This window comes from Micromonospora sp. NBRC 101691 (assembly GCF_030269285.1).
In the GTDB taxonomy this organism is placed as follows: Bacteria; Actinomycetota; Actinomycetes; order Mycobacteriales; family Micromonosporaceae; genus Micromonospora; species Micromonospora echinospora.
This window is the reverse complement of sequence record NZ_BSTB01000001.1, coordinates 689,695-854,473: the sequence shown is the minus strand read 5'-3', so window position 1 is coordinate 854,473 and position 164,779 is coordinate 689,695. Positions and strand designations below refer to the sequence as shown.

Annotated in this window: 128 protein-coding genes, 2 tRNA genes, 1 pseudogene and 1 riboswitch (1 of these 132 cut by a window edge); of the genes and pseudogenes, 79 read left to right on the top strand and 52 right to left on the bottom strand. The window is 72.7% G+C overall.

The features are described from left to right. Positions 1-146: 146 nt before the first annotated feature. From QSK20_RS03625 to QSK20_RS03600, 6 genes are all read right to left on the bottom strand, one after another. A complete protein-coding gene (locus QSK20_RS03625) occupies positions 147-551 on the bottom strand; it encodes a Fur family transcriptional regulator (protein ID WP_088982586.1) in 405 nt (134 codons plus the stop codon). Positions 552-612: 61 nt separating this feature from the next. Next, entirely contained in the window at positions 613-912 is a 300-nt protein-coding gene (locus QSK20_RS03620; protein WP_088982587.1) for an ArsR/SmtB family transcription factor, read from the bottom strand. A 43-nt stretch (positions 913-955) separates the two neighbouring features. Then, on the bottom strand, positions 956-1,822 hold the full coding sequence (locus QSK20_RS03615; RefSeq protein ID WP_285787087.1) for a metal ABC transporter permease: 867 nt from the start codon (positions 1,820-1,822) through the stop codon (positions 956-958). Continuing rightward, a complete protein-coding gene (locus QSK20_RS03610; RefSeq protein WP_285787086.1) occupies positions 1,819-2,583 on the bottom strand; it encodes a metal ABC transporter ATP-binding protein in 765 nt (254 codons plus the stop codon). The genes QSK20_RS03615 and QSK20_RS03610 overlap by 4 nt, the downstream gene beginning before the upstream one ends. After that, positions 2,580-3,590 (bottom strand): metal ABC transporter substrate-binding protein, encoded by a 1,011-nt coding sequence (locus QSK20_RS03605; RefSeq protein WP_285787085.1) that lies wholly within the window; start codon positions 3,588-3,590, stop codon positions 2,580-2,582. Before QSK20_RS03605 ends, QSK20_RS03610 begins: the two co-directional genes overlap by 4 nt. Before the next feature lie 229 nt (positions 3,591-3,819). Then, positions 3,820-4,077 (bottom strand): DUF6703 family protein, encoded by a 258-nt coding sequence (locus QSK20_RS03600; RefSeq protein WP_285787084.1) that lies wholly within the window; start codon positions 4,075-4,077, stop codon positions 3,820-3,822. A 28-nt stretch (positions 4,078-4,105) separates the two neighbouring features. Here QSK20_RS03600 and QSK20_RS03595 point away from each other — a divergent pair, with 28 nt between their 5' ends. The 3 genes from QSK20_RS03595 to QSK20_RS03585 all read left to right on the top strand — a co-directional run bounded on the left by QSK20_RS03595 (position 4,106) and on the right by QSK20_RS03585 (position 6,743). Then, a complete protein-coding gene (locus QSK20_RS03595; protein ID WP_285787083.1) occupies positions 4,106-4,447 on the top strand; it encodes an antibiotic biosynthesis monooxygenase family protein in 342 nt (113 codons plus the stop codon). A 25-nt stretch (positions 4,448-4,472) separates the two neighbouring features. Continuing rightward, entirely contained in the window at positions 4,473-5,021 is a 549-nt protein-coding gene (locus QSK20_RS03590; RefSeq protein WP_285787082.1) for a hypothetical protein, read from the top strand. 342 nt (positions 5,022-5,363) lie between these two features. Continuing rightward, a complete protein-coding gene (locus QSK20_RS03585; RefSeq protein ID WP_285787081.1) occupies positions 5,364-6,743 on the top strand; it encodes a glycine--tRNA ligase in 1,380 nt (459 codons plus the stop codon). Between the two features lie 188 nt (positions 6,744-6,931). On the opposite strand, the gene QSK20_RS03580 is transcribed toward QSK20_RS03585, so the two are convergent. Next, on the bottom strand, positions 6,932-7,885 hold the full coding sequence (locus QSK20_RS03580; RefSeq protein WP_285787080.1) for a hypothetical protein: 954 nt from the start codon (positions 7,883-7,885) through the stop codon (positions 6,932-6,934). Between the two features lie 211 nt (positions 7,886-8,096). Between QSK20_RS03580 and dusB the strand changes: the two genes are divergently transcribed. Next, positions 8,097-9,263, top strand: coding sequence for a tRNA dihydrouridine synthase DusB (gene dusB / locus QSK20_RS03575; protein WP_285787079.1), 1,167 nt, complete (start codon positions 8,097-8,099; stop codon positions 9,261-9,263). Positions 9,264-9,326: 63 nt separating this feature from the next. On the opposite strand, the gene QSK20_RS03570 is transcribed toward dusB, so the two are convergent. Then, positions 9,327-12,137, bottom strand: a complete 2,811-nt coding sequence (locus QSK20_RS03570) for an AfsR/SARP family transcriptional regulator (protein WP_285787078.1) — start codon at positions 12,135-12,137, stop codon at positions 9,327-9,329. Positions 12,138-12,346: 209 nt separating this feature from the next. On the opposite strand from QSK20_RS03570, the gene QSK20_RS03565 reads away from it, so the two are divergent. Continuing rightward, positions 12,347-13,291 carry a LuxR C-terminal-related transcriptional regulator gene (locus QSK20_RS03565; RefSeq protein ID WP_285787077.1) on the top strand — a complete coding sequence of 315 codons (945 nt, stop codon included), beginning with the start codon at positions 12,347-12,349 and terminating at the stop codon, positions 13,289-13,291. On the opposite strand, the gene QSK20_RS03560 is transcribed toward QSK20_RS03565, so the two are convergent. Beyond that, complete coding sequence (locus QSK20_RS03560) at positions 13,222-14,958, bottom strand: beta-N-acetylhexosaminidase (protein ID WP_502888830.1); 1,737 nt, start codon at positions 14,956-14,958, stop codon at positions 13,222-13,224. The two genes, QSK20_RS03565 and QSK20_RS03560, sit on opposite strands and share 70 nt — an antisense overlap. Positions 14,959-15,272: 314 nt before the next feature. Between QSK20_RS03560 and ppdK the strand changes: the two genes are divergently transcribed. Continuing rightward, positions 15,273-18,008 carry a pyruvate, phosphate dikinase gene (gene ppdK, locus QSK20_RS03555; RefSeq protein ID WP_285787076.1) on the top strand — a complete coding sequence of 912 codons (2,736 nt, stop codon included), beginning with the start codon at positions 15,273-15,275 and terminating at the stop codon, positions 18,006-18,008. A 214-nt stretch (positions 18,009-18,222) separates the two neighbouring features. Here ppdK and QSK20_RS03550 read toward each other — a convergent pair whose 3' ends face one another. Further along, positions 18,223-18,723 carry a roadblock/LC7 domain-containing protein gene (locus tag QSK20_RS03550; RefSeq protein WP_285787075.1) on the bottom strand — a complete coding sequence of 167 codons (501 nt, stop codon included), beginning with the start codon at positions 18,721-18,723 and terminating at the stop codon, positions 18,223-18,225. A 291-nt stretch (positions 18,724-19,014) separates the two neighbouring features. Between QSK20_RS03550 and QSK20_RS03545 the strand changes: the two genes are divergently transcribed. The 4 genes from QSK20_RS03545 (at position 19,015) to QSK20_RS03530 (ending at position 22,631) form a co-directional block, all read left to right on the top strand. Next, the gene (locus tag QSK20_RS03545; protein ID WP_285787074.1) at positions 19,015-19,374 is read left to right on the top strand and encodes a VOC family protein; all 360 of its coding nucleotides are present in this window, start codon (positions 19,015-19,017) and stop codon (positions 19,372-19,374) included. A 5-nt stretch (positions 19,375-19,379) separates the two neighbouring features. Further along, positions 19,380-20,630 (top strand): deoxyguanosinetriphosphate triphosphohydrolase, encoded by a 1,251-nt coding sequence (locus QSK20_RS03540; protein ID WP_285787073.1) that lies wholly within the window; start codon positions 19,380-19,382, stop codon positions 20,628-20,630. Between the two features lie 189 nt (positions 20,631-20,819). Beyond that, positions 20,820-21,656 (top strand): siderophore-interacting protein, encoded by an 837-nt coding sequence (locus QSK20_RS03535; protein ID WP_285787072.1) that lies wholly within the window; start codon positions 20,820-20,822, stop codon positions 21,654-21,656. Positions 21,657-21,767: 111 nt separating this feature from the next. After that, positions 21,768-22,631 carry a peptidoglycan DD-metalloendopeptidase family protein gene (locus QSK20_RS03530; protein WP_285787071.1) on the top strand — a complete coding sequence of 288 codons (864 nt, stop codon included), beginning with the start codon at positions 21,768-21,770 and terminating at the stop codon, positions 22,629-22,631. Between the two features lie 67 nt (positions 22,632-22,698). Here QSK20_RS03530 and QSK20_RS03525 read toward each other — a convergent pair whose 3' ends face one another. Together QSK20_RS03525 and QSK20_RS03520 are read right to left on the bottom strand one after the other, a co-directional pair. Next, a complete protein-coding gene (locus tag QSK20_RS03525) occupies positions 22,699-24,576 on the bottom strand; it encodes a glycerophosphodiester phosphodiesterase (protein ID WP_285787070.1) in 1,878 nt (625 codons plus the stop codon). A 47-nt stretch (positions 24,577-24,623) separates the two neighbouring features. Further along, a complete protein-coding gene (locus QSK20_RS03520) occupies positions 24,624-25,304 on the bottom strand; it encodes a hypothetical protein (protein ID WP_285787069.1) in 681 nt (226 codons plus the stop codon). A gap of 127 nt (positions 25,305-25,431) precedes the next feature. Between QSK20_RS03520 and QSK20_RS03515 the strand changes: the two genes are divergently transcribed. The 4 genes from QSK20_RS03515 to QSK20_RS03500 all read left to right on the top strand — a co-directional run bounded on the left by QSK20_RS03515 (position 25,432) and on the right by QSK20_RS03500 (position 30,587). Further along, on the top strand, positions 25,432-27,063 hold the full coding sequence (locus QSK20_RS03515) for a BCCT family transporter (RefSeq protein WP_285787203.1): 1,632 nt from the start codon (positions 25,432-25,434) through the stop codon (positions 27,061-27,063). Between the two features lie 108 nt (positions 27,064-27,171). Beyond that, the gene (gene dnaG, locus QSK20_RS03510) at positions 27,172-29,034 is read left to right on the top strand and encodes a DNA primase (protein WP_285787068.1); all 1,863 of its coding nucleotides are present in this window, start codon (positions 27,172-27,174) and stop codon (positions 29,032-29,034) included. Further along, positions 29,034-29,567: a hypothetical protein gene (locus QSK20_RS03505; RefSeq protein WP_285787067.1), complete on the top strand. Its 534-nt coding sequence runs from the start codon at positions 29,034-29,036 to the stop codon at positions 29,565-29,567. The genes dnaG and QSK20_RS03505 overlap by 1 nt, the downstream gene beginning before the upstream one ends. A 90-nt stretch (positions 29,568-29,657) precedes the next feature. Continuing rightward, positions 29,658-30,587 (top strand): ABC transporter ATP-binding protein, encoded by a 930-nt coding sequence (locus QSK20_RS03500; protein ID WP_285787066.1) that lies wholly within the window; start codon positions 29,658-29,660, stop codon positions 30,585-30,587. A gap of 111 nt (positions 30,588-30,698) precedes the next feature. Here QSK20_RS03500 and QSK20_RS03495 read toward each other — a convergent pair whose 3' ends face one another. Continuing rightward, positions 30,699-31,517: a helix-turn-helix transcriptional regulator gene (locus tag QSK20_RS03495; RefSeq protein ID WP_285787065.1), complete on the bottom strand. Its 819-nt coding sequence runs from the start codon at positions 31,515-31,517 to the stop codon at positions 30,699-30,701. 135 nt (positions 31,518-31,652) lie between these two features. Here QSK20_RS03495 and QSK20_RS03490 point away from each other — a divergent pair, with 135 nt between their 5' ends. The 12 genes from QSK20_RS03490 (at position 31,653) to QSK20_RS03435 (ending at position 49,512) form a co-directional block, all read left to right on the top strand. Continuing rightward, positions 31,653-32,048 (top strand): hypothetical protein, encoded by a 396-nt coding sequence (locus QSK20_RS03490; RefSeq protein WP_285787064.1) that lies wholly within the window; start codon positions 31,653-31,655, stop codon positions 32,046-32,048. 511 nt (positions 32,049-32,559) lie between these two features. Continuing rightward, positions 32,560-33,363: an ABC transporter permease gene (locus tag QSK20_RS03485; protein WP_285787202.1), complete on the top strand. Its 804-nt coding sequence runs from the start codon at positions 32,560-32,562 to the stop codon at positions 33,361-33,363. A gap of 9 nt (positions 33,364-33,372) precedes the next feature. Next, positions 33,373-34,182: an ABC transporter permease gene (locus QSK20_RS03480; RefSeq protein ID WP_285787063.1), complete on the top strand. Its 810-nt coding sequence runs from the start codon at positions 33,373-33,375 to the stop codon at positions 34,180-34,182. A 78-nt stretch (positions 34,183-34,260) separates the two neighbouring features. Next, entirely contained in the window at positions 34,261-35,463 is a 1,203-nt protein-coding gene (locus QSK20_RS03475; RefSeq protein ID WP_285787062.1) for a YihY/virulence factor BrkB family protein, read from the top strand. Between the two features lie 257 nt (positions 35,464-35,720). After that, positions 35,721-36,899 carry an ROK family transcriptional regulator gene (locus tag QSK20_RS03470; protein ID WP_285787061.1) on the top strand — a complete coding sequence of 393 codons (1,179 nt, stop codon included), beginning with the start codon at positions 35,721-35,723 and terminating at the stop codon, positions 36,897-36,899. Positions 36,900-37,027: 128 nt separating this feature from the next. Beyond that, on the top strand, positions 37,028-38,536 hold the full coding sequence (locus tag QSK20_RS03465) for a sugar ABC transporter ATP-binding protein (RefSeq protein WP_285787201.1): 1,509 nt from the start codon (positions 37,028-37,030) through the stop codon (positions 38,534-38,536). Positions 38,537-38,593: 57 nt separating this feature from the next. Then, positions 38,594-39,703, top strand: a complete 1,110-nt coding sequence (locus QSK20_RS03460) for an ABC transporter permease (protein WP_285787060.1) — start codon at positions 38,594-38,596, stop codon at positions 39,701-39,703. Positions 39,704-39,822: 119 nt separating this feature from the next. Next, a complete protein-coding gene (locus tag QSK20_RS03455) occupies positions 39,823-40,875 on the top strand; it encodes a substrate-binding domain-containing protein (protein ID WP_285787059.1) in 1,053 nt (350 codons plus the stop codon). A 20-nt stretch (positions 40,876-40,895) separates the two neighbouring features. Then, entirely contained in the window at positions 40,896-42,122 is a 1,227-nt protein-coding gene (locus QSK20_RS03450) for a Gfo/Idh/MocA family protein (RefSeq protein ID WP_285787058.1), read from the top strand. Between the two features lie 1,081 nt (positions 42,123-43,203). Beyond that, positions 43,204-46,038 (top strand): PQQ-dependent sugar dehydrogenase, encoded by a 2,835-nt coding sequence (locus QSK20_RS03445; RefSeq protein WP_285787057.1) that lies wholly within the window; start codon positions 43,204-43,206, stop codon positions 46,036-46,038. A 29-nt stretch (positions 46,039-46,067) separates the two neighbouring features. Next, a complete protein-coding gene (locus QSK20_RS03440) occupies positions 46,068-48,176 on the top strand; it encodes a ThuA domain-containing protein (protein ID WP_285787056.1) in 2,109 nt (702 codons plus the stop codon). 325 nt (positions 48,177-48,501) lie between these two features. Next, the gene (locus QSK20_RS03435; protein ID WP_285787055.1) at positions 48,502-49,512 is read left to right on the top strand and encodes a sugar phosphate isomerase/epimerase family protein; all 1,011 of its coding nucleotides are present in this window, start codon (positions 48,502-48,504) and stop codon (positions 49,510-49,512) included. A gap of 90 nt (positions 49,513-49,602) precedes the next feature. Here the strand turns inward: QSK20_RS03435 and QSK20_RS03430 are convergent, their stop codons facing one another. Continuing rightward, positions 49,603-50,013 carry a hypothetical protein gene (locus QSK20_RS03430; protein WP_285787054.1) on the bottom strand — a complete coding sequence of 137 codons (411 nt, stop codon included), beginning with the start codon at positions 50,011-50,013 and terminating at the stop codon, positions 49,603-49,605. Between the two features lie 262 nt (positions 50,014-50,275). On the opposite strand from QSK20_RS03430, the gene QSK20_RS03425 reads away from it, so the two are divergent. From QSK20_RS03425 to QSK20_RS03415, 3 genes are all read left to right on the top strand, one after another. After that, positions 50,276-50,348, top strand: a tRNA-Asn gene (locus tag QSK20_RS03425). Between the two features lie 263 nt (positions 50,349-50,611). After that, the gene (locus tag QSK20_RS03420; RefSeq protein WP_285787053.1) at positions 50,612-51,847 is read left to right on the top strand and encodes an NAD(P)/FAD-dependent oxidoreductase; all 1,236 of its coding nucleotides are present in this window, start codon (positions 50,612-50,614) and stop codon (positions 51,845-51,847) included. 157 nt (positions 51,848-52,004) lie between these two features. Beyond that, positions 52,005-52,081: transfer RNA gene (locus QSK20_RS03415), tRNA-Ile, on the top strand. 231 nt (positions 52,082-52,312) lie between these two features. Here QSK20_RS03415 and QSK20_RS03410 read toward each other — a convergent pair. Next, positions 52,313-52,594 (bottom strand): hypothetical protein, encoded by a 282-nt coding sequence (locus QSK20_RS03410; protein WP_285787052.1) that lies wholly within the window; start codon positions 52,592-52,594, stop codon positions 52,313-52,315. A gap of 95 nt (positions 52,595-52,689) precedes the next feature. Beyond that, complete coding sequence (locus QSK20_RS03405) at positions 52,690-55,707, bottom strand: CHAT domain-containing protein (RefSeq protein ID WP_285787051.1); 3,018 nt, start codon at positions 55,705-55,707, stop codon at positions 52,690-52,692. Positions 55,708-56,040: 333 nt separating this feature from the next. On the opposite strand from QSK20_RS03405, the gene QSK20_RS03400 reads away from it, so the two are divergent. The 5 genes from QSK20_RS03400 to QSK20_RS03380 all read left to right on the top strand — a co-directional run bounded on the left by QSK20_RS03400 (position 56,041) and on the right by QSK20_RS03380 (position 60,863). After that, positions 56,041-57,096 (top strand): dipeptidase, encoded by a 1,056-nt coding sequence (locus tag QSK20_RS03400; protein ID WP_285787050.1) that lies wholly within the window; start codon positions 56,041-56,043, stop codon positions 57,094-57,096. A gap of 29 nt (positions 57,097-57,125) precedes the next feature. Then, positions 57,126-58,739: an ABC transporter substrate-binding protein gene (locus QSK20_RS03395; RefSeq protein WP_285787049.1), complete on the top strand. Its 1,614-nt coding sequence runs from the start codon at positions 57,126-57,128 to the stop codon at positions 58,737-58,739. Between the two features lie 68 nt (positions 58,740-58,807). Continuing rightward, positions 58,808-59,680: a tetratricopeptide repeat protein gene (locus QSK20_RS03390; protein ID WP_285787048.1), complete on the top strand. Its 873-nt coding sequence runs from the start codon at positions 58,808-58,810 to the stop codon at positions 59,678-59,680. 5 nt (positions 59,681-59,685) lie between these two features. Continuing rightward, positions 59,686-59,886, top strand: a complete 201-nt coding sequence (locus tag QSK20_RS03385) for a tautomerase family protein (protein ID WP_088982625.1) — start codon at positions 59,686-59,688, stop codon at positions 59,884-59,886. Continuing rightward, positions 59,883-60,863, top strand: a complete 981-nt coding sequence (locus QSK20_RS03380) for a D-2-hydroxyacid dehydrogenase (protein WP_285787047.1) — start codon at positions 59,883-59,885, stop codon at positions 60,861-60,863. Before QSK20_RS03385 ends, QSK20_RS03380 begins: the two co-directional genes overlap by 4 nt. Positions 60,864-61,111: 248 nt before the next feature. Here QSK20_RS03380 and QSK20_RS03375 read toward each other — a convergent pair whose 3' ends face one another. The 4 genes from QSK20_RS03375 to QSK20_RS03360 are packed head-to-tail and all read right to left on the bottom strand — an operon-like array spanning position 61,112 to position 65,711. Then, positions 61,112-63,295: a thiamine pyrophosphate-dependent enzyme gene (locus tag QSK20_RS03375; protein ID WP_502888834.1), complete on the bottom strand. Its 2,184-nt coding sequence runs from the start codon at positions 63,293-63,295 to the stop codon at positions 61,112-61,114. 25 nt (positions 63,296-63,320) lie between these two features. Then, positions 63,321-64,223, bottom strand: coding sequence for an ABC transporter permease (locus tag QSK20_RS03370; protein WP_285787046.1), 903 nt, complete (start codon positions 64,221-64,223; stop codon positions 63,321-63,323). Next, a complete protein-coding gene (nikB, locus tag QSK20_RS03365; protein WP_186542991.1) occupies positions 64,213-65,160 on the bottom strand; it encodes a nickel ABC transporter permease in 948 nt (315 codons plus the stop codon). Before nikB ends, QSK20_RS03370 begins: the two co-directional genes overlap by 11 nt. A gap of 20 nt (positions 65,161-65,180) precedes the next feature. Beyond that, a complete protein-coding gene (locus tag QSK20_RS03360; protein ID WP_170107770.1) occupies positions 65,181-65,711 on the bottom strand; it encodes an Lrp/AsnC family transcriptional regulator in 531 nt (176 codons plus the stop codon). A gap of 122 nt (positions 65,712-65,833) precedes the next feature. Between QSK20_RS03360 and QSK20_RS03355 the strand changes: the two genes are divergently transcribed. The 5 genes from QSK20_RS03355 to QSK20_RS03335 are packed head-to-tail and all read left to right on the top strand — an operon-like array spanning position 65,834 to position 71,490. Next, a complete protein-coding gene (locus QSK20_RS03355; RefSeq protein WP_285787045.1) occupies positions 65,834-66,877 on the top strand; it encodes an ABC transporter ATP-binding protein in 1,044 nt (347 codons plus the stop codon). Continuing rightward, the gene (locus QSK20_RS03350; RefSeq protein WP_285787044.1) at positions 66,877-67,911 is read left to right on the top strand and encodes an ABC transporter ATP-binding protein; all 1,035 of its coding nucleotides are present in this window, start codon (positions 66,877-66,879) and stop codon (positions 67,909-67,911) included. The genes QSK20_RS03355 and QSK20_RS03350 overlap by 1 nt, the downstream gene beginning before the upstream one ends. A gap of 2 nt (positions 67,912-67,913) precedes the next feature. Then, on the top strand, positions 67,914-69,350 hold the full coding sequence (locus tag QSK20_RS03345) for an aldehyde dehydrogenase family protein (protein WP_285787043.1): 1,437 nt from the start codon (positions 67,914-67,916) through the stop codon (positions 69,348-69,350). A gap of 8 nt (positions 69,351-69,358) precedes the next feature. Continuing rightward, positions 69,359-70,315 (top strand): NAD(P)-dependent oxidoreductase, encoded by a 957-nt coding sequence (locus QSK20_RS03340; protein WP_285787042.1) that lies wholly within the window; start codon positions 69,359-69,361, stop codon positions 70,313-70,315. Between the two features lie 23 nt (positions 70,316-70,338). Continuing rightward, entirely contained in the window at positions 70,339-71,490 is a 1,152-nt protein-coding gene (locus tag QSK20_RS03335; protein ID WP_502888833.1) for an acyl-CoA dehydrogenase family protein, read from the top strand. A 56-nt stretch (positions 71,491-71,546) separates the two neighbouring features. On the opposite strand, the gene QSK20_RS03330 is transcribed toward QSK20_RS03335, so the two are convergent. Then, a complete protein-coding gene (locus QSK20_RS03330; protein ID WP_285787040.1) occupies positions 71,547-73,007 on the bottom strand; it encodes a multicopper oxidase family protein in 1,461 nt (486 codons plus the stop codon). A 350-nt stretch (positions 73,008-73,357) separates the two neighbouring features. Between QSK20_RS03330 and QSK20_RS03325 the strand changes: the two genes are divergently transcribed. Next, positions 73,358-73,948: a hypothetical protein gene (locus QSK20_RS03325; protein ID WP_285787039.1), complete on the top strand. Its 591-nt coding sequence runs from the start codon at positions 73,358-73,360 to the stop codon at positions 73,946-73,948. Positions 73,949-74,033: 85 nt separating this feature from the next. Beyond that, complete coding sequence (locus QSK20_RS03320) at positions 74,034-74,765, top strand: DUF7873 family protein (protein WP_285787038.1); 732 nt, start codon at positions 74,034-74,036, stop codon at positions 74,763-74,765. A 409-nt stretch (positions 74,766-75,174) separates the two neighbouring features. Here the strand turns inward: QSK20_RS03320 and QSK20_RS03315 are convergent, their stop codons facing one another. The 4 genes from QSK20_RS03315 to QSK20_RS03300 form a co-directional block, all read right to left on the bottom strand. Further along, entirely contained in the window at positions 75,175-77,160 is a 1,986-nt protein-coding gene (locus QSK20_RS03315) for a hypothetical protein (RefSeq protein WP_285787037.1), read from the bottom strand. Beyond that, positions 77,157-78,299 carry a 5'-methylthioadenosine/S-adenosylhomocysteine nucleosidase family protein gene (locus QSK20_RS03310; RefSeq protein ID WP_285787036.1) on the bottom strand — a complete coding sequence of 381 codons (1,143 nt, stop codon included), beginning with the start codon at positions 78,297-78,299 and terminating at the stop codon, positions 77,157-77,159. Before QSK20_RS03310 ends, QSK20_RS03315 begins: the two co-directional genes overlap by 4 nt. A gap of 315 nt (positions 78,300-78,614) precedes the next feature. Further along, the gene (locus tag QSK20_RS03305) at positions 78,615-79,256 is read right to left on the bottom strand and encodes a response regulator (RefSeq protein ID WP_285787035.1); all 642 of its coding nucleotides are present in this window, start codon (positions 79,254-79,256) and stop codon (positions 78,615-78,617) included. After that, positions 79,253-80,479, bottom strand: a complete 1,227-nt coding sequence (locus QSK20_RS03300) for a sensor histidine kinase (RefSeq protein WP_285787034.1) — start codon at positions 80,477-80,479, stop codon at positions 79,253-79,255. The genes QSK20_RS03305 and QSK20_RS03300 overlap by 4 nt, the downstream gene beginning before the upstream one ends. Before the next feature lie 143 nt (positions 80,480-80,622). Between QSK20_RS03300 and QSK20_RS03295 the strand changes: the two genes are divergently transcribed. The 4 genes from QSK20_RS03295 (at position 80,623) to QSK20_RS03280 (ending at position 86,079) form a co-directional block, all read left to right on the top strand. Beyond that, positions 80,623-81,372, top strand: a complete 750-nt coding sequence (locus QSK20_RS03295) for an ABC transporter ATP-binding protein (protein ID WP_285787033.1) — start codon at positions 80,623-80,625, stop codon at positions 81,370-81,372. Beyond that, positions 81,369-83,918 carry an FtsX-like permease family protein gene (locus QSK20_RS03290; protein WP_285787032.1) on the top strand — a complete coding sequence of 850 codons (2,550 nt, stop codon included), beginning with the start codon at positions 81,369-81,371 and terminating at the stop codon, positions 83,916-83,918. Before QSK20_RS03295 ends, QSK20_RS03290 begins: the two co-directional genes overlap by 4 nt. 159 nt (positions 83,919-84,077) lie before the next feature. After that, positions 84,078-85,166: a family 43 glycosylhydrolase gene (locus QSK20_RS03285; protein ID WP_285787031.1), complete on the top strand. Its 1,089-nt coding sequence runs from the start codon at positions 84,078-84,080 to the stop codon at positions 85,164-85,166. 76 nt (positions 85,167-85,242) lie between these two features. Then, on the top strand, positions 85,243-86,079 hold the full coding sequence (locus tag QSK20_RS03280; protein ID WP_285787030.1) for a hypothetical protein: 837 nt from the start codon (positions 85,243-85,245) through the stop codon (positions 86,077-86,079). A 130-nt stretch (positions 86,080-86,209) separates the two neighbouring features. Here QSK20_RS03280 and QSK20_RS03275 read toward each other — a convergent pair whose 3' ends face one another. Continuing rightward, positions 86,210-88,423 (bottom strand): MMPL family transporter, encoded by a 2,214-nt coding sequence (locus tag QSK20_RS03275; protein ID WP_285787029.1) that lies wholly within the window; start codon positions 88,421-88,423, stop codon positions 86,210-86,212. A gap of 418 nt (positions 88,424-88,841) precedes the next feature. Here QSK20_RS03275 and QSK20_RS03270 point away from each other — a divergent pair, with 418 nt between their 5' ends. The 11 genes from QSK20_RS03270 to QSK20_RS03220 are packed head-to-tail and all read left to right on the top strand — an operon-like array spanning position 88,842 to position 99,672. Next, a complete protein-coding gene (locus QSK20_RS03270; RefSeq protein ID WP_285787028.1) occupies positions 88,842-89,123 on the top strand; it encodes an acyl carrier protein in 282 nt (93 codons plus the stop codon). Next, positions 89,120-90,292: an acyl-CoA dehydrogenase family protein gene (locus QSK20_RS03265; RefSeq protein ID WP_285787027.1), complete on the top strand. Its 1,173-nt coding sequence runs from the start codon at positions 89,120-89,122 to the stop codon at positions 90,290-90,292. Before QSK20_RS03270 ends, QSK20_RS03265 begins: the two co-directional genes overlap by 4 nt. A gap of 5 nt (positions 90,293-90,297) precedes the next feature. Next, on the top strand, positions 90,298-90,996 hold the full coding sequence (locus QSK20_RS03260; RefSeq protein WP_285787026.1) for a hypothetical protein: 699 nt from the start codon (positions 90,298-90,300) through the stop codon (positions 90,994-90,996). Continuing rightward, on the top strand, positions 90,996-91,787 hold the full coding sequence (gene ubiG, locus QSK20_RS03255) for a bifunctional 2-polyprenyl-6-hydroxyphenol methylase/3-demethylubiquinol 3-O-methyltransferase UbiG (protein ID WP_285787025.1): 792 nt from the start codon (positions 90,996-90,998) through the stop codon (positions 91,785-91,787). The genes QSK20_RS03260 and ubiG overlap by 1 nt, the downstream gene beginning before the upstream one ends. A gap of 3 nt (positions 91,788-91,790) precedes the next feature. Then, the gene (locus tag QSK20_RS03250; RefSeq protein WP_285787024.1) at positions 91,791-92,267 is read left to right on the top strand and encodes an SRPBCC family protein; all 477 of its coding nucleotides are present in this window, start codon (positions 91,791-91,793) and stop codon (positions 92,265-92,267) included. Further along, positions 92,264-93,340 carry a type III polyketide synthase gene (locus QSK20_RS03245; RefSeq protein WP_285787023.1) on the top strand — a complete coding sequence of 359 codons (1,077 nt, stop codon included), beginning with the start codon at positions 92,264-92,266 and terminating at the stop codon, positions 93,338-93,340. Before QSK20_RS03250 ends, QSK20_RS03245 begins: the two co-directional genes overlap by 4 nt. 44 nt (positions 93,341-93,384) lie before the next feature. After that, positions 93,385-94,854: an aminotransferase class III-fold pyridoxal phosphate-dependent enzyme gene (locus QSK20_RS03240; RefSeq protein WP_285787022.1), complete on the top strand. Its 1,470-nt coding sequence runs from the start codon at positions 93,385-93,387 to the stop codon at positions 94,852-94,854. Between the two features lie 37 nt (positions 94,855-94,891). Then, on the top strand, positions 94,892-96,370 hold the full coding sequence (locus QSK20_RS03235) for an aminotransferase class III-fold pyridoxal phosphate-dependent enzyme (protein WP_285787021.1): 1,479 nt from the start codon (positions 94,892-94,894) through the stop codon (positions 96,368-96,370). Positions 96,371-96,398: 28 nt separating this feature from the next. Continuing rightward, entirely contained in the window at positions 96,399-98,156 is a 1,758-nt protein-coding gene (locus QSK20_RS03230) for an AMP-binding protein (RefSeq protein ID WP_285787020.1), read from the top strand. Further along, positions 98,153-98,746, top strand: coding sequence for an NADPH-dependent FMN reductase (locus QSK20_RS03225; protein WP_285787019.1), 594 nt, complete (start codon positions 98,153-98,155; stop codon positions 98,744-98,746). Before QSK20_RS03230 ends, QSK20_RS03225 begins: the two co-directional genes overlap by 4 nt. A 32-nt stretch (positions 98,747-98,778) precedes the next feature. After that, the gene (locus tag QSK20_RS03220) at positions 98,779-99,672 is read left to right on the top strand and encodes a methyltransferase domain-containing protein (protein WP_285787018.1); all 894 of its coding nucleotides are present in this window, start codon (positions 98,779-98,781) and stop codon (positions 99,670-99,672) included. A gap of 74 nt (positions 99,673-99,746) precedes the next feature. Here the strand turns inward: QSK20_RS03220 and QSK20_RS03215 are convergent, their stop codons facing one another. From QSK20_RS03215 to QSK20_RS03185, 7 genes are all read right to left on the bottom strand, one after another. Further along, positions 99,747-101,804 (bottom strand): bifunctional copper resistance protein CopD/cytochrome c oxidase assembly protein, encoded by a 2,058-nt coding sequence (locus QSK20_RS03215; protein WP_285787017.1) that lies wholly within the window; start codon positions 101,802-101,804, stop codon positions 99,747-99,749. After that, complete coding sequence (locus QSK20_RS03210; protein WP_285787016.1) at positions 101,801-102,370, bottom strand: copper resistance CopC family protein; 570 nt, start codon at positions 102,368-102,370, stop codon at positions 101,801-101,803. The genes QSK20_RS03215 and QSK20_RS03210 overlap by 4 nt, the downstream gene beginning before the upstream one ends. 74 nt (positions 102,371-102,444) lie before the next feature. Further along, complete coding sequence (locus QSK20_RS03205; protein WP_285787015.1) at positions 102,445-103,491, bottom strand: HAD-IIA family hydrolase; 1,047 nt, start codon at positions 103,489-103,491, stop codon at positions 102,445-102,447. Then, positions 103,488-104,441: an L-tyrosine/L-tryptophan isonitrile synthase family protein gene (locus QSK20_RS03200; protein WP_285787014.1), complete on the bottom strand. Its 954-nt coding sequence runs from the start codon at positions 104,439-104,441 to the stop codon at positions 103,488-103,490. Before QSK20_RS03200 ends, QSK20_RS03205 begins: the two co-directional genes overlap by 4 nt. Before the next feature lie 146 nt (positions 104,442-104,587). Then, a complete protein-coding gene (locus QSK20_RS03195; protein ID WP_285787013.1) occupies positions 104,588-105,814 on the bottom strand; it encodes a cytochrome P450 family protein in 1,227 nt (408 codons plus the stop codon). A 1,600-nt stretch (positions 105,815-107,414) separates the two neighbouring features. Further along, on the bottom strand, positions 107,415-108,065 hold the full coding sequence (locus QSK20_RS03190) for a sulfotransferase family protein (protein ID WP_285787012.1): 651 nt from the start codon (positions 108,063-108,065) through the stop codon (positions 107,415-107,417). A 41-nt stretch (positions 108,066-108,106) separates the two neighbouring features. After that, positions 108,107-109,558, bottom strand: a complete 1,452-nt coding sequence (locus QSK20_RS03185; protein WP_285787011.1) for an MFS transporter — start codon at positions 109,556-109,558, stop codon at positions 108,107-108,109. A gap of 333 nt (positions 109,559-109,891) precedes the next feature. Between QSK20_RS03185 and QSK20_RS03180 the strand changes: the two genes are divergently transcribed. The 11 genes from QSK20_RS03180 to QSK20_RS03130 all read left to right on the top strand — a co-directional run bounded on the left by QSK20_RS03180 (position 109,892) and on the right by QSK20_RS03130 (position 124,094). After that, positions 109,892-110,860 (top strand): ABC transporter substrate-binding protein, encoded by a 969-nt coding sequence (locus QSK20_RS03180; protein WP_285787010.1) that lies wholly within the window; start codon positions 109,892-109,894, stop codon positions 110,858-110,860. Next, a complete protein-coding gene (locus QSK20_RS03175; RefSeq protein WP_285787009.1) occupies positions 110,857-111,948 on the top strand; it encodes a FecCD family ABC transporter permease in 1,092 nt (363 codons plus the stop codon). The genes QSK20_RS03180 and QSK20_RS03175 overlap by 4 nt, the downstream gene beginning before the upstream one ends. After that, positions 111,948-112,781, top strand: a complete 834-nt coding sequence (locus tag QSK20_RS03170) for an ABC transporter ATP-binding protein (RefSeq protein ID WP_285787008.1) — start codon at positions 111,948-111,950, stop codon at positions 112,779-112,781. Before QSK20_RS03175 ends, QSK20_RS03170 begins: the two co-directional genes overlap by 1 nt. Positions 112,782-113,137: 356 nt before the next feature. Beyond that, the gene (locus QSK20_RS03165; protein WP_285787007.1) at positions 113,138-114,343 is read left to right on the top strand and encodes a cytochrome P450; all 1,206 of its coding nucleotides are present in this window, start codon (positions 113,138-113,140) and stop codon (positions 114,341-114,343) included. An 11-nt stretch (positions 114,344-114,354) separates the two neighbouring features. Then, positions 114,355-114,585, top strand: coding sequence for a ferredoxin (locus QSK20_RS03160; RefSeq protein WP_285787006.1), 231 nt, complete (start codon positions 114,355-114,357; stop codon positions 114,583-114,585). Between the two features lie 265 nt (positions 114,586-114,850). Beyond that, positions 114,851-115,054, top strand: coding sequence for a hypothetical protein (locus QSK20_RS03155; RefSeq protein WP_285787005.1), 204 nt, complete (start codon positions 114,851-114,853; stop codon positions 115,052-115,054). Beyond that, positions 115,051-117,303: a heavy metal translocating P-type ATPase gene (locus tag QSK20_RS03150; protein ID WP_285787004.1), complete on the top strand. Its 2,253-nt coding sequence runs from the start codon at positions 115,051-115,053 to the stop codon at positions 117,301-117,303. Before QSK20_RS03155 ends, QSK20_RS03150 begins: the two co-directional genes overlap by 4 nt. Positions 117,304-117,395: 92 nt before the next feature. Beyond that, complete coding sequence (locus QSK20_RS03145) at positions 117,396-118,325, top strand: LLM class F420-dependent oxidoreductase (RefSeq protein WP_285787003.1); 930 nt, start codon at positions 117,396-117,398, stop codon at positions 118,323-118,325. A gap of 94 nt (positions 118,326-118,419) precedes the next feature. Continuing rightward, positions 118,420-119,685: an FAD-binding protein gene (locus tag QSK20_RS03140; protein WP_285787002.1), complete on the top strand. Its 1,266-nt coding sequence runs from the start codon at positions 118,420-118,422 to the stop codon at positions 119,683-119,685. A gap of 41 nt (positions 119,686-119,726) precedes the next feature. Further along, complete coding sequence (locus QSK20_RS03135) at positions 119,727-123,131, top strand: AfsR/SARP family transcriptional regulator (RefSeq protein ID WP_285787001.1); 3,405 nt, start codon at positions 119,727-119,729, stop codon at positions 123,129-123,131. A gap of 141 nt (positions 123,132-123,272) precedes the next feature. Continuing rightward, positions 123,273-124,094, top strand: a complete 822-nt coding sequence (locus tag QSK20_RS03130) for a DUF2306 domain-containing protein (protein WP_285787000.1) — start codon at positions 123,273-123,275, stop codon at positions 124,092-124,094. Between the two features lie 61 nt (positions 124,095-124,155). On the opposite strand, the gene QSK20_RS03125 is transcribed toward QSK20_RS03130, so the two are convergent. From QSK20_RS03125 to QSK20_RS03110, 4 genes are all read right to left on the bottom strand, one after another. Beyond that, on the bottom strand, positions 124,156-125,295 hold the full coding sequence (locus QSK20_RS03125; protein WP_285786999.1) for a site-2 protease family protein: 1,140 nt from the start codon (positions 125,293-125,295) through the stop codon (positions 124,156-124,158). Between the two features lie 70 nt (positions 125,296-125,365). Beyond that, positions 125,366-126,061, bottom strand: coding sequence for an Ntn hydrolase family protein (locus QSK20_RS03120; protein WP_285786998.1), 696 nt, complete (start codon positions 126,059-126,061; stop codon positions 125,366-125,368). 215 nt (positions 126,062-126,276) lie between these two features. Continuing rightward, the gene (locus QSK20_RS03115; protein ID WP_285786997.1) at positions 126,277-127,725 is read right to left on the bottom strand and encodes an alpha-amylase; all 1,449 of its coding nucleotides are present in this window, start codon (positions 127,723-127,725) and stop codon (positions 126,277-126,279) included. Positions 127,726-128,081: 356 nt separating this feature from the next. Continuing rightward, a complete protein-coding gene (locus tag QSK20_RS03110; RefSeq protein WP_285786996.1) occupies positions 128,082-128,819 on the bottom strand; it encodes a hypothetical protein in 738 nt (245 codons plus the stop codon). Positions 128,820-129,235: 416 nt separating this feature from the next. Here QSK20_RS03110 and QSK20_RS03105 point away from each other — a divergent pair, with 416 nt between their 5' ends. After that, positions 129,236-129,457, top strand: a complete 222-nt coding sequence (locus tag QSK20_RS03105; RefSeq protein WP_285786995.1) for a hypothetical protein — start codon at positions 129,236-129,238, stop codon at positions 129,455-129,457. 63 nt (positions 129,458-129,520) lie between these two features. Here QSK20_RS03105 and serS read toward each other — a convergent pair whose 3' ends face one another. The 5 genes and pseudogenes from serS to QSK20_RS03080 form a co-directional block, all read right to left on the bottom strand. After that, entirely contained in the window at positions 129,521-130,810 is a 1,290-nt protein-coding gene (gene serS / locus QSK20_RS03100) for a serine--tRNA ligase (protein ID WP_285786994.1), read from the bottom strand. 197 nt (positions 130,811-131,007) lie between these two features. Then, positions 131,008-132,081: a DNA polymerase III subunit beta family protein gene (locus tag QSK20_RS03095; RefSeq protein ID WP_502888829.1), complete on the bottom strand. Its 1,074-nt coding sequence runs from the start codon at positions 132,079-132,081 to the stop codon at positions 131,008-131,010. A 35-nt stretch (positions 132,082-132,116) separates the two neighbouring features. Then, positions 132,117-133,349, bottom strand: a complete 1,233-nt coding sequence (locus QSK20_RS03090) for a saccharopine dehydrogenase family protein (protein ID WP_285786993.1) — start codon at positions 133,347-133,349, stop codon at positions 132,117-132,119. A 110-nt stretch (positions 133,350-133,459) separates the two neighbouring features. Continuing rightward, positions 133,460-134,602, bottom strand: a complete 1,143-nt coding sequence (locus tag QSK20_RS03085; protein ID WP_285786992.1) for an alcohol dehydrogenase catalytic domain-containing protein — start codon at positions 134,600-134,602, stop codon at positions 133,460-133,462. A gap of 152 nt (positions 134,603-134,754) precedes the next feature. Then, positions 134,755-135,087 (bottom strand): annotated as a pseudogene (locus QSK20_RS03080) (SRPBCC family protein); the annotation flags it as partial. 159 nt (positions 135,088-135,246) lie between these two features. Here QSK20_RS03080 and QSK20_RS03075 point away from each other — a divergent pair. Next, the gene (locus QSK20_RS03075; RefSeq protein ID WP_285786991.1) at positions 135,247-137,991 is read left to right on the top strand and encodes a winged helix-turn-helix domain-containing protein; all 2,745 of its coding nucleotides are present in this window, start codon (positions 135,247-135,249) and stop codon (positions 137,989-137,991) included. A gap of 91 nt (positions 137,992-138,082) precedes the next feature. Here the strand turns inward: QSK20_RS03075 and QSK20_RS03070 are convergent, their stop codons facing one another. Then, positions 138,083-138,634: a DsbA family protein gene (locus QSK20_RS03070; RefSeq protein ID WP_285786990.1), complete on the bottom strand. Its 552-nt coding sequence runs from the start codon at positions 138,632-138,634 to the stop codon at positions 138,083-138,085. A 112-nt stretch (positions 138,635-138,746) separates the two neighbouring features. Then, complete coding sequence (locus tag QSK20_RS03065; protein ID WP_285786989.1) at positions 138,747-139,436, bottom strand: BON domain-containing protein; 690 nt, start codon at positions 139,434-139,436, stop codon at positions 138,747-138,749. 216 nt (positions 139,437-139,652) lie between these two features. Here QSK20_RS03065 and QSK20_RS03060 point away from each other — a divergent pair, with 216 nt between their 5' ends. The 3 genes from QSK20_RS03060 to QSK20_RS03050 all read left to right on the top strand — a co-directional run bounded on the left by QSK20_RS03060 (position 139,653) and on the right by QSK20_RS03050 (position 145,365). Further along, positions 139,653-141,551 (top strand): hypothetical protein, encoded by a 1,899-nt coding sequence (locus tag QSK20_RS03060; RefSeq protein ID WP_285786988.1) that lies wholly within the window; start codon positions 139,653-139,655, stop codon positions 141,549-141,551. Positions 141,552-141,773: 222 nt separating this feature from the next. Beyond that, positions 141,774-144,503: a cellulose binding domain-containing protein gene (locus QSK20_RS03055; RefSeq protein ID WP_285786987.1), complete on the top strand. Its 2,730-nt coding sequence runs from the start codon at positions 141,774-141,776 to the stop codon at positions 144,501-144,503. A gap of 223 nt (positions 144,504-144,726) precedes the next feature. Beyond that, on the top strand, positions 144,727-145,365 hold the full coding sequence (locus tag QSK20_RS03050; RefSeq protein ID WP_285786986.1) for a maleylpyruvate isomerase N-terminal domain-containing protein: 639 nt from the start codon (positions 144,727-144,729) through the stop codon (positions 145,363-145,365). 66 nt (positions 145,366-145,431) lie between these two features. Here QSK20_RS03050 and QSK20_RS03045 read toward each other — a convergent pair whose 3' ends face one another. Next, a complete protein-coding gene (locus QSK20_RS03045) occupies positions 145,432-145,839 on the bottom strand; it encodes a hypothetical protein (RefSeq protein WP_285786985.1) in 408 nt (135 codons plus the stop codon). 224 nt (positions 145,840-146,063) lie between these two features. After that, positions 146,064-146,207 (bottom strand): hypothetical protein, encoded by a 144-nt coding sequence (locus tag QSK20_RS03040; RefSeq protein WP_157748954.1) that lies wholly within the window; start codon positions 146,205-146,207, stop codon positions 146,064-146,066. A 334-nt stretch (positions 146,208-146,541) separates the two neighbouring features. Here QSK20_RS03040 and QSK20_RS03035 point away from each other — a divergent pair, with 334 nt between their 5' ends. Beyond that, positions 146,542-146,913: an STAS domain-containing protein gene (locus QSK20_RS03035; protein ID WP_285786984.1), complete on the top strand. Its 372-nt coding sequence runs from the start codon at positions 146,542-146,544 to the stop codon at positions 146,911-146,913. A gap of 179 nt (positions 146,914-147,092) precedes the next feature. Here the strand turns inward: QSK20_RS03035 and QSK20_RS03030 are convergent, their stop codons facing one another. The 5 genes from QSK20_RS03030 to QSK20_RS03010 form a co-directional block, all read right to left on the bottom strand. Continuing rightward, a complete protein-coding gene (locus tag QSK20_RS03030; protein WP_502888832.1) occupies positions 147,093-148,157 on the bottom strand; it encodes a coiled-coil domain-containing protein in 1,065 nt (354 codons plus the stop codon). A gap of 13 nt (positions 148,158-148,170) precedes the next feature. Continuing rightward, positions 148,171-148,302, bottom strand: a riboswitch (cyclic di-AMP (ydaO/yuaA leader). A gap of 153 nt (positions 148,303-148,455) precedes the next feature. Then, a complete protein-coding gene (locus tag QSK20_RS03025; RefSeq protein ID WP_285786982.1) occupies positions 148,456-149,370 on the bottom strand; it encodes a cation diffusion facilitator family transporter in 915 nt (304 codons plus the stop codon). A 220-nt stretch (positions 149,371-149,590) separates the two neighbouring features. Continuing rightward, positions 149,591-151,708 carry a HelD family protein gene (locus QSK20_RS03020; protein WP_285786981.1) on the bottom strand — a complete coding sequence of 706 codons (2,118 nt, stop codon included), beginning with the start codon at positions 151,706-151,708 and terminating at the stop codon, positions 149,591-149,593. A 111-nt stretch (positions 151,709-151,819) separates the two neighbouring features. Continuing rightward, positions 151,820-152,755 carry an alpha/beta fold hydrolase gene (locus tag QSK20_RS03015; RefSeq protein WP_285786980.1) on the bottom strand — a complete coding sequence of 312 codons (936 nt, stop codon included), beginning with the start codon at positions 152,753-152,755 and terminating at the stop codon, positions 151,820-151,822. Positions 152,756-152,962: 207 nt separating this feature from the next. Next, complete coding sequence (locus tag QSK20_RS03010; protein ID WP_285786979.1) at positions 152,963-153,292, bottom strand: hypothetical protein; 330 nt, start codon at positions 153,290-153,292, stop codon at positions 152,963-152,965. A gap of 452 nt (positions 153,293-153,744) precedes the next feature. On the opposite strand from QSK20_RS03010, the gene QSK20_RS03005 reads away from it, so the two are divergent. From QSK20_RS03005 to QSK20_RS02990, 4 genes are all read left to right on the top strand, one after another. After that, positions 153,745-154,236, top strand: a complete 492-nt coding sequence (locus tag QSK20_RS03005) for a DUF3145 domain-containing protein (RefSeq protein ID WP_088982696.1) — start codon at positions 153,745-153,747, stop codon at positions 154,234-154,236. A 164-nt stretch (positions 154,237-154,400) separates the two neighbouring features. After that, the gene (locus tag QSK20_RS03000) at positions 154,401-156,131 is read left to right on the top strand and encodes a glycoside hydrolase family 3 protein (protein WP_285786978.1); all 1,731 of its coding nucleotides are present in this window, start codon (positions 154,401-154,403) and stop codon (positions 156,129-156,131) included. Positions 156,132-156,244: 113 nt separating this feature from the next. Then, complete coding sequence (locus tag QSK20_RS02995) at positions 156,245-157,258, top strand: glycosyltransferase family 2 protein (RefSeq protein WP_285786977.1); 1,014 nt, start codon at positions 156,245-156,247, stop codon at positions 157,256-157,258. Then, positions 157,255-159,522 carry a hypothetical protein gene (locus tag QSK20_RS02990; RefSeq protein ID WP_285786976.1) on the top strand — a complete coding sequence of 756 codons (2,268 nt, stop codon included), beginning with the start codon at positions 157,255-157,257 and terminating at the stop codon, positions 159,520-159,522. Before QSK20_RS02995 ends, QSK20_RS02990 begins: the two co-directional genes overlap by 4 nt. A gap of 110 nt (positions 159,523-159,632) precedes the next feature. Here QSK20_RS02990 and QSK20_RS02985 read toward each other — a convergent pair whose 3' ends face one another. Next, positions 159,633-162,332, bottom strand: coding sequence for a sugar-binding protein (locus QSK20_RS02985; protein WP_285786975.1), 2,700 nt, complete (start codon positions 162,330-162,332; stop codon positions 159,633-159,635). A 418-nt stretch (positions 162,333-162,750) separates the two neighbouring features. On the opposite strand from QSK20_RS02985, the gene QSK20_RS02980 reads away from it, so the two are divergent. Together QSK20_RS02980 and QSK20_RS02975 are read left to right on the top strand one after the other, a co-directional pair. Then, complete coding sequence (locus tag QSK20_RS02980; protein WP_285786974.1) at positions 162,751-163,914, top strand: ROK family protein; 1,164 nt, start codon at positions 162,751-162,753, stop codon at positions 163,912-163,914. A gap of 37 nt (positions 163,915-163,951) precedes the next feature. Further along, on the top strand, positions 163,952-164,779 hold the 5' portion of the coding sequence (locus QSK20_RS02975; protein WP_285786973.1) for an extracellular solute-binding protein. Its footprint extends 225 nt past the window's final position; 828 of the gene's 1,053 nt are visible here — the first part of the coding sequence; the start codon lies at positions 163,952-163,954; its stop codon lies off the right edge, out of view.

Sequence of the window (164,779 nt, the reverse complement as noted above, 5' to 3'; positions counted from 1 at the left end):
GTGCGGTCAGCCGGCGGTCCGGTCAGGCGTGCGGTCAGCCGGCGGTCCGGTCAGGCGTGCGGTCAGCCGGCGGTCCGGTCAGGCGTGCGGTCAGCCGGCGGTCCGGTCAGGCGTGCGGTCAGCCGGCGGTCCGGTCAGGCGTGCGGTCAGCCGGCGGCGGCGCAGGACGGGCAGGTGCCGAAGATCTCCAGGGTGTGGCTGACGTCGGAGTAGCCGTGCTGGGCGGCCACCCGGTCGGCCCAGGTCTCCACCGCCGGGCCGGCGACCTCCACCGTCCGCCCGCACGACCGGCAGACGAGGTGGTGGTGGTGTCCCTCGCTGCACCGGCGGTAGAGGTGCTCACCGCCGGGCGGGCGCATCACGTCGATCTCGCCCGCGTCGGCCAGCCCCTGGAGGGTCCGGTAGACGGTGGTCAGGCCGACCCGCTCGCCCCGCTCGCGGAGCATGGCGTGCAGGTCCTGCGCGCTGTGGAAGCCCTCCACCTCGGCGAGCAGCGCACTGACCGCCGTGCGCTGCCGGGTGTTGCGCACGGCCGTACCGCTCTCGCTCACGCCGCCGTCTCCCTCGCCCCGACCCCGACCCGGGGCCCGCTGGTCCGCTCGCTCTGGTCGCTCATGTCCCCTCCCCGGCGTGGCTGACCGCGTCGGCCACGATGTGCGCGACGTGCTCGTCGACCAGGGCGTAGGCGATCTCCCGGCCCCGCCGGGAGCCGCGCACCACACCGGCTCCGCGCAGCACCCGCAGGTGCTGGGAGACCAGGGGTTGCGTCGCGCCGAGCTTCTCCACCAGTTCGTGGACGCAGCGTTCACCCTGGGCGAGCTCGCTGACGATGGCCAGCCGGATCGGCGCGGAGAGGGCGCGCAGCAGGTCTCCCGCGCCCTCGTACGCGTCGTAGCCGTTGGTGCTGGTCACCCTGCAACGGTAACCAATGCCGGCACGACCGGGGGGACCAGGATCAGCCCAGCACCACCTCGTGCGGCTCCGACGCCGTCGGCGCGGCCGGCGTACGCCGTCGACGCAGGGTCCGCCACACCCCCGCGCCGACCGCGACGACGAGGAAGGAGGCTATCGCGAGCACCACCACGGACGCGCCGGGGGCGGTGTCCGCGACCCCCGCCACCCAGACCCCACTGCCGGCGGCCAGCAGACCGACCGCCATCGCCATCGCCATCGTGCTGCGGAACCCCCGGGTCACCTGCTGCGCGGTGGCCACCGGGACGACCATCAACGCGCTGATCAGCAGGACGCCCACCGCCCGCATGGCGATCGTGACGGTCACCGCCGTGGTCACCGCCAGCAGCAGGTTGAGCGTACGGACCGGCAGACCGGAGACGCGGGCGTACTCCTCGTCGTGGCAGACCGCGAAGAGCGCCGGGCGCAACGCGACCATGACGACCAGCACCGCCACCCCCAGCACCGCGATGGTGACCAGGTCCGTGCGCGAGGTGGTGGTCAGCGCGCCGAACAGGTAAGCGTTCAGGTTGGCGTTGCTGGCGTCAGAGAGCCCGACCAGCATCACCCCACCGGCGATGCCGCCGTAGAAGAGCAGCGCCAACGCCAGGTCACCGGAGGTGCGACCACGCTCCCGGACCAGCTCGATGACGACCGCGCCGAGCGTGGCGGCGAGCACCGCCATGATCACCGGCGACTGGTTGAACAGCAGGCCGGCCCCGACCCCGGTCAGGGCCACGTGGCCGATCCCGTCGCCGATCAGCGCCAGCCGGCGCTGCACCAGGTAGATGCCGAGCGCCGGGGCGGCGAGACCGATGATCAGCGCGCCGACCAGGGCACGCAGCATGAAGTCGTACTGGAAGAGGCTCACGGCGTGCTCCACAGCCCGGCGGGCTCCTCGGGACCGTGCGGGTGCACGTGGTCGTGGTCGGGGTCCGCGTGGTGACCGGCGGGTTCCGGGACCGCGCCGTCGTGCGCGATGCCGCCCTGGTGGACGACCACCGCCCGACTGATCAGCGGACGCAGCGGACCCAGCTCGTGGGCGACCAGCAGCACCGTCCCGCCGCCGGAGACGAACCCCCGCAGCGCCTCGGCGAAGGCCTCCTGGCTCACCGCGTCCACCCCAGCGGTCGGCTCGTCGAGCACCAGCAGCTCCGGCTGGCCGGCCAGCGCCCGCGCGATCAGGGTGCGCTGCTGCTGCCCGCCGGAGAGGGTCGCCACCGGGTCACCGGCCCGGTCGGCGAGCCCGACCGCGCGCAGCGCCCCGGCGACCGCCGCGCGGTCGGCGCGACCGGCCGGGCGCAGGATGCCCCGCCGGGCCAGCCGCCCCGAGGCGACCACCTCGGCGACCGTCGCCGGTACGCCGCTGCCGGCTCCGAGGCGCTGCGGGACGTACCCGATGCGGTGCCACTGCCGGAACCGGCGCAGCGGCGTGCCGAAGAGGGTGACCCGCCCGGCGCCGAGCGGCACCAGGCCGAGCACCGCGCGGATCAGGGTGGACTTGCCGGAGCCGTTGGCCCCGAGCACGGCGACGACCTCACCGGCGGAGACCGCCAGTGAGACGTCACGGAGCACGGGGCGGCCGTCGTAGCCGACCACCCCGTGCTCCACGTTGACGACGGGTTCGCTCACGAGCAGCCCAACGCCGTCCGCAGGGTCTCCAGGTTGCTGCGCATCACCGAAAAATAGTCCCCGCCGGTGTTGTCGGCGGAGAGACCCTCGATCGGGTCCAGTACCGCCGTCTTCGCCCCGACCTCCTTGGCGATGGTCTCGGCGACCTTCGGGCTGACCAGGGTCTCGAAGAAGATGGTGGTGGCCTTGTGCTCGCGGGCCTCCTCGGTGACCTCGGCGAGGCGCTGCGGGGACGGCTCGTTCTCCGGGCTCAGGCCGGAGATGCCGATCTGCTCCAGCTGGTAGCGCTCGGTCAGGTAACCGAAGGCGGTGTGGCTCACCACGATCTCCCGCCGCTGGCAGGTCTTCAGCCCCTGGGTGAACTCGGCGTCCAGCTTCTCCAACTCGGTGCGGAGCGTCGTCGCCCGGGCGGTGTAGTCGGCGGCCCGGTCCGGGTCGGCCGTGCCGAGCCGCTCGGCGAGCTTGTCGGCGATGGTGGCCAGCCGGGTCGGGTCGAGCCAGACGTGCGGGTCCTTGGCGGCGTCCTTCTCCCCGGCGGGCTCCGCCTTCTCCTCCTCGTGGCCGTCCTCGCCCTCGTGGCTGTGCCCGTCCTCGCCCTCGTGCCCGTGGTCGTGGTCGTGCCCGCCGGCTGCGGCGTCCAGGAGCGGCTGCACGGTGGTCACGTCGAACGTTCGGTCCCCGCCGTTCTGCTCGACCGCCTCGTCCACGGCCGGCTGGAAGCCCTTGAGGTAGACGACCAGCTCGGCCTCGCTGACCTGGCCGACCTGCCCCGGGTTCAGCTCCAGGTCGTGCGGCTCCGCGCCGGGCTTCGCCAGGTTGACCACTGTCACCGCGTCCCCGCCGACGCGTTCGCTGACGAACTGCAGGGGGTAGAACGCGGCCACCACGTCGACCCGCTGCGGGTCTGCGCCGGCCACCTCGTCCGAGGAGCAGGCCGTGACGGCGCCGAGTGCGAGCAGGGCGGAGGAGGCGGCGGCCAGGACACGCGGAGTGGAACGGATGTTCATGTTCCCCACCTTCCGCTGCAACGACAATGATTGTCAAAAACGCATGCTTGCATGTGAGGTGGTAGCAGGGGACCCCTGTTACCGCTTTTTGATGAGGAAGGGTCCCCTGCAACCACCGCCGGAGCCCAACCACCGACCCCGGCGGGCAGCGGTACGGGGTACCCCCGGCGGGTTGGTCGGGAAGGCGTGGCGGGTGTGGCGGAACGTGGGAAGGGCGTGGCGGGACGACTCAGAGCAGCTTGGCGAGCGCGACGGCGACCAGCAGGGTGAGCATCAGCAGCCGGATCAGCCGGGTCGTCGGGGTCTGCACCGGCCAGGTCAGCCGCAGCAGCGCGACCAGCGCGGCGGCCAGCAGCAGGAGCAGCACCCCGCCGAAGAGGCCCGGCGTGAGCAGGCCCACCAGCACCAGGGCGAGCGCGGCCAGGAACACCCCGGTCGGATTCACCCGGGACAGGCGGGCCAGCAGGGGGCTCTGCGTACGCTGCATCCCACAGACTCTACGAGGAGGACGCCCGGTGCTCGTCACCAACCGGTTCGTGGTCGAGGAAGACGTCGCCCCCGCCTTCACGGAGCGGGCGCACGCCGCCCTCGCCGCGCTCGCCGCCCGCCCCGGCTACCTGCGCGGCGAACTGCTGCGCGCGCTCGACGACCCGCGCCACTGGTGCCTGGTCACCGAGTGGGAGTCGGTCGGAGCATACCGGCGGGCGCTGGGCGGGTTCGACGTCAAGGTCCAGGCCACCCCGCTGCTCGCCGAGTCCGTGGACGAGCCCTCGGCGTACGAGACGTTGGCCAGCGCCGAACCGGACGGCGCGGTGACGATCTCCACGAGTGATCGGGCCGCGGGGCCGTACCGCTGACCGGCCGGGCACTACCCTCTCCGGTATGACCGCACCCGGACCGGCAGCCCCGTCGCCGTACCCCGTGCTGCCCGGCCCCGACGGGCCGGAGGGGCAGGGCGTACCCGCACCACCAGCCGGCCCCGGGGTTGCCCCGCCGTTCGCCGCCCCGCCCACCGAGGGGCGCAGCGTCCGGATGTGGCTCGGCCTCGGCGCCGGGGGCCTCGCCCTGCTGCTCTGCTGCGGCGGCGGGACGGCGACCCTGGTCGGGCTCGCGGTGTCCGGCACCGAGGCGCTCGACGAGCAGGGCCGCGCGGTGACCGGCGACTACTACCGGGCGCTGGTCGACGACAGGTACGCCGAGGCGTACGACCTGCTCTGCCGCGACCTGAAGCAGCGGGAGTCCCGGCCGGAGTTCGAACGGCGGGTGACCGCAGAGCCGGCGATAACCTCCTACCGGGTGGGCAGTCTCGACCTCAACGATCTCACCGTGCCGGTCGACGTGACCCTCGACGGGGGCGGCCGGGAGACCCAGCAGGTGACCCTGGCGCAGAGCACCACCACCGGGCAGTTCGAGGTCTGCGGGGTGAGCTGACCGGTCCGGGCCGCCGGCCGCGTGGCGGACCGGTCGGTCCGTCGTGCCGTGACTCCGCCCGCGCGCTGCGCCATGTCGCGCCCGGCCGTGCGGTGTCGCCCTGCGCCAGCTCGCCCGTGCGCGCCTCGTGTTCGCCGTGCGGTGTCGCCCTGCGCCAGCTCGTCCGTGCGTGCCTCCCGTGCACGCCTTGCCTGCGGCGTCACGTCCGGCCCGCCACGCGGGTGGGCAGCTCACCGGGAGTATCCTGCTGGGCTCGGGGCGGTGGTGGTCGTACCGTAAGTCCCGAACCTGTCCGGAATCACTCCCTGTCCCCGCCGACCGCCAGCCGGCGTAGGAGGAAACATGCCCGCCGACCGTATCGACGCCGTCGTCAGCCTCGCCAAGCGCCGGGGCTTCGTCTTCCCCTCCAGCGAGATCTACGGGGGTACCCGGTCGGCGTGGGACTACGGTCCGCTCGGCGTGGAACTGAAGGAGAACGTCCGCCGGCAGTGGTGGAAGACCATGGTCCAGCAGCGCGACGACGTGGTCGGTCTCGACTCGGCGGTGATCCTGGCCCGGGACGTCTGGGCCGCCTCCGGCCACCTCGACGCCTTCGTCGACCCGCTGACCGAGTGCCAGTCCTGCCACAAGCGGTTCCGGGCGGACCACCTGGAGGAGGCGTACGAGGCCAAGCACGGCAAGCCGCCGGCCTCGCTCTCCGAGCTCAACTGCCCCAACTGCGGCAACAAGGGCACCTTCACCGAGCCGAAGATGTTCAACGGCCTGATGAAGACCTACCTCGGCCCGGTGGAGAGCGACGAGGGGATGCACTACCTGCGTCCGGAGACCGCGCAGGGCATCTTCGTCAACTACAACAACGTGGCGACCACGGCCCGTAAGAAGCCGCCGTTCGGCATCGCGCAGACCGGCAAGTCGTTCCGCAACGAGATCACCCCGGGCAACTTCATCTTCCGTACGCGCGAGTTCGAGCAGATGGAGATGGAGTTCTTCGTCGAGCCCGGCACCGACGAGCAGTGGCACGAGTACTGGCTCGCCGAGCGCTGGAACTGGTACGTCGACCTGGGGCTCTCCGAGGAGAACCTACGCTTCTACGAGCACCCGAAGGAGAAGCTCTCGCACTACTCGAAGCGGACCGTCGACATCGAGTACCGCTTCCGCTTCGGCGGCACCGAGTTCGCCGAGCTGGAGGGCGTGGCCAACCGGACCGACTTCGACCTCTCCACGCACAGCAAGCACTCCGGCGTCGACCTGTCGTACTTCGACCAGACCAAGGGCGAGCGCTGGGTCCCGTACGTGATCGAGCCGGCCGCCGGCCTCACCCGGGCGGTGCTCGCCTTCCTGCTCGAGGCGTACGACGAGGACGAGGCCCCGAACACCAAGGGCGGCGTGGACAAGCGCACGGTGATGCGCTTCGACCCCCGCCTGGCTCCGGTGAAGGTCGCCGTGCTGCCGCTGTCGCGTAACGAGGCGCTCTCGCCCAAGGCCAAGGGCCTCGCCGCCGACCTGCGCAAGCGCTGGGTGGTCGAGTTCGACGACTCGCAGGCGATCGGCCGTCGCTACCGTCGCCAGGACGAGATCGGCACCCCGTTCTGCGTCACCGTCGACTTCGACACGCTGGACGACGACGCGGTGACCATCCGGGACCGGGACACCATGACCCAGGAGCGGGTCGCCCTCGGCCAGGTCGAGCGTTACCTGATCGAGCGCCTCCCCGGCTGCTGAACGACAGCGGCGCCCTGGCTGGTTGGTAGCAGGGGACCCTTGTTACCGCATTTTGCAAAGCAGGGGTCCCCTGCAGGCATCTCAGACGGGGGACGGGGGACGGGGGAGCGGGCACCTCGGGCGGGGGCGCGCAGGCACCTCGCACGGGGTGGCGTCGCGTGCCGGGGCGCCCGGCTCGCCGGAGACCGTCAACGGGCTGGCGACACCACGACTCCGATGGTGGCGCCCAGTCCGCGCCGGGAGCGGTAGGCGTCCTCGACGGTCCGTCGCACCTGCTCCGCCAAGCCGCGGATGTGCGCCGGGGTGAAGTGCAGCACGAGGACGCCGTGCCGGCCCAGCTCGTTGTGCCGGCGCAGCGTCCGGGCCCAGTCCTCGGGCGCGAAGTGGAACTCCCGCGAGTCCACCTCCAGGGCCACCGCGGCGTCGTCGAGGTACCCGTCCGGCGTGGGTAACACGCTGCCGTCCGTGGTCCGCAGTCGCGGATTCCAGTGGATCTCGGGCAGCACCCGGCTGGCGGCGAGACACTGCCGCAACTCCGCCTCCGGCACCGACCGCGCACCGGCGACGACCTCCGCGAACGCCCGGCGTACCAGGGCGGTGCTGCTCCGTCGGGCCCGCGTGATCTCCTCGTCGAGCGCGACCAGATCGGTGAACTCACGCTGGATCGCCTCGGTCACGATGGCCCGTACCGGCCGGATCTGCCGCAGGCGGCGGGCCGCGTCCACCACCGACCGGGCCGGCGAGCAGACCGGGTAGAGCCGGGTGCGCCGGGCCTTCTCGTCGAGGGCGAGCGCCCGGGTGATCACCACGTGCCCGGTCGAGCGGCGGCGCGCGTGGTGCGGCACGACCAGATGGACGTCCGGCGTACGGGGAGCCTGGCGGAAGCCGTACCAGTTCAGTGCGGCCAGGCCGGTGAGCTGGGCGTCCGGTCCCGCGTAGAGCGCGGCGGCGATCCGCCGTTGCTCGTCGGTCAACGTACCGCTGACGAGCGCGTAGGTGGCCGGGAGGACGCGTTGCCAGATGCCCCGTTTGGCCTGGCGGCACATGTGGTTGTCGGCGAACCCGGCGGCGAGCAGTTGCGCCCGGCTGACGATCTGCTGCTGGAGTTGCCTGGTCTCTTCGAGGGTGCGGCGCTGGTCCATGCCGGCAGGGTGCCGGTGCGCCTGGCCCTCCGTCCGCCCCACCGGCCCCGGCTGTGGACAACCGGGCCTCCTGTGGACGACCCCCGCTCACCGGCCGCCGTGTGCTATGCGCGGGCCGGACGCCGGGGTGGTTGCCGGGGCGTCGGGTGGTTGCAGGGGTCCCCTGCTACGCAAAAAGCGGTAACAGGGGACCCCTCCTTACACTTGAGCGGTGAGTGGAGCAGGGGTGTCGGGTGGGTTGCGGCTGGGGCGGCACGAGGTGTGGCCGCCGGTGGTGCTCGCACCGATGGCCGGCATCACCAATGTCGGGTTCCGCCGGCTCTGCCGGGAGCAGGGCGGCGGCATCTACGTCTGCGAGATGATCACCACCACGGCTCTGGTGGAGCGGAACCCGAAGACGCTGCGCATGATCGCCTTCGGTCCCGAGGAACGGCCCCGCAGCCTCCAGCTCTACGGCACCGACCCGGAGACCACCGCCGCGGCGGTGCGCATCGTGGTGGAGAAGGATCTCGCCGACCATATCGACCTGAACTTCGGTTGTCCCGTGCCCAAGGTCACCCGCCGGGGCGGCGGCGCGGCGCTGCCGTGGCGGCGTCGGCTCTTCGCCCGGCTGGTGAAGGCCGCCGTGGACGCCGCGTCGCCCGCCGGGGTGCCGGTCACGGTCAAGATGCGCAAGGGCATCGACGACGACCACCTGACGTACGTCGAGGCGGGGCTGGCCGCCCAGGACGCCGGGGTGGCCTGGGTGGCCCTGCACGGGCGGACGGCCGCGCAGCGCTACTCCGGCACCGCCGACTGGGACGCCATCGCCACGCTCAAGCAGGCGCTCGACGTCCCGGTGCTGGGCAACGGCGACATCTGGGAGGCCGACGACGCGCTGCGGATGGTGGCGCACACCGGGGTCGACGGGGTGGTGATCGGACGCGGCTGCCTGGGGCGGCCGTGGCTCTTCGCCGACCTGCACGCCGCCTTCGACGGCCGCCCGGAGCGGCGGCTGCCCACCCTCGGCGAGGTGGCCACGACCATGCGCCGGCACGCCGCGCTGCTGGTGGAGCAGTTCACCGCCGGGTCGCGCACTCCCGCCCGGGGCGAGCGGGACGGCTGCACCGACTTCCGCAAGCACGTCGCCTGGTACCTGAAGGGCTTCCCGGTCGGCGGTGAGCTGCGTCGTTCCCTCGCCATGATCGAAAGCCTGGCGCAGCTCGACGACCTGCTCGGCAAGCTGGACCCGGCGGAGCCGTTCCCGCTCGGCGCGCTCGGTCAGCCCCGGGGGCGGACCAACTCGCCGGGCAAGGTCTTCCTGCCCGACGGGTGGCTGGCCAGCCGGGACGACGACAGCGTCCCCGAGGGCGCCGAGCTGGCCGACTCCGGCGGCTGACGCCCCCCGCCGGCTCGGGCCGCCACGACGCGCCGGGCCGGAGCGCTCGGGAGGCGCCCGTGACTACGCCGACGGGTCGCCGTCGGTCAGCCGGTGGAGGAACGCCCGGACGGCATCCCGGTCCATCGTCAGTCCGACCTCCCGGGCCTCGGCGTACGCGGCCGGGGAGAGCGGGGTGGTGACCGCGGCGATCTCGCGGGGGCTGTCGTACGGGTCCATCAGCTCGGGGGAGTAGCCGGCCCGGCCACCGATGCCCGCCACCGCGCCGAGCAGGACCGCGCCGTCGGTGGCGCGGCCGGTCATGCCGAGCGTCCCGGCGAGCAGGTGCAGGGCGGCCAGCCAGCCGGTCACGTCCTCCAGGTCGTCCAGCCCACGGGCCGCGGTCAGCGCCGCCCGGTACGCCTCGTCGGCCGCCCCGGCGTCGGCCGCCACCTTGGCCCGGAACCAGTGCGAGGAGCTGACCGACCAGCGGTAGCCGATGCCGGTGCCGACCCGGATGGCCTCGTCCAGGGTCGCCGCGGCGGTCTCCAGGTCGCCCCGGGCCCGGGCGAGGTAGCCGTTGGTGGAGAGCGCCTCGGAGAGCAACCAGTCCGCACCGGACCGGCGGGCGTGCCGCACCCCGTTCTCCCCGGCCGCCGCCGCCTCCTCGGCCCGGCCCCGCATCGCCAGGTAGTACGCCTCGTAGATGTAGGCGCGTGCGACGGGGGCGGGGTCGTCGGCGGTCAGGGCGAGGTCGAGTGCCGCCCGGTTCGCCGTCCCGCTCTCCTCCAACCGCCCGGCGAGGTAGAGCAGGGAGGCCAGCGCGGTCAGCGCGCGGGCCCGGTCGACCGGGGGCGCCCCGGGGGTGGCGTCGATGGTGTCCCGCAGCCAGCGGATCCCCTCGCGCAGGTGACCCCGGTGGTACCAGAACCAGGACAGGTCGGTGGCCAGCCGCATGCCGGCCAGCGGCTGGTCGGCGGCGAGGGCGAACGCCAGGGCGGCCCGGGTGTTGGCCTGCTCGGCCCCGAGGGTGCGGTACCAGCGCAGCGCGTCCGGACCGCGTAGTCCCCGGTCGGCGGCGCGCGCCAGGCCCAGCGCCCAGTCCAGGTGCCGGTGCCGCAGCCGTTCCCGGTCGACCGGGCCGAGCAGCCGGTCGGCGTAGGCGCGCAGGATCTCCAGCATCCGGTAGCGGCGTGGCGCGGCACCGGCCCCGGTGGTGGCCACCAACGAGCCGGTGATCAGACCGGTGAGCGGGGTCAGGACGTCCGCGTCGGCGCCGGCCACCGTCTCGGCGGCATCCAGGTCGAAGGTGTCGGCGAACACGCTGAGCCGGGCGAACAGGTCCCGTTGGGTGCCGTCCAGCAGGCGGTAGCTGTTGTCGATGGTCCGCTCCAGGCTGCGGTGCCGTTCCGGCAGGTCCGGGCGGGTGCCGGTGATGGCCAGGGAGCGGCCGAGCCGGTCCAGGATCTGCGCCGGGGAGAGGACCGCCATCTGGGCGGCGGCCAGCTCGACGGCGAGCGGCAGGCCGTCGAGGCGGGCGCAGATCCGGGTGACGACCTGGTGTTCCTCCGGACCGCACGTCCAGTCCGGGGCGACCGCGCCGGCCCGGTCCAGGAAGAGTTCCACCGCCATCGTGTCGACCGGCAGCGGCGGCACCGGGAAACGGCGCTCGCCGCCCACCCCGAGCGGGCGCTGGCTGGTCGCGAGGACCCGCAGGCCGGGCAGGTCGGTGAGCAGCCGCAGTACGACGTCGGCGAGCGCCCCGGTCAGGTGCTCGCAGTTGTCGAGCAGCAGCAGGACCTCGGCGTCGCCGACCGTCGCCGCCACGGCGTCCAGGTCGGAGAGGACGGCCAGCCCGAACGCCTGCGCGACGGTCGCCTCCAGCAGGCCGGCGTCGTGCAGGCCGGCCAGTTCGACCACGTACACCGGCTGGGGCAGCCGGCGGCAGACCTCCCGGGCGAGGCGGGTCTTCCCGCTTCCGCCCGGCCCGGTGAGCGTGACCAGCCGGTACGTCGTCAACTGCCGTCGGATCTCGTCCAGTTCGCGGTCCCGCCCGACGAACCGGTCCAGGGGCAGCACCAGCCGCGACCGTACCGACCCGGCGGTCGGCGGCGTGGCGGGTCCGACCGGCGCCACCGTGACCGGCGGCGGGGCGGTGAGCAGCTCCGGGTCCTGTCGCAGGATCGCCTGGGCGAGCGCGGCGAGCTCGTCGCCGGGGTCGAGGCCGAAACCGTCGACGAGCAGCCGCCGGGCCTCGTGGTACGTGGCCAGCGCCTCGCTCTGTCGGCCGTCCCGGTACAGCGCGAGCATCAGGTGCGCGACGCCCCGTTCCCGGAGGGGATGGTCGGCGACGAGCGCGCGGGCCGCGGCGACGCCGCCGGTGACGTCCCCGAGGGCGAGCATCGCCTCGACCCGGGTCTCGGCGGCGACCAGGCGCAGCTCGCCGAGGCGGGCGATCTCGGCCTGGGCGAAGGGCGCGTCGGTCACGTCGAGCAGGGCCGGACCGCGCCACAGGGCGAGCGCCTGCTCGGCGGCCCGGTGGCCGGACGAGGGGTCCCCGGCCGCCAGGGCCGCGCGTCCCTCGGCGAGGAGCCGCTCGAACCGGCGTGCGTCGATCAGGTCCGGCTCGGCGACGAGCCGGTAGCCGGCGGGGTGCCGGCACAGGGTCTCGGCCCCGAGCACCCGGCGCAGCCGGGACACGTACGTCTGGAGCGCGTTCACCGCGCTCGGCGGCGGCTGCTCGCCCCAGACCGCGTCGACCAGTCCCTCCACCGAGATGATCCGGTTCGCCTCCAGCAGCAGCGCGGCCAGTGCCGCCCGCGGCTTGGGGCCACCGATGGCGAGACTCCGCCCGCCGTCGGTGACCTCGGTCGGCCCCAGGACCCGAAACTCCACAGTTCCCCCTCACGGCCACCGGCCGTCCCCGCCGACGGTCCATGTCGCACAGTCGCCGGCTCTAGTCCCGGACGCCTCGACTGCTCCGGATGGTTGCCAACTCTCTGCACGCGGATTGCGAGTGGTTCCTGACAGTCTCGGCCCGCACGTCCGGCCTTCCCCCGCCCCCGCCGGACCCGTACCGCCGATCGGGAGCACGAGGTGGAGACATGGCCGCAGTGGTGTCGCAGGTGAGCGCGGAGGCGCAGGCATCGCCCGCGCGGAACCCGGTGCCGGAGGAACCGGTGGACCCGGGACGGACGCGGCCACCGGTGCGTCGTCGCGCCCGGCGCGTCGGGTCGGTGTCCCGACACCTGGCCGTGGTGCCGTGCGGGACGACGGTGGTCGGTTGCGGGACCGGCCGGGTCGAGTCGACCGGCGGCCCGGAGGGGGTCGGTGACGCGGGTGACGAGACGATCCGGGTGGTGGTGGTCGACGGTCATCCGGTGTTCCGGCTCGGACTGGCGGCCCTGCTCGACTCCCTGTCCGGCCTGGGGGTGGTCGGCGTCACCGGCGACGTCGCCGACCTGCCCGTCCTGGTCGACCGGCACCGGCCGGACGTGGTCGTCATCGACCCGCACGCCGACGGTGGCGCCGGTGTGGCGGCCGTCCGGGACGTCGCGTCCCGGCACCCGGGCACCGGCGTGCTGGTGGTGACCATGCTCGACGACGACGAGTCGGTGGTCGCCCTGCTCCGGGCCGGGGCCCGGGGTTACCTGCTCAAGCGTGCCGCCCCGGCCGAGCTGGAGCGGGCGGTCCGGGCGGTGGCCAACGGCGAGGTGCTGCTCGGCCCCGGGGTCGCCGGTCGGGCGGTGGGACGGCTCACCGGCGTACGCACGTCCGGCTCGCCGCCCCTGCCCGAGCTGACCGACCGCGAGCGGGAGGTGCTGGACCTGGTCGCCCAGGGGCTGACCAACATCCCGGTCGCCCGACGGCTGGGCCTGAGCCCGAAGACCGTCCGCAACCACCTCTCCACCGTGTTGCACAAGCTCCAGGTCACCGACCGCGGCGAGGCCGTCCGGCGGGCCCGGCAGGCCGGGCTCGGTCAGCTCTCCGGCGCGCGGGGCGCGGGCACGGCGGCCACCGGCCAGGGCACCTCCGGACTGCGGTGGTAACCGGTGCCGGCGGTCTCCCAGCGGGGCCCCTGGGCGGCCAGCCGGCGACGGAACGCGGCCCAGTCGTGGGTGTCGCGTGGTGACCAGCCCAGTTCGGCGAGGGCGGGCAGCCGGGGCAGGAGCATGTACTCGATCTCCGCGTGGGAGGCGACGTACTCCGTCCACAGCGGCGCGGCGAGGCCGAGCACCGCCTCGGCCGGCACGTCGTCCAGGTAGCCGGCCGGATCCCAGTCGTACGCCCGGCGTACGTCGATCGCGCCGGCCCAGTCGTGTCCGATCCGGCTCTCCGGGGTGTACCGCATGTCGAGGTAGGTCCGGTCGGCGGGGGACATCAGCACCCGCGCGCCGCGCCGGACCGCGTCGGCCACCACCGGGTCGGTGGCGGTGGTCCCCCAGTACTGGAGGACCCGGCCGGGCGAGTGCGCGGCCGGGGCGATCTGGTGCCAGCCCAGCACGGTCTTGCCGGTGCCGGCGACGATCGGCTGCACCCGGTCGACGAACCGGGCGTACGCGTCGGCCGGCACCTTGAACGCCTCGTCCCCGCCGATGTGCAGGTACGGCCCGGGGGTGAGCGCGGCGACCTCGCCGAGCACGTCGGCGACGAAGGAGTAGGTCAGCTCGCGGTCCGGGTCGAGGTAGCTGAAGCCGACCTCGGTGCCGGTGTACGGCGACGGCGTGACCCCGTCCGGCGCGAGCCGCCCGTACGCGGTCAGCGCCGCGTTGGTGTGCCCGGGCAAGTCGATCTCCGGTACCACGGTGACGTGCCGCTCGGCGGCGTACCGGACGATCCGCCGGTAGTCGTCCCGGGTGTACCAGCCGCCGGGGCCGCCGCCGACCTGGGTGGCTCCGCCGATCTCGGTGAGCCGGGGCCAGGACTCGACCGCGATCCGCCAGCCCTGGTCGTCGGTGAGGTGCAGGTGCAGGTGGTTGAGCTTGTACCGGGCCAGGTGGTCGACGACCCGCAGCACCTCGTCCACGCCGAAGAAGTGCCGGGCCACGTCGAGCATCGCGCCCCGGTAGCCGAACCGGGGGTGGTCGGCGATCGTGCCGCCGGGCAGCACCCAGGGGCCGTCCACCGGGATCGGGCTCTCCACACCGGCGGGGAGGAGTTGGCGCAGCGTCTGCACCCCGTGGCCGAGTCCGGCCGGGGTGGCGGCGGTGAGCCGTACCCCGGTGGCTGTGACGTCGAGCCGGTAGCCCTCGGGGCCGAACCCGGGGTCGACCAGGGCGAGGGTGATCGCGCCGGCCGCCGGGGCGGCCGGGTCGACGGCGACCGGCAGCGGGAGGCCGGTGGCGGGCCGGAGCAGCGCGGCGAGCCGGTCGGCCTCCGCGCGGGCCGCCGGCTCGGCGTGGATCACCGTGTCGACGGTCAGCGGGAAGTCCGCCCCGGGCTCCGGTCGGACGCTGGCCGGCACGGGCAGCACGTCGCCGAGGGCGACGGTGGCCCTCCGGCCGGGGGCGGCGGTGACCACGGCCCGCTCCGGACCGGGGACGGCTGCCGTCCGCTCCGGACCGGGGACGGCCGTGCCGTCGGCGGCGGGGAGTTGGCCGGCGGCGAGTGCGGCGGCGCTTCCGGCCAGGTCGGCGGCGGTCGGCTCCCGGGTTCCGTCGAGCGGGACCGGGCCGGTGGGGTCGGCGGAGGGAGCGGGGGAGGGGGCGGTGGACACGAAACCTCCAGAGCCAGGGGTGTAACTACGGCACTTCTGGCAAAAGGTACATCGGTCGAGATGGCTCGCCAAGCCTACGAGCGGTTGGCTGAACTGCGTGAACGTGCGCGTGGAACCGTTCCCACCAACCCGTACGAACGCGGACAGTCGTGACGGCTGTGCCGATTGTCACCGAGTGGTCCCGCTCGCCCGCCCGGTCGCTTAACCTTCGCCCACCGGCGCCCGTCCAACCCGGATTACCGGCCGGTGACCTCGGGGTACATGGGCGACTGAACCTTCGTTAAGTGTCCGACGGCGTGCGCGTGGAGGGTCTGGTGGCAGTGCAGGAAACCGTGGAACGCAAGTACGTCTACGACTTCGCCGAGGGGAACAAGGACCTCAAGGACCTGCTCGGCGGCAAGGGCGCGAACCTGGCGGAGATGACCAACCTCGGTCTGCCCGTCCCGCCGGGCTTCACCATCACCACCGAGGCGTGCCAGGAGTACCTCGCCACCGGACGGGAACCGGACGGCCTGGCCGACCAGGTCGCCGCCCACCTGGCGGCCCTGGAACAGACGATGGGCCGGTGCCTCGGTGACCCGGACGACCCGCTGCTGGTGTCGGTCCGCTCCGGGGCGAAGTTCTCCATGCCCGGCATGATGGAGACCGTCCTCAACGTCGGCCTCAACGACCGCAGCGTGGTGGGGCTCGCCCGGCAGGCCGCCGGCTCCGGCGGGCAGGCGGACTCCGCCGGCGCGGAGCGGTTCGCCTGGGACTCGTACCGCCGGTTGATCCAGATGTTCGGCAAGACCGTCTGCGAGGTGCCGGGGGAGGAGTTCGAGCACGCCCTCGACGACGTCAAGCGGGCCCGGGGCATCCGCGACGACGTCGAACTGGACGCCGACGACCTGCGCGGGCTGGTCGACGCGTACAAGAAGATCTTCCGGAAGCACACCGGCCGGGACTTCCCGCAGGAGCCGCGCGAGCAGCTCGACCTGGCGGTCCGCGCGGTCTTCGACTCGTGGAACGCCGAGCGGGCGGTGCTCTACCGGCGGCAGGAACGCATCCCCGCCAGCCTCGGCACGGCCGTCAACGTGGTCGCCATGGTCTTCGGCAACCTCGGCCCGGACTCCGGCACCGGGGTCGCCTTCACCCGGGACCCGGCCAGCGGCGCGCAGGGCATCTACGGCGACTACCTGGCCAACGCCCAGGGCGAGGACGTGGTCGCCGGCATCCGCAACACGATCCCGTTGCAGGAGCTGGAGCGGCTCGACAAGCGCTCCTACGACGAGCTGCTGGACATCATGGCCCGGCTGGAACGGCACTACCGGGACCTGTGCGACATCGAGTTCACCATCGAGCGCGGCAAGCTCTGGATGCTCCAGACCCGGGTCGGCAAGCGCACCGCGGCGGCGGCCTTCGTCATCGCCGGCCAACTCGTCGACGAGGGGCTCATCGACCTGGACGAGGCGGTGCACCGGGTCAACGGGGCCCAGCTCGCCCAGCTCATGTTCCCCCGGTTCCAGCTCGACCACGAGTTCCAGGCGGTGGCCCGGGGCATCGGGGCGTCGCCGGGCGCGGCCGTCGGGCAGGTCGTCTTCACCTCGGCCCGGGCCGTCGAGCTGGCCGCCGAGGGGAAGCGGGTGATCCTGGTCCGCCGGGAGACCAACCCGGACGACCTCCAGGGCATGATCGCCGCTCAGGGCATCCTCACCTCCCGGGGCGGCAAGACCAGCCACGCGGCGGTGGTCGCCCGGGGCATGGGCAAGACCTGCGTCTCCGGCGCGGACGCGCTGGAGGTCGACGTCCCGGCGCGGCGGTTCACCGTCGCCGGGCAGACCGTCGCCGAGGGTGACGTCGTGTCGATCGACGGCACCACCGGCAACATCTACCTGGGCGAGGTGCCGGTGATGCCGTCGGAGGTGGTGCAGTACTTCGAGGGGAACCTCGACCCGGAGCGCACCGACGACGCGCTGGTCCGCGCCGTACACCGGATCATGACCCACGCCGACCAGCGGCGGCGGCTGGCCGTCCGGGCGAACGCCGACACCGGCGCGGACGCCGCCCGGGCGCGGCGCTTCGGCGCGCAGGGCATCGGCCTGTGCCGCACCGAGCACATGTTCCTCGGCGACCGGCGGGAGCTGGTCGAGCGGCTGATCCTGGCCCGCACCGACGACGAACGGGAGAAGGCGCTCGCCGCGCTGCTGCCGTTGCAGCGGGCCGACTTCGTGGAGATCTTCCGCGAGATGGACGGGCTGCCGGTCACCGTGCGGCTGATCGACCCGCCGCTGCACGAGTTCCTGCCGCCGCTGGAGCAGCTCGCGGTGAACGTCGCGGTCGCCCAGGAACGCGGCGAGGACGTGGCGCAGGAGGAGGCGCTGCTGGCCGCCGTCCGGCGGATGCACGAGGAGAACCCGATGCTCGGCCTCCGGGGCGTCCGCCTCGGCCTGGTCATCCCCGGCCTGTTCGCGATGCAGGTCCGGGCCATCACCGAGGCCGCCGTGCAGTGCGCCCGGGACGGCGTCACCGCCCGGCCGGAGATCATGGTGCCGCTGGTCGGCGCGGTGCAGGAGTTGGAGACGGTACGCGCCGAGGCGGAGCGGATCATCGCCGAGGTGGTCGGGGGCAGTGGCGTCGAGGTGCTGATCGGCACCATGATCGAGGTGCCCCGGGCGGCGCTGACCGCCGGCCAGATCGCCGAGGCCGCCCAGTTCTTCTCCTTCGGCACCAACGACCTCACCCAGATGGGCTGGGGTTTCTCCCGGGACGACGTCGAGGGCGCGTTCTTCTGGCGCTACCTGGAGCTGGGCATCTTCGGCATCTCCCCGTTCGAGTCGCTCGACCGGGACGGGGTCGGCCGCCTGGTGCGGATCGCCGCCGAGGAGGGACGGGCCGCCCGGCCGGACCTGAAGCTCGGCGTCTGCGGCGAGCACGGCGGTGACCCCGACTCGGTGCACTTCTTCCACGAGGTCGGGCTGGACTACGTCTCGTGCTCGCCGTTCCGGGTGCCGGTCGCCCGACTGGAGGCCGGCCGCGCCGCCGTGGAGACCACCGGCTCGGACAGCCGCTGACCTGCCGCCCGCGCCCCACCCGTCGCTGTCCCTTGCGGCGGGTGGGGCGCGGCCGGCATCGCCGGCGGGCGGGGCGCGGGCCCGCGCAGCGCCGGCGGCCCCGTCGCTTCCGTGCCGGCGTGTCGGCTGCCCGCCCGTCGGCGCCGGCGTGCGGGCAGCGAGGTGCCGGGGCTGCCGGTGCGGGCTCGTCCTTCCCCCACCGGCCCCCGGACGGTCAGATCAGTGGCCGCTGCCAGCCACCGGGGGCGGCGGAGCGACGCAGGTGGGTCGGAATCGTCGCCAGCGGGGTGCGGACGGCCAGCGGGCCGGGCGTGATCGGCGGCTGGGGCTCGTCGTATCCCCGGCGGTGGGCGTCGAAGAACCCGCCGGTGCGCCGGGCCACCGCGCGCGCCGCCTCGTGCAGCGCCTCCGGGTCGGCGTCCGGGCCCGCGACCAGGGTGAGCAGCGCGTGCCGCCCGGCCGGGTAGATGACCACCTTGCCGTCCGTCGTGTGGACCACGTGCTCACGGAACTCGCCCCGGGTCGCCGCCTGGGCGACCCGCTGACCGAGACCGAAACTGGCGGCGGCGAGCGCGGCGAGGTGGGCCGCCTCGGTCGGCGGCAGGTCGCTCGCGATCAGCAGGCCGTCCGTGCCGGCCAGGACCGCGCCGCAGACCTCGGGCCGGTTCGACCGCAACCGGCGCAGCTCCGCGTCCATCAGGGTGCCAGCGTTCACGATCGCCCTCCCCAGGGTCGCTCCGCACCGGCGGGGGTGACGCCGGTGACGTTCCGCTCCTGGAAAGCTACCGCCGGCCACGGAAAGCTGCGATCCCATAACGGGCCGCGATCGGTCCGCAACCGAGGTCCGATCGGCCGATGCGCGGTCCGCCGAACGGTAGCTTCCACCCGTGAGCCCGTCGAGCCGCCGGCGGGACCGGGGCGGGTCTCGTCGCCGAGCCCCGACGACGCGGCGGGCGTAACCTGGGCTGGCCGGTGACACCGCTGTCCGGCAGCGAAGGAGGGCCGCATGACCAGCCTCTGGGAGAGCCTGACGATCGACGCCGAGGACCCGGCCCGGCTGGCCCGTTGGTGGGCCGAGGCACTCGGTTACCAGGTCGTCCACGAGCGGCCCGACGCGGTGGAGATCCGCGCGGCGGCGCCCCGGACGCCCGCGATCGTGTTCGTCCCGGTCGCCGACGGCAAGACCACGAGAAACCGGCTCCACCTCGACCTGCGTCCCGAGGACCAGGAGGCCGAGGTGGAACGGTTGGTCGACATGGGCGCGCGCCACGTCGACGCCGGACGGGACTGCCCCGGGTGGACGATGCTCGCCGACCCCGAGGGGAACGAGTTCCGCGTCCTACGGCAGCGCGAGCGGGCCGGCTGAGCGGCTTGGGCGTCGACGTCGGCGGGGCACCGGACCCGGCGGACAGCCGGCGGTGGGTGCCCGAACCGCCCAAGGACACCGCCTACGGGCGCGGACCGTACGAACGGGACCGGGCGCGGGTGCTGCACTCCGCGGCGTTCCGGCGGCTCGCCGCCAAGACCCAGGTGCACACCGCCGGCACCGACGACTTCCTGCGGACCCGGCTCACGCACTCGCTCGAGGTGGCCCAGATCGCCCGCGAGATGGGCGCGCGGCTCGGCTGCGACCCGGACGTGGTGGACACCGCGGGGCTCGCCCACGACCTCGGGCACCCTCCGTTCGGGCACAACGGCGAGGGGGCGCTCGACGACCTGGCCGCCGGTTGCGGTGGCTTCGAGGGGAACGCGCAGACCCTGCGGGTGCTCACCCGGCTGGAGGCCAAGGTGCTCGCCCCGGACGGTCGTTCGGCCGGGCTCAACCTGACCCGCGCCTCGCTCGACGCGGTCGCCAAGTACCCGTGGCCGCGTCGCGCCGGGGAACGCAAGTTCGGGGTGTACCCGGACGACCGGGCGGTCTTCGACTGGCTGCGCGCAGGCGCGCCCGCCGACCGGCGGCGCTGCCTGGAGGCGCAGGTGATGGACTGGGCCGACGACGTGGCGTACTCGGTGCACGACGTGGAGGACGGCATCCACGGCGGCTACCTGACGCTCCGGCCGCTGGTGCGGGACGCCGACGAGCGGCTCGCGCTCTGCGCCGACGTCGCCGCCGTCTACTCCACCGAGAACGCCGCCGACCTCGGCGCGGTCCTGGTCGACCTGCTCGCCGACCCGGTGCTCGGTCCGGTCGTCGACCACGACGGCAGCCACCCGGCCCAGGTCGCGCTGAAGGCGACGACCAGCGCGCTCACCGGACGGTTCGTGGCGGAGGCGGTCCGCGCCACCCGGGACCGGCACGGCCCCGGTCCGCACCGCCGCTACGCCGCCGACCTGGTCGTGCCCCGGCGGATCCGCGCCCAGTGCGCGCTGCTCAAGGGCATCGCCCTGCGGTACGTGATGCGCCGCCCGGGTGCCGAGGCCCGCTACGCCCGGCAGCGGGAGGTGCTGGCCGACCTGGTCCGGGTGCTCGCCGACCGGGGCGCGGACGCCCTGGACCCGGTCTTCGCCCCGCTCTGGCGGGCGGCTCCGGACGATCCCGCCCGGCTGCGGGTGGTGGTGGACCAGGTCGCCTCGCTCACCGACCCGGCCGCGGTCGCCTGGCACGCCCGCCTGGTCGCCTGAGCCGGCAGCGACCCGCTCGGGCGGTTGCCGGGGTGGGGTGGTTGCCGGCTCGGAGGGTTGCCGGCTCGGGAGGTTGCCGGCTTGGGTGGTTGCAGGGGACCCTTGCTACGCAAAAAGCGGTAACAGGGGTCCCCTGCTACCACCAAAGCCGACTGGGTCCGGCCGCTGACTTAGGTTAGCCTAACCAGCATGACGGATCGCCCGAAGAAGGTCACCACCACCGCGCACGTCGTGCGCACCGCGCGTCCCACCCCGCACGTCATCCGCCTGGTGCTGGGCGGGGACGGGCTGGTCGGGCTGCCGGTGGGCGAGCACACCGACCATTACGTCAAGCTGCTCTTCCCCCAGCCGGGCGTGGTGTATCCGACGCCGTTCGACCTGGACACGATCCGCCGGGACCTGCCCCGCGAGCAGTGGCCCCGGCTGCGGGCCTACACCGTGCGCGCCTGGGATCCGGTGGTAACCGAGCTGACGATCGACATCGTGCACCACGGCGACGAGGGGGTGGCCGGGCCGTGGGCCGCCGCGCTGCGTCCCGGTGACCCGGTCCACTTCCTCGGTCCCGGCGGGGCGTACGCGCCGAGCCCGGAGGCGGACTGGCACCTGCTGGTCGGCGACGAGAGCGCCCTGCCGGCCATCGCGGCGTCGCTGGAGCGTCTGCCGCTCGACGCGCCGGCCCGGGTGTTCGTGGAGATCGACGGTCCGGCGGAGGAGCAGCCGCTGCCCAGCCCCGGCGCGGTCGAGTTGGTCTGGCTGCACCGTGGCGACCGTCCGGTCGGAGAGGCGCTGGTCGCGGCGGTGCGGGCGTTGGAGTTCCCGCCCGGCGCGGTGCACGCCTTCGTGCACGGCGAGGCGACCTTCGTCAAGGAGTTGCGCCGGCTGCTGCGCGTCGAGCGGGGCGTGCCCCGGGAGATGCTCTCCATCTCCGGCTACTGGCGGCGCGGCTTCACCGACGAGGGCTGGCGGGCCAGCAAGCCGGACTGGAACCGTCAGGTCGAGGTGGAGGAGACCGCAGCGATCGGGTGAGCGCCGTCCGCGCCCTTGATCGACGTTAACGAGCGTCGATATATTGGCCCCTCCGTCCGGCACCCGGGCGGTACGTGACGGTCACCGTGGCCGGGACCGGAGGAGGGCGCCATGTGCGAGACGGACGGCGGGATCGACCGGCGGACACTGCTGCGGGGGGTCGCGGCCGGTGCGGTGGTGCTCGGCGGGGCGGCGGTGGGTCTCGGTGGCGCGCTCGCGGTGGGGGCCCCGGCGTACGCCTCCGGCTTCTACAACCCGTTCACCGGCTACCCGATCTCCGACGGCTGGCAGGCGCACCTCGACCGGGGTTCGCTCGGCGGCATCGACTACGTCATGTCCGTGGGCACCCGCCTGCCGGCCTGTGGCGGCGGCACGATCCAGAACATCCCGTACAACGGCACCGGCGGGCACACCGTCACGATCCACCACCCCAACGGCTACCGCACCCAGTACATGCACCTCTCCGCGTTCAGCCTCGGCAACGGCGCGGTGGTCGGCGCCGGGGCGACGGTGGGGCTCTCCGGCGGCGCGGCGGGCGCGCCCGGCTCCGGCTCCTCGACCGGACCGCACGTGCACTGGCACATGATCAATCCGTCCGGGGTGCGGATCAACCCGCTGACCTACCTCGCCGGGATCGGCGGCACGCTGCCCAAGACGTCCACCGAGTCCGACGGGATCCCCGGCCCGATCATGTGGCAGCGGGCGCAGAACTGGCTGCGGATGGAGCACGGCTACACCGGCCCGATCGACGGGGCGCCCGGGCCGAACACCTACGCCGCCCTCCAGCGGGCGATGCGCGGGTACGGCTACACCGGCCCGATCGACGGCGTGCCCGGCGTCAACACCTGGGCAGCGGTCCAGCGGCTGGCCGCCCGCTGGGGTTACACCGGGCCGATCGACGGCGTGATGGGTCCCAACTCGTGGCGCGGCTTCGCCCGCTTCCTCAACCAGGACCGTTACGACCGGACCTCCTGACCGCGACCGGTGCCGGGCGGCGACCCGGTGACCGGGCCGGACGGGCCGGCCCGGTCACCGACGCGGGTCAGCCGGCCGCGAGGGCGCGGGCGTCCGCCGCGATCAGGGTCGCCACGTCCTTCGGGACCTGCTTGCCGGCGTGCTGCTCGGCGTACCGGGCGAGCTGGGCGTACCGGCCGCCGCCGAGGAAGGTGAGCATCGCGTTCCGGGCCCCGGGCGCGACCTCCGGGGAGAGCACCAGGTGCGCCAGGCCGGTCGGGTCGGCGACCACGGTGAAGGTGGTGGTCACCGTGGTCCGGCCGCCCGGACCGGTGGCCTCGACCCGGACCGTGTGCGTGCCGGCGGTGAGCCGGGAGGCGTCGAGCACCTGACCCGGGGTGGCCGGCTCGCCGTCCAGGGTCACCGTGACGGCGTCCGCGTTGCCGGTGACCACGCCGAGCACCGGGCGCTGGGCGCGGTCCAGCCGGGCCCCGTCGGCCGGCGAGGAGACGGTGACCGTCGGCCGTCCCACCCCGCCCTGGAGCTGCGCGGCGTTCCAGCCGGCCAGCTCGGCGGGACGGTTGGTGATGATGCCGTCCACGCCGTACCCCTCCAGGCGCTGCCAGGCGGTGGCCGAGTCGACCGTCCAGACCATCACCGCCACCCCGGCGGCGTGCAGGTCCGCGACCACCGACGGGCGCGCGGTCAGCGCGGCGTCGCTCGGGTTGTACGCGGCCAGCCCCAGCTCCTTCGCCAGCGCCACCGGGTCGGCGTCGAGGGTGCTCCGGAGCAGCCCCAGCGGCAGCTCGGGGGCCAGTTCCCGGACGTACCGCAGGTGCGCCGCGTCGAAGCTCTGCACGAAGACCCGGGTGGTCATCCGCTCGGCGCGGACCACCTCGACGATCCGGGCCACCTCGTCGCGGGTGTGCGCGCCCTTGATCTCCAACAGCAGGTTGCCGCCCCGGTTCCGCAGGTCGGCGAGCTGCTCGGCGAGGGTGGGCAGCCGCGCGCCGGTGAAGTGCGGGGCGAACCAGGACCCGGCGTCGAGCGCCTTGAGCTGCGCCGAGGTGAGGTTGCGGATCGCCCCGACGCCGTCGGTGGTGCGGTCGACGGTGCCGTCGTGCAGCACGAACGGCACGCCGTCCCGACTGGGCTGGACGTCGTTCTCCACCCAGTCCGACCCGGCCCGGCGGGCCACCTCCTGAGCGGCCAGGGTGTTCTCCGGGGCCGCCGCCGAGGCGCCCCGGTGGGCGATCACGGTCAGCGGGGCGCCCTCGGGGCGGAGCAGCCCGTTCGGGGCCAGTTCGGTGACCGTGACGTCGTCGAACGAGACGGTCGCGCCGTTGACCACCAGGGCCTGCCCACCGTCGGTGGAGCGCTGGAGGCTGCTGGTGCGCATGAGCTGACGCCCGTCGAGGAACCAGCGGGCCTGGTTGCCGTGCACCTCGATGGCGACCTTGACGTCCCGTCCCGTCCCGGCCGCGTACGGCGCGGCGGTGGTGTTCGTGACGTTCCAGCTTCCGGCCGGGGTGAGCTGCGCGAACTCCAGCCCGTTCGCGGCCGTGCTGCCGCTGCGCATGGTGGCGATCCACCACGGGTTGGCCCCGCTCGCCGGCACGTCCAGGCCGAGGGCGGTCCACCGGGTCGCCTCGTTGACCTTCTCGAAGCGGACGGTGGCGGAGAACCGGAAGTGTTCGAGGTGCCGGCCGAAAGTGATCTTCCGGGTGCCGCTGGTGGCGGTGCCGACCAGCCGGCCGTCCACCACCTTCCAGTCCCCGTCGATCGCCCGCCAGCCGGCGGGGAGCGTACCGCTGTCGAAGTTCTCGGCGACCACGACGTCACCCGGCTCGGCGCCGGCGGGCGTGGCACCGCCCAGCGTGGTCAGCAGGCCGCCGGCGACCACCAGCGTGGCCAGTCCGGCGACCGCGCGCCGCCGGGCCGACGGCCCGGTACTAGTAATGATCATGACGGCAGACCCTAGGAGAGGCCCGCTAACACGACCGTGACCTGCGGTTACTCCCGCACGAACGGCTCGTGTACCGCATCGTCCGCCGGGCGCAGGGTGGTGCGCCGCGCCAGCACCTCGCCGACCAGCCGGGCGGACTGGGCCACCCGGCGGCGGACCACGAGCAGGTGCGTCGCGACGGCGCCGGCGAGGGCCGCGACCGCGCCGGCCGCCGCGAGCCAGCCCGGCGCGACCGCCGCCAGGCCGGCCCCGGCCGCCACCGCCACCACCACGCTGTTGATCAGCCCGATGGTGCCGGCCTGTCCGACCAGGTCACGCGCCCAGTGCCGGCGGAACGGCTCCGGCGCGAACGGTCCCGGGTCGTCCAGCGTCGGCATCATCAGGTACGGCGCCAGGTCCGGCGCGCGCCGGGCCAGGTACGTGCGCAGCACCGTCGCGGCGACCGCGTACCGGCGGCCCCGGGCGTTCAGTTCGACCTGCCGGGCGAAGACCGCGCTGCCGAGCATCAGCACCAGCGCGCCCAGCCCGGCCAGCAGGGTCGGCCGGACCGCGCCGGCCGGCGTGCCGGTGGTGACCATGCCGGCGGAGACGGCGGTGGCGGCGGTCGCCACGGTCAGGAAGAAGGTGAACCGGGCCGTCGTCTGGTCGTCGATGGCGCGACTGGCCTCCCGCAGGTGTTCGTACTCGGCCAGCGCGATGGTCAGCGGGGTGTCCGGTTCCTCGGCCATGGTCCTCCGTCCGTTTCCGGCCACGAGAGTAGTCATGATCCACAACCGGGACCAAGCCGTCTGGGATGCTGCAGATGTTATGTATGGGTGCATAACCGGCGGTTCCGACAGGATGGGCAGGGTGACCATGGCCGAGGAGAGAACACCGCCCGCGGGCGCGCCGGTCGACCCGCTGGTGCTGGTCCTGGGCGTCGGCGGAGTGCTCGCCGTGGTGGCCTGGGGGGTGTTCGGCCGGGCCTCGCTGGCCTCCTTCGGCACCTCCGGCCTGTCCTGGGTGATCGGCACGTTCGGCTGGTTCTTCGTGGTCGCCGCCGACGCCTTCCTGGTCCTCGCCGTGGTGCTCGCCGCCTCCCGGTTCGGTCGGATCCGGCTCGGCGCGGACGACGACGAGCCCGAGTTCAGCACGCTGGCGTGGACCGCCATGATGTTCAGCGCCGGCATGGGTATCGGCCTGGTCTTCTTCGCCGTGGCCGAACCGATCCAGCACTACGCCGTTCCGCCCCCGGCCAGCGGCGTCGCTCCGGAGACCGGCCCGGCCGCCGCCGCGGCCATGCAGTACACCCTCTTCCACTGGACGCTGCACCCCTGGGCGATCTACGCGGTGGTGGCGCTGGCCCTGGCCTACTCCACCTTCCGCCGGGGGCGGAGCAACCGGATCTCGGCGGCCTTCACCCCGCTGCTCGGCCGGCACGTCGACGGCCCGGTGGGGCGGACGATCGACCTGCTGGCCGTCTTCGCCACCGTCTTCGGCTCGGCGACCAGCCTCGGCCTCGGCGCGCTCCAGGTCGCCGCCGGGCTGGACATCGTCACCGGGGTCCCGGACAGCACCGCCGTGGAACTGGTGGTGATCGGCGCCCTCACCCTGGCCTTCGTCGTGTCGGCCTTCTCCGGGCTGCACCGGGGCATCAAGTGGCTCTCCACCACCAACGTGGTGCTCGCGGTGGCGCTGCTGGCCTTCGTCTTCGTGCTCGGCCCGACCGTCTACACCCTGGAGGTGCTGCCCGCCGCCGTTGGCGACTACCTGGCCAACCTGCTCACCATGTCCACCCGGACCGGAGCCTTCTCCGACCCGTCCTGGCTCGGCGACTGGACGGTCTTCTACTGGGCGTGGTGGATCTCCTGGGCGCCGTTCGTCGGCATCTTCATCGCCCGCATCTCCCGGGGCCGGACGGTCCGGCAGTTCGTCGTCGGGGTGCTGCTCGTGCCGAGCGGGGCCAGCGCGGTCTGGTTCGCGGTACTCGGCGGCAGCGCGCTGCGCGCCCAGGCCACCGGGTCCCGGGACCTGGTCGCCGACGTGGCGGCCGGTAGCGAGGAGGCGCTGTTCGGCCTGCTCGCCGGGCTGCCGCTGGCCACCCTCAGCAGCGTCCTGGCGGTGGTGCTGATCGCGATCTACTTCGTCACCGGCGCGGACTCCGCCGCGCTGGTGCTCGGTTCGCTCAGCACCCGGGGGTCGCTGCGTCCGCACCGGCCGCTGGTGGTGCTCTGGGGTGCGCTGATCGGCGCGGTCGCGGCGGCGCTGCTGCTCGCCGGCGGGCTCGACGCGCTGCAACAGGCGACGATCATGGTGGCGCTGCCGTTTGTGCTGGTGATGCTCGGCCTCGCCGTGGCGCTGCTGCGGGACCTCGCCCGGGACCCACTGGTCCAACCCACCCGCACCCGCCGTCCGTCCGGCCTGGCCGCGGCGGTGCGGGCGGCCCGGTCGTACGACGAGGAGGACCCGCCGCCGGTCACCCGGCACCTCTGGCGGCGTCGCTCCTGACCGAAGCCGCCGACCCGCCCCCGACCGGCCGGTCCCGTCACACGCCGCGCCCCCGCCGGGCCGATTCCCGGTGCGGCAGGGCAGGATGTACGCCGGAGGAGGTGGCGGATGGCTGGGCGGATCCGGGACGAGGACATCGCGCTGGTACGCGAACGCACCTCGATCGCGGACGTCATCTCGGAGACGGTGACGCTGAAGTCGGCCGGCGGCGGCAACCTCAAGGGGCTCTGCCCGTTCCACGACGAGAAGAGCCCGTCGTTCAACGTCTCGCCGGCCCGGAACGTCTTCTACTGCTTCGGCTGCGGGGCGGGTGGCGACGCGATCAAGTTCCTGATGGACGCCGACCATCTCAGCTTCGTCGAGTCGGTCGAACGGCTCGCCGGCCGGGCCGGCATCCAGCTGCGCTACGTCGAGGACGGCAAGCCGGCCCCCCGCGTCCGGCAGCAGCAAGGCCAGCGGCAGCGCCTCGTCGCCGCGCACGCCGCCGCCGTCGAGTTCTACACCGCGCAGCTCGGCACCGCCGGGGCCCGGCCGGCGCGGGAGTTCCTCGCCGAGCGCGGCTTCGACCGGGCCGCCGCCCAGCGGTACGGCTGCGGCTTCGCCCCGGACGCCTGGGACCTGCTCACCAAGCACCTGCGTCAGCAGGGCTTCAGCCACGACGAGCTGGTCACCGCCGGGCTGTCCCGGCCGGCCCGGTCCGGTTCGCTGATCGACCGGTTCCGCCGCCGGCTGCTCTGGCCGATCCGGGACCTCAGCGGCGACGTGATCGGCTTCGGCGCGCGGAAGCTCTTCGACGACGACGACGGCCCGAAGTACCTGAACACCCCCGAGACGCCGATCTACAAGAAGTCGCACGTGCTCTACGGCATCGACCAGGCCAAGCGGGAGATCGCCAAGCAGGGCCGGGTGGTCGTGGTCGAGGGGTACACCGACGTGATGGCCTGCCACCTGGCCGGCGAGACGACCGCCGTGGCGACCTGCGGCACCGCCTTCGGCGCGGACCACATCGGGGTGCTGCGTCGCCTGCTGCTGGACAGCGACGACGTGGCCGGCGAGATCATCTTCACCTTCGACGGGGACGCCGCCGGGCAGAAGGCCGCACTGCGTGCCTTCGAGGACGACCAGCGTTTCGTCGGGCGGACCTTCATCGCGGTCAGCCCGGACAACATGGACCCGTGCGAGCTGCGGCTGGCAAAGGGCGACCTGGCCGTTAGGGACCTGGTCGCCCGGCGCGAGCCGTTGGTCGACTTCGCGCTGCGGCACGTGATCGGCCGGTACGACCTGGACACCGTCGACGGCCGGGTGGAGGCGATGCGCCGCGCCGCCCCGCTGGTCGCCAAGCTCAAGGACGCCGAGAAACGCCCGGAGTACGTCCGCAAGCTCGCCGGTGACCTCGGTATGGAGATCGAACCGGTGCAGCGCGCGGTGCTCGCCGCCGGGGGATCCCCGGTCGGCCGGGAGAAGCCCCGCTCCGCCCCGAGCCGCGAGCCGGCGGTGGACAGCCCGCAGTCGATGGTCGAGCGGGAGGCGCTGAAACTGGCCCTCCAGGAGCCGGTGCTCGCCGGCCCGATGTTCGACGCGGTCGGCGCGGACGAGTACCGCCACCCGGTCCACCAGGTGGTCCGCGCCGCCGTCGCGGAGGCCGGCGGGGTGTCCTCGGCGACCGGCGGCGCGGTCTGGGTCGGCCGGGTCCAGGACGCCTGCGCCGACCTGGCCGCGCAGGCGCTCGTCGCGGAGCTGGCCGTGGAGCCGCTGCGGATCGACGGCGAACCCGACCCGAGGTACGTCTCGATCACCCTCGCCCAGTTGCAGTGGGGGTCGGTCACCGGCCGGATCAGGGACCTGAAGTCGAAGATCCAGCGGGTGAACCCGGTGGCGAACAAGGACGAGTACTTCGCGCTCTTCGGCGAGTTGCTCTCGCTGGAGCAGCACGCCCGGGCGCTGCGCGAACAGGCTGCGGGAGGACTGTGATGGGGCTGTTCAACCGTCGACCGAAGCTGCCCGCCCGGCACCGGCCGGAGCTGGCCGCCGACGAGCGGGTGCTCGCCTGGGCCCGGGTGGGCGACGGTGACGACGCCGCCTCGGTCGCCACCAACCTCGGGCTCTGGCTGCCCGGCCGGGACGGGCGGCTGGGCTGGCACGACATCCTCAAGGCGGTCTGGTCCGGGCGGGAGCTGCGGGTCACCCCGGCGGAACGCCTCGCCGAGCGGGACGGCTACCTGGTGGTCGCCGACGCGCCCACCGACACCTACCTCCTCCTCGACCCGGGGGAGCTGCCGCACCAGGTGCGCGCCCGGGTGACCAAGTCGGTGGCGTACACCGAACACCACCCGGTGCCGGGCGGCGCGGGCCGGATCGCCGCCCGCCGGGTGCCCGGCGTGGACGGCCTCACCTGGACGGTCCGCTACGACCCCGGCACCGGAGTCGACGACCCGGAGGTGGTCGCCGAGACCGACCGCCTGGTGGCCGCCGCCCGGGTCGCCACCAGCCCCGGCTCGCTGTAGGGGCGTCCCCGGCCGGGCGGGCTGTCGCCGCCGTCGGCCCGCCGGGAAAAGCGGTGGGGCTGGTCGGGGGTGCCGGCTAGGGTCGGGGGCGTGACGGCAGAGGTGCTGATCCGGGCCCGGGGCCTGGTGAAACGGTTCGGCGACTTCACCGCCGTGGACGGGATCGACGTCGACGTCCACGCCGGGGAGGCCTTCGGGTTCCTCGGGCCGAACGGCGCGGGCAAGTCCTCGACCATGCGGATGGTCGGCTGCATCTCCCCGCCCAGCGGCGGCGAGTTGCGCATCCTCGGCATGGACCCGGTCCGGGACGGGCCGGCGATCCGGGCCCGCCTCGGCGTCTGCCCCCAGCTGGACAACCTCGATCCCGAGCTGACCGTCCGGGAGAACCTCACCACCTACGCGCGCTACTTCGGCATCCACCGCCGGGTGGCCCGGGACCGCGCCGCCGAACTGCTCGACTTCGTGCAGCTCGCCGAACGCGCCGACAGTAAGGTCGAGCCGCTCTCCGGCGGCATGAAGCGCCGGCTCACCATCGCCCGCGCGCTGGTCAACGAGCCGGAGATCGTCCTGCTCGACGAGCCGACCACCGGGCTGGACCCGCAGGCCCGGCACCTGGTCTGGGAGCGGTTGTTCCGGCTCAAGCAGCAGGGCGTCACCCTGGTGCTGACCACGCACTACATGGACGAGGCGGAACAGCTCTGCGACCGCCTGGTGGTGATGGACGGCGGCCGGATCGCCGCCGAGGGGGCGCCCCGGGCGCTGATCGAGCGGTACTCCACCCGGGAGGTGGTGGAGCTGCGCTTCGCCGCCGAGTCGCAGGAGACGTTCGCCGGCAAGCTCGACGACATCGGCGAGCGGGTCGAGGTGCTGCCCGACCGGGTCCTGCTCTACGTCGCCCACGGGGACGACGCGGTCGCCGAGGTCCACGCGCGCGGGTTCACCCCGGCGAGCGTGCTGGTCCGGCGCAGCAGCCTGGAGGACGTCTTCCTCCACCTGACCGGCCGCACCCTGGTGGATTGAGCCGCGAGACTCTCTGGCGGGGGAGTCGGAAACTGTCCTCGCCCGTGACCGGGGCGACGGCTCCCGACCACAGCACTGCCCGCCCCCGGCCGCCGCGACCTGGCGAACAGGCTAGTCAAGATCGCCGGGAGCGTCGTTGGTGAGACTCACCCTGACGGAGCAGCCGGGCGTGATGGGGGTCTGGCGGAGCCACCAGGCGACGGCGGCGGCGCGGCTGGAGACGTTGGCTTTGGCGAAGACGCCCTCGAGGTGCTTGCGGACGGTTCGTGGGCTGATGCCGAGCTTGCGGGCGGCCTGGTCGTTGGTGTGTCCGGTGGCGATGAGCGCGAGAACCTGGGTCTCGCGTTCGGTGAACGTGCGCCGGCGTGGCGGTGCGGCGGGCTCGCTCGCCCTGACCCTGGCCTGAATCGCGGTTGTCTGGGCTTGATAGTCCAGCGCTGTCGCGATGAGGTCGCGGACGGGGTGGAGCGCGTGAGCCTCACGATCGGAGAAGTCGTGGAGCCTGCGGGTGAGGCCGATGAGAACCAGGTCCTCGTCGGTGATGCGGGGTGCCATCACCAGCAGGTGGCGCATGCCGTATCGGGCGAAGACTTCCCGGTAGATGGAAGTCTGCCGGAAGCGGTTGAAGGACATGAAGTCACTCGTACGGTACGGCCGTGGATCGCCGGTGGCGAGGAGGTTCCCGAGGTACGGGTCGTCAGCGGACAGCGTCATCCATTGATCGATCTCACCTGCGGACAAGGCGCTGGGTTCACCGGCCATGGTGACCGATGGCGTCTGGGTCCGCCAGGAACGGCAAATGTCGATACAAACACAGTCTGCGCCAACGGACTGGAGTAACCCGGCGGCAAGCTCGTCCACGAACGGCGCGTTGTTGACGATGGCGTGGGCGGCTTTCAGCGCGTGCCGCAACAGGCCCGCCTCGTTCATGGCGGTTCCCCTCGTTCGAGGCGGTAGTCAAGGTGGCGGAACAGGCACTGTCCCCGCCGATGCCAATCTATGACTATCGATGCATGCTACTCGTCGGGCAACACAGGGAGCCACCGGTGCGGAAGGGATGTCGTCGTGCGTAAGAATCTTCAGTCCTCCCTGCGGGGCGGGAGCGGTGCGGTGACCGCGCTGGCCCTTTCGCTCGTGATGTTCGGCGCGGACCCGGCGCGAGCCGAGGGCGGCGCCGGTGAGGGCCCGCGGGCTCCGGCAGCGAGCGCGTGCACGGTCTCGAACACCTCTCCCGACATCCTCTGGATCCACACCAGCCCGAGCACGAGCAGCTTCGCGTTGGGTTACCTCTGGCCCGGCCCTCCGGGCACGGGCTCGTCCGCACCCTGCGGTGGCGGCTCCTTCTGGGGTGCCGACGGCACCCCGTACAGCCACTGCGGTGGTGGTGACTACTACGCCGCGGTCGACTACTTCGGGGTGGTGGGCTGGGTCCCGTACAGCTGCGTCGTCGTCACCTACTGATCCCTCACCCCGCCGATCATGGAGTTGTGGCGCACGGTTGGTGGCCTTTGCGGAGGTCTGGTTGGTGCCCGGACTCCATGATCGACGGAGCGGAGCAAGCGGACGGTGCGGGGCGGTCGGGTCGGTTCTGCGGGGAGCTACGGCAGGCCGACGGCGGCGCCGGGCAGAGGCTTCTCGACACCCTCGCCGGCGTCTCACCCGAGCTCAGCTACCGCTCCGTCGCCTGGTCCTACGGAGACCTCTGTGCCGCGCGCGGTCAACGCCACCCTCGTCGCCAGGAAGGTCTTCGCCGAGCGCAACCTGCTCCCCGTCCGCCCCACCGCAGCCGGCTGACCTGGCCACCTTAATCCGCTACCGGACACGTCACGGCCTCCGATAACGTCGTCCGGGTCCAGGTGCCGACCGTCGACGGGCCCAGACTGCCGTCGACCGCACCGAGCGGAGAGTGGTGACGTGGGGAGGCTCAGCCGGCCGACCCCGGTCGACCGAGCGGGGTGGGGCGGAGATGAGCGTGACCCAGCAGGCCCGGCGGGAGGCGGCCCGACCGGGGCTGCCCCGGGTGCCGGCGCTGGCGGTCCTGGCGTACCACCTGGTCGGGTACCGCCGCACCTGGCGGTCGAGCGTCTTCTCGTCGTTCCTGCTGCCGGTGCTCACCGTGCTCGGCTTCGGCGTGGGCGTCGGCGCGTACGTCGACCAGGGCGTCGACGGGGTGCCCTACCTCGAATGGATCCTGCCCGGGCTGGTCGCCTCCACCGCCTTCCAGGTCGCGGTCAGCGAGTCGACCTGGCCGGTCTACGGCAACTTCCAGTGGACCAAGCTGTACTACGCGCAGAGCGCCGCCCCGCTGCGGGCCGGCGACATCCTCGGCGGGCACCTGGCCTTCGTCCTGCTCCGGGTGCTCACCTCCGCCGCCGCGTTCCTGCTGGTCGCGGCGGCGTTCGGGGCGGTGCGGTCCGGGTGGGCGCTGCTCGCCCTGCCGGTGGTGGTGCTGCTCGGCCTGTCGGTGGCCGCGCCGGTCTTCGCGTTCGCCGGCAGCGTGCCCGGCGACAGCTACCTGGCGCTGCTGTTCCGGTTCGCGGTGATCCCGGCGACGCTCTTCGCCGGGGTGTTCTTCCCGGTCGAGTCGCTGCCGGTGGGGCTGCGCTGGGTGGCGTACGTGACCCCGCTCTGGCACGGCGTCGACCTGTGCCGGGCCGCCGCGCTCGGGGTGGCCCCGCAGTGGTCCGCCACCGGACACCTGCTCTACCTGGCGGCCTGGGCCCTGGCCGGCTGGGTGCTGGCCCGGCGCGTGTTCCACCGCACCCTCGTCGTCTAGGGAGGACCCGTGGTCGCTCTGGTGCTGCCCCGGCTGCTCGACGCCCGTGCCGCCGCCCGCCGCTCCTCCGCGGTCGCCTGGCGGAACATCGACACCCTCGGCACGGCGTACTGGCTGGTGCTCGTCTCCGGCTTCCTGGAGCCGGTGTTCTACCTCTTCTCCATCGGCGTCGGGGTGGGGGCGCTGGTCGGCGACTTCACGCTCCCCGACGGCCGGGTGGTGTCCTACGCGACGTTCGTCGCCCCGGCGCTGCTCGCCTCGTCGGCGATGACCGGCGCGCTGGCCGAGACCACCTTCAACTTCTTCGGCAAGATGAAGTACCAGAAGCTGTACGACGGGGTGATCGCCACTCCGGTGCAGCCGTTCGAGATCGCCCTCGGTGAGCTGGCCTGGGCGATGCTGCGCGGGTCGCTCTACTCGGCGGCGTTCCTCGTGGTGATGGTGGTGATGGACCTGACCACCCTGCCCCGGGCGGCGACGGCGCTGCCGGCGGCCCTGCTGGTCGGCTTCGCGTTCGGTGCGCTGGGCATGACCATCGCCACCTTCATGCGGAGCTGGCAGGACTTCGACCTCCTCGGGTCGGCGCAGTTCACGCTCTTCCTCTTCTCCGGCACCTTCGTCCCGGCGCAGGCGTACCCGGACCTGCTGCGCTGGGTGGTGGAGGTGACTCCGCTCTACCGCTCGGTGCACCTGCTCCGGGACGTCGCGCTCGGCACCGGGGGCGGGGGATGGCTGGTCGACGTGCTCTACCTGGTCGGGTTGACGGCGCTGTGCCTGGTGGTGGCGTCCCGCCGGACGTCCCGGCTGCTCTACCGGTAGGGCTTCGGACGACCGGTGGTTACCCGGGGCCGGGTCGGGGCATGAGCAGGGGGAGACAGCCGACCTGAGGGAGGGGCGATGGCCTCCGACGAGTCCCCCGTCCGGGGCGGGCACCGTGACCGCTCCACCACCACCGCCCGGCGTACGCCGGACGATCTGGGCGCGCCCGGAGTGGACGCGGAGCCGGCGAGGGGTGGGCCCCGGGCGGAAGGGGATCCGGCGACGGGCGCGCCCCGCAGGGACGCGGAGCCGACGACGCGGGACGCGTCGACCCGGAACCGTCCGGTCGGGCCGGACGACGGACCGGACAGCCCCACCGAGCTCTCCGGTACGGGGTGGAAGGCGACGCTGCGCCGCACCGGCCGGGAGTTCTCCGAGGACGGCCTGACCGACTGGGCGGCCGCGCTGACCTACTACGGCGTGCTGTCGATCTTCCCCGGCCTGCTTGTGCTGATCTCGTTGCTCGGACTGCTCGGCGAGAGCGCCACGAACGAGGTCCGGGACACGGTCACCGAGGCGGTGCCGGAGGAGAACATCCGTCGGATCATCGAGGGGGCCATCGACCAGGCCAACGCCTCCGGTGGCCTGGCCAGCGTGGCGGCGGTGATCGGTCTGCTCGCTGCCTTCTGGTCGGCCTCCGGGTACGTCGCGGCGTTCATGCGCGCCTCCAACTCGATCTACGACGTGCCGGAGGGACGGCCGATCTGGAAGACCCTGCCGATCCGGGTCGGGGTGACCGCCGTGATCGGGGTGATGCTGCTCGCCAGCGCGGTGATCGTGGTCTTCACCGGACGGTTGGCCGAGGCGGCGGGGGACGCGATCGGGCTCGGCTCGACGGCGGTCACGGTGTGGAACATCGCCAAGTGGCCGGTGCTGCTGGTGCTGGTCAGCCTGATGTTCGCGCTCCTCTACTGGGCCTCGCCGAACGCCCGGCACGGCGGCTTCCGCTGGGTCAGCCCGGGTGGTGTGCTCGCGGTGGTGCTCTGGCTGGTCATCTCGGGCCTCTTCGCGCTCTACGTGAGCAACTTCGGCTCGTACAACAAGACGTACGGGGCGCTGGCCGGTGTGATCATCTTCCTGGTCTGGCTCTGGCTGAGCAACATCGCCATCCTGCTCGGGGCTGAGTTCGACGCCGAACTCGAACGCAGTCGGGCGATCGCGGCCGGGCACTCCCCGGAGAAGGAGCCCTACGTCGAGCTGCGGGACGACCGGAAGCTCCGCAAGAACGCCCGCAAGCGGGAGCAGGAGCGGGAACGGGAGCGCCACCAGGATCCCCACTGACACTCCCGGTACCGCCGCACCGCCCTCACCGCGCCGTGGTGAGGGCGGTGTCGCGTCGGTGCCGGCGGGACAGGTCGGGACGGGTCGCACGTTACCGACAAGTTTCGACGAGTCGACCAAATCTTTTGCTTGGAAAAACAAAAGTTGAATCCAGATCGTCTGAAGCTCTGGACAGGCTCGGCGGAAGCCTCCTACTGTGACGGGCACGACACGACGACGTCACGTCGACGTGAACGGCTTGAAGCGAGGTGAGTCCGGTGCGGAAGGCCCATCCCCTGCACCTGCGACTGCTGTGGTTGCTCCGCGACGAGGGCGCGCTCTCCCGGGCGGAGCTCGCCGACCGCCTCCAGATCCCGCGCCCGCGTCTGATCGCCGAGCTGGAACGGCTGGTCGCCCTCGGCTACGTCGCCGAGGCCGGACTGGCCAAGTCCCGGGGCGGTCGCCGGTCCACCCTGGTCGAGCTGGACCCCCGCCTACGGTTCGCCGCGGTGGACATGGGCGCCAGCTCGATCGACGTCGAGGTGGTCAACGGCCGGCTCGAACCGGTCGCCGCCTACGCCGAACAGGCCGACATCCGCTCCGGGCCGAAGGCGACCCTGCACCGGGTCAACGAGCTGCTGCACAAGGCGAAGGCCGACGGGGCGTACGAGCGGCTCGACGCGATCGGCGTCGGGTTGCCCGGCCCGGTGAGCTTCCGCGACGGGGTGCCGGTCTCCCCACCGATCATGCCGGGCTGGGACCGGTTCCCGGTCCGGGAACTGCTCACCCGCGAGCACGGCTGCCCGGCGGTGGTCGACAACGACGTCAACATCATGGCGATCGGCGAGCGGCACGGCGGGGTCGCCCACTCGGTGGACGACTTCCTCTTCGTCAAGATCGGCACCGGGATAGGGTGCGGCATCTTCCTCGGCGGTGAGGTCTACCGGGGCAGCGACGGTTGCGCCGGCGACATCGGGCACATCCAGGTGGACTCGCACGGCCCGGTCTGTTCCTGCGGCAACGCCGGCTGCCTGGAGGCCCTGTTCAGCGGCGCGGCGCTGGCCAAGGACGCGACCGCCGCCGCGCGCAGCGGCGCCTCCCCGGCACTGGCGGAGCGGCTCGCCACCCGGGGCCGGGTCACCGCCCTCGACGTCGCCGCCGGTGCCGTCGAGGGGGACGTCACCTGCATCCAGCTCATCCGCGAGGGCGGACGGCGGGTCGGCGGCGTGCTGGCCGGGCTGGTCAGCTTCGCCAACCCGTCGATGATCGTCATCGGCGGGGGACTGGCGCAGCTCGGCCACGTCCTGCTCGCCGAGATCCGCAGCGTCGTCTACCGCCGGTCGCTGCCGCTGGCCACCGGCAACCTGCCGGTGGTCCTCTCCGAACTGGGGCCCCGCGCCGGGGTGGCCGGCGCGGCGGTGCTCGCCAGCGACGTCGCCTTCCTGGAGGCGTCGTGAGCACCGGGTCCGGGCCGGAGTCCCGGCGCGTGAGCAGAGGTGCCGGGTCGGAAACCGGGCTGGGCGCCGGCACCGGGCCGGAAGCCCGGCCGCTGGTCGACGCGCCCGCCGACACCGTTCCCGGTGACGTGGTGCTGCGGCTGACCGACGTGGTCAAGACCTTCCCCGGTGTCCGCGCCCTGGACGGGGTGCAGCTGGAGGTGCGGGCGGGCGAGGTGCACTGCCTGCTCGGGCAGAACGGGGCCGGCAAGTCCACCCTGATCAAGGTGCTCGCCGGGGTGCACCGGCCGGACTCGGGGCAGGTGTGGTGGCGCGGCGAGCCGACCACCTTCGCCAACCCGCAGGCCGCCATGCGCGCCGGCATCGCCACCATCTACCAGGAACTCGACCTGGTCGAGGACCTCTCCGTCGCGGAGAACGCGTTCCTGGGCCACGAGCCGCGCCGGTTCGGCTTCGTCCGGCGCGGCCTGACGGCCCGGCGTACCCGGGAGATCCTGGGCCGGCTCGGCCACCCGGAGATCCCGCCGGGCCGGATGGTCCGCGCGCTGCCGGCGGCGGGCAAGCAGATCGTCAGCATGGCGCGGGCCCTCTCCCACCAGGCCCGCCTGATCGTCATGGACGAACCGAGCGCGGTGCTCGCCCACGACGAGGTCGGCAACCTTTTCCGGATCATCCGGGAGCTGACCGCGCAGGGCATCGCGGTCATCTACATCTCGCACCGGATGGAGGAGATCCGCGAGATCGGTGACCGGGTCACCGTCCTCAAGGACGGCCGGACGACCGCGGCGAACCTGCCCGCCCGGGAGACCCCCACCAGGGACCTGGTCAACCGGATGACCGGCCGGACCATCGAGTACGTCTTCCCCGAGCGCCCGGACACCGCCCCCGGCGCGGAGCTGCTCCGGGTGGACGGGCTGGCCCGCTCCGGCGAGTTCGCCGACGTGTCGCTGACCGTCCGGGCCGGGGAGATCGTCGGCATCGCCGGGCTGGTCGGCTCCGGCCGGTCGGAGCTGATGGAGACCATCTTCGGCGCCCGCCGTCCGGACGCGGGCACGGTCCGGATGGCCGGCCGGCCGGTGCGACCGGGCAGCGTCGGCGCGGCGGTCCGCGCCGGGATGGGGATGGCCCCGGAGGAGCGCAAGAGCCAGGCGCTCCTGCTCGGCGAACCGGTCTTCCGGAACGTCACCCTGGCCACCTTCGGCCGGTACGCCCGGCTCGGCTTCACCGACGCCGAGCGGGAACGGGCCGAGGCGGACCGGATCGCCGACGTCCTCGACCTGCGGCCGAAGGACGTGCGCCGGCCGGTGCGCACCCTCTCCGGCGGCAACCAGCAGAAGGTGGTGGTCGGGCGCTGGCTGCTCGGCGACACCCGGCTGCTGCTGCTCGACGAGCCGACCCGGGGCGTGGACGTGGGCGCGCGGGCCGAGCTGTACCAGGTGATCCGGCAGTTGGCGGCCCGGGGCGTCGGGGTGCTGCTGGTCTCCAGCGAGGTTCCCGAGGTGCTCGGTCTGGCCGACCGGGTGCTGGTGATGCGGGAAGGGCGGGTCGTGCGCGAGGCGCCGGCCGGCGAACTGGACGAGAACACCGTGCTCGACCTCGTGATGGCGGGGTCTCTCCTGGAAGGCGCGCCGGCATGACCCCCGCGCGGCGGCCCACAAGCACAAGCGAGGCGACGGCATGAGCGAGGCGACGGCATGAGCGACGCGACAGGCACGACCACCCCGGACCGTTCCACCGACCTGCCGGCGCAGTCGCCCCCGGTGCACAAGGCGGGCACCGACGCCGCCACCGGCCGGGGCGTCCTCTCCCTCTGGCGGGGCGAGGACGGCGAGGGCGCGCGCCGCAACCTGGGCCTGATCGCCGTGCTGGTGGTGCTGGTGGCCATCGGAATCGCCACCCGCCCCGACCTCTACGGCGACTCCTCCTGGGTCTGGAACAACATCCTCACCATCCTCAAGCTGGCCTCGGTGGTCGGTGTGGTGACCGTGGGCATGACCTTCGTGATCATCGGCGGCGGCATCGACCTGTCGGTCGGCGCGATCGTCGCGCTCGCCGGGGTCTGGTGCACCACGGTCGCCACCCAGAGCTTCGGCGCGGGCGGCATGATCTTCAGCGCGCTCACCGTCGGACTGGCGGTCGGCCTGGTCAACGGCCTGCTCATCTCGTACGGGAAACTGGTGCCGTTCATCGCCACGCTGGCCATGATGGTCGCGGCCCGGGGCCTCGCGGCGGAGATCTCCGACAAGCAGACCCAGGTCTCCGACAACGCCACCATCAACGGCATCGCCAGCACCAACCTGCTCGGCATCCCGCTGCTGGTCTACATCCTCGCCGCGGTGGTGCTCGCCGGGTGGGTGCTGCTCAACCGCACCACCTTCGGCCGGCGCACCGTCGCCGTCGGTGGCAACCCGGAGGCGGCCCGGCTGGCCGGCATCGACGTCCGGCGGCACACCCTGCTGCTCTACGGGCTCTCCGGGCTCTGCTGCGGCATCGCCGCCATCATGCTCACCTCCCAGGCCACCTCGGCCCAGGCGGCCATGGCCAACCTCTACGAACTCGACGCGATCGCCGCCGCGATCATCGGCGGGACGCTGCTCAGCGGCGGGCGGGGCACCATCGTCGGCTCCCTGCTCGGCGTGATCATCTTCTCCACCATCACCAACCTGTTCGCCATCAACGGGCTCTCCACCGAGGCCCAGAACATGGTCAAGGGCGGCATCATCGTCGCCGCGGTCCTGGTCCAGCAGGTCCAGTTCCGCAGTCTCTCCCAGTTTCTCAAGCGCAACCGGATGACCACCGCCTGACCCGGCGGCGGCACCCGGACACCGCACCACGCCCCACCGGCGGCCACCTCGTACCCGACGGTGGCCGGGACGAACGCACCCTTTCCCTCCTCCACCACCCCCGCACCCAGGAGGTCACGATGACCCAGCACCGCCGCGAACTGCCGCGCCGCCGGCTGCTGTTCGGTACGGCCGCGCTCGGCGCCGGCGCGTTGCTCGCCGGCTGCACCAGCAACGAGACCGCGCCGACCGCCGCGCAGACCAAGGCCGCCGAGGCGGGCGGCAACGCCGAACCCGGCAAGCGCGTCACCATCGGCTTCTCCGCCCCGGCCGCCGACCACGGCTGGATCGCCGCCATCACCAGCAACGCCAAGGCGCAGGCGGCGGCGTACTCCGACGTGGAGTTCAAGACCGTCGAGGCCGGCGCGGACGCGGCAGCCCAGCGGGCCGCGCTCTCCACCCTGCTGTCGCAGAAGCCCGACGTGATCGTGCTGCTGCCGCACGACGGCAAGGAACTCAACGCCTTCGGCCTGGAGGCGATGAAGGGCGGCATCCCGGTGGTCAACCTGGACCGGGCCTTCCCGGACGCCCGGGCGTACCGGACCCAGATCAAGGGCGACAACTACGGCATGGGCGTGGCCGCCGCGACGTACATCGTGGACCAGCTGCGGGCCAAGGGCGTCACCAACCCGATCATCGGGGAGATCCCCGGCATCGACTCGCTGGAGCTGACCCAGGAACGGTCGAAGGGCTTCAGCGACACCCTCGCCTCGTTCGGCTTCAAGGTGGCCAACCGGCGGCCGGCGGAGTTCACCGCCGACTCCGGCCAGCAGGCGGCCACCGGCCTGCTCCAGGCGCTGCCGAAGATGGACGCGCTCTGGAACCACGACGACGACCAGGGCATCGGGGTGCTCGCCGCGATCAACCAGTCCGGCCGCAAGGAGTTCTTCATGGTCGGCGGCGCGGGTTCCAAGAAGGCCATGGAGGACATCCAGGCCGACAACACCGTGCTGAAGGCGACCGTCACCTACAGCCCGTCGATGGCCTCCTCGGCCATCTCCCTGGCCCGGCTGATCGGTCAGGGCAAGGGCATGTCCGACCTGGTGGAGCTCCAGGTACCGAAGGAGATCGTCCTCGCCTCGGAGACGATCACCAAGGAGAACGCGGGCAGCTACCTCAAGCTCGGGTTCTGACACACGGGGGGAGACCCACCTTGTCCACATCACCACGGGAACTGCGGGTCGGCCTGGTCGGCTACGCGTTCATGGGCGCCGCGCACTCGCAGGCGTGGCGCACCGTGAACCGGGTGTACGACCTGCCGGCACGGGCCCGGATGACACTGATCTGTGGCCGGGACGCCGGAAAGGTGGCCGACGCGGCCGACCGGCTCGGCTGGGAGGGGCACACCACCGACTGGCGTGACCTGGTCACCCGGGACGACATCGACGTGGTCGACGTCTGCACCCCGGGGGACAGCCACGCCGAGATCGCCCTGGCCGCGCTGGCCGCCGGCAAGCACGTCCTGTGTGAGAAGCCGCTGGCCAACACGGTCGAGGAGGCCCGGGCGATGGCTGCCGCTGCGGCCACGGCCCGGACCGCCGGTGTCCGGTCGATGTGCGGTTTCAACTACCGCCGGGTGCCCGCGGTCACCATGATGCGGGACCTGGTCGCCGCCGGGCGGCTGGGCGTCATCCGGCACGTCCGGGCGACGTACCTCCAGGACTGGATCGTGGACCCGCAGTTCCCGCTGGTCTGGCGACTGCTCAAGGACCGGGCGGGATCCGGCGCGCTGGGCGACATCGGCGCGCACATCATCGACCTGACGCAGTTCGTCACCGGGCAGCGGATCACCGGGGTCAGCGCGGTCACCGAGACCTTCGTCAAGGAACGACCACTGCCGGTCGACGCGCAGGGCCTGACCGGCAGCGTGGACGGCTCCGCGGGGGTCGACGGCTCCGGCCCGGCCACCGGGACGGTCACCGTGGACGACGCGGCGGTCTTCGTCGCCCGGCTCGACGGCGGGGCGCTGGCGACGTACGAGGCGAGCCGGTTCGCCACCGGCCGGAAGAACGCCCTGCGGGTCGAGATCAACGGCTCGCTCGGCACCGTGGTGTTCGACCTGGAGCGCCTCAACGAGTTGGAGTTCTACGACGCCGCGCTGCCCCCGGCGGAGCAGGGCTTCAGCCGGATCCTGGTCACCGAGGGCGACCACCCGTACATGTCGGCCTGGTGGCCGCCGGGACACATCATCGGCTACGAGCACTCCTTCACCCACCAGATGCGCGACTTCGTCGAGGCGGTGGCCACCGGCACCGACCCGACCCCCTCGTTCGCCGACGCGTTGCAGGTCCAGCTCGTGCTGGACGCGGTGACCCGCTCGGCAGAACTCGGCTCGTCCTGGACCGAGGTGGAACCGGCCCTGGTGACGGTGGCCGCCTGACCCACCCGAGCGACTTTTCCGGACCGACCGGCGAGGGCCGGCCGCGGTTGCGCCCCGCGGCCGGAGACGAGGTCCGATCCGGAGAGGCGTGCCGCGGCGGACCGGGTCCGGCCCGCCGGGGCACGACAGCACGACGGTCGTCCGGCGCGACCGGACCGGGATTCCCCGGTCGCGCCGGAGGACCGGACCCTCCGTTCCTCCACGGCTCTTCCACGGCCACCCGCCGTGATCCGCCGATCCGGCGTCCTGTCTGGTCCCGACGTCGGTAGACCGGCCGGCGCGGGGCCCCAGGCGTCCGGCCGGAACGCACCTGTCCCGACCGGGCGACACGGGTGGGCAGGGTCGAGACGCCGACCGACCCTGTCCACCTGCCCCGTCCGTCACACCGAACCGGGCCCGCGTACCGGCGTCCTCACCGCCGATGTCGCCGCCGGCCGGCGGGTGCTCTCCCGGCCCGGTGGGACGGGCGGGGCGTCCTTGCGCGTCCGGAACCGCACCCCCACCCGCCTGCGTACCGGATCACGCCGCTGCCGCTGCCGCTGTCGAGGTCGGAGCGGCCCGCGTCCCGGCGGGGAGCGGGCCGAGGTGTGCCCGGAACGACGCTGTCGAGCTGCCCCGTCCGTGCGCCCACGCGCCGACGGCGGTCCGGCCGTTCCGAAGACCACGTCCCACGCCCCTGGCGCCCCGTCTGTGCGGGCAGCTCCACAGGACGCAGAGCGCGGGTCCGTCTCCGTCGCCGGTCCCCGTGGTTGGTCCCGGCAGCGCCTGAGCCAGGCCCCGAGGGCCACTTTTCGTGAACTGAGCAGAAGTTCGGCGAGAACCGTCAGAAGCTCTGGACAGGGACATCGAAACACCTTAATGTCGTCGCCATCGCGAACCTGTTACGTCGAGGTGAACCGGCGGCGCGGTGATCCATCGACCGTCCCCGAGCGTCGGCGCGCACCTGCGTCACGCCCCCGGGACGACACGGCCCCGACCGGGACGGCACCCGGCACGAGCCGCACACCCCCCGCTACGGCATCCGGCGCGACGGCGCGCGCCCGCCCTGGCAGTCGAACGTCAGGAAGGGACGGACCCAGGCATGTCCACACACGACGGCACCCCCGGCCGGCGAAGGTCGTCGGCCGGCTCCGCGCTGCTGCTGGTGGCCGCGGCCGGGCTGGTCGCCCTCGGCGGCCCGGCAGCCCCCGCATCGGCCCACCCCGTCAACGCCACCGACTTCCAGCAGGTCACCCTCGCCAAGGGGGTCGCCGAGGTCGGCGAGCCGATGAGCATCGCGGTGCTGCCCGACCGCTCCGTGCTGCACACCGCCCGCAACGGCACCCTGCGCCGCACCGACGCGGCCGGCACCACCAGCGTGCTCGGCACCATCCCGGTCTACCTGCACGACGAGGAGGGTCTCCAGGGCGTCGGGGCGGACCCGAACTTCGCCAGCAACCGGCACGTCTACCTCTACTACGCGCCGCCGCTGGCCACCCCCGGCGGGGACGCCCCGGCCACCGGCACCGACTTCTCCGTCTGGCAGGGCGTCAACCGGCTCTCCCGGTTCACCCTCAACGCCGACTGGACGCTCAACATGTCCAGCCAGGTCACCGTGCTCGACGTGCCGGCCGACCGGGGGATGTGCTGTCACGTCGGTGGGGACATCGACTTCGACGCGGCCGGCAACCTGTACCTGTCGACCGGGGACGACACCAACCCGTTCGACTCCGCCGGCTACGCCCCGATCGACGAGCGCACCAACCGCAACCCCGCGTACGACGCCCAGCGCACCTCGGCCAACACCAACGACCTGCGCGGCAAGATCCTCCGGATCAAGGTGAACACCAACGGGACGTACTCGATCCCGGCGGGGAACATGTTCGTCGACTCCGACCCGAGGACGCGTCCGGAGATCTACGCGATGGGCTTCCGCAACCCGTTCCGGATGAGCGTCGACCGGGCCACCGGCATCGTCTACGTCGGCGACTACGGTCCGGACGCCGGCACCACCAGCGCCCGGGGACCGAGCGGCCAGGTCGAGTTCAACCGGATCACCGGCCCCGGCAACTACGGCTGGCCGTACTGCACCGGCACGAACACCGCCACCGAGACGTACGCGGAGTGGGACTTCGCCGCCGGCACCGCCGGGGCGAAGTACAACTGCACCGGCGGCCCGACCAACAACTCGTTCCGCAACACCGGCCTGCCGACGCTCCCCGGGGCGAAGCCGGCCTGGATCCGGTACGCCGGCGACGCCGGCAGCCCGCCCGAGTTCGGCGGCGGCTCCGAGTCGCCGATGGCCGGCCCGGTCTACCGGTACGACCCCACCAACCCCTCCACCACGAAGTTCCCGCAGTCCTTCCACGGGCAGTTCTTCGCCGGTGAGCTGGGCCGAGGCTGGGTCAAGCCGATCCACCTGAACACCGACGGGTCCCCGGGCGGCATCGACACCTTCCCGTGGAACGGCAAGCAGGTCATGGACATGGCGTTCGGCCCGGACGGCGCGCTCTACGTGCTCGACTACGGCACCGGCTACTTCAACGGCGACGCCAACTCGGCGCTCTACCGCTACGACCACATCGGCGGCGGCAACCGCGCGCCGACCGCCGTGGCCGCCGCCGACCGGACCTCCGGGGCCGCCCCGTTGACCGTGAACTTCTCCTCGGCCGGGTCGTCGGACCCGGACGGCGGCGCGCTGACCCACGCCTGGAACTTCGGTGACGGCACCACGTCGACGTCGGCGAACCCGAGCAAGACGTACACCACCGACGGCTCGTACACCGCCACGTTGACCGTCCGGGACCCGCAGGGCGCGACCGGCACCGCCAGCGTGTCGATCCGGGTCGGCAACACGGCCCCCACGGTGCGGATCAACTCCCCCCTGATGGGCCGGCTCTTCTCCTACGGCGACACCGTGCCGTTCAGCATCACCGTCACCGACCCGGAGGACGGGACGATCGACTGCACCAAGGTCAAGATGACCTACGTGCTCGGCCACGACCAGCACGGCCACGCCATCACCTCGCAGAACGGCTGCTCCGGGTCGATCACCATCCCGGTCGACGGTGAACACGACGAGGCGGCCAACATCTTCGCCGTCTTCGACGCCGAGTACACCGACTCCGGCGGACTGACCACCCACGAGCAGCACATCCTCCAGCCGCGCAAGCGCCAGGCGGAGCACCACAAGGACTCCTCCGGGGTGTCCCCGCACGACAAGACCCAGGCCGAGGGCGGCCGGACCATCGGCAGCATCGACAACGGGGACTGGATCGCGTTCGAGCCGTACCGGCTCGACACCGTCACCTCGTTCCACGCGCGGGTCTCCTCCGGCGGCGTCGGCGGCACCATCCAGGTCCGGGTCGGCTCGCCCACCGGCACCGTGCTCGGCTCGGCCACCGTGCCGGTCACCGGCGGCTGGGAAACCTTCACCACCGTCACCGGCACCATCTCCGGCGCGCCGGCCAGCACCGGCCGGCTCTACCTGACCTTCGCCGGTGGCACCGGCGCGCTCTTCGACGTCGACGCGTTCGGCTTCGTCACCGGCGCCGCCAACAGCGGCCCGGTCGTCGGCATGGGTGGCAAGTGCCTCGACGTGCGGAACGCGGCGACCGCCGACGGCACGCAGATCCAGATCTACACCTGCAACGGTACGGCGGCCCAGACCTGGTCGGTGACGCCGGGCGGTCCGGTGCGGGCGTTGGGTAAGTGTCTGGACGTGTCGGGTGGTGGTGCGGCGGACGGTACGAAGATCCAGTTGTGGACGTGCAACGGTTCGGGTGCGCAGGTGTGGTCGGCGCAGGCGGACGGGTCGGTGCGTAATCCGCAGTCGGGTAAGTGTCTGGACGTGTCGGGGAACACCGCGGTGGATGGTCAGGCGGTGCACCTGTGGACGTGTCACGCGGGCGCGAACCAGAAGTGGACCCTGCCGTGAGGAACCCGACCCGCAACCGGGAGAACGACATGCGCAGACGCCTCCGATCCGCCCTCGGCGCGGCCACCGCCGTCCTCGCCGTTCTCGCCTGCACCACCCCCGCCACCCCGGCCAGCGCCGCCGACACCCCGTACGACGTGCTGGTCTTCTCCAAGACCGCCGGCTTCCGCCACGACTCGATCGCGGTGGGCACCCAGGCCGTGCGGGAACTCGGCGCGGCGAACAACTTCACCGTCACCGCGACCGAGGACGCCACCCGCTTCACCACCGCCAACCTCGCCCAGTACGAGGCGGTGATCTTCCTGAACACCACCGGCGACGTGCTCGACGGCACCCAGCAGAGCGCCTTCGAGGCGTACGTCAACGGCGGCGGCGGGTTCGTCGGCGTCCACTCGGCGGCCGACACCGAGTACGGCTGGCCGTTCTACGGCAACCTGGTGGGCGCCTACTTCGCCGCCCACCCGGCCATCCAGCAGGCCCACGTGCACGTGACGGACCGGGCGCACGCGGCCACCGCCCACCTGCCGCGCACCTGGACCCGCACCGACGAGTGGTACGACTACCGGGCCAACCCCCGGCCGTCGGTCCGCGTGCTCGCCACCCTCGACGAGTCGTCGTACTCGGGCGGGCAGATGGGGGCCGACCACCCGATCGCCTGGTGCCGGACGGTCAGCGCCGGACGGTCCTTCTACACCGGCGGCGGGCACACCCAGGCGTCGTACGCCGACCCGGCCTTCCGGGCGCACCTGCTCGGCGGCATCCGGTACGCGGCCGGCCGGACCCGGGCCGACTGCCGCGCCGAGACCGGCTACACCACCCTCTACGACGGCTCCACCACCGGCTGGTCGCAGGCCGGACCGGGCAGCTTCAGCAACACCGACGCGACCCTCACCTCGGTCGGCGGGATGGGCCTGTACTGGTACAGCGCGAAGCAGTTCACCAACTACTCGCTCAAGCTCGACTGGCGGATGGCCGGCGACGACAACTCCGGCGTCTTCGTCGGCTTCCCGCCGTCCGGCGACCCCTGGTCGGCCGTGAACAACGGCTACGAGATCCAGATCGACGCCACCGACGCGGCCGACCGCACCACCGGCGCGGTCTACACGTTCAAGTCCGCCGACCTCGCCGCCCGGGACGCCGCGTTAAACCCGCCAGGGGAGTGGAACACCTACGAACTGCTCGTCGAGGGGGAACGGCTCCAGGTCTTCCTCAACGGGCGGAAGATCAACGACTTCACCAACACCGACCCGGCCCGCTCCCTCGCCGGCCACATCGGTCTCCAGAACCACGGTACGGGCGACGACGTCTCGTTCCGCAACATCCGGATCAGGGAACTGGGCGGCAACCCGCCGGGCGGGAACACCACCGTGCAGGCCGAGGCGTTCAGCACCGCCAGCGGGGTCTCCGCGTTCCCTAAGGCCGGGGCCAACGGCGGGCAGACCCTCGGGTACGTCGACCCGGGCGACTGGGCCGGGTACCACGGCCTCGACCTGACCGGGGTGACCGCGCTGCGGGCACGGGTCGTCTCCGGCGGACCGGGCGGCACCATCCAGGTGCGCACCGGCTCCGCCACCGGCCCCGTGCTCGGCCAGGTGGCGGTTCCCAACACCGGAGGCTGGACCTCCTTCGCCGACGTCGGCGCCACCCTCGCCGGGGTGCCGTCCGGTACGCAGAACCTGTACCTGACCTTCACCGGCAGCGGCTCCGGTCTCTTCGACGTCGACGACGTCACCCTCGTCCGGTCCACCGGCGGCACCGGCGCAGGTCCGGTCGTCGGGCTGGGTGGCAAGTGCCTGGACGTGCGGAACGGGGCGACCGCCGACGGCACGCAGGTGCAGATCCACACGTGCAACGGCAGCGCCGCGCAGGCGTGGTCGGTGACGCCGGGCGGTCCGGTGCGGGCGTTGGGTAAGTGTCTGGACGTCTCGGGTGGTGGTGCGGCGGACGGTACGAAGATCCAGTTGTGGACGTGCAACGGTTCGGGTGCGCAGGTGTGGTCGGCGCAGGCGGACGGGTCGGTGCGTAATCCGCAGTCGGGTAAGTGTCTGGATGTCTCGGGGAACACCGCGGTGGATGGTCAGGCGGTGCACCTGTGGACGTGTCACGCGGGCGCGAACCAGAAGTGGACCCTGCCGTAGCTCGCGCCTCGTCCGGTGGGCGCTGAGGTGTGAGCAGGGGTCCCCTGTTACCTCCTGGTGAGGAGCAGGGGACCCCTGCAACCGCCCCGCGCGGCCCTTCCGAACCGGCGGCGGCGGTCCTAGAGTGGGTGACGGCAGCCGTGACAGGCGGCCGGTGGCCCGGCGGGAGGCGCAACCCGCTGGGTGCCAGGCGCACATCCGTCGGTGACCCGGCGGGGCAGCGCCCACCGGTCCCTCCCTCCGGCGCGGCCCCTCGTCCCGGGGCCGGTCACCCTCGCCCCGGTCCCGCCCGCGGAATCCCTGACCACCACAGGGGAGAAGGACAATGGCGCGACCCATCACACTCTTCACCGGCCAGTGGGCCGATCTTCCGTTCGACGAGGTCTGCCGGCTCGCCTCCGAGTGGGGCTACGACGGACTGGAGATCGCCTGCTGGGGCGACCACTTCGAGGTCGACCGGGCACTGGCCGACGACTCGTACGTCGATCGCAAGCGTGAGACGCTGGCGAAGCACAACCTCGGGGTCTTCGCCATCTCCAACCATCTCGTCGGCCAGGCGGTCTGCGACCACCCGATCGACGAGCGGCACCAGGACATCCTGCCGGCCCGGATCTGGGGGGACGGCGAGCCGGAGGGGGTCCGCCAGCGGGCCGCCGAGGAGATCAAGGACACCGCCCGCGCGGCGGCGAAGCTCGGCGTCCACACCGTCGTCGGCTTCACCGGATCGTCGATCTGGCACACCCTGGCGATGTTCCCGCCGGTGCCGCCGTCCATGATCGAGCGCGGGTACCACGACTTCGCCGACCGGTGGAACCCGATCCTCGACGTCTTCGACGAGGTGGGCGTGCGGTTCGCCCACGAGGTCCACCCCAGCGAGATCGCCTACGACTACTGGACCACCCGGCGGACCCTGGAGGCGATCGGGCACCGCCCCGCCTTCGGCCTGAACTGGGATCCGTCCCACTTCGTCTGGCAGGACCTGGACCCGGTGAACTTCATCCTCGACTTCGCCGACCGGATCTACCACGTCGACTGCAAGGACGCGAAGGTGCGTACCGGCGACGGGCGACGGGGGCGGCTCTCCTCCCACCTGCCCTGGGCCGACCTGCGCCGCGGCTGGGACTTCGTCTCCACCGGGCACGGCGACGTACCCTGGGAGGACTGCTTCCGGGCGTTGAACGCCATCGGGTACGACGGCCCGCTCTCGATCGAGTGGGAGGACGCCGGGATGGACCGGCTGGTCGGCGCGCCCGAGGCGCTCCAGTTCGTCCGCCGGCTCGCCTTCGACGCCCCGACGGCGGCCTTCGACGCCGCCTTCAGCAGCGGCCGCGACTGACCGGACCCGCGTAACGTCCGGTCGACCGGACCGTACGACGCCCGACGGGCCGGCCGCGCGAGGCGGCCGGCCCGTCGAAAGCGGGGTCGTTCAGAACGTGCTGCCGTTGGCCCCGCCACCGGACGACTTGCTCCGGCTGGCGCTGCTGGCCGAGCCGGTGTTCGACGATCCGGCGCTGGTGGAGTTGGCGCTGCCGGTCTTCGCCCCGACCGTGGCCGGCGTGCCGGCGAAGGCGTCGTCGGCAGCGGTCAGCCCCTGCCTGCCGTCCCCACTGCTGCTGCCGAGCTTCTCGCCCAGCTTGGAGTGGCTGAGCTTGTCCTTGCCCTCGCTGTAGAGCCGGTTCGCCTGGGCCTGTGCGACGCCGGCCGCCTCCTGCACGGTCGGGTGGTCCAGCACCTTGCGGCCCCGGACGACCAGCTCCTCGTACTTCTCCCGACCGGCGCGGGCGCCCAGGACGAATCCCGCAGCCAGCCCGCCAAGGAACATGATCTTTCCGCGCATGGCGGCTCCCTTCGTACCTGACGCGCCACCGATTCCGTACCGGGGAACCCGGTCGGGAGCGGTCGTGTCGCGCCTGCGTCCTCTGTCCGCAGCTAACTACCCATCCTCCTCTCTGCTCATGCCTCCCTGTGTCCGGATAGCGATTTGTCCCGGCTTCTTGCGGTTCGAAGGTGGGCGGTAACCCCCTGGACCAACACCCCGGGGAATCCTGTACGCTTGTCCCCGTCGCACGGTGCCGGAGAGATCCGGTTCCGGAACGCGATCCCCTGTAGCTCAATTGGCAGAGCAGCCGGCTGTTAACCGGCAGGTTATTGGTTCGAGTCCAATCGGGGGAGCTCACTCCACTGCGCCCGCCGGCACCGCCAGGCGGGCGTCACTGTTTCCCGGGCCGAGTCACCCCGCTGCCCGGGTCTGCCGGCCACGGAACTCGGTGGTGTCCACGCCCGCCGACGTCGCCCGTCGTGTCAGGACGGGCGTTTCCGCTCCGTGTCCGCCGGACGCCCGGCAGGATGAACGGGGCCGGCATAGACTCCGGATTGCGTCGATTTCTGCGTCGTTTCACGGACCCGCACCGTCGGCACCGAGGGGAGGACGGTCGATGTCGGCCGAACCGGACGTCGTCATCGTCGGCGGGGGCCTGGCCGGGCTCGCCGCCGCCCGTCGCCTGCACCGCGCCGGAGTTCCCTGGCGGCTGGTCGAGGCCGGCGACCGGCTCGGCGGTCGGGTCGCCACCGACCGGGTCGACGGATATCTGGTCGACCGGGGGTTCCAGGTGCTCAACACCGCCTACCCCCGGCTCGGCACCCTGCTCGACCTGGAGACCCTGAAGCTCGGGTACTTCACGTCCGGCGTCCTGGTGCGCCGGGGTGACGACCTGGTCCGCCTGGTCCACCCGCTGCGCGAGCCGGCCGGCGCGCCCGGCACCGCCCTGGCCGGCGTCGGCTCCCTCGCCGACCGGCTCCGCTTCGCCCTGCTCGCCGCCGGCTGCGCCACCCTGCCCCCGCGCCGGTTGCTCGACGCGACCGAGACGACCAGCGAGAGCGCGCTGCGCCGGGCCGGCCTCTCCGACGCGATCATCGAGGAACTGCTGCGTCCGTTCCTCTCCGGGGTCCTGATCGACCGGGAACTGGAGACCAGCAGCCGGGTGCTGGCCATGGTGTTGCGCTCCTTCGCCCGGGGACGGATCGGGCTGCCCGCCGAGGGGATGGACGCGCTGCCCCGGGCCGTCGCCGCGCCACTGCCGACCAACCTGATCGACCTGCGCACCCGGGTGACGGCGGTGTCCCCCGGCCTGGTGCGTACCGATACCGGCGAGATCCGCTGTCGCGCCGTCGTGGTCGCCGTCGACCCACCGGCGGCCACCGCGCTCCTGCCGGGTCTTCCCCCGGTACGGATGCACAGCTACACGACCTACTACCACAGCACCGCCGAGCCGCCGGTGGCCGAGCCGATCCTGCTGCTGGACGGGGACCGTCGCGAGACCATCGCCAACACGGTGGTGGTCAGCCGGGCCGTTCCCGGCTACGCCCCACCGGGACGGCACCTCGTCGCCACCTCCGTGGTCGGCCCCACCGCCCCACCCGAGCCCGTCGTACGCCGGGAGTTGACCCGCCTCTACGGTCGCCCCACCGACGACTGGGAGCACCTGACCACCGTCCCGGTCCCGCACGCCCTGCCTGCCGCGCCCCCGCCGCAGGGGCGCCTGCGCAAGCCGGTCGCCCTCGGCGACGGCCTCTACGTCGCCGGCGACCACCGGGACAGCCCCTCCATCCAGGGCGCCCTCACCAGCGGCTGGCGCGCCGCCGGCGCACTCCTCCACGACCTGCGCCCCTGACCCTGCTCCGCCCCGCGCGGAAGGTATGCCGGAGGGGTCAGCCGTGGTCGATGCAGGCTGTTATCCTCGCGTTGCCCATCGTGCCGGAAGATCGGTGCCGTCGCTGCGCATGGTGGCCGGTGTTCGCGCGGCCGGGTTAATATCCCGGCGCCGGCAGGGGGCGGTAGCTCAGCAGGTTAGAGCAGGGGACTCATAATCCCTCGGTCGCGGGTTCGAGCCCCGCCCGCCCCACCAGCCAGAACGTCTCCACGGAGATCATGTTGCGAAGGGGTTGGGTGCACGGCAGGGGCACCACGACCCGCACCACACGCCGAAGCGGCGGCAGCGAGGAGCACCGGACCGCCGAGCAAGGGGTAAGACCGTTACCGACGAGTGGTTGCTCGTGCCTCGTCCACCTTCCGCTCCGGGTCGTCCGGGTGCCGCTCGGCGCGCAGGCACGTACTTCGTGAGCCTACTGCGGTCGGCTCATCTCTTCGCTGGTCGACCCCGGCCTGGCTGGACGGGCCTACCCCGCCTGCCCACAAGCTTGTCCTCGTCCAGGTAACCCGAGCGGAGCATCCACAGAAAGAGAACGGCAGCCAGCAGGAACACCAGCGCCAACATCATGAGCCCCAGGTTCGCGGCGACATAGCGGCCGGCGACTGCGAGGAGGTAGAGGATGGCCGCCGCTATGAGGTTGGCCAGGACGTTGACCGCGACGTCGCGGCCGAACTGTCGGCGTGCCGCGCTGGGTGGCTGTTGCGTCACGTCCCCATCGTGACAGCGGGGCGCCCGTACGGACGTTCCACCTCGCTGGACAGAACGGGCTCCGAGGTGCCGAGCCGCTTCAGCGATCGTAGGGATCAGCCCTCGGGATCCACGACGGTCGGTGGCAGTCCTGGCAGCGGCCCGTCGTCGCCCTGACAGACGAACGCGCCCCAGTGCCGAGGGGCGGGCCAGGATTCCCTGGTCAGCAGCTGTGCCTCGCGGAGTGCCTCCACGCGTGACCGCCCGTCCCGCAGCAGACGGTAGAAGTGCTCCATGAGGTACCGGGTCTGTTCGTCCGGCACCTTCCACAGACTGAGCACGAGGGTACGGGCTCCGGCGATGAGGAACGAGCGACGCAGTCCGAGGACGCCCTCGCCCGGCTCCACGTCACCCAGTCCGGTGTCACATGCGGAGAGCACGACGAGTTCGGTGCCGGCCAGCGCCAGATCGGTCACCTCCAGCGCGGTCAGGATGCCGTTGCCGGCGACGGGCGGCGCCTCGTCCCCCTCCAACCAGGTGTTGGCGCCGGCCAGGGCGAGCCCGGCGCGCAGCAGCGGGTTCGCCGGCCCTCTGCCGGTGAGCCGGGCGAAGCTGTCCTCGGCGGGAACGAAGGCGGTCGGCGTGGCCAGGGTGCCGTTGAGCACCAGCATCTCCCGGTCCGGGTCCGCAGGACGGATCGTCATGCCCGGAGCGAACTTCTCCGGCGACAGCGGGGGTTGCTGAGGGAGCACGAAACCGTGGGTGGCGAAGTGGAGGACGAGGGGCGAGGAGGCGCGTTCGACCAGGGTCTTCGTCGCCTCGCCGGCGAGACTGGGCGGGACGCCGAGCAGCCGACCGACGACTTCGCCCTCCAGCCGCGCGCCCTCCAGCGGCAGCAGTGGCCGTCGTACCGACGGCACCCCGCCGAGGTCGAAGTCAGGGGCGGCCACGACCAGGGGCGGCCCGGTGGTGGGGCGGGCGGTGGCACGCAACCGGAGCAGGTCGCGTGCGGCGGTGAGGTACGAGATGGTGTACCCGTCGATCAGCCGTCCACCGTTCCGGTCTGGCAGCACCTCGAAGGGCAGGCGCAGCAGCTCGCCGTCGGGTGCCAGGAGGAGGCGTCGACTGTCTCCGATGGCGGCGCGCAACGGCTCGAACACCGCGTCGTGGAGCTGTTCGGCCGCGTCGGCACGTTCGTCGGCCGCGTGTCCACGGTATCCGGTCAACTGGGTGCGTACGCCCGCGACAAGCTCGTCGATGGTGCGCGCGGCACCGAGATCGACCAGGACCGGCTGGTCGGGACGTGCCGGCGTGAGTACCACGGCGAGGTACCGGTGCGGCTGCCAGGGACGGTCGCCCCGGCTGCGTACGGCGTGGAAGTCGAACGGCGCGTACCGGAGGAACTCGACGGTCGCCGCGCCGCTCGGGGTGGCCCGCGCGACGGCCATGGCGTCGACTGTGGACGGCCGGTCGGTGCGGGCCACGGACAGCGCGCGGGCAAGCGCCTTCTCCAACTCCCGGAGCTGCCAGGTGGCCCGCCGGAGTTCCTCCGCGGAACCGTGCGGGTCGCGCGCGTCCGGACCGTCCAGCCGACGCTGCGCGATCCAGGCCCGCAGCCGACCGAGTTCATCGAGCATCGGGCGCAACTGCGGGTGACGGCCGCTCACGAGAGCATCCCGGTCCCGGGCCAACGCGTCGATCCCGAGGCCCTTCCAGTCGAGGATCAGGTCAGCCAGTTGCCGGACGTGTTCGGGCTGGTCGGAGAGGGACGTCAGGACCAGTGAGACGTACTGTGCCAACCTGCTCCGGGAGACGCGCAGCAGGGCGAGCCGCTGTTCCTCCGAGGCGAACGAGCCGAACTGGTCCACGGTCTCCCGATGCCGTGCGATCACCTCGGTCAGCAGGCGCAGCGCGTCGGCGGTCTGTCCACGCGCGGCGCGCACCTCCGCCAGGTTCGCCAGCAGGGTGAGCTGTTGGGTCCCCCGGCTCTCGGGTGCCAGGCGGGCCAGGGCGCTGCCCAGGTCGCGCTCCGCGGCCTCGAACTGCCCGGTCGCCTGGTGCAGCCGGGCGAGGTTGTTGAGCAGTACGGGACTCTCGGGCTGGCCGGCTGCACGGGCGATGTCCCGCGCCTCGGCGAGCCACCGCCGTGCCTCCGGGAAGCGGTTCTGCCCCTCGCAGAGCGCGCCGAGCGAGACGAGCGTCGGGATGACGGTGACGTCACGCTCGCCCGCGACCCGGCGCCGGATCCCGAGCGAGTGCAGGTGGTGCCGCTCGGCTGCGGCGTCGTCGCCGGTGGACTGGTAGAGGTGCCCCAGGCTGCTCAGCACCTCGGCGACGGGCAGTCGATCCTCGTCGAGGCGTCGGTACAGGTGGAACGCCTCGTGCAGGTCGTTCTCGGCCGCCCGGTGGTCCGCCATCCGGAGGTGCAGGTCGGACTGGGTGACCAGGAGCGCGGCGAGTGTCTCGGGAGAACGGTCCGCGAACGGCCGCGCGGCCTCGATCGCCGCGCGTACCTGAGCCTCCGCGTCGGCGTACGCGCCCGCGTCGAGCAGGGTGTGCGTCAGGTGCCGGACGGCGTGGACGAGGGGTGGACCGTTCCCGTCCGAGCGGTATCCCCCGGGCCGGTAGAGCGGGAAGTAGCGGCCCTCGTCGTCGACGCCCACCGGGTAGGTGAGCCGATCACGCCACCGGTCGGTGTCGAGCTCCGGAACGGGCGGCGCGTTCCGCAGTTCCTCGAAGAGGTCACGACCGTGCCCGATGTACGCCCGCTCGACGGTGTTGGGCTCGGCGGTGAGGAAGACCTCGACCAGGTGCTCCGGGATCTCCAGGAGCGTGACCTGGGCGTACCGCCCGTCGCTGACCTGGTCGAGGATCTTGAAGATCCGACCGCGCGGCCACAGGCACAGGCCCCAGCCCTCGGCGTCGGGCAGCACGCGGGCACTGGCGGAGAAGACAAGATACCGGTGCGGGGCGACGAATCCGCCCGCCCGGTGCGAGACGTCGCAGAACGTCGGCTCCCGCAGGAGCAGACCCGGGCGGTACCGGGCGAGCACGGCCTCCGGCAGGGTGGTGTCCCGGAAGAACACGGCGCAGGAGGCGAAGTTCGCGCGTACTTCGTCGGCCAGGTCCGCCACGGTATCTACCTTCGCAAGCCTCCCGGGCGGTGCGCTACGGACGTGGAGCGTCGGATAGGCGTCCGTCGGGGTTCCGCCGCGCGGGTCCGGGGCTGACGTCGCGCATCCTTCTTCGGTCGATCCGTCCTCATCACGAGTTATCTGCGGTTCGTGACTGGAAGCAACTCGTCGCGGCATTCGTGCCCGGCTGGTTGGCGAGGGCTGGTATCGACCGGCGTTAGCGACGAAATTCGTCGGCATAGAGCCGTCAGACGACGAGTTTCCGAGGATCTATGGACAGCAACGGGCAGTTCTCGTAGAGTCCCAGCATCTTCCGATGATCCTGGAGATGACGTGAACGCTGCCGCCACGGAAAGTCCCGTCCACTCGTCGACCGAGCTGCACGCCGCTGCCACCGTGGTGGACGGAAGCACGGTCATCGAACTCAGCGACGCCCACCTCGACCGGATCCGCCGGGGTGGCGTCACCGCCGTCAACCACACGGTCACCCGGCCGTACGCCGACACGGTCACCGCCCTGCGGGAGGTGAACCGGTGCCGTCGGTGGATCGACGAGCACTCCGACCGGGTGCTGCTGGCGCTGACGGTCGCCGACATCGAGCGGGCCAAGGCCGAGGGCAAGGAAGCCGTCATCCTCGGTCCGCAGGACACCGAGATGATCGGTGTCGACCTCGACCTGCTGGGCACCTTCTACGACCTCGGCATCCGCATCCTGCAACTGACCTACCAGCGGCAGAACCTGCTCGGTGCCGGCTGCGGCGAGGAGACCGACTCCGGTCTGACCCACCGGGGTCGCCGCTTCGTCCAGGCCATGGACGAGTTGGGCATCCTGGTCGACGTCTCGCACTGCGGTCAGCGCACCGGCCTGGACGCGATGGACGCCTCCGCGAAGCCGGTGGTCGTCACCCACTCGTTCTGCGACGCGATGTCACCGCACATCCGGGCCAAGTCCGACACCTTCCTGCGCCGGCTGGCCGAGCAGGGCGGCGTCATGGGCATCACCACCCTGTCGGGGTTCCTGTACTACCCGGAGGACCCGTCCCGTCGTCCGGATCTCGCCCGCTTCGTGGAGCACGTCAGCCGTGTGGTGGAGGTGGCCGGCGTCGACCACGTCGCCATCGCCACCGACTACGACGAGACGTGGACCGAGCCGATGCGGGCCGCGCAGTTGAAGGCCATCGCACAGTCCAACTCCAAGGAGCACAAGAACCTTCTCGGTGACTTCGGCTGGAACGAGCGACGGGCGGTCGGCATGGACGACGCCTCGCAGTTCGGCAACTTCACCGAAGCACTTCTCGCCGGCGGTTTCTCGCCGGAGGACGTGATCAAGATCCTCGGTGGCAACTGGCTTCGGGTTTTTGGGGAGGCATGGAAGCCGGCTGACCTTTAGCGCGATCGTGACACCAGCCAAGGAGAACCATGCGAACCCGAATTTTCACCAGAGTGCTGGCGGTGGGCGTCGTCGCGACGCTCGCGGCCGGTTGCTCCGGAGGCGGTGAGCCTCCGAACAGCAACGGCGGCGGCAGCTCCAACGACGGCCTGAGCAGCAACGTCCGTCTGGAGGACGACACGCAGGCCGGCACCCCGAAGCCCGGCGGGCGGCTCCGGGTCATGATCCGGCTGGACGCCAACGAACTCGACCCGCACCGGATGTCGGAGACCTCGGCCTTCGTCATCAACGAGCAGATCTACGAGTCGCTGGTGCAGTCGTACCGGGGCGAGATCAAGCCGGCGATCGCCGAGTCGTGGGAGCAGAGCGCGGACGGGACGTCCCTGACGTTCAAGCTCCGCGACAACGCCTTCTTCCACAGCGGGCGCAAGGTGACCGCGGCCGACGTGAAGTACTCCATCGAGCGGATCAAGGACCCGGCGACCCGGGCCCCGCGGGCGCGCAGCTACGAGGGCATCACCTCGGTCGAGGCGCGCGACGAGCGCACCGTCGAGATGAAGCTGGCCAAGCCGAACGCGGCCATCCTGACCCTGCTCTCCACCGCCGCCTCGTCGGTCGTGGACCGGACGGTGGCCGAGGCGCCGGGTGGGCTCAACGGCAGCGTCGACGGCGGCAGCGGCCCGTTCAAGATCGCTTCACGGGTCACCGGTCAGGCGATCAAGCTCGACAAGCACGACAAGTACTGGGAGCAGGGCGTCCCCTACCTCGACGGGATGGACTTCACCTTCAACCCGGACGACAACGCCCGCGCCGCGGCGATCCGCAGCGGCACGGTCGACTTCCTCTGGCGTCCGGCGCCCGAGTTCATCGACGCGCTCAAGCGCGACGAGAAGCTCAAGTGGTACGGCGGTTCCGGCTCGCTCTCCCTGCACGTACGGCTCAACACCTCCAAGGCCCCGTACGACGACGTGAAGGTCCGCCAGGCCATCTACCTGGCGCTGGACCGTCAGGAGATCCTCAACGTGGCCAACTCCGGCTTCGGGACCCCGCTCAACGCGGGTTACCTGCCGCCGGACCGGTTCGGTGCGGTGACCGAGCCGATCTACAACAAGCCCGACATCGAGAAGGCCAAGTCCCTGCTGGCCGAGGCGGGCTTCCCGAACGGCTTCGAGGCCAAGCTCATGGTGATCGCCACGTCGGCGTTCCAGGTTCGCTCGGCCGAGGTGGAGCAGCAGCAGCTCGCCAAGATCGGCATCAAGGTGACCATCGAGTCGGTGGAGTCCACCATCGCCGACTCGCGGACGAAGTCCGGTGACTTCGACATGTACCAGTCCGGCTTCGGCCTCACCTACGACCCGGACGAGCGGTTCAGCGCGAGCTTCCTCAAGGGCGGCGGCCTGAACTACGGCAACTGGAGCGACCCCGAGTACGAGAACCTGATCGTGCAGGCCCGCTCCGAGCTGGACAAGGACAAGCGCGCCGCGCTCTACCAGCAGGCCGAGAAGATCCTCGCCGAGCGTGGTCCGGTGGCCATGACCTTCCTGAACGCGGACTTCGACGTCGTGCAGAAGGACGTCATGGGCTACCAGGGCGACCCGACCCCGACCTACCGCTTCTACCGGAACATCTGGCTCGACCGATGAGGAGCCGTGGTGGGGGCGCCATTCCCGCGGGCGCCCCCACCACCACCCGCGCACGAAAGGCAGCCCCCGTGACCTCCGTACCGCTGACCCACCGTTACATCATCGCCGCCCGCCTGAAGGGCTACCTGAACAAGCACGAGGAGTCGGTGGCCCTGCTCACCGAGGCGCTCGAACTGGAGCCGGACAGCCCCCGGCTGCTGCGGTTCCGGGGCCACCGGAGGATCTCCATCAGCGACTACGCCGGCGCGATCGAGGACCTGCGCGCCGCCGCCGACGGACTGGCCGGTGTCGAGGAAGAGTACGAGATGTACCAGCCCGAGGTGGAGAAGGACGTCGTCAGCCTGATCCTCGGCCGCCCCGAGCAGGTCCGGCCGCAGCACCTCACCGAGACCGAGGCCGCCGCCGACCCGCAGGCCCTGGAGCGGTACCACACCACCCTGCACACCTCCGTCTGGTACCACCTCGGGGTCGCGCAGTACCTCGACGGCGACCTGGAGGGCTGCCTGACCAGCTTCCGGGAGGCCGAGCGGTCGGCCCGCCACCAGGAGGGCCTGGTGGCCTCGCAGGACTGGCAGTACATGGCGCTGCGCCGGCTCGGTCGGAAGGACGAGGCCGAGCAGGTGCTCGACCGGTTCCGGAAGATCGCCCTCGTCGACGAGGACCACCTGGTCGGCTACGAGGGGCGGATGCGCCTCTACACCGGCGAGATCACCCCCGAGCAGCTCTGGGCGATGTGCGACGGCAACAGCCTGAAGACCGTCACCCAGGGCTACGGCCTGGGCAACTGGCACTACTACAACGGCGACGTCGACGCCGCCCGTGAGGTCTTCGACGGGGTGCTGGCCACCGGTGTCACGCACGCGTTCGCCTACCTGGCCGTCAAGGCCGAGTACTCCCGTAACCCCGACTTCGTCGGGGCCACCGCATCGAAGGGGAACTGACGACCATGGCAATCATCCGGGCCGAGATCGGCAAGCGCGACCAGGAGACCAAGGAAGCGATCATCGCCGAGCTGACCGACGTGCTGGTCAAGTACGGCTCGCCGCGCGAGAACACCCACGTCATCCTCTACGAGGTCTCGTACGACAACTGGGCCAAGGGTGGCGTGACGTACAACAACCGGAAGCGTGCGCAGGAGACATCATGACCGTCGACGGCCGGGGTCCGCACGTCCTGCTCACCCCGAACCTGGCCGACCTGCTGCCCCAACTGCGCGAGCGTTACCCGCACTGCCGGTTCACGCCGGTCCCGGACGGTGAGCCGGTACGCGAGGAGTGGCTCGACGCCGAGGTGATCCTGCGCAGCGCGATGAACGAGGACACGTTCGACGAACTGCTGGGCAAGTGCGACGGACTGCGCTGGGTGCAGATCACCGCCGCCGGCTTCGACTGGGTGACGGGCGAGACCATGCAGCGCCGCCTCGCCGAGGGGCTCGTCTACACCCGGTCGCCCAACTCCTACAACGTGCCGATCGCCGAGTACGTCATCGGCGCGGTGCTGATGCACTTCCGGGCGTTCCCCGCGCACCGCGAGGCGCAGGAACGCCGGGAGTGGGTCCGGATCGTCGCCCGGGACGTCATCGGCAGCACCATGGTGGTCTTCGGCACCGGCGGCATCGGGCGTGAGGTGGCCTGGCGGGCCCAGGCCCTGGGCGCCACCGTGATCGGGGTCAACCGCACCGGCGCTCCCGCCGAGGGGTTCGAGCGGGTGGTGGCGTACGCCGACCATCTCGCGCTGCTCCCCGAAGCCGACTCCGTGGTGCTGGCGATGCCGCTGACCACGGAGAACCGGTACTTCTTCGACGCCGAGCGGTTCGCGGCCATGAAGGAGACGGCGGTGCTGGTCAACGTCGGGCGGGGCGCGCTGGTCGTGGAGGACGCGCTCGTCGACGCCATGCACGCCGGCCGGATCGCCGGTGCCGTGCTCGACGTGTTCGAGGAGGAGCCGCTGCCGGCGGACCACCGGCTGTGGGGCCTGCCGAACACGACGATCACCCCGCACACGTCGTTCCGGGGCTCCGGCAACCTGCAACGGCTCTACGCCGACTTCTGCGCCAACCTCGACCGCTACCTCGCGGGCGAGGAACTGGCCGGCACGAAGCGGCAGCCGGACCTGGGGTACTGACTCCGCACTGTGCGACCTTGGTTTGGTGGTTGCAGGGGACCCCTGCTCATCGAAAAGCGGTAGCAGGGGGCCCCTGCAACCACATCAGGCGGCCCACCCGATCATCGGGTGGGCCGCCGTCGTCGTGTCGACCCCGGGCGCGGTGCTGCCGGCGGTGCCGGTTGCCGATGAGCAGGGGACCCCTGCTCATCAAAAAGCGGTAGGAAGGGTCCCCTGCAACCACCAAACCTGGTGCGGCGGGCGGAATGTCAGGTGAGCAGGGCGCGGGCCGCCGTCCGTACGTCGTCCTCGCTCAGCAGGACCGCGTCGGCGGCGGGACCGAGCGGCACGTAGCTGTCGACGCTGTTCACCCGGGCGATCCGGCCGGTGAAGCCGCCGTCGACCAGGGCGGCCACCACCGCCTCGGAGACGCCACCGCTGACGCGGCTCTCGTCGACGACGAGGATCCGGGAGACGCCGTGCAGCGCGGCGCGCATGCTCACCGTCGGCAGCGGAGCCAGCCACTGGAGGTCGACGACGCGGGTCTCCACACCCTCGCGGGCCAGCTCGCCGGCCACCCGCAGGCCCATCGGGACACCGTTGCCGAAGGTGACGAGCGCCAGGTCGTCGCCCTCGCGGAGCGTCCGGACCTCGCCCAGCGGGTTCTCGGTCGCGGCCCACCGCGCCGGCTCCGGATAGGGGGCGAGCCAGCCGCCGTCGCCGTCGGTGTGCAGGTCCCGCCGGTGGTAGAGGGCGATCGGTTCGAGGAACACGCAGACCCGGCCCTCCTGTTCGGCCAGGGCGAGACACTGGCGGAGCAGGGCCGGGGCGGTGGCCGGGTGCGAGGCGACGGCCAGCGCCAGGCCGGGGATGTCGCGCAGCACCGCCACCGAGTTGTCGTTGTGGAAGTGCCCGCCGAAGCCCTTCTGGTAGGCTAGGCCGGCGATCCGTACGACCATGCCGTTGGCGTACTGCCCGTCGGAGAAGAAGCGCAGCGACGCGGCCTCGCCGCGCAACTGGTCCTCGGCGTTGTGCAGGTAGGCGAGGTACTGGATCTCCGGGATCGGCAGGGTGCCGGCCAGCGCGCCGCCGAGCGCCACCCCGAGGATGGTCTGCTCGTCGAGGAGCGTGTCGAAGACCCGGTTCGCGCCGAACGCCTTCCGCAGCCCCCGGGTGGCGCCGTAGACGCCGCCCTTGCGGGCCACGTCCTCGCCGAAGACCTGTGCCTGCGGCCAGGTGAGCAGCGCGTCGTGCAGGGCGGTGTTGATCGACTGGGCCAGGGTGAGCGGGCCGCGGGTCTCGGGGAGCCGGCCACCGAACACCCGCTCCCGGCCGCTGCCCGCGCGCCGCGCGGCCTCGCTGACCTGCCGCACCCGGCGGGTGGTCAGCGGGGCGGTCACCGCCGCCGGGTCGGACAACCGCTCGACCCGGCCCAGCATCGCCTCGGCCTGGTCCGTCACCAGCTTGCGGGTGTCCTCGTAGCGGGCGAGGCTCTCGGCGGGACTCAGGATCCCGCGCCGGGCGAGCAGTGCCGCCGTGGCCAGGATCGGATCCCGCGCGTAGTCGGCGAGGATCTCCGCCTGGGTACGGTAGGCCAGCTCCGCGTCCGAACCCGCGTGGCCCATGAACCGTACGGTGCCCAGGTGCAGCACGGCGGGGCGTCGTCGGGTGCGCACCTGGTGCGCCACCTCGGCCGCGACGGTCAGCAGGCGGGCCGGATCGGTGCCGTCGGCGTGCACGTAGTCGATGCCGGGCAGGGCCGACAGCATCCGCCGGACCCAGCCGCGCGGGGAGCGGGTGCTGATCCCGATGCCGTTGTCCTCGCAGACGAAGAGGACCGGCATCGGGAGGCCCTGGTGGGCGCTGTAGCCCACCGCGTTCAGCGCGCCGGCGGCGGTGGAGTGGTTGGCCGACGCGTCGCCGAAGCTGCACACCACCACGGCGTCGGCCGGGTATCCGGTGCCGGCGGTGCCCCGGTCGAGCGCGAACGCCAGGCCCATCGCGCGGGGCAGGTGGGAGGCGATCGTCGAGGTCTGCGGGATGATGTTCAGCGCCCGGTGACCGAAGACCTTGTGCCGTCCGCCGGAGATCGGGTCGTGCCGGGACGCGGCGGCCGAGTGCAGGACGTCCGTGACCGGGGTGGAGCCGGGCACCTGGCCGGCGCGCGCGGCGTAGAAGCCGCCGGACCGGTAGTGCAGCAGCGCCGGGTCGGTCGGACGCAGCGCCAGCGCGACGGCGGCGTTGCTCTCGTGGCCGCTGGAGCCGATCGTGTAGAAGCCCTCCTGCCGGGACTGCAACCACCGCAGCGCGAGGTCCAGGTGACGGCTCTGGATCTGGGCGTCGAGGTGGTCCAGCAGCAGCCCGGGGTCGACGTCGACGTCCGGGGAGGGGTCCTCGGGCAGGGGCTGGCCGGCCGACCACCCGGTGAGGCGGCGTACCAGGTGGTCGTCGATGGATTCCACACGTGCTCCTTGCGGGTCAGCGACCGGACCGGCCGCGCAGTCGCGGGTCCAGGACGTCGCGGAGGGTGTCGCCCAGCAGGTTGAAGCCGAGGACGGCGATCATGATGCAGACGCCGGGCACGACCGACGGCCAGATCGACATCTCCATGAAGGCCTTGCCGCTGGAGAGCATCGACCCCCAGGACGGCTGGGGCGGCTGCACCCCGAGGCCGAGGTAGCCCAGGGACGCCTCGATGAGGATCGCGTAGGCGAGGCTGGTGGTGAACTGCACCGCGATCGGGGCGATCGAGTTGGGCAGGATGTACTTCAGGATCAGCCGGGTGTTGCTCAGCCCGACCGCCTGACCCGACTCCACGTACGGCTCCCGGCGGATCGACATCGCGGTGCCGCGCACGATCCGGGCGAAGCTGGGGATGAAGACGATGACCAGGGCGAGGATGAGGTTCTCCGTGCCGGGCCCCCGGGCGGCCACCACCGCCAGGGCCAGCAGCAGGGTGGGGAAGGAGAACATGATGTCGGTCGCCGGGGTGATGAGCGCGTCGAGGATGCCCCGGTAGAAGCCGGCGAGCAGGCCCAGCAGGACGCCGATGGCCCCGGCCAGGGTGACCACGATCAGGCTGACCGTCAGCGAGGTGCGTGCCCCGTAGAGGGCCCGGCTGAGCAGGTCCCGTCCGGCCTCGTCGGCGCCGAGCAGGAAGTCCCCGCCGGGCGGGGCGAGCCGCTGGTTGGACATGGCGGTCGGGTCGTAGGGGGCGATCAGCGGGGCGAGGGCCGCGGCGGCGGTCATCAGCACCACGATGACCAGCCCGATCGCGCCCACCTTGTCCCGCATCACGAGCCGCAGCAGCTGGCCGCCGCGGCGTCCGGTCTTGATCGGTGTTGTCTGCGGCCGGGGGCCGGGGACGACTTCAGTGACCACTGCGCAACCTCGGATCCAGGTAGGTGTAGATGAGGTCCACGAGGAGATTGACGACGACGTAGAAGAAGGCCAGGAAGAGCAGGGTGCCCTGGACGACCGGATAGTCGCGCTGGCTGATGCCCCGGATGACCATCGTGCCCAGCCCCGGCCACGCGAAGACCTGCTCCACGATGACGGTGCCGCCGAGCAGCGCGCCCGCCTGGATGCCCAGCACGGTCACCACCGGGATCAGCGAGTTGCGCAGCGCGTGCCGGACCATGACCGCGCGTTCGCCCAGCCCCTTGGCGCGGGCGGTACGGACGTAGTCCTGGTTGAGGACCTCGAGCATGCTGGAGCGGGTCATCCGCATGCTGATCGCCGCCAGGCTGGCGCCGAGGGTCACCGCGGGGAGGATGAGGTACTTCAGGCTTCCCCAGAAGCCCTCACCCTCGCCCGCGCCCTGCGACGGCAGCCAGCCCAGCGAGACCGAGAAGACGTACACCAGCAGGATGCCCAGCCAGAAGTTCGGCACGGACAGCCCGATCAGCGAGGCGACCCGGGTGCTCGCGTCGAGCAGCCCGTTGCGCTTGGTGGCGCTGAGCACGCCGAACGGGATGGAGATGAGGATCGAGACCAGCAGCGCCGACACCGCCAGCAGCAGCGTGGAGGGGAAGCGCTGCATGATCTCTTCCAGCACCGGCTGGCCGGTGCGCATCGAGGTGCCGAGGTCGCCCTGGACGAGGGCTCCCAGCCACCTCACGAACTGCTCGTACACGGGCATGTCGAGCCCGAAGTAGCGGCGCATCTCCGCCTCGATCGCGGGGTCGCCGAAGTCCTGTCCCATGATCGAGCTGATCACGTCGCCGGGGATCATGCGGATCACCAGGAACGAGATCACCGAGATCCCGAGTAGGACCGGAATAACCGATAACAGGCGGATCAGCGTGATGCGCAGCATGGCTTGTTTCTCCGGTCTGGTCAGGTTTCCGAACCGGGCACGCCAGGATCCGAGTCCGCGTCCCAGGCGGACTCCTCGTCGCCGGTGACAGCGATGTCGCGTGCCCACTCGTGGGCGCGCTTCGCGACCCGCAGCACCATCACCGACCGGCTCTCCATCACCCCGTCGAGGTGGCCCAGCCGCTCGGTCCAGAACCGGCGCATGGCGTTGCTGGAGGCGAAGTAGCCGACCGCGATGATGTCGAACTGGCCGGTCACGTGGTAGACGTACGCGATCTCCGGCATGCCCGCGAGCTTGTCGATGAGGCGCTCTGTGGCACCGGGAGCGCTCTGGATCTCGAAGAGTGTGTGCACCGGCCGGCCCATGAAGGCGGCGCTGGGGATCGCCGCGAACTGCAGCTGCCCCTCGGTGACGAGCCGCTCCACCCGCCGTCGCACGGATCCCTCGGAGAGGCCGACCTTCGCCGCCAGCGCGACGTTTGTCTGCCTCGGGTCCTGGACGAGTTCCCGGATGATGCTGCGATCCTTCTCGATCGAGCTCTTCGATGCCATCTCGCTCCAACTCATAGTGACGTAATTCGTCGCTGCCGGGAGCCTAGACGACGAACATCGTCTGTGCAACACTCCCGGTTGACGAATGGCGGCGTTCAGGAGTCTAAACATCAGGGGGTTCGATGGCCTTGTTGGAGGTGCGGGACCTACGTACCGAATTCCGCGCGGCGCGGGGGTCGGTGACGGCGGTCGACGGTGTTTCCTTCACTGTGGACGCCGGTGAGATGGTCGCGTTGGTGGGCGAGTCCGGCTGCGGCAAGTCCGCCACGGCGCAGTCCATCATGGGCCTGATCGTGCCGCCGGCCGGGCAGGTGACCGGCGGTCAGGTGATCTTCGAGGGGCAGGACCTGCTGCGCCTGCGTCCCCGCGAGCTGCGGGCCGTGCGCGGCAAGGGCATCTCGATGATCTTCCAGGACCCGATGACCTCGCTGAACCCGGTGCTCACCGTGGGGCGGCAGCTCACCGAGTCGCTGCGCCTGCACCTGGGCATGAACCGCCGGGCGGCCCGGGCGCGGGCGATCGAGCTGCTGGAGATGGTGCGCATCCCGGCCCCGGAGAGCCGGCTGGGGTCCTATCCGCACCAGCTCTCCGGTGGCATGCGGCAACGCGTCATGATCGCGATGGCGCTCTCCTGCAACCCCCGGCTGATCCTCGCCGACGAGATCACCACCGCGCTCGACGTCACCATCCAGGCCCAGATCCTGGAGCTGCTGCGGGACCTGGCCCTGGAGACCCGGACCGCCGTCCTGTTCATCACCCACGACCTCGGTGTGGTCGCGGGCATGGCGGAACGGGTGAACGTGATGTACGCGGGCCAGATCGTCGAACGCGCCGAGACGGTGGACCTGTTCCACCGCCCGCAGATGCCCTACACCTGGGGCCTGCTCGGGTCGGTGCCCCGGCTGGACCTGGTGCGCGGCGGCAAGCTGCGTCCGATCGCCGGCCGTCCGCCGGAGCTGTCGGAGATGCCGGCCGGCTGCCGGTTCGCCCCCCGCTGCGTGCACGCCCGGGAGACCTGCCAGGACGACGCGCCCCAGCTCAGCGTGACCTGGGAGACCCCGGACCGGGGCCAGCTGACCCGGTGCTGGGGCATGCGACCGGCGACCGAGGGCGGCTGGCTGTCCACGAAGGACCGGTTCGCGAACCAATCGACGGAGGGAAGCTGATGTCCGAAGCCCCCGACACCGGAGCGGACCGCACCCTGCTGCGCGTACGCGACCTGGCGGTCGACTTCAAGGTGCCGAAGCGCGGTTCGCTGCTCCCGGCCCGGCTGCGCGCCGTGTCCGGGGTGGACCTGGACATCCGGCGCGGTGAGATCATCGGCGTGGTGGGGGAGTCCGGCTGCGGCAAGTCCACCACGGGCCGGGCCATCCTCCAGCTTCTCAAGCCCAGCCAGGGGACGGTGACCTTCGACGGCACCGAGCTGACCACCCTGGGGCGGGGCCGGATGCGGGCGATGCGCCGCCGGATGCAGATGATCTTCCAGGATCCGTTCGCCTCGCTGAACCCGCGTATGACCATCGGTGAGCTCATCGAGGAGCCGCTGCTGGTGCACTCCGACCTTCCCGCCGCCGGCCGCCGGGCCAAGGCGCTGGAGACCATGCAGTTGGTCGGGCTCAGCGAACAGTGGCACGACCGCTACCCGCACGAGTTCTCCGGCGGGCAGCGCCAGCGGGTCGGCATCGCCCGGGCACTGGTCAGCAACCCGGAGTTCGTCGTCGCCGACGAGCCGGTGTCCGCCCTGGACGTCTCGGTGCAGGCGCAGATCGTCAACCTGCTCGAACAGCTCCAGGAGGAGCTGGGGCTGACCATGATGTTCATCGCGCACGACCTGGCCGTCGTCCGGCACCTCTGCGACCGCATCGCCGTGATGTACCTCGGCACCGTCGTCGAGGTGGGGGAGTGCGAGGACATGTACCGCCGGCCGCAGCACCCGTACACCCGGGCCCTGCTCTCGGCCGTGCCGATCCCCGACCCGCTGGTGGAGACCGAACGCAAGCGGGTCATCCTCACCGGGGACGTGCCGAGTCCGCTCGATCCGCCCAGCGGGTGCCGTTTCCGTACCCGCTGCTGGAAGGCGCAGGAGATCTGCGCGACGCAGACCCCGACGCTGGCCGCCACCGGCGCCGGCCACCAGGTCGCCTGCCACTTCCCGGAGAACGTCGACCAGCCGGTCGCCTCCGCCGTCGGCGGACGGTGACCATGTCCGTGCCGTACCACCCCAACCTCGTCGGCGGCGAGTGGGTCGACGGGGAACGCCGACCCAACCACAACCCCGCCCGGCCCGGCGAGGTCGTCAGCGAGTACGCCCGCGCCGACCGGGACACCGCCCGCGCAGCCGTCGCCGCCGCCCGCGCCGCGCAGCCCGGCTGGGCCCGCCGCCCTGTCGCGGACCGGATGGCGATCCTCGACCGGATCGGGAGCACCATCCTGAGCCGGGTGGACGAGCTCGCCGTCCTGCTCGCCCGGGAGGAGGGCAAGCTGCTCGCCGAGGCCCGGGGCGAGGTGACCCGGGCCGGGCAGACCTTCCGCTACTACGCCCACCAGCTGCTCCAACCCCAGGGCGAGGTGTACGCGTCCACCCGGGAGAACGTGCACGCCGAGGTCCGCCGCCGGCCGCTCGGCGTGGTCGGGGTCATCACGCCGTGGAACTACCCGCTCGCGATCCCGGCCTGGAAGGTCGCGCCCGCGCTCGCGTACGGCAACACGGTGGTGCTCAAACCCGCCGAGCTGGTGCCCGCCTCGGCCGGGGAACTCGCCCGGATCGTGGCCGGGGCCGGCGTGCCACCCGGCGTCTTCAACCTCGTCACCGGGTCGGGCCGGGAGGTCGGCGAGGAGCTGCTGACCTCGCGTGACGTCGACGGCATCTCCTTCACCGGCGGCACCGGCACCGGCGCCCACGTCGCCCGGCAGTGCCTCGCCCACGGCAACAAGCGGTTCCAGCTGGAGATGGGGGGCAAGAACCCGCTCGTCGTCCTGGACGACGCCGACCTGGAGGTCGCGGTGCGCTGCGCCCTGGACGGCAGCTTCTTCAGCAGCGGCCAGCGGTGCACGGCGTCGAGCCGGCTGATCGTGCAGGCCGGCATCCACGACCGGTTCGTCGAGGCGCTGGCGGCGGCGGCCGACGCGCTGCGGGTCGGCGACCCGCTCGACCCGCACAGCGACCTCGGGCCGGTGGTCAGCCCCGACCAGCTGGCCCAGAACCTGGACTACGTCCGGATCGGCCGGGACGAGGGGGCGACCGTGGTGGCCGGCGGAGCCCACCGCCCCGACGAGGGGCAGTTCATGCGACCCACCCTCTTCGCCGACGCGCGCAACGACATGCGGCTCGCCCGGGAGGAGATCTTCGGTCCGGTGTCCTGCGTGATCCGGGTCGACGACCTCGACGAGGCGATCGACGTGGCCGGCGACACCCCGTACGGACTCTCCGCCGGGATCGTGACGACGTCCCTCTCCGCGTCCGAGCGGTTCAAGCGGGACGCCCGCGCCGGCATCGTGACGGTCAACCTGCCCACCGCCGGCACCGAACTGCACCTGCCCTTCGGCGGCACCGGCGCCTCCAACCACGGCCCCCGGGAGCAGGGCGGCTACGCCCGGGACTTCTACAGCGTGCCGGTGACCTGCTACACCGGCTGGTGAGGACGCACATGACCCCCAGGATCCTGCTCACCGAACCGATCGCGGCGGCCGGCATGGAGCTGCTGCACGCGGCGGGCGACGTGCACGTCGCCCAGATCACCGACCCGGCGGCGCTCGCCGCCGGACCCCTCGCCACCGCCGACGCGCTCGTGGTGCGCTCCTCCCCGGTGACGGCCGGCATGCTCGAATCCGCCCGGCGGCTCCGGGTCGTCGGCCGGCACGGCGCCGGGCTGGACGGCATCGACCTGGCCGCCGCCGACCGCCTGGGCATCCCGGTGGTCTCCACCCCCGGGGCCAACGCCGAGTCCGTGGCCGAGTTCGTGATCCTGGCCGCCCTGACCCTCGCCCGGCAGCTGCCGCAGGCCGTGGCGTCGCTGGCCGGCGGAGACTTCCCGGCCGGCCGGTCGCTGCCCGCCTCGGTCGTCGCCTCCGGGCTGACCGGCACCATGCTCGCCGGCCGCACCCTCGGGCTGGTCGGCCTCGGCGCGATCGGCCGGGGCGTCGCGGCCCGCGCGCGCGGCCTCGGCATGACCGTGCTCGGGTACGACGTCGCCGTCACCGCGCCACCGGAGGGCGTCCGCCTCGTCGCCCTCGACGACCTGCTGCGCGAGGCCGACGTGGTGAGCCTGCACGTGCCGCAGACCGCGCAGACCACCGGGCTGATCGGTGCCGACGCGCTCGCCCGGATGCGGCCGGACGCCCTCCTGGTGAACACGGCGCGGGCCGGGGTGGTGGACCGCGCGGCCGTGCTCGCCGCGCTCGACGCCGGGCGGCTGCGGGGCTACGCGGTCGACGTCTTCGCCCCCGAGCCGCCGGACCCCGACGACCCGCTGCTGCACCACCCCCGGGTCCTCGCCACCCCGCACATGGCGGCGATGACCCACGACGCGTTGGACGCGATGGCCGTCGCCGTGGCGCGCGGCGTGATCGCCCACCTGCAAGCCCCGGAAGGAACCGAACCGTGACCCTGCCCGTCCCCGCGTCCACGCTGGAGTACTTCGGTGTCGACGCGCTCGTCGACGATGACACCCGGGAACTCCAGGCCGCCGTGCGCGGCTTCGTCGACCGGCGGATCCGCCCGCACGTCGCCACCTGGTACGAGGAAGGCCACCTGCCGGCCCGGGACCTGGCCCGCGAACTCGGCCAGCTCGGCGTGCTCGGCATGCACCTCGACGGCTACGGCTGCGCGGGCACCTCCGCCGTCGCGTACGGGCTGGCCTGCTTCGAGCTGGAGGCGGGCGACTCCGGCCTGCGCTCCCTGGTCTCGGTGCAGGGGTCGCTGGCCATGTACGCGATCTGGCGGTTCGGCTCCGAGGAGCAGAAACAGCGGTGGCTGCCCCGGATGGCGGCCGGCGAGGCGATCGGCTGTTTCGGCCTGACCGAACCGGACTTCGGCTCCGATCCGGCCGGGATGCGGACCCGCGCCCGCCGCGACGGGAGCGACTGGGTGCTCAACGGCACCAAGATGTGGATCACCAACGGGTCGATCGCCGACGTCGCGGTGGTCTGGGCCCGCACCGACGAGGGCATCCGGGGCTTCGTCGTCCCCGCCGGCACTCCCGGGTTCACCGCCCCGGAGATCACCCGCAAGCTCTCCCTACGTGCCTCGGTGACCTCCGAACTCGTCCTCGACGACGTCCGGCTGCCCGCCGACGCGATGCTGCCGGAGGCCGCCGGCCTCTCCGGGCCGCTGTCCTGCCTCAACGAGGCCCGCTTCGGCATCGTCTTCGGGGCGCTCGGCGCGGCCCACGACTGCCTGCAGACCACGATCGAGTACGCCCGCAGCCGGCAGATCTTCGACCGGCCGCTCGCCGCGTACCAGGCGACCCAGCTCAAGCTCGCCGACATGGGCCTGGAACTGGGCAAGGGGCTGCTGCTGGCGCTGCACATCGGCGCGCTCAAGGACGCCGGCACGCTCGACCACCGGCAGATCAGCCTCGGCAAGCTCAACAGCGTACGGGAGGCCATCGCCATCGCCCGCGAGTGCCGGGCCGTCCTCGGCGCGGCCGGCATCACCCTCGACTACCCGGTGATGCGGCACGCGGCGAACCTCGAATCCGTGCTCACCTACGAGGGCACCTCCGAGGTGCACCAGCTCATCGTCGGGCAGGTGCTGACCGGTCACTCCGCCTTCCGCTGAGACACCCGGGAGGGCCCGTCGGGGCAGCGCCGACGGGCCCCTCCGCAGCGGCCGGCTCAGACGATCCGGAGATTGGCCATCATGCCCATCGCGCTGTGGTCGACCATGTGGCAGTGGTACGGGTAGACACCGCGCCAGGTGTCGAAGGTGGCCTGGAGCCGGACCGGCTGGCCGGGCCAGACGACCACGGTGTCCTTCAACCCGGACTCGGTGGGGTCGGCCGGACCGTCGCCCCGGCCGAGCACCCGGAACTGCACCAAATGCATGTGAAAGTTGTGGGGCATGAAGACGTTGCCGTTCGTCACCGTCCACTCCTCGGTGCTGCCCCAGGCGACGGTGGTGTCGATCCGGTTCGGGTCGAAGACCTTCCCGTCGATGTACGCGCGGTGCCCGGTGCCCGGCTCGTCCATCCGCAGCTCGATGGTGCGCCGCACGGTCGGCGTCGGCAGCGGCGGAAGGGAGCGCAGCCGCTGCGGCACCGAGCTGCGGTCCCGCCCCCGCGCCGGTACGACGTCGAAGCGCATCACGGAGCCGACCTGCTCGAACGGGCCCGGCCCCATCAGGTTGTGCAGCACCACCGAGGTACCCGGTTGGTAGCGGGAGAAGTCGACCACCACCTCCAGCCGTTCGCCCGGCGAGAGCAGCACGTACGGCACGGTGACCGGAGCCTCCAGCAGGCCGCCGTCGGAGCCGATCACCGTGATCTCCCCGGCGTCGGCGAGCTGGAGCAGGAAGAACCGCAGGTTGCTGGAGTTGACCAGCCGGAACCGGTAGCGACGGGCCTGCACCTGGAAGCGCGGCCAGGGCCGGCCGTTGACCAGGATGGTGGTCCGGTTGTCCGCGTCGTCCATCGTCCAGACCAGTTGGGCGTCGGCGTCCAGGTGCGCGTCACGCAGCACCAACGGGACGTCGAACTGGCCGCCGGGCAGCGGCAGCGCCGCCTCGGTGCGGTCGGTGAGCAGGTAGAGGCTGGACAGGCCCCGGTAGAGGTGCTCAGCCTCCATGTGGTGGGTGTGGTCGTGCATCCACAGCGTGGCGTGCGTCTGCCGGTTGGGGTACGTGTAGACCCGCTCCCCGCCGGGCGGGATCGTGGCGGTGCCGGAGCCGTCGTCACCGGGCGCGGTGGCGCCGCCGTGCAGGTGCACCGCCGTCGGCATGTCCAGCCGGTTGCGCTGACGGACCACCACCCGCCGGCCTGAGGTGGCACGGATCGTCGGGCCGGGCAGATCGCCGTTGTACGTGTACACCTCCGTACGGGTGCCCGGCAGGATCTCCAGCCGTCGGCGGTGCATGGTGACGGAGTAGTAGTCGGTGGTGGCGGTCCGCAGCACCGGTCGCAGGGTCTGCGGCACGGTCAACGGGACGGTGAACGGGGTCAGGGTCTGGCTTCCCACCCGGACGGGCCGCGCCGCAGCGGGGGCCGCGTTGGATCGCCCGGCGAGGCTGACCAGGCCACCGGTCACGCCGAGGAAACCTGAGGCCGCGCCGAGACGCAGCAGTTGACGACGAGTGGACACTAGTCCCTCCCTAGGAGCCGCGCGGTGGTCCCGGTCAACCGGAGATCCGAAGACGTCGGCGGTTGTCCCAGACTTCGATGATGTCGGAGACGCGGGAGTGCGGTCACCCCTGAAAATGACCCCCTGAGACCGGACAACTCCCGCGAATTCGCTGGCCGGACGGGGTCGGCCCCAGCCCGACGGGGTCCCGGTCGGGGCTTCCGTGGGCTGCCCTCGTACGGCCCGCGACGTCACCGGAGCGCAGGGCTACCATCCACACTCGACGGTCCTCGCGGTCGACGCTTCCGTACGGGCCGCGCGGAACGGGTGCGAAGGACACCACCGAGTACGTTCCCGATCGAGGAGAACCCGTGACCGACCAGCAGCCCGGCCCCGACCAGGCCAGCGCGCCGCCGCAGCCCGGCCCCGACCACACCGTTGCGCCACAGCCCGACGCCGACCACGGCGTCGTACCGCAGCAGGCCCCGGGTCCGGCGATGCCGCCCGGCTTCGTCCCTACCGACGGTCCGTTCCCGCCCGGCGGGCCTGCTCCGGGTCCGCTCGCGGCGTACCGGGTGCCGCTCGTCGCGGCGGGCGCGGTGGTGGCCCTGCTCCTGGCGGGGGTCGTCGGCACCGCCATCTACCAGGCGGTCAAGGAGGATTCCGGCATCACCGCCTGCAAGGCGATGGCCGCTGGCAGCGAAGGGAAGGAGACGTTGGGTGACGGTGACGACGAGCTCAGCGAGGCCGAGTACCGCGAACTACGGGAGCAGTTCGCCGACTCCGACCACGAGAAGATCCGGGAGCACGGGACGGCCCTGGTCGACATCGTGTGGGAGGTGTCGAGGATGAAGGGCGACGAGGCGGCCGGCGCGCTCGCCTACATCGGCCCGATGAGCACGCACATGACCGGCCTGAAGACGGCCTGTGCGAACGAGGGCGTCCAGATCAACCTGAACTGACCGGCCCCGCCCCGGTCGCGGAAACCGGTTGGTCACCTTCGGACGGTCGTTGGTAGTGTCCGGCCCGGCTGAAGGGAAGATCGGCATGGCGAAGCTCAACCAGATCATCGCGGTCACCAAGGGCGTGAAGGCCCAGACCGCCCGGGAGTTCACCGAGGCACAGCGCAACGTCCAGAAGGCGCCGATGCTGTCCGGCATCTCCCGCAGCTACCAGCCGAAGGACGAGGAGGGCGAGCAGCTTCCGCCGGAGTCGACCCGGGTGCAGGTGTCGGCCACCGACGTGATCGGCGAGGTGTCGACGTCGCTGACCCGGCTCTTCGACCTGGTCCTCACCCAGGATGTGGCGAACACCCGGGCGAAGGCCGACGTGGTGGTGGACGGCCGGACGATCCTCGCCGACGTGCCGGTCACCTACCTGCTCTTCCTGGAGAAGCAGCTGGTCGACCTGTACGCCTTCGTCGACAAGCTGCCCGTGCTGGACCCGGCCGAGACCTGGACGTTCAACGACGCCGCCGGGGCGTACGCCTCGGACCCGGTCAAGACGGTGCGCAGCCGGAAGGTGATGCGCAACCACGTCAAGGCCGAGGCCACCGAGAAGCACCCGGCCCAGGTCGAGGTGTACACCGAGGATGTCCCGGTCGGCTACTGGACCACGGTCAAGCTCTCCGGTGCCCTGCCCGCGACCCGGGTCAAGGAGTTGCGCGAGCGGGTGGCGAAGCTCCAGCAGGCCGTCAAGTTCGCCCGCGAGCAGGCCAACATGACCGAGGTGGAGGACCAGAAGGCCGGCGAGCGGGTGTTCGGCTACCTGTTCGGGTAGCCTTTCAGACTCCCTCCGTGGGAGCGCGGAGGGACGCGCGCGAGCGCGAAAAGCTGAGCCTGAAACGTCAGACTGAACGGGACGTGTGATCAGTGCAGGTTCGAGTCCTGCCCCCGGCACCCGGGCCGGGGTAGCCCAACTGGCAGAGGCAGACCGTCCGGTAAAACTCAGACTCTCGCTCCAGACTCAGCATTACCGCCGATCGTCGGATGGAGCAGCCGTGGAAAGGGTTCGTGGAGTGTAGGTTCGAATCCTACCCGCGCCTCTCTTCGTGGCGCGGTAGCCCAATGGTAGAGGCGACGACTTTCAAACTGACCCACGGCTTTAAACGCATCCGGCGTGTGAAGTGGGCGGAAACCTGGAACCCCCGGCTTGGGTAGGCCGGGGGTTCCGCTGTTTCCGGTGGGCGTCAGGATGCGGGATCGGGTGGGGCAGCGGCTCCTGCGCCGGCCAGCGCGAACTGCCGGTGGATCCATTCCTTCCCCTCGGCGGCGATTCCCTCCAGGACGTGTACGGTCCGCCGCACGCCCGAGGCGTCGAGCACCACCCCGGACAGCAAGCGGACGTCCTCACCGGGCTCCGGCCGCTCGGCGTCCTCGTCGGAGAGCGGGACCTCGATCATGTCCCCGCCGACCAGTCTGAGGGTGACGTGCCGAGGATGCCCGACGTCGGAGGCGACGACGCGGACGTGGGAGACCGCCTCGAACCGGTAGTTCATCCGTTCCGGCCGGCTGAACAGGATCCGCTCGAAGTCGAGTTCGGCGCTCGCCTGCCGCACCCCGTCCCGGGTCAGCAGGAAGAGCAGGATCCGGTAGCGGGAGTAGCGCCACGGGCCGTACCGGACCCGGGCCCGCTTCCGGTTCGCCGGGGCCGGCGCGTCGACGAAGGCGTGCGCGATCACGTCACTCGGCTTGAGCTGGTAGTGCCGCAACGTCTCGTCCATGAGGAGTTTGCGGTCGCACTCCAGCCACGCCGCCATCTCGGTGTCGTCAGGCTTGTCGGCGAGTTTGGCGCACCACCGCTGGAAGGCCGCCTGCCGGTCGGCCAGCCGGCGCTCGCGGTCGAGCAGGTCGGCGGCGTGGCGGCGCTCCTCGACGAGGATGTGCAGCCAGGTGCGTGCCGCCACGGCTCCACCCCCGAGCAGCAGGACGAGGGTGGTGAGACCGGCCAGCGGGGCCACGGCCATCGCGGCGGCGGCGGTCCAGAGTCCACCGACGCCCAGGGCGGCCAGCCCGAGGGCGGCGGCGGTGCCGTTCCCGGGCCTGGCGTGCTGGTCGTCCTGCCGCGAGAACAGGGTGCCCCGCTCCCAGCGGGACCGGACGTCACTGGCCAGGTAGCGGATCAGCCAGGCCACCTGAGGCGCGGTGACCCGCTGCTCACGGTAGATCTCGACGACCTCGTCCCGGAGCTCCTTCCGGATGCCCGCGGTCCGCTGCATCCAGGTGTGCCGGTCCTGGCCGTAGGGGAGGTAGCGGGCGAAGTAGTGCTGGAAGAGGTTGTCCACCTGGTGGGTGAAGCCACCGGGTGGCGGCTGCTGCGTCCGGTGCCAGGGGCGGTGGTCGTGTCCCGACGCCGAGGACCGGTACGCGCGTACGCCCCATTCGCGGCCCTGCCACGCCGCGACGTAGCCGCCGCCGGCCGCGACCAGCCAGGCGACGGCCGCGCCGACCGCGCCGTGCTGGACGAGGATCCATCCCAGGTGGAGCGCGGCGGCGGCGAACACGCTGGTGGCGACCCAGGCCAGCAGGTGTGCCCCCGGCTGGGTGGCGTTCGGGGGTACCGGCGCCACCCGTGGCCCCGCCGGTACCGGCTGGAAGAACTTCCACACCCGCTGCTGGCGGTCGGCGGCCAGCCGCCGGGTGAGGACCCGGCTGATCTCCAACCGCCACAGCTGGTCCTGGAGCGGTCCGTCGATGACCAGGTGGAGATGGCGGAGGATCTTGTCGTGCTGGTCGGGCGGGAGCCGGTCGAGGTCCTTCAGGAGCGGCCCGTGGTCGGCGTTGGGCGTGCTCACCGCGTCGAGCAGCCGGTGGACGATCCGGAGTCCCTCGGCGTACTCGTCGTCGTCGCGGACGGGCTGGCTCCGGGCGGCCCGGAGCGCGGTCGTGTCCTGCGTCGCGAGGTCGTGCAGACTCCGGTCACTGAGCAACGCGAGGAACCAGTGGAATCGGACCTTGCTCGTCCCGTGCCCGGCCGCGATCACGTGCTCGAAGAGGAGCCGCGCCCGGGTCGGGATGCCGCCGGCGAGGCAGCGCACCCCGGTCTGGTACTTCTTCTCCGGCGGGTCGTCCGGCGCGACCTGGTAGAACGAGACCTCGTGCACGGTGTGCGCCTGGAACCCGACCGTGGCCGAGCCGTCCGCGACGTTTGTGGCGGACGTGAAGTCGTCGTTCACGAGCGCCCCCGGAGCAGCACGATGACCTCGGCCAGTCGCGCGGAGAGCGCCGGCACGTCGTCGACCAGGCCGCGCAGCCGACGGAGCGCGACGATCGCCTCCCCGCCACCGGGCACGCCGTCGACGGCCCTGGTGGCGATCTCGACCTCGGCCTCGGCCGCCGCGTAGGTGGCCTCGTCGACCTCACCGGCCCGGTGGGCCTCCTTGAGCTGGCTGCGCAGCGCGGCCAGCTCCGCGTCGAGGTCGGTGGGGCGGGGAGAGGCCCCGTCGCCGACCTGGACCGGGCCGTGGACGTGTCCTGCCTGGAAACCGACCCGGGCGTTTCCCTTCGCGATGTTGCGCACCGTGCTGCCGTTCATCTCCGTGGCTCCCTCCGGTCGGGACTGTTCCTCGTCGCGGCTGATCTCCTCGGCCAGCGCGGTGGCGAACGCGGTCGCGTTCGCCACCGCCCGTGGCTGCCAGCGGATGCCGTCGGTCGCCGCCTTGGTGCCGTCGGCCCGGTCGCTGACGCCCCGGACGACGACGACCGGGAGGGCGTTGTTCAGGTGGGCGGCCTGGGCCACGCCCGCCGCCTCCATCTCGATGGCCAACGCGTCGTTGTAGTGCTGCCGCACCCAGCGTGCCTGCTCCGAGATGCTGGAGTCCTGCACCACCTCCCCGGCGGCGATGGGTCCGAAGTGAACCCGGGGCGGTGTCGTGTCGGCGGGTAGCCGCCGCTGCCAGGTCCCCGCGCGGGAGAGGTGCCGGGCGATCTGGTCGGGCCCGTGGGCGATCTCCCAGACCCGGGGGCGGGCCTTGAGGCCGTCGTCCTCGCTGGTGCCGCCGTGGTAGGCGTAGACGTGGGTGGCGACCACCACGTCGCCGAGCGCGATGCTCGGGCGGAGGCCACCGGCGACCCCGACGAAGATCACCGCCTTCGGGCGGAACACGGCGATGGCCCGTTCGGCCAGGACGGCGGCAGGGTGGTTGCCCTTGCCGACGAGTCCCAGGACCACGCGGCACCGCCCGCCCGCGAGCTGTCCGATCTCGAACCGGGTACCGGCGGCGTGCCGGTGCAGGCGCAGGTCGGACAGGGTCCTGCGGACCGCCTCGTACTCCAGGTCCAGGGCGGTGAGGAACACCACCGGACGTTCGTTCATGGGTTCTCCTCGTCTCGTTCACGGTCGTGAAGGTGCGCCGGCCGAGGGGCGGGCGGGGAAGGCCGGCCCGTTGCCGGGTGGGGCGTGTGCTGCCACGGGACGGGGTCGGTGGACTCGTCCGGTCACCGCGTGGGGCGACGACGGGGAACGTCGACCCGACCACCGCCGTGCAGCCACCATAGATTTAATGTCACTCTGACGTAAAGTCTAGGCGGTGTTGGTCTTCGTCACGATGTGTGAATTCGGGTACGACCCGTCGTGCGGGTCACCGCCCCGGAACGGAGGGTCGGTCGGGTATAGGGGCCAGTCGGCAGGTCAACCGACCAGGCGGCGTTCCCAGGCCCAGGCGGCGATCTCCACCCGGTTGCGGGTGCCCAGCTTCGTCTGCACGCTGCCCAGATGGGTCTTGACCGTGCCGACGGTGATGAAGAGTCGGGCGGCGATCTCGGCGTTCGTCGCGCCCCGCGCCACCAGCCTCACCACCTCCAGTTCCCGGGGGGAGAGGCTGGTCTCGCCCGGGCGCGGGGCGGCCGGTGGGTTCAGGTGCGCCAGCAGCCGTACCGTGATCGACGGGCTGATCAGGGCGTCCCCGGAGACGGCCGCGCGCAGCGCCTCGACCAGCAACGCCGGGCCGGAGTCCTTCAGCAGGAAACCGCACGCGCCGTTGCGCAGCGCCTGGTGGACGTACTCGTCGAGGTCGAAGGTGGTCACCACGACCACCCGGACCGGGTCGGCGACCCCGGGGCCGGCGAGCAGGCGGAGCGCCTCCAGCCCGTCCATCCGGGGCATCCGGATGTCCAGCAGGACGACGTCCGGCCGGAGCCGACGGGCCAGCTCGACCGCCTCGACGCCGTCGGCCGCCTCGCCGACCAGCGTCATGTCCGGCTGCGCGTCGATGATCATGCCGAAGCCGGTCCGGACCATGGCCTGGTCGTCGGCGACCAACACCCGGATCACCGGCTGCGGCCCGCGTCCACCGGCAGCGCCATGTCCACCACCCATCCTCCGTTAACGCCCGGACCGGCGGACAACCGGCCGCCGAGCGCGCCGACCCGCTCGGTGAGGCCGACCAGACCGAATCCGGGTCGCTCCCGGGTCCGCCCGGGGCGCTGCCCGCGTCCGTCGTCGCCGACCCGCACCAGCAACCAGTCCGGGGTACGGGTCACGTGCACCTCCACCCGCCGCGCCCCGGTGGCGTGTTGCCGGATGTTGGTCAGCGCCTCCATCACCACCCGGTACGCCGAGGATGTCACCTCGACCGGCAGGTCATCGAGGTGCCCCTCGGTGTGCAGGTGCGCCCGGACGTCGCCGGTGCCGGAGAAACTCCCCACCAGCTCCGGCAACTCGGCCAGACCGGCCAGCGGGGCCAGCGGCGCGTCCGGTGACGCGTCCTGCCCGCGCAGCACCCCCACCATCCGGCGCATCGCCGTCATGGTCTCCGCGCCGGCCCGTTCGATCTGCTCCAGGGCGGCCACCGCCCGCTGCGGGTCCCGCTCGGCGACGTACCGGGCCCCCTGCGCCTGCACCACGATGCCGGTGACGTGGTGGGCGATGAAGTCGTGCAGGTCCCGGGCGAACTCGGCGCGCTGCTCCGCGCGTACCGTGTCGAGTTGGCGCTCCCGGGCGGTGGCCGCCATCCGGAAGTACATGCCGGCGGTGGCGCTGCCCGCCGCGAGCAGCGCGTAGCCCATCGCGACGACCGGGTACGCGCCGGTCGTCGCGACCCGCAGCGGCAGCAGCGACACGGCCAGCCCGGTCACCGTGACCAGCGCCAGCGCCGGCCCCGGGGCGGCCCGGCGGGCCACCACGAAGACGACGCCGAGCAGTCCGACCGACTCGGCCAGCCCCCAGAAACCCGACGCGCTGCGTGCGTCCCAGCCGCCCGGCAGCGCGGGTCCACCGTTCAGGAGGAGACGTCCGAACGTGGTGGCCAGCGAGGCGGCCACCACCACGGCGGCGGCGACCGGCAGCAGCCGGGAACGCTGCCGGTGCGCGGGCAGCCACACCGCCGCGGTGGCCACCGCCAGCGCCACGTGCCAGAGGACGGCCAGCAGGCCGGCGTCGCCGGAGAGCACGAAGAAGCCGCCGCTGAGCACGTCGAAGACGCCGAGCAGGGCCATCGCCGCCAGGGCCGCCACCTGCGCGGCCGGGCGTCCCCAGGCGTCCACTCGCTCCATCATCGTGACCCACGGTAGCCGCGAGTCAGGGGCGGGGGATCTGCCGAAAGTCGGACCCCGTACCGCCGGGTCCTGCCTCCGGGCGGATGTGCCGGCCGGGCCCGACCCGCGACGCTGGCCGGACACGTCCAGCACAGGAGGAGAGCATGACGACGCACCCCACCCGGACGGCCGCCGTCGCGGCCGTCGACGTGGTCAAGGTGTACGGCCGGGGCGAGACGGCGGTACGCGCCCTCGACGGCGTGTCGGTGGGGTTCGGCCGGGGACGGTTCACCGCGATCATGGGACCGTCCGGGTCCGGCAAGTCCACCCTGATGCACTGCCTGGCCGGGCTGGACACGGCCACCTCCGGCCAGGTGCTGCTCGGCGGCACCGACCTGACCCGGCAGAGCGACCGGGTGCTGACGCGGGTCCGCCGGGAGCGGATCGGGTTCGTCTTCCAGTCGTTCAACCTGCTGCCGCAGCTCACCGCCGAGCAGAACGTCACCCTGCCGCTCGACCTGGCCGGCCGCGACGTCGACCGCGAGCTCCTCGACCACCTGGTGGGGGTGCTGGGGCTCGGCGACCGGCTGGCACACCGACCGAGTGAGCTCTCCGGCGGCCAGCAGCAGCGGGTGGCGCTGGCCCGTGCCCTGGTCTCCCGTCCGGAGGTGGTCTTCGCCGACGAGCCCACCGGCAACCTGGACTCCCGCTCCGGGGCGGAGGTGCTCGGCTTCCTGAGCAGCTGCGTGCGGACCCTCGGGCAGACCGTGGTCATGGTCACCCACGACCCGGTGGCCGCCGGGTACGCCGACCGGGTGGTGCTGCTCGCCGACGGCCGGATCGCCGGTGACCTCGACCGTCCCGACGGCGCCACGATCAGCGCGGCCCTGCGTGACCTGGCCGGTGCCCGGTGAGCCGGGGCAACACCGTGCTGCGCACCCAGCTCGGTGACGCCGCCCGCCGTCCGGCCCGGCTGCTCCTGATGGGGCTGGCCATGGTCATCGCGGCGTTCGTGGCCTTCGGCACCGTCCTCGCCGAGGAGATCGCCGAGCGTACGGTGCTCGGCCGGCTCAGCGGCACCCCGGCGGCGGCCGACGTGGTCATCGGCCCCGGCGACGAGGAGGGGGCCACGACCCGCGCGCTCGCCGCCGCCCGGCAGGTGCCCGGGGTCGCCGAGGCGGTCGGCCGGACCGACGTGTACGTCGAGATCGACGGCCAGCGGGGTACCGGGTTCTCGCTGCTGGCCGACCCCGGTGCCGGTCCGCTCGCCACGGTCCGCGTGCTGCGGGGCGAATATCCGGACGCACCGGGCGAGATCGCGGTCAGCGAACGGACCGTCGACCGGCTCGACCTGCCGGTCGGCGCGACCGTACGGGTCACCAACGGGATCTCGGAGCAGCCGGTCCCGCTCACCGTCAGCGGGGTGCTGGCGGTGCCGGAGGACAGCGGCGAGCTGGCGTACACCTCGGACGGCGAACTCTCCCGCCTGGCCGGGCACGACGGCCTGACGCAGGTGGAGGTGCGGTTCGCCCCCGACGCCGACCCGGCGGCGGTCCGCGTCGCTGTGGAGAAGGCGGTCACCGGCACCGGACACGAGGGCAGCACGCCGGTGCTCGCCTCAGGTGAGGAGGCCCGGCTCGCCGAAGCCGAGGCGGTCAGCGAGCGGGTGCACGACCTCTTCGCCGTGATCGCGATGTTCGTGGCGACCGCCGTCGTGGCCGCCACGCTGGTCGCCACCTCCACGTTCCGGATCGTCTTCGCCCAGCGGATGCGGCAGCTCGCCCTGCTCCGGGCCGTCGGCGCCGACCGGTCCCACCTGTTCCGCGCGCTGGTCGCCGAAGGGGCGTTCACCGGACTGCTCGCCGGCACGACCGGCGTGCTGGCCGCCGCCGGCCTCGGGTACGCGGTCCCGCTGGTGCTGCGGGGCCTCGGCCGGGAGGTCGCCTCGCCGGGCCGCCCGGTCGGCGCGGCGGTCGCCGTGGTGCTCGGCACCGTGCTGGTCGCCGTGCTCGCGGTCGTTGCCCCGGCGGTCACCGCGGCCCGGGTCGCGCCGCTGGAGGCGCTGCGCACGGCCAGCACCACCGCCGCCCAGCGCGGGGTCAACCGGCTGCGCGCGGCGGTGGGGATCCTCGCCGTCGTCGGCGCGGCGCTGGTGTTCCTCACGGTGCTGCGCCGGCTGCCCGGGCCGGAGACGCAGGGCCACGACCCGATGCGGCTGCTGCTCCTGATCGTCGCCTCCGGCACCCTGGCGTACGCGGCCCTGGTGGCGCTCGGGCCGGTGCTGGTCCGGCCGCTGCTGGCCACGGTCGGGTGGCCGCTGCGCCGGCTCGGTCCGGTCGGCCGGCTGGCCGTCGGGGGCGTCGGGGGAGCGCCGCGCCGGGCCGCCGCGGTGAGCGTGGTCGTCGCCCTCGGCGTCACCCTGATCGCCGGGGCGCTGGTGGGCAGCGCCTCGCTCACCGCGCTGTCCAAGCGGGAACTGGCCGGGATGGCCCCGGGCGACCTGCACGTCGCGGCGAACTCCGACAGCGGCGGCGGGTTCCTCCCGGACGGGTTCGTCGAGCGGGTGCGCGGGGAGAAGGCCCTGACCACCGTGGTGCCCTACCGGGGCGTGTCCGGGGTGACCGTGGCCGACGGGCAGGTCGAGGGACTGCTCGCCGTCGACCTCGATCTGCGCGCGCTCTCCACCTGGAAGGACTTCGGGGCTGCCGCCGGTTCCCTGGACGACCTGGGCCCCGGCCGGGCGGTGCTGCTCTCGCACTACGCCGAGGCGGCCGGGGTGCGGCCGGGGGAGACGCTGACCCTGACCCTGGGCGGCCGTACGGTCGACCTGCGCCTGGCAGCCACCCTGGACAACACCCCGGTCGACGCGGGCATCCTGCTCGACCCGGCCGACCTGGACCGGCTCGGCGTGCCGGCGCGGCCCACCGCGCTGCTGGCCGACCTGGCCACCGACGGGGAGGATGCCCGGACGGCGGCTCTGAAGACGCTGCGGACCCTCGGCGGAGGGAACGTGGCGGTCCAGGTGCTCGCCGACGCCCGCGACGACGCCGACGGTGACCTGCGGGAGATCTTCCGGGTGATGCTCGCCCTGCTCGGGCTGACCGTGATCGTCTCCGTGGTCGGGGTCGGCACCACCACCGCGCTCTCCGTGGTGGAACGCATCCGGGAGTCCGGACTGCTGCGGGCCGTCGGCATGTCCCGGAACCGGCTCCGGGCGATGCTCACCGTCGAGGCAGGTCTGTACGGGCTGCTCGGCGCGGTGATCGGTCTGGTGCTGGCGCTGCCGTACTCCTGGCTGACGATGGCCGCCCTCGGGGAGAGCGTGCCGGTCGAGTTCCCGGCCGGACGGCTCGCGCTCGTGGTGCTGACGTTGGCGGCGGCGACGGCGCTCGCCGGCCTGCTGCCCGCCCGCCGCGCCGCCCGGGTCAGCCCGGTCGCCGCCCTCGGCGCCGGCGACTGACCGGATCCGTTGCGCTGGTTCGCCGAATCTGCGGTGTCGCTTCGCCGCGATGCCGCGGATTCGGCGGAACGGAGCGGCGGAGAGGTGCCGTTGACGGGGTTGAATGCCGTCGGTAGCCTCCTCCCGATCAACAGAGACATATGTCGATGGGGGCGTCCGGTGAATCCTCTCCGACCACGCGGGGCGCTCGTCGCCTTCGTGGCCACCGTCCTGGTCGCGGCCACGGCGACCGCGAGGCCCGCCGTGGCCGTACCCGGGGACGACCGCGTCTCCGTCCTGGCGAGCACGTCCACCTTCCCGCTGGCCGACCCCGACACCGTGCTGGCGAAGGACGGCTCGTACGTCACGTACGGCACCACTGTCGGTGCCGGGAAGGGTGCGCGCTGCGGCGCGACCGGCAAGCTGTACGTGCCCGTCCTCGTCCACGGCTCCGGCAGTAGCGTGGGAATGGCGAACTGTGCGTCGGACGACGCCCTCCCGTCCGGCCCGGGTACCTGGGCCGAGCCGGAGAGCGCGATCTGGGCGCCCGGCGTCGCGCGCTTCGGCGATCGGTTCTTCATGTTCTACACGGCCTCCCGGAAGGGCTCCGGCCAGAAGTGCATCGGCCGGGCCGTCTCCACCAACGCTCGTGGCCCCTTCCAGAACCAGGGCGGTTGGGCCTGCCCCGACGGAGGTCGGTGGGCGATCGACGCGAATCCCTTCGTCGCCGGCGGGAACCTGTACGTGACCTACCGGGACGATGCCATCGCGACGGGTGCGGAGACCGGCATCTCCACCGTCCGGACCGACAGCGAGGGCCGGGCGATCTGGGATACCCGGCGGGACATGCTCAAGAGCACCGACATCACCTGGGACACCGCCAAGACCAGCGGCGGCACCCACGTCGTCGAGAACCCGTCGATGTGGAAGGCCGCCGACGGGAACTGGTACCTGATGTACTCGGGCAACAACTGGGACAGCCCCCGGTACGCGACCGGCATCGCGAACTGCGGTACGACCCCGTTGCCCGGCTCCCGCTGCACGCCGATTCGGGACGGTGTCACCCGCCCCTTCTTCGGCTTCACCGGCGAGGCCGGGCTCGACCCGTACCGTGGCCTCCCCGGCAACCACCGGGGCCCCGGCGGGATGGACGTCTTCAGCGCCGCCGACGGCACCGACCGCGTGGTCTGGCACTGGTGGGACGGCGAGACCCGGTTCCCCATGACCGGCGTGTTCACCCGCTCCTCCTCCGGCTTCCTCGTCTCGTAGCGGCGGTACCGCACGCGCCGCGCAGCCGGCCGATCCGGACCGCACCACCGTCCGAACCTCCGCCCGAAGGAGATCCATGAAGCCCATCAGCAGACGACGGGCCCTCGGCATCGCCGGTGGGGCCGCCCTTGCCGGTGTCGCGGGAGCCCTCAGTGTCGCCGCGCCGTCCGGTGCGGCGACCGCCTGGCGCAACCTCGGCGTCGTCACCGCCAACATCGGCCGTGACAATCTCGGCCAGCGTGAGGCCGCGATCATCGCCGTCCGGAACGCTCTCACCATGGAGGGCGCCGCAGACCGTCCGCTCGTCGGTTGGCAGGAGATCGGCGAAGGTGACGGCGACGAGAAGGAGAAGGGCTGGATCAACCAGCACTTCGGCCCGAACTACCAGAACCTGCACCTGAACAACGCCGGCCACCGCGTCCCGATCTCCGCGCCCACGGCGTACAACGTGCTCGCCCAGCGCGTCACGCACGTGCATCCCGGTAAGGAGGGCGTCTCACCGAACCGCGTCATCTCCGAGGTTCTCCTGGCCGCGGCCGACGACCCGGCGCTCCAGTTCGCCTTCGTCAACACGCACTTCGTCGCGGGCGCCTACAACGGCAGGGAGGACCCGTACGAGGACTGGCGTCGCACCATGTGGGGCGACCACTTCCGGATCCTCCGGGACACCGTCATCGAGCACTGGCGCACCCGCGGCTACCCGGTGATCTGGACCGGTGACGTCAACCGCGACCCGATGCCGCTGCTGTACCCGAACAAGGAGACGCGGGCCTTCGCCTCCGGCATCGACCAGATCGGCTGGATCGAGGGCACGAACGGCGTCCAGATCCAGCTCCGCAACACGAAGGTCGTTCCGATGAACGTCGACAGCCACAACGCCCGGGTGGCCGTGCTCCAGCTCCGCCGGGTCTGATCCACCAACGCTGGACGCGTGAACGCCCGCCGTGCGGGCGGGCGTTCACGCGGCGGTAGCCCTGGCGCTGACACCGGGGCTACCGCTGCGGGAACGAGACCGGTCGCGGCTCGTGCCCGGTGCGGGTCGGTCAGGCGGCGGGCACCGGCTCCGGGTCGGTGGCGCGCTGGCCGGCGGTGCTGCTGCGCTGCGCGGCCCGGCCCCAGACGCGTGGGCCGATCAGGTTCAGCGCGGCGGGCATCACCAGCAGTCGGATGACCACGGCGTCGAGGGCGACCGCGATGCCGAGGCCCAGGCCGAGCTGCTGGACCACGCTGACCTTCGCCACCAGGAACGAGGCGAACACCGCCACCATGATCAGGGCGGCGCCGTTGACCAGGCCGGCGGTGTCGCGCAGCCCGTCGGTGACCGCCCCCTGGTGGTCGCCGTGCTGGACGAAGTGCTCCCGCATCCGCGAGATCATGATGACCATGTAGTCCATGCTGAGCCCGAACATGATGGCGAAGACCAGCGCCGGGGTGGTGCTGTCGATCCGCTGGCCGAGCCAGTTCTGACTGATCGCGGTGAGCAGGCCGAGGCTGGCCGCGACCACCAGCGCGTTGAGCGCCAACGCCAGCAGCGGCAGCAGCCACGAGCGGAACGCGCGGGCCAGCAGGGCGATGGTGATCAGCGCGACCGCGATGAGGATGGCCGGCAGCGTGTCGATCAGGATCTCGTCGAAGTCGACGCCGGTGGCGGTCGCCCCGGTCACCTGGACGCGTACCCCGTCCGGAACGGCGCCCGGCAGTTCGTCGCGCAGGTCGTGGATCAGGTCGTGGGCGGCGTCGCTGTCCGGGTCGGAGCCGGGGATCACCACGACCCGGCTGACCAGACGGTCCCCGTCGACTCCCCAGAGCTGGTCGAATCCGGCCTTCGCCTCGGGCGGCAGCGCCGCCGACTGGCCGCTCACCGCGGCGGTGACCGCCTCGGCGGGGAGCCCGATGCTGGTCACGTCGGTGACCGTGTCGATCCGCTGCTGTTCCCGGACCGTGCCGGCGACCGCGCGGACGGCGTCGAGGAGCGTCGCCGGCGACGTGTCCTCGGGCGCGCTCACGACGACCTGCACCGGGAAGAGGTTGCGGAACTCCAGCGCGGCCTGGAGCCGTTCGATGCCCTGCCGGGAGTCGGCGTCCTCGGGCAGGATGGTCGCGCTGGCCACCGGCGACTGGAGGCGGATGTCGGTCATCGGCCAGGCCATCACCCCGAAGATCGCCACCAGGACGGCGAGGGTCAGGGCGGGCCGGCGCTGGAGCCGGGTGAGCAGACCGGGTCCGCCCTGCGTGGTCCGCTGGGCGCGCGGCTTGAGCGACAGCCAGTTGATCCGCCGGCCCATCACCGTGAGCGCGGCCGGGAGCAGGCTCATCGACATGGCCAGGGCGACCAGGGTGACCACCACGCCCGCGATGGCCATGCTGCTGAACACCATGATCCGGGGGATGAAGAGAGCGAGTAGGGCCACCACCACGGCCAGGCCGCTGAAGAGCACCGCGTGTCCGGCGGTCCGCATCGCGGTGCGCAGCGCGGGGACGTACGTGTCGCCCGCGACCAGTTCGTCCCGGTACCGCTTGATGATGAAGAGCGAGTAGTCGACCGCGACGGCGATGCCGATCAGGGACACCGCGTTGGTGTAGAGAGTGGAGAGGTCGGTCATGAAGGTGATCAGGTAGCCGATCGCGGAGGCGACCACGAGCGCGAGCCCGGCCAGCACGATCGGCAGCAGCATCGCGCCGACCGAGCGGAACACCACCAGCAGGACGACGATCAGCAGTGGGAAGGCGATCATCTCGGCGGTGATGGCGTCCTTCTCGGACTGCACGCTGAGGTCGTAGTCGAGGGCCTGCGCGCCGGTGACGTGCACCTGGACGCCCCGGTCCCGCATCGCCCCGGCCATGCGCTCGCGCAGGCCGTCGATCTCGTGCTGGATCGTGGACTTGTCGACGCGGAACCCGAGCTGGAGGAAGGTGGTGTGCTTGTCCGGCGAGAGCCACTCCGGATCCTGCCGGTAGTCCTGCACCGAGGCCACGTGCGGGGTCTCCTCGGCCACCCGGTTCGCCTCGGCCAGTTCGGCGGTGACGTCACCGTCCGGTTTGGTCAGCACGACCTGGAGGCTCTCCGGGGCCTCGTCGAAGGTGCGTTCGATGACCTTCTGCCCGGCGGCGGCCTCGCCCCGGGGATTGTCGAAACCCCCGGCCTTCAACGCCCCGGTGAGCGCGATCATCAGGGGCACGCAGATCGCGGCGAGGACGACCCAGATCGCGATGACGGTTTTCGGACGGGCTATGGAGAACCGGACGACGGCGTTCACGGACGTTGTGCTCCCTGGTCGCTCTCGACAGGGCGACCGATCCACCCGATCGCCGTCCGGCAGGGTCTCGTGACTCACTCGCGGCGCACTCGAGCCTCACTGGAGTGATCTACAGGTAGTGACGCTACGTGTAGCGGCGCTCTGATCACCATGCACCCTGAGTGATCGTTGAGGAATCCTCGAGTGAGCCTTGAGTGATTCGCGAGTGGCCCGTCCAAGCATTCAACCCCGTTGCGGAGCCAGCACGGCCGAGGTCGCCAACCCCGGGAGTGTGTCGCCTCAGGGTGCTCCGACCGTCGCCGCGTCCACCTCCGAAGGCGTCCTTTTCGTTACGGATCGGAGATACCCACGTGCTCGGAAGACTTTGTGGGATACAGCAGCTTCGCTGCGACCTTATCACTTTTGGCGGGGAGGGACGATGATCGGTCTCGATGAACACGTGCGGACGCTCGTCGACGACCTGGTCGCCGTGAAGCCGACCCTGCGTCCCGAGGAGATCCGGCCGGAGTCGTCGATCACCCGGGACCTCGGCTTCGACTCGCTGGACCTGGTCGAGCTGGCCGCCCGCATCCGCGACGCGTACCCCGACTTCGACCTGCTGCGCTGGCTGGAGGACGCGATGTCCTCCGAGGTGGACAGCGTCGGATCGATGGCGGAGCTGCTGGCGCGCTCCGGTGCCGCCGGGGAGGAGAAGCGATGAGCTCGGCCTCCGCCACCCGCACCGACTACGTCGCCCTGGCCCACGAGCTGGCGCCGAAGTTCGCCGAGAACGCGGCGCGGCACGACCGGGACCTCACCTTCCCGCACGAGAACATGGCCGAGCTGGTCCGCACCGGCTACACCGCGATGACCGTGCCACCGGAGTTCGGCGGCGACGGGGCCAGCCTGGCCGAGCTCTGCGAGGCGCAGCAGGTTCTCGCCGGTGGCTGCGCGTCGACCGCCTTCGCGGTCAACATGCACGTCCACGGTCTCGCGATGATCGCCCGCCTCGGCGGCCCGAGCGCCGAGTGGGCCTGCCGGGCGGTGCGCGACGGCGCGGTGATCTCCGGCGGGTTCAGCGAGCCGGGCGTCGGCGGCAACTGGTGGCACCCGACCACGCGGGCCGAGGAGGTCGAGGGCGGCTACGTGCTCAACGGCCGCAAGGGCTTCTTCACCGGCTTCCCGGGGGCGACGCACCTCTTCCTCTCCGCCGCCACCATGGACGACCGGGGCCTGCCGCAGCCGATGGCCTTCCTGATCCCCAAGCCGGAGAAGGGCGTCCGGGTCACCGCCGAGTGGGACGCCGCGGGCATGCGCGCCACCGGTAGCCACTCGCTGGCCCTGGAGGACCTCTTCATCGACGAGAAGTGGATGGTGGGGGAGCTCGGCACGCTGCCGTTGCTGTTCATGTCCGGCGTGCACTGGGCCTGGTGCAGCTTCGCCTCCTGCTTCGTCGGCATCGCCCGCGCCGCCCTCGACCACGTGGTGCGCACCCAGCAGCAGCGCGTGATCAGCGTGATCGGCAAGCCCAACGCGCACCTGCCCGGCATCCAGTTCAAGGTCGCCGAGATGGCCGCCAGGGTCGCCGCCGCGCGGGCGCACCTGGAGGCCGCGATCCACGCCGAGCACGACGACGTGGACCCGCTTCGGCACTACGTCGACATGAGCGTCATGAAGACCACCGTCACCCGGCTCGCGCACGAGGTGGTCACCCTCGGCATGCAGGTGCAGGGTGGGTCCGGCCTGGCCTCCAGCGACCCGCTCCAGCGGATGTACCGGGACGTCGTCGCCGGCCTGCTGGTGCCGCCGGCCACCGACGTCGTCCTGGAGTGGGCCGGCAAGTTGGCCCTGGACGTGCCGATCTTCGCCGAGCCGCGCTGGGTCGGGTGAGCCGGATGACCACGACGACCAACGGGGAGACCACGATGTCGAGCGCGGGTGTGGGGGTGGCCGCCGACCTGGCGGCGGACTTCGAGAAGCGCCGGGCCGGCCGGGTGGACGCCGGTGACCTGGTCGGCGAGAACCTGGCCGCGCTCGACGCGGCCGGGGTCATCGCCGCCGCCGACGGCGACGGCGCGCATCGGCGGCAGGTGCTGCGTACCGTCGCGGGAGGCTGCGGGGCGACTGCCTTCGCCCTCGGCGCGGCGCTGGCCGCCGGGCGGGCCGAGGCGGTGCTGCACCACGCGGCCGTCCAGTTCGGCCTGGCCGAGCGGGCGTACGCGGTCGCGGTCGAGCGGGTGCGGCAGCTCGGCGACCTCGCCCGGCAGCCCGGCCCGCAGTTCGCGGTGGCCCGGATGCGCGGGTCGCTGGACACCATGACCGCGCTGCTGGACCGGCAGGCCGGCCGGGCCGTCGGGGACGACGCCGCCGCGCTCGCCGAGGCGTGCACCGCCGGGCTGTACGTGGCCGGCGAGGCCGAGGCGGTGGTCTCCGCCGCGTACGACCTGGTCGACGCCGACGCGGCGGCGCGGATCGGCCAGATCTGGCACGACCTGAAGGCCACCGCGCCACCGGTGCCCGGAGCGCTCGCCCGGGAGCTGGTCGGCAAGGCCGCCTTCGGCATCGACCCGGCCGCGACCCCGAGGTGGGTGTGATGGCGGGCAACGACCGGCACCTGGCCGCGCTCGACCCGGACGCGGTCGCGATCGACAACGAGTACTACCACGAGGTCGGCGACTCCTGGTGGGACGCGAGCGGCCCGCTGCGCGCGCTGCACGACATGAACCCGGCCCGGGTGGCCTACTTCGACGCAACCGCCCGGCGGGCGTTCGGCGCGGACCGCTCGCGGGTGCGGGTGCTCGACGTCGGCTGCGGTGGCGGACTGGTCTCCGAGCGGATGGCCGCGCTGGGCTATCCGGTCACCGGCGTCGACCTCTCGGCCGGCTCGATCGAGACCGCCCGGCGGCACGCCTCGGCCAGCGGTGTGACCGTGGACTACCAGGTCGGCTCGGCGTACGAGTTGCCGAAGCCGGACGGCGCGGTCGACCTGGTGGTCGTCTCGGACGTGCTGGAACACCTGCACGACCTGCCCGGCGCGGTGGCCGAGATCGCCCGGGTGCTGCGTCCCGGCGGGATCGTCGTCTTCGACACGATCAACCGGACGGTGGCCAGCTACCTGAAGGCGATCGTGCTCTCCGAGAAGATCCTCAAGATCATCTATCCGGGCACGCACAACTGGAAGATGTTCATCCGCCCGGACGAACTGCGCGCGGTCTTCGCCGGGCACGGCCTCGATCTCACCGAGATCAAGGGCCTGGAGCCTATGGCCCCGCCGCACAAGCTCGTCCCCGCCACGCTGCGCGGCCGGGCGGTCGGCCCCTTCCACCTCACCCCGTCCACCGCCGTGAGCTACATCGGCCAGGCCGTCAAGTCCCAGGAGAGCTGACACATGGTTTGGATCAGGACCAAGACCAGGCGCGACACGGTCATCCGCACCAGCCGCGACGAGCTGCGCAAGGTGATGCTCGACATCGTCGGCACCGGAAAGCTCATGCCGGGGGTGGAGGAGCTGTCCCAGGTCGGCGACGACCTCTACCACTACCGGCTCGCCGAGGTCTCCAACGGCGTCGTCCGGTTCACCCCCGAGTACACCGCCCGGTTCGACACGTCCGACCCGGACGCGATCACCTGGGAGCCGGTGGGCGAGTCCAACTTCCGTTCCTGGGGCACGTTCCGGATCACCGACGGCCCGACCCCGGACGAGCAGGTGCTGGAGATCGACACCCGGTCCGAGGCGTCCGTCGACGTCGCCCGGGTGGTGGTCGTGCTGATCGAACCGTTCGCCCAGAAGGAGAGCGACGAGGTCACCGGCGGCTTCGTCAAGGCGATCCGCGAGGCGGTCGAGTCCGGGAGCGTGTCGGGATGATCACCGCGACCGAGCCGACCCGGCCGGCGCGGATCGTCGGCCTGCGCACCGCGCAGGCCGGCCCGGCCATCTCCCAGCGGAAGATGTTCGACTCCTTCTACCGGGACCTCTACGCGGACGTGCCGGACGCCGAGAAGCTCTTCATGAGCACCCAGGTCGACCAGCGCCGGCTGCTCTGGCCGCCGAAGGCCCACTACGGCGACGGCTGGCCCGGGATGCGGGCCCGGATCGAGGCCTGGGAGCAGGGCGTCCTGGCGATGGGTCGGGAGACCGTCGGCGGGGTTCTCGACGACGTCGCGGCCGACCGGGTGGGCAGCTACACCTTCGTCAGCTGCACCGGCTACGCCGGCCCGACCCCGGAGATGCTGCTGGCCAAGGAGTTCGGCCTGCGGAAGAACCTGCGCCGGACCTTCGTCGGCCACATGGGCTGCTACGCGGCCTTCAACGGCCTGAAGGTCGCCCTGGACTCCCTCGCCGGCCGCCCCGACCAGCTCGCCCTGGTCACCTGCGCCGAGGTCTGCTCGGTGCACCTGCGTCCCGAGGCGACCAAGGAACAGGTCGTGGTCACCGGCCTCTTCGGCGACGCCGCCGCCACCCTGCTGCTGGAGGCGGTGGAGGGCGACGTCGACGCGGCCGAGGGGCCGGTGGTCCTCGGCACGCATACCGAGACCCACCCGGAGACCTCGGCGGCGATGACCTGGAAGGTCATGGACGACGCGTTCCGGATGACGCTCTCGCCGTACGTGCCGGTCTACCTCGCCGAGACGATCCGGCCCTTCGTCGGCCGGCTCCTGGAGCCGCACGGCCTGTCGGTCGGCGACGTCGCGCACTGGGGCATCCACCCCGGCGGCCCGAAGATCATCGACTTCGTCGGCGAGCGGCTGGAACTGCCGGTCGCGGCGCTGCGCCCGTCGCTGGAGATCCTCAACTCCTGGGGCAACTGCTCCTCGCCGACGGTCCTGCTGATCCTCGACCACATCCTGCGCACCTCCCGCCCGCAGCCGGGCGAGTACGGCGTCCTGATGGCCTTCGGACCCGGCCTGACCATGGAATCCGCCCTGGTCCGCTTCTGATTCCGACCGCCAACCCCGAGAAACCCGAGAAACGGAGTCGGCCCATGGCCACCCCCAACCCGACCGAGAACCTGGTCGCCGACCTGCTCACCCAGTCCTGGGTGATCGACATGTTCACCGAGATCGGGGAGCGCCAGCGCCAGTCGATCGAGGTCTCCGGCCAGGTCCGGGAGCGCGCCGCGTCCAACCACGTCTTCTGGCCGTTCCACGCGCCGCAGTTCCCGCTGGTCGTCGCCGAGGCGTCCGGAAGCCGGATCACCGACATCGACGGCAACACGTACCTCGACTCGCACCTGGGCTTCGGCGCGCAGGCGCTGTTCGGGCACAACCCGCCGGCCGTGGTCGAGCACGTCCGGGAGCACCTGGGCCGCTCCACCGGCAACGGCTACCTGAACCTCACCGAGCTGCAACTGGTCGACCTGCTCGAGGACATCCTGCCGCACTGCCAGAAGTTCGCCTTTCTCAACTCGGGCACCGACGCCACCAACGCGGCGATCCGGCTCTGCCGGGCGCACACCGGTCGCCGGCTGGTGGCCAAGTTCGAGGGCGCCCTGCACGGCGTGCACGACCTGGCCGCGCACAACACCGCCTTCTGGTACCACGGCCACCCGACGCAGCCCTTCCCGGAGGTCACCGAGGACGGCATCGCGCCGCTGCCCTCGCTCACCGGCGTCGCGCCGGCCGCCAAGACCGAGCTGCTCATCCTGCCGAACGACACCGCCGCCGCGCTGGCGCTGATCGAGAAGCACCGCGACGAGCTGGCCTGCGTGCTCGGCGAGGCGGTCTCCTCGTCGTTCCCGTACGCCGAGCACACCGTCCCGCTGATCAAGGCGGTCGCGGAGCGCTGCCGGACCCTGCGGGTGCCGTTCGTCCTCGACGAGGTGCTCACCGGCTTCCGCTACGGGATCTCCGGCGCCGCCGCCCAGTTCGACATCCCGGCCGACCTGTACTGCTACGGCAAGGTGGTCACCGGACTCGGCCTGCCGCTGTCCGTGGTGGCCGGTCGCGCCGACATCATCGACCACATGCAGACCACCGGTCTGCCCCTGACCGACCTGGGCCGCAAGACCTGCGTGCAGACCACGCACGCCGGGAACCACCTCTCGCTGGCCGCCTCGTTCGCCTCGCTGAGCCTGCTCCGCGACGCCGGACCGGCCTACTACGAGCGGACCCGCGCCAAGGTCGCCACGGTGCAGAACCGGCTCGCCGAGTTCCGCACCGAGACCGGCATCCCGCTGCGGCTGCTCGGCTTCGGTGACTTCATCGGCTCGTTCGGCTTCGTGGCCGGCGAGTCGTACGACGACTACCGCGAGTTCGCCGCGGCGGTGAACCCGATCGGCCTGTTCCTGCTGACCCTGATGCTCCGCCGCCGGGGCATCTACACGCTCAGCCTGCCGATGTTCTTCACCGGCGACGCGCACAGCGACGCCGACGTGGAGGAACTCCTCGCCGCCGTCCTCGACTCCGCCCGGGAACTGGACAAGCACGGCTTCCCGTTCGTGCTCCCGGCCTGACCACTCAACCCCTCGAAACACGGATGGGCCAACGCCAATGACGATCGCCGACACCACCCCCGACACCCGCACCCCGGCCGAGATCCTGGCCGACGTCATGTCCCAGCCCTGGGTGGGCGACCTCTTCGCCGAGCTGACGGAGCGGCAGCAGAACTCCATGGCGTTGGCCGAGGAGGTACGGGAGCACGTGGTCACCAACCACGTGTTCCTGCCCTTCCACGCCCCGATGTTCCCGCTCGCCGTCGCCGAGGCCCAGGGCAGCCGCCTCACCGACGTCGACGGCAACACCTACATCGACTCGCACCTGGGCTTCGGCGGGCAGTCGCTGTTCGGCCACAACCCGCCGCAGGTGGTCGAGTTCGTCCGGGAGCAGGCGCTGCGCAGCACCGGCAACGGCTACCTCAACCCGCTGGAACTGAAGCTCGGCGAACTGCTCAAGGAACTGATCCCGCACTGCGAGAAGTTCGCCCTGCTCAACTCCGGCACCGACGCCATCGCCATCGCCACCCGGCTGGCGCGCGCCTACACCGGCAAGCGGCTGGTCGCCAAGTTCGAGGGCTGCTGGCACGGCACCGGTGACGTGGCCGCCCACAACACCTCGTTCTTCGCGCACGGCCACCCGAAGGTCAACCCGTTCCCGGAGATCGGCCCGGACGGCATCGCGCCGCTGACCGCCTTCACCGGCGTGCCGCAGCTGGAGATGCTGATCCTGCCGCACGACGCCGCCGCCGCGAGCAAGCTGATCGAGAAGTACGCCGACGACCTGGCCTGCGTCGTCGCCGACGCCGCCTGCCAGTCCTGGCCGTTCACCGACCAGACCATCCCGGAGCTGCGCGAGGTCGCGCACCGCTGCCAGGACCTCGGGGTCCCGTTCATCCTGGACGAGGTGCTCACCGGCTTCCGGTTCGGCACCGCGGGCGCGGCCGGCCACTTCGACATCCCCGCCGACCTGCACTGCTACGGCAAGGTCGTCTCCGGTCTCGGCCTGCCCCTGGCGGCCATCGGCGGCAAGGCGGAGCTGCTGGAGGCGGCGCACACCTCGGGCATGCCGCTGACCGACATCGGCAGCAAGACGTTCGTGGTGAACACCCACTCCGGCAACCACCTGTCGATCGCCGCGTCGTACGCCTCGCTGAGCATGCTCCGTGACGCCGGCCCGGCCTTCTACGAGCGGACCGAGGCCAAGGTGGCCCGGGTGCAGTCGCGACTGGCGGACTTCCGCGCCGAGACCGGCATCCCGCTGCGGCTGCTCGGCTTCGGCGCCTTCGCCGGCACGTTCGGCTTCACCGCCCGGGACTCCTACGACACCTACCGGGAGTTCGGTGCGGCGGCCAACCCACTCGGCCCGGCCGTGCTCACCCTGATGCTGCGCAAGCGCGGCGTCTACACGCTGAGCATGCCGATGTTCTACACCGGCGACGCGCACTCCGACGCCGACGTGGACGCCGTCTGCGACGCGGTGATCGACGCGGCCCGGGAGATGGGCCGCAACGACTTCCCGTTCGTCATTCCCTGATCGTTTCGCCACCCCATCGGAGCCCATCATGAGCATCGACAGCGGCACAGGCCCCGACCTCGCGATCCACCCCGACCGGCGGGGTTTCACCCCGGACCCCGCCGTCGGGCTCGCCCGGCTCACCCCGGCCGGCACGGTGGCCGGCGCGCTCGTGGAACGGGCGCGCCGGCAACCCGACGCGGTCGCCTACTACCTGCCGGACGAGCCCGAGGCCGACCAGCGGATCACGGTGGCCGGGATGCTCGACCGGGCGCACGCCGCCGCCGCGGCCCTGGCCGCGGCCGGGCTGCGCCGGGGTGGCCGGGTCTGTCTCTGCCTGGACACCTCGGCCCCGCTGCTGGCGGGGCTGTTCGGGGCGCAGTTGCTCGGCGCCGTCCCGTCGGTGCTCGAACCACCGCTGAGCGCCGGCCGCAAGCAGCTCTGGCTGGACCGGGTCCGGCACATCGTGGCGGTCGCGCAGCCGGAGGTGCTGGTCTGCGACGAGGAGCTGCGCGAGGCCACCGTCGAGGCCCTCGCCGACCTGGACGTCGCGGTGATCAGCCCGCCGTTCGGCGACGGGACGGTCGCCGACCCGGTGCTGGCGGCCGGTCCGGAGGAGCCGGCCTTCATCCAGTTCACCTCCGGCACCACCTCGGCGGCGAAGGGCATCGTGCTCAGCCACCGCGCGGTGCTCGCCGCGGCCTCGGCGATCGGCCTCGGCGGCCCGTTCCACGCCGACGACGTGATGGCGAGCTGGCTGCCGCTGCACCACGACATGGGCATGGTGGGGGCGACCATGACGCCGTTCCTGCTCTCCCTGCCGTCGGTGCTGATCCGGCCGCTGGCCTTCGGCACCCGGCCGGACCGCTGGCTGCGGCTGATCCACGAGTACCGGGCCACCATCTCGCCCGCGCCGAACTTCGCGTACCGGCTGGTCGCGGCGGTGGCCCGGAAGGTCGACCTGACCGGGGTGGACCTGAGCTGCTGGCGGGCGGCGTTCAACGGCGCGGAGGTCGTCGACGCCGGCACGCTGCGCGACTTCCTGGCGGTGACCGCGCCGCTCGGGTTCCGGCCGGAACACCTGCGGCCCTGCTTCGGCATGGCCGAACTCGGGCTCGCCGCCACCTTCTCGCCGGTCGGCACCCCGCCCCGGAGCGAGCCGGTCTCCCGGACCGCGATGGCCGAGCAGGGCCGGGCGTCGGCACCGGAGTCCGAGGAGGATACCCACCACTACGTCTCCTCCGGCATCCCGGTGCCGGGCACCAAGGTCCGGGTGGCCGACGGCAACCATGTGGACCTGCCCGACCGGCACGTCGGCCGGGTGCTGGTGGCCAGCGAGTCGATGATGACCGGTTACCTCAACGGCCCCGCCGACCCGCTGCTCGAACTGCGCGACGGCTGGCTGGACACCGGGGACCTCGGCTTCCTGCTCGACGGGGAGCTCTACGTCACCGGCCGGAGCAAGGACCTGATCATCCTGGCCGGGCGGAACTACCAGCCGCAGACCTTCGAACGCGCCGCCGAGACCGTCGACGGGGTGCGTGCGGGCGGCGCGGTGGCGGTCGGCGTACCCGACCCGCGCAGCGGCACCGAACGGATGGTCCTGGTGGTGGAGAGCCGGGCCCACCGGGATCCGGCGCGGGCCGCCGAGACCGCCCGCGCCATCGAGCGCGCGGTCGCCGACCTGACCGGGGTACGCCCCGGGAAGGTGGTCGTGGTCGCTCCCCGTACCCTGCCCAAGACCTCCAGCGGGAAGCTCCAACGTCCCCAGGTGGCCGCGATGGTGGCCGCCGGACCGCTTCCGTGACCGCCGTGGAGCTGGCACTGCTCGGCGGATCGTTGCGGCCGGGGTCGGTCAGCGAGCGGGTGCTGCACGCCTGCGCCGACCTCGCCGCCGACCGTGGTGCCGGCACCACGGTGCTCACCGCGACGGACCTGGACCTGCCGCTCTACCAGCCCGGAGGCACGCACCGCCGGCCGGCCGCCGCCGCGCTGCTGGCCGCGGTGCGTCGGGCCGACGGCCTGATCGTCGTGTCGCCCACCTACCACGGTGGCATGTCCGGACTGCTCAAGAACGCCCTGGACCACCTGGAGGACCTGGCCACCGACCGGCCCGCCTACCTCGACGGGAAGGTGGTCGGCTCGGTGGCGGTGGGCTGGAGCGAGCACGGCGCGGCGACCGCGGTCGCCGCGCTGCGCACCACCGTGACGTCGCTGCGCGGCTGGGTCACCCCGATGGCGGTCGCGGTCAACTCGATCGAGCTGGCCGCCGTCGAGGACGTCGACGCGGCGATCCGCGCCGACGCCCGACTGATGCGCCGGCTGACGATCCTGGTCGGCCAGGTCACCGACTTCGCCGGCCGGGGCTCCGCCGCCCGCCTGGTTCCCAGCGCCTGACCCACCCCCTTTCGCGACAAGGAGAGCGCCACGTGAGCACCCAGACCACCGACACCGGCATGAGCCAGGAGGGCTCGGTCGAGGACCTGCACCGGGCCGTGCGCGACCACTACGACAAGCTCGTCGACCTCTACGAGGACCTGTGGGGCGAGCACATCCACCACGGCTACTGGGACCTCGACGCGCCGAACGTGTCGCGGGACGTCGCGCAGCGGCGGACCACGCAGGAGCTGATGCGGTTCGGCGGCATCCCGCAGGGCGCGCGGGTGCTCGACTCGGGCTGCGGCATCGGCGCGTCGGCGGTGATGCTCGCCGCCGACCTGGGCTGCACCGTCGAGGGCATCACGCTCAGCCACGAGCAGGTTCGGCGGGCCACCGAGAAGGCGGCGGCGGCCGGCGTCGGCGACCGGACGTCGTTCCGGGTGCTCGACGCCATGCACACCGACTACCCGGACGACACCTTCGACGTGGTCTGGTCGATGGAGAGCTGCGAGCTGATGCCGGACAAGCGGGCCTACCTCGCGGAGAACCTGCGCATCCTCAAGCCGGGCGGCCGGCTCGTGGTGGCCACCTGGACTAGCCGCGACGACCAGCTCGACCCGAAGGAGGTCAAGCTGCTGCGCCGGCTCTACCGCGACTTCGCGATCTCGCACGTGCTGCCGCTGGAGCACTACGCGAAGCTCTGTGGCGAGCTGGGCTACACCGACGTGCGGACCGCCGACTGGACCGACAACGTCCGGGCCACCTGGGCGCTGTCGGCCGACATCGTCAAGCCGCTGATGCGCGACCCCTCGTACGTGTGGAAGCTGGTGCGGGCCAAGGGCGCGGACATCTTCCGCTTCCTCAACTCCGTCCCGCTGATGAAGCAGGCGTACGACAAGGACGTCATGCACTACGGCGTCTACACCGCCGTCAAGCCCGGCTGACCGGCACCGCCCCGCCACCGCACCGGCTTCCCGTCGGGGACGCGTCCGCGCCGCCCGACGGGAAGCCGTTCTGCTCAGCCCCGCGGATCGTCCCCGCCACCGGCCCCGGAGCGGTCGTCGCCGACCGCCACGGTCCGGTCGTCGTCGGCGCTCGCCACCGCGTGCGGGTCGCCACCGGTCGTCGCGGCCCGGTCCGCGCCGGTCGTCGTGGGCCGAGTGCCGGTCGTCGCGGCCGAGCCCGCGCCGGTCGTCGTGGCGGCGGAGCGTCCGAGCAGGGCGAGCCCGGCCGTGGTCAGCACCACCGCCGCCACCAGCGCGGTCCACGCCGCGTACCGGTGGTCGACCGCCGGGACCGGTGCCCAGTCCGTGCGGACCAGGTCGAACCACTCGGCCGACCGCAACCGGTCGCTGCGCCACACCAGGACGGCGAAGACCAGCAGGGCCGCCGTGACGGCCGCCAGGACAGCCCCGCCGACCCGACGGGGGCGGTGGCGCAGCACCGTGGCGACCGCCCCTCCGGCGGCCAGGAACGCGGTGAGCATCCCCAGATGCCCGACGTGCCGCTGCATCAGCCAGCTCAACACCGGGGCGAAGTACGGCAGGTAGAGGCAGACCACGAAGGCGACCACCGCGCTGACCGGGTGCGCCAGCCCCCGGGCGGGACCGCTGCGGCGCAGCGTCTCCCACCACTGGAGGGCTCCGGGCAGGTCGGACGTCGGTCCGGAGCGCAGCGTCGCCCCGGCCAGGGCGCCGGGCGCCCCGCCGCAGACCAGCAGCGGGACCACCACCAGCAGCGCCAGGTGCTGCCCGATGTGGTGGGCGTGGGTCACCGCCGCGTACCGGGCGAAGCCCAGGCAGGTCACCGCCACCAGCACCAGCATGCCGGCGAGGAAGCTGATCGTCCGGGCCGTCGGCCAGACCCGGCCGGTCCGCCGCAGCCGGCGTACGCCGGCGAGGTACAGACCCCCGCCGATCACGGCGATGAGCAGGAAGTACGCGTCCGGGACCGGTTGACCCAGCAGTCGGGCCACGGTCGGCGCGGCGGGCAGCGGGAAGCCGAGGAGTTCGGTGTAGACGTCCGGCTCCACCGGGTCGATGGTGACCGGCGACGGGGCCCGGGACATGGCCACCCCGACGGCCACGATCCCGGCGAGCACCAGGATCTCGACCGAGGCGAGCCGACGGAACGCCCCCGCTCCACCGGCGGCGAGCCGGGGCAGGGTACGCGACCGGTGCGCGGCCCCGAAGACGCCCAGCGCCACCAGCACGACGCTCTTGACCAGCACCAGCACGCCGTACCGGGTGCTCCACAGTTCGTCGGGCTGGTACAGCCGGATCGCGGTGTTGGCGATCCCGCTCAGCCCCATCAGCACGAAGCACCAGAGCGCCATGGTGCTGTAGCGCTGGGCCGCCCGGGGCAGCTCACGGTGACCGGGGAGGGTGAGCAGCGCGGCCAGGCCGCCGACCCAGAGGGCCGCCGCCGCCGTGTGGATCCCGACGCTGCTGACCGCGATCGCGTGGTTTCCGGAGCCCGCCGAGTGGCCGGTCAGGACCACCGGGAGGGTCGCCGCCACGGCCAGCAGGGCGGTGACCGCGACTCCGGTACGGGTGATCACCCAGCGGGTCGCCGCGAACACCACGGCGATCATGGCCGCCGCGATGACCAGGCCCTGCCCCTGCGACACCGACATGGCGAGGCTGAACACGGTGACCGTGGTGACCTGGTCGACCGGGTTGCCGAGCAGGCTGGAGGCGGTCAGCGGCAGCGCGGCCAGGGTCGCCAGCAGCCAGAGCGCCGCCGTCCAGGACGCCCGGCGGAGCAGGAGGTACCCGACCGGCCCGACCAGCCGGTCCAGCCCGGGCAGGAGGAACGCCGCGGCGACCGTCCAGCCGACGGTCAGGACCCCACCGACGTAGCTCAGGGTCCGGGCGACCGGCAGCGCCCAGGCGGTGAACGCGCCGCCGTCGGGCAGGCCGAGGATCTGCTCGCGATCCGTGCCGCCGCCGTACCAGAGCGCGAGGGCGAGGACGACGGACCCGACGGCCGCCGTGGCGGCGACGAGCCGGGCGGGGCCGGGGTCGCGCCGTACGGTGACCGGCGTGTCGGCCGGGCGCTGCTCGATCCGGGTCACTTCGGAAGGTTCCTCGCCGACCGGCGGGGGCCACGCGTCCGGGAGGACAGCGCCACGCCGGCCGCGAGCAGCACGAGCCCACCGCCGGCCACCAGCACCCAGGGCGTGCCGGAGCGTGAGGTGGGACCGTCCTCCGCCTCGGCCGGGGGCAGGACCGCCGGCTCCTGGCCGGACGGCAGGTCCACCCGGAAGCGGAACTCGCCCTGCACCGGGTGCCCGTCGGAGCCGACCACCCGCCAGGCGACCCGGTACGAGCCGGAGCCGGTCGGATAGACCGGTTGGCGCAGCCGGAACTGGTCGACCTCGACCTCACCCCGCAGGTAGGACCGGCCCTCCGGCCCGGCCACCACGATCGTGACGAACTGTTCCCGGACGCGGTCGTCGAAGGTGAACTCCACCGTCTCCACCGGAGCCGAGAGGGTGGCGTCCTCGGCGGGGGAGGTGCTCGCCAGGCGGGCGTGCGCGCTGGCCGGGGTCGCGGTGACCGCCAGCACGACGGCCACGGCGGCAGCCGCCGCTCCCACCTGTCGGATCACCAGGCCGGCCGGGCCGGACCATCGGGGCATTCGGAACTCCTCTACTCAGGCCATACGATCAGGAGTCGTTCCTCGTGCCCGTCCGGTTCCATCGGGAGTCGGGATCACGTTCGCAGACTCTCCCGGTGCCGGGGCCGCACCAGGTCCCGGGAGCCGGCTGCGACGACAGCGGGACGGCCCTCGTCCCGGGCGGTCCACACCGCGTGACACAGCACCCGGACGCCGTCGGCCGGGTCCCCGGGGCCACCCGCCAGGACGATCTCGTCGCCCTCCCGACGGGTGTGCCAGGGGCCGCAGTCGTACCGGTCGTCCGCGCCCCGCACCGGCGGTGGTGCCTTGAAGAGACCGCGCAGGTCGGTGACGACATGGGTCGGCCGGTGCGGGGGCGGCGCGTCGAGCAGGTGGTCGACGCCGGTGACCCCGGTCAGCACGAGCACGCTGTCCAGACCGCTGCGGCGGGCGCCCTCGACGTCGGTCGTCAACCCGTCGCCGACCATCACGTGAGGACCCGGTCCGTGCCGGGCAGCGTACTCGAAGATCGCCGGTTCCGGCTTGCCGGCCACCTGCGGCACCCGTCCGGTGGCCAACGTCACGGCGTGCACGAGCGCGCCGTTGCCCGGCGCCATGCCGCCCTCCCGGGGCACCGCGAGGTCCATGTTCGTGGCGATCCAGGGCAACCCCCGGGCGACGGCGTAGGACGCCTCGGCCAGTTGCCGCCAGTCGACCTCGGGGGCCGATCCCTGGACCACCGCCACCGGGTCGTCGGCGGCCGACCGGACCGGGGTCAACGCCTCCTCACGCAGGGCGGTGAGCACCGCCGCTCCACCCACCGCGAGCACCCGGGACCCGGCCGGAACGGTGGCGGCGGCCATCGCCGCCGCCACCTGCGCCGAGGTGACCACCGACCCGACCGGCACCGGGACGCCGAGCCGGTCCAGGAGGGCGGCCACCTCGGCAGGCGTCCGGGAGGGGTTGTTGGTGACGAAGACCCGCTCCCGTCCGCGCCGGGCCAGGTCGGCGAGGGCCGGCGGGGCGTGGTCCACCGCGACGGCACCGCGGTAGACCACACCGTCCAGGTCGAACAGCATCGTCCGGTAGCGCTCGACCAGCGGGCGGTCATCGCCCCACGGACTCGACTCCACAGTGGTCACTCAGGAGAGTCAACCACGAAGTGGCTCGGCCGTCCGTCCTGGTACACCAGTTTGCCGATCTTCTCGGCCTCGGCCCGGGGCATCAGCGCGAACCGGCCGTCCGTGCGCAGCACCGCCACCGAGTGCCAGGGGGTCAGCCACATGTCCCGGATCTCCAGCAGCCGGATGCCGAACTTCGCCGCCCCGCAGGGCTGCGGGTGGATGGAGAGCCGGACCGACACGGGGTAGTGGTCGGCGATCAGGTCGCCCCAGGCGCGACTGCGCTGGATCACGCCGTACGCCCGCGCCCGGCAGTCCCGCTGGAGCGCCGCCTTGCTGTCGTGCCACTCGCTGACGTCCTCGACCAGGAAACGGGTGATGCCCCGGTAGAGGCTCAGCGTCTTGTCGTCGGAGCGGACCTCGTCCCGCAGGCTCTCCAGCGACTGGGCGTACTGCTCGGTCAGCAGCTTGCGCTTGCCGTCGTAGTCGTGGCCGGCATAGACGTCCTGGAGGCTGAAGGCCTCGATGTGGGACAGCCCGTGCCGGTCGACCATCGCCTGGATCTCGTCGCCGTACTCGGTGATGTGGTCGTCCGGCACGCGGATCAGGTCGCCGAAGACGTGCCCGTCGGAGCAGAGCAGCATCCGCGCCCCGGGGGTGTGCACCTTGGCGACCTGGTCGCAGAGCTGGTTGAGGAACTGGAGGGAGAGCAGCTCGCCCATGTCGGGTAGGTGACCGAGGACCTTGCGCCGGTTCGGGGACTTGCAGGGGAAGGCCGGCAGCGTGAACAGGATCGGTTCCTGCCGGTCGACGAAGTGCCGGATCGCGGCGAGCTGCTCGGCGAAGCAGTCGGTGTGCTCGTGCTCGTTGGCCTCCGACCGGCGGTGCGGCAGGAGGAACCGCAGGATGACGTTCGAGATCAGCTCGGCGCTGGTGTGGTCCTGCGGCGCGGAGCGGGTGGAGCTTGGCATGGTCTTCTCCCAGCTGACATCACGCTACGGAAGGGGAGGGCCCGAGCCGGTCATCGGTGACCAGGCGTGGGCGCCCGGTGGCTCGGAAAAGCGCGCGCTCGCGCACGGCCGACGGCGTCGGCCGCGTGGGATGGTCGTGGACGGGTCTAGGGAGTCGCCGTGAAGGTGACCGGCAGACGTTCGACGCCCCGGCCGAGGACGGCCGGGATCCACCCCAGCTCGTCGGGCTCCGCGGCGAGCTTCAGGTGCGGCAGGCGGCGGAGGATCGTCTCCAACGCGATCTGGAGCTCGGTGCGGGCCAGGCCGGCCCCCGGGCAGAAGTGGATGCCGTGCCCGAAGCCGATGTGCGGGTTCGGTGAGCGGGTGAGGTCGAGTTCGTCCGCCCGCTCGAAGCGGGCCGGATCCCGGTTGGCGGCGGCGAGGGACACGATGACCGAGTCACCGGCGGGGATCCGGGTGCCGAAGAGGTCGCTGTCCTCGGCGAAGAACCGCCAGGTGGTCAGCTCGAAGGCACTGTCGTATCGCATCAGCTCCTCGGCGGCGCGGGGCAGCAGTGCCGGATCGGCGGCCAGTTGCGCCATGGCCTCCGGGTGGGTCAGCAGGGCCACCATCGCGGTGTTGATCTGGTTGGTCATCGGCTCCTGGCCGGCCACCAGCAGCTGGAAGATCATCGAGGCGAGTTCCTCGTCGCTCAACCGGCCGTCGTCGTTCGCCTCGACCAGCTTGGCGAGCAGGTCGTCGCCGGGATCGGCCCGCCGGTCCGCCACCACCTCGGCGATGTACGCCTGGAGGCCGTGCAGGAGGCCGATGTAGTGGGCGCGGTGCGGCGACCGGGGGCCGACCGGCTGGACCACCCGGCACCACTCCCGCCGGAACTGGCGGGCGAGGTGCGGCGGCAGTCCGATCACGGTGCTCAGCACCAGGAAGGGGAACCTGGCACTGAAGCTCTCGACCAGGTCGCCGTGCCCGACGGGCGCGAGCTCGTCGAGGAGTTCGTCGGCCATGGCCTGGAACTGCGGGCGGAGCGCCTCGAGGCGTCGCGGGTTGAGCGCGTCGGTCACGAACCGCCGCATGAACGTGTGCTTGGGCGGGTCCTGGTGCAGCAGGTGGACCTGGAGTTGCGAGTGCTGCGGCTCCGGCATGATGGCGGCGAGCGCGCGCCAGGCGTCGTTGCCCAGGTCGTGGTTCTTCCCGAGCCGTGGGTCGGTCAGGGTACGCACCGCCGCGTCGTAGCCGGTGACGAGCCAGCCGGTCACCCCGCTGGGGAACTCGACGGGGTGGACCTCGCCTTTGTCGCGTAGCTGCTGGTAAGTGGTGTACGGGCAGCGCTTGAACTCCGGCCCGTAGAGCGGATAGGGCTTTTCTGAGGTCATCGGTGTCTCCAGGGAAGGAACTGGCGGCGCGGGCGATGGTCGATCGAGCCGTCCCGCACAACCGACGTCACGGGCGGCGCCGACCGCGATCGGTCCAGATCGGTGAATTGCTTTTCCTGCGATTTGAGCGCGTCTGGGCCATGCGTTACCGCGCGGCCGTCTCCTCAGTTCGGGAACGAGGAAACGCCCACTTCGCAGATTGGTCGTACGGGGGATCAGCCGACTGGCGGGATGGCGTTTCGGCCCCCGCCATCCTCAGTGATCACGCACCCTTTCCTGCGGCGTTGATGTCGCCCTGGGCCTGCTGATGGTGGCGTCGGAAGGGGTGTCGCCGTGTCGATCCGGCCGGTTCCGCAACGGCGGTCGTGGCCGGGAAAAGCCCCTTCCCCGCCATCGCCCCGGCAGCTTTCCGCCTGTTCGGAGTGCTTCCCCCGTGCGGCGGGTGAGGCCTCGACCGGAGGTCGTGGCTGCACGACACCTGCCGCTTGATTTTGTGCATCCGCTCTCCTCTGGCATCGGCGTCAGTCGATCGGAGGGGTTGGCTCACGCCGAACCGATGATCCATCCGTCAGGCGAAGTCATCCCCCAAGGGAATGTAACGCCCCATCACCAGTTAATCACTCACCTATTGACCTTGAATGGGGTGGTGGAAATTTCACATCATCGCCCATATCGAATGTTCACCCGGTAACGTTGCACGCTGCGCGCCGCCTTTGTGGCGCTTTGTTGGCATTTTTTGTCGTCCGCAGGCGTCGTTTCGGTTCGAGCCGTTCGCGGTCCTCGGCGGCGCGTCGCGAGGCGACGCCGGTAGTGTCCGATGTTCCCATGGTTGAAGATGTGGGTGGGAACCATTCGGAGGTCATCAACGACTGCCCGCTATAGAATGAAAAATATCTATATGCGGGGAATGGTGGTAGTGTCGGTCAATCTCACCATTAATTGTCTGGATACCGGCTGCCGGACCGCTGCGGGAGACTGCTGTCGGAGGCTTCGACGCGGGCGCGGACGGGTTGACGGGTGACGCCCGGCCTGCCGTGGGGTCGGGCGGGTCGGCCGACTACCGGGCCGGGGGAGAGAGCCGGTCGGGCCGTCCCACCCGGGGTTGGTGCCAGTCTGGGATGAACGGGTCGAGCGCGGCCGGTGGCCGGGTCGAGCGGGTCAGTCTGCCTGCGGTGTGGGCTCGCCGTGGAAGTGGGCCGCTGCCTTCGCGGTCATCCTGCTGCCGGTGTGGTCACGCGGGCGGGTGCGGTGGGCGGTGGTGCGCTCCGGGCACCCGGACCGGAGGTGCGCCCCGGAGTCCGCGACGGTCGCGGGCCCGGGACGTCCGTGGCGTCGGAGAGGACCGTCGGTCGAGGTCCTCCCGGGTGCAATCCCGGAGCCGGCGGCGACGGGGCGGGACGTCCGGCCGTTCGTGGTGCCCCGGGTCGACCCCCGGGGCGGTCGACGTGCACCGGTGGGCATCGACCGGCCGGGTCGACGGACGGGGCCGGTCGCCGGGGCGGAGGGGACAGTGATCTTTCGTCGGTCCGACCGGGGTGCCGGACGGCGGCGACCCGGCGGCGGGATCCCTCGCCGGGTCGCGTCCGTCCGGCCCGACCGGTCAGCTCTCGGGGCCGCGCAGCGCAGCGGGACGTTCGTTCAGGTGCGGATACGGATTGTCCGGCACCGCCACGCCGAGGAACCGGCAGAGCGGCTCCCAGCCCTGACCCGGCTGGTACTCGAGAAGGCGGTCGGCGGGCACCTCCCGGCGGACGGCCTCGTTGTGCCGCTCGTAGCAGGCGATGACGTGGTCACGGTCGTCGACCCGGCCGTCGAAGCTGAGGGGCACGGTGACCCGGTGGCCGACCATGGTCGCGGTCTGGACGACCTGTTCGGCGGGCAGGTGCGGGAAGTTGGCGACCAGCGCGCCCGTCTGCTTCCCGTGCCGCAGCATGCTCAGGATGGTCCGCTCCATCGACTCGTACCAGACGGCGGAGTCGCGGGTGGTCAGGATGACCTTGGCATTCGGGTACTCCTGCACCAGCTCACGCCAGAACGAGGTGGCGGGCCAGTCCACGGTCGCCCGATACCCCTCGAGCGCGGTACGCAGCGCGGTGAGGTCGTTCTCTGCGGCGGCCAGCCAGTACTTGGCCTGGTCCGGCTTCTCGAAGAGCGTGGCGAAGTGGTAGCACGGGTCGAAGCCGAGCTGCACGAGAGCTGCCCGTAGGGAGAGGGTGCCAGTCCGGCCGAAGCCGACCCCGATCACGTCCATCGAATTGCGTCCTTCCACGGTGGAGACAGATACCGGCGGTGTCAGTCCAGTGCCTTCTCGGGCATCACCTCGATCGGTTCGGCGACGGCGGGCGTCGCGGCGGCCCGGGCCCGGCGGGCCGTCAGCAGCAGACCCGCGGCGAGGACGACGGCGGTGAGCGTGGCGATGGTGAGTGACGTCGTGAGGGCGTTCCTCATGCCGGGAACCGAGTGGTCGGAGGCGGCCCAAACGGCCGTCGCGACGGCCGGGCCGAGGGTGAAGCCGAGCATCCGCCCGGACTGGAGGGTGCCGGCGGCGGTGGCCGCGAGCGGACGCGGGGCGGCCCGCATCGCCATGGCCTGGACCGGTCCGCCGAACAGGGCCGTGCCGGCCCCGCCCACCGCCAGCCGCCAGGCCAGGTCCACCGGGCTCCAGTCGCTGGCGAGCGGTTGCACCAGCAGCACCGAGGTCGCCACCAGGAGCGCCCCGACGAGCGCCACCGGCCCCGGTGCCCAGCGGTCCGCCAGGGTGCCGCCGAGCGGCGCGAAGACCGCCATGGCCAGCGGGTAGGCCAGCACCGTCAGACCGGCGACGGCCGCGCTGGTGTCGAGCACCTGGAGGAGGAAGTACGGCACGATGAAGGCCAGCATCGCGTACCCCAGCGAACCGGTCACGATCGCGAGCGCGGCCACCGAGATCTCCCGCGTACGCAGCAGGTCCAGCACCGGCCGGTTGGTGCCCAGCCGGTGCCAGACCAGCAGCGCCGGCACGGCGAGCAGCGCCAGCAGCACCCAGGCGGGGCCCCGGTCCGGCGCCAGCGAGATGCCGCCCAGGAGAGCGCCGACCGACACGGCGATCAGCCCGGCGGCGGCCAGCCACTCCCGGTCCGGCAGCCGGAACGCCTTCCCGGTGGCGGGAATCGTCCGGAGGCCGATCGGCAGTACCACGGCACACACGGGCACGACCACCAGGAAGGCCGCCCGCCAGCCGATCGTGTCGAGCAGGAACCCGCCGAGCGACGGGCCGGTGATCGCGCCGAGCGGCCCCATGGTGGCGATGACGCTCATCGCCCGGCCCTGGGTGTCGGCGCGGACCGCGAGGGCGGCCAGGGCGGGAGCCATGGCGAAGATCAAGGAGGCGAAGACACCCTGGAGGACCCGGGCGGTGATCAGGGTCTCGATCCCCGGGGCCAGGCCGGCGGCGAGGCTGGTGAGCCCGAAGCCGCCGACCGCGAAGGCGTACGCCGTCCGGCGGTCGATCTGGTCGAGCCAGCGTCCACAGGGCAGCACCAGGATCACCGCCGGCAGCAGGTAGCCGACCGCCACCCACTGCGTCACGCCCTGCGTCGTCCCGAGTTCCCGCTGGATGACGGGGAGCGCCACGTGCACGACGTTGATCTCCAACATCACGAGGAAGGAGATCAGGCCGGCGGTGAGCACGACCGCCCAGCTGTTGCGCTGGTGCGGTTCGGCCGGTCCGTTCGGCGGCGGCGTGATCTCCCGGCTCTGCGTCACGTTCCAGCTCCATCCACGCGTGCGTCGGGGGTTTGTGTCAGAAGGTAGTCGCTCCGCTACCAGATTTGGTTCACGCGGACGGAGAGATTCTTGGATATCCCTCTGATCTGGGGCGCGACCGGTATGTCCGATCCTGATCGCGCGACCGTCGGGAACTTCCCGGGTACGGAGCGCGACTAACGGAACATGACTGAGATGTTGGCAGGCAGGCGGGCCGGCGGGGGCGCGCGGGGGGTCCGTCGTCTCCATCGCGTGGGACGGACGCGTCGGTCTCGGCCATCCGGTGCCGACCGGCCGCGCCGGTCCCCCAGGACCGCCCCCTGGCTCGCCGTCATGATGAGCGGCGTCGTGGTGCTGACCGGTTGCGGTGACGCCGGCTCGGCCACCGACAACAGCGCGAACAGCACGGTGACCATCAAGGACTGCCAGGGCAGGGACGTGGCGGTCCCCGCGTCACCGCGCCGGGTGGTCACCGTGGACGGTTACGCCGCCCAGGCCATGGCACGGCTGGGACTGACCGACCGCATCGTGGGAACGGGCTATCCCGCCCCGTTCGGCGCCGACCAGCAGCCCTTCCGGGGCGAGCTGGAGAAGCTGCGCGTGCTCGGGCGGACCGTGGCGACCACCGAGGTGGTGGCCGCCGCCACCCCGGACCTCGTACTGACCGGTTTCTCCACCTTCGGCCAGGCGCCCGGCAGCCCCAGCGACGCCGACCTGGAGACGATGCGGGCCAAGGGCCTGTCCGCCTGCCTGGGGGACGAGAAGAACGGCGGGCCGGCGAGTCTCACCTCGACGTACGACTTCCTCACCCGCCTCGGGCGGGTGTTCCAGGTGGAGGAGCGGGCCGAGCAGGTGATCGGGGAACTGCGCGCCAGGGAGCAGGCGGTCGCCGCGAAGCGGGGCTCGGACCGGCCACGGGTGCTGATCCTCCAGGACAACCCGGTCGCCGGTCAGCCGCTGAAGACCTCGGGCACGGTGACCATCGCCCACGCCCTCATCGAGGCGGCGGGCGGGCAGAACGCCTTCACCGACGTGACGTCCATGCACGCGGACGTCTCACCGGAGGAGGTGCTCAAGCGGGACCCGCAGGTCATCTGGGTGATCAGTGACTACCCGTTCGCCAAGGTCAAGGGCGACGAACTGCTGCGGCAGGTCAAGGCGAACCCGCTGCTGGCCAACACGAGCGCGGTCAAGCAGGGACGTGTCGTCGGCACCTCGCAGTTCCTGGTCTCGTTTCCCACACCACTGAACCTCGACGGTCTGGAGCAGCTCGCGGCCGGGCTGTGGACGGGGCAGCCGTGACGGTCGCGGAGGTCCGCGCCGTCCCCGACGCCGGGGACAAGCGGCGGATCCCCCGACGCCCGGACCGCGTGCCGTACGCCGTGGTGCTCGGCGGACTGCTCGTGATGCTGCTGGTGTCGCTGGTCGCGGCGACCGGGATCGGGCCGGTCCGGGTGCCCCCCGACGAGGGGGGCCGGATCCTCCTGCACCACCTGAGCGGTGGCGGCGACAGCACGTCGACCTCGGATCTGATCGTCTGGCGGATCCGGTTCCCCCGGGTGCTGCTCGGTGCGGTGGTCGGCGCGGGACTCGCGCTCTCCGGCGCGGTGGTGCAGAGCGTGGTCCGCAACCCGATCGCCGACCCGTACCTGCTCGGGTTGTCCTCGGGCGCGTCGGTCGGCGCGGTGGTCGTGCTGACCACCGGCCTGGCCGTGCTGGGCGCCCTGACGCTGCCCACGGCGGCCTTCCTCGGGGCGGCGGGCGCCATGGCGGTGGTGCTGGTCCTGGCGCGGCAGCACGGCCGACTGCTGCCCCTGCGGCTGGTGCTCGTGGGGGTGGCCTGCGCGCACCTGCTCGGTGGGGTGACCTCCTTCCTGCTGACCCGTTCGGAGAGCGCGGCCGTCCAGCAGCAGATCATCTTCTGGTTGCTCGGCGGCCTCTCCGGAGCGCGGTGGGAGTCGCTGGCGGTTCCCGCCGTGGTGGTGCTGGTCGGCACGGCGTTGCTCATGCTGGTGAGCCGCCGGCTGAACGTCCTCGTGCTCGGCGAGGAGGCGTGCGCGGCGCTCGGGGTCTCCGCGACCGTCCTGCGGCGTCAGCTGTTGGTCCTGGTGACGCTGCTGACCGGCACGGTGGTCGCGGTCTCCGGCGGGATCGGGTTCGTCGGTCTGATCGTGCCGCACCTGGCCCGCATGATCGTCGGGGCCGACCACCGGCGGATGCTGCCGGTGACCGTCACGCTGGGGGCGCTCTTCCTCATCTGGTCGGACGTCGCCGCCCGGATGCTGATCTCGCCGACGGAGCTGCCGATCGGCATCCTCACCGCCTTCCTGGGCGTGCCGTTCTTCCTGCTGGTGATGCGGGCCCGGGGCCTGGCGGGGGAGGAGATGTGATGGACCTGTCCGTCGACGGGGTGTCGGTGACGCGGGGCGGCCGGAGGATCCTCGACGAGGTGAGCCTGTCGACCCGGGCGGGTGAGTTCACCGCGCTGGTGGGACCGAACGGCAGTGGCAAGAGTTCCCTGTTGCGCACGGTCTACCGCGCCTACCGGCCGGACGCCGGGACGGTGCTGGTCGGCGGCCGTGACGTCTGGAAGATGACCGCGGCGGAGGCGGCGCGGAGCACCGGCGTGCTGGCCCAGGAGCAGCACTCCGGGTTCGAGTTCACCGTCTTCGAGACGGTCTGCCTGGGGCGCTCGCCGCACCTGGGCACGTTCGACCGCTTCCGCAGCGTCGACCGTCGGGTGGTGGAGGAGGCTCTCGAACAGACCGGCCTGGTGGACCTGGCGCACCGCCGGGTCGGGCAGTTGTCCGGGGGCGAACGGCAGCGGGTCCTCCTCGCCCGTGCCCTGGCGCAGGAGCCGCGACTGCTGGTGCTCGACGAGCCGACCAACCATCTCGACATCCGCCACCAGTTGGAGTTGATGGAGCTGGTCCGGGGTCTCGGGGTGACCACGGTGGCGGCGCTGCACAGCCTCGATCTCGCCGCGACCTACGCGGACTCGGTCGTCGTGCTCCAGGAGGGGCGGGTGGTGGCGACCGGCGCGGCGGAGAGCACGATCACCCCCGAGGTCCTCCGGACGGTCTTCGGGGTCGACGGCCGCATCGACACGGACGTCGACACCGGCCGGGCGTTGCTGAACACCCGCCCGCTCTGCGTCTGCCCGACCCGGTCCTGTCACTGGAGTTGCAAGCCGTCGGACGCGTCACGGGTGAGTCAGATGTAACGCCGAAATCCACAGTCGACGCTCGCCTTGTCGCGGGCGGGTCGAGCATGCCCGAGAATCGCCGAAAGGGGCACCTGAAATATCGGCACAATGGGTCAAAGTCGCTGCTACCGGCATCACGGCAAATAGTCCATCGTGATTGGAATGACAATGTCGACAATCTCTCTGTCGCGGTTGTTATCCTGGGATGATCATCGATGTTACTGGTATGTTGCTGCCGTACCTGGGGACGTACGGCCGGAGGCTCCGTCGCGCGACCCGGTCGACGATGACCGGCCATCGGCAATCCGCGTTCGTCCTCGTTCCCGCCGGGGTCGGCACGGGTCGATCCCGCTGATTGCTGCTAGAGGGGTACGATGACGGCCGACAACACCACGGAAGTGCCCACCTACCCTTTCGGGCCGGTTAACAAGCTCGATCTCCACCCCCGATACACGGAGCTGCGCCGAACCGAACCGATCACCCGGGTCCGTATGCCGTACGGGGGCGAGGCCTGGTTGATCACGGGCTACACCGAGTTGAAGCAGTTCCTCGCCGACCGTCGATTCAGCTCGCTGCAGGCGACCGAGCCGGACACCGCCCGGGTGACCCCGTTGCCCCTGCGCAAGGGAAACCTGCTCTCGATGGATCCGCCCGAGCACACCCGGATCAGGCGGGTCGTCGCCGGTGCGTTCACCAAGCGTCGGATCGACGCCCTCGCGCCGCGTATCAAGGAGGTGGTGCACGAGCAACTCGACGCGATGGCGAAGCACGGCGCCCCGGTCGACGCGGTCGAATACCTCGCCGTCCCGGTGCCGGTGACGATGATCTGCGAACTCTTCGGTATCGCGTACGAGGACCGGGACCGGTTCCGGCAGTTCTCGGACGTCTTCGTCGCCACCAGCGGGGCGCCGCCGGAGGAGATCGAGCGGTCGCGCAACGAGCTGGAGGCGTACCTCGGTGAACTCGCCGAGCAGCGTCGGCGGGAGCCCAGGGAGGATCTCGTCACCACGTTGCTCGAGGCGTTCGAGCGGAAGGACCGGCTCAGCGAGACGGAGATGCTGCGCACCGGCATCGGCATCCTCATGGCGGGTCACGAGACGTCGCTCAGCATGATCGCGAACGTGCTCTACCTGCTGCTGGCCCAGCCCGAACTCTGGGCCCAACTGCGGGACGACCCGCGCCTGGTGCCCAGTGCCATCGAGGAGATGTTGCGGATCATTCCGCTCCGCTCGGTGGGCAGTTTCCCCCGGCGGGCGATCGAGGACGTCGAGATCGCCGGGGTCACCATTCGGGCCGGCGAGACCGTGGTCTTCCAGCGGGCGTCGGCGGACCGCGACGAGCGGATCTTCGAGAATCCGGAGGAGATCGACCTGGCCCGGTCGCACAATCCCCACCTGGGATTCGGGCACGGTGCGCACCACTGCCTCGGCGCGTCGATCGCGAGACTGGAGATCCAACTCGTCCTGGAGGGACTCATCGGGCGTTTCCCGGGACTCCGGTTGGCGGTGCCCGCCGACGAAGTGCCGTGGAAGCCGGGGCTGATCGCGCGTTGTCCGTCGGCACTGCCGGTCGAGTGGTAGAGGGGCCGGCGGTGGGCGAGCGGCAGTGGAAGGTGGAGGTCGATTCCTCGTGTATCGGCTCCGGAATGTGTCTGGCCACCGCGCCCGACCACTTCCGGCTGGTGGACGGGTGGTCGCAGCCGGTGGAAGAGGTGGTCCCGGAGGGAGATCCGATGGTCGTCGCGGCGGCGGATCTCTGTCCGGTCAGCGCGATCGGCGTACGTGATGCCGGGACCGGCGCCGAGCTGCGGATAATCGATTAGGAACATAACGGGAATTGGTCGGGGGAGCCGTGTCGTCGGGATCGGCTGGATTGTGGCAGGGGCGATACGTCCCGGTCACCGGAGCCCGCTGGGCTGGAGTGTGGAACATGAATATCTGTCCGGACCGGAGAGGGGCCGCAACCGCGTCGCCCGGCGGCGGGTGGACCCCGCACACGGATGCGGACGACGTCGGTGACGGAGGCGGCCGGTCCTGCCCCGGACGCCGGCCGGCGGCCGGACCCGGTGGCTCCGGAGAGGATCTGTCATGAACGCGATCTGGCGACTCGGCACCTACCTGCTCGTCCTGCTCGTGGTCTTCACGGTGATGCTGATCATCGGCCGGCTCATCGGCCCGATCAGCTCCCCGGCGGAGAGCGGTGAGGGCCACGACATGATGATGTCGGTGGGGCAGGTCGACCGGCTGCCCGCGCCGGCCACGGCCGGCGATCCGGTGGAGGTGGCGCGATGAGCGTCGCCACGCCCCCCGACGTGTCCCCTGCGGCCAACCGGATCGACCTGGTCATCGGCGGTATGACCTGCGCGGCGTGCGCGAGTCGCATCGAGAAGAAGCTCAACCGGATGCCCGGCGTCCACGCCACGGTGAACTACGCGACCGAGAAGGCCAGCGTGGCGTTCCCCGACGACGTCACCCCGGCGGACCTCATCGCCACCGTGGTGAAGGCCGGCTACACCGCCGAGGTGCCGCCGCCGCCCGAGGAGGTGGAACGCGGCGTCGCGCCGGCCGATCCGCTGGACGACCTGCGCAAGCGGCTGCTGGTGTCGATCGCGCTCTCCGTACCGGTGATCGCGTTGGCCATGGTGCCCGCCTGGCAGTTCACCTACTGGCAGTGGCTGTCGCTGACCCTGGCCGCCCCGGTCGTGGTGTACGGCGGCTGGCCGATGCACCGCGCCGCCTTCGTCAACCTGCGCCACGGCGCGGCCACCATGGACACCCTCGTCTCGCTGGGGACGCTGGCCGCGTTCGGCTGGTCGGTCTGGGCGCTCTTCCTGGGCGTCGCCGGCACCCCGGGCATGCGGCACCAGTTCTCGCTCAGCGTGTCGCAGACCGACGGGGCGGCCAGCATCTACCTGGAGGTCGCCGCCGGGGTGACCATGTTCATCCTGAGCGGCCGCTACTTCGAGGCCCGCGCCAAGCGCCGCGCCGGGGACGCGCTGCGCGCGCTGCTCCAGATGGGCGCGAAGGAGGCGACCGTCCTGCAGAACGGGGCGGAGGTCCGGCTGCCGATCGACCGGGTGGTGGTCGGGCACCGGTTCGTGGTCCGCCCCGGGGAGAAGATCGCCACCGACGGGGTGGTCGAGGAGGGCAACGGCACCGTCGACGTCTCGATGCTCACCGGGGAGTCCGTGCCGGTGGAGGTCGTGCCGGGCGACGAGGTCGCCGGGGCGACGGTCAACCGCAGCGGGCGGCTCGTGGTCCGCGCCACCCGGGTCGGGGCCGAGACGCAGCTCGCGCAGATGGCCAAGCTCGTCGAGGAGGCACAGTCGGGCAAGGCCCCGGTGCAACGACTGGCCGACCAGGTGGCCGGGGTGTTCGTGCCGGTGGTGATCGGGCTCGCCGTCGGGACGTTGGGCTTCTGGCTGGGCACCGGGATGGGATCGCCGTCCTTCGCCTTCGCGGTGGCCGTCCTGATCATCGCCTGCCCGTGCGCGCTCGGCCTGGCCACCCCCACCGCCCTGCTGGTCGGGACGAACCGGGGGGCCCAACTGGGGGTGCTCATCAAGGGTCCGCAGATCCTGGAGAACAGCCGCCAGGTGGACACCGTCGTGCTGGACAAGACCGGCACCGTCACCACCGGCCGGATGAGCCTGCTGGAGGTGGTCGCCGACACCGACCGGGACGAGGTGCTGCGGGTCGCCGCGTCGCTGGAGTCCGCCTCCGACCACCCGGTGGCCCGGGCGATCGTGGCCGGGGCCGGCGACCCCGGGCACCTGCTGCCGGTCACCGACTTCGAAGACCTCCCCGGGCTCGGCGTCCGGGGCACCGTCGCCGACCGGCCGACCCTCGTCGGGCGGTCCCGGCTGCTCACCGAGGCCGGACTGGAGATCCCGACCGCGCTCGACGAGGCCCGACAGGCGGCCGAGGCGGCCGGTCGCACCGCGGTGCTGGTCGGTTGGGCCGGTGTCGTCCGGGGCGTCTTCGTGGTGGCCGACACCGTACGGGAGACCAGCGCCCGGGCGGTCGCCGAGCTGAAGGCCCTGCGTCTGGTGCCGGTGCTGCTCACCGGGGACAACGAGAAGGTGGCCCGGGCGGTGGCCGCGGAGGTCGGCGTCGACGACGTCATCGCCGACGTGCTGCCCGCCGAGAAGGTCCAGATCATCAAGGAGTTGCAGGCCGAGGGGCGGACGGTCGCCATGGTCGGTGACGGGGTCAACGACGCGGCGGCGCTCGCCCAGGCCGACCTGGGGATCGCGATGGGCAGCGGCACCGACGTGGCGATCGAGGCGTCGGACCTGACCCTGGTCCGGGAGGACCTGCTCGCGGTGGTGGACGCTCTGCACCTCTCCCGGGGCACCCTCCGGGTCATCAAGGGCAACCTGTTCTGGGCGTTCGCCTACAACATCTGCGCCCTGCCGCTGGCCATGGTGGGCATGCTCAACCCGATGATCGCCGGTGCCGCCATGGCGCTCTCCTCGGTCTTCGTCGTCTCCAACAGCCTGCGACTGCGGACGTTCCAACCGGCACGGACGCGGTCGTGACACCGGTGGGCGGGCGCGGTCCCGGCGCCCGCCCACCGGGACCCTCTCCGGTGCGCCCGCCGGACCGACGGCCGGTTCCCTATGCTCGGCGCATGGAACTACGCGTCTTCACCGAGCCCCAGCAGGGAGCCAGCTACGACCAGTTGCTCGCCGTGGCACGCTGCGCCGAGGACGCCGGCTACGACGCGTTCTTCCGCTCCGACCACTACCTGATGATGGGTCAGGCGAGCGGGGAACCGGGCCCCACCGACGCCTGGACGACCCTCGCCGGCCTGGCCCGGGAGACCGGCCGGATCCGCCTCGGCACGCTGATGACCGCCGCCACCTTCCGGCTGCCCGGCCCACTCGCCATCACGGTGGCCCAGGTGGACGCGATGAGCGGCGGCCGGATCGAGTTCGGTGTCGGCACCGGATGGTTCGAGGCGGAGCACCAGTCGTACGGCATCCCGTTCCCGCCGCTCGCCGAGCGGTTCGACCGGCTGGAAGAGCAGCTCGCCGTCATCACCGGCCTCTGGCAGACCCCGGCCGGGCAGACCTTCGACTTCGCCGGGAAGTACTACACCCTCACCGACTCGCCGGCCCTGCCGAAGCCGGTGCAGTCGCCCCGACCGCCGGTCCTGCTCGGCGGGATGGGAGCGAAGCGGACGCCCCGACTCGCCGCCCGCTTCGCCGACGAGTTCAACCTGCCCTTCGTGCCGGTCGACGACACGGCCGCGCAGTTCGGCCGGGTCCGCGACGCCTGCGCCGCGATCGGCCGGGACCCGGCGGAGCTGCGCTGGTCCAACGCGCTGGTGCTGTGCTGCGGGCGGAACGACGCGGAGGTGCGGCGACGGGCCGAGGCGATCGGCCGTGACCCGGACGAGCTGCGCGAGAACGGGCTCGCCGGCTCGCCGGCCGAGATCGTCGACAAGATCGGCCGCTACGCGGGCGTGGGCAGCCAGCGCATCTACCTCCAGACGCTGGACCTGGCCGACCTCGACCACCTGGAACTGGTCGCCGCCGAGGTCATGCCGCAGGTCTGAGACCCGCCGGGCGCGCCGCCGCAGGCGACGGTGACCGCGACCCGGCGTACCGGCCCGGTGCCGCCGGGCACGCCGCCGACCGAGGGGAGAGGTCATGGCAGAGGACACGGTGGCCGCGGAGAACGGGGTGCCGCCCCGGAACTGGGCCGGCAACGTCACCTGGTCGGCGGCCCGCCGGCACCGTCCGACCACCGTCGACGAACTGCGGGAACTGGTGGCGGCGAGCCGGCGGATCCGGGCGGTGGGCAGCCGGCACTCGTTCAACCGGCTCGCCGACACCACCGGCGACCTGGTCGCGGTGGACGGCCTGCCGCCCACCGTCGAGATCGACCCCGTCCGGGCCACCGCCACCGTGGCGGCCGGGCTGCGCTACGGCGAGGTCGCGGCGCGCCTGCACGAGCAGGGGTACGCCCTGCCGAACATGGCCTCGCTGCCGCACATCTCGGTCGCCGGGGCGGTCGCCACGGCCACCCACGGCTCCGGTGAGCGGCACGGCAACCTGGCCACCTCCGTCGTCGCCCTGGAACTGGTCACCGCCGACGGTGACCTGGTCCGGGTGGACGCCACCGACGCCCGCTTCCCCGGCCTGGTGGTCGGCCTCGGCGCGTACGGGGTGGTCGTCCGGCTCACGCTGGCCCTGGTGCCGACCTTCGAGATCCGCCAGTACATCCACCTGGACCTCCCGCGCGAGGCGATGGACGAGGCGCTCGCCTCGGCGTACAGCGTCAGCCTCTTCACCGACTGGCGGGGCACCGGGTTCGACCAGGTGTGGCACAAGCAGTTGGTCGACCAGCCACCGCCCCCGACCCGGTGGCTCGGCGCGACGGCGGCCGACACGCCCCGGCACCCGGTGCCGGGCCTGCCCGGTGACACGTGCACCGTGCAGCTCGGGGTGCCCGGCCCCTGGCACGAACGCCTGCCGCACTTCCGGCCCGACTTCACCCCGAGCAGCGGGCAGGAGTTGCAGTCGGAGTACCACCTGCCGAGGACGGCGGCGGCCGAGGCCCTGGCCGCGCTGGACGGCGTCCGCGACCGGATCGCCGCGGTGGTGCAGATCTGCGAGCTGCGGACGGTCGCCGCCGACCGGCTCTGGCTCAGCCCCCAGTACGACCGGGACACCCTGTCGATCCACTTCACCTGGATACCCGACGCCGGGGCGGTCGCCCCGGTGGTGGCCGCCGTCGAGGAGCGACTGGCCCCGTTCGTTCCCCGTCCACACTGGGGAAAGGTCTTCGGCCTGCCCCCGGCGGCGGTGGCCGCCGCGTACCCCCGGTTCGCCGACGCGGTCGCGGCGATGGTCGCCGCCGACCCCACCGGCACGTTCCGCAACGACCTGCTGGACCGCTACCTCCCCCGCTGACGCCGTCGGTGGGCGGGACCGGGTACGCCAGAATCGGGGCCGTGTTCTTCGGCATCCTGGGTCCGGTCGAGGCGCGTACCGTCGACGGGACGGCCGTGCCCCTGGGCGGGCGGCAGCTGCGGGCCCTGCTCGCCCTGCTCCTGCTCGAACCCGGCCGGGTGGTCGGCGCGGACCGCCTGATCGACGGCCTGCACGGCGAACACCCGCCGGCCGGCGCGGCGAACGCGTTGCAGTCCCAGGTCTCCCGGCTCCGCCGGGCGCTGCGCGCCGCCGGCACCGAGGTGACCGTCGAGGCGCACCCGGCCGGGTACCGGCTCACCGTCGACCCGGAGGACGTCGACGTGCACCGGGTCGCCCGGCTCGACCGGGCCGCTCGGCAGGCCCTCACCGCCGGAGCCCCGGCACGGGCGGTCGCGCTGCTCGGCGAGGCGCTCACGTTCTGGCGGGGCGAGCCGCTCGCCGACGTGACCGCCGCGCCGTTCGCCGCCGCTCAGGTCGCGCGCCTGACCGAGCTGCGGCTGGACATCGTGGCGGAGTACGCCGAGGCGGCGCTCGCCGCCGGGGACCCGCACGCGCCGATCGGTCTGCTGAGCGAGGTGGTCGCCGCCCACCCGCTGCGGGAACGCCCCCGGGGACAGCTCATGCGGGCGCTGCACGCCGCCGGCCGGTCGGCCGAGGCGTTACGGGTCTACGCCGACCTACGTCGTACCCTCGCCGGGGAACTCGGCGTCGAGCCCTGCGCCGAGCTGGCCGCGGTGCACCTGGCGGTGCTGCGCGACGAGCGCGGTGACCCGGTGGCACCGCCGTCGGCCCGGCTCCCCGCCCAGCTGAGCAGCTTCGTCGGCCGGGAGGGCGACCTGGCCCGGGTGGCCGGACTACTCGACGCCGGCCGGTTGGTCACGGTGACCGGTCCGGGTGGGGTCGGCAAGACCCGGCTCGCGATCGAGACGGCCGGCCGGCGCGACGGTGAGGTCTGTTTCGTCGACCTCGCCCCACTGCCGGCCGGCGCACGGGTCGCGCCCGTCCTGCTCGACGCGTTCGGCCTGCGGGAGTCCGGCCTCGGCCTGCCCGGCGTGACCCGCGCCCCGCTCGCCGGCCCGCCTGCCGCCCCGCTCGCCGGCCGCGCGTCAGCCGACGGTGCCGGCCCGGCGGGGGCTGCTGCCGGCCTGGCGGGCGTGGGGCCGGTGGGTGCCGCTGCCGGCCCGGTGGGCGCCGGCCCGGTGGATGCCGCTGCCGGCCCGGTGGATGCCGGTGCGCCGGCCGGCGGTGCCGACCCGGCGCTGAACCGCCTGGTCACCGCGCTGTCGGACCGGCGGATGCTGCTCCTGCTCGACAACTGCGAACACGTGGTCGCGGACGCCGCGCCGGTCGTACGCGCTCTCCTCGCCGCCGGACCGCACCTGCGGATCCTGGCCACCAGCCGGGAGCCGCTCGGCCTGACCGGGGAGCTGCTCTGCCCGCTGTCCCCGCTGCCCGTGCCGCCCCCGGAGGTGCCGGCCGGGACCGTCGCCACCGCCCCGGCGGTGCGTCTCTTCGCCGACCGGGCCGCCGCGGTACGCCCGGACTTCGTCCTCGACGGCGACACCGTCGACACGGTACGCCGGATCTGCGCCGCGCTGGACGGCCTGCCACTGGCGATCGAACTGGCGGCGGTGCGGATACGGGCCCTGTCCCTGGCCGAGGTGGCGGCCCGGCTGGACGACCGGTTCCGGCTGCTGTCCCGGGGCGACCGGACCGCCGCGCCCCGGCACCAGACCCTGCACGCCGTGGTCCGGTGGAGTTGGGACCTGCTCAGCGACGCGGAACGGCGTCTCCTGCGCCGGCTGACCGTCTTCGCCGGTGGGGCGACCGTCTCCGCCGCCGAGCAGGTGTGTGGTTGCGGTTGTGGTTGTGGTTGCAGGGGACCCCTCCTACCGCTTTCTGCCGAGGAGGGGTCCCCTGCAACCACCCGGCGCGGGTGCGAGCCGGACACCGCCGAACTGCTCGCCGCGTTGGTGGACCGGTCGCTGCTCGAACACGCCGCCGGCCGGTACCGGATGCTGGAGACGGTGCGGAGCTTCGGCGCCGAGCGGCTCGCCGAGGCCGGCGAGGACGACGTGCTCCGTCGGGCCCACGCCACGTACGTCCTCCGCCTGGCCAGCCGGGCGGACGGTTACCTGCGCCGGGAGGAGCAGGTCGACTGGCTGCACCGGCTCCGCGCCGAGCACCGCAACCTGGACGCGGCCCTGCGCTGGGCGGTCACCGCCGACCCGCCCCTGGCGATGCGACTGGTCGGCGCGTTGAGCGCCTACTGGTACCTGCGCGGCCTACGTGGCGAGATCGCGCCGCTGGCGGAACAGGTGCTTCACGTGGTCGGTCCGGAACCACCCGACGGGCTGACCGAGGAGTACGTGCTCTGCGTGATGTACGCCGTCTCCGGCGGTTCCGGCGCCGGACTGGCCGACCACGTCCGACGGGCCACCGTCCTGGTCGACACGATGGAGCATCCGCCCCGGCAGCCGTTCCTCCACGTCCTGTGGGCGCAGTTCGCCGGACCGCCCGGCGCGGAACTGCCCCGGCGCAGACGGCTGATCGGCACGGACCCGTGGTCGCAGGCGCTCGGGCACTTCGGCAACGGCTTCCTCGCCCTGTTCCAGGGGGTCGTCGACACGGCCGAGTCGGAGCTGCGGCAGGCGCTCACCGGTTTCCGGACGGTGGGGGACCGGTGGGGTGTGTCGCAGGCGTTGGACGGGCTGGCGACCATCGCCGCCTGGCGTGGCGCGGACGACGAGTGCCTCGCCCTGCGCGACGAGGCACTGGGACTGGTCCGGCAGCTCGGCGCGTACGAGGAGGTGGCGGACCTGCACTGCCGGCGGGCCGAGCGGCTGCTCTGCGTCGGCGACCCCGACGCCGCCCGCGTCGAGTACGGACAGGCCGCCGTCCTGGCCCGGCGCGGTGGCATGTCGGCGACGGCGGCCCAGGTCGCCTGGGGTCTCGGCGAGGTGGCCCGGCTGACCGGCGATCTGGTGGAGGCCCGCCGCCGGCAGACCGAGGCGCTGGACCGGGTCGCGGACGGGTGGACCGGCGGCGAGGTCCGGGTCGCCGTGCTGACCGCGCTCGGCCGGGTGGCGCAGGCCGGCGGCGATCTCGACGAGGCTCGCCGCCGGCACCGGGAGGCGCTCGACGCGGCTCTCCGCCAGCACAACGGGCCGGACATCGCCGGTGCGGCCGAAGGGCTGGCCGGGGTGCTGCTGGACGACGGAATGCCCGAACGGGCCGCCTGGTTGCTCGGGGTGGCCACGGCGGTACGCGGCCTGCGGGCGACCCCCAGCCGGGACGTGGCCCGGGTGGTGGACGGGGTACGGGCGACGCTCGGTGCGGACGGTTACGCCGTCGCCTTCGCCCGGGGTGCCGCGCTCGACCACACCCGGGGCCGGGCCGTCCTGCGGGACCTGCTCCGCGCCTGACCGGTCGGCACCCCCGTGCCCGTGACCCGCCTGCCGGTCCGCCCGGCGGTTGAGGTGGCGGTCAGCGTCCGGTGCGGGTCCGGTCAGCGTGGGTGGCCACCGTCGGCAGCAGCACCTGACCCCGTCGACGAGGAGCCCACCGTGGCCGAGACCGGTACGACGCAGACCACCCCGCCCACCGTTCCGACGCCGTCCGGGCCGGACCCCGGTCCACGGCCGGGCAGCCGCGCGCCGGCCAGCGGGACGGGTGCGGGTTCGACCCGCCGGTGGTGGCGGCGCCCCTGGATGGCGCCCCTGGGCGTGGTGCTGCTGTTGTTCGTGGCCTTCTCCCTACCCCCGTACCTCACCCTCGACGAGGGGCAGTCGCGGGTCACGCCGCCGGAGGGCGCGCCGCTCTACTACCCGCTGCTGGTCGCGCACGTCCTCTTCGCCTCGGTCGCCACGCTGACCTGCTGGTTCCAGGTGTGGCCGTGGTTCCGCCGACGCTTCCCGGCCGCCCACCGCCGGATCGGCCGGGTGTACGTCTTCGCCGGGGTGCTCCCCGCCGGCGTGATCGGCTTCTACCTCGGGGCGGTGACGCCGTTCGGGCCGGCGGCCCAGGCCAGCGGGGTGGTGCTGGCTCCCCTCTGGCTGATCTGCACCGTGGTCGGTTGGCGGCGTGCCCGGCAGCGGCGGTTCGTCGAGCACCGCCGGTGGATGATCCGCAGCTTCGCGCTGACCGTCTCGATCATCACGAACCGGGTCTGGGGCGTGGTCTTCTTCCTGCTGCTGTACCCGCAGCTGGAGAGCACCTTCCACGGCGACGAGAAGTTGATGAGCTGGATGATCGCCGGGGCGACCGCCTGGCTCGGCTGGACGCTGCCGCTGCTGGCCGCGCAGTGGTGGCTGGACCGTCACCCCGGCCCCCGTCCGGTCCGCGCCGGCAGACCGGTCCGCGCCGGCAGACCGGTCCGCGCCGGCTGACTTGTCCGGGCCAGGGCTCGACGCGGCCCGGAGCGGCGGGCGGCGTCACCGGCGGGCCGCGTCACCGGCGGGCGGCGAGCTGGTCGCGCATGCTGCTGCGCTGCACCGCCCGGCTGATGTCGCTGGGCGAGACGATCCCGACCAGTTGTCCGTCCGTCACCACCAGCGCCCGGCCGTCCGCGCACGCGCTGAGCCGGGGGAGCAGGTCGGTCAACTGCTCCTCCGGCCGGGCCAGCACCAGCTCGTCGGACCGGCAGGCCACCTCGGCCAGGGTGGTTCCCGCCCGCTGGTCGGCCGCGACGTGCCGGACCCGGTCCAGGGTGACCAGGCCGATCGGCCGTCCGTCCTCGGTCAACGGCAGCGCCGAGTGCCGGTAGGCGAAGAGGTAGTGGTCGACGAAGTCGCCGACGGTCATCGTCGCCGAGGCGGTCTGCGGTTGCGGGGTCATCACGTCGGCGACCCGCACGCCGTGCAGCGCCGAGCCGATCCGGGCCTGCCGTTCCTCCATCGTCGCGGCCCCGATCAGGAACCAGCCGATCAGCACCAGCCAGAGCCCGCCGATACCGGCCCCGACCAGGAACTGCCAGAGGCCCAGCCCGATCAGCAGCACGCCCAGCACCCAGCCGGCGCGGGCCGCCACCACCGAGGCGCGCGTCCGGTCGCCGGTGGCCTTCCAGACCGCCGCCCGCAGCAGCCGGCCGCCGTCGAGCGGGGCGGCCGGCAGCACGTTGAAGATGGCGAGCAGGAGGTTGATGCCGGCCAGCCAGGAGAGCGCGCCCACCGGCAGTCCCCGCACTCCGCTGAGCGCCAACGCGACCGCGACGCCGCCGAAGAGAACGCCGATGATCAGACTGACCAGCGGCCCGATGCCGGCGATGCGCAGCTCGGCGCCCGGGTTCGGCGCGTCGCCCTTCAGTTCGGAGACCCCGCCGAAGAGCCAGAGCGTGATGCCCTCGACCCCCAGCCCGTTCCGTTTGGCCACCACTGCGTGGGCAACCTCGTGGGCGAGCAGACCGACGAAGAAGACCACCGCGGCGGCCAGCCCGGCGAGCACGTACGCCCAGACCGGCTCCCCCGGGTAGGCGCGCGGGAACTGCCGCGCGGCCAGCGCCCAGGCGATCAGCGCGAAGATGACCAGGACGCTCCAGTTGACGCCGACGGGCACGCCGGCGACCCGACCGAGCCGGAAACTCGCCCTCATGGCACGGTTGATACCCCGTCGGGTGGTGACCATGCCGGTCGTCGTCGCACACCCACCCGGTGCCGGTCGGTCAGTCGAACAGCCGGTCGAGCGCTTCCTGTTCGAGGTCGCGCCAGCGCTCGGCGTCCTTCAGAGCCTTCGCGATCTCCTTGTCGTCGAGGTGGTGGGCGCCCTCCTCGCGGATGCTCGCGACGCTGAACGGCCGGCCGACCGACGGCGAGGTCTGCTCCAGGGCCTCCAGCACCCGTACGACACCCACCACGCCGTACTCGACGGTCCGCTTGGTCATGCGGAAGTGGGACAGGAGCGCGCCGGCCTGCTGGGCCATGGGCGCGCCGGAGCCGATGGCGTGGAAGCCCACGTCCTCGTACCGCCCGATGAGGCCGTTGGGGTTGATCTCCACGATCCACGGCCCGCCCTGGCTGTAGCCCGCCGCGAGCAGGTACGCCGCCACCCCGCCGCCGCTGCCCTCGCCGGGCACGTCCGGGATGTAGTTCTCGTAGTGCTTCTTCAGGACGGGCAGGGCGCGTTCCTGCAACTCGTCGCCGATGTCGGGTGCTTCGAGGATGGCGGTGGCCGAGTCCTGGAGGATGGGGCGAAGGTCGTTGAGCACCCCCCGTGCGCCGCTGCCGCCCCAGGCGGCGCACGAGCCCAGCGGGTGCAGCTTCTGGGCGGGGAAGCTCAGACCTCGGTCGCTCTCCGTGATCTGGGAGTCCGCGCCGATCACCACCCCGTCACTACAGACGATGGCGAGCACGACGGTCATGGGAGGTCCTCCTGGTCAGGGGTGCGGGGTAGGGGCCAGGTACCCGGCGTCCCGCGCGCCTACACCCGGTCGACCAGCACCACGGCGGTGCCGCGCGGGACCGCCTCCACCAGGTGCCGCTGGGCGTCGCGGGGTCAGCCCGGACGGGCCATGCGCCGTTGACACGGAAAACCCCTCCCCGCGCCGTCGCATCGGGGAGGGGTTTTCGGATGGTGCTACGACAGACGGGCTCCGACATGGATGGCGATCGCGTCGTGGGCCGGCACGTTCGCGGCGAACCAGCCGCCGGAGTCGACGGTGATCACCGGTCCGCTGCACGAGCCGTTGCTGAAGGTGCCGTGGATGACGTCGCAGTACCGGCCGGCCGGCAGACCGGTCTGGTAGGTCCGGCCGTTGACCGCGAAGTCCTCGTCGTTGATCGTGACGAAGCCCTTGCCGGTCCGGCTGAACGCGATGTGCTGGTATCCGTTGTCCCACCAGTTGGAGACGCCGGCCCCCTCGGTGGCGTTGCGGAAGCCGACCATGTTGGCGATCACCGGCCAGCGGTGCTCGCACTCCCAGCCGGAGTAGCAGGTGGTGTTCAGGGTCTTGTTGTTGCCGTCCGAGGGCGGCCCGGCGTCGCGGTTGGTGAAGGTGTAGCTCGACATCACCGTCGGCGAGCCGTACGGCCAGGCCAGCATGAAGGCGTTGGCGAGGGCGTAGATGCCCCGGTCCTTGTAGGTCAGCACGCCGCCGACGTCCCGCTGGGTGTCGTGGTTGTCGACGAAGACCGACGCCACGCCGCTGGGCAGGTGCCCCCAGCCCTCGCCGAAGTTCTTCAGGTACGCCAACCGTTCGGAGCGGAACACCCGGGCCAGGTCCTTGCCGTAGCGGAACTCGTGCACGTCCCCGTTGCCGGTGTACTCACCGGGTTGGACCGGTTCGCCCGCGCCGTAGATGACCTCCTGCACGATGTACGCCGAGCGGGAGAGCTTGCTCTTGATCGCGGCGATGTCGGCGGCCGGCATGTGCTTGCTGGCGTCCATCCGGAAGCCGTCCACGCCGAGCGAGAGCAGGTCGTTGAGGTACGCGGCGAGCCGCGACCGGACGTACTCCGACTCGGTCTTCAGGTCGGCGAGGTTGACCAGCTCGCAGTTCTGCACCTCGTACCGGTCGTTGTAGTTGGCGATGTCGTTGTTGCCGTTGCGCCCGCAGTAGTGGAAGTCCTGCGACTGGTAGATGCCCGGGTAGGTGTAGTGCTGGTACGACGAGCCGGCCCAGCCGGTGCCGCCCGCGTCCTGGCCGGACATGTGGTTGACCACCGCGTCCACGATCACTTTCACGCCGGCGGCATGGCAGGTGTTCACCATGGACTGGAACTGCGCGCGGGTGCCCTTGCGTGACTCGATGCGGTAGCTGACCGGTTGGTAGGTCACCCACCACTGGTTGCCCCGGATGTGCTCCTGCGGGGGCGAGACCTGGACGTAGCCGTAGCCCTTCGGGCCGAGCGTGCTGGTGCACTCGCTGGCCACCGAGGGCCAGTTCCACTCGAACAGGTTCGCGATGACCTTCTTGTTGCCGGAGGGGGCCGCGGCGGCCGGGGGAGCCGTCACGGTGACCGGCGCGAGCAGGCCGGCGAGCAGGCCCACGGCCAGCAGCGCCGTACGGCGTCGACGTCGAAGCATCTTCTACTCCTGACGGGGGTACGGGGGACGGGTGGTGGACGCGCCAGGACTGCGGTGCCGCTTCTTGCAGCGGCTCTGAAAGGTTTCGGAAATGTTACAAGCGCCTTGCAGTGGGCGTCAACGCATGGACAAACGTCTTTCTGCCTGTGTGGCGGCGGCAATCCTGCCTCGTCGTCGACGGTCGGCGGGCGGGAGCAGGGTGGAGGTAGCGACGCTGTGGAACTGCCCCGTTCATGCGCCCACCGGGATCGTGCCCGGTTGCCGTCCAGCCAGCAGCAGACCGCCACAGGCAGGCCAGCGCAGAGAAGCGAGTGGCCCCGGGACCCGTTGTCCCGAGGGCGACACGTTGTGGTGGGTCAGCCTGCCGGCTCGACCTCGGCGATACGGGAACGGAGAAGGTGCTCGGCCGCGTCCAGTTCGGTCCAGAGGTCGAACCATGCCCGGCTGCGGGCTCGGTCTCCCCGGTCGAGCCCGACCACCACGATGCTGTGGACCCCCCACAGGACGTCGTGACGCCCGGACGGCGAGTCCACCCCGATCGCGAAGGACGCAGCCAGGGCGGCACGAGTGAGGATCAGGCTTTCCGGGTCGTCCGGAGCTCGTCGACCAGCGGTCAGGAACCTCGGTTCGTCGGTGATCTTCATCCAGCGTACGGTTGCGCCCGGCACCTGCTGGTCGACGATCTCGGCAACTGATCCGCGAACGGCCGAGGCCGGATCGTCGCCGAGCCAATCCAGGAAGTGGCCGGTGCTGACCAGCCGGGTGAAGTCGTCCTGCGGGGGGCCGTAGTTCGGATTGGGTTGGAACTCACCGGTGAGCCGGCCGTCGGCGCCCACCTTCCACACACCACGGACGGCCTCCGCCGGAACGAAGCCGTTCGGATCACTGACCAACGTGTGGTCGATCTCGGCGACCGAGCCCCCCGGATGCCGCGCTGCCTCGGCCGCCAGGGCGGCCGGCGGGTGCGACCGTCGATCGGGACCGTTGCCTGGCGCTGTGTGGGCGTTCATCGTCGGCAACCCGTCTGTCGCACGTATGGACACGTGAAACCTAAGCCACCCGTCAACTGCGTTCGTGCCGGGCTCTACGAGCACCGCCCGCCTGCCAGCTCTCAAGGTAGACGAGGAGGTGCTCGCCATACCGCCGCGAGCCCGGTGAAGGTCAACGCCGCAGCGAACGGAACCTGCTGCCAGTGGGCGACCGTCTGGAGGGCGACGGACGCGCAGAACAACGTTCCGAGCACCGCGAGTGTGCCGTGCGCCTGAAGGTAGGTGCGGGCGGCGTCGACCAGGTGGGCGGCACGATGCTCGGCAGGCAGCCACCGCCAGTCGTTCCGCTGGACGGTCTCGTGCCAGGCGGCGGGGTTCGGGGTCAGGCGCGGCGACGCCGTGGAGCTGCCACGTCCACTCGTCCAGGCCGCCGATGTGCATGGCTACCACCACCGACCGTTCCTCGCCTGCTCACCGTCGCGATGAAACACCCGACCGAGTCCCGCTCTACGGTGGACGTCATGAATCTGCGGTACACCCGAAGTGAGGGCCTCCGGGCGATGGGCGGCTTCTCGCTCGGGGTCGGCCTGCTCATCTCTCTGCTGAACATGGGCACCAACCCGCAGCCCGGCGGACTCGTCCTGGCGGGCCTGCTGGTCCTCACCGGACTGGGACTCCGACTCGAAGCGGCCATCGTCGAACCGCGTGACCAGCGACGCCCCGAACTACCGTTCGACCGGTAGTAGACGAAAGGTCCCCCGCGAGGAACGCTCGCGGGGGACCTGTGCGACGTCGTACCCGACCCGTCAGCGACCGGGGGGCACGAGACGGTCGGTGCCGAGGCGGTCGCGGAGCACCTCCGGCACCAGCACCGAGCCGTCGGGCTGCTGGAACTGCTCCAGGATCGCCGGGAAGAGTCGGCTGGTGGCCAGCGCCGACCCGTTCAGCGTGTGCACGAAGCGGGTCTGCTTGCCGCCGGGCTCCTTGTACCGGATGGCCGCCCGGCGGGCCTGGTAGTCGCCCGCCCAGGAGACCGACGAGACCTCCTTGTACTTGCCGGTGCTCGGCATCCACACCTCGATGTCGAGGGTCTTCCGCATGGACGCGCTGGCGTCCCCGGCGGAGAGCAGGCTGCGCTGGTAGTGCAGCCCCAGCCCCTCGACCAGGCTCTCCGCGTGGGCGAGCATCTCCTCCAGCGCCGCGTCCGCCTGCTCGGGCAGGGTGAACTGGAAGATCTCCACCTTGTTGAACTGGTGGCCCCGGACGGTGCCGCGCTCGTCCGAGTGCGAACCGGCCGACTCCCGCCGGTAGCAGGGGGTGTACGCGAACGCCTTCAGCGGCAGCTTCGCCGGGTCGAGGATCTCGTCCTGGTACGCGCCGAGGATCGCCGTCTCCGACGTCGGCAGCAGGAACTGTCCACGTGGAGCGGACTCCCGGTCGAGGTGGTAGACGTCGTCGTGGAACTTGGGGAACTGCCCGGCGGCGAACCCGGCGCTGTGCAGCAACAGGTGCGGCGGGAGGAGGAACTCGTACCCGGCGGCGACGTGCCGGTCGACGAACCAGTTGACCAGCGCCCACTCCAGCCGGGCGCCCCACCCGGTGTACATCCAGAAGCCGGAGCCACCGAGCTTGACGCCGCGCTCGTGGTCGACCAGACCGAGGGCGCGGGACAGCTCCACGTGGTCGCGGACCTTCTCGATCGTCGGCGGCTCGCCGAAGACCTTGACCACCCGGTTGGCCTCCTTGCCGCCGGGGACCACGTCGTCGGCGGGCAGGTTCGGCAGCTCGCTCATGCTGGTGCGCAGCCGGGACTGCACCTCGTCCAGCTCGGCCTCCAGCTCGGCGAGCTGCTTGCGCCCCGCCTCCGGGGCGGAGACCTCGGGCTCGGTGCCGGCGCGCTTGGCCGCCGCGTACGCCCGCGCCTCCGCCTTGCGGCGCTGCCGCTCGGCGTCGATGGCGCTGATCAGGGCGCGTCGGTCCTGGTCGAGCTGCTGGATCTCGTCAAGGGCACGCGTGACCTCGGCCGGATCGAGCCGCTTGGCCAGCGCGGACGCGACCGCCTCCCGATCCTTCCGGATCAACTCCATGTCGAGCATGCTGCTCCGTACGCTCCGTCCGGGCCGTCGGGTGGGACCACCAGATGCTACCGTCGCGCCCCCGCCGGCCGGGCACGCCCTCGCCACGCCCGGCCGACGGCCCGTCGCCGCGTCGCCCGGCTCCCGCCCCGCTCCGGCGACACCGGGGCATCCTGCCGGCAGGATGCCCCGACATCGCCGAACCGCTCAGGGGACGGTCAGAGCCGGATCGGCATCAGCAGCGAGTAGGTCAGCTCGTCGTCGGGACGGCGTACGACCAGCGGGGTGATCGGCCCGTCCAGCTCCAGCACGAGCTGCCCCCGGTCCGCCGCGTCCAGGGCGTCGAGGAGGAACTCCCGGTTCACCCCGATCCGCAGGTCCTCCCCGGCGGGGACGTCCTCGCCGACCACGTCCAGGGCACCCCGGTCGTCCACGCTGAGCACGGTCACCTCGTACCGGATGCCGTCGTGCTCGCGCCGCACGGTGGGCGCACCGCCCAGCGTGGCCCGCAGCGCCGGCACGTCCACCGTCGTCCGGCGGGCCGGCGAGGCGGCGACCCGGTCGCGCAGCAGCCGCCGGTGGTCGGGGTAGTCGACGTCGACGGCCGGACCGGTCACCCGCTCGTCGCCGACCGCGACGGTGACCCCGTCGCTGCCCACGGTCAGGGACACGTCCCCGGCCGGTGCGGTGCCGAGCAGTTCCCGGACCCGGTCGGCGACGTCGACCGGCACCGGCACCCGGACCGGCGGGCCGGCGACGGCGGCGGGCGCGCCGGCCACCGCCAGCCGGAACCGGTCGGTGGCGACCAGGGTCACCGTGTCGGGGCCCACGTCGACCAGGACGGTGGCGAGCTGCGGCAGCTCCGGGTCGGCGCCGACGGCGAAGCGGACCGCGTCGAACGCGGCGGCCAGGGCGGTGCGGGGCAGGGTGAGTCGGGTGGTCATGACGGTCTCCTCGGAGTCGAGCAGGGTACGGATCCGGGAGAGTTCACGGCGGGCATCGGCGAGCCCGTCCTCCAGCCGACGCAGGTGCGCGTCGAGTAGCCCGTGCACCACCGCCGGTTCGGCGGCGGCGACGGCGGCGGTGACGCCGGCCAGCGGCATCCCCACCCGGCGCAGCCCGGCGACCAGCCGCGCGGCGCGCACCTGGTCGACCGTGTACCAGCGGTAACCGGTGTGTGCGTCCACCCACGCCGGCACCAGCACCCGGTTCCGGTCGTAGAAGCGCAACGCGCTCACCGTCAGGCCACTGGCCCGGGCCAGCTCGCCGATGCTGAGCAGTTCCCTCTCCACGGGCACCGATGCTGGTCCCTCGACCTGGTCGAGGGTCAACCCGTGCCGCCGGCCGGTGCGGGGCCGTCGGTCCCCGTACCGTCGGCTGGTACGGGGCCGTCGACGACCCGGAAGGTGATCCCGGCCCGCACCAGGCGCTCCAGCAGCGCGTCCCCCATCGCGGTCACCGGCGTCACCTGACCGGCGGTGGCCGGCAGGTCGTCGTACGCCAGGCAGAGCGCCGACTCGGCGAGCATCTTGGCGGTCTCGTCGTATCCGGGGTCGCCGCCGGCGACCTCGGTGACCACCCGCCGCCCGCCGCCGGTGCCCACGAACCGCACCCGGAACCACGACTTCGCCCGCTGCTCGGGCGTCGGCCCCTGCCCGGCGGCGAGCCGCCCGTGCAGCCACCGCCGGGTCGGCGGAATCTTCACCAGCCCCGCCACCGCGCCGAGACCGACCGCGCCGGCCAGCACGGTGGGCAGCCGCTTCACCGCCGCGAAGTGGCGGTAGGTGAAGTCCGGGCCGTACTCCGGTCGGGCCGCCGCCGACCGGCGGACCACCTGCGGGTCGATGGTGGGCAGCGGCACCACCCAGAAGCCCAGGTCCGCGCGGCGACCGACCTTCCCCGGTACGGCCCGGACCCGGCGACCCCCGGGCCGGGGCTCGGCGGCCCGGCGCTGGCGCGCCATGCGGCTCATCTGCGCGGACCGTTCGAACGCGGTCAACGCCGAGTGGTACGTCCCGGCGGAGAACCGTCCGCCGGCCCGGACGAACCCGTCGACGGTGACCGGCCCGTCCGTGGGCAGGTGCTTGAGGGTGAACCAGACCCCCAGGTCGTACGGGATCGAGTCGAAGCCGCAGGTGTGCACCAGTCGCGCCCCGGTCCGCTCGGCCTCCGCGTGGTGGCGCAGGTACGTCAGGTCCACGAACTCCGGCTCGCCGGTGATGTCCACGTAGTCGGTGCCGGCGCGGGCACAGGCGGCGACCAGGGGCTCCCCGTACCGGAGATACGGGCCGACCGTGCTGACCACCACCCGGCTGCTCTCCGCCACCGCGCGCAGCGACTCCGGATCGGTCACGTCGGCGGTCAGCAGCGGCAGCCCGGCCAGCGCCGGGTCGACGGCGGCGAGTCGGTCGCGTACCCCGGCCAGCTTCTCCGGGTTACGTCCGGCCAGCGCCCACCGGAGCCCGGCCGGGGCGGTGCGGGCCAGGTACGCGGCGGTCAGCGCACCGGTGAAGCCGGTCGCGCCGAACAGGACGAGGTCGTACGGGCGGGGACCGGGCACCTGACGAGTCTCCCACCCGGCTGGGCTGGTAGCAGGGGTCCCCTGTTACCGCATTTTGCGTAGCAGGGGACCCCTGCAAACACCTCAGCCGGGGGTGCCCTGCAAACACCTCAGCCGGGCGTGAACAGGACGCGGACGCAGCCGTCCGTCCGGTCGCGGAACAGGGCGTACCCCTCCGGTCCCCGGTCCAGTGGGAACCGGTGCGTGGCCAGGTGCTCGGTGCGCAGCTCGTCGCGGGCCATCTGCTTGAGCAGCGTCGGGATGTGCCGGGGACCGTGTGGGCGGGTGCCCCGTACGGTCAGCTCCTTCTGCACCACCGCGCCGACCGGGAAGGCGTCCACGAAGTCGGTGAGGTCGCCCAGGACGACCACGGTGCCGCCCTTGCGGCAGGCGTGCACCGCTTCACGTAACGCCAACGGCGTACGGGGGGCGCGGCGCAGCCGCTCGGCCAGCGACCGGGAGCCACCCACCGCGCCGGCCGCCTCGACGCACACGTCCGGGCCCCGCCCGCCGCTGCGTTCCCTCAGCTCGGCGGTGACGTCGGCGTGCTGGTAGTGCACCGTCTCCGCGCCGGTGTGCCGTTCGACCATGCGGAGCCGCTCGTCGTACCGGTCGACGACGACGACCCGCGCGGCGCCGCGCCGCACCGCCGCCTGGGCGACCAGCTGCCCGACCGCGCCCGCGCCCCAGATCGCGACCACGTCTCCCGGGCACACCCCGCCCACGTCCGCCCCCGTCCAGCCGGCCGGTGCGGCGTCCGAGGCGAACACCGCCCGCTCGTCGGTAACCCCGTCCGGCACGGTGAACGCTCCGACGTCGGCGTACGGCACCCGCACGAACTCGGCGTGACCGCCGGCGAAGCCGCCACCGGCCGACGGATGGCCGTAGCAGGCGGCCGGCGCCTGCCCCCAGGCCAGCTCGCCGGCGGCCGGGTCGACGCTGCCGTTGTCGCAGCAGGAGTGCCGCCCCTGCTGGCAGTACCGGCACCGGCCGCAGGCCACCACCGAGGCGACCACCACCCGGTCGCCGACCCGGTGCCGGCGTACCCGGGGACCCAGCTCCACCACCTCGCCGAGGAACTCGTGCCCGAGCACGTCTCCGGGGCCGAATGCGCCACCGTCGATCAGGTGGAGGTCGGTGCCGCAGGTGGCGCTGTATCGCACCCGCACGATGGCGTCGTGCCCGTTGCGTAGCTCCGGGTCGGGCACCTCGGCGACGGTCAGCCGGTCGCCCTGCCAGCACAGCGCCCTCACCCGGGCACCGCCCGCCGCCCTGGGCGGCCCCACCGGCGGAGCCAACCGCGCCAGCGCGACGGGCGAGCCAGTCGAGGCCAGCCCCGGCGGTGCCGACCCGGCTCTCGGCCCGGACCGGGCCCACGGACCTCGGCGTCCGGCCGGACGCGGTGCCGTTCGGTCCAGGGCCGGTCCGGCCGGAGCGGCTCGCCGGTCTCGGCGAGCTGGCGCACCTCGCGCAGCGCGGCCCGGAGCACCTGGTCCGGGTCGTCGCCGACCAGGTGCGCGGCCATCCCGGCGAAGCGGCCGTCCGGCGCGCGGGCGGCCAGCTCGGTGCCCCGGTCGCCCGGGGCCGCACGCAACCGCACCTGCACCCCGTCACCGAGCCGGGCCAGCGGTTCCGGTAGCCGCCCGCCGGGCAGCACCTCGTCCGCCGGACGGCCCACGGTCACCACCTGCCAACGCCCGACCGGCCCCGGCCGCCTCGCGCGTACCACGGTCGTCACCCGCCTTCCGTCCTCCTGCCGGCTTCCGCCTCGCCTCCCGCCGGCTGCCACCCCGCACCCTGCCGGCGGGGCGGGTGAAGCCGGTTCCCCCGGAAGGGGTGAACGCCGTGAGGCCGGGTAACCGCCGCCCGCGACCGGGGACCACGGGGAGGCCGACAGATGCCGGAGCAGTCGAGCGGGATGGGTTCGACCGTGCCGCTGCTGGCGTCCCGGCTGGTCGCGCCTCCGCCACCGGAGCCGGTGGTGCTCCGTCCCCGGCTGCTGCGCCGGCTCGACTCCGGCACCGACGGGCCGGTCACCCTGGTCCGCGCACCCGCCGGCTGGGGTAAGACCACCCTGCTCGCGGCCTGGGCGCGGGCCGCCGCGTCGGTGCCGACCTGGCTCTCCGTCGAGACGGGCGACACCGCGACGCGGCTCTGGTCGTACCTGGCCGCCGCGCTGGGCGCCGCGGACCTGCCGGCCGACCGGCCGGACCACCTCGAACGGCTCGCCGCCGCCGTCGCCGGCCGGGACCGGCCGGTCGTCCTCGTCCTGGACGACCTGCACCGGGTGACCGAACCGGCCGCCCTGGCCGGGTTGGAGTTCCTGCTCCGGCACGCCGGGCAACGGCTGCGCCTGCTGGTCGCGGCGCGCGTCGACCCGGCGCTGCCGCTGCACCGGTGGCGGCTGCGCGGGGAGCTGACCGAGATCGATGCCGACGAGCTGGCCTTCACCACCGACGAGGTCGCCGACCTGCTGACCACGCACGGGGTGGCGGTGCCCCCCGCATCGGTGCCGACGCTCCGCGAACGCACCGGCGGCTGGCCGGCCGGGCTGTGCCTGGCCGCGCTGGCCGCCCGGGCCGCCGCCGACCCGGCCGCCGTGCTCACCGGATTCGGCGGGGAGCAGCCGGACGTCGCCGGTTACCTGCGTGACGAGGTCCTCGCCGAGTTGCCCGGCGACGACGTCGACCTGCTGCGCCGGCTCGCGGTGACCGGGACGGTCTGCGACGACCTGGTCACCGCGCTGACCGGGCCGGCCGGCGGGGAGGGCCGCCTGGCCGACCTCGCCCGGTCCACCGGGTTTCTCCACCCCGACGGCCTGCGCCCCGGCTGGTACCGCTGCCAACCGCTGCTGGCCGACCTGCTCCGCGCCGACCTGGCCAAGCTCCCCGACGGACAGCTGCGCGAGCTGCACTCCCGGGCCGCCGGCTGGTACGCCGAACAGGGCCAGCCGGCCGACGCGCTGCGGCATGCGCTCGCCGCCGGTGACTGGGACCATGCCACCGACCTGCTGCTCGTCGGATGGCCGGAACTCGTCCCGTACGACCCGGAGCCGGCCGGAGCACCACCGCCCGCCCCGCCGGCCGACCGGGTCGAGCGGGATCCGGAACTTGCCCTGGCCTTCGCCGTGGACCGGGCCCGGTCCGCCGACCCCTCCGCCGCCGGCCACCTGCGCGCCGCGGTCGCCGCTGCCCGCGAGCTGCCCGCGCCCCGCCGGGACCGGCTCCGGTGGCTGGTCGCCGCGCTGGAGGTCGCCCTGGCCCGCCTGGGCGGTGACCCCACGGCGGTACGCGCTGCCGCCGCCCGGCTGCGAACACTGACCGGACCGCCGGCCTGCCCCGTCGGGGCTCCCCGCACCGGCCCGGTCGACGCTTCCCGGCCGATCGACGCTTCCCGGCCGATCGACGCTTCCCGGTCGGGTGACCCTTCCCGGCCGGGTGACGTTCTCCGGTCCGGTGCCGGTGACCCCCGGTCCGGTGCCGCTGACCGGGCGGACGGGCACCTGGTCGCCGGCATCGCCGACGCGCTCGCCGACCTGAGCGAGGGGGACCTGTCCGGCGCCGGGACGGCCTTCGACCGGCTGTCCGCTGCGGCCCGGCAGGCGGGACGGACCCGTACCGAACTGTTCTGCCGAAGCCGGGCGGCCCTGGCGGCGGCCTGGCACGGCCGGCTCCGCGAGGCCGAACAGGGTGCCCGGGAGACGCTCGGCGGACCCGTCACCCCGGCCGACCGCAGCCACGCGTACCTGGCCCTGGCGGTGGTGGCGCTGTACCGGGACCGGCCCGGGGAGGCCGAGGCGGACCTGGCGCGCGCCGACGGTCCCGGCTACGACCCGACGGTGGCGGCGGTGGCCGCGTTCTGCCGGGCGCAGCTCCGGCGCGACCCGGCCGCCGCCCAACGCGCGCTGGCCGGGGCGCGCCACCGGCTGACCGACCGTCCCCGAGCCGGCGTGCTGGCCGACCGGCTGCTCGCCGCCGAGGCCGACCACTGCGCCGCGCGCGGCGACCCGGCGGCCGCCCGGGAACTGTTGGAGTGTGCCGTCTCCACGGCCAACCCGGAGTTGGCCGTGGCGCGCGCCCGGGTCGAGGTGCACGCCGGTGATCCGGGGGCGGCCCGCCGCGCGCTGCCCCCGTGGGACGACCCGGACGCCGACCGGTGGCCGGTGCCGGTACGCCTCGACGCCGGCCTGCTCGACGCCCTGCTCGCCCGGCGGGCCGGGGACACCCGCCGGGTCGGCCGGGTGGTGGAACAGGTGCTGGAACTGGCCGCGGCGGACGGACACCGGCGGGTGCTCACCCGGGCCGTGCCCGGGGTACGGGACGTGCTCGCCGAGCACCTGGACTCCGGCACCGCGCACTGGGCGTTCGTCACCGACCTGCTCGGCGACGGTGACCCGCCCGGGGCCGGCGAGCCGGCACGGTACGGCGAAGGGCCCGGACGGGGACTGGACGAGCCGCTGACCGAACGGGAACTGACCATCCTGCGGTATCTCCAGAGCATCCTGTCCAACGTGGAGATCGCCAGCGAGCTGTCCCTGTCGGTGAACACCGTCAAGACGCACGTCCGCAACATCTACCGGAAGCTCGACGCCACCCGACGCCGCGAGGCGGTGCGCCGGGCCCGCGAACTCCACCTGATCTGAGCGCGCCGGGGTGGTGGCACGTGGTAGCAGGGGACCCCTGCAGGTGTTTTCTGAGGAGCAGGGGTCCCCTGCAGGCGTCGCAGCGGCCGGCTCAGTCCTCGGTCGCATGGTCGACGGCGGTGAGCAGGTCCGCGACGGCGTACCCGCCCTCGTGGCAGACGTCGTTGACGAACAGGGCCGGCACGCCGGTCACCCCGCTGTGGATGCCCCCGACGAAGTCCCGCCGGACCCGGTCGGCGTGCACCCGCTGGTCCACCTCGGCGCCCACCTCGTCGGGGGAGACCCCCAGCTGCTCGACGCCGACCGTCAGGTGCACCGGGTCGAGCTGGTCCTGGTGCTCGTACAGCCAGTCGTGCATCTCCCAGAACCGGCCGCGCCGGCCGGCCGCCTCGGCGACCTGGGCGGCGCTGTCCGCGTACGGGTGGATGTTGGCGATCGGGAAGTGCCGGTAGACCAGCCGGACCAGGTCACCGCGCTGACGCAGCACGTCCCGCAGGTTCCGGTAGGCCGCGCCGCAGTGGCGGCACTGGAAGTCGGCGTACTCGACGAGGGTCACCGGGGCGTCCACCGGCCCCCGCGCGTGGTCGGCCTCGGTGACCGGCACCCGCAGACGGGCGACGGTGACCTGGAGCGACGTGGTCATGACGCCGCTCACCTCCTCCCGGTCGGCCCGGCCCGGTGGTCCGCGCCGGTCGGCACGGCCGACGCGGGCCGGTCACGCCCTCCAGCCTGGCGGCGCTTCGGGTGAGGCCGGTTCATCCCGCCGGGGTGGTTCCCACCACGAGCCGGTTGTGCACCTCGGTCACGCCCGGCGCGGACCAGGCGACCCGCTCCGCCTCCTCCCGCTGCGCGGCGGACCGGACCACCCCGTCCAGGACGACGGTGTCGCCGTCCACGTCGACCGAGACCGGGACGGTGTCGGCGACGCCGCCGCGCTCCAGCGCCCGGCGGATGCCGGCGACGACCTCCGGGCCTCCGGGAGTGGTCCGGGGACGGACGGCGATGCCGTTACTGACTCCCCGTACACCGGTGAGCTGCCGCACCGCCCGGTCGGCGGCCCGCCGCTGGTACTCCCACTCGACCTGGCCGCGCAGCGTCACCCAACTGTCGGCGACGGTCACGTCCAGATCCTCCACCGCCACGAACGCGTCCCACTCCAGGGCCCGGACGACGGCGGTGGCGACCTCCTGGTCGGTCCGGCGGGCGGAGGTGGGTAGCCGCACCGCGAGGTCGTTGGCGACCGCCCGGACCCGGGGGACACGGTGGGCGGCCCGTTCGGCGGCCCACTTCTTGGCGTAGCCGTCCACCCAGCCGGTGAGTGTCACCACGCCCTCGGTCACGGTCACGCCGATCTCGTGCGGCTGGACCCGGGGCTCCCAGGTCAGCTCGTCCAGCACGTCGGCCTGGATGTCCTGGTCGGTACGGATGATCGTCGCGCCGCCCATCGGAGGCTCCTCCCTGCCGGTGTCCTCGCCCGTCGGCCCGCGATGCTGCCGACGGCGTCCTCGTCCGTCGGCCGCGATGCTGCCCGGGGAAGGGGTGAACCACCCTCACCCGGACCGGAGGAGGCGGTGCCGGCCGGATGGGACGGGCGTGACAGCCGGGCTGCGGTACGGCACGATCTGGATCGATCGAGTCACAGTCGGCGACGAGGGCGGGCGATGAGCACCGAACGGGAGACGGCCCCCATTCCGGCCCGCGTCCGGGACCGGGTCGGTTGGGTGCTGTGGCGGCTGGCCCGGCACGAGTGGACCCTGGTGGTGCTCGGCTCGTTGCTGCTGGCGGCGGCGCTGACCTGGCCGACGCTGCGGGACCTGACCGGGACGATCCCACAGGACAGCGGCGATCCGACCCTCCAGGCCTGGCAGATCGCCTGGGGTGGGCACGCCCTGCTGACCGACCCGGCCAACCTCTGGCACTCGAACAGCTTCCATCCCGAGCCGTACACCTACGCCTACTCCGACACCCTGCTCGGGTACGCCCCGTTCGGCATGGTCGGTGACGGCCCGGTGGCCGCGGTGGTCCGCTACAACCTGCTCTACGTGCTGGTGCACGCCCTGGCGTTCGTCGGGGCCTACGCGTTGGCCCGGCAGTTGGGGGCGGGGCGGGCCGGGTCGGCGGTGGCCGGGGCGGCGTTCGCGTACGCCCCGTGGAAGCTCGCCCAGGCCGGTCACCTGCACGTGCTCTCCGTGGGCGGGATCGCGCTGTCGCTGGCGATGCTGGCCCGGGGACACGGCTGGTCGCTGCGGCACGGATACCGCCCGGAGCGGGTCCGTCCGGGTTGGGCGGCGGCGGGGTGGCTGGTCGCCGCCTGGCAGGTCAGCCTCGGTTTCGGCATCGGCCTGCCCTTCGCGTACGTGTTGGCGCTGGTCTGCCTGGTCACGGCGGCCGGTTACACCTGGACCTGGTGGCGGCGGGGCCGGCGGCCGTTCCCGCGTGGCCTGCTCCTGGCCGACCTGGCCGGTGGGGTGTTCTTCGCCGGGGTGGCCCTGCTGATGGCCGCCCCCTACTTCGAGGTGGTGGAACGCCACCCGGAGGGACGGCGCACGGTCGAACACATCGAGATGTTCTCGCCGCCGCTGCGCGGCTTCCTGACCGCGCCGCCCGAGAGTTGGCTCTGGGGGGAGCGGCACGCCGCCGCCCGGGAGCTGCTCGGCTTCCCCAACGAGATGACCCTGCTGCCCGGGGTGGTGCTGCTCGGGCTGGCCTTCTCCGGGCTCTTCCTCTCCGCCTGGCGGCTGCGGCACCGGCTGCTGCTGCTGGCCGGGGTACTGGTCAGCGGGGCGCTGGCCGCCGGCACCGTGTTCCTCGGCGACGGGGATCCGGGCTACGTCACCCTGGTCGAGCACGCGCCGGGTTGGGACGGCATCCGGACCCCCGGTCGGTTGGTGCTCTGGACCACCCTGCTGCTCGGCATTCTGGCCGCCGGGGCGCTCACCCGCGAACCGCCGGGCCGGGCCGCGCCGGAGGAACCGGCGGAGCCGACCAGCCGGGCCGAACCGGCGGAGCCGACCGGAGGAGACGTGCCGGCCGAGCCCGTCGGGCCCGCTGCGCGTACCGAGCCGGCCGAGCCCACCGCACGTACCGAGCCCGTCGGGCCCGCTGCGCGTACCGGTGGGCGCTTCGCCCGCTGGGGGCGGCTGGTGCTGGTCGTACCGCTGGCGCTGTTGCTGTTGGAGGGGGTCAACCGGACTCCGCACGTGCCGGCGCCGGAGCAGCCGGCGGCGCTGCGCGGGGTGGAGGGGCCGCTGCTGGTGCTACCCAGCGACGGCATCCGCGAGCTGCACGTGATGCTCTGGTCGACCGACGGGTTCCCCCGGATGGTCAACGGGCTGGCCTCGTTCACCCCGGCGAGCCAGGCCGAGATCCGCTCGGCCAGCCTCAGCTTCCCGGACGCCTCCTCGGTCACGTACCTGCGCCAGCGGGGCATCCGGACAGTGGTGGTGCTGCCCGGGTACGCGGTGGGAACCCCGTGGGAGGGCGTAGCGGACCGGCCAATGGACGTGCCGGGTCTCCGGCGGGAACAGGTCGGCGACGGTTTCGTGTATCACCTGGGGTGACCGGACCGGCCCGGGAGTGGGAATACTTAGTTGGGAACGTTTCCAAACCGGGGTTCGACCGGTTAGGGTGAGGTCCTTCCTCAGCGGCGGGAGCCAGCGCGCTGGTGGGGGGAGTCGGGCAACTCCCCGGGACAGTCACCGCCCGGCGGCGGCCGGCAGGCCGGCGCGCCGGGTGCCCCGGAGCGCTGCCCGGGGTGCGTACTCCCCCGAGAGGAACCGCTGATGCGGAGAAGTGTCGCCGGCGCGGCCGTGTCCGTGCTGGCAGCCGCGACGGCCGTGCTGGCCGTCCAGGTCACCGTCGCCCCCTCCGGCTCCGCCGCCGCCGCGGCGGCCGAGCCCTACTCCTGGAAGAACGTCCGGATCGACGGGGGTGGCTTCGTCCCCGGCATCGTCTTCAACCCCACCGAGAAGAACCTGATCTACGCCCGCACCGACATCGGCGGGGCGTACCGCTGGGAGCAGTCCACCCAGTCCTGGACCCCGCTGCTGGACTGGGTCGGCAACGACAGGTGGGGCTGGAACGGCGTGGTCAGCCTGGCCACCGACCCGGTGCAGACCAACCGGGTCTACGCGGCGGTCGGGATGTACACCAACAGCTGGGACCCGAACAACGGGGCGATCCTGCGCTCGACCGACAGGGGCGCCACCTGGCAGGCCACCGAGTTGCCGTTCAAGAACGGCGGCAACATGCCCGGCCGGGGCATGGGGGAGCGGCTCGCCGTCGACCCGAACCGGAACAGCATCCTCTACTACGCCGCCGAGGGCGGCAACGGGCTCTGGCGCAGCACCGACCACGGGGTCACCTGGGCGAAGGTGGCGAACTTCCCGAACGTCGGCAACTACGTCGCCGACCCGAACGACTCCAGCGGCTACCAGAGCCAGAACCAGGGCCTGACCTGGGTCAGCTTCGACAAGAGCACCGGTACGGCCGGCAACCCGACGCAGACCGTCTACGTCGGCGTGGCGGACAAGCAGAACCCGGTCTACCGGAGCACCAACGGCGGGACCACCTGGGAGCGGATCCCCGGCCAGCCCACCGGGTACCTCGCCCACAAGGGGGTGGTCGACCACGTCGGCGGCCACCTCTACATCGCCACCAGCGACACCGGCGGCCCGTACGACGGGGCCAAGGGGGACGTCTGGAAGTTCACCCGGGCCACCGGCGCGTGGACGCAGATCAGCCCGATCCCGTCGAGCAGCACCGACGCGTACTTCGGCTACAGCGGCCTGACCATCGACCGGCAGAAGCCGAACACGCTGATGGTGGCGACGCAGATCTCCTGGTGGCCGGACGCGATCTTCTGGCGGAGCACCGACGGCGGCGCGACCTGGAGCCGGATCTGGGACTGGAGCAGCTACCCGAACCGCACCAAGAAGTACACCATGGACATCAGCTCGGTGCCCTGGCTGGACTTCGGCGCGAACCCGCAGCCGCCGGAGGAGACCCCGAAGCTGGGCTGGATGAACGAGTCGGTGGAGATCGACCCGCACGACTCCAACCGGTTCCTCTACGGCACCGGCGCGACCATCTACGGCAGCACCGAGCTGACGAAGTGGGACACCGGCGGCACGTTCACCATCAGACCGATGGTCCGCGGGCTGGAGGAGACCAACGTCCTCGACCTGGTCAGCCCGCCGAGTGGCGCGCCACTGGTCAGCGCGCTCGGTGACGTCGGCGGGTTCCGGCACGACGACCTGACCGCCGTACCGGAGAAGATGTTCACCCAGCCGGTCTTCACCAGCAGCACCAGCCTCGACTTCGCCGAGACGAAGCCGGCGGTGATGGTCCGGGCCGGCAACTTCACCGACGCCGACCGTCCGGGCGACAGCCACGTCGCCTTCTCCACCGACGGCGGCGCGAACTGGTTCCAGGGCAGCGAGCCGGGCGGGATCAACAACGGCGGTACGGTCGCCGCCGCCGCCGACGGCAGCCGGTTCGTCTGGGCACCGGGCGACGCCGGACAGCAGGTCGTCCACTCGGTCGGCTTCGGGAACTCGTGGACCGCCTCCACCGGCATCCCGTCGAACGCGGTCGTCGAGTCCGACCGGGTGAACCCGCAGAAGTTCTACGGCTTCAAGGGCGGCACGTTCTACGTCAGCGGCAACGGCGGCGCGAGCTTCACCGCCTCGGCCGCGACCGGGCTGCCCGCCACCGGCAACGTGAAGTTCAAGGCGCTGCCCGGCCGGGAGGGGGACGTCTGGCTGGCCGGCGAGGGCGGACTGTGGCGCTCCACCGACTCCGGCGCCACCTTCACCAGACTGGCCACGGTCAGCACGGCTGGCAACGTCGGCTTCGGCAGGGCCGCTCCCGGGCGGACCTACCCGGCGCTGTACCTGTTCGGCACCGTCGAGGGCCAGCACGGCGTGTTCCGCTCCGACGACACCGGGGCGACCTGGGTGCGGATCAACGACGACCGGCACCAGTACGGCAACGCGGGCGAGGCGCTGACCGGTGACCCGCGCGTGTACGGCCGGGTCTACCTCGGCACCAACGGCCGGGGCATCCTGGTCGCCGACCGGCTGGGCACCGACCCGACCACCCCGCCGCCCACCAGCACCCCGCCGCCCACCACGCCTCCGCCCACGACGCCTCCGCCCACGACGCCTCCCCCGACGACGCCTCCGCCCACCACGCCTCCGCCGGGCATCGGCTGCGCGGCGACGTACCGGGTGACCGGCTCCTGGCAGGGCGGCTTCCAGGGTGAGGTGACCGTCCGCAACGCCGGTACCACGTCGATCTCCGGCTGGACGGTGGGTTGGACGTTCCCGAACGGTCAACAGATCAGCCAGATCTGGGGCGGCCAGCACACCCAGAACGGCTCCTCGGTCTCCGTCCGGGACGCCGGCTACAACGGCGCGCTCGGTGCCGGAGCCAGCACCGGCTTCGGCTTCCTCGCGAGCTGGACGGGGACCAACGGAGTGCCCGCGACCCTCACCTGCGTCGCCCGCTGAGCCGGCCGGTCCGCTCGGTCCGGCTGAACCTGAAACGGTCCGGCCGGTCCGCTCGGTCCGGCCGGACCTGAAACGATCCGGCCGGTCCACCTGGTCCGGCCCGAGATGGGACGACCTCGGCCGGTCCACCTGGTCCGGCCCGACCCGGACGGCCCCGGCACGTGCCGGGGCCGTCCGCCGTGCACCGGTACGATCAGGCGCCGGACCACGGAGGGGTGTGTCGATGAACCAGACCAGGACGGCGTACCTGACGGCGGCCCGCTCGGCGATGGCCCTGATCGCCGAACCGGTGGTCGCCCGGCGCTGGGCCGAGCCGAGCGCGCTCGACGGGCTCCGGGTGGGTGGGCTCGCGGCGCATCTCGGCGCGCAGATCCTCCGGGTTCCGACGGTCCTCGACCAGCCCGTCCCGCCGGGGGAGCCGGTCGACCTGCTGACCCACTTCGGCCGGGTGCCGTGGATCCACGCCGGGCCGGACGCCGAGGCCAACGTGGCCGTCCGGCGGATCGGGGCGGCGGCGGCCGAGGCCGGGCCGGAGGCGCTGCTGGCGCAGGTCACGGCGACGCTGGACGAGGTGGCCCCGGCCGTGGCGGACGCCCCGGCCGACCGGGTGGTGGCCGTGCCGCCGGGCGGGTGGGGGTTGACCCTCGACGACTACCTGGTCACCCGGCTGCTGGAGATCGCCGTGCACTCCGACGACCTGGCGGTCAGCGTCGGAATCGACCCGCCCGAACTGCCCGCCGAGGTGATCGACCCGGTGCTCGGCCTGCTCACCCGGCTCGCTGTCCGGCGACACGGTCAGGCGGCGGTGCTGCGGGCCCTGTCCCGGGCGGAGCGGGCCCCGGCGGACATCACCGCCATCTGAGTCCCGCGAGCGCGCGAACCCCTGGTCACCTGCACGGTGACCAGGGGTCCGACGGTTCGGGCCGGCTCAGGTGTCCAGGCCGGCCGGCGAGTTGGGGCGGTCGACGTCGACGAACTCGATGTCCTCCGCCTCCCGGTCGCCCCGGGCGGCGACGGCACGTGCCGCCGATCCGGCCGCCCAGCCGATCGCCGCCCCGGCCAGGGCGGCGCCGACGAGCAGTGCCCAGGGCAGCGCGGGCCGGCGGCCGGCGAGCGCGTCGAAGGCGTGCACGGCCCGCCGACGGGCCTCCTCGGCGGCGGTGCCCACCAGGTCGCCCGCGTCGTCGGCGAAGGTGAGACCGTTCCGTCGGGCGGAACGGGCGGTGTCGCGAACGTTGTCGCCGGCCGAGGTGACCGCGGACGTCAGGTGTCGCCACGCCTGGTCCGCGATCCGCTCGGGCTTGCTGCGGCGTTCCAGCAGAGTGGATCCGATCATCCTGGTTACCTCCTCGGGGTACCGGCGGTCACGGCGGACCACGGCGTCGGGCCGGCGCGTCGGCGTCCACCCGTCGGTCATGTCGCCCGTCCGGGCGGACACCCGGTCGGGCCAGCGCGGGATACCACGTGCCCCGTCCGGCGTTCCGACAAACCCGTCCGGTGATGTCGATCACCGAGGGTCATCGGTGCCCCGGATCCGGACGGCCGGACAGGGCGTCCCGATCAGCGCAGCGTCACCACCGCGACGCCGCGGGCGAAGTCGTCGTCGTCATCGTCATCGTCGTCGCCCGCCCCGCCGAAGCCGCAGGCCAGCACGAGGGCGAGCAGGGCGCCGACGCCCGCCAGTCCGAGCAGTCTCTTGATCATCTATGGCTCCTTGGTCGATGCCGGTTCCTCCGGTGGGGCTGATGCTAGGCAGGCCGGTCAATGGCTGGTGGGAGGCGGGCCGCGCCGTCCGGGCGCGCCCGGACGGATGGTTGCGCACCGCCCCGGAGAGCGACCGCTAACCTGGTTGCTGGTGCGCGGAACCCGGGACCGGGTGTTCGGGGAGGGAAGGAGAGTCGGAATTGGGCGACTTGTCGCTCCTGATCCGTGAATTGCTCATCCCCGGGGGTGGCGACCGAGGCTGTCGGAGGAATACTCTCGGTCGCGGCCCGCGTACTGATGAGGCGCCCGGAGACGGGCGAGTGGAGGTGCTCGCGTGAGCCTGTCGATTGTCCAGTCGGTCCTGTCCGGTGGCGTCGTGGAGATCGCCCCGCGTGGTGAGATCGACGTCGACACCGCGTACGAGGTACGCGAAGCCGTTGTCGAGGTGCTCTCCAAGAGCCGCCCGGCGCGGATCGAACTCAACATGAGGTTGGTGACCTTCATCGACTCGGTCGGCATCAGCGCGATGGTCGCCGGCTTCCAGACCGCCGAGGTGAGCGGCGTCAAGCTGGTCGTCACCGAGCCCAGCCGGTTCGTCCACCGGCAGCTCTGGGTGACCGGCCTGCTCGGCCTCTTCGGCGCGCCGGAGCCGTACTTCGCCGGTGCCGCCGCCGCACCCGAGCCCGAGGTGCTGCCCGGCGCCTGACCGGTGCGCGCCGCCCCCCGTCGGGGTCAGCTCAGGTGCACGACCCGCCGAACCGGGTGCAGCGCACGCCGCCACGTGTCGCCGGTTCCGCTGCGGTGGCCCGGGTTCCCCGTGGCTGCCCCACGCCGACAAGCGAACGGCCCGCCACCCCTCAGGGGTGACGGGCCGCGTCGGCTGGCTCAGTAGACCGACAGGTGGACGTGGTTGGTGTGGTCGCTCGACGGGTCGCCGCCCGCTCCGCTGTACGACTTCCATCCGCTGCTCGGCAGCCAGATCTGCCGGTACCAGATGACGTAGAGGACGCCGAGCCGGCTGGCGTTGTTCTTGAAGTACGCCGCCAGGTTGTCGCCGTACGTCTTGTCGCCACCGGTGGCGTCGCCGCCGAAGCCGTTCTTCTGTGCGGCGAAGTCGCAGGCCCGGCCCTTGGGATGCTCTCCGGAACCGCCGGGGCGGTAGCAGGAGACGTACCGGGTGAAGCCGGCGGCCTTGGCCTGGTTGAGCGCGTGCAGCGTGCGCGGGGTGATGCAGCCGTCGGCGGGCGTCGGGTCGTTGACGCTGCACGACTCGGGCGGCCAGGAGCCGTCGGGGTTGCGCGGTGCCGGCTTCGCCGTGGCGGACCGGGTCGAGTTGCTGCCGCCACTGGGGGTGGTGACCGCCGCCTTCCGGTTGGCGACCACCAGTGCCTGCTCGGCCTGCTGCTTGCGCTTCTCCATCACCGCGACCTGCTTGCGCTGCTCGGTGATCTCCCGGTTCAGCGCCGCCTTGGCCTGGTTGGCCTGCTCCCGGGTGCTGAGTAGGCCCCGCAGTTCCCGGTCCTCGTTGGCGGCCACCGCGTCCAGCGCGGCGACCCGGTCCATGAAGCTGTCCGGCGAGTCGCTGGCCAGCAACGCCGAGGCCGGCCCGAGCCGGCCGGTCCGGTACGCCAGCCCGGCGATCACGCCGACCTTCTCGTCGCGGACCGCCAGGTCCTTCTCGATGGTGCCGAGATGTTCGTTGATCTTCTGTTGGCGGGTGACCGACTTCGCGAGCGCGTCCTTCGCGTCGAGCCACCCCTTGCTGGCCGCCTCCAGTTGGGCGCGCAGTGCCGGGGTGCCGCCCTCGGGGTCGTCCCCGGGCGCCCTGGCCGTCAGCGGAGGCGCCGCCGTGGCGGGGGCCACGACGGCCGGCGTGGCCGCGACGCCGAGGGCGACTGTCGCGGCGACCAGTGCCGCCATCCGGGCGGCGGTACGTCGTACGGGTGCCACTACTGGCATGCACATGTCCTTCCGTCAGCCGCCGACCGGGTTAGCTGACGGGTTCGGGACGGAAGATCCCTACCGCTCACGCGGATGCACCCCAAGAACATGGTTCCCCGGCTCGCCGTCACCGGCGATTAGGCGGCGGTCACCGCAGGCGCCGGAGGGCGCCGCCCGGCGGTGACCGGGTCCGAGACTACCGAAGCCGGTATCCCAGGGGCAGCGTTGGCCACACCACTCCCGCGAGATGACATCGGCATAACTGGCATAGCGGGACAATACACTTCCAGATTTAAGTCTGTCCTAATTACCACTCGACCCGGCCGCAGACGCCCGGCGATTCGCCGGGTTCGACCTGGAGTGTGGCGTGGTCGATGTGGAAGTCCTCGTGCAACGCGGTCCGCGCGGCGGCGAGCACGCTGCCGACCTCGACCGTCGGGTCGGTGGTCAGGTGGGCCGAGGCCACCTCCATCCCCGAGGTGAGCGTCCAGAGGTGCAGGTCGTGCACCTCGACCACGCCCGGGACGGCGCTCAACCGGTCGCGTACCGCGCCGACCTGGAGGTGCTCCGGCGCGGCCTGGACCAGGATGCGCACGGCCGCCCGGCCCAGCCGCCAGGTGCGCGGCAGGATGAAGACCCCGATCGCCACCGCGACCAGCGGGTCGGCCCACCACCAGTCGGTGAGCGCGATGACCACCGCGGCGGTGATCACGCCGACCGAGCCGAGCAGGTCGGCCACCACCTCCAGGTACGCCCCGCGCAGGTTGATGCTCTCCTTCGCGCCCTCGCGCAGCAGCGCGAAGGCGACCACGTTTGCCAGCAGGCCGAGCACCGCCACCACCAGCATCGGTCCGGTGGTCACCTCCGGCGGGTCCCCGAACCGGCGCACCGCCTCGACCAGCACGTAGACCGCGACCCCGGAGAGCAGGACGGCGTTGGCGAGGGCGGCGAGCACCTCCAGTCGGTAGAGGCCGAAGGTGCGCTGCGGATCCCGGCCGGCCCGCCGCGCGGCGGTGATCGCGGCCAGCGCCATGCCGATGCCGAGCACGTCGGTGAACATGTGACCCGCGTCGGAGAGCAGGGCCAGCGACCCGGTCCCGAGCGCGGTCACCGCCTCGACCACCATCAGGGTGGCGAGCAGGCCGAACGCGGCCCAGAGCCGGCCGGTGTGCCGCTGTGCGGCGTGCGCTATCCCGCCGTGGTGGTCATGACCTGCGCCCACGCCCCCACCCTCCGTTCCCCGTTCGGTCCGGACCCAATGTATGTTCACATCGCTATGTATGCAAGTAACTGCCCGCAAGGCGCCCGGAACGCAAGCAGGCGAGGTGGCAGGGTGCAGGGTGGTAGCAGGGGTCCCTTGTTACTCATTAATGAGTAACAAGGGACCCCTGCTACCAGAAAAGCGCGTCGGAAGGCGCCCGGCCGGGGTGGGGCAGCGCGGGTCAGGCGACCGGATCGATGGTGGTGAGCCGTTGGGTGGCCCGGGAGAGCGCCACGTAGAGGGTCCGCACGCCCGAACCCGGGTCGGCGCGGATCTCGCCCGGGGCGACCAGCGCCACCCCGTCGTACTCCATGCCCTTGGCCTGAAGGCTGGTCACCACCTGGAGGCGCGGCGAGTCCAGGTGGGCCAGCCAGCCGGCCACCTCGTCCCGGCGGGGCACCGGCGTGATCACGCCCACCGTCCCGGCCACCTCCGCCAGCAGCGCGGCGACCGCCTCGGCCGTCCGCGCCGCGAGCTGCTCCGCCGGCACGGCCAGCGCCACCGGGTGCACGCCGGTGGACCGGACCGCCGTCGGCAGCGGCAGGTCCGGGTGGACGGTACGGATCTCCGCCGCCGCCACCGCGAAGATCTCCGCCGAGTTGCGGTAGTTCGTGGTCAGGGTGAACTCGTGCCGCTTACGCCGGCCGAGCGCCTGGTCGCGGGCCCGGGTCAGCTCCACCGGGTCGCCGGTCCAGGCGGTCTGCGCCGGGTCGCCGACCACCGTCCAGGACGCGAGCCGACCCCGCCGGCCGAGCATCCGCCACTGCATCGGCGACACGTCCTGCGCCTCGTCGACCACGACGTGCGCGTAGTCGCGGTAGTCGACCGGCCGCTCCCGGGCCGCCGCCCGCTGGGCGCGCTGCCGGTCGGCGAAGGTGCTCAGCTCCCGGACCCCGCCGGCGAGCTGGAACGGGTCGCGCCGCCGGCGGGCGGGCTTCATCGGTTGGCCGAGCAGCGCGTCCAGCTCGTCGAGGAGCGCGATGTCGGCGATGGTCAGCCCGTCGCGGTCCAGCGTCCGCCAGGCCGCCGTCAGCGCGCGGATCTCCGCGCCGGAAAGGATCCCCCCGGCGTACGACCGCAGCCGCTCCGGCCGGGCCAACCAGCCGAGCACGTGGCGCGGGTGCAGGCGCGGCCACCACGCCTTGAGGAACTCGCGGAACTCCGTCCGGTCGGCCAGTTCGTCCTCGAAGGCCCGCTGCTCGGGCAGGCCGGGTACGCCGATCCGGCGGGCCTGCGCCCAGAGCGCGGCGAAGATCCCGTCGAAGCCGGCCCGGCGCACCTCGTTGCGGCGGGCGCCCCGGGGCAGCGCCCGGGTACGGATCGCGTCCAGCTCGGGACGGGCCAGCTGGAGCAACTGCCCCCGGTAGAGCAGGCGCAGTTCCTCCGGGCCGTCCGGGACGGCGTCCCGGGCCGCGCGTTCCAGTACGCGGCGCATCCGCAGCGAGCCCTTGACCGCCGCCACCTCCGGCGGGTCGGTGCGGGTGGCGGACATGCCCGGGAAGAGGGAGCCGAGGGAGTGCAGGGTGGCGGTCTCCTCGCCGAGGGAGGGCAGCACCGAGGCGATGTACTCGACGAAGACCGTCGACGGGCCGACCACCAGGATGCCGCCGCCGGCGTACCGGCTGCGGTCGGAGTAGAGCAGGTACGCCGCGCGGTGCAGGGCCACCGCCGTCTTGCCGGTGCCCGGTCCGCCGGAGACGACCGTCACGCCCGAGCCGGGGGAGCGGATCGCCTCGTCCTGCTCCCGCTGGATGGTGGCGACGATGTCCCGCATGCCGCGCCCGGTGGCCCGGGAGAGGGTGGCCAGCAGCGCGCCGTCGCCGACGACCGGCATCTCCGGCGGGGCCGAGGCCGGGTCGAGCAGGTCGTCCTCGATCCGGGTGACCCGCTCGGCGGCGGAGCCGATGGTGCGGCGGCGGACCACACCCAGCGGCTGCGCCGGGGTGGCCTGGTAGAACGCCGCCGCGGCCGGGGCCCGCCAGTCCACCACCAGGGTCTCGGCGTCCTCGCCGCGCACCCCGAGCCGCCCCACGTGCAGCACCGAGCGGTCCCGCAGGTCGAGCCGGCCGAAGACCAGCCCCTCGTGCTCGGCGTCGAGCAGGTGCCGCCGCTGGGCGGCGTGGAAGACCATCGCGTCCCGCTCGACCAGCGCGCCGAAGTTGCCCACCTTGGCGAGCCGGTAACCCTCGCGTTCGGCCCGGGCGGCCGACCGCCGCAGCTCGGCCAGCCGGGCGTACACCCGGTCGAGATGCCGCTGCTCGGCGGCGATCTCCTGCTCGAGGGTGCTCTGGTCGGTCACGCACGGGCTCCTGTGCTGGCGGCGGGCGGCGCGGACCCGCGCCAATCTGACCCGGCCGAGGGTACGGGCAGCAGCTCGACCGACGGTCGGGCCATCCCGATCCCGACGTGATTAGTCCCGTTGTAACCTTTTGGAAGAAGTGGCGTCGGGCGTGGCAAGCGCCTGCCGGAGCACGGTCACGATCGCCGTGGTGACCTCCTCCGGGCGTTCCATCATCAGCATGTGGCCGGCACCGGGGCAGACGGTCAGCTCGGTGGTCGGCAGCACCTGCGCGATGGACTCCGCGCACGGCGGCGGGGTGAGCCGGTCCCGGTCGCCGACCAGCGCCGCCGCCGGCACGTCGCCCAGCTCGGCGAGGGTGTCCAGGCGGTGCTGCGTCCCGATCGAGGCCCGGAAACCGCCGATCGAGCGGAGCGAGGCGTGGGCCACCGCCGAGGTGACCAGCCGGATGTCCGTCGGGTCGCACCGGTCGCCGAAGAGCAACCAGCGCAGGGACGGTCGCAGGGCGCGCAGCAGGGCGCGCGGTGGCCGCCACGAGCCGCACCGGGCCAGCACCCCGGCCCCGGTGGTCTCGGCCAGCCGGATCAGGCGGGCGATCCGGGGCGAGAGACCGTACGCGGTGTGGGTGTGCCCCTCGGCGGTGGTGGCCACGAAGACCAGGCCGGCGGTACGGGCGGCGAAGTGGGCCCGGTGGCGGTGGGCGTACTCCATGACGGTCATCCCGCCCATGGAGTGCCCGACCAGCACCACCGGCCCGGTCGGCGCGACCTCGTCCAGCACGGCCACCAGGTCGTCACCGAGCTGCGCCAGGGTCGCCGTGCGCAGCGCCATGCAGCTCGACCGGCCGTGCCCCCGGGCGTCGTAGGTGACCAGCCGCACCCGGTCGCCGAGCTGCTCGCCGATGCCGGCGAGCTGCCGGTGCCAGCTGCGCCCGTCCAGCGTCCAGCCGTGCACCAGGACCACGGTGACCTCGGCGTCGGCCGGGCCGGTGGTCTCCCCGTGCAGCCGGACGCCGTCCGGCAGCCGCACCTCGAACCCCTCCGGCATCGCCACCTCCCCTGCGCCCGGACCGACGGGGGTACCCGGCGGTAACCAACGGCTACCCGCCATGGCACCACGCGAATCGTCCGACGGAAAGAATCGCCGCCCCGGGTTCGCGCCCCGAGGGAAATCTACCGATGCGAATGCCGCTCACGACAGAGCCGCCCGCCGGATCTTCCGGCGGGCGGCTCGGGGTGTCGCGTGCGGGGCGGCTCAGGCCTCGAAGACGCCGGCCTCGACCAGGCGCTTCTCGGTGGCGTCCCAGCCGTCACCCGGGTGGGTGGTGTTCAGGTTGTTGATCTCCGCCCGGATCTTGGCGGCGTGGCCGGCGGCGGCCAGCACCCGGATCTCCTCGACGAAGGCCTCGGAGTCGGTACGCAGGTGCGCGGTCTTGCCGTTGGTCAGGTTCCGCACGTAGGCGTGCTTGCCGCCGTTGAGCGGGATGAGGTACTTGAACTCGCCCAGCACGCTGAGGGCGCCACCCTGGCCAGCCTGGCCGGCCCGGACTGACGCGCGCGCGGTCTTAGAGGTGTTGCTCGCCACGGAGGTACTCCTTGCAAGACGTACGGGAGGACGGAACGTCCGGGGGCGGTGCGGACGACCCCCGGGGAGGAGGCGAGCCCGCGGTCACCTGCGGCGACGAAGCCACGAGGTGATGCACGGCGGCACAGACCGCCGAGTGAACTGTACACGACCGCGCCATCCGGCTCGGCCGGTGTGCCCCGCCGACCGGCTGGTCGTGGGCTGTTGCGCGACGGCGTCGTCGCCGTCACCGGGTGGGTGGGACGACCGGGTCGCCGCCGCCCGTGCGGTCGACGGGAACGGTGTCCCGCCGTCGCAGAGCGCAACGGCGAGCACGCGCCCCGCTATTCCGGTGGCGAATTTTCCGATTCCCTGGCGCACCATCCGCCACACCAGTCATCATGTGTGTCCTGGTACCACTTGGTGATCGAGGTCGTAGGGGAAGACGCACCTCGCTCTCCGGGAGGTCCACCGTGCCTACGCGTGGCGTCGTATACGTCCACTCGACCCCGCTCGCCGTGTGCCCACACGTCGAGTGGGCGATCGCGCGCGTCCTCGCCGCGCCGGTCAATCTCCAGTGGACGGCCCAACCCGTCGACCCCGGCGCCCGCCGGGCCGAGTGCGGGTGGACCGGCCGTCCCGGTACGGGCGCCGAACTGGCCGCTGCCCTCCGGCAGTGGCCCATGATCCGTTACGAGGTGACCGAGGAGCCCAGCCCCGGGGCCGACGGCGAACGTTTCATGTACGTCCCCGGACGGGGACTGTTCCGGGCCACGGTCGGCGCGGCCGGGGACATCCAGCTCGGCGAGGACCGGCTGCGCAGCATCATGGCCGCCGCCCGGGGGCCGGAGGCGCTCGCCCACGCCCTGGACAAGGCCCTCGGCAGCGCGTGGGACGCCGAGCTGGAGCCGTACCGCTACGCCGGTGACGGCGCGCCGGTGACCCTGCTCACCCGGGTCGGCTGACGTCCGGAGTCGCGAGCCCCGTTCGCACACCATCTCCGTTTCCGGGCCGGGATCGTCCCCCGGCCCGGTGACCCGCGCGGACTCCCCGTCCCGACGCAGGCGTCGGTGGGGTAGGTACGGGGGGAGTGGGGCGGATTTGGTGGGTGCGGAGGGAGTTTGATGGGATGGGGCGCGTGCCGAGTCTCCTCCGACGCGTCGGCGTCGTGTCCGTCCTGCTGGCCGTCCTGACCGCCGCCGGGTGCACGGGCTCGTCGGAGCGTCCCGCCCCGACGCCCTCGGACGCGGCGACCACGACCCCGTCGGCCGCTCCGGCGCCGGTCGGCGACCCGGCCGCCCGGGCCGCCGCGCTGGTGGCCACGCTCGGCGACGAGGACCTGGTCGGACAGGTGCTCATGCCGTACGCCTACGGCAGCTCGGCCACCGACGTCTCGGCCGGGTCGGCGCAGGGCAACAAGGCGCTGGCCGGGGTCGCCACGCCGGCCGAGATGATCGCGAAGTACCGGCTCGGCGGGCTGATCCTGGTCGGCTTCTCCGCCGACGACCCGACCTCGGGCAACCAGGAGACCACCAACGTCGACAACCCGAAGCAGGTGCACGGGCTCACCACCGGACTGCGCGCCGCCGCCGGCAAGCTCCCCGCCGGCACGGCCCCCTTCCTGATCGGCACCGACCAGGAGTACGGCGTGGTCACCCGGATCACCGACGGGGTGACCCAGCTGCCCAGCGCGCTCGCCGCCGGGGCGGCCGACGACCCGGCGCTCACCGAGGCCGCCTGGCGGGCCGCCGGCACCGAACTCGCCGCCATGGGGATCAACCTCGACTTCGCCCCGGTCGCCGACGTGCTCGCCACCCGCAGCACGGTGATCGGCTCCCGCTCCTTCGGCGCCGACCCGAAGCGGGTCGCCGCCCAGGTCGGCGGCGCGGTCCGGGGACTACAGGGCGCGGGCGTGGCCGCCACCCTCAAGCACTTCCCCGGCCACGGGCACAGCTCCGCCGACTCGCACGCCGAGCTGCCGGTGCTCACCCAGTCCCGCAAGGTCCTCGACACCGGGGCGTTGCCCCCGTTCACCGCCGGCTTCGACGCGGGCGCCTGGGCGGTCATGTCCGCCCACCTCGACGTCCGGGCCGTCGACCCCGGCACCCCGGGCACCTTCTCCCGCAAGCTCCTCACCGACGTGCTCCGGGGCCAGCTCGGATTCCAGGGCGTGGTGATCACCGACGGCATGAACATGGCCCCGGCGAAGCGCTACCCGCCGGGCGAGGCGGCGGTGCGGGCGCTCAACGCCGGCAACGACCTGATCCTCATGCCGCCGAACGTGACCCAGGCCTACGACGGGCTGCTCGCCGCGCTGCGGGACGGCTCGCTGCCCCGTACCCGGCTGGTCGAGGCGGTCACCCGGGTGCTGACCCTGAAGTTCCGGCTGGCCGACCGGCCCACCCCGGACATGTCCACGCTGGCCGACGACGTCCACGACCGGGCGGCGAAGGACCTGGCCGCCGCCGCGGTGACCGTGCTGCGCGGCTCGTGCGCCGCCGCGAAGGTCACCGGGCCGGTCACGGTCACCGCCTCCGGCGGGCGGGAGCGGACCCGCGCCGCGCTGACCGAGGCCCTGACCGCCGCCGGGGTGCGGGTCGTGCCCAGCGGCGGCACCGTGGTGCACCTGGTCGGCTACGGCGACGGCACCGCCGACCTGCGCGCCGGCGCCGACGTGACGGTCGCCATGGACACCCCGTACGTGCTGGCGAAGGCGACCTCGCCGACGCTGCTGGCCACCTGGTCGTCGAGCCGCGCGTCGATGGCCGGGCTGGCCGCCGTCCTGGCCGGCAAGGCCCGCCCGACCGGGCGTACCCCGGTGCCGGTGACCGGCCTGGACGCCCCGACCTGCCCCCGCTGACCGGCGTGCCGGTCGGCAGGGTGGGAACTGCGCGCACCCGGCCCGGCGACCCTGTTCCGGCTGGTAGCGTTCGCCCGGAGCACCGGCGGAGCAGGTGGACGGGGGCGAGTGCGGTGACGCGACCGGAGCCCGTCCTCTCCGTGGTGGTGCCGATGTACAACGAGGAGAGCGTGCTGCCGGCGCTGGCGAGCCGCCTCCGCGCCGTCCTCGACGACCTCGGCGAGACGTACGAGGTGGTGGCGGTCGACGACGGCAGCGACGACGGCACCGCCACCGTGCTGGGCGGGCTGCGGGCCGGCTGGCCGCAGCTGCGGGTGCTGCGGCTGCGGCGCAACAGCGGACACCAGGCCGCCCTGGTCGCCGGGGTGCTCCGGGCCCGGGGCCGGTACGTGGTCAGCATCGACGCCGACCTCCAGGACCCACCCGAGACGATCGTCGAGATGCTCCACGCCGCCCGTGCCGACGACCTCGACGTGGTCTACGGCGTCCGGGCCGACCGGAGCACCGACAGCCCGTTCAAGCGGTGGACCGCCGCCGGCTACTACCGGCTGATGCGTCGCCTGGTCGGCAAGCAGGTCCCCGCGCAGGCCGGCGACTTCCGGCTGCTCAGCCGGGCGGTCGTCGAGACGCTGCGGGAACTGCCCGAGCCGGCCCCGGTGCTCCGGCTGGTGGTGCCCTGGCTCGGCTTCCCCAGCGGGGAGGTCACCTACCACCGCCACCGGCGGGCCGCCGGGCGGACCAAGTACCCGCTGTCCCGGATGGCCGGGCTGGCCGCGCAGAGCGTCACCAGCTTCTCCGCCGCGCCGCTGCGCTTCGCCACCTGGCTCGGACTGGCCGGGGTGGTGGTCTGCGGCCTGCTGGTGGTCTTCACCGTCGTCGCCTGGTCGGTCGGGGCCACGGTGGACGGCTGGCCCTCCCTCTACGTGGCGATCCTCTTCCTCGGCGCGGTGCAACTGCTCTGCCTCGGCCTGCTCGGCGAGTACGTCGGCCGGATCTACACGGTGGTGCAGGGCCGCCCGGCGTACGTCGTGGCCACCGACACCGCGACCGACCGGGACGCCGACGGGCCCACGGCCGCGTCCCGGGAGGTCGGCGGTCCGACGGCCCTGGCCGACAGCCTGCGGTGACCGCGCTCGCCACCGGAACGCCACCGGACGTCGCGCCGACCTGCCGTCCGGTCGCGCTCCGCGTCGCCCCGCCACTGGTCGGGTACGCCCTCGTCGCGGCCGTCCTGCTGGCCACCGGCACGCCCGCCGTCGACCTGGCCCGGTTCACCGGGTACGCGCTGTTCGGCGTGCTGCTCCCCGGCACGCTGGTCTACCGGGCGCTCCGGGCCCGTCCGCACACCCTGGTCGAGGACCTGGCGGTCGGCGCGGCCGTCGGGCTGGTGCTGGAACTGGCCGGTTGGGCGGTGTTCACCGGCCTGGGCGTGCCACGCCTGCTCTGGCTCTGGCCGCTGGCGGTGGTGGCGCCGTTCGTGGCGGTGCCCCGGCTGCGCCGGCACTGGCGGGTCACCGGGTACGTTCCCGTCCCGGCCGGCTGGGCGTGGTCGCTGACCGCCGTCGTCGCCGGCTTCACCTGGTACCTCGCCGAGTCGTTCCTGCGCCGCAACCCGGTGCTGCCCACCAGCGAGGGCCAGGCCCAGTACATCGACCTGGCGTTCCAGCTCTCGCTGGCCGGGGCGGCCACCCACCAGATGCCGCCCGAGGTGCCGCAGGTGGCCGGGGAGCCGCTGCACTACCACTGGTTCGGTTTCGCCCACCTGGCGGCGGCCAGCCTGGTCAGCGGCGTGGACCTGCCCACGGTCTTCTTCCGGCTGGCCGTGCCGGCGCTCTGCGCGCTGGCCGCCGTGCTGGTCGCGGTGGTCGGCTGGCGGGTCAGCGGCCGGGCGTACGTGGGAGTCGGCGCGGCGGCGCTGATGTTCACGGTCGGCGAGTTCGGCTACGAGAACGGCGTCCGCCAGCTGTTCGGCACCCAGGCCACCTTCATCGTCTGGGGCAGCCCGTCGATGACGTACTCCTGGGTGTTGCTGCTGCCGCTGGTCGCCGCGCTCGCCGACGTCGTCGGCCGGGCGCGGGGCAGCGCCGTGCCGCCGCTGGGCCGGGGCGCGTGGGTGCTCGCCGCGCTGTTCCTGGCCGCCTCCACCGGAGCCAAGGCCAGCTCGGTGCCGGTCGCGCTCGGCGCGCTCGGTTTCACCGCCCTGGTGCTGCTGGTGACGCGCCGCCGGGTGCCCCGCCCGCTGCTCGGCGCGATCGGGCTGACCCTCGCCGCGCAGTTCTTCGCCACCGCCGTGCTGTTCCGCTTCGTCAGCCACGGGGTCACCGTCGACCTGTTCTCCGGCCTGCGACCGTACGTGCCGTCGTCCGGCTCGGTCACCGCGCTGTTCTGGGTCGCCGTCACGGTGGCGTTCCTGCTCAACCTCCAGCTCCGGCTGGCCGGGGTGCTGGCCCTGGTCGGGGTGCGTCGGGGGCGGCTGGAGCCGGTGCAGCTCCTCCTGCTCGGCGGCGCCCTCGCCGGGCCGGCGATCTATCTCCTGGTCGGTCACCCGGGCAGCAGCAACCAGTACTTCGTCCGGGCCGGGTTCGCCTTCGGGGTGATCCTCTCCGCCTGGGGGTACGCCGAGGTGCTGGACCGGGCCGCGCTGTCGCGGCGCGCGCGGGTGGCGCTCGCCGCCGGGGCGGCCGTTCTGGCGCTGCTGTGCACCGTGGTCCAGCTGCGCCACCCGGCGACCGTCGAGGCCGGTACGGCGTACGGGCCGGTGCTGCCGCTGCTGCGCTGGGCGGTCGCGCTGGCCGTGGTGGCGACCGTGCTGGGGCTGCTCTGGCCGGCGCTGGTGGGCGGCTGGCCGGCGCTCGCCGGACGGGGCGCGGCGGTGCTGCTGACCGGTGTCCTGGTGGCCGGCGCCCCGGGGCTGGTGCTGGACGCCGCCGCCGCCCGGCGCTTCCCCAACGGTGGGGCGTACGCGGTGGTGCCGATGCCGGCGTCCCGGGTGGAGGCTGCCCGGTGGGTGCACCGGCACAGCGATCCGGACGACGTGCTCGCCACCAACGTGCACTGTCGGGTGGTGACCGACGGCTGGTGCGACGCCCGTTCGTTCTGGCTCAGCGGGTACGCCGAGCGCGCGGTGCTGGTGGAGGGCTGGTCCTTCGCGCCCCGGATGGTCGGCCGACCCGGTGGCGCGTACGCCCCGTTCTGGGATCCGGAACGGCTGGCGGCCAACGACGCGGCGTTCACCGCGCCCACCGCCGCCGGGCTGACCGCCCTGCGTGACCGGTACGGCGTCCGCTGGCTGGTGCTGGACCGCGCGGTCACCCCGGAGCCGCCGGCCCTGGCCGATCTGGCCGACGAGCGCTTCCGCAACGACCGGATGAGCGTCTACCGCCTCCGCTGACCCGCACCTGCTCGTCAGAAAGCGTGAGGAGGGGTCCCCTGCTCATCAGAAACGATGAGCAGGGGACCCCTCCTACCACCTCAGCCGGTGGTGAAATGGGTCGCCTCGGGTCAGCGGACGCTGACCTGGTACGCCCGGGCGGCGTCGCCGGACTCGAAGGCGGCCAGCAGCGAGCCGGCCGGTCCGCCCGCGACCGGGACCGTGACGGTCACCGAGCGGCCGGCGGTCAGCTCGACCGTCTTCTCGCCGAGCGCCTTGTCCCCGTCCCAGGTGTACAGGTAGGCCGTGCCGGTCCGGTCGGCGCGCAGGGTGACCCGCACCCCGTCCCCGGTGACCCGCTGGTCGCTCAGACGCAGCGCCCGCTCGGGGAGCTTCGCCACGGCGGCCGGGGCCACCCCGTCCACCGCGGACTGCGCGATGGTCTGCGGGCTGTGCACGCTCCGGGCGGCGGTGTCCGGGAAGATCGGCTTGCTCGGCTCCCGGTCGGCCGGGGTGTAGCCGGGCAGCGTCACCAGGCCGTACCGGTACGGGTCGGCCCGGACCCCGGTGAAGGTGGACCAGCCGAGCCGGGACTGCGAGCTGAGGTCCTGGGTGTCCGAGTCGTAGACCAGCACGTTGAAGCCCATCCGCTGCGGGTCGACGGCGTCCGGCAGCACCGAGAACGGGATGCTCGCCTCGATGGTGTAGCCGGTGTAGGGCTCGCTGACCTTGCTGACCACGGTCATCCCCGGCGCGGTCTGGGCGCCCGGACCCTGCCGGTTGTCGGCGTCGCGCTGCCAGCACGGCGGGTTGCCGTTGGCCGGGTCGTCGGTGATCGGGAAGATGCCCGCCTTGAACACCGTGGAGGTGTCCGAGGAGTTGCCCTTCGGATCGACGATGATCTCGACGCTGTCGGTGCGCCGCTGCCGCTTGCAGTCCTGCGGCACGACCTTCTTGCCGAGCACGTCGTCGGTGACCTGCACGATCACCTTGAGGGCGTCCTCGGTCCAGGCGATCCGGCCCTTGGCCGAGGCGTCCTGCGGGGTGACCGCCTGGCCCTCCCAGATCCGGGAGAAGTCCAGCTCCTCGCCGGGGTACTCGCCCGGGGTGGCCTCGCCGTCGACGGCGTGGTCGTGGCCGGCGTGCGGCACCTCGCTGGTCGGCACGATCTCCAGCGCGCCGGCCTCCACGTTGGTGCCGGACTGGCTGGTGGTGGTGATGGTGACTGCGTAGTCGCCGTTGACGCCGCCCTCGTTGGCGGTCGGCAGCGACGGGTCGCTGTTGGTCACGGTGAAGGTGACCGAGCCGGTCGCCCCGGCGGCCAGGCTGGTGTAGTTCTTCGTCGCCGAGTCGGCGGTGAAGCCGGCCGGCAGGCCGAGGGTGACGCTGCCGCTCTGCGCGGTCGAGCCGTGGTTGCGCAGGTCGACGCGGACCTCGCGGCTCTTGCCGGAACCGAGGGTGAGCACCGGCTTGATCAGGGTGTCGAGCTGCGGGTAGCCCTCCGCGCCGGCCCAGTCGCGGAAGATGCCGACCTCGGGCAGCGGCTCCAGGGTGCCCCGGACGTCGGCGACGACCCGGACGGCCCGGTCGGTGCGGCCGGTGCCCTGGCCGGTGGCGAGGGTGGCGCCGAGCAGCGACTGCTGGTTGGTGGCGGCGTCGGCCGGGACGGTGACGGTGAAGGTGGCGGTCCGCTCCTTGCCCGGCGCGACCGCGCCGCGCAGCGCGCCGGAGCCCTTGGCGGTCCAGCCGTCGGGCAGCCGCAGGGAGACCGTCGGCTTGGTCAGGGCCCGCTTCGCGGTCCGCACGTGGGCGGTGACCTCGACGGTCTGACCGGGGGTGAGGTCGAACCGGTCGGCGGTCAGGTAGAACTCGGTGTCCTCGGGGAGGGCGCCCTGGGCGGCGGGCAGCACCGAGCCGCGCAGGATCGCCTCGGGGGAGGTGTCCGCCGGGTCGTACGGCACCCGGCTGTCGACCAGGGTGTAGAAGTCGCAGCGCACCTGTGCCGGGTCGGTCGGGGCGGCGGCGCTGTTCGCCCAGCCCTGGGTGACGTAGTCACGGCGGGCGTCCACCTCGATCTCGCCCCAGGTCTTACCGGACTCGCTCCGGGTGCCCTCCCAGACGCCGAAGACCTGGTCGGTGGGGACGGTCGGCCGGAAGCTGGTGGCGCAGGCCGGACCGGCCGAGGAGGTGCCGGTGCCGCCGGTGCGCAGGAACTTCGCCGCCCGGAAGGGCTTGAGCCCCTCCTTGCTGATCTGCTCGGGGAAGGCCTTCGGGTCGGCGGCGGCGTGGAACGCCTCGGCGGCGAAGCGGGCCGCCTGCTGGTGGTTGCCGTGGTTGCCCGGGGTCGGCGACGGGTTCATCGTCATGACGATCTCGGGCCGGGTCGTCCGGATCACCCGGACGATCTGGGCGAGGGTGTCGTCGTGGCCCCAGATCTGCTCGGACAGGGGCGCGGAGGCGGTGTACCAGAAGTCGACCCGGTCCAGGTTGTAGAGGTTCTCCACCCCGGCGCGGCCGATGGCGGTGCGCTCCTCGCCTTCCCGGATGATGCCCAGCGGCGGGCCCTCCTCCAGGCCGACGGCGTTGCCGCCGCCCTCGCCACGGGTGATGGTGATGACGCCCGAGCGGACGCCGTGCTTCTCCTTCCACTGGCCGAGGGTGGCGAGGCTGCTGGCCTCGTCGTCGGGGTGGGCGCTGACGAAGAGCACGTCCAGGTCGACCGCGTCGGACGGCTTGCCGCCGGCGGTGTCGGCGGGGGCGGCGAAGGCGGCGGGTGCCCCGGACAGGGCCAGGGCGAGCGCGGTGGGTAGCAGGAACGCCTTGAATCGCATGCAGATCCTTCCGCTGAGCGCGGTGTCCGGGCAGCGTCCGGCGGCGTCGGGCGCACGGCGGCGTCGACGCTCCGGTCGCGTTCGGACGGCTGATGGGGGACGGCCGGCGCGAGGCGCGGCAGGGCACCGGGCACCGGGGTACGCAGCGGTACGGGCATCCGTACACACTGGAAGGCCTTCGCCGGTGACGCTAGGGACCGGTGCACCGGCGCGTCAATCCTTTGCAAGGTCTTTCTTTGTTTGTGGAAGAAATAAAGTCACCGTGCAGAGGCCATGATCACCCGGCGCATTCGGCGCGGTCGCGCTCGGTCAGCGGCTTCGGCGGTGGCACGTTTTGCCAGCTAGTCAAGGTTCTTCTCGGGTTCCCGAGATGGTTTCGTGACTTGACTCGTTAATTCGTTCGCCGTAGGAAGGAAGTGTGACTGACGTGGTGACGCCACCGACGAGCCCGGTGAGCCGGGAGCGGGCGAAGGAGATCAAGCGGCTTTCCGTGATCTCCACCGCCCGCCAGGTGCGGGTGCTCTCCCGCGCCGAGCTGACCGAGCTCACCGGGCTGAGTCCGGCCACGCTCACCCCGCTGGTCCGCGAACTGATCGCCGAGGGTTACCTCATCGAGCGTGGGCCCGGGACGTCCCGGACCGGCCGCCCCCGGGCGATGCTGGAGTTCAACCCCCGCGCCGAGCTGGTGGCCGCGGTCTCGCTGGAGCCGTCCCGCCTGAGCTGCGAAATCGCCGACAGCGACGGTACCGTTGTCGCCCACCGCACGGTCCGGCTCACCGGTGACATCGTCGACACCGTCTGCCGGTCGGTGCCCGAGTTGGCCGGCGACGGCCTGCCCGCGCTGCGCGGGGTGGCCATCGCCGCGCCGGGGGTCTCCTCCGGCGGGGCGGTCCGGCTCGCCCCCTCGGTCGGCCTGGTCGAGGGGCTCCCGATAGGGGAGTCGGTGCAGCAGCGGCTCGGCGTGCCGGTGGTGGTGGACAACGACGTCAACCTGATGGCGGCCGGCGAGCACGCCTGCGGGGCCGGCAGCGACGTGGCCGACCTGCTGCTGCTGCACGTCGCCGACGGCATCGGCGCCGGCCTGGTGCTCGACGGTCAGGTCCGCCGGGGCTCCGGCGGCGCGGCCGGCGAGGTCGGTTTCCTGCCGCTGGACCCGACCGACCAGGGGCACGACGGCATCGGCCCCTTCGAGGCCCGCTGGTCGGAGAACGCCATCGCCGAACGGATGGTCGCCCTGGCCCCCGGTCGTCGGCCGGACGCCCCGGTCGCCGCCCTGGTCGAGCTGGCCGGTGCCGACGAGCGGGCCGCCGCCTACCTGGACGAGGTGCTCACCGCCTGGTCCCGGCTGATCGTCTCCTGCGTCTGCGTCGTCGACCCGGGCCGGGTGTTGCTCAGCGGGGCCGCCGCCCAACTCGACGACGCGGCCGTCGACCGACTCCAGGGGCTGGTCGCCGCCGCGGTGCCCAGCCCGACCGAGGTCCGCCGGGCGGTCCTCGGTGACCGGGCGGTGCTGCACGGCGCGGTCAGCTACGCGCTCTCCGCAGCCGCCGCCGGCCTGCCCCACCTGCTTCCCACACCCTGACCACGTAGTTCCCCATCACCCCCTTCGGAGGTACCCCATGAGACGTCGCCTTCTCCTCGCCGGGGCGCTCGCCACCGTGCTCGCCGCCGGCACCGCGTGCGGTGGCGGCGGTGGCGGTGACGACGCGGCCAGCGGCACGACCGTCGAGAAGCTGACCATCTACACGGCCCGGGACAAGAAGGTCTCCGACTACGTGGTGGAGCAGTTCACCGCCAAGTACCCGGAGTACCAGGGCAAGGTCGAGATCCTCAACCTGGGCGCGCAGGAGATCCTGGAGCGGGTCCGGGCGGAGAAGGCCAACCCGCAGGCCGACGTCTGGTGGGGTGGCACCCAGCAGGGTCTCTCTGCGGGCGCGACCGAGGACCTGCTCGCCCCGATGCAGCCGAGCTTCGCCGGCAAGATGGACGCCAAGTACAAGGACGCCGAGGGCCGCTGGTTCGGGGAGATCCTGCTGCCCGAGGTCATCATGTACAACAACAAGGCGCTCACCCCGGAGCAGGCCCCGAAGGACTGGGACGACCTGCTCAAGCCGGAGTGGAAAGACAAGATCATCATCCGGGACGTGGCCGCCTCCGGCACCATGCGGTCGATCTACTCCGCGATGATCGTGCGGCAGTCGCCCGACGGCAGCAACCCGCAGCCCGGCTACGACTGGCTCAAGAAGCTCGACGCCAACACCGGCGCGTACGCCGCCAACCCGGCCGACCTGTACCTGAAGCTCTCCCGGCAGCAGGGCACGCTCAGCGCCTGGAACCTCCAGGACGTCCTGCTCCAGGCCAACCAGTCGAACATGCCCTTCGGGTACGTGATGCCGGCCTCCGGTGCCCCGGTGCTGGTCGACGGCCTCGCCGCGGTCAAGGGCGGC

Excerpts from the sequence above, each read along its gene's own strand:
- QSK20_RS03605 (WP_285787085.1), bottom strand. The coding sequence starts at position 3,590 with ATGAACATCCGTTCCACTCCGCGTGTCCTGGCCGCCGCCTCCTCCGCC.
- QSK20_RS03600 (WP_285787084.1), bottom strand. The coding sequence starts at position 4,077 with ATGCAGCGTACGCAGAGCCCCCTGCTGGCCCGCCTGTCCCGGGTGAAT.
- QSK20_RS03590 (WP_285787082.1), top strand. The coding sequence starts at position 4,473 with ATGACCGCACCCGGACCGGCAGCCCCGTCGCCGTACCCCGTGCTGCCC.
- QSK20_RS03585 (WP_285787081.1), top strand. The coding sequence starts at position 5,364 with ATGCCCGCCGACCGTATCGACGCCGTCGTCAGCCTCGCCAAGCGCCGG.
- QSK20_RS03580 (WP_285787080.1), bottom strand. The coding sequence starts at position 7,885 with ATGGACCAGCGCCGCACCCTCGAAGAGACCAGGCAACTCCAGCAGCAG.
- QSK20_RS03565 (WP_285787077.1), top strand. The coding sequence starts at position 12,347 with ATGGCCGCAGTGGTGTCGCAGGTGAGCGCGGAGGCGCAGGCATCGCCC.
- QSK20_RS03545 (WP_285787074.1), top strand. The coding sequence starts at position 19,015 with ATGACCAGCCTCTGGGAGAGCCTGACGATCGACGCCGAGGACCCGGCC.
- QSK20_RS03535 (WP_285787072.1), top strand. The coding sequence starts at position 20,820 with ATGACGGATCGCCCGAAGAAGGTCACCACCACCGCGCACGTCGTGCGC.
- QSK20_RS03530 (WP_285787071.1), top strand. The coding sequence starts at position 21,768 with ATGTGCGAGACGGACGGCGGGATCGACCGGCGGACACTGCTGCGGGGG.
- QSK20_RS03525 (WP_285787070.1), bottom strand. The coding sequence starts at position 24,576 with ATGATCATTACTAGTACCGGGCCGTCGGCCCGGCGGCGCGCGGTCGCC.
- QSK20_RS03520 (WP_285787069.1), bottom strand. The coding sequence starts at position 25,304 with ATGGCCGAGGAACCGGACACCCCGCTGACCATCGCGCTGGCCGAGTAC.
- QSK20_RS03515 (WP_285787203.1), top strand. The coding sequence starts at position 25,432 with ATGGCCGAGGAGAGAACACCGCCCGCGGGCGCGCCGGTCGACCCGCTG.
- dnaG (WP_285787068.1), top strand. The coding sequence starts at position 27,172 with ATGGCTGGGCGGATCCGGGACGAGGACATCGCGCTGGTACGCGAACGC.
- QSK20_RS03505 (WP_285787067.1), top strand. The coding sequence starts at position 29,034 with ATGGGGCTGTTCAACCGTCGACCGAAGCTGCCCGCCCGGCACCGGCCG.
- QSK20_RS03495 (WP_285787065.1), bottom strand. The coding sequence starts at position 31,517 with ATGAACGAGGCGGGCCTGTTGCGGCACGCGCTGAAAGCCGCCCACGCC.
- QSK20_RS03475 (WP_285787062.1), top strand. The coding sequence starts at position 34,261 with ATGGCCTCCGACGAGTCCCCCGTCCGGGGCGGGCACCGTGACCGCTCC.
- QSK20_RS03460 (WP_285787060.1), top strand. The coding sequence starts at position 38,594 with ATGAGCGACGCGACAGGCACGACCACCCCGGACCGTTCCACCGACCTG.
- QSK20_RS03455 (WP_285787059.1), top strand. The coding sequence starts at position 39,823 with ATGACCCAGCACCGCCGCGAACTGCCGCGCCGCCGGCTGCTGTTCGGT.
- QSK20_RS03445 (WP_285787057.1), top strand. The coding sequence starts at position 43,204 with ATGTCCACACACGACGGCACCCCCGGCCGGCGAAGGTCGTCGGCCGGC.
- QSK20_RS03440 (WP_285787056.1), top strand. The coding sequence starts at position 46,068 with ATGCGCAGACGCCTCCGATCCGCCCTCGGCGCGGCCACCGCCGTCCTC.
- QSK20_RS03435 (WP_285787055.1), top strand. The coding sequence starts at position 48,502 with ATGGCGCGACCCATCACACTCTTCACCGGCCAGTGGGCCGATCTTCCG.
- QSK20_RS03430 (WP_285787054.1), bottom strand. The coding sequence starts at position 50,013 with ATGCGCGGAAAGATCATGTTCCTTGGCGGGCTGGCTGCGGGATTCGTC.
- QSK20_RS03420 (WP_285787053.1), top strand. The coding sequence starts at position 50,612 with ATGTCGGCCGAACCGGACGTCGTCATCGTCGGCGGGGGCCTGGCCGGG.
- QSK20_RS03395 (WP_285787049.1), top strand. The coding sequence starts at position 57,126 with ATGCGAACCCGAATTTTCACCAGAGTGCTGGCGGTGGGCGTCGTCGCG.
- QSK20_RS03385 (WP_088982625.1), top strand. The coding sequence starts at position 59,686 with ATGGCAATCATCCGGGCCGAGATCGGCAAGCGCGACCAGGAGACCAAG.
- QSK20_RS03380 (WP_285787047.1), top strand. The coding sequence starts at position 59,883 with ATGACCGTCGACGGCCGGGGTCCGCACGTCCTGCTCACCCCGAACCTG.
- nikB (WP_186542991.1), bottom strand. The coding sequence starts at position 65,160 with ATGCTGCGCATCACGCTGATCCGCCTGTTATCGGTTATTCCGGTCCTA.
- QSK20_RS03360 (WP_170107770.1), bottom strand. The coding sequence starts at position 65,711 with ATGGCATCGAAGAGCTCGATCGAGAAGGATCGCAGCATCATCCGGGAA.
- QSK20_RS03355 (WP_285787045.1), top strand. The coding sequence starts at position 65,834 with ATGGCCTTGTTGGAGGTGCGGGACCTACGTACCGAATTCCGCGCGGCG.
- QSK20_RS03350 (WP_285787044.1), top strand. The coding sequence starts at position 66,877 with ATGTCCGAAGCCCCCGACACCGGAGCGGACCGCACCCTGCTGCGCGTA.
- QSK20_RS03345 (WP_285787043.1), top strand. The coding sequence starts at position 67,914 with ATGTCCGTGCCGTACCACCCCAACCTCGTCGGCGGCGAGTGGGTCGAC.
- QSK20_RS03340 (WP_285787042.1), top strand. The coding sequence starts at position 69,359 with ATGACCCCCAGGATCCTGCTCACCGAACCGATCGCGGCGGCCGGCATG.
- QSK20_RS03320 (WP_285787038.1), top strand. The coding sequence starts at position 74,034 with ATGGCGAAGCTCAACCAGATCATCGCGGTCACCAAGGGCGTGAAGGCC.
- QSK20_RS03310 (WP_285787036.1), bottom strand. The coding sequence starts at position 78,299 with ATGAACGAACGTCCGGTGGTGTTCCTCACCGCCCTGGACCTGGAGTAC.
- QSK20_RS03300 (WP_285787034.1), bottom strand. The coding sequence starts at position 80,479 with ATGATGGAGCGAGTGGACGCCTGGGGACGCCCGGCCGCGCAGGTGGCG.
- QSK20_RS03295 (WP_285787033.1), top strand. The coding sequence starts at position 80,623 with ATGACGACGCACCCCACCCGGACGGCCGCCGTCGCGGCCGTCGACGTG.
- QSK20_RS03280 (WP_285787030.1), top strand. The coding sequence starts at position 85,243 with ATGAAGCCCATCAGCAGACGACGGGCCCTCGGCATCGCCGGTGGGGCC.
- QSK20_RS03270 (WP_285787028.1), top strand. The coding sequence starts at position 88,842 with ATGATCGGTCTCGATGAACACGTGCGGACGCTCGTCGACGACCTGGTC.
- QSK20_RS03265 (WP_285787027.1), top strand. The coding sequence starts at position 89,120 with ATGAGCTCGGCCTCCGCCACCCGCACCGACTACGTCGCCCTGGCCCAC.
- QSK20_RS03260 (WP_285787026.1), top strand. The coding sequence starts at position 90,298 with ATGACCACGACGACCAACGGGGAGACCACGATGTCGAGCGCGGGTGTG.
- ubiG (WP_285787025.1), top strand. The coding sequence starts at position 90,996 with ATGGCGGGCAACGACCGGCACCTGGCCGCGCTCGACCCGGACGCGGTC.
- QSK20_RS03250 (WP_285787024.1), top strand. The coding sequence starts at position 91,791 with ATGGTTTGGATCAGGACCAAGACCAGGCGCGACACGGTCATCCGCACC.
- QSK20_RS03245 (WP_285787023.1), top strand. The coding sequence starts at position 92,264 with ATGATCACCGCGACCGAGCCGACCCGGCCGGCGCGGATCGTCGGCCTG.
- QSK20_RS03240 (WP_285787022.1), top strand. The coding sequence starts at position 93,385 with ATGGCCACCCCCAACCCGACCGAGAACCTGGTCGCCGACCTGCTCACC.
- QSK20_RS03235 (WP_285787021.1), top strand. The coding sequence starts at position 94,892 with ATGACGATCGCCGACACCACCCCCGACACCCGCACCCCGGCCGAGATC.
- QSK20_RS03230 (WP_285787020.1), top strand. The coding sequence starts at position 96,399 with ATGAGCATCGACAGCGGCACAGGCCCCGACCTCGCGATCCACCCCGAC.
- QSK20_RS03210 (WP_285787016.1), bottom strand. The coding sequence starts at position 102,370 with ATGCCCCGATGGTCCGGCCCGGCCGGCCTGGTGATCCGACAGGTGGGA.
- QSK20_RS03200 (WP_285787014.1), bottom strand. The coding sequence starts at position 104,441 with ATGCCAAGCTCCACCCGCTCCGCGCCGCAGGACCACACCAGCGCCGAG.
- QSK20_RS03195 (WP_285787013.1), bottom strand. The coding sequence starts at position 105,814 with ATGACCTCAGAAAAGCCCTATCCGCTCTACGGGCCGGAGTTCAAGCGC.
- QSK20_RS03190 (WP_285787012.1), bottom strand. The coding sequence starts at position 108,065 with ATGGACGTGATCGGGGTCGGCTTCGGCCGGACTGGCACCCTCTCCCTA.
- QSK20_RS03180 (WP_285787010.1), top strand. The coding sequence starts at position 109,892 with ATGATGAGCGGCGTCGTGGTGCTGACCGGTTGCGGTGACGCCGGCTCG.
- QSK20_RS03170 (WP_285787008.1), top strand. The coding sequence starts at position 111,948 with ATGGACCTGTCCGTCGACGGGGTGTCGGTGACGCGGGGCGGCCGGAGG.
- QSK20_RS03165 (WP_285787007.1), top strand. The coding sequence starts at position 113,138 with ATGACGGCCGACAACACCACGGAAGTGCCCACCTACCCTTTCGGGCCG.
- QSK20_RS03155 (WP_285787005.1), top strand. The coding sequence starts at position 114,851 with ATGAACGCGATCTGGCGACTCGGCACCTACCTGCTCGTCCTGCTCGTG.
- QSK20_RS03150 (WP_285787004.1), top strand. The coding sequence starts at position 115,051 with ATGAGCGTCGCCACGCCCCCCGACGTGTCCCCTGCGGCCAACCGGATC.
- QSK20_RS03145 (WP_285787003.1), top strand. The coding sequence starts at position 117,396 with ATGGAACTACGCGTCTTCACCGAGCCCCAGCAGGGAGCCAGCTACGAC.
- QSK20_RS03140 (WP_285787002.1), top strand. The coding sequence starts at position 118,420 with ATGGCAGAGGACACGGTGGCCGCGGAGAACGGGGTGCCGCCCCGGAAC.
- QSK20_RS03125 (WP_285786999.1), bottom strand. The coding sequence starts at position 125,295 with ATGAGGGCGAGTTTCCGGCTCGGTCGGGTCGCCGGCGTGCCCGTCGGC.
- QSK20_RS03120 (WP_285786998.1), bottom strand. The coding sequence starts at position 126,061 with ATGACCGTCGTGCTCGCCATCGTCTGTAGTGACGGGGTGGTGATCGGC.
- QSK20_RS03115 (WP_285786997.1), bottom strand. The coding sequence starts at position 127,725 with ATGCTTCGACGTCGACGCCGTACGGCGCTGCTGGCCGTGGGCCTGCTC.
- QSK20_RS03105 (WP_285786995.1), top strand. The coding sequence starts at position 129,236 with ATGAATCTGCGGTACACCCGAAGTGAGGGCCTCCGGGCGATGGGCGGC.
- serS (WP_285786994.1), bottom strand. The coding sequence starts at position 130,810 with ATGCTCGACATGGAGTTGATCCGGAAGGATCGGGAGGCGGTCGCGTCC.
- QSK20_RS03075 (WP_285786991.1), top strand. The coding sequence starts at position 135,247 with ATGCCGGAGCAGTCGAGCGGGATGGGTTCGACCGTGCCGCTGCTGGCG.
- QSK20_RS03070 (WP_285786990.1), bottom strand. The coding sequence starts at position 138,634 with ATGACCACGTCGCTCCAGGTCACCGTCGCCCGTCTGCGGGTGCCGGTC.
- QSK20_RS03065 (WP_285786989.1), bottom strand. The coding sequence starts at position 139,436 with ATGGGCGGCGCGACGATCATCCGTACCGACCAGGACATCCAGGCCGAC.
- QSK20_RS03060 (WP_285786988.1), top strand. The coding sequence starts at position 139,653 with ATGAGCACCGAACGGGAGACGGCCCCCATTCCGGCCCGCGTCCGGGAC.
- QSK20_RS03055 (WP_285786987.1), top strand. The coding sequence starts at position 141,774 with ATGCGGAGAAGTGTCGCCGGCGCGGCCGTGTCCGTGCTGGCAGCCGCG.
- QSK20_RS03050 (WP_285786986.1), top strand. The coding sequence starts at position 144,727 with ATGAACCAGACCAGGACGGCGTACCTGACGGCGGCCCGCTCGGCGATG.
- QSK20_RS03045 (WP_285786985.1), bottom strand. The coding sequence starts at position 145,839 with ATGATCGGATCCACTCTGCTGGAACGCCGCAGCAAGCCCGAGCGGATC.
- QSK20_RS03040 (WP_157748954.1), bottom strand. The coding sequence starts at position 146,207 with ATGATCAAGAGACTGCTCGGACTGGCGGGCGTCGGCGCCCTGCTCGCC.
- QSK20_RS03015 (WP_285786980.1), bottom strand. The coding sequence starts at position 152,755 with ATGCCGGAGGGGTTCGAGGTGCGGCTGCCGGACGGCGTCCGGCTGCAC.
- QSK20_RS03000 (WP_285786978.1), top strand. The coding sequence starts at position 154,401 with ATGGGGCGCGTGCCGAGTCTCCTCCGACGCGTCGGCGTCGTGTCCGTC.
- QSK20_RS02985 (WP_285786975.1), bottom strand. The coding sequence starts at position 162,332 with ATGCGATTCAAGGCGTTCCTGCTACCCACCGCGCTCGCCCTGGCCCTG.